The sequence below is a fragment of the Streptomyces bacillaris genome (assembly GCF_003268675.1).
Lineage (GTDB): Bacteria > Actinomycetota > Actinomycetes > Streptomycetales > Streptomycetaceae > Streptomyces > Streptomyces bacillaris.
Genome location: NZ_CP029378.1, coordinates 5,904,668 through 6,135,353, shown reverse-complemented (window position 1 = coordinate 6,135,353; position 230,686 = coordinate 5,904,668). Strand labels below are relative to the sequence as shown.

Below are 230,686 nucleotides of genomic sequence, written 5' to 3'. Positions count from 1 at the left end.
GTCCAGGTTGATCAGGCCCGGGGTGGTGATCAGGTCCGTGATGCCCTGGACACCCGAGAGCAGGACCTGGTCGGCCGACTTGAAGGCGTCGAGCACGCTGACCTGGCGGTCCGAGATGGACAGCAGGCGGTCGTTGGGGATGACGATGAGGGTGTCGACCTCTTCGCGGAGTTCGGCGATGCCGTCCTCCGCCTGGTTGGCGCGTCGCCGGCCCTCGAAGGTGAACGGGCGGGTGACCACACCGATCGTCAGGGCGCCCAGCGAGCGCGCGATGTTGGCGACGACGGGTGCGCCGCCGGTGCCGGTGCCGCCGCCTTCGCCGGCGGTGACGAAGACCATGTCGGCCCCCTTGAGGACCTCCTCGATCTCCTCACGGTGGTCCTCTGCCGCCTTACGACCGACGGCCGGGTTCGCCCCGGCGCCGAGGCCCCGGGTGAGTTCGCGGCCGACGTCGAGCTTGACGTCGGCGTCGCTCATCAACAGGGCCTGTGCGTCCGTGTTGATCGCGATGAACTCGACGCCCTTGAGACCGACCTCGATCATTCGGTTGATGGCATTGACACCACCGCCGCCGACACCGATGACCTTGATGACTGCGAGGTAGTTCTGCGGTGCTGCCACGTCGAAGGCCTCTCGCCTCGAGTTACGTGTCGTCGCTCGGCGGGTGACCCGCGGCGACGACTGATGTCGATGGGGACGGTCCGAACGCCGACCCAAACCCTAACGTTCAAGTTTAGGGTTACCAGTGTGTCTGCTTCCTGGACTCTTCCGAACAGGACACTAAGTCGACAAGTGGCGCCCGTTCAACGAACACGCCGAACCTCCCGTTTTTCTTTTCACCCTATGTGATCACCCGTAGCGCTGACCAACCAGGGTGCTGGCCAGCACAAATGCACGTCAACTCGCCGATACCGCCGGGGCGGTGGGGGCACTCACGTCGAAGTGTCCCGCTTTGGGGGCGGCCTTCATGAGAGCAGTGAGAACCCGGGCCTTCACCGGCCCGTCCTCACTGCTGCCCCAGGTCACCACCCGGTCCCGGGTGAGCCGCAAGGAGATCGCGTCGTACGAGGTGACCCGTACGGCCTCAGTGTCCTTGGCGACGCCCTTGGGCAGTTCACCCACGACCTGGACCGCTTCCGCCAGCAGGCGGTCGCCGCCGAACCGGCGCAGACTCGCCGACTTGGCGGGGGCCAGCTCCAGTACGGGTACGCCCTTCGGTGCGCGGTCCACCGTGGCGAATCGGGCGCCCGTCGCGTCCACTTCGACGAACTTCGCACCCTTTTCGAGCAGCAGGACCGGTTTGCGTTCGGTCACCTTAAGACGGATGCCGTGCGGCCAGGACCGTACGACATCCACTCTGTCGATACGAGGCAACTTCTGGCTCAACCGGGCTTCCATGGCGTCGGTGTCCACGGAGATCAGCGGCGCCCCGACCGGCACGGCGGCAACCGCTTCCACCTCCTCGCGGGTCAGCACCCGCAGACCGGAGGTGGAGACGCTTTCGACGCGGAGCCAGGAGGAGCCGTAGAGCGCCCAGACGGCGAACCCGGTGAGCAGGGCCGCCGCGACGGCGATCAGGACGGCCAGCGTACGGCGGCTGATCCGGCGCCCCTCGGGGCCGGGGTGCGGCGGGCGGGCGGGGGCGTCCGCGCGCTTCGCTGCCCCCCGCTGGGCGGTCGTCGGTCCGGCCACACTCGCTCCTTCGCCGGACCCGGGGCGCCCGCCCCGGGTCCGCACCACCTGGCGCCGCACGCCTACTGGCGTGAGGCGATCGCTTCGTACACCATGCCGACAAGCAGGTCGTCGGCGTCGCGCCGGCCGAACTCGGCGGCGGCACGGGACATTTCGTACAGCCGGTGCGGGTCCGACAGCACCGGCAGGACGTTGGACTGCACCCACTCCGGGGTCAGCGCCGCGTCGTCCACCAGCAGTCCGCCGCCCGCGTTGACCACCGGCTGGGCGTTCAGCCGCTGTTCGCCGTTGCCGATGGGCAGCGGGACGTAGGCGGCGGGGAGCCCGACGGCGGAGAGTTCGGCGACGGTCATCGCGCCCGCGCGGCAGAGCATCATGTCGGCCGCGGCGTACGCGAGGTCCATCCGGTCCACGTACGGTACCGGGATGTACGGCGGCATCCCGGGCATGTTGTCGATCCGCGGCAATTCGTTCTTCGGGCCGACCACATGGAGGATCTGGATCCCGGAGCGCTGGAGCAGCGGCGCGACCCGCTGGACGACCTCGTTGAGGTGGCGGGCGCCCTGCGAACCGCCGGAGACCAGCAGCGTCGGCAGGTTGGGGTCGAGGCCGAAGGCGGCGCGGGCCTCCGGGCGGACCCGGGCGCGGTCCAGGGTGGCGATGGTGCGGCGCAGCGGGATGCCGATGTAGCGGGCGCCGCGCAGTTTGCTGTCCGGCGTGGAGACGGCGACCCCGTGGGCGTACCGCGAGCCGATCTTGTTGGCGAGCCCCGGGCGGGCGTTGGCCTCGTGGACCACGATCGGCACGCCGACGCGCTTGGCGGCGAGATAGCCGGGCAGCGCGACGTAACCGCCGAAGCCGACCACGCAGTCCGCCTTGGTGCGCTCCAGGACCTGCTCGGCGGCCTTGATGGTGCCGCGCAGCCGCCCCGGCACGGTGATCAGCTCGGGCGTGGGCTTACGGGGCAGCGGTACGGCGGGGATGAGCGCCAGCTCGTACCCCCGCTCGGGTACGAGCCTGGTCTCCAGGCCGCGTTCCGTGCCGAGGGCCGTGATTCCCACGGTCGGGTCCTGCCTGCGCAGGGCGTCTGCGAGGGCAAGCGCGGGCTCGATGTGTCCGGCGGTCCCCCCGCCGGCGAGTACGACATGCACCGAAATTCACCGCTCTCCGGACGGACGCTTCTTGATGCGCCGTCTCATCGTCTTCCATCTCACCCCGGGCCTCCGCATGGCCAGGGCCGCCTTCGCGGCGGGATCGTCCCGCGCGAAGGCGATCATGAGCCCGACCGCGAACATCGTCGGCAGCAGGGCGGACCTTCCGTAGGAGAACAGCGGGAGCGGGACCCCGGCGATCGGCAACAGGCCGAGCACCGCACCGATGTTGATCATGGCCTGGGCCATGATCCAGGTGGTCACACCTCCCGCGGCAAACCTCACGAAGGGGTCCTCCGTGCGTCCGGCCACGCGGATACCCGCATAGCCTAGAGCCGCGAAGAGGGCGAGCACGGACAGCGTCCCCGCCAGACCCAGCTCCTCGCCGGTGATCGCGAAGATGAAGTCAGTGTGGGCTTCCGGGAGTTGGCCCCATTTTTCCACACTCGCACCAAGCCCGGAACCGAGCCATCCGCCGGACGCCAAAGCATAGATCCCGTGGGCGGCCTGCCAGCAGCCGTCATCTGGGTCGGGTTCACCGATGATGCCCATGCAGGAGAGCCGGGACATCCGGTTGGGGCTGGTCCAGATCAGCAGGAACACGATGACCGCGGCGAGTCCCAGCACTCCGGCGAAGAGCCGGGTGGGGGCACCGGCGAGCCAGAGCAGACCGAAGAGGATCGCCGTGAGGATGATCGCGGTGCCCATGTCGCCGCCCAGCATGATCAGCCCGAGGAGCATGAAGGCGACCGGGACGAGCGGGACGAGCATGTGCTTCCACTGCGCCAGCAACCGCATGTCCTGTTTGCGGGCGAGCAGGTCGGCACCCCACAGGACGAGCGCGAGCTTGCCGAACTCGCTGGGCTGGAGCTGGAACGGGCCCCCCAACGAGAGCCAGTTCTGGTTGCCGTTGGCCGACATTCCGATCCCCGGCACCTGGACCAGGGCCATCAGGAAGACCGTGACCACGAGCATCGGATAGGCCAGGGCTCGGTGGAGCTTCACCGGCATCCGGGAGGCGACCAGCATGAGCACGCCCCCGACGACGGCGACGACGAACTGCTTACCGAAGAAGTACGTCGACGACTCGTCGATGGTCAACGCCTTGATCATCGAGGCGGAGTAGACCATCACGAGGCCGAGCACGGTGATCAGGAGGCTGGCGCCGAAGATCACGTAGTAGGCGGTCAGAGGCCGGTCCCAGGCCCTGCGTGCCTGCTCGTAGAGGCCCCGTACGCCGCTGCCGCGCCGGGGGCGGGAGGGCCGGGAGCCGCGCCCGGCACCACGGGGTGGTGCGGGGCGCCGGCTGCGTACGGCGGAGCTCTTCTCGGCCGGCATTGTCGCTGTCCCCTCCACTGCTCGTGCCCGGGGGCTCGACCCCGGCGCTGAGCCCGGTCGGTCAGGCGCTCTTCTCGGCGTGTGCGCGGACCGCGTCCGCGAACGCCTCGCCCCGCTTGTTGTAGTTGCTGAACATGTCCATCGAGGCGCAGGCCGGGGCCAGCAGTACCGTATCGCCCGGCCGGGCGAGCCGGGCGGCGTGCTCGACCGCCTCGGACATGGCCCCAGTGTCGGTGCGGTCGAGGTCGACCACCGGGACTTCCGGGGCGTGTCGCGTCAGGGCTTCGCGGATCAGCGCGCGGTCGGCGCCCATCAGCACGACCCCGCGCAGCCGCTTCGCCGCGCCGGTGACCAGCTCGTCGAAGGTGGCTCCCTTGGCGAGGCCGCCGGCGATCCAGACGATGGAGTCGTAGGCGGCGAGGGATGCCTCGGTGGCGTGGGTGTTGGTGGCCTTGGAGTCGTCGACGTAGGCCACCTCCCCGATGTCCGCGACGTGTTCGATGCGGTGGGCGTCGGGGCGGAAGGTGCGCAGCCCGTCCCGTACGGCGGCCGGTTCCACGCCGAAGGCGAGGGCGAGGGCGGCGGCGGCGAGCGCGTTGGCGATGTTGTGCGGGGCCGGCGGGTTGACGTCGGAGACCTCGGCCAGCTCCTGGGCCTGCTTCTGGCGGTTGGCCACGAAGGCCCGGTCGACGAGGATGCCGTCGACCACGCCGAGCTGCGAGGGGCCGGGCGTTCCGAGGGTGAAGCCGATGGCGCGGCAGCCCTCCTCGACGTCGGCCTCGCGGACCAGCTCCTCGGTCGCGGGGTCGGCCGCGTTGTAGACGCAGGCGACCGTGTTGCCCTCGTAGACCCGGCCCTTGTCGGCCGCGTATGCCTCCATCGAGCCGTGCCAGTCGAGGTGGTCAGGGGCGAGGTTGAGGACGGCGGCGGAGTGGGCGCGCAGGGAGGGCGCCCAGTGCAGCTGGTAGCTGGAGAGTTCGACGGCGAGGACGTCGTACTCCTGCTCGCCGAGCACGGCGTCCAGCAGCGATACGCCGATGTTGCCGACCGCAGCGGTGCGCAGCCCGGCCGCTTCGAGGATCGAGGCCAGCATCCGTACGGTGGTGGTCTTGCCGTTGGTGCCGGTGACGGCGAGCCAGGGGGCGGCCTTGCGCCCGTTGTCGCCGCGCAGCCGCCAGGCGAGTTCGACGTCGCCCCAGATGTCGACGCCCGCCTCGGCGGCAGCCAGGAAGAGCGGTTTGTCCGGCTGCCAGCCGGGGGCGGTGACGACGAGTTCCGTGGACGGCGGCAGGGTGGCGCCGTCGCCGAGGCGCACGGTGATGCCGAGCGCCTCCAGTTCGGCGGCCTGCGCGCGGGCGCGTTCGTCGTCGCCGTCGTTGACGACGGTGACGATCGCGCCGCGCTCGTGCAGGGCGCGGGCCGCGGGGATGCCGCTGACGCCGAGTCCGGCGACGGTGACGTGCTTGCCCTGCCAGTCCACGGTGCTCACTTCTTGGCTGCCCATCCCGCGTAGAAGAGGCCGAGGCCGACGATCACGCACATGCCCTGGATGATCCAGAAGCGGACCACGACAAGGACTTCGGACCACCCCTTGAGTTCGAAGTGGTGCTGGAGCGGTGCCATCCGGAAGACCCGCTTGCCGGTCATCTTGAACGAACCGACCTGGATGACCACGGACATGGTGATCATCACGAAGAGGCCGCCGAGGATGGCGAGCAGGAACTCGGTGCGGGAGAGGATCGCGAGGCCCGCGAGGGCGCCGCCGAGGGCGAGCGAACCGGTGTCGCCCATGAAGATCTTGGCGGGCGAGGTGTTCCACCAGAGGAAGCCGAAGCACGCGCCCATGAGGGCTGAGGCGACGACGGCGAGGTCGAGTGGGTCGCGTACCTCGAAGCAGGCGCTGGGGTTGGTCAGCTTGTCCGCGTTGGCGCAGGACTCCTGGAACTGCCAGAGGCCGATGAAGGTGTAGGCGCCGAAGACCATCACCGAGGCACCGGTGGCCAGTCCGTCCAGACCGTCCGTCAGGTTCACGCCGTTGGACATGGCGAGGATCATGAACAGCGCCCAGACGCAGAACAGCACCGGGCCGATCGACCAGCCGAAGTCCTCGACGAACGAGAGCCGGTCGGAGGCGGGGGTGTTGCCCCGGGAGTCCGCGAACTGGAGCGAGAGCACCGCGAAGGCGATGCCGACGATCAGCTGGCCGGCCATCTTCGCCTTGGCCCGCAGCCCGAGCGAACGCTGCTTGACGATCTTGATGTAGTCGTCGAGGAAGCCGACGAGGCCCATCCCGGCCATCAGGAACAGGACGAGGAGCCCGGAGAGGCTCATCGACTCGCCCGTGATGACCTTCGCGAGGACGTACGCGATGAGCGTCGCCAGAATGAAGGCGATGCCGCCCATCGTGGGCGTGCCCTTCTTGCTGCCGTGCGTGCGCGGGCCGTCGTCCCGGATGAACTGCCCGTATCCCTTGCGGGCCAGCAGCTTGATCAGCAGCGGGGTACCGACCAGGGTCAGGAAGAGCCCGATGGCCCCCGCGAAGAGGATCTGCCTCATCGGCCGGCGACCTCGCCCTCGGTCGCGTTCTCCAGCAGTGCCTGGGCGATCTTCTCCAGGCCGACCGACCGGGACGCCTTCACCAGCACGACGTCTCCCGGGCGCAGTTCACTGCGCAACAGGTCGACGGCCGCCTGCGCGTCGGACACGTGCACCGACTCCTCACCCCACGAACCCTCGTTATATGCGCCCAGTTGCAGCCAGGAGGCTTCTCTGCCCCCGACAGCGACGAGCTTGCTGACGTTGAGCCGGACGGCGAGCCGTCCGACCGCGTCGTGCTCGGCGAGCGACGCGTCACCCAGCTCGGCCATCTGACCGAGCACCGCCCAGGTGCGCCCCCCGTCGGCCGCTCGGGCCTGGCCCATGGCAGCCAGCGCACGCAGTGCGGCTCTCATGGATTCGGGGTTCGCGTTGTAGGCGTCGTTGACGACCGTCACACCGTCCCCGCGCTCGGTGACCTCCATGCGCCAGCGGGAGAGGGTGCCCGCCTCCGAGAGCGCCTCGGCGATCTCGGTCACGGACATGCCCAACTCATGGGCGACGGCGGCCGCGGCGAGCGCGTTCGACACGTGGTGCTCACCGTACAGGCGCAAGGTCACGTCGCTGCACCCGGTGGGTGTGTGGAGCTGGAAAGCGGCCCGCCCGTCGGGGGTCATCCGGACGTTCTCGCCCCGTACGTCCGCTTCCGGGGCTTCTCCGAAGAGCAGGACGCGGGCCTCGGTGCGCGAAGCCATCGCGCGTACGAGCGGGTCGTCGGCGTTGAGCACGGCGCAGCCGTCCCCGGGGAGCGCCTCGACCAGCTCGCCCTTGGCCCGGGCGATCGCCTCGCGGCTGCCGAACTCCCCGAGGTGGGCGGAGCCGACGTTGAGGACCAGACCGATGCGGGGCGGGGTCAGCTGGGCCAGGTAGTGGATGTGCCCGATGCCGCGGGCGCCCATCTCCAGGACCAGGTGCTGGGTCTCGGAGGTGGCGCTCAGGGCGGTGAGCGGCAGGCCGATCTCGTTGTTGAGGGAGCCCGGCGTCCAGACCGTGGGGGCCTTGCGCTGCAGGAGCTGCGCGATGAGGTCCTTGGTGGAGGTCTTGCCCGCGGAGCCGGTGAGCGCGACGACGGTGGTGCCGAGGCGTTCGACGACGGTACGGGCGAGGGCGCCGAGCGCGCCGACGACGTCGTCCACGACGATCGCCGGAACGCCGACGGGGCGGGCGGCCAGGACGGCTGCCGCGCCCGCCTCGACGGCGCGCTGCGCGTAGTCGTGGCCGTCCACCCGTTCGCCGGCGAACGCGGCGAACAGGCTGCCGGGCGCGACCTCGCGGGAGTCGATGACGACGGGGCCGGTGACGGTGACTGCCGGGTCCGGTATGCCGTGCGGCTGCCCGCCGACGATTTCGGCGATCTCGGCGAGGGAAAGGGTGATCACTTGGTCATCCCTGACTGTTGTTCTCGTGGTGAGGGGCGCGGTCCGGTGCGCCGGTGCGCCCCCGGGACCGCTCGATGGCGTCGTGCAGGACCTTGCGGTCGTCGAAGGGGCGTACGACCCCGTGGATGTCCTGGCCCTGCTCGTGGCCCTTGCCGGCGACGAGGACGGTGTCGCCCGGTTCGGCGCGGGCCACGGCGGCGGCGATGGCCGCGGCGCGGTCGGCGTCGACCAGGACGTCGCCGCGCTCGTGGACGGGGACCTCGGCGGCGCCGGAGAGCATCGCGGCGAGGATCGCGAGGGGGTCCTCGGAGCGGGGGTTGTCGGAGGTCAGGACGGCGGTGTCGGCGAGGCGGGCGGCGGCGGCGCCCATCGGGCCGCGTTTGGTGGTGTCGCGGTCGCCGCCGCAGCCGAGGACGATGTGCACCCGGCCCTCGGTGACCTTGCGCAGGGAGCGCAGGACGGATTCGACGGCGTCGGTCTTGTGGGCGTAGTCGACGACGGCGAGGTAGGGCTGTCCGGCGTCCACCCGCTCCAGCCGACCCGGGACGCCGGGGACGGCGGCGATGCCGTCGGCGGCGGTCTGCGGGTCGACGCCCGCGACGGCCAGGGTGACGATCGCGGCGAGGGTGTTGGCGACGTTGAACGGGCCGGGCAGCGGGGCGCAGGCGGTGATCCGCTCGCCCTGGGGGCCGACGACGGTGAAGGTGCTGTCCTGGGGGCCGACCTTGACGTCCTCGGCGTGCCAGTCGGCGTCCGGGTGGCCCTCGGCGGAGAAGGTGGTGACGGGGACGCCGGACTCGGTGATGAGCCTGCGGCCGTACTCGTCGTCGAAGTTGACCACGCCGCGGTGGCTGCGCTCGGGGGTGAAGAGCTGGGCCTTGGCCTGGAAGTAGTCCTCCATGCCGGAGTGGAACTCCATGTGCTCCGGGCTGAGGTTGTTGAAGACGGCGACGTCGAAGACACAGCCGTCGACCCGGCCGAGCACGAGGGCGTGGCTGGAGACCTCCATGGCGACGGCCTCGACGCCGCGTTCGCGCATGACGGCGAAGAGGGCCTGGAGGTCGGTGGCCTCGGGGGTGGTGCGCTCGGACTTGATGCGCTCGTCACCGATGCGCATCTCGACGGTGCCGATGAGCCCGGTGGGGCGTCCGGCGGCGCGCAGGCCGCCCTCGACGAGGTACGCGGTGGTGGTCTTGCCGGAGGTTCCGGTGATGCCGATCTGGAGGAGGCCGATGCCGGGCCGCCCGTAGATGTCGGCGGCCAGCTCGCCCATGACGGCGCGCGGGTCCTCGGTGACCAGGACCGGCAGGCCGGTGGCGGCGGCGCGGTCGGCGCCGGCCGGGTCGGTGAGGACGGCGGCGGCGCCGAGGCCGGCGGCCTGGGCGGCGAAGTCGGCGCCGTGGAACCGGGCGCCGGGCAGGGCCGCGTAGACGTCGCCGGGTCGCACGGCCCGCGAGTCGTGGGTGATGCCGGTGACCTCACCGGGTCCGGCCGCTTCGACGCCGAGCCGGTCGGCCAGCTCGCCGAGGGGGGTGGGCCGGAGCCGGTCCGGTCGGGGCGCTCCCGGGTAGGTCACAGGCGCGTCCTTCTGAGAGGTTTGGGACTGATCAGCGTGGGGCACGGCGGTGAGCGTACCGGGCCGGTACGGGCTCTCGCGAAGCGAGGCACCGGGTCCCGGGAAGTTCTCGTTCCGGTTCCCGGGATCGGGGGTGATGGTTGTCACTGAGGGTTCCCTTTGGGGAGATGCTCGCGCATCCCCGTGTTCACTCGCCGGGTTTGAAGGACACCGGCAGCCGGGGCGGCTTGCTGCCGGACGGTGGGACCTGGAGCGTCTTGAGCGCGAACTCCATGACCTGCTTGTAGATCGGGCCGCAGATCTGGCCGCCGAAGTAGCTTCCCTTGGTGGGGTTCTGGATCGCGCAGTAGACGGTGATCTGCGGGTCGTCGGCCGGGGCGAACCCGGCGAAGGATGCGGTGTAGCCCTTGTAGACGCCGCGGACCGGGTCGACCCGGTTGGCGGTGCCGGTCTTGCCCGCCACCCGGTAACCGGGGATGGCGGCCTTGGTGCCGGTGCCCTCCTGGTCGTCGACGACGGACTCCAGCATGGCCGCCAGGGTCTTGGCGGTCTTCTCGCTGACCACCCGGGTCTCCTCGGGCGCGTCGGCGGGGGTGTAGCGGCCGTCGGCGCCCTTGGTGCCGCGGACGAGGGTGGGGGCGATGCGGACCCCGCCGTTGGCCACCGTGGAGTAGACGGAGGCGGCCTGGACGGCGTTGATGGAGAGCCCCTGGCCGAAGGGGATCGTGTACTGCTGCGAGGTCGACCAGTCCTTGGGGGGTGCGAGGAGGCCGGGCGACTCGCCGGGGTAGCCGAGGCCGGTCTTCTTGCCGAGGCCGAACTTCCGCAGGTAGTCGTAGAGCACCTGGTTGGACTCGGCCTGGGTCTTGCCGAGCTGACCGGTTGCCAGGATGGTGCCGATGTTGCTGGACTTGGCGAGCACCCCGTTGAGCGTGAGGTACCAGGTGGGGTGGTCGACGTCGTCCTTGAAGAGCCGGTCACCCCGGGGCAGCCGGTTGGGGACGGTGACATGGGTGCCGGGCGTGGCGACCCCCTCCTCCAGCACGGCGGCGATCGACATGACCTTGCTGGTGGAGCCGGGCTCGTACACGTCCTGGAGGGCCGCGTTGCCGAGCGAGGCGGAGGTGGCCTGGGAGAGGTCGTTGGGGTCGTAGCCGGGCGCGTTGGCCATGGCCAGCAGCTCGCCGGTACGGGTGTTCTGGACGATCACGTAACCGCGGTCGGCCTTGGACTTGGCGACCTGGTCGCTGATGGCCTTCTGGGCGGCCCACTGGATGTCGCGGTCGATGGTCAGCTCGATGTCGGAGCCGGGCACGGCCGGGATCTCGCTGCCTCCGGCGGTGGGGACGCGGCGGCCGCCGGACTGGGCGTAGCGGATCTTGCCGTCCTCGCCCGCGAGCTGCTGGTCGAGCTGTGATTCGAGTCCGCCGCCGCCCTTGCCGTCGGCGCTGACGAATCCCAGTATCCCGGCGGCGAGGTCCCCGTTGGGGTAGACCCGCTTGGTGGTCGGCTCCTGGAGGACCCCGGCCAGGACGTTGGCGCCGGTGCCGCCGTCGCGCTCGTCCTTCAGGGCCTTCTCCGCGAGGACGGCCTTGAGGTCCTTGATCTGCTTCCAGACCTGGGGCGTCTGCCGGTAGGCGAGCACGGTGTAGCGGCTCTTGGGGGTGGAGAGCTTCTTGACGATCTCGTCGACGTCCTTGCCGAGGATCGGCGCGAGCAGGGCGGCGGCCTGCTGGGGCGCGTCGGGAGCCTTGCTCTCCTCGGGCGTGAACAGCTTGGGGTCGGCCGTGATGTTGTGCGCGTCGACGCTGGTGGCCAGGGCGACGCCCTTGCGGTCGGTGATCTCCCCGCGCTCGGCGGCGACCGTGTACTCCAGGTAGCGGTTCTTCTCGGCCTTGGCGGCGTACGCGGTGGCGTCGACGGCCTGGACCTGGAGGAGCCGGGCCACGAAGAGCAGCATGACCAGCGTGAGCCCGAGGCTGACGAGCCGGAGCCTGGGGCGCGCGCTGCCCAGGCGCAGGGTGCGGGGCGCGCGCCCGCGTGCGGTGGTGCGGCCGGGGGCGGGGCGGGGGCGGCGGGCCGGGGGGCGTGCGCCGGAGCGGCCGTTGGCCCCGTTACGGGGGCGCGCCGGGCCGGGTACGCGGCGGCGCGGCGGTTCCTTGGGCGGCACTGCGTCACCTGCCGGGGGTGGTCGGGGGCGGGGTCGGGGTCGCCGGGGGGTTCTCCGTGGCGGGGGCCGGGGCGCTCTGGGCCTGGGGCTCCGGGGGCGCTCCCGGTGTGGGGGTGGCGTCGGCGTCCGGGGAGGCGCCCGGAGCGGCCGGGGGTGCGCCGTCGGCCGCCGCGTCGGCCTGCGCGCCGCCTGCGGGCGTCGCGCCGGGGCTCGCTCCGGCGCTCGGGGCGGCACTGGGATCGGCGGCGGCATCGGCACTCGGGCTGGGGCTGGGCGACGGGGGCGGGGCGGTGGCCGTCGTGGGGACCCCGCGGACCGTGCCGTCCGGGTTGAGGAAGGCGGGGCTGCCGCCGGGGACCATGCCCAGCTCCCGGGCGCGGCGCTCCAGGGCGCCGGGCTGGGAGTAGCTGTCGACGTCGCGCTGAAGGGCCTGCTGCTCGTCGGTCAGCTCGGTGGTCTCCCGCTTGAGCTTGCTGAGCCTGAACGACCCTTCGTTGAGCGCCGAGTTCAGCAGGAGCAACGTGATGAGCCCGCCGCCCAGCAGGAGCACGACCAGGAGGACGAAGGGGGTGCGGGCCGCGCTGCTGGGTCCCGTGGACGGCAGCATCCGGGCGAGCCGTCCGGCCCGCCCTTTCACCGGTGCGGTCGGCCTGCTCACCGCGCGCCCCCCGAGGTGCTCATCGCTCGTCCTCCCGGATGCGCTGGGCGCCGCGCAGCCGGGCGGGGGCGGCGCGCCGGTTCTCGGCGACCTCCTTCTCGGTGGGCAGCTCGGCGCCCCGGGTGAGGAGCTTCAGGCGGGGCTGGTAGCGCTCGGGGACGACGGGCAGGCCGGGGGGCGCGGTGTTGGCGGCACCGGCCGCGAAGACCTGCTTCACCAGCCGGTCCTCCAGCGAGTGGTACGAGAGCACGGCGATCCGGCCGCCGACGGCGAGGCTCTCCACGGCCGCCGGAATGGCCCGCTCAAGGACGCTCAGCTCGCCGTTGACCTCGATGCGCAGGGCCTGGAAGGTCCGCTTGGCCGGGTTGCCGCCGGTGCGCTTGGCGGCCTGCGGCAGGGCGTCGCGGATCAGCTCGACGAGCCGGGCGCTGTTGCTGAACGGCTCCTTCTCGCGCTCGCGCACGACGGCGGAGACGATCCGCTTGGCCTGCTTCTCCTCCCCGTACGCGCGCAGGATCCGCACCAGTTCGCCCGGCGGGTAGGTGTTGAGCACCTCGGCCGCGCCGATGCCGGTGGTCTGGTCCATGCGCATGTCGAGCGGGGCGTCCTGGGCGTACGCGAAGCCGCGGTCGGCCTCGTCGAGCTGCATGGAGGAAACGCCGAGGTCGAAGAGGACGCCCTGCACCTTGGGGACGCCGAGCCGGGCGAGGACGTCGGGGAGTTCGTCGTAGACGGCGTGGACGAGGGTGGCGCGGTCGCCGTACGGGGCGAGCCGCTCGCCGGAGAGCCGCAGCGCCTCCTTGTCCCGGTCCAGGGCGATCAGCCGGGCGGTGGGGAAGGCCTCCAGCAGGGCCTCGCTGTGGCCGCCGAGGCCGAGGGTGCAGTCGACGACCACGGGCTCCGGGTGGGCCTGGTCCCGCAGAGCCGGGGCCAACAGGTCCAGGCACCGCTGGAGCATCACCGGGACGTGTCGGGTCTGGCTCAATGCGCCCTCTCAGGCTCTGTCCCGCGCGGCCGGTACGTACGTCCTGGTCCCCGCCCGCTCCGAAGGGGAGGTCCGCCGGCGCCGGGGAAGGGGCGTCGGCCGACCGGGAGCGGGAGAGGGCCGGGCCGCACGTACGCCGCACATCACGGGGGAAAAACGGAATATGCAGGAGGTGCAGGGTGTGCGAGGTGGGGGTGTGACGGGTTGTTACTACGTTCGAGGTGGTGACTTCGCGTTACTTTAGTCCACCCTGCCATTGGTTCGATTCGCGATCAACGAACCGGGCAGCGCGTCGCGCCACCCGTCCGGAAGCGGCGACATCACCCGGGTGGGCGCGTTTCCTGGTGCTTGTGGGTTAGCTCACAACAAGCCGCGTTGACGTTCTTTGTCCGCTCTCACAGCCCGCCCGGGGCAGGTGGGAAGGCTAACGTCGTAGCCATGTCGACTTCAGCTCACTCCCCCGCCCCGTCCGTGACGCCCACCGCCACGGCGGTCCGCGAGGGGGGCCAGGTCACCGATCAGCTGGTCGAGGCGAACTCCCGGTACGCCAAGGGCTTCCGCGACCCCGGGATGGACGCCAAGCCGGTCCTCCAGGTAGCCATCGTCGCCTGCATGGACGCCCGTCTCGACCTCCACGCCGCGCTGGGTCTCGAACTCGGCGACTGCCACACCATCCGTAACGCCGGCGGGGTCGTCACCGACGACGTCATCCGCTCGCTCACCATCAGCCAGCGGGCGCTCGGCACCCGCAGCATCGTCCTCATCCACCACACGGGCTGCGGTCTGGAGTCCATCACCGAGGAGTTCCGGCAGGACCTGGAGCGCGAGGTCGGCCAGCGGCCGGTCTGGGCGGTCGAGGCCTACACCGACGCCGACCAGGACGTGCGCCAGTCGATGCAGCGCGTGCGGACCTCGCCGTTCCTCCTGCACACCGACGACATCCGCGGCTTCGTCTTCGACGTGACCACCGGCCTGCTCCGCGAGATCGAACCCGCTTCCTGACCCTCCCGTCCCCGACCCCTTCCGCACCGGCCCACCCCGGCCCCACCCCGCTCGTTTCCGCGGTCCGATCCCCGGTCCACCGCGCAAAACGCGGCAGAGACTGACAAATCGCACCCACTTATCCACAGGCAAGTGACACGAAGCGGTAACGGCAACAAGAATGCGGGTGTGACCTCCTCCGGGCCTTCCGGAGGAGTGTCCGAATTTCGGGGTGGGCCGGGCGGGTACGTTCGTCGGCCCATGCGCAAAAAGGGCCGAGGAGGGCCGGGTGACGACCTATGACGATCGAGCGAGCCTCACTGATCTGACGACCACGGTGGAGCGGGTGCGCAGGTCGGTGGAGGGTGTGATCGAGGGCAAGCCCGAGGTCGTACGGCTCTCGCTGACCGTGCTGCTCGCCGAGGGCCATCTCCTCATCGAGGATGTCCCCGGGGTGGGCAAGACCATGCTGGCCAAGGCGCTGGCACGGTCCATCGACTGTTCGGTGCGCCGCATCCAGTTCACACCGGACCTGCTGCCGTCCGACATCACCGGTGTGTCGATCTTCGATCAGCAGCGGCGCGACTTCGAGTTCAAGCCCGGCGCGATCTTCGCGCAGATCGTGATCGGCGACGAGATCAACCGCGCCTCGCCGAAGACGCAGTCGGCGCTGCTGGAGTCGATGGAGGAGCGCCAGGTCACCATCGACGGGCACACCTACGAGCTGCCCGACCCCTTCATGGTGGTGGCCACCCAGAACCCGGTGGAGATGGAAGGCACCTACCCGCTGCCCGAGGCCCAGCGCGACCGCTTCATGGCCCGGGTCTCCATCGGCTACCCCAGCCCGGAGGCCGAGCTGCAGATGCTCGACGTGCACGGGGGTCTCTCCCCGCTGGACGACCTCCAGCCAGTGGCGCACGCCCACGACATCGTGAAGCTGATCGACGCGGTCCGTACGGTGCATGTCGCCGACGCCGTGCGGCGGTACGCGGTGGAGCTGGTCGCGGCCACCCGCAACCACCCCGACCTCAGACTCGGCGCATCCCCGCGCGCCACGCTGCACCTGCTGCGCGCCGCGAAGGCCTCGGCGGCCCTGTCCGGCCGCGACTACGCCCTGCCGGACGACGTCCAGGCGCTGGCCGTGCCCGTCCTCGCCCACCGGCTGCTGCCCACCGCCCAGGCCCAGTTGAACCGCCGCACGGCGGAGCAGGTGGTGCTGGAGATCATTCAGCGCACCCCGGTCCCGGCCTCGGGCGGCGCCGCCGTGCCCCCGGACCGGACGGGGAACGGGGCGGCCCGCCCGCTCTACGGCCAGCAGCAGCCCGGCACCCGGCGGCTGTGATGACGGCCGGCGAGCCCGGCGCCGTACAGGACGGCTCCAGCAAGGGCGGGCTGCGCGCGGCCCTGGGCGGGCTCACCACCCGGGGGCGCTCCTTCCTGGCCGCCGGGGTGGCCGCCGCCGTCTGCGCCTATGTCCTGGGCCAGGACGATCTGCTGCGCGTCGGGCTGCTGCTCGCCGTGCTGCCCCTGGTCTGCGTGGTCGTGCTCTACCGCACCCGCTACCGGGTGACCGGGACCCGGCGGCTCTCGCCGTCCCGGGTGCCCGCGGGCGCGGAGGCCCGGGTGCACCTGCGGATGGACAACGTCTCCCGGCTCCCCACGGGGCTGCTGATGCTCCAGGACCGGGTGCCGTACGTGCTGGGGCCCCGGCCCCGATTCGTGCTGGACCGGGTGGAGGCGGGCGGCCGCCGCGAGGTGTCCTACCGGGTCCGTTCCGACCTGCGCGGCCGCTACCCGCTGGGCCCGTTGCAGCTGCGGCTCAACGACCCGTTCGGGATGTGCGAGCTGACCCGTTCCTTCAGCGCGTACGACACCCTCGTCGTCGTCCCGCGTACGGTGCCGCTGCCGCCGCTGCGGCTGGCGGGCGAGGCCTCGGGGTACGGGGACGGGCGGCAGCGCTCGCTCGCCCTGGCCGGTGAGGACGACATCATCCCGCGCGGCTACCGCCACGGCGACGACCTGCGCCGGGTCCACTGGCGCTCCACCGCGCGCTACGGCGAGCTGATGGTGCGCCGCGAGGAACAGCCGCAGCGGGCCCGCTGCACGGTGCTGCTCGACACCCGGCAGGTCGCCTACGCGGGCGCCGGGCCGGACTCGGCGTTCGAGTGGGCGGTCTCGGGCGCGGCCTCCGCGCTGGTGCACATGCTGGAGCGCGGCTTCGCCGTACGGCTGCTCACGGACGACGGGAACGCGGTGCCCGGCGAGGGGTCCGACGGCTTCGCGGGCTCGACCCAGGAGTCCGCGGACTCGGCCGGTCTGATGCTCGACACGCTGGCGGTCGTCGGCCACTCCGACGGCGGCGGGCTCTCGCGCGCCCACGACGTGCTGCGCGGCAGCAACGAAGGGCTGCTGATCGCGTTCTTCGGCGATCTCGACGAGGAGCAGACCTCGGTGGCGGCCCGGATGCGGCAGCGCGCCGGGGCGGGGGTCGCCTTCGTGCTGGACAGCGCCCGCTGGACGGGCGACAGCTCCCCGGCCGGCCAGGCGGCTGCGGGGCGGGCCGAGGAGCGGCTGCGGCAGCTCCGGGAGGCCGGCTGGACCGCGGTGCCCGTGCCGCCGGGGGCCGAGCTGCCCGCGCTGTGGCAGCTGGCGGGGCAGCTCCGCGCCGACACAGAGTCCGCCGGTATCGGCGACCCGACAGGTTTCCCGGGGGGATGGTCATGAGCGGGCGGGCCAGGCTGGCGCTGTGCGCCTTCGCGGCGACACTCCTGGGCGCGGGGGCGCTGCTCCCCCTCGTGGAGGGGGCGGGCTGGCTCGCGCAGGCGGCGCTGCTGCTCGCGGCCCAGAGCGGGGTGGGCGCGCTCGCCCGCCGGGTTCCGCTGGCCCGGTCGCTGACGATCGCCTGCCAGATGCTGGTGACCCTGCTCCTGCTGACCCTGGTCTTCGCCCGGGACCACGCCCTGTTCGGGCTGCTCCCGGGCCCGCAGGCCGTGATGCGCCTCGGTGAGCTGCTGGCGGCGGGCGGGGAGGACATCGGTACGTACGCCATCCCGGCCCCGATGACGGACGGCATCCGGCTCGTGGTGGTCGGCGGGGTGGTGCTGGTCGGGCTGGCGGTGGACGCCCTCGCGGTGACGTTCCGCAGCGCGGCCCCGGCCGGACTGCCGCTGCTCGCGCTGTACTCGATCGCCGCGGGGCTCGGTGACGGCGGGACGGGCTGGCTCTGGTTCCTGCTGGCCGCCTCGGGCTATCTGCTGCTCCTGCTGGCCGAGGGCCGCGACCGGCTCTCCCAGTGGGGGCGGGTCTTCGGCGGTGCCCGCCGGTCCCCGGGCGGGCTGTCGGACGGGCTCTCCGGCCGGGGCGGGGGCCCGGCCGCCTCGGTGCGCAACGGGCGGCGCATCGGTGTGCTGGCGCTGGGCATCGCCCTGGTGGTCCCGCTCGCCCTGCCCGCCATGGACAGCGGTCTGCTGGGCTCCACGGGCGGTGGGAGCGGCCGGGGCGGCGGGGGCGGGACGATCTCCGCGGTGAACCCGCTGGTCTCGCTCAAGGACAACCTCAACCAGCCGGAGAACCGGGAGGTGATGACGTACCGCACCAACGCCCAGGACCCGCGCGATCTCTATCTGCGGATCCTGTCCCTGGACGAGTTCAACGGCAGCGAGTGGCGCTCCTCCACCCGGCGGCTGACGGATGTGCCCAGCCGCCTCCCGCAGCCCACCGGTCTGGGCCGGGACGTCGCCGTCACCGAGATCCGGACGAACATCTCCTCCTCGCCCTCCTACCAGCAGGACTATCTGCCGCTCCCCTACCCGGCGAGCGAGGTCTCGATCGAAGGCCGCTGGCGGTACGAGCCGGAGGGCCGCACGCTCATCGGTGACAAGGGGCAGAACACCGGCGGTGCGCAGTACGAGGTCTCCAGCCTGATCGTCGAGCCGACCGCGGCCCAGCTGGCGGCGGCCGGACGGCCCCCGCAGAAGCTGCTCCAGGAGTACACGCAGGTCCCCGACTCGCTGCCGGCCGTGGTGGCCGAGCAGGCCGAGGAGATCACCGAGGGGTCGGCCAACGCCTACGAGCGGGCCGTGAAGCTCCAGAGCTGGTTCGCCTCCGAGGGCGGCTTCACGTACAACACCTCGGTCAGTTCGGGGACCGGGTCGTCGGCCATAGCGCGGTTCCTCCGGGACAAGGAGGGGTTCTGCGTCCACTTCTCCTTCACGATGGCCGCGATGGCCCGGACCCTGGACATCCCGTCCCGGGTCGCGGTGGGCTTCACTCCGGGCGCGCTCCAGGGCGACGGCTCGTACTCGGTCGGACTGCGCGACGCGCACGCCTGGCCCGAGCTGTACTTCGAGGGGGTGGGGTGGACCCGGTTCGAGCCCACCCCGAGCCGGGGGACCACCCCGACGTACACCCTGCCGGAGACCCCCACGGGCGGTCCGAGCGATCCGGCGCAGCCGTCGGCCGGCGCCTCCGCCGCCCCGACCGCGGTTCCGTCCGCCCCGGAAAGCTGCTCGCCGCAGATGCGCCGACAGGGTGAGTGCGGCGAGTCAGCGGCCCCCGCCCCGGTCGCTCCGACCGACGGGGGCACCCCGGCGTCCACGGTCCTGCTGGTGGTGCTCGGCGCGCTCCTGGTCCTGCTGCTGCCCCTGCTGCCGCTGCTCTGGCGGACGCTGGCCCGGAACCGGCGGCTCGGTTCCGGGGGGCGTACGCCCGCGGACGCGGCCGCCAGGGTCCTGGCCGCCTGGCAGGAGGTCACCGACTGCGCCTGGGACTACGGCATCGCGCCGGACGAGTCGCTGACGCCCCGGAAGGCGGCGGCCCGGATCGTCCGGCGGGGCGGGCTCGACATCATGGCGGCCGAAGCGGTGCACCGGATCGCGGGCGCGGTGGAGCAGGTGCTGTACGCCCCCGAGCCGCGCCCCGCGGCCGGTCTCACCGAGGACGCGCTGACGGTACGGGCGGGACTCGACGCCTCCGCGGGCCGGGGCGCACGGCTGCGGGCGAAGCTGGCACCCCGCTCGGCCGTCCGGGTGGTGTGGGCGGTCTCGGACCGCTGGGCGTCGCTCGTCCAGCGGTGGACGGACCGCCCGGGCCGGGGACGCTGGTCGGCCCGCTGGCGCAGGCTCTCCCGCCAGCACGGCTGAGCGGCTGAGCGGCTGAGCGGCTGAGCGGCTGAGACACGAAGGCCACGACCCTGGCCCGCCGCCCGGTACTCCGGGCGGCGGGCCAGGGTCGTCCACACGGCGGCACGGCACACACCAACGCCCGGGGCGCAACGGCTGAGGGGCGCCCGCAGAATTGCGGGCGCCCCTCAGCCATCCGGGTCGTGCTTCGTGCCCGGCGCGGTCCGCCCCCGCCGTGGAGGCGGGGCGTGGGCCGGGAAGTGTCCTACTGGCCCTGCTCGTCGCGGCGGCGCTGCCACCGCTGCTCGATGCGGTTCATCACCGAGCGGCGCTGTCTGGGGCGGTGGCGCGAGCCGCCGTCCGCGGCGGCCTGCTGCTGTTCACCGGGCTTGGGCGCCTTGCGCCAGCCGGTGACCGCGAGCACGGCACAGCCGAGCATGACGAGGAACCCCACCACGCTGATCCAGATCTGCTGGGCGACCATTCCGGCCATGAGGAGCGCGATACCCACCAGGAAGCCAGCGACCGCCTGGTAGACCCTTTTACGGGTGTACGTACGCAGCCCGCTTCCCTCGAGCGCTGTCGCGAACTTGGGATCTTCGGCGTACAGCGCTCGCTCCATCTGCTCGAGCATGCGCTGCTCGTGCTCCGAGAGCGGCACGGGATCCTCCTCGTCGTCGGCCGCGGGGGCGACCGGTATGCGGCCCTTCCAGGATAGGCAGGGATTCGCCCCCGTGAAACCCGCCCTCTAGCGTTCAGCCAGTCCGGACCGCTATGTCGGCTCGGCTGCTGAGGCGTAGATTCCCCGACGACCGATCCGTCATGCCGGATGGTGTCCCCCGATCATACGGGGCTCCTGCCCGCTACGGGGGTCCCGAGTCCCACTCCGTCCGCAGCTTCGTTGCTGATCAGCCCCGTACCGGCCCGCGCGGGGGTTCCCGGGGGCCGGTCCGGACGGTCGGTTCAGGGGCGCTTCTCGCCCAGAACGTGCAGCTGGGTCGCGACGGAGTGGAAGGCGGGCAGCTCGGCGGCGGCGGCCTCCAGCTTGAGGAGCGCGTCCACGGCGCCGGGCTCGGTGTCCACCAGGACGCCCGGGACGAGGTCGGCGAAGACCCGCACGCCGTGCACGGCGCCGACCTCGAGACCGGCCCCGGAGACCAGCTCGGAGAGCTGCCCGGCGGTGAAGCGGCGGGGCACCGGGTCGCCCTCGCCCCAGCGGCCCGCCGGGTCGGTGAGCGCCTGCCGGGCCTCGGTGAAGTGGCCGGCCAGCGCGCGGGCCAGGACGGCCCCGCCCAGGCCCGCGGCGAGCAGGCTGAGGGCGCCGGAGGGGCGCAGGGCCGCCACCGCGTTCCGTACGCCCTCGGCGGGGTCGTCGACGTACTCCAGGACGCCGTGGCAGAGCACCGCGTCGAAGCCGCCGCGCTCCACGACGTCGAAGAGACCGAGGATGTCGCCCTGGACGCCCCGGACGCGGTCGGCGACCCCGGCCTCGGCGGCCCGGCGCTCCAGCGCGAAGAGCGCGTTGGGGCTGGGGTCGACGACGGTGACCCGGTGGCCCAGCCGGGCGGCGGGCACCGCGAAGTTGCCGGTGCCGCCGCCGGTGTCCAGGACGTCCAGGGCATCCCGACCGGCCGACGTGGCCTGACGGTCCAGAGCCTCCTTCAGGACCTCCCAGACCACGGCGGTACGGAGAGAGGCGCGGGGGCGCGGCTGGTCCGACACGGCAGATGACTCCTCGGCACGGGCCGCCGGGGACGGCGGAGCGTGAACAGTGCAGGTGGTGATGTGAGCGTCCACCACCCTATTGCCTCGCACCGCCGTCCCGGTCATCCGGCACCGGCCGTCTCATCCTGCGGCGGGCCTCCCCGTCCTCGGCTGCGGGAGGACCGGCTGGAGGACGAGCAGCCGCTCCACCAGGCGCAGGAAACGGTCGGCGTGGTGGAGCAGGTCGTCCGCGTCCCGGGCGCTGGCGGCGCCGGGCATGCCGGCCTCCGCGCGGGCCCGGCGGGAGGCGCCGGCGGCGAAGAGGGCGCTCCAGTCGGCCAGCTCGGGGGCCGTCTCCGGGAGGACGTCCCAGGCGCTGCGGATGCGGTCGCGATGGCGCTTGTTCGTCTCGGGGCGGCCCCGGGCGGCCAGCACGGCGGCCGCCGTGCGCAGGGCCGCGAGGTGGGCGGTGGCGTAGCGCTCGTTCGGTTCGGGGAGCACGGCGGCCTCGTCGAGGCCCGCGCGGGCCTTGGCGAGGAGGTCGAGGGCGGCGGGCGGTGCCGTGGTGCGGCGCAGCACGGGGTGCACATCGTCGGCGGGACCGGTCAGTGAGGGGGCAGGGCTGACGGCGCGGCGCCGCGGGGCGGCGGCTGCGGACGAGCTGGCCATGACGAACCTCCTGTCGTCGTGTGACGGCTCCCTGGCCGTCTGCATCCATGGTGGCGGCCCCCACTGACAATCGGTCAGAACCCTTCCCCGACCTGCTGTTTTGCTTCGAGCGCGAGTTCGGGCTAACTTTTTTGCACTGACCAGTCAGTTCAAAGATCAGGGGAGGGTCTGTGGAGAGCCCGCACGGCGCCGGAGTCGGCGCCGAGGACTTCGGACTCAAGGGGCCACGCGGCTGGGCCTTTCGCCATGTGGGGTTCAGCGCTCCGCCGGGGGCGCTCGTGGCGATCGAGGGGCCCTCGGGTTCCGGCCGTACCTGCCTCCTGCTCGCCCTGACCGGCCGCATGCGCGCCACCGAGGGCAGCGCCCGGGTCGGCGGGCTCGAACTGCCCCGCAAGGCGGCCCCCGTGCGCCGGATCGCCGCCCTCGGCCCCGTGCCCGGCGTCAGCGAGCTGGACCCCGCCTTCACCGTCGGCGAGCACCTGCGCGAACGCGCCCTCCTCCAGGGCCGTTACGGGGCTTCCCTGCGCACCCTGCTGCGGCCGCGCGCCGAGCGCCGGGCCACCGCCCGGGCACGGATCGACGCGGCCCTGGAGGCCGCCGGACTGGACACCGCCGCCCTGCCCAAGGCCGAACGGACCTCCGTACGGGATCTGGAGCGGCTGGAGGCGCTGCGGCTCTCCGTCGCGCTGGCCCTGATCGGCACCCCCCGGCTGCTGGCCCTGGACGACACCGACCTCAAGCTCTCCCCCGCCGAACGGGCCGACGCCTGGGAGTTGCTGCGGTCCATAGCCGCCTCCGGCACCACCGTGCTCGCCGTGTGCAGCGAGGCCCCCGAGGACGCCCTGACCGTCCGGACCACGCCCGTCGCCGAAGACGCCCTCACCAAGTCCGCGGCCGAGGACGCCCCCACCGCACCCACCACCGAGAAGGAGACGGCCGATGCGATCGCCGAAGCTGGCCGCGCTTGAGCTGCGGCGGTTCCGCAGGGGGAAGCTCCCGGCCGCCGCGCTGGTCGCCCTGCTGCTCCTGCCGCTGCTCTACGGCGCCCTGTACCTGTTCTCGTTCTGGGACCCGTACGGCAACCTCGACAAGCTGCCCGTCGCCCTGGTCAACAACGACAAGGGAGCCACCAGCGACGGCAAACGGGTCGAGGCGGGGGACGAGATCAGCAAGAAGCTGCTCGACTCCCAGGTGTTCGCCTGGCACGAGGTGAGTTCGGCGGAGGCGGACAAGGGCGTCGAGGACGGGACGTACTACCTGTCGCTGACGATGCCGTCCGACTTCAGCGAGAAGATCGCGTCCAGCGGCGGGGATTCCCCCGAGACGGGCGCGCTCCAGGTGCGGACGAACGACGCCAACAACTACATCGTCGGGCAGATCTCGAAGACGGTCTTCGGCGAGGTGCGCAACGCCGCCTCCACCAACGCCTCCCGGGGCTTCCTGGACCGCATCTTCATCAACTTCTCCGATCTGCACGACAAGACCGCCGACGCGGCCAAGGGCGCCGACGACCTCAAGGGCGGGATATCGAAGGCGAAGGAGGGCTCCAAGGAGCTGGCCGACGGCCTGAAGAACTCCAAGGAGGGCAGCAAGCGGCTCTCCGACGGGATCGTGAAGCTGAACACCGGCGCGGGCCAGGTCGCCACCGGCGCCCGGCAGGTGGCCGGCGGCACCCAGACGCTGGCCGACAAGGTCAACGGCATCGCGAACGACGCCCGCCCCTTCTTCAAGGAGCACGGCAAGGCCATCGGGGACACCGCCCGTCTGGTCTCCGAGGGTTCGAAGACCACCCGCGAGGAGCTGGAGCGGCTGGCGGCGCTCGCCCCGACCGCGGCCGCCGACGCCCGTACCGCGTCCGACGAGCTCGCCGGGGTGTACCGCACCCGGTGCGAGGAGGCGGCCGAGCCCGACGAGGCGTCCTGCCCGGCGCTGAAGAAGGCCAGTGAGTCGGCGGCCGACGTCGCCAAGGTCGCCGCCGACGTCAACAAGGTGGTCGGCGGCCAGAACGGCGAGCTGAAGAAGCTCACCGCCCATCTCGCCGACTTCCAGAAGCAGGCCGAGACGCTGGCGAAGCGCGCACCGGCCCTGGACTCCGACCTGGAGCAGGCGGTCAAGGACGTCAACGCCCTCAACACCGGTGCCCACAAGGTCGCCAAGGGCGCGGCCGACGTCTACAGCGGCCTCGGCAACGCCCGTACCGGCTCGGCCGACCTCGACACCGGCATGGGCAAGCTCAAGTCGGGCGCCGAGAACCTGGACGGCGGACTGTTCCGGCTCGGGGACGGCTCGGCCGAACTCGCCCAGGGGCTCCACGACGGCGCGGAGAAGATCCCGGACTACGACAAGAAGGACCGTGACGCCCGGACCGACGTCATGGCCGACCCGGTGAAGCTGGCCTCCAAGTCCCTCCACGCGGCGCCCAATTACGGCACCGGTTTCGCCCCGTACTTCATCCCGCTCTCCCTCTGGGTCGGCGCGATGGTCGCCTACATGATCATCCAGCCGCTCAACAAGCGGGCGCTCTCCACGGGCGCCTCCGCCTGGCGGATCGCCCTCGCCGGCTGGCTCCCGGTCGCCGCCATCGGTGTCCTCCAGGTCGGCGCCCTGATGGCCGTCCTGCACTGGGGCCTCGGCCTGGAGATGGCGCGCTCGGCCGGGACGATCGCCTTCCTGACCCTGGTGACCTGCTGCTTCGCCTCGATCGTGCAGTGGCTGAACGCCTGCTTCGGCGCGGCGGGACGCATCCTGGTGCTGGTGGTGCTGATGCTCCAGCTGACCTCGGCCGGGGGCACGTACCCCGTCCAGACCAGCCCCGGCTTCTTCGGCGCGATCCACCCGTACCTGCCCATGACGTACGTCGTGGAGGGGCTGCGCAGGCTCATCACCGGCGGTCCCCTCGGCCCGGTCTGGCTGGGTTGCGCGGTGCTGGCCGCCTTCACCGTCGGCGCGCTCGCCCTGACCGCCTGGACCGCGCGGCGCAAGCAGGTGTGGAGCCTGAGCCGGCTGCACCCGGAGCTGAGCCTGTGAGCGCCCCGGAAGCTGGGAGAATCGGCCTCATGGAAAGCAGTGGCACCACGCGCCGCCAGGCCACCCGGCAGAGGCTCTACGAGGCGGCGGTGACCCTCATCGCCGAGAAGGGGTTCTCGGCCACCACCGTCGACGAGATCGCCGAGCGGGCCGGGGTCGCCAAGGGCACGGTCTATTACAACTTCAAGAGCAAGACCGAGCTGTTCGAGGAGCTGCTCCGGCACGGTGTCGGCCTTCTCACCGCCTCGCTGCGGGCGGCTGCCGAGGAGTCCGCGGAGCGCGGCGGCACGCGGGTCGAGGCGCTGGACGCGATGATCCGGGCCGGCCTCGCCTTCATCGACCGCTACCCGGCCTTCACCCAGCTGTACGTGGCCGAGCTGTGGCGCACCAACCGCGCCTGGCAGTCCACGCTGCTGGTCGTGCGACAGGAGGCCGTGGCGGTGGTGGAGGGCGTGCTGCGCGAGGCGGTGGAGAGCGGTGAGCTGAGTGAGGAGATCGACATCCCGCTGACGGCGGCCGCCCTGGTCGGGATGGTGCTGGTGGCGGCGCTGGACTGGCAGGCGTTCCAGCCGGAGCGCTCGATCGACGAGGTCCACTCGGCGCTCTCCCTGCTGCTCCACGGGCGGGTCAGCGGGCACTGAGCCGCTGAGGCCGCTGAGGCACGGTCCCGGAGCGGAGAGGCACGGTCCGGAGAGACACGAAGACGCCGACCGCTGGAGCTCGCATCCCCCTGCGAGCTTCACCGGACCGGCGTCTTCCGTGCGTCCGTCGGACCCGTTCCCCGTGACCCCGTGGTCCCCGGGTCCTCCGTCGTGCACCCCCGTTCCGTCAGGGGCCGCGCCCGGTCCGCCGCCCCGTGTCGGCGGTCCGGGCGCCGCGCCCCTTCCGTGGTCATCACTCTTCCGTCCGCGCAGGTCCGGGCCTATCCGCTCCCCTACTCATCTCGTCTCCTGAGTACGGGTACTCAGGAGTGCGCACCCGGCCCCACCCGGCCGTCGGGGCCGGTCGTTACGATCTCCCCCGTGTCCGTAATCCCTCTGGTGTTCACAAGCGGCTGGGCGAGCGGGATCAACGCCTACGCGGTGGTCCTGCTGCTCGGCCTGTTCGGCGCGACCGGCGTCTCCGACGAGGTCCCCGCCGCGCTCCAGCGCACCGATGTGCTGATCGTGGCCGGTGTGCTCTTCCTCTGCGAGGTGGTGGCCGACAAGATCCCGTACGTGGACTCCGTCTGGGACACCGCGCACACGGTGATCCGCCCGGTGGCGGGCGCGGTGATCGCGGCCCTGCTCGCCGGGGAGAGCGGTTCGCTGCCGGAGCTGGCGGCCGGGGCGATCGGCGGGTCGACGGCGCTGATGAGCCATCTGGTGAAGGCCGGTACGAGGATGGCGGTCAACACCTCCCCGGAGCCCTTCAGCAACATCGGGATGAGCATCGTGGAGGACCTCGGTGTCGCCGGGGTCGTCACGTTCGCCATGTTCAACCCGGTGGCGGCGGCCGTGATCGCCGGGGTGCTGCTGGTCCTCGGGATCGTCCTCGTGGTCTTCCTGGCCTCCCGGATCCGCCGCTTCCTGCGCCGCCGGGCCCAGCGCCGCGAGGAGAAGGGCCTGGCCGCGACGGGCGGTCCCCTGCCTCCCGGCTGAGCTGTCGGTGGTGGCCGATAAGGTCACCGGCATGGCACGAATTGCGGTGATCGGCGCCGGGACGGGCGCCATGGCGGCGGCCGCCCGGCTCGCCGTCGCGGGTGACAAGGTGACGGTGTACGAGCGGTCCGCGAGCTACGGCGGCTCGCTCGGCCGCCATGAGCACGAGGGCTTCGTCTTCGACACCGGGCCCGGTCTGCTGCATCTGCCCGCCGTCCAGCGGGACCTCTTCGTGAAGACCGGCAGGGAGTCCCTGGAGCAGTGCGTCACGCTGACCCAGGTCGACCCGGCGAGCAGCCATCTCTTCGCGGACGGCACGGCGGTCTCCCTGCCCAACGCCTCACGCGCCGGAGTGGCCTCCGCCCTGGACGCGGCGCTCGGCGCCGGCGCCGGGGAGCGGTGGACCGGGTTCCTGGAGCGGGCCCGGGACGCCTGGGACCGGTCGCGCCGGCCGCTGCTGGAGGAGCCGCTGCGGGCGGACCACCAGGTGCTGGGGCGCGACCCGTATCCCGCCCTGCGGCAGCGTCGGCTGCTGCGCACCCGGCTGGCCGCGACCGTGGCGGAGATCGGCGCCTGGGAGCTGGGCGACGCCCGGCTGGCCGCCCTGCTCGACGGCTACGCCCTCTCCTACGGCCTGGACCCGCGCACCGCGCCCGCGAGCGCCGCGCTGCTGCCGTACATGGAGCAGTCCTTCGGCAGCTGGTACGTGATGGGCGGGATGCGGGAGCTGGCCCGGGCGGTGTACGAGCGGTGCGTGGCCCGGCGGGTGGAGTTCGTCTTCGGCGCCGAGGTGGTCCGGGTTCTGGAGAAGGACGGCCGGGCGGCGGGCGTGGAGCTGGCCGACGGTGCGGTGGCCGAGGCGGACCGGGTGGTGCTGGGGGTCCGGCCGCACGCGGGGCTGGTGCCGGGTCAGCAGGTGTGGGGCGCGGGCGATGTGACGGTCCGGCCGGGTGCGGCGGTGCCGGGGCGGTTCACGGTGCTGCTCTCGCTGCGCGGGGGCCGGGACGCGGACGCGGTGCACCGGACCGTGGTGCACAGCGCCGACACGGCGGCGGAGCAGGAGGCGGTGTTCGGGGGGCGGGTCGCCGCGCACCCGACGGTGACGGTACTGCGCCCCGACGACCCGGCGACCCGCCCGGACGAGGCGCACGAGGCGGTGACACTGACGGCGGTGGTGGCTCCGCAGGGCCCGGTGGAGTGGACGGACCCGGCAGTGCGCCAGCGGTTCGCGGAGCTGCTGGTGGAGCGGGCGGAGGCAGCCGTTCCGGGGCTGCGGGAGCGGATTCTGCACACGGAGGTCCGCACGCCCGCGGAGACCGAGGCCGAGACGGGGGCCGAGGGCGGTGCGGTGCCGCCGCCGGCGCTGGCCGGTGCGGAGGGCGCGTATCTGCACCCCGGCAACCTCACCCGGCTGCCGGGGCTCTATCTGGCGGGCGGCTGGTCGCACCCGGGCGGCGGGCTCGCGCACGCCGGGATGTCGGGGACGCTGGTGGCCGGACTCGTGGTGGAGGGCGACGGCTTCCGCGGTTCGCAGTGAGCGGGGGCGCCGCCGGGCTCGAACACCCCGGCGGCGCGCCTCAGTAGCGGTACTGCTCGTTCTGGCCGGTGTCGTAGCCGTTGCCGCTGTTGCTGCCGTTGCCCTGGCCGTACGGGGCGGGCTGCCCGGGCGGCATCGGGGGGTACTGCTCGGCGTCGCGCTGCTGCGGGACCCAGACACCGCCGGGCGGGGTGTCCGTGGTGTACGGGTCCGTGCCGTAGCCCTGGGCGTAGGGGTCGGCGTAGCTCTGCTGACCGCCCTGGCTGTCGTAGGCGTTGCCGTAGGGGTCGTAGCCGCCGTAGGAGGCGGACGCGCCGGTGGTGCCGATGTACGGGTCGGAGTAGGCGGCGTAGCTCTGCTGGCCGGTCCCGTAGTCGTACGGCCCCGCGTAGCCGTCCTGGGTCTGCTGCGGGTCGTAGCCGCCGTACGGGTCGTACGCGGCGAACTGCGGCTGGGCCCCGTCCGCCGCGTACTGCTGCTGGTCGTCCCGGCTCCCCCGGTCGCCGGAGTTGCTGTAGACGCCGTACTGGCCGGTGTCGTCGGGCAGCGGCAGCGGCTCGTACACGGAGGTGGGGGCGTCGGAGGCGTCGGCCGGGGTCCCCGTGCCGTGGCCGAAGGAGTCGAAGGAGTCGTCGGCCGGGCCGGTGGCCGGGTCCGAGACCTCCAGGTCGGAGACCTCCAGCGTGGGCTCCTTGGCGGCCGCGCGCTCGCCGCCGCCCCGGCGACGGCGGCTCTCCCCCGGGCTGCCGCCTATGGCCCAGCCGGTGGAGAAGCCGCGCCGGAAGGAGAGCGTCACATAGGTCTGGCCGGTGGCGAAGGCGAGGGTCCCGACGACGATGACCGGGACGGAGGCGAGCAGGACCCCCATGACCACGCCGAGGAAGCCGCCGAAGGCGAGGAGCCGCCAGCGCAGCCGCGCCTTGTACTGCAGCAGCACCTCACCCAGCAGCCACAGCGCCACCAGACCGAATGCGATGTAGAGGACCGTCCAGCCCACGCCCGCCCCCTCCTGCGGCCGCAGCCGCTCGGGGGCGGGTACGGCCGGTCACGACTGCTTGTGCAGTCCGAGATTTTCGTAGATTTCGAGCGTTGCCGTCGAGTTGTTGAGCGTGATGAAGTGCAGCCCGGGCACACCCTCGGACAGCAGATTCGCGCAGAACTCCGTTGCGAACTCGATGCCAATGGAGCGTACAGCGGCCGGATCGTCCTTGACCGCGAGGATCCGCTCTTTCAGCGGCTCGGGCACGGTCGCGTTGCTGAGCTGCGAGAATCTTTCCAGTTGCTTCACACTGGTGAGCGGCATGACCTCGGGAATGATCGGCGTTTCGCAACCCGCAGCGACCACCCGGTCACGCATCCGGAGATAGTCCTCCGGACGGAAGAACATCTGGGTGATCGCATAATCGGCCCCGGCCCGGCACTTGTCGACGAAATGACCGATGTCGGTCTCCCAGTCGGTGGAGCGCGGGTGCATTTCGGGGAAGGCCGCGACGCCGACACAGAAGTCGCCGGCCTCCTTGATGAGGCGGACGAGATCGGCCGCGTACTTCACGCCCTGCGGGTGCTCGATCCACTCGCCCATCGGGTCGCCGGGCGGGTCGCCCCGGACCGCGAGGATGTTCCTGATCCCGGCGTCGGCGTACTGGCCGACCATGTTGCGCAGCTCGGCGATCGAGTGGCTGACCGCGGTGAGGTGGGCGACCGGGGTGAGCGTGGAGTCGGCGGCGATCTGCTGGGTGGCCCGCACCGTCCCGGCCCGGGTGGAGCCGCCGGCCCCGTAGGTCACCGAGACGAAGCTCGGCCGCACCGCCTCGATCCGGCGCAGCGCGCTCCAGAGGTTGCGCTCGCCCTTCTCGGTCTTGGGCGCCCAGAACTCGAAGGAGTACGAGGTTTTGCCGGTCGCGAGCATGTCACGCACGGTGCGCGCGTGGTCCGTCCTGGTGGAAGCTGTCCCAAGGGCCATAGGGGGAGGTTAACCAGGGGGTGGACACTCCCCCAACCAGAGCGGGCGCTATTGTCTTGTTTTCCCCTTTTCGACGTCCACCCCTTGGGACAGCGCCCATCCAGGACCGTCACGAAAGCACTGCTCAGAGGACGTGTGCGCGGACCCGCTTCGCCAGCTCGGCGGTGGCGGTGGCCGGATCGTCCGCCTCGGTGATCGCACGGACGACCACGATCCGGCGGGCGCCCGCCTCCAGCACCTCGTCCAGATTGCCCGCGTCGATCCCGCCGATCGCGAACCAGGGGCGCGGCTGTGCCAGGGCGGCGGCGTACCGCACGAGGCCGAGGCCGGGGGCGTGGCGGCCGGGCTTGGTGGGGGTGGGCCAGCAGGGGCCGGTGCAGAAGTAGTCCACGCCGTCCTGGGCGACGGCGGCGTCGACCTCGGACTCGGCGTGGGTGGAGCGGCCGATCAGCCGCTCCTGGCCGATGATCGCGCGGGCGGCGGGCACGGGCAGGTCTCCCTGGCCCAGGTGCAGGACGTCGGCGCCGATGGCGTGGGCGACGTCGGCCCGGTCGTTGACGGCGAGGAGCTTGCCGTGGCGGCGGCAGGCGTCGGCGAACACCGCGAGGTGCTCCAGCTCCTCGGCGGCCTCCATGCCCTTGTCCCGGAGCTGGACGATGTCGACCCCGCCGGCGAGCACGGCGTCCAGGAAGGCGGGGAGGTCGCCCTGCCGCTTACGGGCGTCCGTGCAGAGGTAGAGCCGGGCGTCGGACAGCTGCTCGCGAGGCGTGGGCATGGTGAGTCCCCCCGTGGTCGTGGCGGTGTACGGGCTCCGCGCGCGGGGCCCGTACACCGCTTCCTGATCGTGTCGGTCAGACGGCGAGCGCCTGGGCGCGGCGCTTCACCTCCGTACCGCGATTCTCGCTCAGCGCCTGGGCGGGGGTGCCGGGCAGGGTCGGGTCGGGAGTGAAGAGCCACTCCAGCATCTCTTCGTCGGAGAAGCCGTCGTCCCTCAGGAGGGTCAGGGTGCCGGAGAGGCCCTTGACCACCTTGCTGCCGTCGATGAAGGCGGCGGGCACCTGAAGTGTCCGGTTCTCACCACGGCGTACGGCGATGAGCTGGCCCTCCTTGACCAGCTGCCGGACGCGCGTCACCTCGACATCGAGCATGTCCGCGATGTCGGGGAGGTGGAGCCAGGCGGGGACGAGAGCATCGGTTTTTGCGTCAATCTCGGTCACAGGGACAAGCGTGCCATCCGGGACTGACAGCCGGTAGCCGGGCCGACCGTACGGGGGTCACGCGGGCCGGGCCGGAGGTGTCACAGGGCGGTGGACTTCAGCGGTACGGCCGGGTCGGCCACCCGCTCCGGATCGAGGACGGCCCCGGACTCGATGAGCTTGCGCCCCTGGGCGAGGTCGCGCGGGCGCCCCACCGCGAGCAGGGCGACCAGGGCCCCGCCCTTCAGCCAGCAGACCGACCAGGTGGCCTCCGTGCCGTCGCCGCGCCACACCAGGGTGTCGGCATGGGGGTGGTGCCCGGCGTACTGCACGAAGCGGCCGAACTGCTCGGACCAGAAGTACGGGACGGGGTCGTGGACCGGCAGCGGGTCACCGCTCTCGGCGGCGAGGATCGCGGCGGCGGCCGTGCGCGGGCCCTGGAGGGCGTTGTCCCAGTGGTGGATCAGCAGGCGTTCGCCGTAGCGGGCGGAGGGGAAGGAGGCGCAGTCCCCGACCGCGTACACATCGGGGAGGGAGGTGCGCAGGGCGCTGTCGGCGGTGATCGAGCCGTCCGGGCCGCGCTCGATCCCGGATCCGGCGAGCCAGCCGGTGGCGGGGCGGGCGCCGATGCCGACGACGACGGCCCCGGCGGGCAGCTCCCGGCCGTCCGCGAGGACCACCGTGCCGGGCTCCACCCGCTCGACCCGGGCGTCGGTGAGGAGTTCGGCGCCGCTCTCCGCGTACCAGTCGGCCATCGGGGCGGCGACCTCGGCGGGCAGCGTCCCGGCCAGCGGGCGGGCGGCGGCCTCCACGACGGTGACCGCGCAGCCGGCGGCGCGGGCGGCGGTGGCGAACTCGGCGCCGATCCACCCCGCCCCGACGACCACCACGTCGTGCCGCTCCTCCAGGACGGGCCGCAGCCGGGCGGCGTCGTCCAGGGTGCGCAGCAGATGGACGCCGGGGACACCTTCGGTGCCGGGCAGGGCGATGGGCTCGGCGCCGGTCGCCAGGACCAGCGTGTCGTAGGGAACGGGCCCCTCCGCCGTGTCCAGCACATGGTCGGCGGCGCGCAGCCCGGTGACGTCCAGGCCGAGGCGGAGCGTGATGTCCAGTCCCTCGAAGTCCACGTCGAAGGCGGAGTCCTCGGCCTTGCCCAGGAGGACCGCCTTGGACAGCGGCGGCCGGTCGTAGGGCTGGTGGGGTTCGGCGCCGATCAGCGTGACGGGTCCGGTGAACCCGGCCTCCCGCAGGGCGACGGCGGTCTGCACGCCCGCCATGCCCGCTCCGACGATCACGACGTTCCGTGTGCGCTCCCGCGCCGCGTGGTGTTCCGTCTGCTCGCTCACGTGTACCAGTCTATTCAGCTGACGTGACGTCAGCCGGTGACTTCCTCCACCACGCTGGTCCCGCTGCCCTCCTGGGACTCCCACTTCCAGCGCTCCTCCAGCCGGACCCGGCCGCCGGTGAGTTCGGTGACGGTGGAGAGGCAGTGTCCGGAAGAGGTCGTTCCGTCCTGCTTGAGCTGGACGTAGCGGAAGTCGAGCGCGTCCCCGTCGCGGGTGCCGACGAGATGGCCGTGGACCACGTCACCGCCCGCGTACTCGGCCCAGATCCGGCCGTTCCTCTCGTGGTACGTGAAGCGGGTCCGGGTGCCCACCTGGCCGGGGGCCTGGTCGGCGACGGGCGAGAGGACGAGTCCGTCGAGCGAACGGGCCACGGTGGCTGCTCCCTTGGCTGTGCCGTGGGCGGGTGGGTTTAGGCTGGCCACGGTAGAACACTCGCGGGAGCCCGGACGCACCGGGCTGAGAGGGAGGCTGGACGGCCTCCGACCGTACGAACCTGATCCGGGTCATGCCGGCGAAGGGAGGGGCTGGACACCCATGCGCGTCTCGGGGAGGACCTCCGGAAAACCGGGGGAAAGCTCAGGAACTTTGGGGAGGACCCCAGGGACTCCGGGGGGAAACCCAGGATCCGATGTCCTCGTCATCGGGGGCGGAATCATCGGCCTGGTCACCGCGTGGCGGGCCGCCCAGCGCGGGCTGACCGTCACCGTGGCCGATCCCGATCCGGGCGGCGGGGCCGCCCGGGTCGCGGCGGGCATGCTGGCCGCCGTCACCGAACTGCACTACGGCGAGGAGATGCTCCTCGGCCTCAACCTCGCCTCCGCCGCCCGCTATCCGGAGTTCGTCGCGGAGCTGGAGGCGGCGAGCGGCCGGGAGACCGGGTTCCGCACCTGCGGGACGCTGGCGGTCGCGCTGGACTCCGACGACCGGGCGCATCTGCGGGAGCTGCACGCCCTCCAGGAGCGCTCGGGGCTGGAGTCGGTCTGGCTGAGCGGCCGGGAGTGCCGCCGTCTGGAGCCGATGCTCGCGCCGGGGGTGCGGGGCGGGCTGCGGGTGGACGGTGACCACCAGGTGGATCCGCGCCGGCTCGCCGCGGCGCTGCTGGCCGCGTGCGAGCGGGCCGGGGTGGTGTTCCGCAGGTCCCCCGCCGGACAGCTCACCGTCGCCGGGGGCCGGGCCACCGGGGCGGTGCTCGGTGACGGTACGAAGGTCGGGGCCGACCAGGTCGTGCTGGCGGCGGGCAGCCTCAGCGGGCGGCTCGCGGGGCTCCCGGAGGAGGTCGTGCCGCCGGTCCGCCCGGTCAAGGGCCAGGTTTTGCGGCTCACCGTGCCCCCGGCGTACGCCCCCTTCCTCAGCCGGACCGTACGGGCCGTCGTCCGGGGCGGCCACGTCTATCTCGTACCGCGCGAGAACGGCGAGCTGGTCGTCGGCGCCACCAGCGAGGAGATGGGCTGGGACACCACCGTCACCGCGGGCGGGGTCTACGAGCTGCTGCGCGACGCCCATGAGCTGGTGCCCGGCATCACCGAGCTGCCGCTCACCGAGACCCGGGCCGGTCTGCGCCCCGCATCCCCCGACAACGCCCCGCTGCTCGGCCCGACCGCCCTGCCCGGTCTCCTCCTCGCCACCGGCCACCACCGCAACGGCGTGCTGCTGACGCCCGTCACGGGCGACGCGATGGCCGAGGCGCTGACCACCGGCGAGCTGCCCGAGGTGGCCCGCCCGTTCGCCCCGGGCCGGTTCGCGTCCGCCGGAGCCGCCCCCGTACCCGTACTCCAGGAGCAGTCCGCATGAGCCCTCAGGTATCCGTCTCGGTCAACGGGGAGCCGCGCACGCTCGACGCGGGCACCGCGCTGGACCGCCTCGTCGCCACCCTGACCACCGCGCCCTCCGGGGTCGCCGCCGCCGTCAACGAGTGCGTGGTGCCGCGCGGCCGGTGGGCCGCCACCACGCTCGGCGAGGGCGACCGCGTCGAAGTCCTGACCGCCGTACAGGGAGGCTGACCATGTCCGACGACGTCTTCACCCTGGGACCGGCCGCCTTCGGCTCCCGGCTGATCATGGGGACCGGCGGGGCGCCGAGCCTGGAGGTGCTGGAGCGGTCCCTGATCGCGTCCGGCACGGAGATGACCACCGTCGCCATGCGCCGGCTCGACCCGACCGTGCAGGGGTCGGTCCTCTCCGTGCTGGAGCGGCTCTCCATCCAGGTGCTGCCGAACACGGCGGGCTGCTACACGGCGGGCGAGGCCGTCCTCACCGCCCGGCTGGCCCGGGAGGCGCTCGGCACCGACTGGATCAAGCTGGAGGTCATGGCCGACGAGCGGACCCTGCTGCCCGACCCGATCGAGCTGCTGGACGCGGCCGAGATCCTGGTCGACGACGGGTTCACCGTGCTGCCGTACACCAACGACGACCCGGTCCTCGCACAGAAGCTGGAAGACGTGGGGTGCGCGGCGATCATGCCGCTGGGCTCCCCCATCGGCTCCGGCCTCGGCATCCGCAACCCGCACAACTTCGAGCTGATCGTGGAGCGGGCCGGGGTGCCGGTGATCCTGGACGCGGGGGCCGGGACCGCGTCGGACGCGGCGCTGGCGATGGAGCTGGGGTGCGCGGCGGTGATGCTCGCCTCGGCGGTGACCCGGGCCCAGGAGCCGGAGCTGATGGCGGCGGCGATGCGGCACGCGGTGGACGCGGGCCGGCTGGCGTACCGGGCGGGGCGCATCCCGCGCCGCCACTACGCGGAGGCGTCCTCTCCGGTGGACGGGCGGGCGGCGCTGGACCCGGAACGACCGGCGTTCTGAAGATCCAGCCCCTCCGGCGTTTGAGGAGCGGGGTGCGGTGCGGGGCCCCGGGTGCACCCGCCGTACAGGCGCGGGGCCCGGGGATCGCCAGGCCCGTCACCTGGGACGTGTCCCTGTCACGGATCGGCTGCAGAACCGCCCCGGGAGCGCCCCGGCCCGTCCGGGGTGTCGGTGGCGGCTCGTAGACTCTCGGGGTGGACACGACCCTCCAGGACCCGCTCGTCGGGCAGCTGCTCGACGGCCGGTATCGCATCGAGGCGCGCATCGCCGTCGGCGGGATGGCCACGGTCTACCGGGCCGTGGACACCCGCCTGGACCGGGTGCTCGCGCTCAAGGTGATGCACCCGGCGCTCGCCACCGACGTCGCCTTCGTCGAGCGGTTCATCCGCGAGGCCAAGTCGGTGGCCCGCCTCGCCCACCCCAATGTCGTCGCGGTCTTCGACCAGGGCGCCCAGGGGGCGTACGTCTACCTCGCGATGGAGTACGTCTCGGGCTGCACCCTGCGCGACGTCCTGCGCGAGCGCGGCGCCCTCCAGCCGAGGGCCGCGCTGGACATCCTGGAGCCGGTCCTCGCCGCGCTCGGCGCCGCCCACCGGGCGGGGTTCGTGCACCGCGACATGAAGCCGGAGAACGTCCTGATAGGGGACGACGGCCGGGTCAAGGTGGCGGACTTCGGGCTGGTCAGGGCGGTCGGCACGGCCACCGACACCACGGGTTCGCTGCTCGGCACGGTCTCGTATCTGGCCCCCGAGCAGATCGAGCACGGCAGCGCCGACACCCGCAGTGACGTGTACGCCTGCGGGGTCGTGCTGTACGAGATGCTGACCGGCGCCAAGCCGCACACCGGGGAGAACGCCGCCCAGGTCATCTACCGGCACCTCAACACCGACGTCCCGGCCCCCTCCGCCGTCGTGCCGGGGCTCCCGGTGGCGCTGGACTCCCTGGTGGCGAGCGCCACCGCCCGCACCCCCGAGGTGCGGCCGCACGACGCGGTGCTGCTCCTGGCCGAGGCCCGGGAGGCCCGCGCCCAGCTGACCGAGGCCGAGCTGGACGCCGTACCGCCGCAGGCGCTGTCGAACACCCACGACGGCGCGCAGGACCGTACGAGCGTGATCCCTCGGGCCCTTCCGGCGGACGGGCCCGAGGACGGCGTGCACCGGACCAGCCGGCTGGAGATGCCTCCGCCGGTCGCCCCGCCCCGGCGCCGGGCGGGCCGGAGCGGCCCGTTCGGCGGCCCGCACGGCAAGCTGATCACCATCGTCACCGCCGTCCTGCTGACGCTCGGCATCGGGGTGGGTGTCTGGTACATCAACTCCGGCCAGTTCACCCAGGTCCCCTCGCTGCTCGGCCAGACCCAGCAGGCGGCGGAGAAGCGGCTCTCGGACGCCGGGCTCGGGCTGGAGGGTGTCGAGCGGGTCTTCAGCGACACGGTCGAGCGGGGCGCGGTGGTCGGCAGCGACCCCGCGTCCGGCGACCGGATCCGGGGCAACGGCTCGGTGAAGCTCATCGTCTCGCGCGGCCCGGAGATCGTCCGGGTGCCCGATGTGGCGGGCTCCTCCCTGGCGGACGCCCGGCGCTCCCTGAAGAAGGTGGGCCTGGTCCCCGGCATGGTGACCAAGGAGTTCAGCGAGGACGTCGCGCGCGGCGAGGTGATCCGTACGGAGCCCCGCGCGGGCACCGACCGGAACCCGGACACAGCCGTGGCCATGGTCGTCAGCAAGGGCAGCCCGATCGACGTCCCGGACGTCACCGGGCTCTCGGTCGAGGACGCCACGGCGGAGCTGGAGGGCGAGGGGCTGAAGGTCCAGGTGCTGCCCGGCCGGGTCAACTCCCCCGAGGCCGCCGGGAACATCGCCCAGCAGTCCCCCGGCGCGGGCGCCGAGGCCGCGGAGGGCGACACGATCGAGCTGACCGTCTCCAAGGGCCCCCGGATGCTGGACGTCCCCGACGTCACCGGCCGGGACGTCGACGAGGCCAGGGCCACCCTGGAGGAGGCGGGCTTCGAGGTGAAGGTCGACCGGCCGTTCCTCTCGTTCAGCGACACGGTCGCGCGCCAGTCCGTGGCGGGCGGCGAACAGGCCCCCGAGGGCTCCACCATCACGATCAGGACCAAGGGGCTCTAGGACGTCATGCGCAACCCTGAGGACGGAAATCGGCCGCACGCCGAGGACGGAAGCCCGCTGCGCAACCCCGTGGGCGGCCATGTCCCGGTGGCCGGCGGTCTCGCCAAGGTCGGCCTCTCCTACGCCCGGGAGCTGGCGGCCGAGACCGTGCAGGTCTTCGTCGCCAACCCGCGCGGCTGGGCGACGCCCGCCGGGAACCCGGCGCAGGACGAGCTGTTCCGCTCGGAGTGCGCGGCCGCCTCGATGCCCGCGTACGTCCACGCCCCGTACCTGATCAACTTCGGCTCGCACACCGAGGCGACCGTCGAGAAGTCCGTGGAGTCCCTGCGCCACTCGCTGCGCCGGGCCCGGGAGATCGGCGCGCTGGGCGTGGTCGTGCACACCGGCTCCGCGACCGGCGGGCGGCCGCGCGCGGAGGCGCTGGCCCAGGTGCGGGAGCACATGCGGCCGCTGCTGGACGAGCTGACGCACGACGACGACCCGGATCTGCTGCTGGAGTCCACGGCGGGCCAGGGCTCCTCGCTCTGCTCCCGTACGTGGGACTTCGGACCGTACTTCGAGGCGCTGGACGCCCACCCCAAGCTGGGCATCTGCCTGGACACCTGCCACATCTACGCGGCGGGCCACGATCTGACCGGTCCCTCGGGAATGCGGCAGACGCTCGATCTGCTGGTGGAGACGGTCGGTGAGGGGCGGCTCAAGCTGATCCACGCCAACGACTCCAAGGACGTCGTGGGCGCCCACAAGGACCGGCACGAGAACATCGGCGCGGGCCATATCGGCGCCGAGCCGTTCCGGGAGCTGTTCGCGCACCCGGCGACCGAGGGCGTGCCCCTGATCATCGAGACGCCCGGCGGCAAGGAGGGGCACGCGTCGGACGTGGCCCGGCTCAAGGAGCTGCGGACCGCTCCCCGGCGCTGACGGTCACAGCTCGGGGCCGTCCCCCGGCTCCTCCTGGTACGAATAGCGCTGCTCGGCCCAGGGGTCACCGATGTTGTGGTAGCCCCGCTCCTCCCAGAACCCGCGCCGGTCGGCCGTCATGTACTCGACGCCCCGGACCCACTTCGGGCCCTTCCAGGCGTACAGGTGCGGGACGACCAGGCGGAGCGGGAAGCCGTGCTCGGCGGTGAGCAGCTCGCCGTCCTTGTGGGTGGCGAAGAGCGTGCGGTCGGAGGCGAAGTCGGCCAGCCGCAGGTTCGAGGAGAAGCCGTACTCGGCCCAGACCATCACATGGGTGGCCTCGGGCGCCGGGGGTGCCAGGTCGAGCACCGTACGGGCGAGGACGCCGCCCCACTCGGCGCCGACCATGCTGAACTTCGTCACGCAGTGCAGATCGGCGACGACGGAGGCGTACGGCAGCGCCGTGAACTCCTGGTGGTTCCAGCAGTGCTTGTCACCGTCGGCGGTGGCTCCGAAGACCCGGAACTCCCACCGCTCGGGTTTGAACTTGGGAACGGGCCCGTAGTGGGTGACCGGCCATCCGCGCTGCAGTCGCTGTCCTGGTGGAAGGTCCGACTGCTCTGCTCCGCGCTTCTCCCGGTTTTCCGGCTGACCCATGTCTCCATGGTGACAGACAGCCAGGGGTGGTCATGACCAGGGCGGACCTTCGGTGGGTCAACTCGTACTAAGCGTGCACTTACTGGACGGCCGGTGGACGCGGTGCGAGGATGCGGCCACCTTGTCGATCACGCTTGGAAGGAGCCTCTGCGATGCAGGGCGACCCCGAGGTCATTGAGTTCCTCAACGAACAGCTGACGGCCGAACTGACGGCCATCAACCAGTACTTCCTGCACGCGAAGATGCAGGAGAACTTCGGCTGGACCAAGCTGGCCAAGTACACCCGGGCCGAGTCCTTCGACGAGATGAAGCACGCCGAGGTCCTCACGGACCGGATTCTCTTCCTGGACGGGCTGCCCAACTACCAGCGGCTCTTCCATGTCCGGGTGGGCCAGACGGTCACCGAGATGTTCCAGGCGGACCGCCAGGTCGAGGTGGAGGCGATCGACCGCCTCAAGCGCGGGATCGAGGTGATGCGGGCCAAGGGGGACATCACCTCGGCGAACATCTTCGAGTCCATCCTGGAGGACGAGGAGCACCACATCGACTACCTCGACACCCAGCTGGAGCTGGTGGAGAAGCTGGGCGAGCCGCTCTACATCGCGCAGCTGATCGAGCAGCCGGAGAGCTGAGCCGGTCCCGGAGCCGATCGGGCCCCGCAGGAGACCGTCAGGCCGCGTCGGGGAGACGCACGTCCGGGGTCGCCGCCACCGGCACGGCCGCCGCGGCCGGCATGGCCATCGGGTGGCCGACCGCTGCCGCCGCGGGCTCCCGCTGCTGACCCACGAGGTCGCGGCGCGAGCAGTCACGCCCCAGCAGGGCCTGGATCCGGCGGACACAGCCGCCGCAGTCCGTGCCGGCCTTGCAGGCCGAGGCGATCTGGCGCGGGGTGCAGGCCCCGGCGTCCGCATGCTTCTTGACCTGCGCCTCGGTGATGCCGAAGCAGGAGCAGACGTACATGCGGTTCACCTCCCTGCGGGCCGGTCGCTGGTGCCGTCCCCGTCTTCGTCGGTGAGGCTAACCTAACCTTACCCGCCTGGCGAGCCGCGCAAAAGTCCGGGAACGGACTGTGGGGCACGGATCACATGGATCCGTGCCCCACAGGTGCGTCCGGCGGGAATACCCGTCGGGGAGTGCCTACTGGTCGCGGTACATCTCGGCGACGAGGAAGGCCAGGTCGAGCGACTGGCTGCGGTTGAGCCGCGGGTCGCAGGCCGTCTCGTAGCGCTGGTGCAGATCGTCCACGAAGATCTCGTGGCCGCCGCCCACGCACTCGGTGACATCGTCGCCGGTCAGCTCCACGTGGATGCCGCCCGGGTGGGTGCCGAGGCCCTTGTGGACCTCGAAGAAGCCCTTGACCTCGTCCAGGACGTCGTCGAAGCGGCGTGTCTTGTGGCCGGAGGCGGCCTCGAAGGTGTTGCCGTGCATCGGGTCGGTCACCCAGGCGACGGTGGCGCCGGAGGCGGTGACCTTCTCGACCAGCTCGGGCAGCTTGTCGCGGACCTTGTCGGCGCCCATGCGGACGATGAAGGTCAGCCGGCCGGGCTCGCGCTCGGGGTCCAGCCGGTCGACGTAGCCCAGGGCCTCGTCGACGGTGGTCGTCGGGCCGAGCTTGATGCCGATCGGGTTGCGGACCTTGGAGGCGAACTCGATGTGCGCGCCGTCCATCTGGCGGGTGCGCTCACCGATCCAGACCATGTGGCCGGAGGTGTCGTACAGCTCGCCGGTGCGCGAGTCGGTGCGGGTCAGCGCCGTCTCGTAGTCCAGCAGCAGCGCCTCGTGCGAGGCGTAGAACTCGACCGCCTTGAACTCGGCCGGGTCGGTGCCGCACGCCTTCATGAAGTTGAGCGCGTTGTCGATCTCACGGGCCAGGGCCTCGTAGCGCTGGCCCGCGGGGGACGACTTCACGAAGTCCTGGTTCCAGGCGTGGACCTGGCGCAGGTCGGCGTAACCGCCGGTGGTGAAGGCGCGCACCAGGTTCAGCGTGGAGGAGGACGCGTGGTACATCTGCTTCAGCCGCTGCGGGTCCGGGACCCGGGCCTCCTCGGTGAAGGCGAAGCCGTTCACCGAGTCGCCGCGGTAGGTCGGCAGGGTCACGCCGTCGCGGGTCTCGGTCGACTTGGAGCGCGGCTTGGAGTACTGGCCCGCGATCCGGCCGACCTTGACGACCGGCACGGAGGCGGCGTAGGTCAGGACGGCGCTCATCTGGAGCAGCGTCTTCAGCTTGGCCCGGATGTGCTCGGCGGAGACGGCGTCGAAGGCCTCGGCACAGTCGCCGCCCTGCAGCAGGAACGCCTCGCCCTTGGCGACGGCTCCCAGACGGGCGCGCAGCTGGTCGCACTCGCCCGCGAAGACGAGCGGCGGATACGACGCGAGGTCCGCGAGTACATCGCGCAGGGCCTCGGAGTCGGGGTACTCGGGCTGCTGCGCCGCGGGAAGGTCTCGCCAGGTGTTGCCACCGGCGACGGAGGTATTGGCGTTCACGGTCACACGGACAACATTACGGGGTCGTGGGAGGCGTCCATCCGAGCGCTCAATAGTTGAGACACCTGCTCCGATGCCCGGAACGTCCGCTAGGGTCGCACCATGTCGACGCAACAGACCCAGCTCTCGATCCAGAACTGGTGGTGGACCGCTCATCCGGCGGCCCGCTGAACCATCGCGCTGACACACACCGCGCAGGCCGCCCGAGGGGCGGCCTTTCTGCGTTGCGGAGCCGTTCCTCTCCCCGTGAATCCCGTACGAGGCCCTCGTACGGACCGTCCGGAAGGAACCCGCTCCCATGTCCCGTACCGCCTTTGACCTCGTCCGCCGGCTGCTGGCCGACGATGCCCCGCCCTTCGCGCTGCTGCGCAGGCGCACCCCCGGCCGTGACCACGATCACGTGGAGGTGCTGATCGGCGGGGTGCGGGAGGTGGAGCGGCTGGCCGACCTGCCGGTGGGCGCGTCGCCCGCCCTGGCCCTGGTGCCGTTCCGGCAGATCGCCGAGCGCGGCTTCGACGTGCGCGACGACGGGACGCCGCTGAGCGTGCTGGTCGCGGAGGAGAGCCACGAGCTGGAGCTGACGGAGGTGCTGGCGGCGCTGCCCGCGCACGACGTGGCGGTGGAGGACCGGGGCTTCGACGTGGCGGACGGGGAGTACGCGGAGATCGTGCGGCGGGTGATCCGGGACGAGATCGGGCAGGGCGAGGGCGCGAACTTCGTGATCCGGCGGACGTTCCGGGGCGCGATCCCGGGGTTCGGGCGGGCGGACGCGCTGGCGCTGTTCCGGCGGCTGCTGGCGGGCGAGCGGGGCGCGTACTGGACGTTCGTGGTGCACACCGGGGACCGAGTGCTGGTGGGGGCGAGCCCGGAGGTGCATGTGCGGATGTCCGGCGGGACGGTCGTGATGAACCCGATCAGCGGGACCTACCGCTACCCGGACGGGGGGCCGACCGCGACCAGCCTGCTCGCCTTCCTCGGGGACCGCAAGGAGAGCGAGGAGCTGTCCATGGTGGTCGACGAGGAGCTCAAGATGATGTGCACGGTGGGCGACATGGGCGGGGTGGTGGTCGGGCCCCGGCTCAAGGAGATGGCCCACCTCGCCCACACGGAGTACGAGCTGCGGGGACGGTCCTCGCTGGACGTCCGGGACGTCCTGCGCGAGACCATGTTCGCGGCCACCGTCACCGGCTCCCCGGTGCAGAACGCCTGCCGGGTGATCGAGCGGTACGAGCGGGGCGGGCGCGGCTACTACGCGGGCGCGCTGGCCCTGCTGGGGCAGGACGCGAACGGGGCGCAGACGCTGGACTCCCCGATCCTGATCCGTACGGCCGACATCGCCCCGGACGGCTCGCTGGAGGTGCCCGTCGGCGCCACCCTCGTACGCCACTCGGACCCGGAGAGCGAAGTGGCCGAGACGCATGCCAAGGCGGCCGGGGTGCTGGCGGCGCTCGGGGTGCGGCCGGGGCGGCCGGAGGCGGAGGCGGACCGCCCGCAGTTGGCCGCCGATCCCCGGGTGCGGGCGGCGCTGGACGGCCGGCGCGGCGGGCTGGCCCCGTTCTGGCTGCGGATGCAGGAGCGGACCCGGGAGCTGTCCGGGCACGCGCTGGTGGTGGACGGCGAGGACACGTTCACCGCGATGCTGGCCCATCTGCTGCGCTCGTCGGGGCTGGAGGTGTCGGTGCGGCGGTTCGACGAGCCGGGGCTGCGGGACGTGGTGCGGGCGCACCGGGGGCCGGTCGTGCTGGGCCCCGGCCCCGGGAATCCTGGCGACCTGGCCGACCCGAAGATGCGGCTGCTGCGGGAGCTGGCGGCCGGGCTGGTGCGGGAGCACCGGTACGGGCTGCTCGGGGTCTGCCTCGGCCATGAGCTGATCGCGGCGGAGCTGGGGCTGGACATCGTGCGCAAGGCGGTCCCGTACCAGGGGGCGCAGACCGGGATCGAGCTGTTCGGGCGGCCGGAGACGGTCGGCTTCTACAACAGCTTCACCGCCCGCTGCGACTCCCCGGCCGCCGCCGAGCTGGCCGCGCACGGGATCGAGGTGAGCCGGGACGTGGCGAGCGGTGAGCTGCACGCGCTGCGCGGGCCGGGGTTCGCCTCGGTGCAGTTCCACCCGGAGTCGGTGCTGACCGTGCGGGGGTCCGCGATCGTGACGGAGCTGCTGGCGGGGCTGCCGGTGCTGAGCTGAGCCGGGGAGGCTGTGCCGCGCCGGGCCCCGGGGTCACAGGCGCGGCACGAGCACGTTCTCGCTGCGGCGGCCGGCCAGGTAGTCGGTGACGTTCTGGACGGTCGCGTCGATGATCTGGCCCACCGCGTCCTCGGTGTAGTACGCCTGGTGCGAGGTGACGATCACGTTCGGGAAGGTCACCAGGCGGGCCAGGGTGTCGTCGTCGACGCCCTCCAGGGACTTGTCCAGGAAGAAGAGCCCGGCCTCCGCCTCGTACACGTCGAGCCCGACGCCGAGGAAGCGCCCGGCGCGCAACTCGGTGACCAGGGCAGCGGTGTCGATGAGGCCGCCGCGGCTGGAGTTGACCAGGATCGCGTCGTCCTTCATCGACTTCAGGGCGGCCTCGTTGATGATGTGGTGCGTGGCGGGGAGCAGCGGGACGTGCAGGCTGGTCAGGTCGGCCTCCGCGAAGAGCCGCTCCTTCTCCACGTACTCCATGCCCAGCTCCAGGCAGGCCGGGTTCTCCACGACGTCCCAGCCGAGCAGCTTCATCCCGAAGCCGTGGGCGATCCGGGTGAACGCCTCACCGATCTTGCCGGTGCCGATCACACCGACGGTCCGGCCGCGCATGTCCCGGCCGAGCAGCCCGTCGAGCCGGAAGTCGAAGTCGCGGGTGCGGCTCGCGGCCCGGATGACGCGCCGGTTCACCGCCATGGCCAGGGTCCAGGCGAACTCCGCGACCGAGTACGGGGAGTAGTACGAGACCCGGGCGACGCGGAGGGCGAGCCGCTCGGCCACGTCCAGGTCGATGTTGTTGAAGCCGGTGGAGCGCTGGGCGATGAGCTGGGTGCCACCGGCGGCGAGGGTCTGGAGCACCTTGCTGCCGAGGTCGGCGTTGACGCTGGTGGAGATGATCTCGTACCCGGCCGCGATGGGGGCGGTGTCCCGGTTGAGGAAGACGTCCAGGCAGCGGACCTCGTGCAGCCCCGCGAAGGCCTTCTCGATCAGGGGCTTCTCATCCGACTGCACACCGAACGCCAAGATCTCCATAGCGCGAATATACGGCCCCGGACCCGGACGCGCAGGGGCCGGACGGCCCACCCGTCCGGCCCCTGGTCCCGGCCCTTGGCCCCGGGCCTGGTACTTGGCCGCGGCCCTTCGGTCCCGGTCAGATGTCGTCGAGGCCGCGCTCGATGGCGTACCGCACCAGCTCCACCCGGTTGTGCAGCTGGAGCTTGCCGAGGGTGTTCTGCACATGGTTCTGCACGGTGCGGTGCGAGATGACCAGACGCTCCGCGATCTGCTTGTACGACAGCCCCTTGGCGACCAGCCGCAGCACCTCGGTCTCCCGGTCGGTGAGCTGCGGGGCCTTGGGCTCGTCGGGGGCGGCGGGCGCGGGGTCGGAGGCGAGCCTGCGGTACTCCCCGAGGACCAGGCCCGCGAGGCCCGGGGTGAAGACCGGGTCGCCGTTGGCGGTGGAGCGGACGGCGTCGACCAGCTCCTGGGTGGAGGCGGACTTGAGGAGGTAGCCGGTGGCGCCGGACTTCACCGCCTCCAGGACGTCGGCGTGCTCCCCGCTGGCGGAGAGGACCAGGACGCGGAGGCCGGGGTGGGCGGGGACCAGCTCCTTGCAGACCTGGACGCCGGGCATACCCGGCAGGTTGAGGTCGAGGACCAGGACGTCCGGGGTCACGGCCTTGGCCCGGCGGACCGCCTGCGGGCCGTCCCCGGCGGTCGCGACGACGTCGAAGCCGGACTCGGCCAGGTCGCGGGCGACGGCGTCGCGCCACATGGGGTGGTCGTCGACCACCATGACCCGGATGGGCCGCTCGGCGGCCTGCCCGTCCTGCCGGGATGCGTCCTGCGGTGCGTCCTGTGCTGTCGCCGCGTCCTGCGGTGCGTTCTGCGTGCTCATCGGGCCGATCCTGCCTTCCCCCGGGAAACCTGTGCTTTCGGAACCTTCAACTCGACCTCGGTGCCCTGCCCCGGCACCGAGATCACCTCGGCCGTGCCGCCGATGTCGCGCAGCCGGCCGCGGATGGAGAGCGCGACCCCCATCCGCCCCTCCCCCTCCGCCTGGGCGAGGCGGCCCTCCGGGATGCCGGGGCCGTCGTCCCGGACGGTGACGATGACCTCGCCGGGCTCGTCCTCGACCAGGATCCACGCCTGGGCCCCCTCCCCGGCGTGCACCCGCACATTGTCCAGGGCGGCGCTGACGGCGGCGGCCAGCTCACGGGCGGCCGGGGCCGGGAGGAGGACCGGGGCGCCGGGCTCCGCGAAGCTGGTACGGGAGCCGGCGTGCGGGGCGAGCAGGGTGCGCAGGTCGCAGGGGGCCTCCTCGCCGGGGCTCTCCTCGTCCACCTCGACCGTGCGGACGACGGCCCCCTCGGCGGCGTCCTCGGAGACCCGGGTCGGGGGCACCAGGCCGCTGGAGACCAGGGTGCGCAGGGCCACCTCCTGCTCCCCGGCCAGCCGCCCCAGCTCGGCCGCCTCGCCGCCGATCGCGGTGCCCCGGCGCTGCACCATGGCCAGGACCTGGAGGACGCTGTCGTGGATGTCCCGGGCGAGGCGCTCGCGCTCGCGGGTGGCGGCCTCGATCTCCAGGGCGCGGGCCAGGGTGCGTTCACTGGCGCGGGCGACCTCGACGACGTACCCGATCGCTATCGAGGCGACCCAGACCAGCAGCACGTTGTGGAAGGTGTCCCGGCTGGGCTCGCCGCGCTGGATGATGTTGGCGGCGGCGACGAAGGTCGAGGCGAAGGCCGCCCACCGCCAGCCGCCCTTGATCGCGAAGGCGAGGACCGCCCCGGCCGTCCAGATCGAGGGCAGCGTCGGGCCGTCGAAGGTCTGGGAGTGGACGTCCGCGATCGGGGTGAGCATGATCCCGGTCAGCGCGACGACGAGATCCGCGCCCAGGAAACGCTTGGTGCAGCTCGCCGCCGAGCGGACCTTGGGCAGGGTGGCGAGCGTCCACACGGCGAGGAACGCGAGGTAGGCGAAGGCCACCCAGGGCCGCTCGAACGGCTGCCGGCCCAGATGGTCCTTGCCGAAGACCGCCAGCAGCACCGCGTAGATCATGGTCAGTACGCGGTACCCCGTCAGCGCACGCCAGAGCGGCTGCTCGACCGACATCCGTACGACCCGCTCACGCTTGGCCATGGCCCCACCCCCCGACGGTGCACGACGCCCTCAGGCGCCGGACCGTTCCGTTCTGTCCTCGTCGGCCGCTCTGTTCTCGTCGGCCGTTGTGTTCCCGTCGGCCGCGGCCGGCTGCTTGCGCTCGCGCTTGGCCTCCTCCGCCTTCGCCTTCGCCTCCTCGGCGATCTGGCGCTTGGCGGCGGTGGCGTAGATGTCCACGTACTCCTGGCCGGAGAGCTTCATGATCTCGTACATGACCTCGTCGGTCACCGAGCGCAGGATGAAGCGGTCGCCGTCCATGCCCTGGTAGCGGCTGAAGTCCAGCGGCTTGCCGATCTTGATACCGGGCCGCATGAGCTTGGGCACCACCTGGCCGGGCGGCTGGATCTTCTCAGTGTCGATCATCGCGACCGGGATCACGGGGGCTCCGGTGGCGAGCGCCACCCGGGCCAGTCCGCCGGGCTTGCCCCGGTAGAGGCGGCCGTCGGGCGAGCGGGTGCCCTCCGGGTAGATGCCGAAGAGGCCGCCGCTCTCGATGACCTGGATGCCCGCCTTGATGGCGGCCTCACCGGCGCCCCGGGCTCCGGAGCGGTCGACGGGGAGCTGGCCGACGCCCTTGAAGAAGGCGGCCGTGAGCTTGCCCTTCACACCGGGGGCCGTGAAGTACTCGGCCTTGGCGATGAACGTGACCTTGCGGTCCAGGACAGCGGGGAGGAAGAAGGAGTCGGAGAACGAGAGATGATTGCTCGCGAGGATCGCCGGCCCCCGCTCGGGGATGTTCTCCAGACCCTCCACCCACGGCCGGAAGGCGAGCTTCAGGGACCCGCCGATGGAGAACTTCATTGCGCCGTAGATCAACTGTGGTGCCTCCTGTGTGCTGTCGGACAGACCTTAACCCGGTCCCGTCGGTGAGGCCGTGACGGCCCTGGTCGGTGTCGGTCCGGTCGCGTACGGTGAAGTCATCCGTCAAGCACGCCCTCCCCCGGTGCGCGCCCCACTCGCACCACCCTTCAGAGCCCCGCCCCATATCCCCATCTCCATAGCCCGCCCCCGCCTCACCTCACGAACAGGAGACCCCGGTGCCGGTCCTCCCTGGAGCCGAGCCGTTCCGCCACGAGGGCGGAGAGGTCGGCGTCCTCCTCTGTCATGGCTTCACCGGCTCGCCGCAGTCGCTGCGCCCCTGGGCCGACTTCCTTGCCGAGCGCGGGCTGACCGTCTCCCTGCCGCTGCTGCCGGGCCACGGCACCCGCTGGGAGGACATGGCGGTCACCGGCTGGCAGGACTGGTACGCGGAGGTGGACCGCGAGCTGCGGGTGCTGCGGGAGAAGTGCGAGCAGGTCTTCGTCTTCGGGCTCTCCATGGGCGGCGCGCTCTCCCTGCGGCTGGCGGCCAAGCACGGGGACGCGATCAGCGGTCTGGTGCTGGTCAACCCGGCCAACAAGGTGCACGGCCTCTCGGCGTACGCGCTGCCGGTCGCCCGCCTTCTCGTCCGTACGACGAAGGGGCTGGCCGACGACATCGCGCTCCCCGGCTCGCACGAGGTGGGGTACGACCGGGTGCCGCTGCACGCGGCCCACTCGGTGCGGAAGTTCTTCAAGCTGGTCGACGGCGAACTGCCGCAGGTGACCCAGCCGGTGGTGCTGCTGCACAGCCCGCAGGACCATGTCGTGCCGCCCGCGGACAGCGCGCGGGTCCTGAGCCGGATCTCCTCCACCGATGTGACGGAGATCCTGCTGGAACAGAGCTACCACGTGGCGACGTTGGACCATGATGCGGAGCGGATCTTCGATGAGAGCTACCGGTTCATCGGCCGTCTCGCACCGAGCGTCGGGATGAAGGGGAGCACGTCCGGTGGCTGAGCACGACGCGGAACGCACGGGCAGTGACGAGGAGCGCGAGCCGCGCCCCACGGAGAGCGCGGCCGTCCCCGAGGGGACGAAGCCGGCGAGCGCCGAGGGCGCCGGACCGGAGGCCACGGCTCCGGAGAAGGCCGCTGAGAAGGGTCCGGAGAAGGCTTCGGAGAAGAAGGCCGACGAGGAGCGGGTGCTCGACGAGGAGGCGGCCTGGGCCGCGATCGTCGCGGGGTACGGGGAGGAGCCGCCGGACCCGCCGGGCGCCAAGCCCTTCAAGTCGGTCGAGGACCTGGCCCTGCTGGAGGACGACCAGCGCAATGTGACCGGTCCGGACAGCGGCCGGGCCGGGGACCCGGCGGACAAGGGGTCGGGGAAGACGCCCCCGAAGCCGCCGGAGAAGAAGCCGCTCGGCAGCTCCGTCGTCTTCGCGCCCGGGGTCGCCGGGCCCCGGGACTACGAGCTGGCCGAGTCCAAGGACGACGGCATCGACGAGCCGGACGAGGGCGAGGAAGGCCACTTCGTGCCCCCGGAGCCGCCGCCGCTGCCGGAGGCCGACACCACGGCGAAGTTCGCCTGGCTCGCGGTGATCGGCGGGCCGGTGCTGATGCTGGTGGCGGTGCTGCTCCAGTGGAACATGACGTGGTGGCTCACCACGCTCTGCATCGGCGGCTTCCTGGGCGGCTTCGCCACCCTGGTGGCCCGGATGCCGCACGACGACGATGACGACACCTACGGCGACCCGGGACGCGGCGCGGTGGTGTAGCCACCGGTCGGCCGGGGCGCGCGGCGCGGTCGTCTAGGGCGTGGCAGGGACCCTGAGGGCGGCCAGGACCGGCAGATGGTCGGTGGCCGCCCTCAGGTCCGCGTCCGCGACCCCGGGGAGCCCGGCCGGGACCCCGCAGCCGAGCACCTCGATGCCCGGGGTCGCGAAGACGGCGTCGATGCGCTTACGGGGCCCGTCCGGCGGGAACGTCAGCTCGCCGCCCCAGGGCGCGGCCGCGTGGCAGTCCTGGAGCGGCCCGGCCAGGTGCCGGAACGCCTTCCCGGTCGGTACGTCGTTGAGGTCGCCGCCCGCCACCGCGTGCTCCACGCCCAGCGAGGCCAACTGGTCGAGGAGCAGCCCGGCCTGGGCGAGACGTTCGTCGCGCTGGAGGCTCAGATGGCAGCTGAGCACCCCGAGCCGGGCCCCGCCGATCCGGACGACGGCGGTGGCGAACCCCCTGCGGTGCAGCCCCGGGGTGAGCGGCAGCAGCACGTCCTCGGTGCGTTCGACGGTCACCCGCAGCGAGCAGAGCAGCAGCGGCCCGGCGGCCGTGGCACCGCCGCTCAGCACCACCAGGTCACTGCTCCTGGCCAGCCGGGCGGCCGCCTTGCGCCAGCGGAAGAAGCGCGGGGCCTCCTGGACCAGGACCAGATCGGGGGCGCAGGCGCGGATGACCCGGGCCAGGGCCGTGGTGTCGTCGTGCATCGAGCGGACGTTGTAGCTCAGCACCCGGATCACGGCTGAACCGTCCGGCTCGGTACGGGAGTCGGGCAGTGGCGTCAGGACCATGCGGGCCACGATACGACGGACGCCCGCCGCTGCCCCGGAGGGCGGCGACGGGCGTCCGCTGCGTCGTACCGTACGGAACTCAGCCCTGGCGGGCGAGGTCGGCAGCGCCCACCAGCCCTGCCTTGCCGCCGAGTTGGGCGGCGAGCACCTGCGCGTGCGGGCGCCACTCGCCGCCGATCAGCCAGCGCCGGAACGACTTGCGGATCGGGCCGAGGACCAGCTCGCCCTCGTCCGAGACGCCGCCGCCGACGATGAACGCGGACGGGTCGAAGAGCGAGGCGAGGTCGGCCAGTCCGGCACCGGCCCAGCGGGCCAGCTCGCGGAAGGAGTCGATCGCGACCGGGTCGCCCTGACGGGCGGCCTCGCTGATGTGCTTGCCCTCGATGCCGTCCGCCGTGCCGTCGCCGAGGCCCAGCAGTATGGCGGCGTTCTCCGGGGTGGCGTTGGCGCGCTGCTTGGCGTACCTCACGAGCGCGCGGCCGGAGGCGTACTGCTCCCAGCAGCCCTGGCTGCCGCAGCCGCAGAGCAGACCGTCCGGGACGACCCGGATGTGGCCGAACTCGGCGGCCACGCCGAAGCGTCCGCGGCGCAGCTTGTTGCCGATGATGATGCCGCCGCCGAGGCCGGTGCCGAGCGTGATGCAGATGACGTCGTCGTGGCCCTGGCCGGCGCCGAAGCGGTACTCGCCCCAGGCCGCCGCGTTGGCGTCGTTCTCGACGACGACGGGAAGGCCGACGCGCTGCTCGACCTTGTCCTTGAGCGGTTCGTGGCGCCAGTTGATGTTGGGCGCGAAGAGCACCGTGGCGCGCTTGTCGTCGACGTAACCGGCGGCGCCGATGCCGACGGCCTCCACGTCGTGTCCCTCGCTCGCCCCGGCCACCGCCGCGCAGATCGCGTCGACGATGCCTTCGGCCGTCGGGGGCGTCGCCACCTTGAACGTCGAGAGGATGCGGCCCTCTTCGTCGACCACTCCAGCCGCGATCTTCGTGCCGCCGATGTCGACGCCGATGGTGAGTCCCATGAATCCCTCAGTTTCGGTCGAGCCCCGCTAGGGCCAACCGTACCCGAGACAGGGCCCCCGCCCGGCCCGGACCGATCAGTCCAGGTCGATGCGCTCGGTGCCGGAGGGGCCTTCGCCGCGGCCCTCGTCACGCGGGTCGGAGGGGTCGTCGGCGGCCTTCTCGGTGCCCTTCCCGGCGGTGCTCGCGGGGTCGGCCGCCGTACGGGTCCAGCGGCTCTCCTGGCCCTCCACCGCCGAGCGGTAGGCGGCGAGCAGCTCGTTGCCCGCGGCGGCGAGGTGGTCGAAGACCTGGGGGTTGCGCTCGATGACGGGTTCGACGGCGGACCGCGCCTGGCGGATGGCCTGCTGGACCGCGCCCTGGGCGGCCGCGCCGAACAGCGGGGTCTGGAGGGCGGAGACCTTGTCGGCGACCGCGTCGACCAGCTTGCGCAGCTCCTCGGCGGCGGAGCCGGGCTGCGGGCCGTACTGCGCGCGGCGGCGGGCCTTCTCGGCGGCGAGGTCCTCGGCGCAGGCGTCGGCCCACGCGTCGTCGTCGACGGGACGATCGGTGGCTTCACTCATGACGGGCTCCTGCGACACGGGGTACCGGCCTCCGGCGGCCTGCGCCGACGGGGTTCGTACCATCGACGTTACCCGAATGGCCGCAGACCGTTCAGGACGCGCGGGTCAGGGCGCAGGGGTCATGGGGTACGGGGCCAGAGCCCCGGGTCGGGGGTGAAGCGGACGCGCAGGACGCCGTCGGTGAGGGCGGCGCCGGAGACCGTGCAGCGGCGCAGCGCGGAGGCGACCCTGATGATCCGGTGGAACGGGCCCACGGTCAGCAGCAGTTCGTCGCCCCGGCGGACCAGTCGCAGCCCCTCCTTGACCGCGCCGGGCAGCGGCAGGCACCAGGTCAGCTCGGCCGGAGTACCGCTCTCCCCCGGCTCCCCCTCGATCCACCACGGGTCCTCCGCCCGGCCCGCCTCGCGCTCGTCCGGCGCGGGGACGGCGAGCGCGGCCAGGTCGTCGCCGGTCCGGGGGTCGCGCCCCAGGTGGGGGGCCTCGTGGACCGGGATCCCGGGGGCCCACTCCGCGTGCCAGTGGCCCAGGCACTTCTCCTGCTCGGCGGCGAGCGCGGCGAACCAGGGGTCGGGCGAGTGGCGCGGCAGGACCCGGTTGGCCACCAGGAGGTCGGCGCGGAGCCCGTACAGGGCGAGGCCGGTGCGGGCGGTGCGCAGCGCCTCCTCGGCGGCGGGCCCCGGCTCGGCGGCCAGCCTCAGCGTCGTGGCGGAGTCCTCGACCAGGGCCTGTACGGCGGCCAGTTCGGCGTCCTTGCGGGCGGCGGCCTCGTACAGCCACTGGGCGGGCATCGGGACCCCGGCGAGCTGGGCGAGGACGGGGCGCAGGGCGCGGGCGGCCTGGCGTTCGGCGGGGAGGAGGCGGCGCAGATAGCGGCGGAGCTGCTCGGGCAGGGCCAGCAGGGCGAGGGCCTCGGTCAGCGGCGGGAGGTCGACGACGAGGGTGTCGTAACCGGCGGTGGACCAGTCGCCCGCGGCGGCCCGGTGCAGGGTGTGGAGGAGGGCGAGCTGGGCGGAGCCGGGGAGTTCGGTCAGCTCCTCGCCGTCCAGCCGCCCGGCGCCGACCAGGTCCAGGACGCCGGAGGCGCGCTCCTGGAGGTCGGTGAGTTCGGCGCGGAAGTGGGCACCGGAGTCGATCCGGGTGTGGTCGAGCCGGTCGGTGACCCTGGTGGGTTCCGTACCGCCGGGGAGGCCCGGTATGGGCTCGGCGGAGACCAGGAGCGTACGGCTGCCGCCGGCGGCCGCGGCCAGGGCGGTCGCCGCCGCGAGGGTGGTACGGCCTGCGCCGCCGGGGCCGGTGGTCAGGACCGTACGCATCGCGCTCAGCCCTGCGGGATGGATTCGACGCGCTTCTTCAGACCGGCGAGGGCCCGGTCGATGATGACCTTCTCGGCCTTGCGCTTGATCATGCCGAGGAGCGGGATCTTGACGTCGACGGCGAGCTTGTAGGTGACCTCGGTGCGCTCTCCGCCGGCGAGCGGGGCGAGGGCGTAGGTGCCGTCCAGGGAGCGGAGCATCTGGGACTTGACCAGGGTCCAGCTGACCTCGTGGTCGCCGGTCCAGGTGTACGACAGGACGTGGTCGTCCTTGATGGCCCCGGCGTCCAGGACGAGACGGACCTGCTCGGCGCGGCCCTGGGCGTCGGTGGCCAGCACCTCGGCCTCCTTCACCTCGCCGGTCCACTCCGGGTAGCGGGCGAAGTCCGCGATCACCGCCATGACGTCGGCCGGTGCCGCCTCGATCGTGATGCTCGAGCTGGTGTGTTCAGCCATCGCCGTGGCCCTCCAGTGCGGTGTTACCGGTCGCGTGCGGCAGGATCCTGCCGCACGTGCAGGCTATCGCGTGCCCGCCGCGCTCCGGTCCACGCCCCGGGCCCTTCCGGTCACCAGGTCAGCGCCCAGGGGGTGCCGGTGGAGGCGAAGTGGCCGACGTTGACGCACTCGGTGTCACCGATCCGCATCCGGCGGACCAACGGCTGGTGAACATGGCCGAAAAGCGCGTACCGGGGGCGGGTGGTGCGGATGGCCTCCAGCAGGGCACGGCTGCCGCGCTCGAAGCGGCGGGCGACGGTGTCGTACGTCAGCTCCGGGACCTCGGGCGGGATGTGCGAGCAGAGCACGTCGACCGGGCCGAGCGCCTCGACCTTGGCGGCGTACTCCTCGTCGCTGATCTCGTACGGGGTGTTCATCGGGGACGTGAGGCCGCCACCGACGAAGCCGAAGACCCGGCCGCCGATCTCCACCCGCTCGCCGTCCAGCACGGTGGTGCCGGGGCGGGCGTACTCGGGCCAGAGGTGGGGGACGTCGACGTTTCCGTAGGTGGCGTACGTCGGGGTGGGGAAGGCGGCGAAGAGTTCGGCGTACTGCTGACGTACGGCTCCGAGGATCTCGGAGTGGCGGTCGCGGCCCGCCCACAGCTCCCGGCCGAGGGCACGGGCCTCCTCGAAGCGGCGGGCGGTGCGCAGCGCGACGATGCGGCTCGCGTTCTCCTGGCCGAAGAGGGCGGGGAAGATGCCGCGCGAGTGGTCCCGGTAGTCGAGGAAGAGCACCAGGTCACCGAGGCAGATCAGCGCGTCGGCCCCTTCCCCGGCGCGGGCCAGGTCCTCGGTGTTGCCGTGGACGTCGCTGACGACGTGGATCCGGGTGGAGCGCCGCGGGCCCGCCGCCGGCCCGTCCGTTTCGCTGCCTCGCATACCGATCACCCTAGGACGCCCGCCCCCGCTCGGGTAGATCCGGCCGGACCTGCGGTTACTTTCGAGTCGTCGGGCCGGTGGACTACTGTGCGCGAAAAGGGCCATTTAGCTGTGTGATGCATAAGACATCTGGACGGACCCCCCTATCGGGAACCTGGTACCGGTGGGTAACGTCCGGGCAGTCCAGTCGTGCTCCCCCACCGAGCACCCGCCATTCTTGGACCGCAGCCGGTGCGTCACACAGAGCCGTGGCACCGGAGCCCGATGAGGAGCAGCAGTCTTGCGCGAGTTCAGCCTTCCGGCCCTGTACGAGGTCCCGACGGACGGCAATCTGACGGATCTGATCCGCCGCAACGCCGCTCAGCATCCCGACGTGGCGGTGATGAGCCGCAAGGTGGCCGGTGCGTGGGCCGATGTCACCGCCACCCAGTTCCTGGCCGAGGTGCGGGCCGCCGCCAAAGGGCTGATCGCCTCGGGCGTGCAGCCGGGCGACCGGGTCGCCCTGATGTCGCGCACCCGGTACGAGTGGGTGCTGCTGGACTTCGCGATCTGGAGCGCGGGCGCGGTGACCGTGCCGGTGTACGAGACCAGCTCCGCCGAGCAGGTGCAGTGGATCCTCAGCGACTCCGGTGCGGTGGCGGTGCTCGTGGAGAGCGACGCGCACGCGGCGGCGGTGGCCTCCGTACGGGAGGGGCTGCCGGATCTCGCGCACGTCTGGCAGATCGACGCGGGCGCCGTGAAGGCCCTGGGCGAGGCGGGTGCCGAGGTCTCGGACGAGACCATGGACCTGCGGATGGTCAGCGCCAAGGCGGACGACCCGGCGACCATCGTCTACACCTCCGGCACGACAGGCCGCCCCAAGGGCTGTGTGCTCACCCACCGCAGCTTCTTCGCGGAGTGCGGCAACGTGGTGGAGCGGCTGAAGCCCCTGTTCCGTACCGGCGAGTGCTCGGTGCTGCTCTTCCTGCCCGCCGCCCACGTCTTCGGCCGGATGGTCGAGGTGGCCTCGGTGATGGCCCCGATCCGGCTCGGCTGCGTCCCCGACATCAAGAACCTCACCGACGAGCTGGCCTCGTTCCGGCCGACGCTGATCCTGGGTGTCCCCCGCGTCTTCGAGAAGGTCTACAACGCGGCGCGCGCCAAGGCGCAGGCGGACGGCAAGGGCAAGATCTTCGACCGGGCCGCCGACACGGCCATCGCGTACAGCCGGGCGCTGTCCACCCCGCAGGGTCCCTCCTTCGGCCTGAAGCTCAAGCACAAGCTCTTCGACAAGCTGGTCTTCGGCAAGCTCCGCGCGGTCCTGGGCGGCAAGGGCGAGTTCGCGATCTCCGGCGGGGCCCCGCTCGGTGAGCGGCTCGGCCACTTCTACCGGGGCATCGGCTTCACGGTCCTGGAGGGCTACGGCCTGACCGAGAGCTGCGCGGCGACCGCGTTCAACCCGTGGGACCGGCAGAAGATCGGCACGGTCGGCCAGCCGCTGCCCGGCTCGGTGGTGCGGATCGCGGACGACGGCGAGGTGCTGCTCCACGGCGAGCACCTGTTCACCGGCTACTGGAAGAACGAGTCGGCCTCGGCCGAGGCGCTGGCCGACGGCTGGTTCCACACCGGGGACATCGGCACGCTCGACGAGGACGGCTATCTCGCGATCACCGGCCGCAAGAAGGAGATCATCGTCACGGCGGGCGGCAAGAACGTGGCCCCGGCGGTGATCGAGGACCGCATCCGCGCCCACGCGCTGGTCGCGGAGTGCATGGTGGTCGGGGACGGCCGCCCGTTCGTCGGCGCGCTGGTCACCCTGGACGAGGACTTCCTGGGCCGCTGGGCCGAGGAGCACGGCAAGCCCGCAGGCTCGACGGCCCTGTCGCTGCGCGACGACCCGGAGCTGCTGGCCGAGGTGCAGCGGGCGGTGGACGACGGCAACGCGGCGGTCTCCAAGGCCGAGTCCGTACGCAAGTTCCGGATCCTGCCCGCCCAGTTCACCGAGGAGGCGGGCCATATCACGCCGTCGCTGAAGCTGAAGCGGAACGTGGTGGCGAAGGACTTCGCGGACGAGGTGGAGTCGATCTACCGCGCCTGAGGTTTACGGGAGAGGGCCCGCACCGGGAGTCGGTGCGGGCCCTTTCGCGTACGGCACAGGGGTTACGGGAGAGGGCCCGCGCTCTCGCAGGCGCGGGCCCTCCGCCGTACGGTCGCGGGCGTCCCGTACGGCCATGGCGGGCAGCGGGCTTCAGACGCCCGGCCCGCCGCCCCGTACGGTCACAGCAGCGTCCTGAGCTTCTCCGCCAGCAGGTCCCAGCGCCACTTCTCCTCGACCCAGGCGCGCCCCCGCTCCCCCATCCGCTGCCGCAGCTCCGGGTCCCCGAGCAGCGTCACGATCCGGTCCGCCGCCTCCTCGGGGCTGCCGCCGCGCACCACCCACCCGGTCTCGCCGTCGAGCACCGCGTCCGGCGCGCCGCCCGAGTCCCCGGCCACCACCGGCAGCCCGGTCGCGGACGCCTCCAGGTAGACGATCCCGAGCCCCTCCACGTCCAGCCCGCCCCGCCGGGTCCGGCACGGCATGGCGAAGACGTCCCCGGCCCCGTAGTGCGCGGGCAGCTCCTCCCACGGCACGGGCCCGGTGAACCGCACCGAGTCCGCCACCCCGGTCTCCTCGGCCAGCCGCTTCAGCTCCTTGGCGTACGGGCCGCCGCCGACGATCAGCAGCACCGCGTCCGGGAGCTGCGCCAGGATCGCGGGCATGGCCAGGATCAGCGTGTCCTGGCCCTTGCGCGGCACCAGGCGGGAGACGCAGACGACCACGGGCCGGTCGGTCAGGCCGAGACGGGCCCGGACCCTGTCGCCGCCGGAGGCCGGGTGAAAGGTCTTCTCGTCGACGCCCGGCGGCAGTTGGACCATGCGGGCGGCCGCGTCCGGGGTGAGGGCGGCGGCGATGCGGGAGCGGGTGTACTCACCCAGATAGGTGATCGTGTCCGTCCCCTCCCCGATCCTCCGCAGCAGTTGCCGGGAGGCGGGCAGCTGCGCCCAGCCCGCCTCGTGGCCGTGGGTGGTGGCCACCAGCCGGCGGGCGCCCGCGCGGCGCAGCGCCGGGGCCGTCAGCCCGAGCGGGGCGGCGGCGCCGAACCAGACGGAGGTGCAGCCGTGTTCGCGCAGCAGGTCGGTGGCCCGGCGCGTGACGCGCGGGGTCGGCAGCAGCATCGTCGTCCGGTCCCGCACCACGGTGAACGGCTGGTCGGCGTCGAAGGCGGCGGTGGCCGCCGCACCTTCCTCGCCGCGCTTCCAGGTGGAGGCGTAGACGACGACCCGGTCGGGGTCCAGCCGCAGCGCCATGTTGTGCAGGAACGCCTGGATGCCACCGGGGCGGGGCGGGAAGTCGTTGGTCACGATCAGGGTCTTGTCCATCGCGGCCGACAGTACCGAACGGCCGCGCTTCACCGCCGCCGCCCTCGCTCCCCGGCATCATGGGCGGCCGGACGGGACCCGGAGACGATCGAGGGCAGCGGCGATGACGGCACGGCGGAAACCCATCGGCGCGGGACCCCTGCCGTACGGATTTCTGCCGTCCGGACTCCTGCGGCAGGGACGACTGCCGCTTGCACGCCTCCCGTACGGGCTCCTGCCGTGCGCGGTCTGGGCGCTGACCCGGACCGCCCTGCTGCTCTGCGTGTTCCACGTCTTCACCGTCCCCGGCCCGGACGTCACCGTGGACGTCTCGGTGATCTACCGGGGCTGGTACGAGACGCTGCTCACCGGCACGTACCCGCTGGACGACGTCACCTGGCAGTACCCGCCCGGGGCCGCCGTGGCGATCCTCTCCCCCGCCCTGCTGCCCTTCTGGGAGTACGCGACCGCCTTCTACGCCCTCGTCCTGCTCTGCGACGCCCTGGTGTGCGGGCTGCTGCTGTACGCGGGGCGGCGGCCGGGGATGCGGGCGGCGGGCGCGTGGGTGTGGATCGTGGGGGTGCCGCTGCTGGGGCCGACCGGCTACGCCCGCTACGACCTGATGGTGACGGCGGTGGCGGTGGCCGCGCTGCTGGCCGGGGTGCCGCGGCCCCGGGTGCTGGGAGTGCTGGCCGCGTTCGGGGCACTGCTGAAGGTGTGGCCGGCGCTGGTGCTGGTGGGGGTGCGACGGGGGCGGCCGGCCCGGGCGGCCTGGTCGGCGGCGGCGCTGACGGGGACCGGTCTGGCGGTGGCGTTCGGGCTGTGGATGCCGGGGGCGTACGCCTTCCTCGCCTTCCAGCGGGACCGGGGCACGGAGATCGAGTCGCTGGGGGCGCTGTACTTCCATCTCGCGCGCCACTTCGGCTGGGAGGGGCGGGTGGAGCTGCACTACGGTTCGATGGAGTTCCTCGGGCCGGGGGTGGAGATCGTCTCCGCGCTGGCGCTGGGGCTCGCCGCGCTCGCGCTGGGCTGGCTGCTGGTGTGGCGGCTGCGGGCCCGTACGTTCGCGGCCCACACCCCGGCGCAGGCCGCGTTCACGGCGGTGCTGCTGTTCACCACGACGAGCCGGGTGATCAGCCCGCAGTACGTGGTGTGGCTGGTCGGGCTGGCGGCGGTCTGCCTGGCCTTCCGGAACGGCGGGATGGTGCGGCCCGCCGTGCTGGTGCTGGTGGCGGCCGGGGTGACGGTGCTGGAGTTCCCGGTGTACTTCGCCGAGGTGGTGGCGAGCGACGCGTGGGGCGTGGTGCTCCTGTCGTCGCGGAACGGGCTGCTGGTGGCGGCCTCGGTGATCGCCGCGCGGCGGCTGTGGCGGGAGACGGTGCCGGGGAAGTCCGAGGCTGCCCCGGTCGCCGGGGATCAGCCGAGCCGGGTGCTGAGGTAGTCGCGCCAGTCGGCGGTGAACCGCTCCGGCGTGGTGTCGAGCACCGCGTCCATCGCCTGCTCCACCGACCCGTCCCGCCCGGAGTGGGCCCCCACGGCCGCGTAGAAGGCGGTCAGCTTCTCCTTGCCCCACCGCTCCGCGATCAGCTCGCAGGCCATCCAGGCGCTCTCGTAGGCCCGGGACAGCTCGTCTGCGTCGCCGTCGAATCCGAAGTCCTCGTCGACGGGGAACACGTCGGGTACGTCACCGGCCCGGACCGCCTTGGTCAGCGCGGGGGCGATGAGATCGGGAGTGCGGTCCTCGCCCCGGTAGGCGGCCCAGTCGGCGAAGCCCTCGGAGAGCCAGACGGGGGTGGCGGCGGAGGTGCTGGTCCGGGTGGCGACATGGACCGTCTCATGGGTCAGGACGATGCGCTGGCCGAAGCTGCCGAGGGAGTCGTACGCCTGCGGGTTGACGATCACCCGGTCCGCGATGGCCGGGCGCTCCCCACTGGTCCCCGCCTCGCCCGTGGTGACGGCGGCGATCCCCCGGTAGCTGGCCTCCGGGGAGCCCAGCAGCCCCGCCATGGACTTCACGGAGTCCGGGACGTGGACGACCACCCGGCGCGCCCACTCCCCCGGCCAGGCGTCGGAGACGGCCGGTACGGCGAGGTCCACGGTGTCCGCGATCCGGCGCAGCTCCTCCTGCGGCCGCCCGACGCCCAGGACGAGGCTGTGGGCGCCCCGGACGACCGCCACCTTCCCCTGGTGCCAGAGCTGGTCGGAGGCGCCGTCGGCGGGCCGGTCGGCGGTGACGTACCAGCGGTCGCCCTCGCGCATCAGCTCCAGGGTGCGGCGGGTGGCGACGGGCGCGGTGTCGTACCCGTCGATCCGGTAGCGCAGCTCCACCTCGGCGGTGGCCCAGTCGCCGTCCTGCTCGGGCGTCTCCCGTACCTCGTACGTCCAGGACTTCAGGGGTACGTCGGCGAGGTTGGCGAACTCCGTGCGCTGGGCGGCCCGCAGCTTCTGCGCCTCGGGAGCGATCGGCTCCAGGTACCCCGCCGCGTCCCCGGCCAGGACGGCGGCGGCCCGGCGCTCCAGGGTGGCGTCGAGCTCCCGGACGGTGAGGGAGGTGTCGGCACCGGCCGGGGGCGCGCAGCCGGGGGCGGCGGCGGTCAGCAGGGCGGCGAGCACCAGTCCCGCAGCACGCCGGGGGAACCGGGGGCGCCCCGCTCGCGTACCTCGTCCTCGTCCGGCCACCCTGCCGATCGTACGGTCCGTGGCGGGCGGCGGCCCGGCCCGGGCGGGCCGCCGGGCCCGAGGACGGCCGGATCCGGACGTACGGCCAGGTCGGCGCGGTGGCTGCGGGTGCTGCGGTGGCCGGGAGGCGTCAGATGCGGGTGACCGAGGAGACCGGCATCATGCCGACCGGGTCGTAGCGGATCGCGGCGCCCGGGTAGGGGGCGTGGATGACCTGGCCGTTGCCGACGTACATGCCGATGTGGCTGGCGTCGGCGCGGTAGGCGACCAGGTCGCCGGGCTGGGCCTGGGAGAGGGGCACCATGCGGCCCGCGTACCGCTGGGCCTGGGAGGTGCGGGGCAGGCTCACCCCGGCCTGGGCGTAGGCCCACTGCATGAGGCCGGAGCAGTCGAAGCCGGAGGGCCCGTTGGCGCCCCACACGTACGGCTTGCCGAGCGCCCGGTGGGCGGCGGCCACGGCGGACATCGCGCGGGCCGAGCCGGGGGCGACGCCGGAGAGGTCGGGGGCGCCGGTGCGGCCGGAGCGGGAGGCCCGGTCGAAGGAGGCGCGGTCCTCGGCGGGGAGGGAGGCCAGCAGTTGGCGGGCCTGGCGGAGCTTGGCCTCGACGGATCTCTTGTGGCGGGTGACGGCGGCCCGGTTGCGCTCCAGCTCGGCAAGGGCGCGGGTGGCCTCGGCGCGGGTCTGGGCGAGCCCGCGCTGGGCGTGCCGGAGCTTGTCCAGGGTCAGCGCCTGGCGGGCTCCGGCCCGGTCGAGGGCGGCGGCCCGCTCCAGATAGGTGTCCGGGTCGGAGGAGAGCAGCAGCGCGAGGGCCGGGTCGATGGCGCCGGTGCGGTACTGGGCGCCCGCCATCGCGCCGAGCGCGTTGCGCATCCGGTTGACGGCCTCCTGGCCGCGGGCGGTCGCGTCCTGGGCCCGGTCCGCCTCGCCGCGCAGCCGTGCCACCCGCTCCCCGGCCTCGTTGTACCGCTCGGTGGCGCGCTCGGCCTCGCTGTAGAGCCGGTCGACGGCGGCCTTGGCGCTCTCGCGGGTGTCCTTCGGGTCGGCGCTCGCCGGGGCTCCGGTGAGGGTGGCGGCCGCGGTGGCTGCCGCGGCCGAGACGACCGTGACACGGACGCTCCGGGGAATGCCGGACTGGGTGGGACGGCGATGGGACACCACAGGAAGCCGCACTTCCTTCCGCTGACGCAGTTGACGCAGGAACGCGCGGCCCCCCTGCCGCCCGGGAACGGGCGGACCGATGGGCGGGAGCCGCACAGCAGCCAGACAGTAATCGGACGACTACCTGGCGGCCAACGACCGCGCCGGTGGCGGAGGTGGCGTCGAACGGCCCTGCCCCGCCGGTGACCTCGGTCTCCGGCGGGGCAGGGCGTCAGCGTGGGGTGAGGCGATTCCCTCGTTCGGGCGTCGTCCTCGGTGGGCGTGGCGCCCGGTGTCAGGCGCCTCGCTCCGGGTTCGTACGCGTCAGATGCGGACGCCGAACTGGAAGGTGCCCATGTAGTCCATCGACTCGTAGCGGACGACGGTGCCCGGCTTCGGGGCGTGCAGGATCTGGTTGTTCCCGGCGTAGAAGCCCACGTGCGACAGGCCGTTGAAGAAGACCAGGTCGCCCGGCTTGAGCTGGCTGCGGCCGATCTTCACGCCGTCGTTCTGCTGGGTGTAGGTGGTCCGGCTGATGTTGACGCCGGCCTGGGCGAAGGCCCACTGGGTCAGCCCGGAGCAGTCGTAGGAGTTGGGGCCGGAGCCGCCGGAGACGTACGGCTTGCCGAGCTGGGTGGCGGCGGCGGAGAGGGCGGCGGCGCCACGGTTGGAGGCGGGGGCCTCGTTGCCGAGCTGGACGCGCTCGCTGGTGGCGCGGCTGGCGCGGTCCTTCGCCGCCTCCTCCTCCTGGATCTTGGCACGCTCGGCGGCGGTCAGGCTGTTGAGGAGGCGCTGCGCGTCGGCCAGCTTGCCCTGGTACTTCTTCTTGTTCTCGCCCAGCTGCTTGCGGACCTCGGCGAGGTCGCCCAGCTTGTCCTGGGCCTCCTTGCGCTGCTGCGCGAGGGTGCGCTGCTTGGCCTGGATCTTCTGCAGGGACTCCGTCTGCTTGACCGTCAGCTGGTCGAGCGCGGAGGCCTGGTCGAGGAAGCTGTCCGGGTCCGAGGCGAGGAAGAGGGCGACCGAGGGGTCGATACCGCCGGAGCGGTACTGCGCGGTGGCGATCGAACCCAGCTCGCCGCGCAGGGTGTTCAGCTCGTCCTGGCCGCGGGCGACCTTGTCCTGGAGCGCGTCGACCTGCTTCTTCAGCTTGTCCTGCTGCTCCTTGGCCCCGTTGTACTTCTCGGTGGCGGCCTCGGCCTCGTGGTAGAGCTTGTCGACCTTCGCCTTGACCTCGTTCTTGGTCGGCTTGGGGTCGGCATGGGCGGCCTGGGAGGTCAGGGCCACGGCCGCAGCGGCGGTCGCGGTGAGCACGGTCACGCGCGCGCGGCTCGGCTGCTTGGGACGACGGTGGGACGCCACGAAGGCGAGCTCCTTCTTCCTCAGAGCCGCCTACCGGGCTGTGGGGGAAAGATTCCCCGGCTCCGTGCGCTCACGGACTCGGCGGTTCCTTCGCCGTCACCCCCAATGGGTGATCAACCGTGCGAAGGTTCGAGGCCTGACCCTAGTGACCATCTTGTGATCAGTTCAAATCCTCACAGGATTTTTCTCGTCACATCAGGCACTTCTTTACTCTCACCGCACCACGTGTAGCGATGACTTGACGGTACGTTCCCAGAAATCCGGCATGTCACACATGTCGAACATTCATCCCTGGACGCGCGAAAGCCGCTTGAGGAGCAAGACGGACGCGACGGGCCGGGCACCGGCCTTGGCCACCCCGTCGGCCACCTCACGGTCGGTCGAGACGACCACCACGGGCCTCCCCGGGGGCTCCGCGCGGGCGAGTTGGCGGATCAGCTCGTCCGCGGTGACCCCCGCCTTGCTGAAGAGCACCCGCACCCCGCGCGGCGGGGCGAGCAGCACCGGCGCGGCCAGTTCGGCGCCGTCGAAGACACAGGTCACCTCGGCGCCGGACTGCGCGGCCAGCATCGACAGGCCGCCCAGCAGCCGCAACCGCTGCTTCTCCAGCGGCATCTGCGGATAGCCGGTCTTGGTGACGTTGTAGCCGTCCACGATGAGATGCGCCTGCGGCAGCGCCAGCAGCTGGTCGAGCAGCGCCGGGTCCGTCTCGGAAAGCGCCCTGGCGGCAATGTCCTTGGGCGACATGCGCCCCGGCTCCACCGCGTCCACGCTGTCGGCCGGGCGGGTGGTCACCGGGGGCAGGGCCAGTTCGCGCCGGAGCCCCGAGGCCGCGTCCAGCACGGTGTCCAGGAGCAGCCGCAGCCGCATGTCCTCCACCGAGCGGCCCTCGCGGGCGGCCCGCCGGCTCGCCTCCAGAGCGGCCTCGGCCTCACCGAGGCGGTGCTTGAGCCGGCGCGACTCGCTCTCGGCGGCGGAGAGCTGGGCCGCCGCCTCGGCCCGCTGGGCGTCCGCGTCGGCGGCGCTGCGGCGCAGGGCGGCCTCGCCGCGTTTCACCTCGCTGAGCGCGGAGCGGAGCTTGCGGTGGAGCGACTCGGACTCCTTGCGGGCCGCGTCCAGCTCGGCGCGGAGCCGCTCGGTCTCGGTACGGGTGTGGGCGCGCGCCCGCTCCAGCTCCTCGCGGAGCTGGGCCAGTTCACGGCGGGTCTCCTCGTCCACCCGCTCCGCGTCGGCCCGCTGGACCTCCTCGCCGGCCGCCTCGACCAGCTTGACCCAGCCCACCGGGCGCAGCACATAGGCGGCCGCCGCCACATCGACCGGATCGGCGGCGGCGGGCGGCGCACCCGCCTCCAGCGCACCGGCCAGCTCCGGCTGGGAGTGGCTCAGCCGCTCACCGATGCGCCGCCGGAAGAGCGGGTCGCTCTCCAGGGCGGCGGCCATCGCGTTCCCGGCGAACTTGGCCCGCCGGGTCGGGGTGAACCGGGCATACTGCCGCAACTGGGCGGGCAGTTCGGCGACGGTCAGCCCGCCGAAGGCCTCCGCGACCAGGGCGACGACCCGCCGCCGTACGCCTTCGGGCAGCGGACGGTCGAGCGCCTCTGCACCGCCGTCGGCCGCATCGGCCGGTTCGGCGCCGCTGGTCGGCTGTTCCACCGTCCGTCACCCCATAGATATGTCTGTCGGTGCGCTCCCTCAGGAGGCGGCACCCGGCCTGTCCACCAGTTCGATCTGGTCCACCGCGTTGCACCAACGACAGCGGACCGACTCGATGGTCTCACTGACCACCTCCCGCTCCTCGACACTGGACTCACCGGCCAGGTCGAGATGGACGTACTCCACGACCTTGGAGGACCGCGTCACGTCGAAGCGCGTGAGATTGCCGCACAAGGTGCAGCGCCAGCGGGTCGAGTCCGTCGGCAGGGGAACCGTCGTCATCGTCTGCGTCCTCTTTCGTCGTCTCCAGGAGCCCGCGCCGGGCGCACCGCCGCGACTCCACCTGTCTACGTCAAGGATCTCGCGGTGCGCCGTCGAACTGCGGAAGTCCTGGCGTAACCCTACGGCCTCGCGTATAGGCATCGGCACGGCGAGGCGCTCCGTCCCGTTCTCCCCCGGTACGCCATGCTCTGTACATGATCGACGTACGGCGGTTCGCCCGCTGGACCACGGCCGCACGGGCCCGGGAGCGGACGGCGGGCGGGGCGCCGGTGACGTACGGGCTGATCGCCCTGTGCGGCGCGATCTTCCTGATCAGCCCGCTCTCCGGGTTCGGCGGCGCCTCCTACGGCAGCCAGGACGCGCTGCTCGCCGCGCAGGCCGGGTACTTCGAGCGGTGGGGGGTGATCCCGGCCGAGCTGTGGGAGGGCTCGCCGCGCGCCCTGCTCACCCCGTTCACCGCGCTGTTCGTGCACGGCAGCTGGCTGCACCTGCTGGGCAACCTGCTCTTCCTGTACGTGTTCGGGGCGATGGCCGAGGAGCGGATGGGCCGGGTCCACTTCGCGCTCTTCTACGTGGGGTGCGGCTATCTGGCGCTGGTCTGCTACGCGGCGGTCCACGCGGACTCGGGCCAGACGCTGGTCGGCGCCTCCGGCGCGATCTCGGCGGTGCTCGGCGCCTTCCTGTACCTGTTCCCGAAGGCCCGGGTGACCAGCCTCTTCCCGTTCCTCTTCTTCCTGCCGCTGCGCTTCCCGGCCTGGATCGTGCTGGTCTTCTGGTTCGGGCTCCAGTGGGCGGCCGCCCAGGCGGCGGACGCGGGGCCGGGGGTGGCGTATCTGGCGCATGTGGCGGGGTTCGCGGCCGGGTTCCTCTACGCCTGGGTGCGGTATCGGGGTGGGGCTAAGGTGAAGGTTCCAGCCACGGCGACCGAGGGAGACAGACAGCCGTGATCACCGCGATCGTGCTCATCAAGACCAGCGTGGACCGGATTCCGGAGATCGCCGAGGCCATCGCCGCGCTGGACAGTGTCAGCGAGGTCTTCTCCGTCACCGGCACCTACGACCTGATCGCCATGGTCCGGGTCGCCCGCCACGACGACCTCGCGGACGTCATCCCCGGCCGGATCAGCAAGATCCCGGGCGTCGAGGGCACCGACACCCATGTGGCGTTCCGTACGTACTCCCAGCACGACCTGGAGGCGGCGTTCGCGATCGGCCTGGACGCGTAGGACCGTACGCACGTCGGCCGGGGACGGGCAGCGCGCCCGTCCCCGGCCGAGGCGTATCAAACCGTACGGGCGGCCTCGCCCCGGTCCGGGACGCAACGGCCGTCCTCGGTGCGGTACTTCCACCGGGCGCCCTGGCGGACCAGCTCGGAGACCGCGCGCAGGAACCGCTCGATGTGCTCGTCCGGCGTACCGGCCCCGAAGCTGACGCGGATGGCGTTGAGCGAGCGCTCGCCCGGCTCGGCCTCGGGGGCGCCGCACTCGCCCGGGTCCTGCGGGTCGCTGCCGAGGAGGGTGCGCACCAGCGGGTGGGCGCAGAAGAGGCCGTCGCGGACGCCGATGCCGTACTCGGCGGAGAGGGCGGCGGCGAAGTGCGAGCTGTTCCAGCCGCGCACCACGAAGGAGATGACCCCGACCCGGGGCGCGTCGTCCCCGAAGAGCGAGAGCACCTGGACCTCGGGCACCTCGGCCAGCCCCTCACGGACCCGGCGCACCAGTTCCTGCTCCCGGGCCACCAGGGTGTCGAACCCCGCCTCGGTGAGGGCCTTGCAGGCGGAGGCGATGGAGTAGACGCCGATCACGTTGGGCGAACCGGCCTCGTGGCGGGCGGCCGTGGTGTGCCAGTCGACGTCCACGCCCCCGTCCGCGCGCCGGGCGACCTTGCGGGAGGCGCCGCCGCCGACGAGGTACGGCTCGGCCGCCTGGAGCCAGTCGGCGCGGCCCGCGAGGACGCCCGAGCCGAAGGGCGCGTACAGCTTGTGGCCGGAGAACGCGACCCAGTCGACGTCCAGTTCGGCGATGTCCACGGGGTGGTGCGGGGCGAGCTGGGCGGCGTCCAGGACGATCCGGGCCCCGTGCGCGTGCGCGGCGGCGGCCAGTTCCTTCACCGGCCACAGCTCACCGGTCACGTTGGAGGCACCGGTCACGCAGACGAGGGCCGGGCCGTAGGGGGCGCGGTCCGCGAGCGCCCGCTCCAGGGTCTCCACCGCCTGGCCCGGGGTGCGGGGCGCGTTGAGGTAGGTGACCTGGGCGTCGCGCCAGGGCAGCAGGGAGGCGTGGTGCTCGGTCTCGTACACGAAGACCTGGCAGCCGGCCGGGATCGCGGCGGCCAGCAGGTTGAGGGAGTCGGTGGTGGAGCGGGTGAAGACGACCTGGTCGTCGGCGCGGCAGCCGAGGAACTCCGCGACCGTGCGACGGCTGTTCTCGAAGAGGTCGGTGGAGAGCTGCGAGAGGTATCCGGCACCGCGGTGGACGCTGCCGTAGTACGGGGCGTACGCGGCCACGTCGTCCCAGACCCGCTGGAGGGCCGGGGCGCTGGCGGCGTAGTCGAGTGCGGCATAGGTGACTTCACCGCCGGTGACGAGCGGAACGGTGACATCCTGCCCCAGAACGGGCAGTGGGGCACAAACCGACGAGTCGAGGGCAGCGGTGGAGACAGACATGGCGAACTCCCGTAACAGGCAGGCGAAATCTGCGCGCCTGCGGATACGCGGCGGCGCGGAGAAGGAAGGAAAAGAGGGTGCGCTGAAGAAGGGCGGTCAGCTCAGGGCGTGACGAAGCCCTGGGACGAGCCCTAACGCATTCGCTTGCTCACAGAAGGCTCCCTAGGGACCAGGACCCCGGGGGCTGACGTCCATTGGACGCCGAGGGGCCCGCGCTTGCCGCAGACCTCGCTGCCTACGGCCTGGTCTTCACCCGGGGCACCCCGCCACGGACGGAGGGTTGCCGGACAGCGGGCCGGGGCCGTAGTCGCTGTCACTCATGACCTGCGCAGCATCTTGCCATACGTACGGGGACGCGCAAGGGCGCGGTCCGGCATCCGGACTGCGCCCTGCGTCACATTCGGCGTCTCAGGCGTTACTGGCCGCCACCCAGCGCTCCAGGGCGCGCTTGGCGGCCCCGGAGTCGATGGCCTCGGCGGCCACCTGGATCTGCGCCGCGATCCGCTCGGTCAGCGGGCCGGTCCCCGGGTCGAGCGCGACGAGCGCCGCCGCCGCGTTGAGCAGCACCGCCTCCCGTACCGCGCCGCCCTCGCCGTCCAGCAGCCGACGGGCCACATCGGCGTTGTACGAGGCGTCGGCGCCGCGCAGCGCCTCGACGGGGACGATGGTCAGCCCGACGTCGCGCGGGTCGAACGGCTCCTCGCGCACCTCCCCGTCACGGACCACCCAGATCCGCGAGGTGGCGGTGGTGGTCAGCTCGTCGAGCCCGTCGTCACCGCGGAAGACAAGCGCCGAGTTGCCCCGCTCCGCGAGCACGCCCGCGACGATGGGCGCCATCCGGGCGTCGGCCACCCCGATCGCCTGGGCGCGCACCTGGGCCGGGTTGGTGAGGGGTCCCAGGATGTTGAACGTGGTCTGCGCGCCCAGCTCCTTGCGGGCCTTGGCGGCGTACCGCAGGGCGGGGTGGAACTTGACGGCGAAACAGAACGTGATGCCCGCCGCCTCCGCGACCTCCACCACCCGCTGCGGGGTCAGCTCCAGGTTGACGCCCAGCTTCTCCAGGACGTCGGAGGAGCCGCTCGCGGAGGAGGCGGCCCGGTTGCCGTGTTTGACGACCTTGGCGCCGGTCCCGGCGATGACGATCGCGGCCATGGTCGAGATGTTGACGGTCTTGGCGAGGTCGCCGCCGGTGCCGACGATGTCGACGGTGCGGCCGGGCACCTCGATGGTGTTGGCGTGCGCGTACATCGCGCGCACCAGCCCGGTGACCTCCTCGACGGTCTCGCCCTTGGCCCGCAGCGCCACCGCGAAGCCGGCGATCTGCGCGTCGGTGGCCTCGCCGCTCATGATGCGGTCCATCGCCCAGGCGGTCTCCTCGGAGGAGAGGTTCTCGCCGCGCAGCAGGGGGTTCAGCAGGCCGGGCCAGGAACGGTCCGCCACGCTGTCGCCGCCGCTCGGGGTCACAACGTTCATGGTCCGCTCCAGGGGTCCACAGCCGGGAAAGATACGGCTCCACCCTATCCAGCCACCGGGACCGCGAAGAGCCCCGTCCATCGAATGGACGGGGCTCCCGCGGTGGCGATCAGTTCAGGTGATCAGTGGTGGCCGTGGCCCTCGGTGATCTCCTTGTACTCCTCGACGGTGGGCTTGGCGATCTGGTTGTTCTCGCCGTAGTAGCCCTTGCTGAGCTTGGCCCGGACCTTCTCCAGTACGGGGATCTTGCGCTTTACGCCGTTCTCGTCGACCTCGGGGCCGAGTTCGAGCGGCTTGTACTGGTGGTGCTGGGTGAGCGTGTGCAGCTTGTCCTGGGACAGCGGCTCGTGGATCTCCACGAACTCACCGTGCGGCAGGCGCTTGATGATGCCGGTCTCGCGACCGTGCAGCACCTTCTCCTTGTCGCGGCGCTGGAGGCCGAGGCAGATCCGCTTGGTGACGATGAAGGCGATGACCGGTCCGACGAAGAAGAAGATCCGGACGAACCAGGTGATGGCGTTGATCGACAGGTGGAAGTGCGTGGCCCACAGGTCGTTACCACCGCCGACGAGGCCGATGAAGTACGCGGTGATCCAGGCGACGCCGAGCCCCGTACGGGTCGGGGCGTTGCGCGGGCGGTCCAGGATGTGGTGCTCGCGCTTGTCCCCGGTGATCCAGGACTCGATGAACGGGTACACCGCGGGCAGGGTGAGCACCAGGCCGAAGCCGACCAGCGGGATGAATACGCCGAGGTTGAGCGTGTAGCCCCAGTGGCTGATCTCCCAGCCGGGCATCACACGGACCAGACCCTCGGCGAAGCCCATGTACCAGTCGGGCTGGGCGCCGGTGGACACCTGGTCCGGGCGGTACGGTCCGAGCGCCCAGATCGGGTTGATCGTGGCGATGGCCGAGATGATCGCGATGATGCCGAAGACGAGGAAGAAGAAGCCTCCGGCCTTGGCCATGTAGACCGGCAGCAGCGGCATGCCGACGACGTTCTTGTTCGTCTTGCCGGGGCCCGGGTACTGCGTGTGCTTGTGGAAGACCACCAGGATGAGGTGGGCCACCAGCAGACCGAGCATGATGCCCGGCAGCAGCAGGATGTGGATCGAGTAGAACCGGGCCACGAAGTCGTGGCCGGGGAACTCGCCGCCGAACAGGAACATCGAGATGTACGTACCGACGATCGGCACGGACAGGATGGCGCCCTGGGTGAAGCGGACACCCGTACCGGAGAGCAGGTCGTCCGGGAGGGAGTAGCCGGTGAAGCCGGTGAACATGCCGAGCACGAAGAGCAGGAAGCCGAAGACCCAGTTGATCTCGCGCGGCTTGCGGAAGGCGCCCGTGAAGAAGACGCGCATCATGTGCACGAACATCGCCGCGAGGAAGATCAGGGCGGCCCAGTGGTGGATCTGCCGGACGAGCAGACCGCCGCGGACCTCGAAGCTGATCTTCAGCGTGGAGGCGTAGGCCTCCGACATCCGGATGCCCTGCATGGGCTCGTACGGGCCGTGGTAGACGACCTCGGTCATGCTCGGCTGGAAGAACAGCGTCAGGTACACACCCGTGAGGATGATGATGATGAAGCTGAAGAGCGCCACTTCACCGAGCATGAAGGACCAGTGGTCCGGGAAGATCTTGCGCATGTTGGCCTTGGCCAGGCCGTAGATGCCCAGTCGGCCGTCGGCCCAGTCGGCGACCCGCTCGCCCGCGGGTGCCTTGCGCTGTCCCGCCTGGTCGGCGGGCGGGGTGGTGGTCGCAGTACTCATCCGCGCTCCCAGAAGGACGGACCGACGGGCTCGTCGAAGTCACCGAGCGCCTCGAGGTTGCCCTCGCTGTTCACGCCGATCCGCAGCTGCGGAAGCGCGTGGCCGGCCGGACCGAAGATGACGCGGGCGCCGTCGGAGAGGTCGAAGGTGGACTGGTGGCACGGGCAGAGCACGTGGTGTGTCTGCTGCTCGTACAGGCTGATCGGGCAGCCGACGTGGGTGCAGATCTTGGAGAAGGCCACGATGCCCTCGTGGGCCCAGTCGCGCTGGCGCTTGTCCTTGATGTCGTCCGGTTCGATGCGGACGATCATCAGCGCGGCCTTGGCGATCTGCGAGAGGAAGTCGTGCGAGTCCTCCTCCAGGCCCTCGGGCTTGGCGAAGGTCAGCGATCCCACGGGGACGTGCTCCGGACGGAGCGGCTCGCCCGTGTTCATGTTGACGAGCAGCTTGCCCTTGGCCCACATCGTGGTCCGGAGCTTCTTCTCCGGGAGCGGACCGAGGTCGCGCAGCAGCACCACACCGGAGAGCGGCACCAGGGCCAGCGCACCGAAGAGGGTCGTGCGGATGAGCTTGCGGCGGCCGATCGCGGACTCCTCGGCACCGGCCTTGAAGTCGGCGAGGACCTTGGCCTTGACCTCGGGGGTCGCCTCGATCGGGTGGCGCTCGTCGGCGACCTCGACGTCGGACATCAGGGTGCGCGCCCAGTGGACGGCGCCTGCGCCGATGAAGAAGAGCGCGAAGCCGAGCGTCAGCCCCAGGGAGAAGTTGAGGGGGCTGACATGGCCGAAGGGCCAGATGTAGACGATCTTGTCCACGGGGAAGATGACGTACGACGCGATGAAGCCCACCGTCGACAGCATCGAGAGCGTGAACATGAACGCGACGGCCCGCTCGGAGCGGTTCGCGGCGCGTTCGTCGATGTCCTGGATACGCGGCTTGTGCGCCGGCAGCCCGGGGTCGGCGAACGGGTCGTCCGTACCCTCCACCGCGCCCTGCGCGGTCTCCTGCACTACGGGCAGGTTGTCTTCTGGAATCTTTTGGCTACTCATGACTTCTTGGCCTTAGCGGTGTGGGCCGCGACCCAGGCGGCGGCTGCGACGAGTGCGCCCAGCCCGAAGATCCAGGCGAAGAGCCCCTCACTGACCGGGCCGAGACCGCCGAGGGCGAGACCGCCGGGACTCGGCGTCTCCTCACCGTTCACGGACTTGATGTACGCGATGATGTCCTTCTTCTCCTGCTCCGGCATGATCGTGTCGGGGAAGGAGGGCATCGACTGCGGGCCGGTCTGCATGGCCTCGTAGATGTGCTTCGGGCTCACGCCTTCCAGGCTGGGGGCGTACTTGCCGTTGGTCAGCGCGCCTCCCTGGCCGGTGAAGTTGTGGCACTGGGCGCAGTTGTTGCGGAACAGTTCGCCACCCTTGGCGATGTCCGCGCCGGCCGGGTCGACCTGCTTGTCGGTCGGCGTGATCGGACCGGCGCCGAGCGACGCGACGTACGCCGCGAGCTGGTCGATCTCCGCCTGGGTGTAGATCTTCTTCTTCTTCGGTACCTGGGCGCCCGGCTGCTGCGCGGGCATACGGCCCGTACCGACCTGGAAGTCGACGGCGGCGGAGCCCACGCCCACGAGGGACGGCCCGTCGGTGGTGCCCTGACCGCCGGTTCCGTGGCAGCTGGCGCAGCCTACGGTGTAGAGCTTCTTGCCCTCGTCGATGGCGAGGGACTGGGCGGTTTCATCGGCCTGCGCCTTGCCCGCAGGCGCAAACGCGGCGTACAGCCCCCCGGTAGCCGCCAGCGCGAGGAGTAGTACGACGACCGCCGCCAGCGGATGGCGTCGTCGTGCGGAGAGCTTTTTCACGGATTACCCCGGTGTCAGGATCTTCTGCGTCGATGGTGGGTGGGTGCGAGCCCGGTTACTTGATCATGTAGATCGTTGCGAACAGGCCGATCCACACCACGTCCACGAAGTGCCAGTAGTAGGACACGACGATGGCCGCGGTGGCCTGGTCATGGGTGAACCTCTTGGCCGCGTACGTCCTGCCGAGGACCAGCAGGAAGGCGATGAGGCCGCCCGTCACATGCAGTCCGTGGAAGCCGGTGGTCAGGTAGAACACGGAGCCGTACGGGTCGGAGGAGAGGGAGAGCCCCGCCTCCTTGACCAGCTCCACGTACTCCAGGACCTGGCCGCCGATGAAGATCGAGCCCATCACGAACGTCACGATGAACCAGGTGCGGAGCTTCTTCACATCGCCCCGCTCGGCGGCGAAGACGCCGAGCTGGCAGGTGAGTGAGGAAAGCACCAGGATCGTGGTGTTCGTGGCCGCGAACGGGAAGTTCAGATGCCCGGCCATCTCCTTCCAGTACTCGGGTCCCATCACCGATCGAAGGGTGAAGTACATCGCGAAGAGGGCCGCGAAGAACATCAGCTCGGACGCCAACCAGATGATGGTTCCGACGCTGGTGAGGTTCGGCCGATTGACCGACGGGTGCGCGTGCCCGGTTTCTACTGTCGTTGCTGTCGCCACGACCGACATTATGTCGGTCGCTTATCCCGCCCTCACTCCGGGGGGTGCCGTTCGGTGTGTCAGTGGCGTGTGTCCTGCCCGAACGGCCCATCGAATCGGTGTCCTTACCGGTGCTGACGGCGGGTCTGGCGGAGTACGATCCGCGCATCGGTTCATGCCCCGAGAGCCCCGAAGACACAGCTGTCACGGAGGAACAATGCAGGCGACCGCCACGGTCCTGGTCTACAGCGACGACGCCAACATCCGCGAGCAGGTGAAGCTGGCGGCCGGGCGCAGGCCCGCCGCCGACGTGCCGGAAGTGCGGTTCCTGGAGTGCGCGACGCTTCCGGCCGTCCTGGCGGCACTGGACGCCGGCGGGGTCGACGTCTGCGTGCTGGACGGCGAGACGGCCCCCATCGGGGGGATGGGCGTCTGCCGGCAGATCAAGGACGAGATCTTCCACTGCCCCCCGGTCCTCCTGCTGATCGGCCGCCCGCAGGACGCGTGGCTGGCCACCTGGAGCCGTGCGGAGGCCGCGGTGACGCTGCCGGTGGACCCGGTGGAGTTCTCCGAGGCTCTGGCGGCCCTGCTGCGCGCCCGGCTCTCCGTGGAGGCGTGAGCCGCCCCTGCGGACAGGTGAGGAGCGCCCCGCGGTGCGGGGCGCTCCCGCTGCGCCCGGTCAGACATGGGGCCGCAGCCGGGCCGCCTGGAGCGTCTGGGGGCTGTCCGGCACCCCTTCGTTGAGGGCGCTGCCCTTCTGCCACTTCTCCCAGGACAGGTTCCAGTCGCCGAACCCGTTGTCGAACGGGGTCATGGTCTCCCCCGCGCTGCCTACGACCTTGACGATGTCGCCCTGGCGCACGGTGTCGAAGAACCAGGCGGCGTTGCTGGTGCTCATGCCGGTGCAGCCGTGGCTGACGTTGGCGGAGCCCTGGGAGCCGACGGACCAGGGTGCGGCGTGGACGTACTCCCCGCTCCAGGTCACCCGTGCGGCGTAGTAGACGGGCAGGTCGTACGACTCCGAGGAGCCGGCCGCGATGCCGATGGACTCGCCGCGCATCCGTACGTAGTACTCCTTGGCGAGCACCACCTTGACGCCGTTGCGGGTGGAGAAGCCGGGCTTGCCGGTGGTGACCGGAATGGTGTTGATCACTTCTCCGTTGCGCAGGACCGTCATGGTGTGGGTCGAGGCGTCGGTGAGGGCTTCGATCCGGTCGCCGGTGGTGATCTTGAGGGGCTTGGCCTCGGCTCCGTAGAGGGCGTTGGTCACCTTGATGCCCGCCAGGTTGGAGCGGACCTCGATGGTGGCGTTGGCGGGCCAGTACTCCTGGGGGCGGTAGTGCAGCTTCTTGTCGTCGACCCAGTACCAGGAGCCGGTGGCGGCCGGGGTGGAGCGGACCTTGAGGGCGCGCTCGACGGTGGCGCGTGAGGCCTTGTCGGTGACCGGAGCGCTGAGTTCCGCCGTGATGGGCTGTCCGACGCCGTAGGTGCCCGCCTGGGGGCCGAAGGAGACCTTCAGCAGCTTCTTGGGCGAGGAGGTCTCGAAGGAGAGCGTACGGGTGCCCGGAGCGCCGTCCTCGTTCTCGGTGGCGACCCTGACGGTGTATCCGGTTCCGGCGGCCAGCGGGGCGGTGGAGCGCCAGCGGCGGCCGTCGGCGGAGAGCTCGCCCGCGAGGTGGCGGCCGCCGGTGTCGACGGCGCTGACGTCGGTGATGCGGCTGTCGTCACCCTTGACGGTGACCTCGAGCGGCTTGTCGGGGTCGGCCTTCTCGTTCTTGGAGGGGCCGTTGAAGGAGACCTGGTCCCCCGCGTCGTACGGCTTCGTCGACAGCGGATGTCCGTCGGAGCCGCCACAGGCGGTCGCACCCGCGCCGAGGGTCACGACCAGCAGAGTGCAGCTCACTACGGTGCGGATGCGCGGCGTGTGGTTCATGACCTCACGCTAAGAAGATTCATCCGATCCAGCGCGTCCAATGCCTCCGAACGAGCGAGGGGCCCGTGTCGCTTCCTTGCGACGCGGGCCCCTCGTGGGGTAGTGCGGTGGCACCCTCAGGAGGGTGTCACTGGGTGCGGTTCTCGCCGCGGTAGTACTCGAAGACCCAGCCGAAGAGGCCGAGCAGGAGCAGCGGGGCGGAGAAGTACATCAGCCACCAGCCGAAGACGACGCCCAGGAAGGCGAAGGCGCCACCGACGGCCAGCGAGAGCGGCTGCCAGCTGTGCGGGGAGAAGAACCCCAGCTCGCCCGCCTCGTCGGCGACGTCCGCCTCCTTGTTGTCCTGGGCCATGGCGTCGACCCGGTTGGCCGTGAAGGCCAGGTAGAAGCCGATCATGACCGAGAGCCCGAAGGCCAGGAAGAGGGCCGTGGTGCCGATCGGCTCCTTGGACCACACGCCGTAGACGATGGCCATGCCGAGGATGAAGACGCTCAGCCAGATGAACATCTGTCCCTGGATCTTCACTTGCCTGCCTCCTTGCCGCCGGCGAGGGCCTTGTCCGACTCGGAGTGGTGCTCAAGCTGTTCGAGCGCCGCGATCTCCGGGTGGTGCAGGTCGAACGCCGGGGATTCGGAACGGATCCGCGGCAGGGTGAGGAAGTTGTGCCGCGGGGGCGGGCAGGAGGTCGCCCACTCCAGCGAACGGCCGTAACCCCAGGGGTCGTCGACCTCGATCTTCTTGCCGTACTTCGCGGTCTTCCAGACGTTGTAGAAGAACGGCAGCATCGACAGGCCGAGCACGAAGGACGCGATCGTGGAGATCGTGTTCAGCGCGGTGAAGCCGTCGGCGGCGAGGTAGTCCGCGTAACGACGTGGCATGCCCTCGGCACCGAGCCAGTGCTGCACCAGGAAGGTGCCGTGGAAGCCGACGAACAGCGTCCAGAAGGTGATCTTCCCGAGCCGCTCGTCCAGCATCTTGCCGGTGAACTTCGGCCACCAGAAGTGGAATCCGGAGAACATCGCGAAGACCACGGTGCCGAAGATGACGTAGTGGAAGTGCGCGACGACGAAGTACGAGTCGGAGACGTGGAAGTCCATCGGGGGCGAGGCCAGGATGACGCCGGTCAGACCACCGAAGGTGAAGGTGATGAGGAAGCCGACGGCCCAGAGCATCGGGGTCTCGAAGGACAATGACCCCTTCCACATCGTGCCGATCCAGTTGAAGAACTTCACACCTGTTGGCACCGCGATGAGGAATGTCATGAACGAGAAGAACGGCAATAGCACGCCGCCCGTCACATACATGTGGTGCGCCCACACCGTCACCGAGAGACCGGCGATGGCGATCGTCGCGGCGATCAGACCGATGTAGCCGAACATCGGCTTGCGGCTGAATACCGGAATGACCTCGGAAATGATGCCGAAGAACGGCAGGGCGATGATGTACACCTCTGGATGGCCGAAGAACCAGAAGAGGTGCTGCCAGAGCAACGCGCCGCCGTTGGCGGAATCGAAGATGTGCGAACCGAATTTACGGTCCGCCTCCAGGGCGAAGAGCGCGGCGGCCAGGACCGGGAAGGCCAGCAGGACCAGGACACCGGTCAGCAGGACGTTCCAGGTGAAGATCGGCATGCGGAACATCGTCATGCCGGGTGCGCGCATGCAGATGATCGTGGTGATGAAGTTGACCGAGCCGAGGATCGTGCCGAAGCCGGAGAAGGCCAGACCCATGATCCACATGTCGGCGCCGATGCCCGGCGAGCGGACGGCGTCGTTCAGCGGCGCGTAGGCGAACCACCCGAAGTCGGCGGCGCCCTGCGGGGTGAGGAAGCCGGCCACCGCGATGAGCGAGCCGAAGAGGTACAGCCAGTACGCGAACATGTTCAGCCGCGGGAACGCCACATCGGGCGCCCCGATCTGCAGCGGCATGATCCAGTTGGCGAACCCGGCGAACAGCGGCGTCGCGAACATCAGCAGCATGATCGTGCCGTGCATCGTGAACGCCTGGTTGAACTGCTCGTTCGACATGATCTGCGTGCCGGGACGAGCGAGCTCGGCGCGCATGAAGAGCGCCATGAGTCCGCCGATGATGAAGAAGGCGAACGACGTGACCAGGTAGAGCGTGCCGATGGTCTTGTGGTCCGTGCTGGTCATCCACTTGACGACGACATTGCCCGGCTGCTTGCGCCGGACCGGCAGCTCGTCCTCGTACGAGTCGTCTGCCGGTGCGGCACCCTGAGGTTCGTTGAGGATGCTCACAGTTGCTTCTTCTCCGCATTCCTGGCCGGGTCGGTCTGCTCGATGCCTGCCGGCACGTAGCCCGTCTGACCCTTCTCAGCCAGCTCCTTGAGGTGCTGCTGGTACCGCTCCGGGGAGACGACCTTGACGTTGAAGAGCATCCGGGAGTGGTCGACGCCGCAGAGCTCGGCGCACTTGCCCATGAAGGTGCCCTCCCGGTTGGGAGTGACCTCGAAGACGTTGGTGTGGCCCGGGATGACGTCCTGCTTCATGAGGAACGGCACCACCCAGAAGGAGTGGATGACGTCACGCGAAGTGAGGACGAAGCGGACCTTCTCCCCCTTCGGCAGCCACAGGGTCGGACCCGGGTTGCCGTTCTGGGGGTTACGGGTGCCGGGGATGCCCGCGTCGTAGACGCCGGTGGCGTCCGCGGGGAAGTCCTTCTGGAACTTGTCGGGGATGGCCGCGAGCTCCTTGGGAACCTCGCTGCCCGCTGCGGGCTGGCCTTCCACCTTCTCGATGTAGTTGAAGGCCCAGCTCCACTGGTAGCCGACCACGTTGATGGTGTGGGCCGGCTTGTCGGAGAGTTCGAGGAGCTTGGACTCATCGCGCGCGGTGAAGTAGAAGAGCACCGAGACGATGATGAGCGGAACCACTGTGTACAACGCCTCGATGGGCATGTTGTACCTGGTCTGCGGAGGTACCTCCACCTTGGTCCGGCTACGCCGGTGGAAGAAGACGCTCCAGAGGATCAGCCCCCAGACAAGGACACCCGTGACGAGCGCTGCCGCCCACGAGCCTTGCCAGAGGGAGAGGATCCGAGGGGCCTCTTCCGTCACCGGGGTGGGCATACCGAGGCGGGGAAAATCCTCCCAGTTGTATGAACAACCGGAGGCCGTCGCCAGGACCAGGCCCGCAGTCAGCACCTGCGGCAGCTTCCGCCGCATCGGGCGCCGCGACGAGCGGTCGGAGCCGTTGGGACTCACGTAGCGCCTTCCCGAGAGTCTCGCCCGCACGGGCGGCGCGCCCGTCTCGCTGGTCGGTCGCCGTCCCTGACGCGGGCAGGGGTTTGGATGTTTATGCGGACCAAACCCTACTGGACGCTATTTGGGGTCGCGCGGGGAGGGTGCCCAACGCGCCGCCCGACTCCCCGAAGGGATGGAATCCGGGCCTCCGGCCGTCATCTGACACCCCCTAGGACGGGCGGCCGGGCAGCCGGGCGCCGAGGTGACAGGCGGTGCGGGCTAGCGTGGCGGTGTGCCCTACTTCGACGCCGCCTCCGCCGCCCCCCTGCACCCCGTCGCACGTCAGGCGCTGCTTGCCGCGCTGGACGAGGGGTGGGCCGACCCCGCCCGGCTCTACCGCGAGGGGCGGCGGGCCCGGCTGCTGCTGGACGCCGCCCGGGAGGCCGCGGCGGACGCGGTCGGCTGCCGTCCGGACGAGCTGGTCTTCACCTCTTCGGGGACCACCGCCGTCCACGCCGGAGTGGCCGGTGCTCTTTCGGGGCGTCGGCGTGTCGGCCGCCATCTGGCCCTCTCGGCCGTCGAGCACTCCTCCGTACTCCATGCGGCGGCGGCGCACGAGGCGGCGGGCGGGACGGTGACCCAGGTGCCGGTGGGGCGGTCGGGGCGGTGGACCCGGGGGCGTACGCCGGGGCGCTGCGGGACGGCACCGCGCTGGCCTGCCTCCAGTCGGCCAACCATGAGGTGGGGACCGAGCAGCCGGTGGCGGAGGTGGCCGCGCTCTGCGCCGAGGCCGGGGTGCCGCTGCTGGTGGACGCCGCCCAGTCGCTGGGGTGGGGTCCGGTGGCGGGCGGCTGGTCGCTGCTGACGGCGAGCGCGCACAAGTGGGGCGGCCCGGCCGGGGTGGGGCTGCTGGCGGTACGGAAGGGAGTGCGGTTCGCGCCGCAGGGCCCGGCCGGGGAGCGGGAGTCGGGGCGGGCGCCGGGGTTCGAGAACCTGCCCGCGATCGTGGCGGCGGCGGCCTCGCTCCGCGCGGTACGGGACGAGGCGGCGGCCGAGGCGGTGCGGCTGCGGGCGCTGGTGGACCGGATCCGGACCGTGGTGGCCGAGCGGGTGGGCGATGTGGAGGTGGTGGGCGATCCGGAGCGGCGGCTCCCGCACCTGGTCACCTTCTCCTGTCTCTATGTCGATGGAGAGACCCTTCTCCATGAGCTGGACCGGCACGGGTTCTCCGTATCGTCCGGTTCGTCCTGTACGAGCAGCACGCTGGAGCCGAGCCATGTGCTCAAGGCGATGGGGGTGCTGTCGGAGGGGAACGTCCGGGTCTCGCTGCCGCTCGGCACGGCGGAGGCGGACGTGGACCGCTTCCTGGAGGTGGTGCCCGGGGTGGTCGCGGAGGTACGGGAACGGCTCGGCGCCCCCGTGTCGGCGCCGCCCTCCCCCGCTCCGGCCCGGTCCCTGGTGGTCGACGCGCTGGGCCGCCGCTGCCCGATCCCGGTGATCGAACTCGCAAAGGTGATCGGGGAGGTACCGGTGGGCGCCACGGTGACGGTCCTCGCGGACGACGAGGCGGCCCGGCTGGACATCCCCGCCTGGTGCGAGATGCGGGAGCAGGAGTACGTGGGCGAGGAGCCGGCGGACCGGGGCTCGGCCTATGTGGTCCGCCGGCTCTCCTGACGACTGGAGGACTAGACGAGGTGCTGCTGGACCTCGGCGGCGGCCTCGTGGCCGTACGCCTTGGTGAAGCGGTCCATGAAGTGGGTGCGGCGCAGGGTGTACTCCTGGGTGCCGACCGTCTCGATGACCAGCGTGGCGAGCATGCAGCCGACCTGGGCGGCGCGCTCCAGGCCGACGCCCCAGGCGAGACCGGAGAGGAACCCGGCCCGGAAGGCGTCGCCGACGCCGGTCGGGTCGGCCTTGGTCTCCTCCTCCGGGCAGCCGACCTCGATGACCGGCTCGCCGGCCTTCTCGATCCGGACACCGCGGGAGCCGAGCGTGGTGACCCGGTGGCCCACCTTGGCGAGGATCTCCTCGTCGCTCCAGCCGGTCTTGGACTCGATGAGCCCCTTCTCGTACTCGTTGGAGAAGAGGTACGTGGCGCCGTCCAGCAGGATGCGGATCTCCTCGCCGTCCATGCGCGCGATCTGCTGGGAGAAGTCGGCGGCGAACGGGATGTTCCGCGAGCGGCACTCCTCGGTGTGGCGGAGCATCGCCTCCGGGTCGTCCGCGCCGATCGAGACGAGGTCCAGGCCGCCGACCCGGTCCGCGACGCTCTTCAGCTCGATCAGCCGGGCCTCGCTCATCGCGCCCGTGTAGAAGGAGCCGATCTGGTTGTGGTCGGCGTCGGTGGTGCAGACGAAGCGGGCGGTGTGCAGGACCTCGGAGATCCGGACCGAGCCGGTCTCCACGCCGTGCCGGTCGAGCCAGGCGCGGTACTCGTCGAAGTCGGAGCCCGCGGCGCCCACGAGGATCGGCTCCGTGCCGAGCAGCCCCATGCCGAAGCAGATGTTGGCGGCGACACCGCCCCGGCGCACATCGAGGTTGTCGACCAGGAAGGAGAGGGAGACCGTGTGCAGCTGATCCGCGACCAGCTGGTCGGCGAAGCGGCCGGGGAAGGTCATGAGGTGGTCGGTGGCGATGGAGCCGGTGACTGCGATACGCACGGGGAGGCTTCTCCTGCGGAAGGCGAAGGGCCGAGGTGCGCCCTCCGGGACGGCGTGACAGTTCACGCTACCGGGTGACCCCTCCGGCCGGGAAAAGGGAAAACTACCCGATAGTAGGGCTTTCTACCTGAGCGTGACCGTGGTTACGGTGCGGATATGTCGAAGCACACCGCAACGCGGGAGTCCGAAGTGAGCCTGGCCGAGCTGCGCGGGGACTGCGCGCGCATGGCCCCGCACTGGACCACGCCCAAGAAGACCGTGGTCACCCCGGTCAAGCCGTCGCTGATCCACGGGGTCACGGTGCCGCCCGCGTCGGCGCGGCTGGTGGACGCGATGTCGGAGTACGGGGAGTGAGCCGGGCCTGATCCGGGATCCGGCCCCTGGCCGGATCCAGACCCTCGGTTCGATGGCCGGGCCTGCTGAGGCGTTCCGGCTCGCCCCGGCTCGCTCCGGCCCGCCCCGGCCCGTACCGGTGCGTCTTCGGCGTGTTTCCTCGCATCTTCGGCCTGAACCGTACGGGGAACGCGCCCCGTTCGCCGGTGTGCGGGGAGCACCGGGGAACCGCTCGCTCCTCCGTTCCGTCCCACCGGTGTCCCCGTCCGGGGGCACGCGGTAGTGAACGCGACGGCAACGCAGTCGAAGGAGCGATCCGGTGAGCACCGAGCGACCCGACAACGACGTGACCGGCCCCCGGCGGCGGCGTACGCCGCTCGCGGTGGCCTCGGTGGCGGCAGCGGTGCTGCTGGCCGGGGGCGGTGGGGCCTACTGGGCCACCACCGCCTCCGGTGACGGCGGCGCGGCGGACGGCGGCGGGAACGCCTCCCGTGACGCGGCCCCCGTGCTGGCGCTGGACGCCGCCGAGGCCGCCCCGGCCACCCCCGGTGACCCGGACACGCCTCCCCCGGGCATCGCCCCGGGCGAACCGGACCCGAACGGCCCGCCGGTCGTCTACCGGGCGGAGGGCAAGCTCCCCGACGGCCCGGACAAGGCGGCGGTGCACCGCGCCACGGGCACGGTCGCCCCAGCGGAGGTCGCCCGGCTGGCGAAGGCGCTCGGCATCCCGGGGACCCCGCGGACCGTGGACGCCTCCTGGGTGGTCGGTGACGAGGACGGGCCCGGCGCGCTCCTGAAGGTCACCAAGCAGGCCCCGGGCACCTGGACGTTCGCTCGCACCACGCCCGTGGAGCCGTGCGAGCCGGGGAAGACGTGCGCCAACCAGAGCCCGCCGGAGGCGGACGGGAAGCCGGTGAGCGAGCAGGCCGCGAAGGCCGCCGCCGCGCCTGTGCTGAAGGCCGTCGGCCAGGAGGACGCGGCGCTGAACGCGGCCCAGCTCATGGGTGACGTACGCGTGGTGAACGCGGAGCCGAAGGTGGACGGGCTGCCCACCTACGGCTGGACGACCGGAGTGCAGATCGGCCCGGACGGCACGGTGGCCGGGGGCAGCGGCCAGCTGAAGGCCCTGGAGAAGGGGGCCACCTACCCCGTGATCGGGGCCGAGGCGGCGCTGAACCAGCTCAACGAGGCGGGCCGGGCCAAGGGGGACGCGAGCCGGGACATCGGCGGCTGCGCCACCCCCGTACCGCTGGAGGGCGAGCCGAAGCCGGGCGACCCGCAGTGCGTGCCGTCGAACGGCAAGCGGGCCCCGGTGCAGCACACGGTCGAGGGCGCGGTGTTCGGGCTGGCCCTGAGCTATGTGGAGGGCCGGCAGACCCTCGTACCGTCGTGGCTGTTCCAGGTCCGGCAGGGGTCGGGCGGGCCGGAGAGCACGGTGACGCAGATCGCGGTGGCGCCGGAGTACGTCGAGAAGCCGGCCACGCCGACGCCGTCGGGCGACCGTAAGGCGACCTCGTACGCGGCCGACGGCCGGACGCTGGAGGTGACCTTCTGGGGCGGGGTCTGCTCCAGCTACACGGCGAGCGCCGAGGAGAGCCCGGGTCAGGTGCGGATCACCATCACGGAGAAGCCGCAGAAGGACGGCGCCTGCATCATGATCGCCAAGGAGCTGAAGCGGACGGTGACGCTGGAGAAGCCGTTGGGCGACCGTACGGTGATCGACGCGGAGAGCGGGGCGACGGTGCCGCGCAGCTGAGCGTGGAGTGAAGGCACAGAACGTACGAGGGCGGCCCCGGGAGTGGATCCGGGGCCGCCCTCGTACGTCGTACGCGCTCTCGCAGCGTTTAGCTGAACGAGTCGCCGCAGGCGCAGGAGCCGGTGGCGTTCGGGTTGTCGATCGTGAAGCCCTGCTTCTCGATGGTGTCGACGAAGTCGATGGAGGCGCCGCCCAGATACGGGGCGCTCATCCGGTCGGTGACGACCTTGACGCCGTCGAAGTCCTTGACGACGTCCCCGTCGAGCGAGCGCTCGTCGAAGAAGAGCTGGTAGCGCAGGCCCGAGCAACCGCCGGGCTGGACGGCGACGCGCAGCGCCAGGTCCTCGCGGCCTTCCTGCTCCAGCAGGGCCTTGACCTTGGCTGCGGCGGCGTCGGACAGGAGGATGCCGTCGCTCACGGTGGTGGTCTCGTCCGATACGGACATCTGCTTCTCTCCCGGGTTGTACGGACTGCTTGCCGACGGTTCAACCGTCTCAGCCACGGATTCATTCCGGGCCAAGCGCGTGTCTGTTCCTTTTCATGCTCGCACACCCGCTCGCCCGGGGGATGCGTCACATCGACGCTATCGGCATCGTCAAAGTGACACGAAGGAGCTATGATAGATAGCGTCAAATAGACGAAAAGGCGCGTTCACCCAAGCCGCAGAGCAGAACGCAGAGAAGAAAGGGTGCGTGACGTGACCACGGCCCAGCCCCTGGACGTACAGCCGACACCCCTCGCGCTGCTGCTGCTCGGTCGCGAGGCCGACCCGAGGAGCGAGCGAGGCGTCGAATGCCCCGGCGACCTCCCCTCCCCCTCCGACCCGGACCTGGTCGCCCGGGCCCGCGCGGCGAAGGAGAGGCTCGGGGACCGGGTCTTCGTCCTCGGCCACCACTACCAGCGCGACGAGGTCATCCAGTTCGCGGACGTGACCGGCGACTCGTTCAAGCTCGCCCGGGACGCGGCCGCGCGCCCGGAGGCGGAGTACATTGTTTTTTGCGGTGTGCACTTCATGGCCGAGTCCGCGGACATCCTGACCACGGACGCCCAGGCGGTCGTGCTGCCGGACCTGGCGGCGGGCTGCTCGATGGCCGACATGGCCACCGCCGAGCAGGTCGCGGAGTGCTGGGACGTGCTGACGGACGCCGGGATCGCCGACCAGGTGGTGCCCGTCTCGTACATGAACTCCTCCGCCGACATCAAGGCCTTCACCGGCCGCCACGGCGGCACGATCTGCACCTCGTCCAACGCGAAACGGGCCCTGGAGTGGGCCTTCGAGCAGGGCGAGAAGATCCTCTTCCTCCCCGACCAGCACCTGGGCCGCAACACGGCGGTGCGGGACATGGGGATGAGCCTGGAGGACTGCGTCGTCTACAACCCGCACAAGCCGAACGGCGGCCTCACCGCCGAGCAGCTGCGGGACGCCAAGATGATCCTGTGGCGCGGCCACTGCTCGGTCCACGGCCGCTTCTCGGTCGAGTCGGTCGAGGACGTCCGGGCCCGGATCCCCGGGGTCAACGTGCTGGTGCACCCGGAGTGCAAGCACGAGGTCGTGGCGGCGGCGGACTACGTCGGCTCGACGGAGTACATCATCAAGGCGCTGGAGGCGGCCCCGCGCGGCTCGAAGTGGGCCATCGGTACGGAGCTGAACCTGGTCCGCCGCCTGGCGAACCGTTTCGCCGCGGAGGACAAGGAGATCGTCTTCCTCGACAAGACGGTCTGCTTCTGCTCGACGATGAACCGCATCGACCTGCCGCACCTGGTCTGGACGCTGGAGTCGCTGGCCGACGGCAAGCTGGTCAACCGGATCGAGGTCGACCCCGAGACGGAGAAGTTCGCCAAGCTGGCGCTGGAGCGGATGCTGGCGCTGCCGTAACGGCGGGCCTCCATCCACCAGGAAAGCCCCGGTATGCCGCAGGTGTAGGCATACCGGGGCTTTTCGCTGCCGGGCCTCCTCTCCCGGACCGGCTGAATCTTCCCCATACATCCACCGCCCCCTCCACCCCGTAACTACGCTGCTACTCACCGCAGCCGGGGCTGACCGGGAACGAACGGCGAGACGACAGTGGGGCGGGCATGAGTTACGAGGACCGTGGGACGGGCACGAGCGCGGGGGACGAGGCGCGCGGCACGGGCGTAGGCGCGCGGGCAGGGACGGCGAAAGGGTCGGCGGGAGGGGATCTGCCGCGGGCGGAGGAAGAGGTACGGACCCGACGCGGCGCCGCCGAGAAGGACCCCGCCACCGGCAGGCCCGCTCTGGCGGCCGCCCTGGGCGTCCTCTCCGCCCTCCGCGCCGAGGCCGGGGACGTACAGGGGGCCATCGCGCCCGCCGAGGAGGCGGCCGTGATCTACCGGTCCCTCGGCTCCCTCGACGACGACGGTCCCGGCGGCTTCCTGCCCGAACTGGCCGGGGCGCTGCACCGGTGGTCGGAGCTGCTCGCCGCTGTCGGGGACACAGCAGGCGCCCTGCCCCGGCGAAGGACGCCGCGCGGATCTACGCCGAGCTGGGCATGAAGCGCCCGGGCGACTACCAGGCGGAGCTGGCCCTGGCCATGAGCGCGCTGGGCGACCGGATCGCCGCCACCGGGGACCCGGCGGCCGCCGCGCCGTTCGCGAAGCAGGCCGTACGGCTCCAGCGGGAGCTGGTCGACGAGGACCAGCCGGGGGCGTCCGTACCGGCACTCGTGGAGTACCTGCTGCGGTACGCCGGGCAGCTGGCCGGGTCCGGCGAGGCGGTGGAGGCCGTGCCCCGGGCCGAGGAGGCCGTGGGGCTCCTCCGGGACCTGGCCGCGGACGAGCCGGAGGTCTTCCGTCCGCGGCTCGCCACGGCCCTGCACACCCTGGGCGGCCACCGCGCGGCCGTGAGCGACACCTCGGGGACGATCGAGGCGACGGCGGAGGCCGTGAGCCTGTTCCGGGGGCTCGCGGACGAGCGGCCGGCCCGGGGGCTTACAAACGAGGGGCCGGTCCGGGGACTCACCGACGGGCGGCCGACGGCAGGGTTCACCGGCGAGCAGCCGGCCGCCGGGGTCGTCGACGAGCGATCGGCCCGGGCACTCGCAGGCAGGCGGCCGGTCCGGAGGCTCAACGGCGAGCGGCCGGTCCCGGGGCTCACCGACGGGCAACCGGCCGGCTTCCGCCCGGAGCTGGCCACGGCGCTGGACTCCCTGGCCGGTCACCTCGGCCGGGCCGGTGACCCGGCGGCGGGGCTGCGGGTGGCGGAGGAGGCGGTGGCGCTCCACCGCGAGCTGGTGGCGGAGAGTGCGGAGGCGTTCCGTCCGGGGCTCGCCGCCGCGCTGCGCACGCTGGCCCGGTGCCTGGCGGACACCGGGGACCCGGTGGGTGCCCTGCCCCCGGTACGGGAGGCCGTCGCACTGCTGCGGGCACATGGGGAAGAGGCGGAGGAGGAGTTGGCCGGGGCCCTTCGGATGCTCGGCACGTATGTGGAGCTGGAGGGCGACGCGGAGGGGGCGGTGGAGGCGTTCTGGGAGGCGGTGACCCTCAACCGCCGGCTGACGCCGGACCGGCCGGATCCCTCTCCCGCCTCGGCCACGCCCCTGATCGCGGCTCTGGACGACCTGACCCGGGCGCTCGGGCGTCTGGGCAGGCATGCGGCGGCGGTCGAGGAGTTCGACGGCATCGTCAAGGAGTTCGCTGAGACCGATCCGGTGGTCGGCCGCCGCCTGGTCGTGGAGCGGAACGCCTTCCTGCTGCGCTGCCCCGCCCCCTGGCCCACGACCGGGCTGGCGGAGCTGGTGCTGTGGCTCGACGAGGACGGGCAGCGGGCCGGGGGCCCGGACGCCGTGACCGTACGGGCCCGGCAGGCGCTGCGCTCGTACGGGGACCCGGCGGCGGTGCGCACGGTGTGGGAGGAGGAGACGTTCACGCCCGCGCCGGAGTGGCTCGCCGTGCGGGCGGAGACCCTGGACCTGGTCAGCGCCTGGATGTTCGCGCCCAACTGGCCCCGCTCGCGCGACTTCTGGTCGGGCAACGCGGAGGTGCTGGGCAGCGAGGAGGCGGCGGCGGCCCTGGACGAGCTGGCGATCCTGGACCCGCACGGCGCCCAGCGGCACGCGACGCTCCGGGACGCGGTGCTGGTCCACGGGGTGACCGCCGCCTATGACCCGCTGATCCTGTCGGAGCAGCTGGCGGAGTGGCTGGAGTGCGCGGACTGGACGGAGTCGCGGGCCTACCTGGAGGAGCACCCGCGCCTCCTGACCGTACAACCGCCCCCGGACACCCCCCTGGCCCATGTCGCCATGCTCGACATCGGCCGCACGGAGGGCCTGGACGCCGCGTACCGCCTGGTGGAGGACCGCGAGACCCTCCAGACGTATGTGGACCGCGCGTTGGAGGCCGGGGACGGCACCTCCCTGATGCACGCCGGAGGCATCGAGGGCCAGGTCTTCGGCGACCGCCTCTCCTCGCTCACCCACGCCCAGATGGCCCTGGTCCTCTCGGGCGAGACGCGCGGCTTCGACCCGGCCGACCTGGCCGCCCTCCGCCACAAGGCCGACGAGCGGACGCGCACCCGCCTCCTGGACGAGGCCCGGGCCGTCACCACCCGCCACCCCGAACGGAACGGGGAGACGCTGGGCCGCATCATCGAGGCCCTGGGCGGCGACGGGGCCTGAGGCCGACGGGCCGCCGCCTTCCAGGGCCTGGGCGGGTTCGTCTGAGGCTGTCGGGCCGCCGCGGACCTCAGCCGTCACCCTCCAGGCCCCCACCCGGAACGCGTTCGTCTTCCCGGTCGAGCAGGCGGGGACCCCGAAAGGGGCCCGTCCCACGCGCGTGCGTCGGACGGGCCCCTTCCTTCGTTCAGAGTCAGGCCTTCGCGGGCTCGGCCTCCCGGGGCTCCTCCTCCTTCGGCCCGGGCTGCTGGTCCGGGACGCCTGCCTTGGCCGCTCGCTTGGCGGCCTTCTTCTCGGCGCGGCGTTCCTTGCGGAGTTCGACCATCGCGTACAGCGTCGGGACCAGCACCAGGGTCAGGACCGTGGAGCTGATGAGGCCGCCGATCACCACGACGCCCAGCGGCTGGGAGATGAAGCCGCCGTCGCCGGTGACGCCGAGGGCCATCGGGAGCAGGGCGAAGATGGTGGCCAGGGCGGTCATCAGGATCGGGCGGAAGCGGTGGCGGCCGCCCTCGATGACGGCTTCGACGATGCCGAGGCCCTGGGCGCGGTACTGGTTGATCAGGTCGATCAGCACGATCGCGTTGGTGACCACGATGCCGATGAGCATCAGCAGGCCGATCATCGCGGGAACGCCCAGCGGGGTGCCGGTGACGAGCAGCAGGCCGATGGCACCGGTCGCCGCGAACGGCACCGAGACCAGCAGGATCAGCGGCTGGACGAGGGAGCGGAAGGTGGCGACCAGCAGCATGAAGACGATCGCGATGGCCGCCAGCATGGCGAGGCCCAGCTGCATGAAGGCCTCGTTCTGGTCCTCGGAGACGCCGCCGATGGTGGCGGTGGCGCCGTCGGGGAGGTCCAGGGCGTCGATCTTCGAGGCGAGGGTGGCGCTGACCGCACCGGTGTTGTCACCGACGGGCTTGGCGGTGATGGTCGCCGCGCGCTGGCCGTCGATGCGGGTCATCGAGACCGGGCCGGGGACCAGTTCGACCGTGGCGATGTCGCCCAGCTTCACCGGGCCGAGCGGCAGGGCCTTCAGCTCGGCCATCGTGGCGGCCGGGCGGGCGGACTTGATGACGATGTCGCGCTCGGTGTCGTCCAGCGTCGCGCTGCCGGCCGGGGTGCCGCGTACGGCTCCGGCGACGATCCCGCCGAGGGTGGTGGAGTCGAAACCGGCTGCCGCCGCCTTGTCGTTGGGGGTGACCGCGATGCGCGGGACGCTCTGGGCCAGGTCGCTCTGGACGTCGGTGACGTCCTTGATCGTGGCGACCTCCGTGCGGACCGCCTCCGACGCCTTCTTCAGGACATCGGCGTCCGACGCCTTGACCACGACGCTCAGGTCCTGGGCGCCGAAGCCGTCGCCCGCGGTGATGGTCGTGTCCCCGATGCCGTCGAGCTTGCCGAGGGCCCCGGAGATGCGGTCCTGGGCGTCCTCGTAGTCCTTGGCGTCCTTCAGGGTGACCTGGTACGAGGCCTGGTTGGCGCCCGTACCGCCGCCGAAGGCCGCCATGAAGCCGGAGGAGCCGACGGTGACCTGGTAGTCCTTGACGCCCTTGTCGTCGATGAGGACCTGCTCGACCTTGCGGGCGGCCTCGTCGGCGGCCTGGAGGCTGGTGCCGGGTTCCAGCTTCTGCTTGACGGTGAGGACTTCCTGCTCTCCCGCGTCGAAGAAGTTGGTCTTGAGAAGCGGGAGCATCCCGAAGGTGGCGACGAGCACCGCGGCCGCGATGACCAGGCTGGTGATCCGGCGGCGGGTCGCGAAGCGCAGGACGGGGACGTACAGGCGCTGGAGCTTGCTGGCCGCCTCCTTCTCCTCCGCGAGGCGCCGGGCCTCGGCCGCGTCCTCGGGGGTGCCCTTGGGGGCGCGCAGGAACCAGAAGGAGAGGACCGGGACCACCGTCAGCGAGACCAGCAGCGAGGCCAGCAGCGCGGCGGTGACCGTCAGCGAGAACGAGCCGAAGAGCTGGCCCACCATGCCGCCGACCAGACCGATCGGCAGGAACACCGCGACCGTGGTGAGCGTGGCGGAGGTGACCGCTCCGGCCACCTCCTTGACCGCCGTGATGATCGCCGCCTGGCGCTCCTCCCCGTAGCCGAGGTGGCGCTTGATGTTCTCCAGGACCACGATCGAGTCGTCGACGACCCGGCCGATGGCGATGGTCAGCGCGCCGAGCGTCAGCATGTTGAGCGACAGGTCACGCGTCCAGAGCACGATGAGCGCCAGGACGATGGAGAGCGGGATGGAGACCGCGGTGACCAGCGTCGAGCGGATCGAGGCGAGGAAGACCAGGATCACCAGGACCGCGAAGACCAGGCCGAGCGCGCCCTCGGTGGTGAGACCGGAGATCGACTTGGAGACCGCCGGTCCCTGATCGGAGACGACGGTCAGCTCGGCGCCCGCGCCGAGGTCCTTGCGCAGGTCGGGCAGCTTCTCCTTGACGGCGTCCGAGATGGCGACGGCGCTGCCGTCCTTGTCCATGGTGGCCATCACGGCGAGGCTGGGCTTGCCGTTCGTACGGGTGATGGAGACCGCGGTGGACGGCTCCTGCTTCACCTCCGCCACGTCCCCGATCCGTACGGGCTTCGCCGGCCCCTCCTCCGAGGCGCCCGGCTGCTGCTGGGGGACGACCTGGAGGTTCTCGATCTGCTCCAGCGAGGTGTAGCCGCCGCCGACCTGGATGGTGCGGCTCTTGCCCGCCTCGGAGAAGGAGCCCGCCGGCAGCGTGGCGCCGCCCGCCTGGAGCGCCTGGGCGAGGGAACCCGCGTTCAGCCCGGCCGCCGCCAGCTTCCTGTCGTCGGGGACGACGGAGACCTGGAGCTCCTGGACCCCGTCCACCGTGACCTGGCCGACGCCGTCGATGTCCTGGAGCGCGGGGACGACCGTGCGGTCCAGCTGGTCGGCCAGCGCCTGCTGGTCCTTGTCGGAGGTGACGGCCAGGACCACGGTCGGGATGTCGTCCGTGGAACCGGCGATGACCTGCGGGTCGACCGTCGGGGGCAGTTGGGCGCGGGCCCGGTTCACCGCCTGCTGGATGTCCGCGACGAGCTGCTTGGTGCCCTCGTCGCCGAAGTCGAAGGTCGCCATGATGAGGGCGTTGCCCTCGCTGGCGGTGGAGGTGATCCCCTCGACGCCGTCGACGGCCTTGAGGGAGTTCTCCAGCGGCTCGACGACCTGCTTCTCCACCACGTCGGGGGAGGCGCCCGGGTAAGGGGCCAGCACCGAGACCATCGGGAGTTCGATGGTGGGCAGCAGCTGCTGCTTGAGCTGCGGGATCGCGATCGCGCCGAAGACGAGCGCGACGATCGAGATCAGCCCGATCAGGGCCCGCTGCGCGAGGCTGAATCTGGACAGCCAGGACATGGGTGGGTCTCTCTTCCGTGGCGTGCGAGCGTGCGAGGCGTATGGGCGGGAAAGCGGGGACCCGGGGGCGGTGAACCGGTCCGGGCATCGGTGATCGGTTCCGGAGGTCGGTGAACCGGTTCCGGGGCGGTGAACCGTTCCAGGAGCAGCGATCCGCTCCGGGAGCAGTGAACCGTTCCGGGAGCGGTGAACCGTTCCGAGGTCGGCGCGGGGGACACATCCCGTCCGCTTATACGATCTCCGACTCCGTCCGCCCGGACGTCGGTCCCCGGGCTGCTTTCTTATGCCGCGCATACCGCAGGTGGAGTACGCCTTCTCTCCACCCACCGCGTCGCCCGGGCCCGCCTCACTCCACCCGGGGGCGTACCAGACCCGATTCGTAGGCGATCACGACCAGTTGCGCCCGGTCCCGGGCCGCCACCTTCGCCATCGCCCGGTTCACATGCGTCTTGACGGTGAGCGGGCTGACCGCCAGCCGTTCCGCGATCCGGTCGTTGGAGAGGCCGCCGGCCACCAGGACCAGCACCTCCCGCTCGCGTACGGTCAGCGCGGCCAGCCGCTCCGCGTACTCCGCGCTCTCCGGCCCCTCCCTCGCCGGTGAACTCCCGCCCTGGGCAAGGAAAGTGGCGATGAGCCCCTTGGTCGCCGCCGGGGAGAGCAGCGCCTCGCCCGCCGCCGCGATCCGGATCGCGTTGAGCAGTTCGTCGGGCTCGGCGCCCTTGCCGAGGAAACCGGAGGCCCCGGCGCGCAGGGCCTGGACCACGTACTCGTCGACCTCGAAGGTGGTGAGCATGACCACCCGGACCGCCGCGAGCGCCGGGTCGGTGCTGATCATGCGGGTGGCGGCCAGCCCGTCCGTGCCCGGCATCCGGATGTCCATCAGCACGACGTCGGGGGCGGTGGTCCGGGCCAGCTCCACCGCCTCGGCCCCGTCGGCCGCCTCCCCGACGACCTCCATGCCGGGCTCGGAGTCCACCAGTACCCGGAACGCGCTGCGCAGCAGGGCCTGGTCGTCGGCGAGCAGCACCCTGATGGGCGCCTCGGATGTCCCGGGTGCTCCGGGTGCCTCGGGTGTCTTGGCGGGCTGGGTCATCGGCGCTCCCCCGTCGTGGCCGCCGGGCCGGGCGGTTCCGGTTCGCTGGTGCGGGCCCCTTCACCGGTGGGGGCCTCGATGGGCAGGATCGCATGGACCCGGAACCCGCCCCCGTACCGAGGTCCCGCCGTGAGGGCGCCGCCGAGGGCGGTGACCCGTTCGCGCATGCCGAGCAGGCCGTGGCCGCCGCCGTCGGGGGCGGCCTCGTTCTCCGGGCCCGGTCCGTCGGCCGCGCCGCCCCGCCCGTTGTCCAGGACCGTGATCTCGGCGGTGGCTCCGACCCGTACGACGCTGACCTCAGCCCTGGCCCCGGCGCCCGCGTGTTTGCGTACGTTGGTCAGGGCCTCCTGGATGACCCGGTACGCGGCCAGGTCGACGGCGGAGGGGAGGCCGGGAGCCCGGTCCGCGCCCACCACCTCGACGGGGAGCCCGGCGTTGCGGAAGGTGGCCACCAGCTCGTCCAGGACCGCGAGGCCGGGGGCCGGTTCGGTGGGGGCCTCGGGGTCGCCGGACTGGCGGAGCAGCCCGACGGTGACCCGGAGTTCGTTGAGCGCGGAGCGGCTGGCCTCGCGGACGTGGGCGAGCGCCTCCTTGGCCTGGTCGGGGCGCTTGTCCATGACGTGGGCGGCGACCCCGGCCTGCACATTGACCAGGGCGATGTGGTGGGCGACCACGTCGTGGAGGTCCCGGGCGATCCGCAGCCGCTCCTCCGCGACCCGGCGCCGGGCCTCCTCCTCCCTCGTCCGCTCCGCCCGCTCGGCCCGCTCCCGGATCGCGTCGACGAAGGCGCGGCGGCTGCGTACGGCGTCCCCTGCGGCCGACGCCATCCCGGTCCAGGCGAAGACGCCCAGGTTCTCCTGGCTGTACCAGGGCGTCGAGCCGAAGACCATCGCGGCCACCGTCAGGATCCCCATGGTCAGCAGCCCGACCCGCCAGGTGGTGGGGCGGTCGGTGCGCGAGGCGACGGTGTAGAGCGCGATGACGCTGCTCATCACGACCGGGGCGGGCGGGTCGATGAAGATGTACTCGGTCGCCGCGAGGCCGCCGGTCACCGCGAGGACCGGCATCGGCCGGCGCCGCCGCAGCACGAGGGCCGAGGCGGCGAGCACCATCAGCAGCACGCTGAAGGGCTCGGGCGTGCGGGTCCCGAACGTCGGCCCGTGGCCCTTGCCCGGGTCCGCGAACGAACCGCAGATCATGGCCGTCAGGACGCAGAACGCCAGGGCCGCGTCGAACGCGAGCGGATGGTCCCGAAGCCAGCGGCGGGCCCGTGCGAACCCAGAGGGAAGGGTGGTCACGTCCAGCAACGGTACGGCGTGTCGTGTACGGAACCGTCTCCGCCGGGTGCCGGGACGACCACAACCGGTGCGCCCGGACAGCGCCGTGCCCCGCGTCGGTGGTCGGCGGACCGGACCGGCGCGGGGCACTGGCGGGCGTACACGTGCTGTACGAGTGCTGGTGGAGGCGGAGCCTCCGGATTCAGTTCGGGATGAGTCCGTCGTCGCTGAGCATCGCGCGCACCTCTTCGAGGGTCGCGTCGGGTGCGGGCAGGATCAGCTCCGACGGCTCCAGGGAGTCGTCGGGCAGCGGAGCACCCAGCTCACGCACCTTGTCGAGCAGCGCGTTGAGCGTGGTGCGGAAGCCGGGGCCGTCGCCGCTGTCCATCTCCTTGAGCAGGAGATCGTCCAGCTCGTTCAGCTCGGCGAAGTGACTGTCGGCCAGCTTGACCTGGCCCTCCCCCATGATCCGTACGATCATGACGCCGCCCTCACTACTGCTTGTCGAACTTGTGCGGGGACTGCTGCGGCTGCTGCGTGCCCTGGGCACCGCCCTCGATCGCCTGCTGCGAGGACGAGGAGCCGCCGGCCAGCTCGGCCTTCATGCGCTGGAGCTCCAGCTCCACGTCCGAGCCGCCGGAGATCCGGTCCAGCTCGGCGGCGATGTCGTCCTTCGCCGTGCCGGTCGGGTCGTCCAGGGCGCCGGAGGCGAGCAGCTCGTCGATGGCACCGGCCCGCGCCTGGAGCTGCTGCGTCTTGTCCTCGGCCCGCTGGATCGCGAGGCCGACGTCGCCCATCTCCTCGGAGATGCCGGAGAAGGCCTCCCCGATCCGGGTCTGCGCCTGGGCCGCCGTGTAGGTCGCCTTGATGGTCTCCTTCTTGGTGCGGAAGGCATCGACCTTGGCCTGCAGCCGCTGGGCCGCGAGGGTGAGCTTCTCCTCCTCGCCCTGCAGCGTGGTGTGCTGCGTCTCCAGGTCGGTGACCTGCTGCTGGAGGGCGGCGCGCCGGGACAGCGCCTCACGCGCCAGGTCCTCGCGACCGAGCGCCAGCGCCTTGCGGCCCTGGTCCTCCAGCTTGGACGACTGGCCCTGCAGCTGGTTGAGCTGCAGCTCCAGACGCTTGCGGGACGTCGCCACGTCGGCGACGCCGCGACGCACCTTCTGAAGCAGCTCCAGCTGCTTCTGGTACGAGTAATCCAGGGTCTCGCGCGGATCCTCGGCCCGGTCAAGGGCCTTGTTTGCCTTCGCGCGGAAAAGCATCCCCATACGCTTCATGACACCGCTCATGGGCTTCGCGCGCCCCCTTCTGACGGACTGAGCTCCAGCACTCCCGATAGAACCCACAGTACGGGCCCTGCCTCTATTACCGCACTGTTCGAGTGCGGATGTGCTCCTCCCCAAGGACGAGTGCACCCGGCGACCGCTCCCGCCCAGGGTGTAGGTGGCGGTCAGGGAAACCGATGGTTAAGGCCTGTTCTGCCCCTGTCGGTTGCCTACAGGGACGCCGTCCGTTGCCGGATCGTTCCCGCCCGGGTCCACGAGTCCGCGGGCCGACCCCGTACCCTTGGGTTTTGTGTTCCGTAGCCGTGCCAAGACAGAGAAGGCCCCCACCGATCAGGTGACGGCGGACCTCTCCAAGCAGCCCCGCGACCCGCAGGCTCCCAAGGGTCGCCCCACCCCCAAGCGCAGCGAGGCCCAGACGCAGCGCCGACGCGCCGCGTCCAGTGCGCCGACCGACCGCAAGGCGGCCGTGAAGCGCCAGCGGGAAGCGCGCCGCGCCGACCTGGCCCGGCAGCGCGAGGCGCTGGCCTCGGGCGACGAGCGCTATCTGCCGGTCCGCGACAAGGGCCCGGTGCGGCGCTTCGTCCGTGACTACGTGGACTCGCGCTTCTGCGTCGCCGAGTGGTTCCTGCCGCTCGCCGTGATCATCCTGATCCTCAGCGTGATCCAGGTGCAGAACATCCAGAGCATCTCGCTGCTGCTCTGGATGGGTGTGATCATCCTGATCGTGATCGACTCGATCGGTCTGTCGATCCGGCTGAAGAAGCAGCTTCGGGAGCGCTTCCCGGACACGCCCAAGCGCGGTGCCGTCGCCTACGGTCTGATGCGCACGCTCCAGATGCGTCGTCTGCGGCTCCCGAAGCCGCAGGTCAAGCGCGGAGAGCGGCCCTGAGCACGGAGGTCTCCGGCGCTCCTGGGCTCTGTCCGGCGAGCCCCGGATCCGTGCGGGACACCGTCCGCCAGGAGCTGGTCGCCCGGCAGCTGGACGAGCAGATAGCCGGGCGCTTCCCGGTCGGTCAGCGGTTGCGCATCCTGGACGTCGGCATGGGCCGGGGTGTCCAGGCGCTGCGGCTCGCGCGGGCCGGTCACTCGGTGACCGGTCTGGAGTCGGACGCCGGCCTGCTGGGCGCGGCCCGTGAGGCGCTGTCGACCGAGCCGGAGGGCATCCGGGAGCGGGTCCGGCTGATCGAGGGGGACGGCCGGGAGACCGGTGTGCACTTCCTGCCGGGCAGCTTCGACGTGGTGCTCTGCCACGGCGTGCTGATGTACGTCGAGGAGCCCGACCCGATGCTGGCAGGGCTGGCCCGCATGCTGGCTCCGGGCGGCCTGCTCTCCCTCCTCGTACGGAACGCGGACGCGCTCGCGATGCGCCCCGCGCTCGCCGGTGACTTCGGCGCGGCCCTCGCGGCCTTCGACTCGGCCACGTACACCGATGACCTCGGCACCACCGTGCGGGCCGACCGGCTGGACGCGCTGCGCGCCACCCTGGCCGGGATCGCCGCCCCGCTGCACGCCTGGTACGGGGTGCGGGTCTTCACGGACAACGTGGCCGACGGCACCGAGCTGCCTCCCGGGGAGCTGGAGCGGGTGCTGACCCTGGAGGACCGGGCGGCGCGGACCGACCCGTACCGGAGCGTCGCGGCACTGCTGCATCTGTGCGGGGTGCGCGGCTAGGAAGCCGTACAGGGGTGCCTTCCCGGCGTACGGAGGTCGCTTTCGGGCAGCCCTCGTTCGGCCCATCAGCACAGGCACCCGAAAGGGTGGGGGCACCAGACTCCGGTTATGGAGATTCCGGTTCTGGACGACGCATCCCCCTCGGCTCCCCGCTCCCCCGGCCGCGCACGGCGGCTGCTGCTTACCCTGTCCGCGGGGGCCTGCGCGCTCGCCCTGGCCACCGGGTGCTCCGGCGCGGATCCGGCTGCCGCCCCCGCCGCCGCCAAGGCCACCCCCTCCGGTACGGCCCAGGGCTCGGTGACCCGTGACACCGCCGACCTGGAGGGCGCCTACCAGGCCGTCATCAACGACGTGCTGCCCTCGGTGGTGCAGATCGACGCCTCGGACAGCCTCGGCTCCGGGATCGTCTACGACGACAAGGGCCATGTCGTCACCAACGCGCATGTGATCGGCGAAGAGAAGTCGTTCAAGGTCACCGTCGCCACCGGGGAGGCGGTGCTGGACGCCACGCTGGTCTCCTCCTATCCGGAGCAGGATCTCGCGGTCATCAAACTCGACGAGGTGCCCGACGCGCTGAAGCCCGCGAAGTTCGGTGACGCGGAGAAGGTCGAGGTCGGGCAGATCGTGATGGCGATGGGCTCGCCGCTCGGCCTCTCCAGCAGCGTCACCCAGGGCATCGTCTCGGCGCTCGGCCGGACGGTGAGCGAGAGCCGGTCGGGCGGCGGTACCGGCGCCACGATCGCCAACATGGTGCAGACCTCGGCGGCGATCAACCCGGGGAACAGCGGCGGGGCGCTGGTCAACCTGCGGAGCGAGGTGATCGGCATCCCGACCCTCGCGGCGACGGACCCGCAGATGGGCGACAGCGCGGCGCCGGGCATCGGCTTCGCGATCCCCGTCTCGATGGTGCGGACGGTCGCCGACCAGATCATCAAGGACGGCAAGGTCACCGACTCGGGCCGGGCGGCGCTGAACATCACCGGCCGTACGGTCGTCGACGACTCCTACCGGCCGGCCGGGGTCGCGCTGGTGAGCGTGGACCGGGGCGGGGCCGCGGACGAGGCGGGGCTGCGGGCCGGGGACATCGTCACGAAGATCGGGGACTCCGAGGTCACCACCGTCACCTCGCTCTCCGAGGCGCTGGCGGGTGACAAGCCGGGCGACAGGGTGACGGTGACGTACACCCGGGGCGGCGACAGCAGGACGGCGGAGGTCACGCTCGGGGAGATCTGAGCACAGTGCGTGCGGGAAGGGGCGGTACGGGAGATTCCGTACCGCCCCTTCCGCTGCCCGGGTCTCAGGCGCCGTCGGCCTGGAGGCTCATCGGGCCGTAGATCTTCACCGAGTCCTCGAAGAGCGTCACCTGGGCGGCACCGCCCTCCAGCAGCTCCTTCCAGTACTCCCCGATCCAGGACTCCGCGTCGCCCTGGGTGGTGAACTCCTCCGGCTGCAGTGCCGGCTCCGTCTCCGTGCCGTCGGACTTCTCGAACCGCCACGTCCACGCCATGTCCGCCTCCTGGGTCACGTTGCTGCCCGATCCTGGGTCAGTTGCTGCCCGAAGCCTAGCCGGGCGCGCACCTGGCGGGGGGACACGGGAGGATCAAGGTGTGGAACTGACTCTGCTCGGCACCGGAGCCCCCGAAGGGCTGCCCCGCCCCTCCTGCCCCTGCGCGGTCTGCGCCCGGGCCCACGGCCCGTGGGCGCGGGCCGCGACCGCCCTGCTGGTCGACGACGCGCTGCTGCTCGACCTGACCCCGGGGGCGGTCTTCGCGGCCGCCCGCGCGGGGCACTCGCTGAGCGCGGTACGCCAGGTGCTGCTGACCCATCCGCACGACGGGCCCGCCGTCGAACTGCCGCCCACCCTGCCGCCGGCCGGGCGGGTGCCGGACGGCCAGGTGCTGACGCTGATCAGCGGGCACCGGGTGCGGGCGGTGCCGATGGACGCGCCGGGGACCGGTTACGAGGTCGGCTCACCGGACGGTGAACGGCTGCTGTACCTGCCGCCCGGGGCCGCGCCCGCCGGTCTCGATGGGCGGGCGGAGCGCCCGTACGACCTGGTGGTCTGCGATGTGGTGGGGCGCCCCGACGCCGTGGCGCGGCTGCGGGCGGTGGGCGCGGTCGGGCCGACCACCGAGGTGATCGCGGTCCATCTGGACCACGACGCCCCGCCGGGTGCGGCGCTGGACCGGCTCCTCGCGGCGGCCGGGGCACGGGCGGTGCCGGACGGGACGACGCTGGCGGTGGGCGAGTATCCGGTGGTGCCGGACGTGCCGCGCCGGGTGCTGGTGACGGGGGGCGCCCGGTCGGGGAAGTCGCTGGAGGCGGAGCGGCGCTTGGAGACGTTCCCCGAGGTGGTGTACGTGGCGACCGGCGGGCGGCGCGGCGGGGACCCGGAGTGGGCGGCCCGGGTGGCGCTGCACCGGGAGCGCAGGCCGGGCGCGTGGCGGACCGAGGAGACCTGCGAGCTGGTGGGGCTGCTGGCGGCGGAGGGGCCGCCGCTGCTGATCGACTGCCTGTCGCTCTGGCTGACCGACGCGATGGACCGGGTGGACGCCTGGGAGGACGTGCGGTGGCGGGAGGGCGGTGAGACCGCTCTGCGGGCGCGGGTCGCGGAACTGGTGGCCGCGGTGCGTGGGACCCGCCGTCAGGTGGTGCTGGTGACCAACGAGGTGGGTTCGGGCGTGGTCCCGGCGACCCCTGCGGGGCGGCGGTTCCGGGACGAGCTGGGGCGGCTGAACGCGGCGGTGGCGGCCGAGTGCGAGGAAGTGCTGCTGGTGGTGGCGGGGCAGGCGGTGGTGGTGCGGGGGTGAGGAGGGCCAGGCGGGGGTGAGGGGGCCTCACTTGGGCTGAGGATGCCTCGCTTGGGGTGAGGGGTCTCGCTTGGGGTGAGGGGTCTCGCTTGGGGTGAGGGGTCTCGCTTGGGGTGAGGGGTCTCGCTTGGGGTGAGGGGGCCTCGCTTGCGGGCGTTGCGCCAGTGAGATGGTCTCGAGTGAGGACATCACATCCGTTAAGGGGTCTCACGTAGCGGTCTTGCGTCCGTTAAGGGGTCTCACGTGGCGGTCTCGCGTCCGTGAAGGGGTCTCACGTGGCCATGCCGCGGCCGTGAAGGGGTGTCACCGGTGCCGGGCTGCTTCCTCAGGGCGGGCGGTACTGTTCCCGGCAGGGGCCCGGCGCCGGGTTCCCGGCCCGGAAACCGACGTGACGACCCGCGAGGCAGACCTCCGTGAATCTGGACGACTTCTCCGACCTGATCGAACGCCCCGACGGGGGCGTCCGGCGCGATGCCGAGGAACGGCGGGAGCGGCTGAGCGTCCCGCCGGGGGCGCTGGGCCGGCTCGACGAGCTGGGCGAGTGGCTGAGCGCCGCGCAGCAGTCCGTACCGGTCAAGGCCGTCGAGCAGCCGCGCGTGGTCCTCTTCGCCGCCGACCACGGGGTGGCGGAGCTGGACGTCTCCGGGCGGGCCGCGGGCACCACCCATGAGCTGGTCCGGGCGGCCCTGGACGGGGCGAGCCCGGTGGCGGTGCTGGCCCGGCGCTTCGCGGTGCCGCTGCGCATCGTGGACGCGGGGATCGACTGCGACCCGGAGCTGCTGCCCGAGTCCGTCGTACGGCACCGGGTGCGGCGGGGGTCCGGGCGCATCGACATCGAGGACGCGCTCACCGCCGAGGAGACCGAGCGGGCCGTCCGCCTGGGCATGGCCATCGCCGACGAGGAGGCCGACTCCGGAACCGATCTGGTGGCGCTCGGGGACCTGAGCGTGGGCGGGACCACGGCCGCCGCGACGCTGGTCGCCGCGCTCTGCGGCACCGACGCGTCGGTGGTGACCGGGCGCGGTGGTGCGGGTATCGACGATCTGGCCTGGATGCGCAAGTGCGCCGCGATCCGGGACGCGCTGCGGCGGGCCCGGCCGGTCCTCGGTGACCAGCTGGAGCTGCTGGCCACGGTGGGCGGGGCGGATCTGGCCGCGATGACGGGGTTCCTGCTCCAGTCGGCGGTGCGGCGGATGCCGGTGATCCTGGACGGGGTCGTCGGGGCGGCCTGTGCGCTGGTGGCGCAGCGGGCGGCGTTCCGGGCGCCGGACTGGTGGCTGGCCGGGCAGGTCAGCGGGGAGCCCGCGCAGTCGAAGGCGCTGGACCGGATGGCGCTGACCCCGCTGCTGGACCACGGGGTGACGGTGGGCGAGGGCACGGGGGCGCTGCTGGCCCTGCCGCTGGTGCAGGCGGCGGCCGCGCTCGCCGCCGAGCTGCCGGAGCGTACGCCGGTGACGGCCGGGGAGGACACCGAAGGGCCCTCCGAGGGCCAGGACACGGACGACGTGAAGGTGCTCGACGCGACCTGAGAGGGCCGGGACCGACGGGTGGGGCGGGCGGCCCCGCCGGGGGCGCCCGCCGCCCTCCTCCCCGTACGGCCTCGCACTCCACACACGCCCATATGTCCGTAATGCGCCATATGATCCACTCCTATGGGAGAGGTTCGATCGGCCGAAGAGGCAGCCCGGCGCAGTACCGTCCGGTCCCGGCGCAGTGCGGCGTTCGCCATCTGGTACCTGCGCGTCGTCTCGTTCATCAATTTCCTGAGCGCCGTGTGGGTCACGCTCGGCCAGGACCTGCGCCGCCACGACACCGAGAACTACTTCACGCCGTATCTGCTCACCGCCGGGTTCTCCTCCGGGGTCATCGCCCTGTTCCTGGCGGTCACGATGCGGCGGCGGAAGCGGGCCGCCTGGATCGTGAACATGGTCCTGGGCGGGCTGGTGCTCCTGGCCCTGATCCTCGCGTTCTTCTTCGCGGAGATCCGGCAGCACGCCCAGAACTGGGTCTCGCTGGCGCTGACGGCCGCCTTCGTCGTGGCGCTGGTGCTGGGGCGGCGGGAGTTCTACGCCAAGGGCGACCGCTCCAACCCGAAGCTCGCCGCCCTGGTCGCCGTCGTGGGGCTGCTCGTCACCTCGCTGATCGCGACGGCCCTGGTCACCGTCACCAACACCGCCCACGACGACTACCGCTCGACCTTCCTGGACCGCTGGCGCTACGGGGCGCTGCGGCTGATCTCGGTGGCCGCCGACGACTCGCGCTTCCCCGGGATCACCACCCCCGGCTGGGTCAACGTGGTCATCAACATCCTCTCGACGCTGCTGCTGATCGCCGTCGTCTACGCCGCGTTCCGCTCCCGCCGGGCCGTCGACCCGCTCTCCCCCGAGGACGAGGCGAAGCTGCGCGCCCTGCTGGACAAGCACGGCGACCGGGACTCGCTCGGCTACTTCTCGCTGCGCCGGGAGAAGAGCGCCGTGTGGTCCCCGACCGGGAAGGCCGCCGTGGTCTACCGGGTGGTCGGCGGGGTCTCGCTGGCCTCCGGCGACCCGATCGGCGACCCCGAGGCCTGGCCCGGCGCGATCGACCCGTGGCTCGCGGAGGCCCGGGAGCACGGCTGGATCCCGGCCGTGATGGGCGCGAGCGAGGAGGCGGGCACGGTCTACGCCCGGCACGGACTGGACGCCCTGGAACTGGGTGACGAGGCGATCGTGGAGACGGCCGAGTTCACGCTCGACGGACGGGCCATGCGCGGGGTGCGCCAGGCCTACAACCGGGTCAAGCGGGCCGGTTACGAGGTGACCATCCGACGCCACGCGGACATCCCCGAGGCCGAGATGGCCGAGCTGGTCCGGCGCGCCGACGAGTGGCGCGACGGGGCCACCGAACGCGGCTTCTCCATGGCGCTCGGCCGGCTCGGGGACCCGGCGGACGGGCAGTGCGTGATGCTGGAGTGCCGGAACGCGGGCGAAGGGGACGAGGGCGAGGGAGACGAGAAGGGCGAACTGCGGGCGCTCCTCAGCTTCGTCCCCTGGGGTCCCCACGGTCTCTCCCTGGACCTGATGCGCCGGGACCGCGAGGCGGAGAACGGCCTCACGGAGTTCATGGTGATCCAGCTCCTCCAGCGCTCCGGCGAGATCGGGATCACTCAGGTCTCGCTCAACTTCGCCATGTTCCGCTCCGTCTTCGAGAGGGGATCGCGGCTCGGCGCGGGACCGGTGCTGAGGCTGTGGCGTGCGCTGCTGAGCTTCTTCTCGCGCTGGTGGCAGATCGAGTCGCTCTACCGGGCCAACGCCAAGTACCGACCGATCTGGGAGCCGCGTTTCATGTTGTTCGAGAAGAGCGCCGATCTGGCGCGCATCTCCATCGCGGCGGGCCGCGCCGAAGGGTTCCTGGAGGCGCCGGGGCTGCCCAAGTGGCTGCACCGCGCGCGTCTCGGCGCCCAGAGATGAGCGCCACCCGGACGAGCAGCCCCGGGACGGGCCGCTCCGGAGCGCGGACGGGCCGCTTCCCCGCGCTCCGCCGGGCCGCGCTGCGCGAGTGGGGCCCGCTCTTCACCACCGTACGGAACGGGCTCCGTGAGCGCGGTGTGCGGGCGCTCGCGCTGACCCTTACGGCGGTGACGCTGACCGCGACCGTCCAGCTGATCCAGAACCAGGCGTGGGGCCACGGCCCCGTGCAAGCCCTCGGGGCGGTGCGGGCCGAGGACCCGGTGTGGCTGGCTCTGCTGCGTACGCCTCTCTCGCTCTTCGTCCCCGCGCTCGATCTGCCGGTGTGGGGTGCGCTGGCGCAGATCCTGCTGGTGTTCGGCATCGCGGAGGTGTGCCTGGGGCGGTGGCGGACGCTGGTGATCGCGTACGTCGCCACGCTCGCGGGGACGCTGTACGCCCGGGTCGGCATCGCGCTCGGCCCGGACGCGTTCCTGGGGCTGCCGGCCTCGGACGCGCAGGTGGTGGACACCGGGCCGTCGGCGGCGGTGGTGGGGCTCGCGGTGTACGTCTGCCATGCCCGACGGGCCTGGTTCACCGGGGCGCTGGTGATCGTCGCGATGGTCGTGGAGGTCCTGGTCAAGGACAACCTGGCGGGCCGGGAGCATCTGGCCTCCATCGCCGCGGTCCTGGTGATCTGTGCCGTACGGGAGTGGCTCGGGCGGCGGCGGGCAGGCCGGGATCAGGGCTTGCGGGCCGGTGGCAGCGGGGCGCGGTCCGGGGCGCCACCGATGAGGTCCTGAAACTTCCGGCGCGGGCCCGCCCACCGCACGTCGTGGTGGTAGGCGCGCAGCACCGCCTTGGAGCGGGCGCGGTGGCGGTTGCGGTAGAACCGCCTGGCCCAGGGCGAGGTGGGACGGGCCAGCCGGAGCGCGCCGACCAGCGCGACGAACGGGACGAGGGTGCCCACCACCGCCATCCGGGTCTTGCCCTTGAACAGCGTGATCAGGACGAAGCAGAAGTTGATCACGTACGTGGTGATGACGCCGAGCCTGCTCTGCTGCTCCTCGTCCGTCACGTCGTCGACACCGAGCGGGGAGAATCCCGCCAGGACCAGCACCACCAGCGAGGCGGTCAGCACGACCACCTCCACGCTCTGGCGGCCCTCCTCGGTCCAGTAGACGTCGTCCAGGTGGAGGATCAGCGCGAACTCGTCCAGCACCAGACCGGCCCCGACCCCGAAGATCACCGCGCAGAGCCCGGCGGCCACCCCGTGCCGCCCGGTCGCCACCGCGCCGAAGCCGCCGACCACCGTCAGCACGACACCGGGCACCACATGGTGGATGTGCAGCCCGCCGGGGGTGATGTTGCGGAACGGGCCCTTCCCCGCACGGATCATCCGCGTGATCGTGCGCGTGATCGCGAAGGTCAGGACGAAGGCGGCCAGCGCGAGGAGCAGGGGGAGCTTGCCCGGCTCGGCGATGTTGGTGTGCCACCAGTTACCCATGCCACCCGCTCCCGATTTCTGCCGGTTCACCACTTCCAGCACGTTTCACGCCAATCTATCGGGCGGCGGGAGCGGCTAGCCTGCCCGCGGTGACCTCCCTGAACGGCCATGGCCTGCGTTTCGCCTTCGGCACCCTCACCGTGCTGCCCGTCCGCGTGACCCATTGGGACCGCGCAACCGCCCGGAGCGGCATGCTCTGCGCCCCGCTCGCCGGGCTCGTCGTCGGACTGCTCGCCGCCGCGCTCGGCGCGCTGTCGCTGCTGGCCGGGTCGGGGCCGCTGCTCGCCGCGGTCGCCTCCGTCGCGGTGCCCGCCGCGCTCACCCGGGGGCTGCACCTGGACGGCCTCGCGGACACGGCGGACGGACTGGGCAGCGGGAAGCCGGCCGAGGACGCGCTGCGGATCATGAAGCAGTCCGACATTGGGCCGTTCGGTGTCATCACCCTGCTCCTGGTCCTGCTGGCCCAGGTCGCGGTCCTCTTCCAGCTGTACGGGGAGGAGGGCTGGGCGCACGGCGCGCTCGGGGCCGTCGTGGCGGCCGTCGCCGCCCGGCTGGCGCTCACCCTGGCGTCCCGTCAGGGGGTCCCGGCGGCCCGGCCGGAGGGGCTCGGCGCGGTGGTGGCGGGCACGGTCCCGGTGGGGCGGGCGGTGGCCGTGGCGGCGGTGACGGTGGCCCTGTGCGCGGCGGCGGGCGCGGTGTTCGGCCCGTACGGGGCACTGCACCACGCCCTCGCGGTGGTGGCCGCCCTGGCCGCCGCCGAACTCCTGTTGCGCCACTGCGTGCGGCGGTTCGGCGGGGTGACCGGGGACGTGTTCGGCGGGGTGGCGGAGACGGCGGCGACAGCGGCCCTGGTGGCGCTGGCACTCGGGCGCTGACGCCGTGGAAGGGTCGCGCGCCCTGCCCCGGTCCCGACGCCGTGAAGGCTCGCGGGCCCGCCGGCGTACCGGCGGAAAACGGTTCCCTGTCCGGCCGGAACCGACCGCCTTACCGGTCGGGAACCGCCCGCCGCCGTAACCCCGGGCGAACGGCGCGCGTAGGCTCGTTCACGGCACGTCGCACAGACGTCTACGATGCGCCGGGCACGGTCGCCCCACCCCTCGGCCGAACAGGAACTCAACGGAAGCGAGATTTCACCACCGTGACTGCTCTCACTCTCAGCACTGCCGGTGCGGCGACGCTGCGCGCCGACGCACTCGTCGTCGGCGTCGCGAAGGGCGTCGGCTCCAAGTCGGGGAACCTGGTCCTCGCGCCGGGCGCCGAGGCCGTGGACAAGGCGTTCGACGGAAAGCTCGCCTCCGTTCTCGCGACCCTGGGGGCCGTGGGAGCCGAGGGCGAACTGACCAAGCTGCCCGCGCCGTCCGGCCTCAAGGTCCCGGTCGTCGTCGCGGTCGGGCTCGGCCCGGTCCCGGACAAGGAGGACGCGTACGACGCCGAGGCGCTGCGCCGTGCCGCGGGCACCGCCGCCCGTGCGCTGGCCGGTTCCAAGAAGGCCGGCTTCGCGCTGCCCGCCGCCTCCGTCGAGGACGCCGCGGCCGTCGCGGAGGGCGCCCTGCTCGGCTCGTACGCCTTCACCGCCTACCAGGGCGGCGAGAACAAGCTCGCCCCCAAGGACGCCAAGGCCAAGGACAGCGGCCCGAAGCTCCCGCTCGCCGAGATCGCCCTCGTCGGCGCCAAGCCGCGCGACAAGGCGTACAAGGCGGCCGTCGAGCGCGCCCTCGCCCTGGCCGAGGAGATCAACCGCGCCCGCGACCTGATCAACACCCCGCCGAACGACCTGTACCCCGAGTCCTTCGCCGCCGTGGCCACCGCCGCGGGCAAGGAGCACGGCATCAAGGTGCAGGTGCTCGACGAGAAGGCCCTCGTCAAGGGCGGCTTCGGCGGTCTCCTGGGCGTCGGCCAGGGCTCCACCCACGGCCCGCGCCTGGTGAAGCTGGCCTACACCCACCCCAAGGCGGAGAAGACCCTCGCCCTCGTCGGCAAGGGCATCACCTACGACTCGGGCGGCATCTCGCTCAAGCCGGCCGGCCACAACGAGACGATGAAGTGCGACATGAGCGGTGCCGCCGCCGTGTTCGCCGCCGTCGTCGCGGCCGCCCGCCTGGGGCTGAAGGTCAACGTCACCGGCTGGCTGGCGCTGGCCGAGAACATGCCCTCCGGCAACGCCACCCGCCCCGGTGACGTGCTGCGCATGTACAGCGGCAAGACCGTCGAGGTCCTCAACACCGACGCCGAGGGCCGGCTCGTCCTGGCCGACGCGCTGACCCGCGCCTCGGAGGAGAAGCCGGACGCGATCGTCGACGTGGCGACCCTGACCGGTGCGATGGTCCTGGCGCTCGGCAACCGCACCTTCGGCATCATGGCCAACGACGACGCCTTCCGTACCTCGATCCACGAGATCGCGGAGGAGGTCGGCGAGGCCTCCTGGCCGATGCCGCTCCCGGCCGACCTGCGCAAGGGCATGGACTCCCCCACCGCCGACATCGCCAACATGGGCGAGCGGATGGGCGGCGGTCTGGTCGCCGGTCTCTTCCTGAAGGAGTTCGTGGGCGAGGGCATCGCCTGGGCCCACCTGGACATCGCGGGCCCGGCCTTCCACGAGGGCGCCCCGTACGGCTACACGCCCAAGGGCGGCACCGGCTCCGCGGTCCGCACCCTGGTCAGGCTGGCCGAGCGCACCGCCGACGGCGACCTGGGCTGAGTGATCAGTCATGTACGGCCCCGGGCATAGGTCCGGGGCCGTACGTGTTGTCGCAGCGGAAGCGGCAAGGAAGGTGACGGAGGACGGCCGGGTTTCGCTCTCGATGAACACCGGCCGAATCCGTAGGTAACTACGCAGCAGTAACCCTCCGGAACGGACGATCATCCGTCCCGGACCCGGGCCCCGCGTCCCGCTCACCGTCGACAAGTGCGAAGATGGGTTCTCGGCAGGACAGGGCCCCCACCACAGGGCCGAAGACAAAAGCGGCCGAACACCAGCCGACCGGCCGGTCACACCCCAGCGACGGGGCCCGGCGTACGGCGCACATGCATGGAGGACGTGACGTGGCGAACGACGCCAGCACCGTTTTCGACCTAGTGATCCTCGGCGGTGGCAGTGGCGGTTACGCCGCGGCCCTGCGCGGAGCGCAGCTGGGCCTGGACGTCGCCCTGATCGAGAAGGGCAAGGTCGGCGGCACCTGCCTGCACAACGGCTGCATCCCCACGAAGGCGCTGCTGCACGCGGGCGAGATCGCGGACCAGGCCCGCGAGTCGGCCCAGTTCGGCGTGAAGGCCACCTTCGAGGGCATCGACATGGAGGCCGTCAACAAGTACAAGGACGATGTGATCTCGGGCCTGTACAAGGGTCTGCAGGGTCTCGTCGCCTCCCGCAAGGTCCACTACATCGAGGGTGAGGGCAAGCTCTCCTCCCCCACCTCGGTGGACGTGAACGGCCAGCGCATCCAGGGCCGCCACGTGCTGCTGGCGACCGGCTCCGTGCCGAAGTCGCTGCCGGGCCTGGAGATCGACGGCAACCGGATCATCTCCTCGGACCACGCGCTGAAGCTGGACCGCGTCCCGAAGTCGGCCATCGTGCTCGGCGGCGGCGTCATCGGCGTCGAGTTCGCCTCGGCGTGGAAGTCCTTCGGCACCGAGGTCACGATCGTCGAGGGCCTGAAGCACCTCGTCCCGGTCGAGGACGAGAACAGCTCGAAGCTTCTTGAGCGCGCGTTCCGCAAGCGCGGCATCAAGTTCAACCTCGGTACGTTCTTCGAGAAGGCCGAGTACACGCAGGACGGCGTCCGCGTGACCCTGGCCGACGGCAAGACCTTCGAGGCGGAGATCCTCCTCGTCGCGATCGGCCGCGGCCCGGTCTCGCAGGGCCTGGGCTACGAGGAGCAGGGCGTCGCGATGGACCGCGGCTATGTCCTGGTCGACGAGTACATGCAGACCAACGTGCCGACCATCTCGGCCGTGGGCGACCTCGTCCCGACCCTCCAGCTGGCCCACGTCGGCTTCGCCGAGGGCATCCTCGTGGCGGAGCGGCTGGCCGGCCTCAAGACCGTCCCGATCGACTACGACGGCGTGCCCCGGGTGACGTACTGCCACCCCGAGGTCGCCTCCGTCGGCATCACCGAGGCCAAGGCCAAGGAGATCTACGGTGCGGACAAGGTCGTCGCCCTCAAGTACAACCTCGCGGGCAACGGCAAGAGCAAGATCCTGAAGACCGCGGGCGAGATCAAGCTCGTCCAGGTCAAGGACGGTGCCGTGGTCGGCGTCCACATGGTGGGCGACCGCATGGGCGAGCAGGTCGGCGAAGCCCAGCTGATCTACAACTGGGAGGCGCTGCCCGCCGAGGTCGCCCAGCTCATCCACGCCCACCCGACGCAGAACGAGGCGATGGGCGAGGCGCACCTGGCGCTGGCCGGCAAGCCCCTCCACGCCCACGACTGATCCCCCCGTTCCGGGCGCGACGACCGACCACTTCCGCATTTTCGTAAGGAGCAACTGAAACCATGTCGGTTTCCGTAACCCTTCCGGCGCTCGGCGAGAGCGTCACCGAGGGCACTGTCACCCGTTGGCTGAAGGCCGAGGGCGAGCGCGTCGAGGCCGACGAGCCGTTGCTCGAGGTCTCGACCGACAAGGTCGACACCGAGATCCCGGCCCCCGCGTCCGGTGTTCTGACCTCCATCAAGGTCGCCGAGGACGAGACCGTCGAGGTCGGCGCCGAGCTGGCCGTCATCGACGACGGCTCCGGCGCTCCGGCCGAGGCCGCGGCTCCGGCCGCCGAGCCCGCCTCGACCCCGGCCCCGCAGGCCGAGGAGGCGCCCACCGCCCCGTCGACCGAGACCGAGGCTCCGGCCCAGGCCCCCACCGCCGAGGCGACCACGGGCGGTTCGTCCGCCGAGGGCACCGACGTCACCCTCCCGGCGCTCGGCGAGAGCGTCACCGAGGGCACCGTCACCCGCTGGCTGAAGGAGGTCGGCGAGGAGGTCGCGGAGGACGAGCCGCTGCTCGAGGTCTCCACGGACAAGGTCGACACCGAGATCCCCGCCCCGGTCGCCGGTGTGCTGCTGGAGATCGTGGTCGGTGAGGACGAGACCGCCGAGGTCGGCGCCAAGCTCGCCGTCATCGGTGCTCCGGGCGCGGCCCCGGCCGCCGCTCCGGCGCAGCCCGCCGCCCCGGCCCAGGAGGCCCCGAAGGCGGAGGCCCCCAAGGCGGAGGCCCCCAAGGCCGAGGCGCCGAAGCAGGAGGCCCCCGCGGCTCCCGCCCCGGCTCCGGCGGCGCCCGCTCCGGCTCCGGTCCAGGCCCCGGCGGCCCCCGCCGCTCCGGCCCCGGCTCCGGCGCAGCCCGCCCCCGTCGCCCCGGCACCGGCCGCCCCGGCCGCGCCCTCCGGTGACGACGGCGCCTACGTCACGCCGCTGGTCCGCAAGCTCGCGTCCGAGAACAACGTGGACCTGGCCTCGGTCAAGGGCACCGGCGTCGGTGGCCGTATCCGCAAGCAGGACGTCGTCGCCGCCGCGGAGGCCGCCAAGGCCGCCGCCGCTGCCCCGGCGCCCGCCGCCGCTCCGGCCGCCGCCGCCAAGGCGCCGAAGCTGGAGGCCTCCCCGCTGCGCGGTCAGACGGTCAAGATGACCCGCATGCGCAAGGTCATCGGCGACAACATGATGAAGGCGCTGCACTCGCAGGCTCAGCTGACCTCGGTCGTCGAGGTCGACATCACCAAGCTGATGAAGCTGCGCAACCAGGCGAAGGCCGCGTTCGCCGCCCGTGAGGGCGTCAAGCTGTCCCCGATGCCGTTCTTCGTGAAGGCGGCGGCCCAGGCGCTGAAGGCCCACCCGGTCATCAACGCCCGGATCAACGAGGACGAGGGCACCATCACGTACTTCGACTCGGAGAACATCGGCATCGCCGTGGACGCCGAGAAGGGTCTGATGACCCCGGTCATCAAGGGTGCGGGCGACCTGAACATCGCCGGTATCTCCAAGAAGACCGCCGAGCTGGCCGGCAAGGCGCGCGGTGGCGGGCTGACCCCGGACGACATGTCCGGTGCCACCTTCACCATCAGCAACACCGGCTCGCGCGGTGCGCTCTTCGACACCGTCATCGTGCCGCCGAACCAGGCCGCCATCCTGGGCATCGGCGCCACGGTCCGCCGCCCGGTGGTCATCGACCACCCGGACCTCGGCGAGACCATCGCGGTGCGCGACATGACGTACCTCTCGCTCTCCTACGACCACCGTCTGGTGGACGGCGCGGACGCCGCCCGCTACCTGACGTCGGTCAAGGCGATCCTGGAGGCCGGTGAGTTCGAGGTCGAGCTGGGCCTCTGAGCGCTCCGGCTGTAACCAGCCTCACCAGCGGCGCCCCCGTCCGGAACACCTTCCGGGCGGGGGCGCCGCCGTATTGTCTAAACACCACGGGCAGCCACCGCCACCGTGATGATGTAGGCAGCACCGGTCTGCCCCGAAGGAGCACCTCATGACCCCGCCCGTCGTCCACTCGCTGCGCGAACAGATCCGCGAGCACATCGTGGAGGGGATCGTCAGCGGGCGCTGGAAGCCGGGCGAGCGGATCGTGGAGCGCCGGATCGCCACCGAGCTGGAGGTCAGCCAGACGCCGGTCAGGGAGGCGCTGCGCGAGCTGGAGACGCTGCGGCTGATCGAGTCGGCCCCCAACAAGGGCGTCCGGGTCCGCAATCTCACGGCCGCCGACCTGGAGGAGAGCTATCCGGTACGGGCAGGTCTGGAGCAGATCGCGGCGGAGCTGGCCGCCCCGCTGCTGGGCGAGGACTGCTCGGCGCTGGAGCCGCATGTGGCGGCGCTGTACGAGGCGGACCGGCTGGCCGACGGCGAGGCGCAGGTGCGGCACACGGTGGGCTTCCACCGGGAGATGGTCCGGGCCGCCGGGAACGCGGTGCTGCTGCACACCTGGGAGGGGCTCGGCATCGAGGTGTTCACCGCCCTCTCGATCCGCTGGCTGGGCACGGTCCAGAAGTCGTACGCGGAGGAGCACCAGGCGCTCGTCGACGCGTTCCTCGCCCATGACCCGCAGATCGGCGCGTTGGTGAAGGCCCACGTGCTGGGCTGCGCGCCGCGCGCCTAGGGTCTCCCGGGCCGCCCGAACCGCGCGAGCTGCCTGGGCTGTCCGAGCTGCCTGCGGCCGTCCGATCATCTGGCGTGTGACCTGCTCTTCCGTGCAGGTCAGCGCCCTTTTTGCGCGCTTTTTCGCGTCACTCCGTGCCCTGTTTCGAGGCACCCCATGCCACTTTTCTTCGTATCGAGAAGTTTTGCCTTCAATCCTTTGATCGATCATCGATCAGCGCCTTACAGTTCACTGCGCGGGCCCACCGGCCCCATCGCCCTGTCCTGCCAGTCAGGGCCTTTTCTCCACCCCCCTCCTCTCCGGAAGGCGGCGATCATGACCGACCCCGTAGGAAAGCTTCCGAGCGAGCTCGACCAGCTCCCGGACCGTGACCCCGAGGAGACCGCCGAATGGGCGGCCTCCCTGGACGCCGTCACCAAGGCCGCCGGCCCGCACCGCGCCGCGTACCTGATGCGCCGCTCGCTGCAGCACGCCGAGGGCGCCGGTCTCGCGCTGCCCAAGCTGCTGGAGACCGATTACGTCAACTCCATCCCGACCGCCGCCGAGCCCGCGTTCGACGGCGACCTGGAGATGGAGTCGAGGATCACCGCGTGGAACCGCTGGAACGCGGCCGCGATGGTCACCCGGGGCGCCAAGCACGGGGTCGGCGGCCACATCGCGACCTTCGCCTCGGCGGCCTGGCTCTACGAGACCGGCTTCAACCACTTCTTCCGCGGCAAGGAGGGGGACGGCTCCGGCGACCAGCTCTACATCCAGGGCCACGCCTCCCCCGGCATCTACGCCCGCGCCTTCCTCGACGGGCGGCTCACCGAGCAGCACCTCGACAACTTCCGCCAGGAGGCGGGCGGCGAGGGCCTGCCCTCCTACCCGCACCCGCGGCGGCTGCCCTGGCTCTGGGAGTTCCCCACGGTGTCGATGGGCCTCGGCCCGCTCTCGGCCATCTACCAGGCGCGCTTCAACCGCTATCTGGCCAACCGCAGCATCAAGGACACCTCCAACTCGCACGTCTGGGCCTTCCTGGGCGACGGCGAGATGGACGAGCCCGAGTCGACGGCGGCCCTGGCGCTGGCGGCCCGTGAGCAGCTGGACAACCTGACCTTCGTCATCAACTGCAACCTGCAGCGGCTCGACGGTCCGGTCCGTGCCAACTTCCGCGTGGTCCAGGAGCTGGAGGCGCAGTTCCGAGGGGCCGGCTGGAACGTCGTCAAGACGCTCTGGGGCAACGCCTGGGACGAGCTGTTCCGGCTCGACACCCAGGGGGCGCTGCTGCGCCGGCTGCGCGAGGTCCCGGACGCGCAGTTCCAGACGTACGCCACCCGCGACGTCGCCTACATCCGCGAGCACTTCTTCGGTGCCGAGCCCGCCCTCGTCGAGCTGGGCAAGCTGCTCAGCGACGCCAAGATCGCGGAGTGTTTCTACACCTCGCGCGGCGGCCACGAGGCCCGCAAGGTCTACGCGGCGTACAAGGCGGCGATCGAGCACAAGGGCGCGCCGACCGTGATCCTGGCCCAGACGGTCAAGGGCTACACGCTCGGCAAGGGCTTCGAGTCCAAGAACGCCAACCACCAGATGAAGAAGCTGTCGATCGACGAGTTCAAGGGCATGCGCGAGCTGCTCGGCCTCCCGATCCCGGACAGCGCCTTCGAGGACGGCCAGGTCCCCTACGGCCACCCCGGCGCCGACTCCCCCGAGGTCCGCTACCTCCAGGAGCGCCGTGCCGCCCTCGGCGGCCCCGCCCCGGCCCGCCGCCTGCACGCCGTCGAGCCGCTGCCGCAGCCCGAGGAGCGCGCGTTCAAGGCCCTGTACAAGGGGTCCGGCAAGCAGGAGATGGCCACCACCATGGCGTTCGTCCGCCTGGTGAAGGACCTGATGCGGGACAAGGAGACCGGCAAACGCTGGGTCCCGATCGTCCCGGACGAGGCCCGTACCTTCGGTATGGAGTCGCTCTTCCCGTCGGCCGGTATCTACTCGCCGCTGGGCCAGACGTACGAGCCGGTCGACCGCGACCAGCTGATGTACTACAAGGAGGCCAAGGACGGCCAGATCCTCAACGAGGGGATCACCGAGGCCGGGGCCATGGCCGACTTCATCGCCGCCGCCACGTCGTACGCGACGCACGGCGAGACGATGATCCCGTTCTACATCTTCTACTCGATGTTCGGCTGGCAGCGGACCGGCGACCAGATGTGGCAGCTCGCCGACCAGCTCGGCAAGGGCTTCATCGTCGGCGCGACCGCCGGCCGTACGACCCTGACGGGTGAGGGCCTCCAGCACGCGGACGGCCACTCGCACCTGATCGCGGCCACCAACCCGGCCTCGCTCAACTACGACCCGGCGTTCGCGTACGAGATCGCGGTGATCGTCAAGGACGGTCTGCGCCGGATGTACGGCCCCGATGCCGAGGACGTCTTCTACTACCTGACGGTCTACAACGAGCCGAAGCCCCAGCCCGCGATGCCCGAGGGCGTCGAGGAGGGCATCGTCAAGGGCCTGTACCGCTTCAAGGAGGGCACGCCCACCAAGGCGGACGCGCCGCGCCTGCAACTGCTGGCCTCCGGCACGGCGATCCACTGGGCCCTGGAGGCCCAGGAGCTGCTGGCCGCCGACTGGGGTGTCACGGCCGACGTCTGGTCCGCCACCTCGTGGGGCGAGCTGCGCCGCGACGCGCTGGAGTCCGACGAGGCGCTGCTCCGCGGTGAGCAGCGGGTGCCGTACGTGACGCAGGCGCTCGCCGGTGCGCCGGGCCCGGTGCTCGCGGTCAGCGACTGGATGCGCCAGGTGCCGGACCAGATCAGCCAGTGGGTGGAGCAGGACTGGTCCTCGCTCGGCACGGACGGCTTCGGCCTCTCCGACACCCGTGAGGCGGCCCGCCGCCACTTCGGCGTCGACGCCCGGTCGATCGTCGTCGCCTCGCTGGCCCAGCTCGCCAAGCGCGGCGAGGTCCCGGCCTCGGCGGTCAAGGAGGCCCGGGAGCGCTACGGCCTCTGAGCCCCGCTCCCGTACAGACCCGAGCCCCCGGTCCCCGGGGCGGCCGCGTCCGACAACGCGCCCGCCCCGGCGGCCGGGGGTTCCGGCATGGGCGGCCGGGTGGGTGTGGGCGGCCGGCCCGTGCGGACGCCGGATGTGGGCGGCCCGGGGGGCGGTGTGGGCGGTCGGGCTGTGCGGGCGCCGGACGTGGGCGGCCGGGGGCCCGGGGTGGGCGGTGGGTCCGCGTGAGCGGCCCGCGGCTTCGGCATGGGCGGTCGGGGGGTGTCGGGGGCACCACAATGGGGCCATGCGTGCTGCTCGGCTGATCAAGATGGTCCTCCTTCTTCAGTCCCGTCCCGCCATGACCGCCGCCGAGCTGGCGGCGGAGCTGGAGGTGTCGGAGCGTACGGTCACCCGGGACGCGCAGGCGCTCTCCGAGGCGGGCGTCCCGGTCTACGCCGAGCGCGGCCGGGCGGGCGGCTACCGGCTCGTCGGCGGCTACCGCACCCGGCTGACCGGGCTGGCCCGCGACGAGGCGGAGGCGCTGTTCCTCTCCGGGCTGCCCTCGGCCCTGCGCGAGATGGGCTTGGAGGACGCGGCGTCGGCCGCCCGGCTCAAGGTGTCGGCCGCGCTGCTGCCCTCCCTCCGTGACGCCTCCTCATCCGCCGCCCGCCGCTTCCACCTGGACGCGCCCTCCTGGTACCACGAGCCGGAGACGCCCGAGCTGCTGCCCGTGATCGCCGACGCCGTCTGGGACGACCGCCTGGTCCGGGCCCGCTACCGCAGGGGCGGGGGCCGCGAGGGCGGGGGTGACCGCGACCGTACGGAGGTGACGCGGGAGCTGGCTCCGTACGGGCTCGTCCTCAAGGCCGGGGTCTGGTACCTCTGCGCCAGGGCGGGCGACGACTTCCGGGTCTACCGGATCGACCGGTTCACCTCCGTGGAGCCGGCCGACGAGCGCTTCGAGCGGGACGAGGCCTTCGACCTGCCCGCGTTCTGGGAGGAGCGGGCCGCCGACTTCGCCCGGTCCCTCCTCCGCACCGAGGTGACCGTACGCGTGTCCGAGAGCGGGGCACAGCGGCTCCCGTACGCCGGGGACCGGGCGGCGGCCGCGGAGGCTCTCGCGCAGGCCCCTCCGGCCGGTCCGGACGGGTGGCGCACGGTCGTCCTCCCCGTGGAATCACTGGACGTGGCATACAGCCAGCTCCTTTCGCTGGGTCCCGAGTTGGAGGTCATGGCCCCCGAGGAGTTGCGGAGCCGGTTCGCCGTGGCGGCCGAACGCCTGCGCGAGCTGTATCGCTGAAAGGCTTCTTTTCGCCGTCTGGGCGTGCGAGGGGTCCCGGCAGGCTGGATGCTGGACCCGTGATGGACGAGACGGAATTCTGGGAGATCATCGACAGCAGCCGCGAGGGCGCCGAGGGCGACCCCGAGGAGCAGGCCGACCTGCTCGTGGAACGGCTGGTGCAGCTCGACCCCGATTCCGTGCTGGACTTCGCCCGGCACTTCGAGGCCCGCTACAACCGCGCCTACCGCTGGGATCTGTGGGGCGCGGCCGCCGTGCTGCTGGGCGGGGCGAGCGACGACGCCTTCGACTACTTCCGGTGCTGGCTGATCGGCCAGGGCCGGGAGGTCTTCGAGGGCGCGCTGCACGACCCTGACGCTCTGGCGGAGCTGCTGGACGACTTCGACGAGGAGATCGACGGGGACGGGGAGGAGCTGGGCTACGCGGCCGACGAGGCCTACGAGCAGCTCACGGGCGTGGTCGCGCCCGACCTGGGACTGCCGCCCCAGCCCACCGAGCCGCTGGGCTCCCCGGTCGACTTCGAGGACGACGAGGCGCTGGCCGCCCGCTACCCTGAACTCTGGGACCGCTTCGCGCCCCGCTGATCCCCGCCCTGTCGGGCCGCCGGTCCGCGGTGGTCCAGGCTGCGCTGGTCCGGGCCCCGGTGACCGCGCCCCGCTGAGCCCGTAGGCGTGCTCAGGGCGTGAGCGAGCGGCCCATCAGGACGTCGTCGGCATAGCGGCCCTGCAGGAAGAACTCCCCGCTCAGCACCCCTTCCACGGCGAACCCCTCGGAGGCGTAGAGCGCCCGGGCAGGCGTGTTGTGCCCGAGCACCCGCAGCGTGATCCGGTTGGCGCCCTGCCGCCGAGCCTCGGCGCACGCGGCCCGCAGCAGGGTCCGCCCGATCCCGGCCCCGCGTGCCCAGGTGGCCACGGCGAGCCCCTGTATCTGGCGCACATGGGCGTTGCAGGCGAGCGGGGTGGGCGGGACCAGGCGTATGTACCCGGCGATGCACGTCCCGCCGGGCCCCACGGCGGAGGGCGTCGCCACCTCGGCCACCAGGAAGTCGTCGGGCCGGTGCCGCTCGTCGAAGAACGGGTCGTACGGCGGGCGGGGCCGCGGCACCACCGCGTGCAGGGTGGACCAGGTGGAGCGGTCCAGCTCACCGAGGGCTTCCTCGTCGGCGGGCCGGGCGGTGCGGACGGAGACGGAGTGGAGGGCAGGTGCGGACATGACGTCACTGTCCCACGCCCGTATCCCCCCGCTCCATGGTGTTTTCCCCCGGAAGAGCTGCCGTGTTTCCCCCCCTCCTTGGGGCAGGATGGCACCATGCCGACCTCCCGTATCGCCGTCACTGGTTCCTCCGGACTCATCGGAGCGGCGCTCGTGCGCTCGCTGCGCGCCGACGGGCACGAGGTGGTCCGCCTGGTGCGCCGGCCGGCCAGGTCCGGGGACGAGGTGGCGTGGGACCCGAAGCGAAGTTACGTGGACGTGGCCGGGCTGGTGGGCTGCGACGCGGTGGTCCACCTGGCCGGGGCCGGGGTCGGTGACCGGCGCTGGACCGACGCCTACAAGCAGGAGATCCGCGACAGCCGGGTGCTGGGCACGTCCGCGATCGCGGAGGCCGTCGCCTCGCTCGACACCCCGCCGAAGGTGCTGCTCTCCGGCTCGGCCATCGGCTTCTACGGCGACACGGGCGACCGGCCCGTGGACGAGAGCGCCCCGCCCGGGGACGGTTTCCTGCCCTCCGTCTGCGAGGAGTGGGAGGCCGCGACGGCCGCCGCCGAGGAGCGGGGCATCCGCACGGTGCACGCCCGCACCGGACTGGTCGTGGCCCGCGAGGGCGGGGCGTGGGGGCGGCTGTTCCCGCTCTTCAAGGCGGGGCTCGGCGGGCGGATGGGCAACGGGCGGCAGTACTGGAGCTTCATCGCCCTGCACGACCACGTCGCGGCCCTGCGCCACATCCTGGACACCGAGTCGCTGACCGGCCCGGTGAACCTGACCGGGCCCGACCCCGTCACCAACGCCGAGGTGACCGCCGCGATGGGCCGCGTACTGCACCGCCCGACGCTGTTCACCGCCCCCGCGCCCGCCCTGCGGATCGCGCTCGGGGAGTTCGCCGGCGATGTGCTCGGCAGTCAGCGGGTGATCCCGGGGCAGCTGCTGGACTCGGGCTTCTCGTTCGCCTTCCCCGGCATCGACGCGGCGATCCGCGCGGCCCTGCGCTGAGCCGGGGCCCCACGCACGCACCCGTTCACTCGCTCACTCAGGGCCCCTCCGTGCGACCCCGTGCCCCGGTGCTCCCGGCCACGCGCGTCTGACCCACTATCAGCCATCCTCCTAACCTCGATGCGAACTCCGGCATTCCGGGGACCTGTTGGGGGCAAGAGCCCCCCACCAGTCGCACCGACTCGGGGAGGGGCTTGTGCGCAGCACGGCACATCACGCGGACGTGATCATCATCGGGGCCGGGATCGCCGGCCTCTCAGCGGCCCATCTGCTGACCGGCGCCGGAGTCGGCGTCAGTGTTCTGGAGGCGGCCCCCACCCCGGGCGGCCGACTGGCCACCGACGAGGTGGACGGCTTCCGGCTCGACCGGCTCGGCCCCCTACTCTGCACCGCCTGGCCGGAGCTGACCTCCACGCCCGGGCTGGGCACCCCGGAGCTGCGGGAGTTCGCCTCCGGAGTGCTGGTGCACAGCGAGGGCCGCCGCCACCGCACCGCCGACATACGGAGCGCAAGGGGCGCACTCAGGGCCGTACGCACCCGGTCGAGCGCCCCCCACGATCTGCCGGGCGGGTACGGGAGCCAGCTGCGGCTCGAGTCCCGGGGTGGACTCGGCGCCCGGAGCACAGCGCTCCAGAACACCGGACTCCGGGGCTCCGGCCTCCGTGCCCCCGGTCTGCGGAACAGCCGTACGGTCTCCGACGCGATCGACCGGGCCCGGCTCGGCGCGGCGCTCTCCCGGCTGGCCGCCACCCCGACGGCCCGGCTGCTGGCCCGCCCCGAGCGGACGGCGCTCGCCGCGCTGACGGCGGGCCAGATGCCCGCCCGTACGGTGGACGGCGTCCTCCGTCCGCTGCTGACCGCGCTGCTCGGTGATCCGGGTCTCACCACGTCGAGCCGGTGCGCGGATCTGGCGCTGCGCGACTATGCGCGGGGCGGACTGTGTGTACCGGCGGGCGGTTCGGGAATGCTGCCCGATCTGCTGGCCGCCGCGCTGCCGCCCGGCACGGTCCGGACCGGGGTGCATGTGACGGCCGCCGACATCACCACCGTACGGACCAAGGAACACGGCGAACTGGGGTGCCGTTCCCTGCTGCTGGCCACCGGCGCGGGAGCGGCGGCCGAGCTGCTGCCGGGGTTGCGGGTGCCCGCCTTCCGCCCGGTGACGGTCCTTCACCACACCGCGCCCGTACCGCCGCCGACCGGCCGGTCGCTGGTGCTGGACGGTGACCGGTCGGGCCCGGTGGCGTACACGGCGGTGATGAGCGAGGTCGACCCCTCGCGCGCGCCGGAGGGCCGGGCGCTGATCACCTCGACGGTGCTCGGGACGCCGCCGCCGGAGCTGGACCGTTCGGTACGGGCCCAGCTGGCGCGGCTGTACGGGACGCCGACGGACGACTGGGAGCTGCTGGCCGCCCACCACGACCCGGAGGCGGTCCCCGCGATGGAGGCCCCGCACGACCCGCGCCGGCCGGTACGGGTGCTGGCCGGGCTCTACGTGTGCGGCGACCACCGCGACACGAGCACGGTCCAGGGGGCGCTGCACTCGGGGCGCCGGGCGGCCGAGGCGATCCTCACCGACCTGGGCATACGCCCGGCGCACGCGGGGGGCGCAGGGCTGCGGGAGGCGGCGTAGGGACGGGAGCGCAGGGGCGTAGGCAGGTGGGGCGTACGGGCTCCGCCTCAGCGCGCCGCGCACAACACGCCCCCGCGCCGCGCCGCCCCGGCCTCGCGCGGGCGGGCAAGCAGGGAGGCCGTTCCCGTGCGCGGGCTTCGCCGTCGGGGCGTGGACTCCGCCGCGAGGGCGGGCCTTCGCCCTTCCGTACGCGCCCCGTACGCGTCTCGTACGCGCGCTTCGCCTGGCACGGGCTTCGCCGCTCGATGAAGCCCGCGCACGGGACGCCTAAGGGACGCGTACGGAACCGCCCGGCCTCCCCCGTCAGCCCAGCGCCGCCACCCGGTCGCGGTAGCCCCGTACGGCGGCCGCGTCCCGGTACGGCTCCAGGCTGCGCTCGAAGGCGCGTACGTACTCGGTGGCACGGACCGAGCGCATCTCGGCGGCCTGCTGGGCGGCCTCGGCCCCCAGCTGGCAGGCCTGCTCCAGCTCACCGAGGCCCAGCCGGGCGGAGGCGAGCACCACCCGGCAGAGCAGCCGACTGCGGGCGTACGCCGGAGCGCGGAGCTGGAGCGAGCGCTCGGCGTGCTGGGCGGCGGCCCGGTACTGCTGGAGGTCGCGGTGGCAGTGGCCCAGCTCGTGGGCGAGCTGGGCCTCGTCGAAGGGGCGGGCCCACGGCGGCGCCTCGTCCCCGGGCCGGGCCGTCTCCAGAGCGTGCTCGGCCCGGGTCAGGGCGGCGGTGCAGGCCCGCGCCTCGCCGAGGATCGCGTGGCCGCGCGCCTCCACCGAGTGCAGCAGGGCCTGGACGAGGGGCGGGGCGGCGGAGCCGATGCCCTGCTGGGCGACGCGGGCGAGCTGGACCGCCTCCCTGCCGTGGCCGAGGTGGACGGCCTGGCGGCTCATGGTGATCAGGACGTACGCCCCGTACCCCCGGTCCCCGGCGGCCTGGGCGAGCCGCAGGGCCTGGACGAAGTACCGCTGGGCGAGACCGTGGGCGGCGATGTCGAACGAGGTCCAGCCGGCCAGCCGGGTAAGGTCCGCGACGGCGGCGAAGAGGCGGCGCCCGGTGGCTTCGCCGTAGCTCCCGCGGAGCATCGGCTCGGCCTCGTGCTCCAGATACCGCACGAGGGCCTGGCGGGCGTGGCCGCCGCCGTAGGCGTGGTCGAGCGTACGGAACAGCTCCCCGACCGAGCGCAGGGCGGAGACGTCACCGGTGCCGACCCGCAGGCCGGGCCCGCGCTCGGTCTGCCGCTGGCGCGGGACCGCGGGGAGCGTCTCCGTACCGGAAGAGGCACCGGAGCCGGCCGGACCTCCGCCGGGCAGACCGCCGAGGAGCCCGCCCGGCGTGCCGGTGGACACCCCGCCGTGCAGGGCGCCCGTTCCGGATCGGGCGCCCGCCCCGGACGGGTCCGCCGCGGACGGACGGCCTCCGGTCGGCACGGGGTGGCCACCTGTCTGGCCGGAGTGGCCGACGGACGTGGCGGGGCGGCCACCGGGGCGTACGGGCCCGCCGGGCCGGGGCGCGCCGCGGAGGTCGGTGCGCGACCCCCCGTCCGTACGCCCGGGCGCATCCGGGCGGCCGGGCGACGGACCACCGGCTCCCCCGGCACCCGGCCTGCGATGCGGGGCGGGCGGCCGGTCCGCACCGCCGTCGCGGGCCACCCACTCGTCGGCGCGGCCGATCAGCCAGTCGCGGCTGGGGACGACGAGCCCGGCCGGGGTGAAGGCGATCTTCCGCAGTTCCGTGTGCGAACCGGAGTCCTTGCGCCAGAGGCCGCTGACGATGTCGACGGCCTCGCTGGGCGTGGCCGCGAACTCCAGCCCCGCGTAAACGGGCGCGCAGGCGTCGAGGCCGAGGTCCTGGGCGGAGAGCCGCCGCCCGAGGCGCCGGGTGAAGACCTCGGCGATCAGGGCGGGGGTGGTGCCGCGCGGCTGCTGTCCCCGCAGCCAGCGGGTGACCGAGGTCTTGTCGTACCGCAGGTCCAGTCCGTGTTCGAGGCCGAGCTGATCGACCCGGCGGGCGAGGCCCGCATGGGAGAACCCGGCTTCCGCGATGAGTGAGGCGAGGCGGCGGTTGGGCGTGCGCTGCGGGGGTCGTTCCGACATCAGCTGTACGGTCTCCTGCCTTCGGGGGCCGGGACAGCCCCTGGGGAACGGCGCGAATTTAGCGTCCGCCGGGGCGGCCGGTGACACCCTTTGCTCCACGTTCATCCGATCGTGTGAGGATTGCGAACCGAGCTGACGGCGGCGCCCGGATGGTGATCCGCCACCGATCGACGACCACTCTCCAGCCGATCCACGACCGATCCGCGGCTGTCCCCCGCCGGCCCGCCCCTCGCCCTGCCGGTGGGCCGACCGGGTGACGGTCGTACAGTGGTTGCGGGCGCGACCAGTGCAGGGTGCCGTCATCCCGGGGACACCCCTCCGGGCACGCGGCGTCCGACGTAGGGAGGCATCTGTCGTGAGCGAGCTGCGGTTCGTCCGTCTGGGCTTCGGTCCGGAGGCGGTCGAGTACCAGGAGGCATGGCAGAAGCAGCGTGAGGTGCATGCCGCCCGGTTCGAGGACCTGGTGCCGGACACCTGCCTGCTCCTGGAGCATCCGCCGGTCTACACGGCGGGGCGGCGCACGGCCGACAGCGAACGTCCGCTGGACGGCACCCCGGTCATCGATGTGGACCGGGGCGGGAAGATCACCTGGCACGGCCCGGGGCAGCTCGTCGGCTACCCGATCCAGAAGCTGCCGCGCCCGGTCGACGTCGTCGCGCACGTCCGCCGCCTGGAGGAGGCGCTGATCCGTACGGCCGCCGACTTCGGGGTGGAGACCTCGCGGGTGGAGGGCCGCAGCGGTGTCTGGGTGCTGGGCGACCCGGTCGAGCAGCGCCAGGCGCTCGGCGGGCTCTCGCTCGACTTCGACCCGCGACTCCAGGACGAGGAGTTCGACCCGCGGCTGAACGGCCCGGAGTACGCCCCGTCCAACGCGGGCCAGCGCCGCGAGGACCGCAAGCTGGCGGCGATCGGGATCCGGGTGGCCAAGGGCGTCACGATGCACGGCTTCGCGCTCAACGTGAACCCGGACAACACCTGGTTCGACCGGATCGTGCCGTGCGGCATCCGGGACGCGGGGGTCACCTCACTCTCGAACGAGCTGGGCCGGGAGATCACCATCGAGGAGGTGCTGCCGGTCGCCGAGAAGCACTTGCGGGACATCCTGGAGAACGCGGATCTGGCACCCCGCGTGATCGAGCGGGCGGCCGAGCAGGCCCCCGCGCCCGCGTAGTCCCCGCCGGAACCCCGCGTGGTGGCTACCGGTGGGTCTACCCGCCAGTAGACCGGCCGGGGGAATAGGCCCCGTCGGCCGCAGGTTGGCCAGACGTAAGGCCGTTTGATTTACGGGCGTACCCTGGTGTTCGCCGAAGAATCCAATGCGAATCCAATGCAGCGAAAGCAAAGGGGAGCCGGAGTGTCCGCTGTCGCACCCGACGGGCGCAAGATGCTGCGCTTGGAGGTCCGGAACAGCCAGACCCCCATCGAGCGCAAGCCCGAGTGGATCAAAACGCGGGCGAAGATGGGCCCCGAGTACAAGCAGCTGCAGAATCTCGTGAAGGGCGAGGGGCTGCACACGGTCTGCCAGGAGGCGGGCTGCCCCAACATCTTCGAGTGCTGGGAGGACCGCGAGGCCACGTTCCTCATCGGTGGCGACCAGTGCACGCGGCGCTGTGACTTCTGCCAGATCGACACGGGCAAGCCGCAGGCGCTGGACCGTGACGAGCCCCGCCGGGTCGGCGAGTCGGTCGTCACGATGGACCTGAACTACGCCACCATCACCGGCGTCGCCCGCGACGACTTGGAGGACGGCGGTGCCTGGCTGTACGCGGAGACCGTGCGCCAGATCCACACGCTGACCGCGGAGCGGGAGGCGGGCGCGACCAAGGTCGAGCTGCTGATCCCCGACTTCAACGCGGAGCCCGAGCAGCTGGCCGAGGTCTTCTCCTCGCGCCCCGAGGTGCTCGCGCACAACGTGGAGACGGTGCCGCGCATCTTCAAGCGCATCCGCCCCGGTTTCCGCTACGAGCGGTCGCTGGAGGTCATCACGCGGGCCCGCGAGGCCGGTCTGGTGACCAAGTCGAACCTGATCCTCGGCATGGGCGAGACCCGCGAGGAGGTCAGCGAGGCGCTCCAGGACCTGTACGACGCGGGTTGCGAGCTCATCACGATTACGCAGTACCTGCGGCCCACCGTGCGCCACCACCCGGTCGAGCGCTGGGTGAAGCCGATGGAGTTCGTCGAGCTGAAGGACGAGGCCGACGCGATCGGGTACTCCGGCGTGATGTCGGGGCCGCTGGTGCGTTCCTCGTACCGCGCGGGCCGGCTCTTCCAGCAGGCGATGGAGGCCCGCGGCGCGGCCGCCGGGGCCGTGCCGACGACCCTCCCCACGGCCCAGGCCGTCTGAGTGTCCGCAGCACCTGGCCGTGTGAGTCCGCTCACCCGGACTACCGGTCGGTAACCGCAGGATCGAAGCGGCCCGTACGCTCCCCGCAGGTGAGGGACGCGTATGGGCCGCTTCGGCGTGCGGGGCACCGGAATGAAGGGTTCATTGGTGTTTGACCGACCGGTCACGCGCTGGTAACACCGAGCAGTGACCCTAGGTACATGTACGGCGGCAGCTCCCGCGGCCGCCGCCACGGTCCCCGTACCGAGGTCCCCGTACTCAGTCCGCGCCGACCCGTGTCCCGGGTGGCGCACCCGCTCCGAGGGGGAGACACCATGCAGGCCGCACCGGTCCGCGCCCACGCCCTTCCGTCCGTCACCACCGCCCTGCGCGCCGTCGAGTCGCTGCTGCTGAGCGGCGGCCAGCGCACCGCCCGCCGCAACGCCTGGACGGCCGTCCTGGAGGACCGCCGCCGGGCCAAGGACCGGGTGGAGGCCGAGTACGTCCTGGACGCGGTGGCCGACCACCGTTCCTAGGTCGCTTCCTCGCCACGTAAACTTCGATACATGGCGAGGAAGGCAAAAACTGAAGGCGCGGACAGCGCCGAGAACGCGGGGCGGCTCAAGCAGATCGCCCTGACCTACAAGATGACCAGGCGGACCGACAGCAAGATCGGTCTTGTCATCGCGGGTGTCGGAATCGCCACCTTCGGTGTCCTCCTCGGTATCGGCTTCGCGATCGGGCACCCGGTCTACCTGGGCATCCTGGGCTTCGTCCTGGCCGTCCTCGCGATGGCGATCGTCTTCGGGCGACGGGCCGAGCGGGCGGCCTTCGGCCAGATGGAGGGCCAGCCCGGCGCGGCGGCCGCCGTCCTGGACCGGATCGGCCGCGGCTGGACCACGACCCCCGCGGTGGCGATGAACCGCAGCCAGGACGTCGTGCACCGGTCGGTCGGCAAGGCCGGCATCGTCCTGGTCGCCGAGGGCAACCCGAACCGGGTGAAGGGCCTGCTGGCGGCTGAGAAGAAGAAGATGGCCCGCATCGTGGTGGACGTCCCGGTCCACGACATCATCGTCGGCAACGGCGAGGGCCAGGTGCCGCTGAAGAAGGTCCGCACCAAGATGCTGAAGCTCCCCCGCGTCCTGACCGGCCCGCAGGTGACCACCACCAACGACCGGCTGCGCGCGATGGGCGACCTGATGAGCAACATGCCGCTGCCTAAGGGCCCGATGCCCAAGGGCATGCGGATGCCGCGCGGCGGAAAGATGCGCTGACACCGGACGTACGCGCGCCGGAAACGCAGCGGCCCCGGACCGAGGAAGGTCCGGGGCCGCGCTGCGTGCCGCGGATGTTCGTGCGGGCCACATCGCCTGCTGCTGGGGGCTGCGTCCGTACGTGAACGGCAGGGCTGCATCCACACCTGTACGACAAGGGCGCATCCGCACCTGCCCGGGCGGAGCACATGCGTACCCGTACGAGCACGAGCAGAGCTACATGCGTACCTGTACGGGCGGAGCTACATCCGCACCTGTACGGCGCGGCCGAGCCGGTCGTGCAGTCCGCGCCCGTCCCGGTCCCAGACGAGGGCGGGGATGACGAGCAGGAGCAGCACGGTCCGTACGACCACGCGGCCGAAGCCGAGGCGGCCGCCGTCCTCGGAGACCACGCGCAGCCCCAGGAGGCGCTTGCCGGGGGTGCAGCCGATGGTGCCGACGGTGAGGGCGCTCATCAGGAGGAAGACGCCGAGCGCCCAGTTCCCCGCCGCCTGCTGGTCACCGCGAGCGAGCAGCCCGTATGCGATCACCATGCAGAGCGACCAGTCGATGAAGATCGCCCCGAAACGACGGCCGATCGGCGCGATGGCCCCCGGCCCCTCCTCGGGCAGCCCGAGCCGCTTGCCGCGGTAGCCGAAGTCGGCGCCCATCTCTTCGGCGGCCGCGCGGGGCCCCGAGAGCCACGATCCGATTGCTTGCCTGTTGTCCACCCGACCACGGTACTGCGCCCCCGTTCACACCCGGCCGGGCGGGGCAGGGAAAGAACCGTGCGGGGAGCGGCGCTGAGATGCCGGTCACCCCCGGCGCGGTTAACTTGAGCGAAACAAATGGGTCATGCTTGAGAAACCACGTCTGCCTATGGTCGGGTCCAGCGTGTGCCACCCGCACTGGCCGCTCAACGAGCTACAACCCCGTCCCTCCTGGGCCGGGAGTAGGAGGAGTTGGATGTTCCGGAACGCCGACGAAGTGCAGAAGTACGTAGCGGACAACGACGTCAAGTTCATCGATGTCCGGTTCTGCGACCTGCCCGGGGTGATGCAGCACTTCACGATCCCGGCGGCGACGTTCGACCCGGCCGAGGAGCTGGCCTTCGACGGTTCGTCGATCCGCGGTTTCCAGGCCATCCACGAGTCGGACATGGCGCTGCGCGCGGACCTGTCGACGGCTCGGGTGGACCCGTTCCGCCGCGACAAGACGATCAACATCAACTTCTTCATCCACGACCCGATCACGGGCGAGCAGTACAGCCGTGACCCGCGCAACATCGCCAAGAAGGCCGAGGCGTACCTGGCCTCGACCGGCATCGCGGACACCGCGTACTTCGGCCCGGAGGCCGAGTTCTACGTCTTCGACAACGTCCGCTTCCAGACGTCGGCGAACGAGAGCTTCTACCACATCGACTCCGAGGCCGGCGCCTGGAACACCGGTGCGGTCGAGAACAACCGGGGTTACAAGGTCCGCTACAAGGGCGGCTACTTCCCGGCCCCGCCGGTCGACCACTTCGCCGACCTGCGCGCCGAGATCTCCCTGGAGCTGGACAAGAACGGCCTCCAGGTCGAGCGCCAGCACCACGAGGTCGGCACCGCCGGCCAGGCCGAGATCAACTACAAGTTCAACACGCTGCTCGCCGCGGCCGACGACCTGATGCTCTTCAAGTACATCGTGAAGAACGTCGCCTGGCGCAACGGCAAGACCGCGACCTTCATGCCGAAGCCGATCTTCGGTGACAACGGCTCGGGCATGCACGTCCACCAGTCGCTGTGGCAGGGCGGCTCGCCGCTCTTCTACGACGAGCAGGGCTACGCCGGTCTCTCGGACACCGCGCGCTACTACATCGGCGGCATCCTGAAGCACGCCCCGTCGCTGCTGGCCTTCACCAACCCGACGGTGAACTCGTACCACCGCCTGGTCCCCGGCTTCGAGGCCCCGGTCAACCTGGTGTACTCGCAGCGGAACCGTTCCGCCGCGATGCGCATCCCGATCACCGGCTCGAACCCGAAGGCCAAGCGCGTCGAGTTCCGCGCCCCGGACCCGTCCTCCAACCCGTACCTCGCGTTCTCCGCGCTGCTGATGGCGGGCCTGGACGGCGTGAAGAACAAGATCGAGCCGGCCGAGCCGATCGACAAGGACCTCTACGAGCTGGCTCCCGAGGAGCACGCCAACGTCCAGCAGGTCCCGACCTCCCTCCCGGCCGTGCTCGACGCCCTGGAGGCGGACAACGAGTACCTCCAGGCGGGCGGCGTCTTCACGTCGGACCTGATCGAGACGTGGATCGACTACAAGCGCACGAACGAGATCGCCCCGATCCAGCTGCGCCCGCACCCGCACGAGTTCGAGCTGTACTTCGACCTCTGAGCCGTCCGAACGACGGTGTCGCACACCGAGGGCCGCCATCTCCTCCCGGAGGTGGCGGCCCTCGGCCGTGCCGGGGGTCGGTGCGCAGCAGCGACTCGAAGCGGTCTCCCGGCCCGGCCACGCGAGTTTCCGAGGAGGGAACCGCCTGTCCACGGACGTGGTACGACGGCCGTCACCGCAGCGATTCCAGCCGGTCACGCACCTCGGCGAGATCCATGCCGCCCATCAGCTCGCGCAAGGCCATCACTCGTTCCAGGGCAGCCACCGCATCGGCCTTCCGGCCGGCCATCACCAGAGCATCGGCCTGAAGGTCCAGCGCCCGGTCCTCTTCGATCCACGAGCCCAGCTCGCGGTAGATCAGAACTGCCCGTCCGAACAGCTCGAGCGCCGGCTCCCTGTCCCCCATGGCAAAACGGATCTCGGCCAGGGTGCGCAGCACATCGGCCAAGCCTCTGCGGTCCGTCGTCCCGCGGACCAGGTCGAGCGCCTCGGTGCAGGCGGCGAGGGCCTCGTCGTCCTCACCTCGATCGTGGTGGATCGTCCCCAAGCCGTTCAGCGCCGCGGCCGCCCCCGCTGCATCGGACAGCTCCCGGTACACGCCCAGCGCCGACCGGTGGTCCTGCTCCGCCTCCGCTTCACGCCCCTGCTTACGCCGAGTGATCGCCAGGGTGTGCCGTGACCTCGCGAGGCTCAGCCTGCCTCGGGCACTGCTGTCCTGCTCACTCAGCCGCACCGCCCGGACCAGCTGATTGGCCGCCAGGTCGAACCGGCCCTGGTGCCAGTAGGTCCCCGCGAGCATCCGGTGTGTCATGGCCTGCTCCACCGGTGGCGCCCCGCACTGCTCCGCGGCTTCCCCGGCCAGGGTGAGGAACCGCTGAGCATCCCTCAAACGGCGGCGGCGCCACAGGTAGGTGACCAGTGCCATCGGCAGCAGCCACGTATGGCGTCGGCTGCCGTGTCCGAGCGACAGCTCAATGCCCCGGACGACCTCGTCGTACGAGTCATCGAGCATGGTCAGAGCAGCTTCCAGCCCCTCGGGCCGGTCCACCGTGATGCCCTCCGGTTCGCCGACGGGCAACGACCGCTGACCGTCGAGCCACTGGTCGCAGGCCCAGACCTTCTGGAGCTGGTGTTCCAGAACCTGCCGGACAGTCGCCGCCTCGAAGTCGGCGTTCGCACGGAAAGCCTCGGGAAGCACCCGCTGACGGGCGAACGTCCGCACCAGATCATGCAGGCGATAGCGATCCGACCGCAGCTCCACCAGATTCGCCGTCAGAAGTTCCTCGATCGCCCGGTCGGTATGCAACTCCTCGCCCGCCAGGCCTAGGTCCAACACCGCCGACCAGCTGATCGAGGGTCCTGGATGCACTGCGAGCTGCCAGAGCAGGCAACGCGCCTGCTCGGACAGGGTGTCCACCGAGCAGGCCAGCGCGGCCTTGACGGACAGTTGGGACGGCCGGTGGTCCAGGGCATCGAGCCGCTCCTCCTCCACTTTGAGCTTCTGGTGCAGATGATGGATCGCCGCGAAGGCGTGGCCGTCGAGCCTTCGGGCGGTCACCGAGAGGGCCAAGGGATGGCCTCGGCACAGCTCCACGATGGCCTTGACCTCTCGCGAGGTCTTGCCGCGGTGGGCCTGGGGCATGCGCTCCTCCAACAGCGCGGTGGAGGCCTCGTCGTCCAGCTCCCCCAGGAGCACTTCCTCCACCTGGGGATCGGCTCGAAGCGTCTCCAAGCGGCGCCGGCTGGTGATCAGCACCGCGCCGGCACCCGTACCGGGCAGCAGTGGCAGTACCTGCTGGTCGTCCCATGCGTCATCGAGCACGATGAGCACAGCCCTGTTCGCCAGCACCGACCGTAGCGCCGTGACCTTCTGTGCCAGGCCGACGGGTTTCGTGGGAACCGGGAACTCCGCCAGAAATCCATCGATGACGCTCTCCGGGTCAGCGGGCCTCACCCCCGGCTCCGCGAAGCCTCCGAGTTCCGCGAAGAGCACCCCGTCCGGAAAGATCTGCCGTAGCGCGTGCGCGGCGTGGTTCGCCAGCAGGCTCTTCCCGATTCCGGGCAGTCCGCTGATCACCACCACGGTGGGACGGCCTGACTTCTGCCGTCGGCGCACCGTCTCCACCACCTGATGGAGTTCCGCTTCCCGGCCCAGCGCAGGGCGCCCAAGGGGAGGCAGCTGATCGGGCACGTGCGCCAGGGTAGGGATACGCGCGCTGGGCGCCTTCCCGTGCAGTCGGTCGATGACGGCTTGCAGCTTGTCGTCCGGCTGCAGGAACCGCTTGGTCCATCGCCTGATCGCTCTCTCCAGTTTCGACGGCGACAGCGTGCCTCCATGTTGCATGAGGTAGAACCGGAACAGCCAGGATTCCTCCGGGAGGTCGTGGTACAGGCGCTTCGACTCGACATGCAGCCACTCGTCCAGGCCGGCCCGCAGCGCGACTTCGAACTGAGCCTGCAGCGCCTCCATCCGCTCCCGATGCAGCTCCTCTCGGCGGACTGCCGCCCACGGGTCCTCCAGGCCACTCAACGGCACCAGACCGCGTGGCCACTGCGTCAGCGCGGCGGAGATGGCCTCGAACTTCTCTTTCCCCGACAGCGTTTCCGCGCTTCGCAGCGAATCCCGAAAGCGGTAGAGGTCGATCTGTTCCCTCGGCAGGCGAAGGGAACAGACTCCCGAGTCCGTGGTCAGGAATTCCTTGTTCCGCAGGGCACTCCGCAAGTCCGACATCACTCGGTCGAGGCGGTTGCGCACAAACGGCGATCCAGGCCAGAGACAGTCGAACACCTCAGACACAGGGCAGCGGCCCCCCTCCGAGGTGACCAGCAGGGCGAACAGGGCGGCCGACTTCTTGGTTCCCGTAACCGTCGGGCCATCGCTCGAACCCGTCGGCCCGACGGTGACGACCCCGAGCACCCGTCCCTCCACGTCCGCTCCCCTCCGCTTTCACGGTGACCTCCTGGGGCCACTGCGCCGACACCACAGAGATCTGTGCGTATCCGGACATCGCTTTACACCAACGCACTACTTCACGCCCCCTCAGATCCGACTCAGAGATTCCTCAGTTCCGCTCCCGTCCGGGTGCCGCCCCGCTGGGCACCATGGCGTCAGTCGCTCGCCGAACAGGGCGGTGATGAACCGGAGAACTGCCAGAACGAGGAAGGACAAGAGCATGAGCAACCGTCTGCCCGGGCGCCGGGGAGGACGTGCCAAGCGGGCTTCCGGCGGCTTCCCGACGGGCATCAAGCGTCGGACCCGCGGGAAGGAACTGCCGTCGACATCGGCAACCCCGTCCGACACCACCCCGGACAACCCGTCGCCGTCCGAGGTCTGAGATCAGCGGCGCGGTCCGTATCAGGTGCCCCTCCATAGGAGGGGCACCCCCGGGAGGACCCTTCGCCCTTCCTACCGCTGCGGCCCGCCGAGTTCACAGGCCGCAACGGGATACCCCTGCGTGGCACGCGTTACCACTCAACGACATTTCTGCCGTCAGGCGGACAGCAAGAGAGGACTGTGCCTTGACCATGGCCAACACCAGCAGCGTGTTCGCTGCCGTATCACGGCGTTTCGACGACCCCGGGACGACGGAGGCGATCCGGCTGACCGTCGTCACGGACAGTACGACGCCCCTTGTGCTGACACCTGGCCAAGCACGGGAGGCCCTCTACGGCCCGGATCGCGACCCCACCCTCGTCACCCCGATCTGGCAGGCGGTCGTGCGGGCCGCGGCGGCGGAACACGGGCCCGCCGGGATGGGGCGGCTGCTGCTGGTCTGGCTGGCTCTGCCCAGGCTGAACGGCACCGCCGCCCGCATCAGCCGCCGATTGCGCGCCGATCGGGCCGATCTGGAGGCGGAGATGGTTCTGGCCCTGCTGGAAGGCCTGCAGGGCTGCGAGCAGCCGCCGGCCGACTCGGTGGACGGTCTGCTGAAGGCGGTATGCAGCCGGGCGTGGCGCCTCGCCCGGTCCGGAGCTCGTGAATTCGCCGACGACACGCTGGAGCGTCTCTCCGACAGCCGCGGCGTACCGTGCGACGGGCCACAGATCACCGAACGGGTCCGGCCGCGACAGGTCGAAGTCACCCGGCACGAGCAGGTTGGCGGGCTCCGGGCCCACTTGCGCTTCACCGTGTCTCCCGAGAGCGTGGGCCGACGGGCCTTGGCCGCGCTCACGGAGTCAGCCGAAGGGAGGGGGGCCGGCTGCCGGCGGCGCGACACGGGTCGCAGGCGGCAGGCCGCCGACGGTCCCCGCAGCCGCGGGGCGGGGCACCGATGAGCGCGGGCAGGCACGTCCCGCTGAGCTTCGTGGAAGCATTCGACCTTCCGGTCACCGTGGACGTGCCGACCGCCGCTCGGGCTCTGGGCATCTGCCCGACCACCGCGTACCGACTGGCCCGCAGAGGTGATTTTCCTTGCAAGATCCTGCGGATCGGCAACCGGTACAGGGTGCCCACCATCGAGCTGATGCGCGCCATCGGTGTGGATGAGCGCGCCGTTTACACGCTGGACCACGGTGCCTGACGCTTCGGGCCACTCGCTCACCCTGCACCTGGTCTTCCCGTCAGGGTGGTTCGCTCAGTGACTGGCAAGCCACCTTCACCAGCCGGCACTGGTGACACCTTCGTCTCCCTGACCCCGGGCACCGAGGGCCGCCCCTTCCTCCCGGAGGTGGCGGCCCTCGGCCGTGCCCGCGAACGCCGTGCGGTCAGCCCCGCCCGCCTTCAGCCCAGAAGTCCCGGGCCTTGTGCAGGAGCTTCCGGGCGCCCTCGCCGCGGAGGGCCGCATCGCCGAGCCGACCGAACGCCTTCCGGTAGAGAGCGAGTTCGGCGGGCTCGGTCACCTTCACCCCCGAGGAGACCAGCTCTACGTGGACCTCGTCGCCGTGCCGGCTGAAGGCGTGGACGGGGCACATGCCCACCGGCGCCGAGGCGGGGATGATGCCGAGGTCGAGTGAGGGCAGGTCGAGGTCACGGAGGATCCGGTCGATCTGCTCGGCCATGACCTCGGCCCCGCCGACGTTCGTGTACAGGGCCTGTTCCCCGAGGACGACGTCGTAACGGTGCTCACCGTCGTACAGCACCCGCTGCCGCTCCATCCGCTTGGCCACCCCGGCGGGCACGTCGTCCGGGACCCCCAGGAAGTCGACGACCCGCCCCAGGATCACGGTGGCGTACGCGTCCGTCTGGAGCGTCCCCCCAGACCATGTCCGGCACATACGCCAGGCCTTCGGACGTCTGCTGGTACCAGCGGATCACTTCGTCCTGGACGGCTTCGGCGCCTGCGGACAGGCGCTCCTGCCATGGCACGGAACTGGTCACTGCGTCCACGTCTCCCTCGTCCCGAGTCGGCCGGGTCGGCGTGCCCGTCGCGCTCCCGGTGCTGCGCCCGGGTGCGGCTACCGCTTCTTGGTCTTCCTCTTCTGCGGGGGCGTCCACTCGCCCCGGTGCAACTGGCACCGGGAGTAGCCGATCATCGCCGGATTCCGGCACGGCTTGCCGGTCTTCGTCTTCAGCGATCCGCACGTGACCTGCTTGCCCATGGAGCCTCCCGAGCCGTCCGCCGGTCCACTGAGAGCATCGTCGGGGACAGGCGCGTCCCACGTCCGTCGCCCCTGTGCGTTTCGGCTGGTTCCAGACCTTGGGCGACCGGAAGCCGACTCGGCCTCAGCGCAGCGAGGGCCGCGCGCGCCCCGCCCAGTACTCGTCCGCCGTGATGCCCAGCAGGACCACGTCGTGGTAGGTGCCCGCGAAGAACTCGTGCTGGCGCAGGCGGCCTTCCTCCACGAAGCCGAGGGAGCGGTAGAGGGCCAGGGAGGCGTCGTTGAAGGCGTAGACCTCCACCTCGCACTTGTGGCTGCGCTGTTCGGCGAACATGTAGGTGAGGACCAGTTCGGTGGCCTCGGACGCGTAGCCCTGGCGGCGGTGTTCGCGGGTGACCTCGATGCCCGTACGGAAACGGCCGGCGCGGGCGTCCGTCTCGCCGACCGTCACCGCGCCGACGAAGGCGTGCTCGAAGCGGGTCTCGATGACCAGGCGGTACGTGGCCGGGTTCGGGGGGCGGCCGGCGCGTTCGGCGGTCCAGGCGCGGAAGCTCTCGTCGGAGCGCGGGGGCTCGACCACGTCGGCGTTGCGGGCGTCGACGGTGTGCAGGGCCAGGGCCCGGAAGCCCTCCCAGTCGTCGGGTTCGATGCCGCGCAGGCGTACCTTCTCGCCGGTCCACAGGTCGCTCATCGCGCTCCCCCCGGCTGGGGGCGACGGGTGGTGGCGGGGGCGCCCCTGTACGTGATCGCCTCGATCGTCATCCGGTCACAGTAGAGGCAACCGGTACGGCGTTCGATGCCTTTTCGGGGGCGTGCCCCCTCCGACCCGCCATGCGGCAGCCCAGGCAGCCGGGGTGGCCCCGGCGGGCCGAGCGGTCCCGTACCTTCCAGGACCACTCGCTCTCCGGGCGCGGGCCGCTCGGCTTGCCCCAGCCCGCCAGGTGGAGGAGCCAGGTCAGCAGCGCCGCGCCGAGGGTGAGGCCGGTGCCGGCGAGGGCGATGGGGAGGGAGACCGCCGCCACGGCCACCCCCAGGACCGTGCAACCCACGACCGCCGTCGCGGTGCCCGTCCAGCCGGCGACCGTGTGGCCCATGGGGTCATCACCCGGCTCGAACGCGCCGGGTACGCCCGCAGGCAGAGCGACCCGGCCGACCGCAGGCGGGTACGGGTGGTCGCCGACGAGACCGCCGCCGCCCGGCTCTTCGAGGTGTACGGGCCCAACTACCAGCGGTTCGCCGCCCTGTTCGCCGACTACTCCCCCGACGAGATCGCCGTGCTCTCCGACTGGTTCACCCGCGCCACCGAGATCATGAGCACCTCTCTGGACGAGGTGCGGGGCGGGAGCACGGAGGGGTCGTAGGGCCCCGGGAGGGGGCAGCGGGCATGGCTGTGCCCGGCGGAACGGCTTCCGTTCCGCCGGGCACAGTACGTCAGTGGGTGGTGGTGGCGGTCGGGTCAGCGGCCGTAGCGGATCAGGGCGCGGACCATGCGGCAGGTGGTGTCGGACGGCGGGTGCATGCCCAGGCGCTCGGCGGTGGTCCGTATCTTGTGGTTGCCCGCGCTGGCCGGCTGGTAGACCCCGCTGTCGAGCAGGGCGATCGCCAGGCGCATGGCCTTCAGGCGGCGATTGTGCGAGACGTACCACTCGCGGGGGCGGCCCGCGGGCAGGCGCTTCTTCGCCGGCGGGGTGGGCAGGGGCGGGCGGAAGGGCATCGGGAGCTGTCGGTCGAGCGGCTCGGTGGTGGCTGCGGCAACGGCCATCGGCATCCTCCTGGCAGGGTGGTGGAACCCTCACGAACTCCCTCCATTTTACTGCCCACCACTGACAATCGCCCCTGGCCAGAGGCGTTTTCGGGGCTTCCTCGCGTAACCTTGGCCCCATGGAGATCTGGATCAATCCGGCCTGTTCCAAGTGCCGCAGCGCACTCACTCTGCTCGACGCCGAGGGGGCGGACTACACCGTCCGGCGCTACCTGGAGGACGTGCCCTCGCCCGAGGAGATCCGGACCGTCCTGGACCGGCTCGGCCTGGAGCCGTGGGACATCACGCGGACGCAGGAGGCCGTGGCCAAGGAGCTGGGGCTCAAGGAGTGGGCGCGGGACTCCGGTTCGCGGGAGCGGTGGATCGCCGCCCTGTCCGAGCACCCCAAGTTGATCCAGCGGCCCATCATCACCGCCGACGACGGCACCGCCGTGGTGGCGCGGAGCGAGGACGCCGTACGGGACGCGCTGGGGCGGTAGCCCGGGGGCCGATGGCCAGGGGGCGTAGCTGAGGAGGCGGTAGCCGGAGGTGGCGGCCAGGGGGGCCGTAGCCGGGGGGTGGCCAAGGGAGGGGGCCAAGGGGGCCGTAGCTGCCGGGCGCTCGCGGAGTCGGCCGTTCCTGCTGGGCCGTGCCCCGGGGGCCCGCGCGGCCGTCGTCGTCAGGCCCCCGTCGCCCTGCCGCCCCGTCACCCCGCCTGCCGCTCCGCCTCCGCCAGCAGCTCCGTCAGCCGGAGGCCGAAGCGGGCGTCGCAGGCGTGCGGCACCCCCGTACGTACCGCTTCCGCCAGCGCGTCCACCGCGCCCCGGAGCGCCGGCTGCGCGCCGTCCCACCCCGGGATCTCGGCCGTCCCGTGCTCGCCCCGCAGTTCGATGCCCATGCCCGCCGCGGCCGGCGGGGCGCTCAGGCCCAGGGCCACCGTGCTGGAGGCGCCGGAACCGTGGCGCAGGATCAGGTGGGTGGTGTCGGCCGGGCCCCGCCTCGCCGTCAGCTCCGTGACCTCACCGAGCACCGGGATCAGCACCGACAGCGCGTGCGGGCCGACGTCCCACAGGCCGCCCTTCTCCCGCCGCCACGGCGAGTCGGCGTACTCGCTGGCCGAGCCCGCCGCGTAGAGCGAGCCCAGCCACTGCGCGCGGGCGGTGAACCAGCCGCCCACCGCCGTCTGTTCCGCGATCCACGCCGCGGTCTCGGGCGCGAAACGGAGCGTGCAGAAGACCACCGAGGCCACCTCCGCCCTTGCCACCGCCTCCGCGACCGCCCGCGCTCCCTCGACCGTCGTGGCGACCGGCTTGTCCATCAGGACGTGGCACCCCGCCTTCGCCGCCCGGACCGCGAGCGGAGCCTGTACGTCCGGCGGCAGCGCGAAGGCCACCGCGTCGCTCGCCTCCAGCAGCGCGTCGATCCCCGCCTCCCCCGCGTACGCCCGGGTCCCGTGCGCGGTCGCGAGAGCCTCCGCCGCCTCGGCCCTGCGGCCCCACACCCCGGTCAGTACGGCGTCGGGGTGGGCCGCGAGGGCGGGGGCATGGGTGTTGCGCGCCCAGGGGCCCGCGCCGAGGAGGCCGATCCGGAGAGGGGATGCGGCGGCGGGAGTGGTGGAAGCAGCCGGGGATGTCGTCATGGAGTCAGTGTGCCCGGTGCCGGAATACGGTGGCCAAAGCCTGCCCCGGCCCGCTACGTTTCCCGGGCCGGCCGCGGGACTTCGGCTGCGACTTCCGGGACGTGCCTCTGAAGCGATGATTTCGTTGTTCGCGCCTCCATTCCCCGGCCGGCAGCTGCGTCCACCCGGGGGAAGACCATGAATACGTCCGAGAGCCTCGCCGATCTCGTCGCCGCCGAGGACGTCCTGCTCTTCGTGAACGCCGCGATCACCGCCACCGGACAGCGCGAGTTCCGCTCAGGTGTTTCGGGCGCCATGGACCAGCAGCTTTCGCTGGATTTCCTGCACACCTACGTACGGGTCAATTACCGCCGTGTCTACGCCGCTTCCCTCGCCCTGGACATCAACGACCACAACGCCGCCCGTATCGTCCTCGGGCTCCTGGAGAGCGCGGGCGAGGCCGGCGCAGAGGAGCGGCGCGTCGAGGGCCGGCTGATCGCCGCCCGGCTGGCGGTGCTCCCGCCTCAGCGCGTGTACCGCCTCTTCGGTGCCGTTCGCCGGGCCGGGATCAACAACCGGCGTACCCGGGCGATCATGCGGGACTGGCTGGCGGCCCGGCCGGATCTGGGGCACGACGCGGTGAAGTACCGCAGTGGCGTGAAAACGGCCGCCCTTCATGTTCATCTGCGCTGCCCGCCGGGGGCCGAGCCGCTTGCCGAGGTCGGGGCGTTCCTGTTCCGGCCGGGGAAGCTGCCGCGGTACGCGCATCCGCTGCTGGACGCCTGGCGGCGCGCGCACTACGAGCAGGGGGCCGTGGCCGAGCTGCCGTTCACCGTCGCGGAGGGGTTCGCGGCCCGGCACGGGATGAAGCGTGCCGTCTTCCTGGAGCGGGCGGCGCCCCGGATGACCCGGCTGGAGCGGCTGCGTACCCAGGAGCAGCGGGCGGTGGAGGGCCTGGGGCCCGATGCCGACCTCGCCGTGATGCCGCTGACCCGGCTGGCGCTGTACGTCCTCGCGCTCCCCTTCGAGCAGCGCGTCGCCCGTCGTGCCGAGCTGACCGGTGCCCTGCGTACGGCGGCCCGACGTGCCGCGGGCGGCCATGCCGGGAGCTGGGGGCGGGTGCACGCGGTGCTGGACGACAGCTTCTCCTCGTCCGGGTCGGGGCAGAAGCGGCGGCGGCCCCTTGCCGTGGCCCTGGCCTGCCATTACCTGCTGGAGGCGCTGGCCGCCCCGGGCGCGTACCGGGGGCTGTGGACCTCGGGCCGGGGCGACGCCCTGCTCGTACGCCCTTGGGGGCCGACCCCGCTCGGGATGCGCATCCTGGACGCGCTGGAGCCCGGGCCGGGTGGAGGGGAACCGGACGGGTCGGGTGGCGGGAAGCAGGACGGGCCGGTCGGCGCCGGGCCTGGCGGTACAGAGCCGGGCGGTACGGAGCCGGACGGGCCCAGCAGCGCGGCCCTGGACGGGCCGGTGGGCTCGGAGCCGGACGGACCCGGCGGCGCGGACCCGGACGGGCCAGTGGGCACGACGCCGGACAGGCCCGACAGCACCGACCCGGACGGGCCCCGCAGCACCGCACCCGACCGGCTGGTGATCGTCTCCGACGGGTGGGACAACGCTCCGGCCGGGCTGGCGGGTGAGGTGCTGCGGGTGTGGCGGCAGCGGCTGGACCCGGGGCGGCGGACGGCCGTGGTGCACCTCAACCCCGTATACGACGCCGGGGGATTCGACGTACGGCGGCTGGCGGCGGGGGTTCCGACGGCCGGGATCCGGGACGCGGAGGATCTGCCCGCGCTGGTGGAGATCGCCCGGTTCGCGGAGGGGCGGACCGGGGCGGCGGAGCTGTACGCCTATCTGGACCGGCGGGTGGCGCGGTTCACCGGAGAGGGAGACGGCTCGTGAACCGTCTGGAGCTGACCGGGCTCACCGCCCGGCCCTCGCAGGTCTGGGGCGGTGTCCGGCTCGTGCCGCTCGTCCGTGGGGAGCCGGTCGCCGGGCTCCGGCTGCACCGGGAGGTGTACGAGCGGCTCGGTGCGGGGGTCGTCGAGCTCGGGCCCCGTACGCACTACGTCTCGTACATCCCCCACGGGCTCGTCGCCGACTGGTCCGGCGACGGCGACGGTAACCGCGAGGGCGCAGGCGTACGGGACGGGGGCGGGCAGTCGGCCGCGTACGGGACCCAGCTCGGCGGGCGGGAGGCGCCGCGCACCGTCCGGCTGCCCCGGCTCGCCCACCACCGCATGGCCAAGCGGCGTCCCGGCGACCGGCTGCGGTTCCTGCCGCTGCACCTGGCCCTGGAGGGGTATCTCGCGCTGCACTTCGGCGGGCCGTCGACCGCCTGGGAGGAGTGGTCGCGCCAGGCCCTGCGCGACGGGCTCTCGCCGCGCGCGGAGGACGCGTACCTCGGGTGGTCGGTGCGCGGGCTCGGGGACGCGCTGCGGGTCTTCGAGATCCACCCGGGCCAGTGCGGGGTGATGGTGTACGTCTCCGACGCGCTCGCCGGCGCCTTCGTGGTGCCGCACCCGGAGGACTACCGGCTGCTGCACGCCTCGCTGGTGGAGGACCTGTACGGGGAGCTGGTGCACCAGTACGGGCTGTACGGGGCCCCGGTGGCGGAGTTCGGGGCACGTATCCGGGGCGAGGAGCACATCCGCACGCTCGCCGGTCTCCGGGCGGCGGCGCGGGGGCAGGAACGGGCGTGGGAGGAGGCGCACGACGGACTGTTCGCGCGGGAGCTGCTGAACACCTCGTACGGCTTCGAGCGGGCGTACCGGATGGGGTCGTTCACCCTGTGGCGGTTCCTGCCCCCGTTCGTCCGGGAAGGGAGCGGTCAGCACATCGGGGAGACGATCACCGACCACAAGGGGCAGGTCGCCTACCTCAAGACGTTCCGGCTCTCCGACGCCCAGGTCCGGCGCGGCCATCTGCTCCACACCCTGGCCGGCGCGGAGTGGGAGCTGTCCCGGGCCGCCGGGGCGCTCGGGACGAGCCGCGAGGAGCTGGTGCGGCGCATCCGGGCGGCCGGATTCTCCCAGCTCCTCAAGGGCAATGTGTGAGCAGGGGAAGATGACGGGGAGCAGTGTGGGACGAGAGCCCACAAGGTGCCCTTTTTAACGCAGGAATCCTCGGTAACACGGGGTTCACACTTGGGCAACGGACGGGAAATCGCACCTTGCGAAGCTGCGCTGCATAGACCGCTGCACCCGCAAAGGATGGCGTCCGTGACGTTCAAGGCTGAGTACATCTGGATAGACGGCACCGAGCCGACCGCCAAGCTTCGCTCCAAGACGAAGATCATGGACGGCACGCCGTCGGGCGATGCGGCGGACCTGCCGATCTGGGGCTTCGACGGTTCGAGCACCAACCAGGCCGAGGGCCACGCCTCCGACCGGGTGCTGAAGCCCGTCTTCAGCTGCCCGGACCCCATCCGCGGCGGTGACGACATCCTCGTCCTGTGCGAGGTCTTCAACATCGACATGACCCCGCACGAGTCCAACACGCGGGCGGCGCTGCGTCCGGTCGCCGAGCAGTTCGCGGGCCAGGCCCCGATCTTCGGCATCGAGCAGGAGTACACCTTCTTCGACGGCCACCGGCCGCTCGGCTTCCCCGAGGGCGGCTTCCCGGCCGCGCAGGGCGGCTACTACTGCGGGGTCGGCGCGGACGAGATCTTCGGCCGCGAGATCGTCGAGAAGCACCTCGACAACTGTCTGAAGGCGGGGCTCGGGATCTCCGGCATCAACGCCGAGGTCATGCCCGGCCAGTGGGAGTTCCAGGTGGGCCCGCTCTCCCCGCTGGACGTCTCCGACCAGCTGTGGGTGGCCCGTTGGCTGCTCTACCGCACCGCCGAGGACTTCGACGTCTCCGCGACGCTGGACCCGAAGCCGGTCAAGGGCGACTGGAACGGCGCGGGCGCACACACCAACTTCTCCACCAAGGCGATGCGCGAGGGCTACGACGCGATCATCACCGCGTGCGAGTCGCTGGGCGAGGGCTCCAAGCCGATGGACCACGTGAAGAACTACGGCGCGGGCATCGACGACCGGCTCACCGGTCTGCACGAGACCGCCCCGTGGAACGAGTACAGCTACGGCGTCTCCGACCGCGGCGCCTCGGTCCGTATCCCCTGGCAGGTCGAGCAGGACCGGAAGGGTTACATCGAGGACCGCCGTCCCAACGCCAACGTCGACCCGTACGTCGTCACGCGGCTGATCGTCGACACGTGCTGCACCGCGCTGGAGAAGGCCGACCAGGTCTGATCCCGACGCCACGCATCCGTGAGGGGCCCGCCGGTATCCGGACCGGCGGGCCCCTCACGTACGTTTTCGCGCTCGTTCGAGGCGTACGGAACAAAAAGTGAGCGCGATAAAGCGCAGCGTGAGGAAGGTAACGCCGGGCGGCCGTATCGACGGGTGAGAGAAGTCTGATGCACAGCCGCAATGTCTGCTTCAATGGAGCCATGGCCAGCTTCCAGTACATCGCGTCGGGTCGCAGCGACCTCGAGCCGTTCTGGCCTTCCCGTCAGCACCACGATTTCGACCGGGTGTGTTGCCGCGCGTGGAACGCGCAGGCCCTCTAAAGCCGCTCACCCCGGCCTTCGGTCCGCGCGCACGACGTAAGTCCGTCCTCGACGACTCCTCGCGCGAAAGAGCTGACCCTCCATGGCGAACACCCGTACTTTCTCCGCCGCTTCCGCTGCCACCGCAGCCTCCCCGGCACCCGCTGCGGCCCACCCCTCCGCCCGCTCCCTCTCCCCCAACCGCCACCGCCTGCGCGCCGTCGACCGGGACGAGGTCGCCCGGCTCTCGGACGTGGCCGACTTCCTGCCGCCGGGCGCGACCTGGCTGCCCGCACCCCAGCACACGCTGCCCACCCTGCCCGGCCAGCCGCCGATGATCGGCTACCTGGTGCTCGTCCCGGCCGACCAGCAGCCGGCGCTCGCCGGTGCGGTGGCCGCCTCCCAGCACCGCCAGCAGATCGACCGGCAGGGCCGCGCGGCCTTCCCGCAGCAGGTGGCGGACGAGCCGGCCCAGGAGGCGGCGCCCGGGCCGGTCCGGATCGACTCGACCCGGCGTACGGCCTCCGTCGACGGGGTCACCCTCGACCTGACCTACCTGGAGTTCGAGCTGCTGGCCCATCTGGTGGCGCACCCGCACCGGGTGCACACCCGCGACCAGTTGGTGACGACGGTGTGGGGGTACGGACACGTGGGCGACGGGCGCACCGTCGATGTCCATGTGGCCCGGCTGCGCCGCAAGCTCGGGGCGGAGCACCGCCGTTCGATCCAGACGGTCCGCCGGGTGGGGTACAAGTACACGCCCTGACCGGCTCGTTGCTCCTTCGGCGGCCCCGGTCCACGGTCTTCTGCCGTGGACCGGGGCCGCTGCCGCGTGTCACGTCCCGCCGGTCCCGGTCGCCTGTCGCCTGTCGCCTGTGGCCTGTGGGGCCTACCTGGACAGGGGCTGAGCAATACCACCGGTCGGTGCCGGATTGACCTTTTTCACACGGCAGTTGGGGGTTAGGACCGCTTTCCCGCTGGAGCTTCCGACAAATCCTCGGGGGGTTCGGGCGGGGAGCTGAACGGGGAGCCGGGGCCGCCCGTATGGGACGTCACGCTTCTCCCTCGAAGCAGAGGAGTCCCATGCCACGCTCAGCACGTACCCCCCGTACGTCCCGTACGTCCCGTACGTCCCGCAAGAAACGATCCAGCCTGGCCAACCGGGCCATAGCCGCCTCCGCCGCCCTGATCCTCGGCGGGGGCGGGCTGGTGGCGGTCAATGTCTACGCCTCCGCGGGGGAAGGGCGGCCGTCCGCCGCGCCGCCCACCCGGGCCCAGAACGTGGGCCGCCAGATGTCCACCATCGACTGTCCCGATGCCGGTATCGAACTGCGCGAGGTGCCCGAGCAGGCACGCGGCGAGGTCGACCGCGAACTCGCGGCGATGGATACCCAGATCACCGATGCCTACCGGCAGTTCGCCGACCGGAAGGAGCAGATATCCCAGGATCCCGGGCTCGCGGAGAACGCCGTGCTCGGCCCGTTGCGGAGCAAGCGGACGGCGAGCCTCGACCGCATCGCCATCGCCATCGGCCGCGTCGGGGAGCGGCCGACGGGGATCGAGAGCCTCGCCGGGTGCAGCCTGCGCGCCGACGACAACGCCCCGGGGAACCCGGGCGGGACCGGCGGCTCCGGCGACTCCGGCTCTGGCGATACAGGTGACGGGAACGACACAGGGACCGGAGGCAACGGCAACGACAGTGGCCAGGGCGGTGGCAACGGCGGCGGCAACGGCGGCCAGGCCGGGAACGGTCCCCAGGCGTCCGATTTTGTCGACATCCAGTCCGTCCAGCCCAACGTCGACCGCCCCCGGCAGCGCCGCGGCGCCTCCCGGGGCACCTTCACCACTGACTGCGGCCGCAACGAGAACGGGAAGTTCAACCCGGACAACGTCATCGTCGCGCCCGGCGTGAGCAACGGCGCGCACCATATGCACGATTACATCGGCAACCAGGCCAACGACGCCTTCGCCACCGACGACGTCCTGGCGAACGGCGCCACCACCTGCCGCAACCAGGGCGACCGCTCGACCTACTACTGGCCCGTGCTGCGGCTGCAGAACGGGCAGGACGAGGCCGACGTGGACGCCGACGGCGGCGGGCGGGACCAGAACGTCGGTGAGATCCAGACACCGTCCGAGGTCACGCTGAAGTTCGTCGGCTCCCCCGTCGGCAGGGTCACCGCGATGCCGCGCTTCCTGCGGATCATCACCGGGGACGCGAAGGCGTTCACCAACGGCGACGCCAACGCGAACGCCTCCTGGAGCTGCACCGGCTTCGAGGACCGCCAGCTCAGGGACAAGTACCCGATCTGCCCCGAAGGCAGTCAGGTGGTGCGGACGTTCGCCTTCCAGAGCTGCTGGGACGGGCGGAACACCGACAGCGCCAACCACCGCACCCATGTGGCGTTCGCACGGGCCGACGGGCGCTGCCCGAAGGGGTTCCGGGCGATTCCGCAGCTGGTCCAGCGGATCGTGTACGACGTGCCGCCGGGCCCCGGCTTCGCCGTCGACTCCTTCCCCGAGCAGCTGCACAAGCCGATCACCGACCACGGCGACTTCATCAACGTCTTCGACCAGCGGCTGATGCAGAAGATGGTGCGGTGCATCAACGACGGGCGCCGCTGCCGCTGATCCACCTCCCGGCGCCGCCACCGCCGGTCCGGCACGGCCCCCGCGCCGGCGCCACGACCTCGGCGCTGCCGGGTGCCGGCGTCGGCGCCCGGCAGCGCCTGTCCCCTGAACCTGCGCGGTCAGCTCCCGTGGTGACCGGAGTGCCCTTCCTCGTTCCCCCCATCACCGCTCTCCCCCGAGTGGTGCGGCGAGGCGGTCTCCACCGTCCCCCCGAGCCGGCCGCGCAGCGCCGCGACCACCTTCGCCTCACCGACCGCGACCCAGCGGCGGCCGACGAGATACGAGCCGCCGTAGTCCTTGGCCTCGTTGATCCACTCGCGCTGGCCGCGGTCGGTGGCGAAGGTGGTCAGCACATAACGCCCGGTCGACGTGGTGCAGTTGGCCTGACGCAGTTCATCGGCGTCGGTCTGCACCTTGGGCTCGCAGCCGGCCTTCTCGGCCAGCTGCTCCAGCGTTCCCGTCGCGGTCGGCGGTGCCGAGGGATGGTCCTTCCCGGCACCGTCGGCCGCTTCCTGTACGCCGCCCGCACTGCATCCGGTCAGGAGCAGCAGCGCTGCCAGGAGGGTGCCCGCGGCCCGGGGGCCGACTCCGACTCGCCGTTCCGGTTCTGTCGCCATCGGCCCATCCTGCACCCAAAACCCGTCTCAGGTACGGGCGATGCCGAGGCTCGTGACATAGGCCTCCCGGACCCTGCCGCCCGGGAAGACATCGGCCAGCAGCGCCCGCTCGCGCTCCAGGACGGCCGTGGCCACCGCCCGGTCCGCGACCAGGAAGACGGAGTGGCTGGCGAGGTTGGCGAGGTGGACGCCGAGCGGGACCTCCCGGGCCCACTCCACCTGCCGGGTACGGAAGTCGGGTCCGGCGGGCAGCTCGGCCCGGAGCCGGGCATCGGGGTCGTACGCCGCCACGCCCTCGTCCCCCTCGCCCGTCTCCGTACCGAAGGCCTCCAGCACCCGGCGCTTCTGGTCCCCGATCCACCCCACGCGCGGATCGGCGTCGTTCCACCACAGGGCGAGCGCCCCGCCGGGCCGCAGCACCCGGTGCGCCTCGGGGACCGCGCGGGCCGGGTCGGTCCAGTGCCAGGACTGGGCGTACGTGATCAGGTCCAGCGAACCGGTCCGCAACGGCAGCCGGTTGCCGTCGCCCCGGACCACGGGCACCTCCGGCAGCCCCCGGCGGAGCTGCCCGGCCATCCCGTCGCCCGGCTCCACCGCCGTCACCCGGGCACCCCGCCCGGCCAGCAGGGCGGTGGCGATACCGGTCCCGGCCCCGACGTCCGCGACCCGGGCCCCGGCCAGCGGGCGCCCGGACAGCTCCTCGATCGCGTCGAGCAGGGCGGGCGGGTAGGAGGGACGGTTGGCGGCGTAGGAGGCGGCGACCGCGTCGAACGAGCGGGCACGGGCCGAGTGCGTCGTCATCCCTCCAAGATGGGCGTCAGTCCCCCCTTCGTCACGGCCCGGCCCCTTCCGCGCGGGGCGGGAAATCCGTGCGCGCCTCTGGCCCCCCGAGGTACCCGTCAGTACATTGACACCATGTCTAACACGCAGCCAGCGGCGGTCGCGTCGGAGCGGACGACGCTCAAGGCCCGGAAGGTCTCCTTCGCCTGGGAGAAGACCCCCCTGCACTGGGTGCCGGGCGACCCGTTCACCACGCACACCATCAACGTGCTCCATCTGCTGCTCCCGGCCGGGGAACGCTGGTTCATCCATGTGTACCGGCAGGTCCTCCCCTTCATCCATGACGAGCAACTCCGCGAGGACGTCATCGGGTTCATCGGGCAGGAGGCCGTGCACTCGCAGGCGCACGACGATGTGCTGCCGCACATGCGGGAGTTGGGGCTCGACCCGACCCCGTACACCGCGCAGGTCGACTGGTTCTTCGAGAAGCTGCTCGGGGACCGGACGCTGCCGCCGGGGCGGCCGTCGCAGTGGTGGCTGATGGAGCGGGTGGCGATGATCGCGGCCATCGAGCACTACACGGCGTTCCTCGGGGACTGGATCCTCAACGCGGAGGCGCTGGACCGGAAGGGCGCCGATCCGACCATGCTGGACCTGCTGCGCTGGCACGGGGCGGAGGAGGTGGAGCACCGGTCGGTGGCGTTCGAGGTGTTCATGCATGTCGACGGCGGCTACCGCAGGCGGGTGCGGACCTGGGCGGCGGCCTTCTCGGCGCTGGTCTTCCTCTGGCAGCGCGGGACCCGGTTCTTCATGGAGAACGACCCGAGCCTGCTGGACGGCAAGGCCACCTTCAAGGCGTTCCACACCAGCGGGAAGGAGGGGACGCTGCCCAGCACAGGGGCGATCCTGCGGTCCATCCCCAGCTATCTGAGCCGCTCCTACCACCCCTCCCAGGAGGGCAGTACGGCCCAGGCCGTCGCCTACCTGGCCAACTCGCCCGCGGCGCTGGCCGCCGAGTCCCGTACGACGGGAGCGTCCTGAGCCATGGCGCTGCCCCGTCTCCGTACCGTCGCCGTCGTCGCCGGTGCCGCCCTGCTCACCCGTCGGGCGCTGCGGCGCCGGATCGCCCGGTCGCCGCTGTGGCCGATGCCCGCGCTGCCCGAGCCGATATCCGGGCACTCCCGGCGGCGGGCCACCGCCATTCGGCGGCTGACCGTCACCGAGCGGACCGCCGTCGCCGACGGGGTCGTACAACTGCGGCTGGAGGGGCCCGCGTTGCCGCGCTGGCAGCCCGGGGCGCATCTGGATCTGGTGCTGCCCTCCGGGCTGGTGCGGCAGTACTCGCTCTGCGGTGATCCGGACGACCCGGGTACGTACACGGTGGCGACCCGGCTGGTGGCGGACGGGCGGGGCGGTTCGCGGGAGGTGCACGAGCAGCTCCGGGAGGGCCAGGAGATCGAGGTGCGCGGGCCGCGGAACCGGTTCCCGCTGGTGGAGGCGGATACGTACGTCTTCGTGGCGGGCGGCATCGGGATCACCCCGATCCTGCCGATGCTGCGTGCGCTGGCCGCGCGGGGGGCCGACTGGCGGCTGGTGTACGGGGGCCGGTCCCGGGGATCGATGCCGTTCCTGGACGAGATCGAGAAGCTCGGTGCCGAGGGCGGGCGGGTGACCGTGGTCGCGCAGGACGAGGCGGGGCATCCGGACGCCGCCGCCGTGCTGGCGGGCATCGCCCCGGGCACGGCCGTCTACTGCTGCGGCCCCGAGCCCCTGATGGACGCCGTCACCGCCGTGCTCCCCGAGGGGTGCACCCTGCATCTGGAGCGGTTCTCCGCGGCGGCCACGGCACGTCCGGCGGACTCCGGCGCCTTCGAGGTGGAGCTGCACCGCACCGGGCGGACCGTACAGGTGGCGGCCGGGCAGTCGGTGCTGGCGGCCGTCCGCGAGGAGCTGCCGCATGTCGCGTACTCCTGCGAGCAGGGCTTCTGCGGAACCTGCCAACAGCGCGTCCTGGAGGGCGAGATCGACCACCGCGACGAGCTGCTGACCGACGACGAGCGCGGCGACTCCATGCTGATCTGCGTCTCGCGCTGCCGGGGCGGGCGGCTGGTGCTCGACCTCTAGGAGGCTCCGGTGCGTGCCCCGGTTAGGCTGTCCGGATGACGACCGGGGTACGGCGCAGGATGGGCGTCGACGAGCGCAGGCAGCAACTGATCGGCGTCGCGCTGGACTTGTTCAGCCGGCGCTCCCCCGAGGATGTGTCGATCGACGAGATCGCCGCCGCCGCGGGCATCTCACGGCCGCTGGTCTACCACTACTTCCCGGGCAAACAGAGCCTGTACGAGGCGGCGTTGCGGCGGGCGGCCGACGAGCTGGCGGGCCGCTTCCTGGAACCGCTCGAAGGGCCGCTGGGCGCACGGCTGTTGCGGGTGATGGGCCGATTCTTCGACTTCGTCGACGAGCACGGTCCGGGGTTCTCCGCGCTGATGCGCGGCGGTCCGGCGGCCGGCTCCTCGGCGGCGAACGCCCTGATCGACGGGGTGCGGCAGGCCGCGTACGAGCAGATCCTCACCCATCTGGGAGTGGAAGAGCCGCCCGCGCGGCTGGAGTTGGTGGTCCGCTCCTGGGTCTCGCTGGCCGAGTCGACCGCGCTGATCTGGCTGGACGGGCGGCGCATCCCGCGCGCGGAGCTGGAGCTGCAGCTCGTGCACGACTTCGCGGCGCTGGCCGCCGTCAGCGCCGCCTACGACCAGGAGATGGCGGGCATCGTGCTGCGGGCGCTCTCCCAGGAGCCGGCCGAGGGCCCGTTCGCGGACCTGCTGGCCCGGCTCTCGGCGCTCACCCCCGCCGTACCGGCCGTCCCGGAGCAGCGGCTGCCCCGCGAGGCGGACTGACGGGACGTTCAGGCGGGCAGCCCGTTGCGGTGCGAGACGCGGCGGGCGGCGGCCAGGAGGGCATGGATCTGCGGGCCCGCCTGGTCGATGTCGGTGACGGGCTTGGGGAAGGGCAGCCGTACGTCGCGGTGGCTGCGCGGGTACTCCAGGCGCAGGGTCACCCCGTACCGGTCCAGGGCGAGCGGCACGGCCCGGACCATGTCCCGCGCCGGGGTGGGGCGGACGAGGCGCAGCAGCAGGGGCACCAGCTCGCTGTGGTCGTCGACCAGGTGCGTCAGCATGCCCGCCTCGCACGCGGCGACCGGGTCCGTCTCGGCCCGCTCCAGCTCCTCCAGCGTGACGAACGTACGGCCCTCGGCGTCCTCCAGGACCGCCTGGCCGAACTCCATGCAGGTGGAGGCCTCGGTGTCCGTGCTGTACGGGGACGCCAGCAGCCCGGTCACCGTGACGCGGGCGCGCAGCCGGTCGCGCACGGGGGTGGGGGCGATGTCCGTGAACTCCAGGCGGGCCGGGACCCGCTCACCGGCCGGGGCGTGGCCGCCCTCGGCGGGGGCGTGCAGGTGGATGTGGCCCATCGCCCCCGTGCCGTCCAGGCGGCGGACTTCGGTGTGCACGCCGTCGCTCACCACCGTCATCGAGTGGGCGACGACGAGGATCGACCGGACGCGCTCGGCGCGGGTCGGCTGCGTGGCACGGGCGCTGAAAGGACGCATCCGAGTTCTCCAGAGGCGGTCAGGAATCCCAAGCGACTACTTAGGTATGCCTAACCTAACTCACATTGCGCGCGTCGGGGTAGTCCGCTGTCAGAATCCGTCCTTCCGCATCACTCCTCGGGGGTGTCCGCCCTTACTCCTCCGTGTGTCCGCCGCCACTCCTCCGGGCGCCCGTCCCCGGTCACGGCTGACGCTTGCTCCGGAGTCCTCACGGCTGGAGCCCGCTCTGCAGCGCGGCGGCGAGACCGACCTCCGCGTTGTCCGCCTGCCCGCGTTCGAAGGCCCGCTGGTACGCCTCGTCGCCCACCGCCGCCCGGGCCTGGAGCTCGCAGGTCTCGCGGACCGCGCCCAGCTCCGGGGTGCCGCGCTGGGGGTGGCCGACCATCCGCCAGTACGCGTGCCCGGTGCCGTACACCCGGGCGGCCTGGGCCCCCGCGCCCTGGGCGGCGATGGCGGCGGCCAGGATGTCCAGGCCCAGCGCGATGCCGAAGCTGTCGCGGAGCCGGTGCTTCCCCGCGAGCATGTCCCGGGCGTGGGCGGCGGAGTCCTCCGGGCGGCCCTGGAGGAGGGCGATCAGGGCGAGCTGGTAGTCGGCGTAGGAGCGGGTCCAGTACTCCCCGCCCCGCTCGCAGGAGCGGCGGAGCGCGGTGGCGGCGGGCAGGGACTCGGTGAGCCGGCCGAGGGCGGTGAGCGCGAAGACGGTGATGAGGCGGCAGCGCAGCCGGTGGGCGGACTCCCCGGGCATCCCGGACGCCCGCGGCTCTTCTGGATCTCCGGGCGGCTCCGGCTCCCCGGGCGCCCCGTCCTGCCCCTGCGCCCCGGGCGCCCCCGAGTCTCGTGACGCCCCTGCCTCCCCCGGTTCTCCGGACGCCCCGGGTGCTCCCGGCCCCCCGGACAGCTCTGGTTCTCCGGCCTCGCCGGACCCCCCGTACGGCCGCGGCTCCCCTGAATCTCCGGACGCCCCCGGCTCCCCCGGCGCCCCCGCCCCGCCCTCCGCCCGCCCCGGCTCCGTCATCCGTAACACCCGCTCCGCCGCCTCCAGCGCCGCCGCCGGTTCGCCCGTCATCAGCTGGGTGAGGCCCGAGAGGTAGGTGGCGCCGAGCATGCCGTCGTCGTCGCGGTCGTAGAGGGCGGTGGCCGTGCAGAGGGCCCCGTACTTCTCGGCGGTCGCGAAGTCCCCCTGGAGCAGGGCCGCGACACCGAGCACCCACTGCAGCCGGGTGCGGTGCGCGCCCTCCACCGGGCCCGCCTCCAGGGCCCGCTGGGCGTAGCCGCGCGCCTCCGAGAGGTGGCCGCAGCAGGCCCAGAAGAAGCCGACCAGGCCCGCCATCTCCTGGGCCGCCGTCACATCGTGGGCGAGCAGGTGGTCCAGGGCGGCGCACAGGTCCAGATGGGTGTCGGAGATCCGGTGGTACCAGGAGATCTGGTCCGGGCCGGTCCAGCCGTCGTGGGCGCGGCGGGCCAGGCCGAGGAAGCTCCTCGCGTGCCGGTCGGCGGCGGCCCGCTCCTCGACCAGCTCGGTGAGCCACATGCGGCCGTACTCGCGCAGGGTGTCGAGCATCCGGTAGCGGGTGCCGTCCCACTGGACGACGGACTGGGCGACGAGTCCCTGGAGCGCCCGGTCCACCGCGTCCGGAGTGAGCGGCCCTCCGGTGCAGACCTCGCGGGCGGTTTCCTCGTCGAAGTCCGTACGGAGCACGGTGAGACGGGCCCAGAGGAGGCGTTCCAGCGGGGTGCACAGCTCGTGGCTCCAGCCGATCGTGGTGCGCAGGGTGCGGTGGCGGCGGGGCCAGAGGGAGTCGTCGGCGAGGAGGTCGAGCCGGGAGGCGGTGAGGTCCTCGGCGTCGACCGGGGCGTCGAAGCGGGTGCCGATCCGGGTGGCGAGCTGGGCCACGGTGTGGCGGCCGATGCCCGCGGCGGCCAGTTCGATGGCGAGCGGGATGCCTTCGAGGCGGCGGCAGATGTCGGCGGCGGCCGCCCGGTCCCCCGGCGCCGCCAGGTCCGCGTGCGGGTCGGCCGCGCGCAGCCGGTCCTCGAAGAGCCGGAGCGCGTCGGGGGCGCCGTCGACCGGGAGCGGCTGGATGCGGACGACGTGCTCGCCCCGGGTGGCGAGCGGCTGCCTGCTGGTGACCAGGACGGTCAGACCGGGCGAGGTGGTGATCAGTTCGGCCAGCAGATGGGAGCAGGGACCGCGGAGGTGTTCGGCGGAGTCGAGGACGAGCAGGAGGCGCTTGTCGCTGAGCCATTCGCAGAGCGCCTCGACGGGCATCCGCAGGGTGTGGTCGGCGAGCCCGACCGCGTCCGAGACGGTGGGGAGCAGCAGGGCGTCGTCGTAGAGCGGGGAGAGATCGGCCCACCAGGCGCCGTCGGGGTAGCGGTCGGCGGCGGCGCGGGCGGCCCGGACGGCGAGCCGGGTCTTGCCGACGCCGCCGGGGCCGATCAGGGTGGTCATCCGCCGCGTGGCCAACGCGGTCTCCAGCCGGGCCAGTTCGGCCCGCCTCCCGACGAAGCTGCTCGTCTCGTCGGGAAGGAATCCCACCTGGGTCATCATCACACCGTCCGGCACGCTGGGGCAGAGGGCGCCGGTGGGGCCGACCGCCCCGGACGGGGCTCCTGCCGCAGAACCGGGCCGGTCCCGCCTCCCCTTCGACGGGGGCCTCGACGAGGAGGCCCCCACGGGGAAAGCGGGACCGGCCGGGTGGACCGGGACGGCTGTCGCGGCTCCTTCGCCGACGTCTGCCGTCACCGTAGTGCCGGTGGGAGTCAGCGCAGGACGAAGACCGCCGCCGTACGTCCCGGGACGGTGAAACTGGCCGATTTCGCGTCGTATGTGGCTCGTTTGACCGTAGGATCCGCCCCCTTGGCCTGGACCGGGTGCAGGGCGTACGTCTTCCCCGCCGGGGCGGCGAGCTTCTGTGTCGCGGTCTGCGGGGTGGCGTTGAGGACCACGGCGAGCTTGCCCAGGCGCATGGTGATCACGCCGGGGGTCTCGGCCGGTCCGGAGAGCGGGAAGGACAGGGCGGACTGCACCTGGGCGGTGGTGGCGAGGGAGAACTCCTTCTCGGTGGTGCGGATGGTGAGCAGGTCGCGGTAGGCGGCCGAGGCCCCGTCGATCTGGGTGCAGTCGGGCGCGATCGTGGCGGAGGCCGTCAGCAGCGGCTTGGCGTACGACCACTTGTCCTGGTTGTCGGCGGCGGGCGGCAGGCCCCGGCCGAAGCCGTTGCCGTCCCGGCAGTCCCAGTGCAGGGCGTTGAACCAGTCGCCGCTGTCGTAGGAGTTGCGGTCCAGCGACTTGGAGCGCAGCAGGTCGGTGCCCGCCTGGGAGAGCGAGGGTCCCTGGGAGAGGACGGAGGCGGCCATGGCGACCACCTGGGCCCTGGCCCGCTCGGCGGCGCTCGTCCCCGCCGGGAGCTTGAAGGCGAGGGTGTCGAAGAGCGTCTCGTTGTCGTGGGCGTCGGAGTAGGCGAGGGCGTCACCGGGGACGGCCGCGTACCCGGCGGGCGCCCCGTTGTAGTCGACGTCCGAGCCCCTGACCGTACGGCCGGAGGTGTCGGTGAAGGTGTAGTCGGCCAGGTTGCCGGAGAGGCCGACCTTGATCAGGTCCTGGTAGTGCAGCAGCCGGGCCTTCTGCTCGTCGCGGGTGCCGTTGGCGGGCGAGGAGTTGGGGTCGGCGTAGAGGCCGGAGGCGAAACCCTGGACGCCGGGGTCCTCGTCGAAGGGGCCGCCGCCGCGCACGGCGTCACGGGCCCGGTCGGAGAAGGTGGCGATGCCGGTGCCGGCCATGTTCTTCTGGGTGGCCTGGACGAAGCGGGCGTCGTCGGCGATCTCCCCGAAGTTCCAGCCCTCCCCGTACAGGATGATCTTCTTGCCGTCCACGCCGTCCTTGGCGGGCGTGAGCCGGTCCAGCGCCTTGCGGACCTGAAGGATGTTGTCCTTGGGGTGGTGCCCCATCAGGTCGAAGCGGAAGCCGTCGACCTTGTACTCCTTGGCCCAGGTGACGACCGAGTCCACGACGAGCTTGCCCATCATGGTGTTCTCGGGCGCGGTGTTGGCGCAGCAGGTGGAGGTGGCGACGGTGCCGTCCTCCAGGAGCCGCTGGTAGTAGCCGGGCACGATGCGGTCGAGGACCGACTTGTCGTCCTGGCCGGAGGCGACGGTGTGGTTGTAGACGACGTCCATGACCGTGCGCAGTCCGGCCTGGTTGAGGCCCTGGACCATCTGCCGGAACTCGACCGTGCGCTTGGTGCCGTCGGGGTCGGAGGCGTACGAGCCTTCGGGGACGGTGTAGTGGAAGGGGTCGTACCCCCAGTTGAACCCGTCCTTGGCGGCGGCCCTGCTCACACAGGCCTGCTGCTCCTCGGAGTCGGGGGCGTAGACGTGCAGGTCGCAGGCGGGCTTCGTCTGGTCCTTCTTCTTCTCGGGGATGGTCCCGATGTCGAAGACGGGCAGCAGGTGGACGTAGTTGGTGCCGGCGTCCGCGAGCTTCTTCAGGTGCTGCATGCCCTTGGAGCGGGTGTCGGTGAACGCCCGGTACTCACCGGGGTGCTTGGCGGTGCGGTCCGTGATGGAGAAGTCCCGGACGTGCAGCTCCTGGATCTGGGCGTCCCGCAGCGGGGTGGCGGCGGGCTTCTTCAGCCCGGACCAGCCGCTGGGCGCGAGCTTCGGGTCGGTGAGGTCGACGACGAGGCTGCGGGCGGAGTCGGCGGTCAGGGCGGTGGAGTAGGGGTCGGTGACCTTGTTGGTGACGAGCCTCTGGACAGTGGGCGCCCAGACGGTGACCACGTACCGGTAGGGCTTGCCCTTCCAGTCCTTCTTGCCGGTGACGGACCAGACGCCGGTGCGGTCGTCGCGCTTCATCGGGTGCGTACGGCCGTCGAGTTCGAGGGCGACGGTCGCGGCGGTCGGCGCCCACACGGAGAGCGTGGGGGCCGACTTCCGGAAGACCGGGCCGAGTTCGGCGGTGGCCGCGTGCTTCCCGTACAGGTCGTCGAGGATTCCGGCCGTCTGTACGCCGGTCGCGGCGAGGAGGGCGCCATTGGCGGCCCGCTGGGTGGCGATGAGCTGGCCGCGCAGGGACTCACGGACGCGGTCGCGGTCACGCGGGTCGACGGTGAAGGCCGGATACTCTTTCAGATGCGGGAACTTGGCCTTCTGCGCGTCGCTCAGCTCGCCCTGCCGGAGCCGCAGCCACTGGCCCTCGTCGGAGAGCGCCCCGTCGACGACGGAGATGCCGCCCTTCTTCGCGTACACGAGCTGCTGGCTGGTGGCGTCGGTCGCCTTCACCTTCCAGACGACGGTGTCCGCGTCGATCCACTGGGCCTCGGACTTGGTGAGGTCGGGGGCCGCGCCGCCGCCGGTCTGCGGGAGCAGATAGCCGGACTTGCCGCCGATCAGCCAGACTTCGTGGCCGTACGTGGCGATGTCCAGGGACTGGTCGCTGGGGAGGTCCTTCTCGTCGCCCTTGTGCAGGATGTAGCTGAGCGAGGTGGCCCCGTCGGTGAGCGGCACCTCGAAGGTGACCCCGTAGGCGTCCCGCTTCACCGGCATCAGCGGCTTGGCCCAGTCGGTGGGCTCCTTGGCGCCGGTCCAGGTGTGGATGCCCCAGCCGTCGTAATCGCCGTCGGGGCGGTGGTAGTTGAGGACCGCCTTCGTGGTGTCCTGCGGCGGGGCCTCGGGGGCTTCGACCGCCTGCCCGTCCTTGCCCTGCTCGATCCAGACCTGCCCGGTGACCGAGAGGTCGACGGTCCGCTGCGGGCCGTCCGCCGTGCCGTTCTTCTCGACGGTGTACGGGACGGAGTCCGTGCCCTTCTCCAGGTCGAGCCAGGCGAACGCGCCGTACGCGCTCCGCCCGATGAACTCGGCCGTCTTCTCACCGGACTTCAGCTGCCAGCCGTCGTAGTCGCCGTCGGGGCGCTGGTAGTGGACGACGGCCCGGTCCCGCTCCACGGCGACGGGCTTCTGCTTCGGCGGGGTCTGCCCGGCGGTGGTGGCGGCGAGGGCGCTGGAGGTGCGGCCCGAGCGGTCGACGACAACGGCCTTGTAGCGCAGGGGCGTTCCGGCCTTGACGCTCTCGTCGAGGTACTGCGTGACCTTGTACGGGGCGTGGTCGGCCGAACCGAGCGTCTGCCACTTCCCGTTGCCCACCTGGGCGGCGAAGACGACCCGGTTGAGCTGCCCGCCGTCCACGTCGGCGTCGATCTCGACGGTGCCGGTGGCACCGGCGGCCGGGGCCTTCAGGGTGATCGCGGGCTTGGCGGCGGGAGCGCCGACCGGCTTCTCCGCGCGCAGCACGATGCTGGAGAGCGCGGGCACGGTGACGGTGACCTTCCGGTCCGTACCGCTGCGGACCGCGCCGGAACCGCCGTAGAGCGTACGGAAGTTCATCCCGGCCGACTCGGTGTCGAGCCGGACCGTCCTCGGGGTGGTCGCGTTGTTGGAGGCGACGAGGTACTCGTACGGCCGCTTCGTCTCGATGCGCGAGGTGGCGTACACGGACCCTGCCGCTCCTTCGACGGCCAGCTCGCTCTGGACGCCGTCCCGCAGCGCCGGGTGCTCCTTGGTGAGCTTCGAAAGGCCCGCGATGGAGCGGTAGATGGGGTGCGTGGTGTCGTACGCGTCCGAGGCGTGGGTGCGGTCGGTGCCGAGCTGGTCGTCGTCCAGGTAGTCGGCGGTCTTCGAGGCGAAGAGGGTCTGGCGGGAGTCCTTGTCGCCGCCCGCTCCGGTGAAGCCCTGCTCGTCGCCGTAGTAGATCACCGGGTTGCCCCGGCCGAGGAACATCAGCTCGTTGGCGAGGCGGGCCCGCTTCAGCAGCTCCGCGTCGTCGGCGTCCGGGTTGTCCTGCTTGAGGAAGGTCCCGATGCGGCCCATGTCGTGGTTGCCGAGGAAGGTGACCTGCTCGTAGGCGTTGGCCTTGTCCGTGGTGTAGCGGTAGTCCTGGCCGTACACGGAGGCGAGCCGGTCGGCCGGGGCGCCCTGGGAGGCGAACTGGCGGGCGGCCTCCTGGAAGGGGAAGTCCAGCGTCGAGTCGAGGCGGCCCCGGGTGACGTACGGCGAGGTGATCGCCGGGTCGGCGGAGTAGACCTCACCGAACATGAAGAAGTTCTTCCGGCCCTGCTTGGCCGCGTACGCGTCGAGCGCGGTGGCCCACTGGGTCCAGAAGTCCAGGTCGACGTGTTTGACGGTGTCGATGCGGAACCCGTCGATACGGAAGTCGCGGACCCACTTCTCGTAGATCTTCTGCATGCCCTTCACGACCTCGGGACGCTCGGTCCACAGGTCGTCGAGGCCGGAGAAGTCGCCGTACTCGTTGGACTCACCGGCCCACGTCGAGTCGCCCCGGTTGTGGTACATGGTCGGGTCGTTGAGCCAGGACGGCACCTTCTTCTCCGCGCCGGGCGCCTGGACCGGGGTGTACGGGAAGGAGTCCCGGTCGACCTTCTTGACGCCCTCGCGGTCGTCGAAGGGGCGGCCGTCCTTGTCGAGGTAGGGGAAGGCGCCCTTCGGCTTGTAGCCGTAGGCCTTCTCCGCGTAGTCGACGGTGTCGGCGGTGTGGTTGGTGATGACGTCGAAGAAGACCTTCATGCCCTTGGCGTGGGCCTGGTCGATCAGCTTCTTCAGATCGGCGTTGGTGCCGAAGTGCGGGTCGACCTGGGTGAAGTCGGTGATCCAGTAGCCGTGGTAGCCCGCCGAGGCGTCCTTGCCGGTGCCCTGGACCGGACGGTTCTTGAAGATCGGGGCCATCCAGATGGCGGTGGTGCCGAGGCCCTTGATGTAGTCCAGCTTCTGGGTCAGGCCCTTGAGGTCGCCGCCCTGGTAGAACCCCTTGTCGGTGGGGTCGAAGCCGTGCTCCAGGCGCGAACCCGTCAGTCCGCCGCGGTCGTTGGCGGTGGAGCCGTTGGCGAACCGGTCCGGCAGCACGAAGTAGAACTGCTCGCGCGTGAGGTCGTGCCGGGCCGTCTCCTTCGCCAGTTTCGCGTCGGAGGGCGGGGCGGGCGGTCGGGGCGATGCGGCGGCGGTGGCCGCCGGGACGACGGGCAGCAGCGCCGCGCAGAGCGCGGCGATCACCCCTCGTCTGAGGGTGGTTCTGGACACGAGAGGGTTGCTCCTCGGCTGGTGTGCAGGAGGGTTGGCGGTGGGCCGGAGGCAGCGCGCGCCTCCGGCCCACCGAGGGATGTACGGGTCAGCTGCGCCAGACGTCGGCGGTGAGCGTGACCTTTCCGGAGGCAGGGACGGTGGCGGTGCGGTTGGCGCCGCTCTCCCAGGTGACGTTGCCGCCCGCGTCCTTGCGGACGTACTTGTAGGCGAACGTGGTCCCGGCGGGCAGGTTCACGTCCAGCTTCCAGACGGGGTACGTGGCCGGGTCGAGCTTCGGCGCGTTCGCCGGGTTCCAGTTGCCCAGGGCCGCCTGGTCGCCGGTGACGTGGATGTTCTGGCCGAGCTGGGTGGTGGCGTTGACGCCGAAGGAGGCGCCGGACTGGCCGTTGCCCGGGCCCGGGTCGGGGTTGGAGCCGCCGCCGGAGCACGTACGGGCGCCTGTGTGCAGGGCCACCGCCGTACCGGCGCCGAGGGTGGCGGTGAACTGGCCGGAGCCGTTCACCGTGACGCCCCGGCCGGACTGCACGTCGCAGTAGTCACCGGCGGGCAGCGAGGTCTGGAAGGTCCGGGTCAGCGAGGAGCCCTCGTGGTTGATGGCCACGTACGCCTTGTTGCCCCGGCCGAAGGCGATCTGGTCGCCGCCGTTGTCCCACCAGTTGGTGACGGCCTGGCCGCGCGCCTCGTTGCGGAAGCCGACCATGGAGGAGATCTCGCGCCAGTCGTGCTGGCACTTCCAGCCGTCGCTGTAGCAGGCGTTCACCTGGCCGTCGTTGGGCGGCCCGGCGTCGTGGTTGCTGAACTCGTAGCCGGAGTGGACGTCCGGGGAGCCGTAGGGCCAGGCCAGCATGAAGACGCTGGCGAGGGTGTAGGCGGAGCCGTTCTTGTAGTTGAGGGTGTCGCCGCCGCGCTCGGTGTCGTGGTTGTCGACGAAAACTGCGGACTTCCCGGACTCCATGAAGCCCCAGCCCTCGCCGAAGTTCTTCAGGTGGGCCAGGTTCTCGTTGAGGAAGACCTGCTTCAGGCTCCGCCCGTAACGGAACTCCTGGACGTCTCCGCTGCCCAGGTACTCCGAGGGCGAGACCGCCTCACCGGCCCCGTAGATCGCCTCGTGCTTCCAGTAGACGTTCGGGTTGGTGAGGCGGGACTTGATGTTGGCCAGGTCGGCGGCGGGCATGTGCTTGGCCGCGTCGATGCGGAAGCCGTCGACGCCGAGGGAGAGCAGGTCGTTGAGGTAGCCGGCGATCCGGCCGCGGACGTACTCCTCGCCGGTGTCCAGGTCGGCCAGGCCGACCAGTTCGCAGTTCTGGACGTTGCCGCGGTCCTGGTAGTTGGTGATCTCCGACCGGCAGTCGTCCATGTCGCTGCCGGAGTAGATGCCCGGGTAGTTGTACTTGGTGTACGACGAGCCGCCGGTGCCGGTGCCGCTGCCCGCCGACATGTGGTTGATGACGGAGTCCGCGATGACCTTGACCCCGGCCGCGTGACACGTGTTGACCATGGCGGAGAAGGCGGCGCGGTCACCGAGGCGGCCGGCGATCTTGTAGCTGACGGGCTGGTAGGACGTCCACCACTGGCTGCCCTGGATGTGCTCCTGGGGCGGCGAGACCTGGACGTAGCCGTAGCCCGCCGGACCCAGGGAGTCCGTGCAGGCCTTGGCTATGGAGGCGAACTTCCACTCGAACAGCACGGCCGTGACGTCCTTGTCGCCCGGAGCGGCGGCCTGCGCGGGGGACGCGGTGCCGAATCCGGTGGGGATGACCAGGGCGGCAGCGGCGCCGGCCACGAGGGCGAGCGCGGCAGACAGGGGTCTGCGTGCCATGTCTTTCCTCCTGCGGGTGGGGGAAACGCGGGTGACGGTGCAGCCTCAGTCGGCAACGCGCCATGCCCTCAAGGCTCCTGAAGGTTCTTGCTGCAAGACTGCAAACCTTGCTGCGGACCAGACCGTACGAGGCCGTCAGGCACCGGTCAACCCTTTGGACATCCCCCGCTCACATCCACGAAACAAGCCATTTTTCTTCGCGGTTTCTTGCTGCAAGGTCTTTCGCAAGATATTGCGGGCCTGTTATGTTTCATCCGACTCCGGTCCGGTCGGCCGAGGGTTCCGGTTCCGCCTCGCGGTGCCCGGACTCCACGCGCCCGGCCGGCCGGGCCGGTCACGACAAGGAGAGGCACCCGGAGTCGCTGTAACTCCCCGCCGGCCCTCCCTGGGCCGACTCCTGGTGCCTCTCCTGTACGTATCGCCCGTGTCCGGGTCAGTCGCTCCGTACCGCCGCCGTCGAGCCCCGTACCACCAGCTCCGGCTGGAAGACGTACTCGGTGCGCTGCACCGGGCTCCCGCCGACCTCCTCCAGCAGGGCCCCCACCGCCGCGGCCGCCATCGCCTGCACGGGCTGGCGGACGGTGGTCAGCGGCGGGTCGGTGAAGGCGATGAGCTGCGAGTCGTCGAAGCCGACGACCGAGACGTCACGCGGGACGTCGAGCCCCCTCCCCCGGGCCGCACGCACGACGCCCAGGGCCATCAGGTCGCTGCCGCAGACGATGCCGGTGCACCCGGCGTCCAGCAGGGCGCCCGCCGCCACCTGGCCGCCCTCGACGCTGAACAGCGTGGAGCAGACGTGCCCTTCGGCCTCCGCCCGGTCCATACCGAGCAGCGAGATGGCCGCCTCCACGAACCCGTCCCGCTTGCGGCGCGAGGGGACGTACCGCTGCGGGCCGATGGCCAGGCCGATCCGGCGGTGGCCGAGGTCCGCGAGATGGCCGACGGCCATCCGTACGGCAGCGTTGTCATCGGGCGAGACGAACGGGGCGCTGATCCGCTCGTTGTAGCCGTTGATCAGGACGAACGGCACCCCGCGCTCGGAGAGCGCGGCGTACCGGGCCGGGTCGGCCGAGGTGTCGGCGTGCAGCCCGGAGAGGAAGACGATGCCGCCCACGCCGCGCTCCACGAGCTGCTCGACGAGTTCGTCCTCCGTCGCACCGCCCGGGAGCTGGGTGCAGAGCACGGGGGTGTAGCCGTGCCCGGCCAGCACCTGCTCCACGGACTGGGCGAACGCCGGGAAGATCGGGTTGGTGAGCTCGGGCGTCACCAGACCGATCAGCCCGGCGCTGCGCCGGCGCAGCCGCAGCGGCCGCTCGTAGCCCAGGATGTCGAGCGCCGCGAGCACCCGCTGCCGCGTGGTGTCCGCGACGCCCTGCTTCCCGTTCAGGACCCGGCTGACCGTCGCCTCGCTCACCGCCGCCTGGCCGGCGATGTCGGAGAGCCGGGGCGCGGCGCCGGTCCTGGGTGCGGGCAGTGTCACACCGTCCACCACACCGTGGTGTCGGCGGGGAGCACGGCCTCGGCGCCGTCGACGGTGACCGGGGAGCTGGCGAGCAGCACCCGGCCGCGGGCGGCGATCCGGACCGGGGCGCCGGTGGTGTTGACGGTGCAGACGAAGCCGGGGCGGGCGAGGACGAGGACGCCCTCGGGGCCGTCCAGCCACTCGACGTCGGTGCCCGCGCCGAGCCCCGGGTGTTCCCGGCGGGTGGCGATGGCGGCCCGGTACAGCTCCAGGGTGGAGCCCTCCACGCCGGTCTGCGCCTCCACGGACAGCTCGCCCCAGCCGGCGGGCTGCGGGAGCCAGCTGCCGCCTTCGCCGAACCCGTACGAGCTGCCCTCGCGGGTCCACGGGATCGGGACGCGGCAGCCGTCGCGGTAGCCGTCCTGGCCCTCGGCGCGGAAGAACGAGGGGTCCTGGCGGGCCTCGTCGGGCAGGTCGGTGACGTCGGGCAGGCCCAGCTCCTCGCCCTGGTAGACGTAGGCGGAGCCGGGCAGGGCGAGCATCAGGAGGGTGGCGGCGCGGGCCCGGCGCAGGCCGAGTCCGCGGTCGCCGGGGGTACGGATCTGGGTGCCGAGCCCCGGCGGGTTGGCGAACCGGGTGGCGTGCCGGGTGACGTCGTGGTTGGAGAGCACCCAGGTGGTGGGGGCGCCGACGGGGCGCATCGCGGCGAGCGAGACGTCGATGACCTCGCGGAGCTTCCCGGCGTCCCAGTCGGTGCCCAGGTACTGGAAGTTGAAGGCCTGGTGCATCTCGTCGGGGCGCACGTAGTTGGCGGTGCGCTCGACGGTCGGCGTCCACGCCTCCGCCACCGCGATCCTCTCGCCCGGGTACTCGTCCAGGATGGTGCGCCAGCTTCGGTAGATCTCGTGGACGCCGTCCTGGTCGAAGAAGGGCATCACGTCGTTGCCGAGCAGCTTGAGCTGGTCGTGGGCGCCGAGGTCGGGCAGCCCCTCGGCCTTGACCAGGCCGTGGGCGACGTCGACCCGGAAGCCGTCGACGCCCATGTCGAGCCAGAAGCGCAGGATGGAGCGGAACTCGTCGGCGACGGCCGGGTGCTCCCAGTTGAAGTCGGGCTGCTCGGGGGCGAAGAGGTGGAGGTACCAGTCGCCCGGGGTGCCGTCCGGGTTCACCGTACGGGTCCAGGCGGGGCCGCCGAAGATGGACTCCCAGTCGTTGGGCGGGAGTTCGCCGTCCGTGCCCTTGCCGGGGCGGAAGTGGTAGCGCTCGCGCAGGGCGGAGCCGGGGCCCTCGGCCAGGGCGCGCTTGAACCACTCGTGCTGGTCGGAGGAGTGGTTGGGGACCAGGTCGACGATGATGCGCAGGCCCAGGGCGTGCGCCTCGCGGATCAGTGCGTCGGCGTCCAGCAGGGTGCCGAACATGGGGTCGATGGCCCGGTAGTCCGCGACGTCGTACCCGGCGTCGGCCTGCGGGGAGGCGTAGAAGGGGGAGAGCCACACCGCGTCGACACCGAGGTCCCGCAGGTAGGGCAGGCGGGCGGTGACGCCGGCGAGGTCGCCCATGCCGTCGCCGTTGCCGTCGGCGAAGCTCCGCGGATAGACCTGGTAGATCACCGCGTCCTGCCACCAGCCGGTGCGGTGGCCCGGGGCGTCGTCGGACGTGCCGGTGGAGGGGGCAGCGAGGTGCTGGGTCATGTCGTCCCTGGGGTGTCTGGGTGGGGAGCGGCGCCGGTGACCGGTCGGGGTGTGTCCGGCGCCGCCGTGACGAATGCGGTGGTGCGTGCGGGTGGTGGCGTCCTGGCGGTGTCAGCCCTTGACGGCTCCGGCGGACATACCGGTGACCAGGTGCTTCTGCGCGAACAGGAAGACCAGGGCGGCCGGGATGGCGATGAGCACGGAGGCCGCGGTCATCGGGCCCCACTGGGCGCCGTACTGGTTGACGAACTTCTGGAGTCCGCCGGCCAGCGTCAGGTTCTCGTCACCGACCAGGAAGGCGGAGGCGTACGCGACTTCGCCCCAGGCGGTGATGAAGGAGTAGAACGCGGTGACCGCGAGGCCCGGCTTGGCCAGCGGCAGGATCAGGCGCCAGAAGGTGCCGAACGGGGTGAGGCCGTCGACCTCGCCCGACTCGTCGATCTCGCGCGGGATGGTGTCGAAGAAGCCCTTCATCATCCAGGCGCAGAAGGGCACCGAGATGGTGAGGTAGGTGATGACGAGACCGGCGGGCTGGTTGAGCAGACCCATGCTCGCCATGATGTTGTAGATCGGCACGATGAGGACGGCGACCGGGAACATCTGGGTGATCAGCAGCGTCCACATCAGCCCGCGCTTGCCGGGGAAGCGGAAGCGGCTGACCGCGTAGCCGGTGGTGGCGGCGACGAAGACGCCGATGACGGTGGAGAGCCCGGCGATGATCGCGGAGTTGGCGAACCAGGTGAGGAACTCCGTGTCGCGGATCAGGTTCGTGTAGTTGACGAGCGTGGTCTCGCGGAAGAAGTCCGTGGTGGTGGCGTACTTGGCGGGCTTGAGCGAGGTCAGCAGGACCCACAGCACCGGGAAGACCGCGATCACCGAGGCGACGATCAGGGTGAGGTGGAGTCCGACCGAGGCGAGCGGGGAGCGCTCGCCGCGCAGCCGGACCTTGCGCACGGCGTGCCGGGCGGGGGTTTCGGTCGCGGTGGTCACCAGTTGTCTCCCTGGGAGCGCAGGACTCGCCGGTAGATCACGGCGAAGAGCATCAGGAGTACGAGGATCAGCACGCCCCAGGTGGAGGACTGGGCGTAGTCGCGCGGGCTGATCTCGAAGGAGAACTTGTACGCCTGGGTGACGAGGATCTGGGTGGCCTCACCGGGTCCGCCGCGGGTGAGCAGGAAGATCACCGGGAACATGTTGAAGGTCCAGATGGTGGAGAGCAGGACCACCGTGGTGGAGACCGGGCGCAGCCCGGGGAGCGTGATGTGGCGGAAGCGCTGCCAGGCGGTGGCGCCGTCCATCTCGGCGGCCTCGTACTGCTCCGAGGGGATGGACTGCAACCCGCCGAGCAGGGCGACCATCATGAAGGGGATGCCGAGCCAGACGTTGACGGCGATGACCGCGAACTTGGCCATGGTCGGGTCGTTCAGCCAGGGGACGGCGTCGAAGCCGGCGCCGCCGAGGATCTTGTTGAGCAGGCCGCGCTCCTCGTTGTAGAGGAAGCGCCAGGCGAAGACCGAGACGAAGCCGGGGATGGCCCAGGGCAGGATGAGGGCCATGCGGTAGGCGGAGCGGCCGGCGATCCTCCGGTTGAGGAGGTTGGCCAGCGCCATGCCGAACGCGAACGTGATGCTCACGCAGGCGACCGTCCACACCAGCGTCCAGCCGAGCGTGCCGAGGAACTGCGAGCCGGTCAGCGCGTCGACGTAGTTGTCCACGCCGACGAACTCGTAGGTGGCGGGCAGTTCGTTGACGCCGATGGAGCGGGCGACGTTGCGCTCGTCGGCGTCGGTCATCGACAGGTAGATCCCGCGCAGCAGCGGGTAGCCGATGATCACGCTGATCACGACGACGACCGGGGCGACCATGGTCCAGGCGTACCAGTGGGTCGACAGGCCGCGCCGGATACGGCCGGGGGCCGGTGGTGGGGTGCCAGTACCGCGGCTCCGGCCGCGAGCGGTGTTCCCGCCCGCGGCCTTCACCACCGACTGGCTGGTGTGGACAGCCATCAGTCGGCCAACCTTCCTGTTACTTCCAGTCCTTCAGGAGCTTGCGGTACTCGTCGCCGACGGCCTTGGCGGCCTTCTCCGGCGTGGTCTGGTCGGTGAGGACCTTGGTGTACTCAACGCCCAGCGGGGCGAAGAGGCTGCCGCCCTCGGGGATCCAGGGGCGCTCGACGGCGGTCTCGACGACCGGCTTGAAGAAGCCGACGATCTCGCTGTTGACCGCTTCCTTCTTGGCGTACGCGGAGGTGCGCGTCGGCAGCAGGCCCAGCTCGCCGGCGGCGGTGGCCTGGGCCTCCACGGACGTCATGTACTCGACGAAGGCGTAGGAGGCTTCCAGGTTCTTCGAACCGGCGTAGACGGCGAGGTTGTGACCGCCCTGGGGGGCACCGTGCGCGGCGGAGCCGGCCGGGACCGTGGCGATGCCCAGGTTGTCCTTGTCCGTGAACTCCTTGCCGGTCAGCGTGTCGGCGACGGCCCAGGGGCCGTTGATCATCATCGCGACGTCGCCGTTCTTGAACGCCTGCATCATGTTCTCCCAGCCGTCGGAGGCATCCGTCTTCGCGGTGCCGTCGTCGACCAGGGTCTTGACCGCCTTGAACGCCTTGACGCCCTCGGGCTTGTCCACGGTGACGGTCTTGGTCTTGGCGTCGACCAGGTCGCCACCCTCGCCGTAGAGGAAGGAGAGGAAGAAGTACGGGTCGTCGCCGCGCAGGTAGAGGCCGGTCTTGCCGGTCTTGTCCTTGATCGCCTTGGCGGAGGTCTTCAGCTCGTCCAGGTTGGCCGGCGGCTTGACGCCGGCCTTCTCCAGCAGCTTCTTGTTGTAGAAGATGCCCATGGAGTCGATGACCTGCGGGACGGCGTAGGTCTTGTCCTCGTACTTGGTGGACGCGAGGGCCTGCGGCAGGAAGTCGTCCTGGTTCTTCAGGGCGGCGGTGCCGTCCAGCGGGGCCAGGTAGCCGAGGGAGGCGAAGTCCGGGGTCCAGGCGACCTCGGAGCGGATCACGTCGGGCGCGGCCTTGCCGGACTGGGCCGCGTTCTTGAAGTTATTCTGCGCGTCACCGAAGGGGACGCTGACGTACTTGACGTCGACCTTCGGGTGCTTCTTCTCGAAGCCTTCGGCCAGCTTCTTGAAGACCTTGTCCTCGCTGCCGACGCTGGAGGTGTCCCACCAGGTGACGGTGCCGGAGAGCTCGCCCGAGCTCGAACCGCCGTCGGACTTGTCGCCACCGCCGCACGCGGTCGCCGCGAGCGCCAGGGCCGCGACCAGGGCGGTGGCCGTTATGCCACGTCGCATCTGAACTCCTTCAACTGCCGTACCGCTCCGTCGCGGCGCCGGGTCAACGTGAACGTAACAAGGATGAAAGAACACCGAAAGACCTTGCGGAAGATTTCTGCAAGCCCTGTTGATCGTTACATTCGCGTGTCCTCAAGGTTGCCGTCAAGCCCCTTGACGGAAGCGGTGGAGCCCTGGCAGGGGCAGGTCAGGTACGGCATGACCGCAGTGCGACGATACGACTGCACCCCGCAACGACGGCCCCGCAAGAGCTTGCAAGACCTTGCCGTACGTCGTGCCGTCAGGGCGCGGAGCACGGGCGCTCACGGCGCGGCACGGCAGCCGACCACCCTGCCGCCGCAGTGCGGCACAAGGGCCCCGGGGCCGGGCCCCCGCCCCGCGATGCCGCACAGTGGGCAATCCGACACGGGCCCGGTACAGTCCACTGACATGACCGCACGGCTTGCCGATATCGCAACTCAGGCGGGGGTCAGCGAAGCGACGGTCAGCCGAGTCCTGAACGGCAAGCCCGGGGTCGCGGCGACCACCCGCGAATCCGTCCTCGCGGCGCTCGACGTCCTCGGCTACGAACGCCCCGTACGGCTGCGCCGGCGCAGCGCGGGCCTGGTCGGACTGATCACCCCCGAGCTGGAGAACCCCATCTTCCCGGCGTTGGCCCAGGTCATCGGCCAGGCGCTGACGCGGCAGGGGTACACCCCGGTGCTGGCCACCCAGACCCCCGGCGGCTCCACCGAGGACGAACTCACCGAAATGCTGGTGGACCGGGGCGTCTCGGGCATCATCTTCGTCTCCGGGCTGCACGCCGACACCTCGGCCGACATGCAGCGCTACGAGCAACTGCGCGGCAAGGGCGTCCCCTTCGTCCTGGTCAACGGCTTCTCCGCCAAGGTGCAGGCCCCCTTCATCTCCCCCGACGACCGGGCGGCGATGCGGCTGGCGGTGACGCATCTGGTGGCGCTGGGCCACACCCGTATCGGCCTGGCGGTCGGCCCCAAGCGGTTCGTTCCGGTGCTCCGCAAGATCGAGGGCTTCCACGCCACGATGCGGGAGCAGCTGGGCCTGGCCCCGGAGGAGACCGAGGAGCTGATCCAGCACTCCCTGTACACGCTGGAGGGCGGCCAGGCCGCCGCCTCCGCCCTGATGGAGCGCGGCTGCACGGCGGTCGTCTGCGCGAGCGACATGATGGCGCTCGGGGCGATCCGGGCGGCCCGCAGGCTCTCCCGGGAGGTCCCCCGGGACCTCTCCGTGGTCGGCTACGACGATTCGCCGCTCATAGCGTTCACGGACCCGCCGCTCACCACCATCCGGCAGCCGGTGACGGCAATGGGCCAGGCCGCGGTGCGCACGCTGCTGGAGGAGATCGGCGGGACCCCGGCCCCGCACAGCGAGTTCGTCTTCATGCCGGAGCTGGTGGTCCGCGGGACGACGGCCTCCGGACCCGCAGGCGGATCAGGGTCCCCGTCTCGTCCTTGAGGCCGATGCCCTCGTCCTTGAGGCGCAGGATGTGCGACCGGAACCCGACCGGAGGATGATCGGGGGCAGGGGAATCTCTATGGAAGACTCTCTGCCTATGGGTGAAACGCAGGTGACAGCACAGGAAGACGGGAAGACCGGCTGGTCGGACCGCTTCCGTTCCTTGCGATCGCCCGGCCGGCCCCGGCTCTGGTTCGAGATCCTGCTCATCGCGGTCAGTTACTGGCTGTACTCGCTCGTGCGCAACGCCGTACCCGAGCAGAAGGCCCAGGCCCTGCGGAACGCGGACTGGATCTGGTCGGCGGAGAAGTCGCTGGGCCTCGCGTTCGAGGAAACGGTCAATCACGCGGTCAATTCCGTGACATGGCTGATCGTGTCGATGAACTACTACTACGCGACGCTGCACTTCGTCGTGACCATCGGCGTCCTCGTCTGGCTCTTCCGCCGCCACCCGGGCCGTTACGCGGCGACGCGGCTGGTCCTCTTCGCGACGACGGCGGTGGCCCTGCTCGGCTACTACCTCTACCCGCTGGCGCCACCGCGGCTGATGAACGGCGCGAACTTCATCGACACCGTGCTCGTGCACGAGACCTGGGGCTCGATGGCCTCGGGCAACTTCAAGAACATGTCGAACCAGTACGCGGCGATGCCGTCGATGCACATCGGCTGGTCCCTCTGGTGCGGCCTGACCATCTTCGCCCTGGCCTCGGCCCCCTGGGCCCGCATCCTGGGCCTGCTCTACCCGACGCTGACGCTGGTCGTCATCGTGGCCACCGCCAACCACTTCTGGCTGGACGCGGTGGGCGGCATGATCTGCCTCGCCTTCGGCTACGCGGTCTCCCGCGTCTGGTACGGCTCGCTGCCGCACCACCTGCCGAAGTGGGTGCCGCCGAAGCAGGGCGGGCGATTGACGGGGGTACGGACGGCACGGCTGCCACGCCCGGCGGAGGAACGGGCGGCAGAGGCGGCGGGCACCCGGTCCGGGGAGCAGACGGGCGCTCCGACCGGGGAACCTTCCGGAAGTCGCTCGGGATCGGGTGAGGCTTCCGGAAAGCCCTCCGGGAGACCTTCCGACGAGCCTTCCGGGGACCCGGAGCCCGCGGGAGCACGGAGACCCTAGCCACCACTGCAGACACCACGGCGGTGCGGGCGGACGTCAGGTCCGCCCGCACCGCCGTTTTCCGTCTCCGCTTCCGTTTCCGTCCCCGCCTCCGTCTCCGCCTCACCCCCGGTGCACGACCCGCCCTCCCGTGACCGTGAGCCGGACCGGCGCATCGCCCAGCTCGTCCGCCGGGGCCTCCACCGGATCCACCCCGAAGGCGGTCAGATCGGCCCGGAACCCGGGCGCGATCCGCCCCGCCACCGCCTGATCCCCCGCCGCGACGGCCGCGTGCGAGGTGCACCCCTCCAGGGCCATCAGCCCGGTCAGCGCCTGTTCCGGGGCGACGGGCTCGGTGTCGTAGGCCCCCGGCAGCCGCCGCAGCCGCGCCGTGGCCAGCACCTGCCGTACGTCGTAGTGGGCGATCGGCCAGTCCGAGCCGAGCGCCAGGTAGGCCCCCGCGTCCCGCAGGTCCCGGCAGCGCCAGGCGCGGGCGGCGCGCTCGTCGCCGAGCCGCCGGGACCAGGCGTCGGTGTGGTCGGCGCGGGTGTAGGCGGTGTGGGTGGGCTGCATGGAGGCGATCACCCCGAGCCGGACGAACCGCTCGGCCACGGCGTGCGGGATCGACTCGATGTGCTCGACGCGGTGGCACAGCCGCCCGCTGTCCCCCAGCCCCTCGACGGTGTCCAGGACATGCCGTACGGCCGCGTCCCCGATGGCGTGGGTGGCGGTGCGGACCCCGGCGCGGTGGAGGTGGGTGACGGCTTCGCTGTACGCGGCCGGGTCCGGCCAGAACGCCTCGGTGCCCTGGCCGTGGCAGTCGGCCTCCTCCAGCCAGGCGGTGCCGCCCTCCACGGTCCCGTCCATGAAGAACTTGACCCCGCCGACCCGCCAGAGCCGCCCGGCCTCCCGCTGGAGCCGTACCAGCTCCTCCAGCCCCTCCTTGTTGACGCCCGGCATGCACCAGGGTGCGAGCCGGAGCCGTACGGGAAGGTCGGCGTCCTCCTCCACGGCGGCGAGGAAGGCGGGCACGGAACCGTCCCCGAGGTCCATCACATGGGCCCCGGTCAGCCCGGTGGCGGCCATCGCGGAGAGCAGCTCCACCAGCCCGGCCCGCCGCTCGGCCAGGGACGGCCGGGGCAGGAACGGGGTGAGCAGGTCCATCGCGGCATGTTCGACGAGGTGCCCGGTGGGCCGCCCGTCCCGGTCGCAGACGACCTCGGCGCGCTGGGCGAAGGTACGGGGCCCGGTGACGCCCGCCCGCTCCAGGGCGGCGGCGGAGGCGAGGGCGGAGTGCCCGTCGTAGAGCCGGAGGAAGGCGGGCGCACCACCGAGGGCGTCCTCGATGAGGACGTGGCCGACGGGCCGGTCCCCGAAGGCGTTGTGGTCCAGCCCCCACCCGATCACCCACCCCTCGGTGCGCGGGGCGGCGGCGAGGGCGGCGCGGAGCTGGTCGAGGTCGCGGACGGCGGTGAGGTCGGTGCCGGTGGCCATCTCCAGCCCCCAGACGGGGTGGCTGTGGGCGTCGGTGAGCCCCGGGGTGAGGGTGGCTGCCCCGCCGAGATCGATCCGCTCGGTCCCGGGCCCGCGCAGCGCACGCAGGTCGTCGGCGTCCCCGACCCCGACGATGGTCCCTCCCCGGACGGCGACGGCGGAGGCGGTGGGCCGGTCGGGGTCGAGGGTGCGGACGCGGGCCCCGGTGATGAGGAGATCGGCTGAGGACGACACGGTGAAGGCTCCTTGCAGGCTGGTCAGAGGGTTACGGAGGTGGAGACGGGTTGCGCGGGCGGGTCCGGGAGGCCCTCGTGGCCCTCCTGCGGCGGCTCGGCGGCGAAGGAGGCGTACACCTCGGGCCGGTGGCGCCGGAGGCGGCGGGCGAGGAGGAGCCCGAGCAGGAAGACGCCGGGCACGAGCGCGACGAGGAGGACGTTCACGGCGGTGGAGGCCCCGGTGAACAGGTCCACGTTGTACGAGACGAGCCCGATGGCCCCGGTCAGCAGCACGGCCGCCACCAGCGGGGCGACGACGGTGCGCAGGCGGCCTTCGCGGTGCGGAATCCTCCGGAAGAAGAGGAACACGGCCAGAGCGGCGAGCAACTGGAGGACCATGAGCCCGATCATGCCCGGGGTGTTGACCCAGAGCAGGAGCTGCGCGTACGGGTCGGCTCCCGCGGCGGCGAAGCCGGTGACGACGAGCGCCCCGAGCACGGTCTGCGCGGCCCCGGCGACGTACGGGGAGCGGTGGCGCGGGTGGACGCGCCCGAGGGCGGCGGGCAGGACGCCTTCCTCGGCGAGGGCGAGCCCGTACCGGTTGATCGCGTTGTGGAAGGCGAGCAGCGAGGCGAGGACGCTGGTGACGATGAGGATGTGCATCAGGTCGGCGGCCCAGGGCCCGACGTAGGTGGTGATGGCGGAGAAGAAGAGCCCACCGGGATCGTCGGCGGCGGCCTGGACGACCTTCGCGTCCCCGAAGGCCTGGACGACGGTCCAGACGATGAAGGCGTAGAAGAGCCCGAGGAAGCCGACGGCGATGTAGGTGGCGCGCGGAACGGTCCGCTCCGGGGCACGTGCCTCGCGGCGGTAGATGACGGTGGACTCGAACCCGGTGAAGGCGGCGAAGGCGCAGGCGAGGACGGCGGCCATGCCAGGGACGAAGACGTTCCCGGCGGAGAAGGAGGCGAGCGAAAGCCCCTCGGAGGAGCCGCCTTCCAGCAGCACCCCGCCCGCGAGCAGAACGAGAATCCCGGTCTCGGCGACGAGCAGAACGCCCAGGACCTTGGCACCGAAGTCGATGGAGCGGAAGCCGCCGTACCAGATGAGCGCCAGCCCGAGGAGGGAGACGGGCAGCCAGGGCACGTCGATGCCCCACAGGGCACGGGAGGTGTCGGCGGTGGCGGAGCCGAGGAGTCCGTACACGCCGATCTCCATGCCGTTGTAGCCGAGCATGGCGATGAGCGCGGCGGCGATCCCGACGGGCCTGCCGAGCCCGCGCGTGATGTACGCGTAGAAGGCCCCGGCGCTGCGGACGTGGCGGCTCATCGTGGTGAACCCGACGGCGAAGACCGCGAGGGTGACGCCCGCGACCAGGTAGCCGACCGGGGCGCCGATGCCGCCGAGCAGGAGGGCGATGGGGGCGACGCCGGCCATGACGGTGAGCGGGGCGGCGGCGGAGACGACGAAGAAGGCGATGTCGGCGGTGCCGAGGGTGCCTTTTCTGAGGGTGGGCGCAGACATGTGCAGGAGGAGCCCTTCTGCGGCAGGCGGGCAGGCGGCGGTCGCACGACACGGGACCGGGCGGACCCGACGGACCCGACGGACCCGACGGACCCGACGAGGCTAAACCTAAAGCCTTTCGGTTTCGGGGAATGTAGCCTCACCCCAGGCCATCGGGGAAGACCTTCGCCACCGCAGATCAGGAGAACCGCACATGGGACGGCCGCGCACACCGCTGCTCGACCGGGAGCGCATCGGCGCCACGGCGCTCGAACTCATCGACGAGCAGGGCGAGTTCAGCGTCCCCCAGGTGGCCCGGAGGCTGGGGGTGCAGACGGGTTCGGTGTACCACCATGTGGACGGCCGGGCCGGGGTGATCGAGCTGGTACGCGAACGCGTCAGCGCCTCCATCGACACGGCCACGCTCGACCTCCGCCCCTGGGACCGGGCCCTGACCGCCTGGGCCCGCTCCTACCGGGCCGCCTTCGCCGCCCACCCCCACACGATCCCGCTCCTGATGACCTCCCCCGTACGGGCCCCGAAGGTCCTGGCCCAGTACGAACACGCGGTCCGCCTGCTCCTGAAGACCGGCTTCCCCGTGGCGCGGGTGATGACGGTGATCACGGCCCTGGAGAACCTGGTCCTGGGCTCGGCCCTGGACCTGGCCGCCCCGGAGACGATGTGGGAGCTGCCGCAGGACTCCCCGGAGACGGCGAAACTGGCGGAGGCCCTGGCGGCGACGGGCCCGAGAAGAGCGGACGCGGCCTTCGAACTGGCCCTGGAGGCATTCGTGGCCCACTGCCGGTCCCACGTGGGCCCGCCTTCCGGCCCGTCCACCGATTCCAGCCCGTCCGCCCCATCCGGCGCGGGCGCCCCCTCCTCCAACCTGTCCGGGAACCCCTCCAGCCCGTCCGGCGCTTGAGGACATCCTTCCGCCCCGGACCAGGGACACCCGTTCACCGCCGGGGGCCCGGAAATCCAGCTCCTCCGCGAATTCCAGCCCGTCCGGCGCTTGAGGAGCGGGGTCCGGGGCAGCGCCCCACGAGGGGCCCGGGGCGGCGCCCCGCACGGCCGCACCCCAGCCAACGCCCCGTATCCGCTGGTCACAGCCCCGACCAGCGCACGAAAACCACGTCGCCACCACCCCCGCAACACCGGTATCGTCCGACCTCCCGGCCCGCCACCCCCGGCGGCCCACGGCCAGAGAGCACCCCCATGACCAGCCGCCGAGCGACGACGACCCTGTGGCGCCCCACCGGCCCCAAGGAGCTGGAGCTGGTCCGGGAGCTGAACTGGCGCGCCTGGCCGCCCCGGCTGCCCGAGCAGCCGATCTTCTACCCGGTCCTGAACGAGGACTATGCGATCAGAATCGCGCGGGACTGGAACGTGAAGCACGACGGCGCCGGCTTCGTCACCCGTTTCGACGTCGAGTCGGAGTTCCTGAGCCGGTATCCCGTGCAGCAGGCCGGCGGGCGGACGATCCTCGAACTCTGGGTTCCGGCCGAGGAGCTGGAGGAGTTCAACGCCCACATCGTCGGCGAGATCCAGGTGGTCCACGAGTTCCGCCGAAGCGAGGACGGTCACTGACGGGGCGGGCGGCGTGATCACAGCGCGTCGCCCGTCCCCGGCAACAGATGCCCGCACGGAGCCGGTCCGGCCGCTGAACTTCACCGGTTCGTCCATTCGCCGGTCGTCGGCAGCCCTGTTCCGGCACCGTCGGAGCACAGGGCACAGGACTTCTCGTACGGGAAATGAGGCGGGCTGAGAAGCCGTATCTCAACCGAACGTGATCGCCTGATTTCCGCTGGTCAGGCATGTTCTAGCTCGGCGTGAGGGAGGCATGCGGCGTCTTGTTTCGGCTCCGTGATCGAGGGGTGCGCGATGGCGTGGGTGCTGGGAATGCTGGAGGAGCGGGAGGCAGCGGCCCGGGTGCGGGTGGAGGGCTTGGGGGAGGAAGCCGCGCGGCTGGCTGGGGTGTTGGAGGCCGCGGAGATCGAGCTGGACCGGCGGGTGATCGCGCGGGAGGAGCTGATGGAGGTCCTGGCGGCCTCGGCTGCCGAGACCACCGCCGTGACCGAGGCCGAGGCGGCGGCCGAATCCGTGTCCTCGCCCGCACCGGTGCCGGGCTCGATCGTGCCGCCGTGGCGCGAAGGACTGTTGGTGACGGTGCTGGTGCCGGACTACCAGCGGATTCCGGGCGTGCTCGACGAGCGGCAGCCCGCGGGCCGGCAACCGCTGAAAGCCAGGGAGAACACGGCTCGGCTGGGCTTGGAGACATCGTCGGCGAAGGTCGAGGGGGTGCGCTCGAAGGCCCGGCGTCTGCCGGAGCGCGGGTGGCTCCTCCTGGAGGCGTGGGGGGCGTTCAGTGCCGGTCGGCCGTGCCAGACGCCGGCTCATCCGCGTGACCTGCCACTAACACGCCCACTCACACGTCGAGGCCGTCCGGTGCGCGCTCGGCCTCTGTGCCTGCTCCCGGGTCGGCCTCGCAGCGCCGTCCGTGGCGGCCTCGCGACCTGGGCTGCCTCGCCCGTTCGAGGGCTGTCCTCTGCCCAGTCCTCCACCGGTGATGGCGCGTTCACGTACACCGGCCCGCTCGCATCGTCGCGTCCACGCCAACTTGAGCACCTGCCCGCCCTTGGCCACCCTCGTGACCATGCGCTTCCCCTCTCATTACTTCAGCCTTGCCACCGCAATCCAGCCGCATTTCGTACCGCGCGTTACTGCGGCAACTTTGTGGCTCAACATCACCGATGTCTCTGCTCGCTGCTGCCTCACAGGTGATCCGCCATGCGCACACAAGCGCGAAGACTCGTCACGGCCTTCCTGGCCTTCATTCTCCTTGCGATATCGGCTGCCGCCCCATCCTGGGCGGCTCCCCGGGACCGGCCGGGCGGTGCTGCGGCGGGCGTCGCCCAGGTCAAGGCCCGTACGGCCGAGGACCTGCCCGATCCACCCAAGGCAATGACGCTGGCCGAGCGCCGCAAGCAGGTCGCAAAGGACCGACACGAACTGTCGCCCATGCGGGGCTATATGAACGCGCCGGAGCGGAATGCCAAGGGCACGCCTCACGGCCGGCCAAAGACGGAGCGCATTGAGCGCGGTCCCGCCGCCGAGACGAGCGCGGCCGCGCAGCGCCTCGCCGCTGCTCCCGAGAACCCGATTTCGGTGTCGGCCTGGGCGACCGCGTACCCCGGCATGCTGTCGATCGGCGGGCAGGTGAAACTGCCGAAGCGGGGATCGACGTACACCGGGATGTGGCTGTACGTCCTGGACGAGGCGGGCTTCCCCGTCGTCCAGCAGGAGATCAAGAAGTCCACCGACGACCCCAGCGGGGACACCCCGGACACCGGCGCCTGGTGCTACGACTGGTGGTCGAGTAACTCATACCCCACCGACCAGTGCTTTTGGTGGGCCGGCAGTGAACTGGGCGGAATCCTGGCGGACGGCAAGAAGTACTACGCCTGGGTCTTCCTGAACAACGCCGACGGCTCGAGCCCGGGCGGCACCACCTCGCCGCTGGTGGAGGCCTTCTACACGCCCGGCATCCCCGGCGCAGCAGCGGGCACCTGCACCTGTTACGCCCAGGCCCACCGCGCCGACCCGGTCAACACGGCGACCGGCATGTTCTACGAGCAGCTCACCGACGCCTCTCTGACGGGTCCGGGGGTGCAGCTGACTCTGGAGCGCACCTATCGGTCGGACTCGACCGCCACCGGTCTGCTGGGGCGCGGCTGGGCGACGCCGTTCGACGCGCGGCTGACCCTCGCGACGGGGAAGGTGACGTACCGGACGGGCGACGGGGCGTCGTTCGTGTTCACGCAGGCGGGCGACGGCACGTACACGGCCCCGGCGGGCACGACGGCCAAGCTGGTCAAGGGGACGAGTACGTATACGGTCACCACCCCGGACCACACGGTGCGGACCTTCGACAGCGCCGGTCTGCTGACCTCCGTGGTCGGCGCAGCGGGCAAGGGCCTGAGCCTGACGTACGCGTCGGGCAAGCTCGCCTCTGTCAAGGACGCCGCCGGCCGCACCACTTCCTTCACACCCGGCGCCGACGGACTGCTGTCCAAGGTGAGCTTGCCGGACGGCACGTCGGTCTCGTACGGCTACACCGACGGCCTGCTGACCTCGGTAACCGACCCGGCGGGCAGGACGTCCTCGTACACGTACGACACGAACAAGCGGCTGTCGTCCTACACCGACCCGGGGGGCGGCAAAGTCAGCAACGTCTACGACAGCGCGGGCCGCGTCAAGTCCCAGACCGACCAGAACGGCAAGACCACCACGTTCGCCTGGGACGGCAAGAGCGAGTCGCACACTACCGCGCCCGACGGCGGCGTGTGGACCGACGTCTACGCCAGCAACGTCCTGATGCAGACGATCGACCCGTACGGCAAGAGCATCACCTACGACTACGACCGTCAGCTGCGCCCCGCTGCCATCACCGACCAGCGCGGCAACACCACGGAGATGACGTACGACACCGCGGGGCGGATGCTCACCCGCACCGCACCGGCCACGCTCGGCTACAAGGAGAGCTGGGGCTACGACACTGCGGGCAACCTCACCAGCCACACCGACGGCCGCAGCAACAAGACGACGTACGTGTACACCGCGAACCGGCTGACGTCGGCGACGGACCCGACGGGTGGCAAGACCGTCTACACGTACACAGCGCTCGGCTCGCTGGAGACCATGACGAGCCCGCGCGGCAAGGTCACCAGGTACGGGTACGACACCGCGGGCAACCGGACGTCGGTCACCACGCCGCTGGGCAAGAAGACGACGTTCACGTACGACAAGGCGGGTCGCGTCCTGACCAGGACGGACCCGCGCGGGAACACCTCCGGCGCCGACCCGGCCGCGTACACCACGAAGTACACCTATGACGGCCGCGGTCTGCTCAGCTCGGCCACGGACGCCCTGGGCCGTACGACGACCTACGAGTACAACGGCGCCGAGCAGTTGACGGCGGTGCGCAACCCGGCGGGCGACACCGCCACGCTCGGCTACGACGACGTGGGGAACCTGACCCGGACCACCGACCAGGCAGGCAAGTCCCTCACCCGCACCTACGACGCAAGCGGACGGCTCGCCTCCGAGACCGACGCGGCCGGCGGCAAGACCACCTACACCTACGACAAGGTGGGCCGACTGCTCAGCAGCGTCTCGCCGCGCGGGAACGTCTCCGGCACCGACCCTGCCGCCTACACCACGTCCTATGTGTATGACGCGGTCGGCAACCTTACCGAGACCACCGGTCCCACCGGCGCGATCACGAAGACGACCTACGACGCGATCAACCGGCCGCTCGTGGTCACCGACCCGCTGGGCCACACCACCGGCTACACCTACGACGCCAACGACAACGTCACCAAGACCACCGACGCCGCAGGCAAGACGACCACCGCGGTCCACGACAAGAACAACCGTCTCAGTAGCAGCACCGACCAGCTGGGCAAGACCACGACCTACGCCTACGACGCCGACGGCAACCTGCTCAGCCGCACCTCCCCGCTCGGCCACAAGTCGAGCTGGACCTACGACAGCGACGGCCGCCAGGCCACCGCGGTCGATCCGCGCGGCAACGCCACCGGCGCCGACCCCGCCCAGTACACGACGACGTACGGCTACGACCCGGCGGGCAACCCCACCAAGGTCACCAACCCGCTCGGCGGTGTGACCACCACCGCCTACGACGCTCTCGGTAAGCTCGTCGAGCGTAAGGACGCCGACGGGCGCATCACCTCATACGGCTACGACGACCTGGACCAGCTGACCAAGGTCACCGCCCCCGACGGCGCGGTCACCGCCTACGGTTACGACAAGCTCGGCAACCTCACCGAACGCACCGACGCCAACGGCCACGTCACCGCGTACGGCTACGACGCGACACACCGCCTCACCTCGGTCACCGACCCGCTGGAACGGAAGACGACCTACGCGTATGACGCGGAGGGCAACGTCACCGGGAAAACCACGCCCCGCGGCACCACCGGGTACACCTACGACCCGCGCGGTCTGCTCACCAAGATCGACTACTCCGACGCCACCCCTGACGCGACCTTCGGCTACGACGACGCCGGGCAGCTGACCGCCCGCGCGAACTCCAAGATCACCGAGGACTTCGTCTACGACTCGGTCGGCAATCTGACCAAGACGCGCGGCTTCGCCTACACCTATGACGCCGCCGGGCAGATGCTCACCCGCAAGTACTCCGACGGCAACACGATCACGTACACGTACGACGCCGACGGCCGCACCGCGACGATGGCGGCCGACGGCAAGGCCACCAGGTACACCTGGGACCCGACGGGCAACCTGGTCACATCGGCCCTGCCCAACACCGAGACCGAGGACCGCACGTACGACCGGGCGGGCCGGGTCACCGCGGTGACCGCCACCAAGGCGGGCGCCACGGTCACCAAGACGGCGATGACGCTGTCCGCGGCGGGCCTGCCCTCGCGTGTCGACGTCACCCGGGCCGGCGTCGGCACCGGCGGTTACGACCTCACCTACGACGCGGCCGGCCGGCTCACCTCCGGCTGCGCGCCGCAGCCCTGGGTCACCGGCTGCGCCGCCGGCCGCACCACGTCCTACACCTACGACAAGGTCGGCAACCGGCTGACCTCCACCCTGGGCACCGTCTCGACCAGCTACGCCTACGACGCGGCCGACCAGCTCACCTCGACCACCACCGGCACCACGACCACCGCCTACGACCACGACGCCGAGGGCAACCGGACCAAGGCCGGCGCCGATACCTACACCTACGACCTGGCCGGACAGATCTCCGCCGCCACCGTCGGGGGCGCCGCCTACACCTACGACCACGACGCGAGTGGCAACCAGGTCGCCACCCTCAAGGACGGCACGGTCACCCACCGTACCCAGTGGGACCCCAACGCACCGCTGCCGATCCTGGCCACCGAGTACGACAGTGCCTGGGCGGTCAAGCAGTCCTATCGCTACGACCCGCTCGGTCAGCCCACCGCCACCAAAACCGGCGCCGGGGCGCTCTTCTTCTACCACCACGACATCCAGGGCTCCCCGGTCGACGTCGCCGGCAGCACCGGGACCCTCTACCAGCGCTGGGCCTACGACTCGTTCGGCACCCGCGTCCTGAACACCACCACCAGCGGCGCGCCCGCGAGCACCCCGTCGTACACCGGCGCCCGGTACGAGACCAGCACCGGCAATCTCGACCTGCACGCCCGCCAGTACGACACCGCCACCGGCCGCTTCACGCGGTCCGATCCGGCCGCCCGGGATCTGTCGACGCCGTACGTGTCCGCGTACGCCTACGCCGACAACGTGCCCAGCATGCTCACCGACCCCAGCGGTCTGACCCCTGACGACCCGAACAACGACCGGGTCGACAGTCTCGGCGAGGCGCTCGGCATCTTCGGTGACGCCTTCGTCGACGTCGCCAAGTCGCCGTTCGTGTTCCTCGGGGACTTGGAGGACGCGTTCACCGGCGAGAACGGCGGCGCGGACGCGTTCATCGACAAGTACCTTCCCGTCCGACCCGCCTACCGGCTCTACCGCGCCGAGTACATGCTCCGGCAGCAGGGCTGCGACGCGCTCGCCGACCTGTACGCGGAGACCACCGACGAACTCGCCCAGCAACTGGTCCTCACCGGGGTCGGCGGGCTGACCGGGTGGCGGCGGACCGCGGTTGCCACGGAGCGGGAGCTGCAGTCCGGCGGTTCGTCCTTCCGGCGGCCGCGCAGCGAGATGGACTTCGAGCTGGAATGGGCGGACCACGCCTATGACGCGATCCGCACCAACGCCCAGCTCGACCGGGTGGCGCAGACCGCAGCGTCGCGCGGCTATTCCGCGGCCGACATCAATCAGATTTACAACCACCTGTTCGTCGAATTGCATCAGCTCGACGCGGGAATGCTGCGATTCGACGCCAATCCGCGTATCGCCAAGGCCTGGGAACGCCTCCAGAACGGAAATCCGCACCCCAGCGATTTCGATCTGCTCGCGCATGAACTGTACGAGTCGAACTGGATGCGTCAGCACGGCGACCAGAACTATCGCCGCGCCCACCAAGCGACCCTGGACGCTGGCCGCACCTGGAACGAACATGCGCCCGCGGCGGACGGTATAGGATTCAGGTGATCAAATCCCTGACCCGAGCGAACAGGTAGAAATCCCCGTGACAGCATCACTGACGTGCAGGAAGATCGCTTCTCTCGAAGCGGGATCTGTCTATGCCTGGGAAACCGCAGAAGGGGTCACCGGAAACATCCTGATCGACCCGGAGGAATCAGTCGCCCACCCCTGCACACCGGAGGGAGTAATCATCGGCAACATGCTCCTCGATAAAAACGTCGGGAATGTGGAAAACCCCGATCCGGACCCGGAACTCCGCCGCGCTTTCCTGATCGCGGCATCGGTGATATTCCAAGAAGGGAAACGGCAGGGACGACTGCCTGGCAAGATCACGCGCACCTACTGGTAGGCGCCACGTCACCACCCGAGAGGCCGGGCTCTCCCAGAGCCCGGCCTCTCGGCATTCCACTGAGCTTCTTCGAGCTGGACCCCGATCAGGTGACGTACACCAAGCGCAACGAGCGTGGCCCCCGGGCAGCAGGACGATTGCAGAGTCCTCTGATCGCGTGTCGGCACAGATCAGTTGAGGCCGAGGAGGGCCAAGGGCCGCTCGTAGGGGCGGAGGGCTGTGGTGCGGAGTCCGACGGCGATGTTGGTGTGGCCGGCGTCGCGGAGTTGGTTGATGGCGAAGCTGCGGAGGGTGGCCATGTTCTCCGGCTGCGCCCGGTGCGGATCTTGGAGGCGTCCTCGCGGAAGGCGGTGTCCCGGACGAAGTGGAGCCTGTTTTCGATCACCCAGTGTGCCCTCAAGATCGTTGCGATCCGTTCGGGGGATGCTTGCCGACTGGTCAGGTCGGTGATGACGTAGACGGTCTCGCGGCTCTGTTTGCCGGTCTTGGTGTCGGTGCGGTGGGGGGCTGGACAGCCGGGTGGTCAGGACTGGTGGGAGCACTGTGCGTGGAGCGGGGTAGGAAGCCGTATCTCAACCGAACATGATCGCTTGATTTCCGCTGGTCAGGCATGGTCTAGCTCAGCGTGAGGGAGGCATGCGGCGTCTTGTTTCGTCTGGGCGTGCTCGACGGGCGGCAGCCCGCGGGCCAGCAGCCGCTGAAGGCCAGGGAGATGACGGCTCGGCTGGGCTTGGAGACATCGTCGGCGAAGGTCGAGGGGGTGCGCTCGAAGGCCCGGCGTCTGCCCGAGCGCGGGTGGCTCCTCCTGGAGGCGTGGGGGGCGTTCAGTGCCGGTCGGCGGCCCATGGCCGTGCCGGACGCCGGCTCATCCGCGTGACCATCGACCAACGGATCATCGCCTCGCTGGTGGCGGGCAGGGTCTCGTAGTGCCGGGCCGGCCGGCGCGAGTGCATCAGCCACGCGAACGTGCGCTCTGCCACCCACCGCCTGGGGAGCACCACGAACCCCGTCATGTCGTCGGTGCGCTTGACGATCTCCAAGATCAGGGCGAGTTTCTCCCGCGCCCAGTCGACGAGGCCGCCGGTGTAGCCGCCGTCGGCCCAGACGAGGACCATGTCGCGGTGCAGACGGCGCAACCGGGTCCGCAGGGCCGTCGCGGCGTCGCGGTCGCCGATGTTCGCGGCGGTGACCGCGACGACCAGCAGCAGGCCGAGGCAGTCGGTCACGATGTGCCGTTTGCGGCCGCCCACCTTCTTCCCGCCGTCGTAGCCGCGTGAGGCGGCCGGAACCGAGGCCGCGGCCTTCACAGACTGCGCGTCGATGATTCCTGCCCTGGGCTCGGCCTCACGGCCCTCGCGTTCACGGACCCTCCCGCGCAGCCGGTCGTGGAACTCGGTGATCAGCCCGTGCTCGCGCCAGCGGCGGAAGAAGGCCTAGACCCGGCCCCAGCCGGGAAAGTCCGCGGGCATCGCCCGCCAGGAGATCCCGCCCGCGACCAGGCAGCGGATCGCGTCCAGCAGCCGACGGTGGCAGTAGCCCTCGGGCTGCCCGCCCCGGCCCTTCAGCCAGGCCGGCACCGGCAGCAAAGGCCGGACGGCCGCCCACTCCTCGTCCGTCATGTCGGAGGGATACCGGCGTACCCGGTCAGGATGATCCGCCGCGTTGCCATACACGTGCGCGAGGCAATCGCGCGACACAGCGGGCGAGTTGAAGTGAAGGGGCTCGGGCGCGTACAACAACGACAACAGGGCCTCCGGAACCGCTCGGACGGGATCGCACCCCCGAGCCACCAGGAGGCCCTGCCTTCATGCGCGCACGGTTGGAAGCTCACCCGACCAGGAACTCTGATCGACTTGCACGTTCCATGATCGGTTGAGATACGGCCCCCGATAGGGGGAAGACAGTGAAGTCCGGGAAGTCCGGCGAGGCTCGCGCGGGGAGGCCGATAGCGCTCCTGCCGGACGGGAGCAAACTGCTGCCCGTGTTGTTGGGCGGCAACGGCCCGGACCCCCGTTGAGTACCTCCGTGTGGATCGGCGCGATCGCCGGGATCGTAGGCACAGCCACCGGCGGCGCCCTGTCCGTCTGGTCAGGACGCTGGACCCACAGGGCGCAGGAGCGTACGACTCGTGCCGCAGAGCAGCGGGCGCGCGCGGTTGCGGCTGCGGAGGCGTCGCTGGTCGAACTGCTGGAGATCCACCGCGATTTCCGGAAGGCCAGGACGCCGGACGCAGACGAGTGGCGGCAGCGCTTGCGCCTGCTGCACGATCGCATCGCGAAAGTGCAGGTCCTGCTCCACTCCATCCCTGACGCCAAGCTGCGTACGCGTGTCCGGGAAGACACGTTCTACATGCCGCTCTCCCCACCCGATGACAGACGGACGGGGACGGAGCGGCGGGCCGCTGTCATCGATCTGTGCAACGACGCCGCTGCCTGCCTCGGAGCGTTCCTCCGTGACGAGGAACTGCCCGCACGCAGTGTTCGGGTCGAGAGGACACGTGATCTGTGGCCTGAGTGGAAGCACGAGGAAGACAGCTACTTCTACATGTGGGAGGCCGATGAGGGCGACTCGTTCGGCTGAGCCGCCGCAGCGCGTGTCCCGGGCACGGAGGGAACGGTCGACGGTCTCACCACGCGACCATGTCCGCCGGGGCAGAAACCGAACGAATCGCCGCCTTGAGGCCCCGTCAGGACACCGCCCCGTAGAACCGCTCCTCCACCACCGCCCGCGCCCGCCGCGTGATCCGCCGGTAGTCGTCCAGCATGTCCCCGACGTGCCCTGGCTCGTATCCCAGGTACCGCCCGACCGCCGCCAGCTCCCGCGGGTCGGACGGGAACGTGTCCCCCGGCCGACCCCGTACCAGCATCACCGCGTTCCGCACGCGCGTGGCCAGCACCCACGCCTCGTCCAGCATCTCCGCGTCCTCGCCCGGGATCAGCCCGGCCGCGCACGCGGCGGCCAGCGCCTCGCGTGTGCGGGTCGTCCGGAGCCCCGGCTCGGCCCATCCGTGCTGCATCTGCAGCAGTTGGACGGTCCACTCGACGTCGCTCAGCCCGCCCCGGCCCAGCTTCGCATGGAGGGTGGGGTCGGCGCCGCGCGGCATCCGTTCGGACTCCATCCGCGCCTTGAGCCGGCGGATCTCCCGTACGGCGTCCTCACCGAGCCCCTCCGCCGGATACCGCAACGGGTTCACCAGCTCGATGAACTCGGCGCCCAACTCGGCGTTGCCCGCCATGTGTTCGGCCCGCAGGAGCGCCTGGCTCTCCCAGACCAGCGACCAGCGCCGGTAGTAGGCCTCGTACGACTTCAGCGTCCGCACCATCGGCCCGGTCCTGCCCTCCGGGCGCAGGTCGGCGTCGATGAGCAACGGCGGGTCGGCGGTGGGCAGTTGCAGCAGCCGCCGCATCTCCCCCACGACCGCGTTGGCCGCCTTGCCCGCCTCCTCGTCGCTCACCCCCTCGCGCGGCCGGTGCACGAAGAGGACGTCGGCGTCGGAGCCGTAACTCAGCTCGTGGCCACCGAAGCGGCCCATGCCGATGACGGCGAACCGGGTCGGCAGGGTGTCGCCCCACCGCTCCCGTACGGCGGCCCGCAGCGCGCCCGCGATGGTGGCGGCGTTGAGGTCGGTGACGGCGGAGCCGACGCGGTCGACGAGGGCCCCGAGGTCCTGCTCGGCCGGGCTCTCCTCCGTACCGTACGAGCCGATGATGTCGGCGGCCGTCGTACGGAACAGCTCCCGCCGCCGCACCCCGCGCACCACCGCGACGGCCGACTCCGCGCCGTCCGCACGCCCCACCGCGGCCAGCACCTCCTGCTCCAGGTGCTCCCGGGTGCGGGGGGTCAGCCCCTCCGGGTCGCCCAGGATCGCCACCGCCTCCGGGGCCCGCATGAGCAGGTCGGGGGCGAGGCGGCCGGCGGAGAGGACCCGGGCGAGGTTCTCCGCGGCCGCCCCCTCGTCGCGCAGGAGCCGCAGGTACCACGGGGTCTTGCCCAGCGCGTCGGACACCTTGCGGAAGCCGAGCAGCCCGGCGTCCGGGTCGGCGGAGTCCGCGAACCAGCCCAGCAGCACGGGCAGCAGCGTCCGCTGGATCGCCGCCTTGCGGGAGACGCCGGAGGACAGGGCCTCCAGGTGGCGCAGGGCGGCCGCCGGGTCCGCGTACCCCAGCGCCTCCAGCCGGATCGCGGCGGCCTTGGCGCTGAGCCGGGACTCGCCGGGGGCCAGTTGGGCGACGGCGTCCAGCAGCGGCCGGTAGAAGATCTTCTCGTGCAGCCGCCGTACGACGGACGCGTGCCGCCGCCACGCCTTGTTCAGCTCCGCGACCGGGTCGGTCCGCATCCCGAGCGACCGCCCGAGCCGCCGCAGATCCGCCTCCCCCTCCGGGACCAGATGGGTGCGGCGCAGGCGGTAGAGCTGGATGCGGTGCTCCATGGAGCGCAGGAAGCGGTACGCCTCGTCGAGCTGGGCGGCGTCCGCGCGCCCCACGTACCCGCCGTCGGCCAGCGCCCGCAGCGCCTCCAGGGTGGTCCCGCTGCGCAGCGACGCGTCGCTGCGACCGTGCACCAACTGGAGGAGCTGCACGGCGAATTCGACGTCCCGCAGCCCGCCGGGCCCGAGCTTCAGCTCACGGTCTATCCGGTCGGCGGGGATGTTGTCGACGACGCGGCGGCGCATCTGCTGCACGTCGGGGACGAAGTTCTCCCGGTCGGCGGCCTGCCAGACGAGCGGGGAGACGGCATCGACGTAGTCCGCGCCCAGCTCCGGGTCCCCGGCCACCGCGCGCGCCTTCAGCAGCGCCTGGAACTCCCAGGTCTTCGCCCACCGCTGGTAGTAGGCGAGGTGGGAGCTGAGGGTCCGTACGAGGGGCCCGTTGCGGCCCTCGGGCCGGAGGTTGGCGTCGACCTCCCAGATCGTGCCCTCGGCGGTGGTCTCGGAGCAGAGCCGCATCATGTGCGCGGCCACCCGGGTGGCGGCCTGGAGCGCCTTGTGCTCCTCCACGCCGTCGCGGGCCTCGGCCACGAAGATGACGTCGACGTCGGAGACGTAGTTCAGCTCCTGCCCGCCGCACTTGCCCATCGCGATGACGGCGAGCCGGCACTGCGCGGCGTCCTCGGGTGCGGCCGTCCGGGCGATGGCGAGGGCGGCGCGGAGGGTGGCGGTGGCGAGGTCGGCCAGTTCGGCGGCGGTCTGGGCGATGCCGGTGGTCCCGCAGACGTCCCGGGCGGCCAGGGTGAGCAGGCAGCGGCGGTAGGCGACGCGGAGCGAGTCCGCGTCGACGGCGTCGGCGAGCCCGCGCTCGAACTCGGGGACCCCCGGGTGCAGGTCGACCGCCTCGTACGTGACGAGCGCCTGCCAGTCGCGCGGGTGCCGGGCCAGGTGGTCACCGAGCGCCTCGGACGCCCCGAGCACCCCGAGGAGCCGGTCGCGCAGGGGTTTGGCGGTGATGAGGGTGTCGAGCAGCACCTGCCGCTCGCCCTCCTCCTCGGCCTCGACGAGCCGGACGAGGCCGCGCAGGGCCAGATCGGGGTCGGCGGTGGCGCCGAGCGCCTCGAAGAGGACCGGATCGGACCGTACGGAGGCGAGGTCGTCCAGCTCCAGCAGCCGCTCCGCGGCGGACGGGTCGGTGAATCCGTGCCGCAGCAGCCTGATGAACGTACTGCTTCTCCGCCCCGGCACCGCCGTCATCGCACCCTCTCCCGCCGCCCGACCCGATCTCCACCGAGCCTAGTCCTGCCCGGCCGGATTCGGGACGCGGCCACGGCCCACCGGGTCCCGCGTCCCCGCCGTACCGATGACGACGGTGGCGTACAGCTCCTCGCACACCACGACCCGCGGGCTCAGCCCGGCCCCTCGCAGGACCTCCATCGCCGCGTCCCGCTGCCGCTCGCTCGCCTCCACCAGCAGGCTCCCGCCGGGCGCGAGCCACCGGGGCGCGTCCGCGGCGACCCGCCGCATGACGTCGAGTCCGTCCCCGCCCCCGTCCAGGGCTACGCGCGGCTCATGGACCCGGGCCTCGGCGGGCAGCAGCTCCACATCGGCGCTCGGTACGTACGGCACATTGGCGAGCAGCACATCGACCCGCCCGAGCAACCGCTCCGGCAGCGGCCCGAACAGATCCCCCTCATGGACCACCCCGAGCCCCGCCAGATTCCGCCGGGCACACCGCACGGCAGCGGGCTCGACATCACAGGCGTGCAGCTCGACCCGGCCCAGGGCCCCGGCCAGGGCGGCCCCGAGGGCACCCGAACCGCAACAGAGGTCGACGACGACAGCCGGGTCCGGGGCGAGCACGACGGCATGACGCACCAGGAACTCCGTACGCCGCCGCGGCACGAACACCCCGGCATCCACGGCGAACCGGCGCCCGCAGAACTCGGCCCAGCCCAGCACGTGTTCGAGCGGCAGCCCGCCGACCCGCCGCCCGACGAGCAGGGCCAGCTCCTCCGGGGAGGCGGCGGCCTCATGGAGCAGCGCGGCCTCGTCCTCGGCGAAGACGCAGCCGGCGCGGCGCAGGACATCGGCGGTGGCGGAAAGGGAACTGAGCGAAGAGGGAAGCAGCATGCGGGCGAAGCCTTTCGGGAATTCCGATGGGCGCTCCGCGATGCGCTCGCTAAACCGGTCGTCCGACGCGGCCGTACGGGGTGAGCACCCAGCCTGATCCAGCGGTAATGGGTCTCACCTCCTAGGTCGGCCCCGTGGCGGGGCGGTGCCCCGGTTGCGGGGTGCGGTCACACTACAACAGGGCGGGGCACACGGCATCGGGGGCGGGAGAGGCACCGGGCCGGGGGATACAGACTGTGGCCCACCTGAACGGCTCGGCGGCCACCCCGGCCCCCGACGCACGAACTCCCGAACTCACCGCAGGAGCCCACCATCAGCACCACCCGCGACCCCATCCTCTGGATCTCCACCGGCACCTGCGCGCTCGGCCCCTACCGGGCGGACCTCATGGAGACGTACTGGCGCTGGGGAGCTCCTCGTCGGTTACGGACGTCAGCAGCCGGAGTCGCTGGAGGCGCGCACGGAGGGCATGGCCCATCAACTGCGCGGGGACAACATCCGCTTCACGGTGTACGACCTCGCCGGCGGCAGCCCGGTCCCGGCCGGGGTGGCGACACTGCTGCCCGACCCGGCCGTGCGCACGGCGGAGTACGTGGTGATGCTCGGCCCCGAGGCGCGGGGGCGGGGCCTGGGCACGGCGGCCACCCGGCTGGTGCTGGACTACGCGTTCCACGTGACCAACCTGCGGATGGTCTGGCTGAAGGTCCTGGCCCCGAACAAGGCGGGGGTGCGGGCCTACGAGAAGGCCGGGTTCCGGACCGCCGGAACGCTCCGGGAGGCGGGCTACTGGCTCGGGACGGTCTGCGACGAGATCCTGATGGACGCGCCGGCCCGCGACTCACGGGCCCGTCGGTCATCAGGGCCTGACGGGCCGAGGGGAACGAAGACGGCCAGGCGGAACGGAAACGGCCGAGGCGGCCGACGCACGCCGACTGCGCAGGCCGACCGCCTCGGATCAGCTCGGAAACCCGCCCGGCTCAGCTCAGAGACCGCCGGGCTCAGCTCGCAGACCGCTCCGGAACGGCTCGGAAGCCGCTCCGGGACCGCTCAGAACCGGGAGTCGTCGACGTCGATCTCGTACGCGATCTCCCAGCGGATGTCCGGCACGATGATGTCGGCGGTCTCCACCGGACGGCCGTCGGCATCGAAGTAGATGCGCTCCAGCTGAGTGATCAGATCGCCCACGGAGATGCCGAGGAAGTTGGCCTGCTCGCGGGTGGCGCGGGCCGGGCGCGGCATTTCGAGGGCGGTGGAGATGTTGACGTCGATCGACCGCATACGGGCGACGACGCCGATCTTGCCCCGCGGTCCCATCTCGGGGAGCAGGATGGGCGTGCCGCCGGTGATGGCCATCGGCTCCCAGCTGGTGGCGAGTTGGGCGGGCTGGCCGTTCGCGAGGAACTCGTAGTGCGTCATGACGCAGAGGTCGCCCGGTTCGATCGCCAGCCGTGCGGCGATGTCCTCGGTGGCGGGGACCCTCGCCCGGCTGTTGCACTCCCAGGTGCCGTCGGACCCCTGGTCCTTCAGGTTGTGGCGGAACGGGGAGCCGATACGATCCTGGCGGAGGCGGGAGCGGACCATCCTGAGGCGCTGGCGGGCTTTGCGGACGTAGGTGCCCGATCCGGCACGGCCTTCGAGGATGCCCTCGATGATCAGGCGCTCCATCGCGCGCTGGGCCACGGACTGACCGACGCCGTACTCCTCGGCGAACCGGGCGCGAGACGGCAGCTTGTCGCCGACACTCCACTCACCCGCCATCACCCGGGTGCGGATCTTGTCGGCCACCTGCAAGTACGGGGTATCGCGAGGCATTTCGGCGGCTCCGTGAGGGTGCGGCGTTCAGGGCTCGATATTGACAAAGCTAACCCATCAGGTTGAAGCTGAATACTCAGCATTGCATGGAGTGACATCCGTTCACAGGGGAGAACTGTGCACTCAGCACAAGCGCGGGCAGCGACACTGACCGGCATGCTCACCGCGGCCATCGGCACCGAGCCGCGCGTGGTCGACACCGCAGTCGGTATCCGCGTCGAGGCCGACCTCCCCACCGAGCTGACGGAGACCGAGCACGCGGCGGTCCTCGCGGCCCTGGCCACGGCCGATCACTTCGGGCACACGCTCACCCGCACCGCCGAGTTCGTCTGGGCCGAGATCAGCAGAGAGGCGACCGTGACCACGACCGACACTCCCGACGCCGCCTACCGCGATCTGCTCGCCCACACGACGACGTGCGGCGCCTGCCGGGCGGGCACGGTCTGCCCCACGGCCGCGAAGCTCGTCCGCGCGTGGCGCGAGACCCGCGCGTAGACCCCGGCCGACTCACCCGCTTCCCGCGTCACGGCTCACCCGCTCCCCCGAGACGGAGGCATCCATGCGTACGACCGCCACCCATCACGCTTTACCGGCCCTGCCCGGGAGGCACCGATGATCGCCCTGTCCGCGACGGACGTCCGCACCTGCGAGGCCTGTTGGAACGCGCCGGTCACCGCCGCCCGGCACACAGAGGCCGGCCGGGACCTGCTCTGCGAGGAGTGCGCGGAGGGTGACTACCCGCGCCGCGTGGACCTCTTCCCGCCGCTCGGCATCTACGGCCTGCCGCCCCGCAAGGTCCACCCCGAGGGCAGGCACAGGGAGGGCCCTCCGCAGCCCCCACCGAACCCGGGCCCCCCGCTCCCCAACCCTCCCCCGGCCCCTTCCCCGCCGGGAACGCCCCCGGTGTAGCGCGTACGGTGTACCGCCTCCCCCGCCGGAGGGCGCCCCGGGTGCAGCATCCCTCGGGCCCGCGACCGCCTTCACCGGGCGCGGGCCCACGCCTCACCCCTCGGGCGGCGGCGTCCCCTCCTCCAGGAGCCGTTCCGCGATGTCGTTGGCCCACTCCTGCGCCCACGACCGCAGTGCGGGAACGTCCCGCTCCCCGATCCCGTACGCGGTGAACTCGGCGTCATCGACCCAGTCGGCCCCCTCCAGCCGCGCCTGGAGTTCGGCCGGGTCGAAGGAGTCCGGGGCGTGCCGCCGCCCCAGCTCCTCCAGCTCGCTGTGGCTCCAATGGCCGACGGCCGCCCGCACATCGACCAGGTCGCGTACGAGACCGAGGGCGGCCAGAGCGCGGACCTTGGTGCCCACGACGTCTTCGAGCGAGAGCGCCGGCCCGAGCGGAGTCCGTACGGGCGGCCGCCACAACACCTCCTTACGCAGCCCCAGTTCGCATGCAGCACCGCCGACCGGCTCGGTGACGATCAGCTGCGCCGACACCGGATCGACGTCCAACTTCGCGACCTGCCAACCGCGTTGCCACAGCCCGGCGCGCACGGCGGACGCGATGCCCTTCATGGCCGCAGGACTCTCGGTGGCCACGTCCACATCCCGACCGGGCCGATCGACCAGGCCATGAGCCTGCACGGCGCAGCCACCGGCGAGGACGAGGGCATGGTCACCGCCCACGTCCAACACATCGGCCAGCAGCCGACGGTGGAGTTCGGTGAGGTTCACGCAGGGCCCCGAGCACCGGACCCGGCTCGACGGAGACCGGGGAGGCCGGACGCTGATGCCATGCCCCGATTATCGCGTACGGGCGGGCACGGGTCATCGCGTACGGACAGGCACGGGCGGGAACGAGGCACGCCGCTCCGGCCGCCCCGCAACGGTCACTCCGGCAACGGTCGCGGTCACGCTCGCCGCCCGCGTCAGCCGCGTCCCCGCTGCGCCCACCGTCGTAGCCTGCTGACCGCGCGTTCCTTGTGGAGACGGATCGCCGGGAATGCGCCGGGGCTCGTCCTGAGCGCCAGGAGCGGCGTCCATCGCTTGCGGCCGGTGCGACCCGTCCACCTCACCGCGGGGAAGTCCGTGATCTCCGAGATGCGCTCCCGGTCGATCACCCGCGTACGCAGATAGCCACGGACCGTCATCCGCGCGTGCTCACACGTCACGCCGAGTCGGTACCCGCGCACGGCCAGCACGGCGAACGCGATCACGACCAGACCGGCCGCGAGCCGCAGCACCCCACGATCGGCTTGCACCGCGTACGCGATCCCCGCAACCGCCGGAACGTCTCCGAGGCAGCTGTTCGCCAGACGGTTGAGTGGCGTCGGTGAGAGCTGCATGACGTCCCTCGGGTGATCGCGATGACCGGCGCAGCCTACCGTCGGCGGTCCGCCCGACGTCACACGCAGGCAGGGCATACGCATGCAGGGAGCCCCAACGGAAGCTCATCACTGCCCCGCGGTCTTCATCGGTCGCTCTTGAGCGCGTCCCGGGCGGACAGTTCTTCTGCCAGTTCCATGCAGCGCAGGCGCGCCGGGGAGAAGTCGTAGGGCATCTTGCCGATGGCGTCGACCGCGCTCATGGAGCCGGCCTCCCGCCTGCCGGAGCCGAGGTCGGCCCCCTCCTCGCCTCCCCCGCTGTCATCGGCGGTGGCAGGGTGCAGCGCGTCCCAGGCATCGCAGAGGGTGTCGTCGTCCTCGTCCAGGCCGGACTCCTCGATGACGGCCTGCAGGGTGCTCTCGAAGGCATGCCGTTCGGCGGCCACACGAGCCACGCGCGGATCATCGACGGCGACGCTGTCGTCGAGCGCCTCCTCGGCGTCGTCGATGCGGTCGGATTCCTCCCGCAGAGCGGGGTGCGTGGCCAGGACGACGAAGCGGGCGGCCTGGAAGGCCGCACCGAGCGGGCCGAAGATCCGCTCGGTGACCAGCAGGCTGTCCAGGTCCGCCTGGCACCGGGTACCAGGCCGGGCATGCTCGCTCTGACCTACACCTCGCGCGAGACCCCAACGACGTTATGGGCCTTTGCCGTTGCCGCCCTTGTCGTGGAGGCCACTACTTGGTACGTCCGCCGCCTCCGACGGCAGGGCAGGCACCCACTTCGGGGACCTTCACAGGTACTGCCAGCGCTCTAGGAGTTCGATCCGGGCTCGGCCAGGTAAGTTCCTTGTCCGATCGGGGCGTTCGTGCTGGACCGCATATTGAGCTGCCCCGAGTTTCGTAGAGTCCGATCTTGATTGGTTCAGGCGGACTGCGGGGTTTGCTCCTGGCTGCGCCAGAAGGCTTCCTCGTGCTCGGCCGGCGGCACGTAGTCGAGCGCGGAGTGCAGACGTTCCTCGTTGTACCAGGTGACCCACTGGAAGATCGCCCGCTCGACCTGCTCGACGTCCTTCCAAGGACCCTGCATCTCGATCAGCTCGGCCTTGAAGGTCCCGTTCAGCGCCTCGGCCATCGCGTTGTCATACGAGTCCGCGACCGACCCGACGGAGGCGGAGGCGCCGATGTCCGCGAGCCGGTCGGTATACCGAATTGACACGTATTGCGACCCGCGATCGCTGTGGTGGATCAGTCCGGAGTCCTTCTTGATCCGACGCCGCCAGAGCGCCATCTCCAGGGCGTCCAGAGGGAGTTCGGTCCGCATGTGGTTCGCGACCTGCCAGCCGACGATCATCCGCGAGTACACGTCCAGGACGAATGCCACATACATCCATCCCGACCAGGTGCGGACATAGGTCATGTCCTCGACCCACAGCTGATCGGGCCGCGAGGCGGTGAAGTCGCGGTCGACCAGGTCCGGCGGACGCGGCGCCGACGGCTCCGGGACCGTGGTGCGGCGGCGCCGGCCACGGATGACGCCCTCCAGGCCCAGCTCGGCCATCAGCCGCTCGACCGTGCAGCGGGCCACCTCGACGCCCCGGCGGCCCAGGGCCCGCGTGATCCGGCGGGCGCCATAGGTGCCGCCCGAGTCCGCGTGGACCTCCTCGATCAGAGGCATGAGCTGCTCGTCGCGGAGCCGACGGGCCGACTTCGGCCGCTTCTTGCGGGCGAAGTACGTCGACGGAGACAGGTCCAGCACCCGGCAGACGGGATCGACCCCGAGGCCGTGTCCACGCAGGTGGTCGATCACCTGCTCGGCCTCGTCCGGGGACGGTCGATCTCCTGGGCAAAAAACACCGAGGCGGCTTTCAGGATCTCGTTCGCCCGCCGCAGCTCCGCTACTTCTTTACGGAGTTGCTTGAGCTCGTCGAGCTCTGCGGTGGTGAGCCGGTCGTCCCGCTCGCCGCGGTCGGCCTCGGCCTGGCGGACCCAGCCGCGCAAGGCCTCCTTGTGGATGCCCAGGTCCTTCGCGACGTGCGCGATCGGGCGGCCGGTGGTGCGGACCTCGCGAATCGCGCGCTCGCGCAGTTCGTCCGGATATTTACGGGGTGCTGCCATGGTGCTGGTGGATCTCCTTCGCCAGGACCGTAACCCTGGCATCAGGGACTCCACAAATCTCAGTACAGCTCAGTCTTGGCGGCGCGGTGCTGGTTCCCGGTATCGAGGAGGCAGGGCACGCCGGGTATCCGGCGTTCCTGGAGACTTCCAGTGAAAGGAACGTGCGGTTCTACGAGCGGCTCGGCTTCCGGGTCACGGCTGCTGTCACCCTCCCCCACGGCGGCCCCCGCACATGGTGCATGCGCAAGGACCCGCGCTGAGGTCTGGAATCCCTGCTGGCGACGGGGCGCACTCGGGCGGGCCACCTCGCCGGGAATCGCAGTGCGGGTAGTTGCAATCCTGGACCGGGCCCGACCAGGCTGGGCTGGGAACGGGTAGAGCAACTGCGTGATCATCAGGGGTTGTGTGGACTCTCGAAGATCATGCGGTGGCCGAAGGCCAGCTCATAAACCCTGCCCGGTGGCGAGCCATGTTCGACCAGGTCATGGCCCGGATCGCGGGACGCTTCGGCCGAGTTGAGCCGCGGGCCACCGCCCGCGCCTACCTGCTCGGGCTGCTGTCGAGCGTCGAACGGAAGAACTGCTGGCAGCTGGCCGAACAGGCGGGCCATACCCGGCCCGGGCCGATGCAGCGTCTGCTGCGCTACGCCCGCTGGGACGCCGATGCTGTCCGCGACGACCTGCGTGCCTACGCCGCTGAACACCTCGGCGCTGACGGCGGCGTTCTCGTGGTCGACGAGACCGGCTTCCTGAAGAAGGGCCGGTCCTCAGCAGGGGTACAGAGGCAGTACACCGGCACTGCGGGACGCATCGAGAACACCCAGGTCGGCGTGTTCCTCGCACTGGTCACCAGCCGGGGACGGGCTTTGATCGACCGACGGCTCTACCTGCCCGAGCACTCCTGGGCCAACGACCCCGAGCGCCGCACCGCGGCCGGGATACCCGAGACGGTGCAGTTCGCCACCAAGCCCCGCCTGGCCGCCGAGATGATCACAGCCGCGCTGGACGCCGGCATCACCGCCTCCTGGGTGACCGGCGACGAAGCCTACGGCCAGGACCCCCAGCTCCGCGCCGCCCTCGAAGCACGCGGCACCGGCTACGTGATGGCCGCCGCCTGCTCGATGCGGGTCAGGATCAACCACGGCCGCACCCTTGTCCGCGCGGACACCGTCGTCGGCCGCCTGCCAACCACGGCCTGGCAGCAACACAGCGCCGGAAACGGCGCGAAAGGGCCGCGCTACTACGACTGGGCCTGGATCCAGACCGGCACCGACGACCATCGGCATCTGCTCATCCGACGCAACCCGTCCACCGGCGAACTCGCCTTCTACTTGTGCTGGTCACCAACCGAAGTGCCCCTGCCCGAACCGGTCCGCGTCGCCGGTGTCCGCTGGAGCGTGGAGGAGTGCTTCCAAGCCGCCAAGGGCCAGGTCGGCCTCGACCACTACCAGGTCCGAAACTGGACCGCCTGGCACCGGCACATCACGCTGGCCATGCTCGCCCTGGCCTTTCTGACCGCCCTCGCCGCCGACGCGGCACCGCAACAGTCCGCCGATACACACCAGCTCGCCCGCAGCCGCGATCCGATCACGCTGACCGTTCCAGAGATCCGCCGCCTCCTCGCCGCCGTCTTCAACCCACCAGCCGTGCCTGCGGCCAGGCTGCTGCACTGGTCCAACTGGCGCAGACGCCACCAGACAACAGCCCGACGCAGTCACTACCGACGACGAACCCGCTGGATAGTTCACGAAACCGTACTGGAGTACTAGCCTGCGCTTGTTCTCCTTGGCTTCCTTCTCCTTGCGCTGGGCCATACCGTACGCGGACCACGGTCCCTGAGCATCGGGCATCGCCTCCTGTCTGCGCGTGGGCGGACGTTGACGCCATCAGTCGTTGTGAAAACTCAGACGCAGGCCCCTCGCGCGTGCCAAGCTGTAACAGGAGCACTGCCAGTTGAGGGAGCGGATCTTGTCGTCTGAAGTCCACGTTTCTATCACCCCCCGAGGCATGAGCGTTACGGAGGCGTATCGACTTTTTAGGGAGGATTCACTGCTCGTAAATCGACGGTATCAACGAAAACTTGTCTGGTCAGTTGCCGAGAAGCAGCTCTTGATCGATAGCATCCTGGATGGCTACCCAATCCCTCTGATCCTCCTAGCCGAAAGGCCCGAGATTCACGGGAGCGGTAAGTATGAGATTATCGACGGAATGCAGCGCCTTGATGCCATTTTTTCATTTATTGAGCAAAAATTCGACTACGATGGCATGCATTTCGATCTAGGGCAAAGCGCCAGGGCCCGTCAGGCCGCCGCCGCCGGCGCGTTTCAGCCTGCCGATACGCAGAGCCTGCTTCCTGCCGATAAATGTGCGAACCTGGTTGACTATCAGTTGGCTGTCACGATTTTCCCAACTCAGACCGAGGGGCAAATCACCGACGTATTTAGTCGAATCAACTCGAACGGGCGCCAATTGAGTACCCAGGAAAAGCGGCAAGCTGGGATGCTTAACCCGTTCTCGGAGCTTGTGCGAACAGTGGCAAGCTCTTTGCGGGGTGACGTCTCGGATGACGTGCTGCTGTTGCACGACATGCCGAGCATCTCTATCGAATCCTCTCGCGAGAGCCAGCAGTACGGGGTGCGGGCGGAGGATACAGTGTGGATCAGGCATGGAATTCTTAATGTCAAGCAGTTGCGAGAGGGGGATGACGAGCAAATGGTGGCAGACATTTCCGCCTCCATCTTGTCCGGAAGCCCTTTCCCTGCAAGCAAAGAAGAATTCGATGAAATCTATGACTCGCAAAGCGAAAAGCATATGCGTATAGAAAGGTCTCTAGCTGCCTATGGGGGAAGGCGGCTCCAAGCGGAGATCCAGTCGACGTTTTCCGTGCTCACAGAGTTGATTGACTCTCAGCTCGCTGGCCCGAATGGCCTACGGAACCTGGTTCGCCCTGGTGGCGGAAACCCGATCCGCACGCCTTTCTATGCGATTTTCATGTCTTTCTTTGAACTCATTGTCCGCCAGCAAAAATCACCTGCTGATAATTCGGCCATTGTGGCAGCCCTCAGGAACGTAGGACCTCGCCTTAAGAGTGCGCGACATTATACTTCGGCAGAGGATCGCACATCAAATATCGACACGATCACAGGATTGATTCAGAGGCATTTTGTTGCCACGGTACCGCCCGTGTTTGGGCATGGTCCCGGCTTGGCACTAGATTTCGAAAACTCTCTCCGTAGATCCAGGATCGAAACCAGTCGGTATGAGTTCAAGCAGGGGGTTCTCAGGCTAGATGACCGCAGGACGAGGGATGACGGGCTTTTCGTGCGGCTCGCGGAAACCATTTGTGGAATTGCTAACGTGCAGCGAGGGCATGAGGGGTATCTGTTCATCGGCGTCGCAGACAAGGAGGCCGATGCAAAGAGGATCGAAACGCTTGACTCTATGACGCCTGCGCTGGTCGGCCGATATCATCACGTTGTGGGCGTAGACAGGGAAGCTAAAGCGCTTAATATCTCGTTGGACGCTTACGTGCAGCGTTTCGTGACGAAACTATCCCAGCAGCCAATCAGTGATCCTCTGGCAACTCAGATTCTGAGCGGTGTGGATACAATCGAATACAAGGGCCTCTCGGTCATTAGAATCCTGATTCCTGGTCAAAGCGATCTCTCCTACTGCGGAGATCGTGTCTTCATCAGGCGAGGCTCCTCCACAGAAGAAGTCACCGAGGTACGGAAGATCGCAGCGCTAGCAAAGGGGTTCAGCTGACGGCAGGCGCCCTGCAAGTAGGTCGGTGGAGCGGCTTTGGGGTGGCGCTGCTTTGGCGCGAGTGATCATGGCCCCGTAAGCTTCCGGCGCGTCGGGCAGTCTGTGGACCTGCCCGATAAAGCACGACGTTGGGGCCATGGTCCTCGGGGCTCGCGCCGAAGTGGCTGCCTAAAGCCATGGAGCCGACCACACCAGCCACAACGTACCCCTTCATTGGCATCAGGTGGCTGCATGCTTTGAGCGCGGCACGGGCAGCGGCCAGGTTGGAGCGGGGCGGAGACAGGGAGCCTTTTCCATCCTCACTCTGAGCAGGTCAGATGAAGGGTGAGGACGGCCTGGACGAGGCTGGTGATCCGGGTGGTCGAGCACCGCAGTTTGCGCAGGAGCCGCCAGGACTTGAGGGTGGCGACGGCCTGCTCGACGAGGGCCCGGATCTTCGCGTGGGACCGGTTCACAGCCTGCTGGCCTGCGGAGAGGGTCTCCCACCGTCCCCAGCACGGGATGCGGACCGTGCCGCCGGCGCCTCGGTATCCCTTGTCGGCCCAGCACGGAATGTCTGCCTCGGCGAGAGCGTCGACGATGCCGTGTTCACGGGCCGCCCGGATGTCGTGGACGGCGCCGGGTAGGGCCGGTGAGGCTCACACCAGCCGGCCGAAAGGGTCAGCGATGACCTGGACGTTCATGGCGTGCTTCTTGTGTTTGCCGGAGTGGAACGGCCGGTCTGCGGCGATGCGGTCGATAGGAAGGAGGGTGCCGTCCAGGATCAGGTACGCCTTCGTCGATGCGGTCCGCACCGCGTCGGCCAGGCTCGGGGCGAGAGCGGCCAGGAGCCCGACCGCCTCGGTGACGTAGCGGTAGGCCGTCGTGGTGCCGATGCCAAACCCGGCCGCGAGCTGGGCATAGGTGTGTCCCATCCGCAGATGGGCGAGGGTGAGTAGGGACTGACGGCCGGCGCTCAGGCGCCGCCACCGGGAGCCGATCGCGCGGCGGTGGCGCCGCAGTTGCTGCGTGAGGAAGCGAAGGGCGGAACTGGACACGTCGACGCCCGACGGGTAAACAAGCACGTGAAGCCTCTGGTGGAGACGGTTCTCTTGGTCGAAAACCCATCTATCAGTGGCTTCACCACGTTGTCAGCCCAGCCGCCGAGCTTGCAATCACGTGAGGGAGGGCTCGATGAGCAAGAAAGAAGCAGCCAGCATGTCCCCGTCCCGCGCCGGCGTTGTGGTGACGCCGATCGGCATCGCCCTCATTTTGGTCGGAGCAGCGATGTACGTTCTTCCCGGTCCGGGCCTCCCCTTCCTGCTTCTGGGCCTCGCAGTTGCCGCAGCAGGAGCAGCCCTCTGGTTCACGGACCGCAAGGCCTCGAGCTGAACCCCTGGCGGCCATTGAACCCCCGCTAACCTGATTGCAGAGCTTGGCGGCTGGGCTGATACATGACCTGCTGGGCGGACAAGGGTTACCGGAGTGCCGGTGACGCGGTCTGCACCCCGTACCGGGGGCGACGGGAGATCCCCTTCGCTGATCAGCAGGCGGTGGACCGGTCCCACACCAAGATCCGCGCCCTCGTCGAACAGGTGTGACCACCTCCAAGTCCTGGCGGCTCCTGCGCAAACTGCGGTGCTCGACCACCCGGATCACCAGCCTCGTCCAAGCCGTCCTCACCCTTCATCTGACCAGCTCAGGGTGAGGATGGAAAAGGCTCAGGAGCGCGGGCGCAGCAAAAGCCGGGAAGCGCGCCCGGCGGAGCGGAGCGCAACAGGGCGCCTTGAACCAGTAGAGAAAGTTTGAATCATGGCGGCGGGCCTCTGTGGTTGCTGCTCTCGTTGGCCTGGGCGTGGTCTCCGCCCTATGGTGCAGAACCCTGGGTATGGGGAGTGAGCGGCAGGAGCGGATGAAGGTGCTCGGTGTGCGCCCTCGGGCATTGCGTGCTGAGGTCGGCTGAGACGTCGTACGGTCGGCTCGGCTGGTGCGCTCGTTTCCGTACGTGGTGCTGCCAGTCATACTGTGGACGGTCGCTCGCTGCTGTTCGCGCCTTCGGGTGTCAGTCGCTGATCTGCGCCACAGCACGCAGGGCTGGTACACCCCCGCAGCCCTACTCCTCGGCGGCAAGGACCACGTCGGCAGCGCGCGCGTGGCCTTTGGGGTCGTCCACCGCGATCCGCACTCGCCAGCGTTGTGGTCCCCCGATGTACTTGACGAACCGGCTCTCTCCCAGCACGTCACCGATCACGAAGCGCCTGTCTGCCAAGTAGAGGGAGCCGTCAAACACCGTGGTGAACGATGGGTCGGCGGCGATGGTCTCGCCGTGATCCTGGAACAGCCGCACCTTGATCAGAGCCGTCTGCGGCTGTACGCGGACGAGGACGTGAGTGTCGTTGGATGCAGCGGGAGCGCCGGCAAACTTCAGGTCCGTGCTGATCCAGTCCGGAGACCCCAAGGCCATGACCGGATGATTGACGTACAGGTCCACTCCCGCTGTCTGCACAGGCCCCTCCCCTGGAGTCCGGTGAACTCGGTGCGACTGAGCCGCCGTCCGGGACCGGCGGTCCGCGGACGACTCGGGGCCGCTCCGGTTCGACCGGAGCGGCCCCGCCCGTATCTCGATCTCCGGGCCGCCGCTCCTCGGTTACAGCACCGGCAGCAGCGCCTTCAGCTCGAAGGCCGTGACCTCGGAGCGGTACTCCTCCCACTCCTGCTTCTTGTTGCGGAGGAAGAAGTCGAAGACGTGCTCGCCCAGGGTTTCCGCGACCAGTTCACTCTTCTCCATCAGGGAGATCGCCTCGCCCAGGTTCTGCGGGAGGGGTTCGATGCCCATCGCGCGGCGTTCGGCGTCGGAGAGGGCCCAGACGTCGTCGTCGGCGCCTGCGGGGAGTTCGTAGCCCTCCTCGATGCCCTTGAGGCCGGCGGCGAGGAGGACCGCGTAGGTCAGGTACGGGTTGGCGCCGGAGTCGATGGAGCGGACCTCGACGCGGGCCGAGCCGGTCTTGCCGGGCTTGTACATGGGGACGCGGATGAGGGCGGAACGGTTGTTGTGGCCCCAGCAGATGTACGAGGGGGCCTCGCCGCCCGCGCCGGCCGCTCGGGTGGAGCCGCCCCAGATGCGCTTGTAGGAGTTGACCCACTGGTTGGTGACGGCCGAGATCTCCGCCGCGTGCTTCAGCAGGCCTGCGATGAACGAGCGGCCCACCTTGGAGAGTTGGTACTCCGCGCCCGACTCGTAGAACGCGTTGCGGTCGCCCTCGAAGAGGGAGAGGTGGGTGTGCATGCCCGAACCCGGGTACTCCGAAAAGGGCTTCGGCATGAACGAGGCCTGCACGCCCTGTTCCAGCGCCACCTGCTTCATCACCAGACGGAACGTCATGATGTTGTCCGCCGTCGACAGCGCGTCCGCGTAACGGAGATCGATCTCCTGCTGCCCGGGGGCGCCCTCGTGGTGGCTGAACTCCACCGAGATGCCCATCGATTCGAGCATGGTGATCGCCTGGCGGCGGAAGTCCATGCCCACGTTCTGCGGGGTGTGGTCGAAGTAGCCCGAGCTGTCCGCCGGGGTGGGGCGCGTGCCGTCCACCGGCTTGTTCTTGAGCAGGAAGAACTCGATCTCGGGGTGCGTGTAGAACGTGAAGCCGAGGTCGGACGTCTTGGCGAGGATCCGCTTGAGGACATAGCGCGGGTCCGCGAACGACGGGGAGCCGTCCGGCATCAGGATGTCGCAGAACATCCGCGCCGTGCCCGGCGCTTCCGCACGCCACGGCAGGATCTGGAACGTGGCCGGGTCCGGCTTGGCGATCATGTCCGATTCGTACACCCGGGCGAAGCCCTCGATGGCCGAGCCGTCGAAGCCGATGCCCTCGTCGAAGGCCTGCTCCAGTTCGGCCGGGGCCACGGCGACGGACTTGAGGAACCCCAGGACGTCGGTGAACCACAGCCGCACGAAGCGGATGTCGCGCTCCTCAAGGGTCCTGAGGACGAATTCCTGCTGCTTGTCCATTGCCACATCCTTGCAGTTCAGACGGTCCGTGCACCACCGCCCGGGGTAGGGGGACACTTCAGTATCGCGACCCGGGATTTCCCCCAGATTACGCACACGGTGTGAGAGAGAGCACCCGGCCACCCGATACGGTCGACGGCCCCGTCGCGCGGGGGCCGCGGCGGGCCGTGCGGCGGCCCCCGTCCTCGTACCCACGCAGTACCCACGCAGTACCCGCGCACCTGAACGGGTGATTGCGGTCGCGCGCTCCGGGCCGCGCGATGACGATGGGTTGCGCTCGGGGCCGTACGGCAGTGCCATCGGCACGCAGGAGGAAAATCCCCCATGACGACCGCCAAAGACATCATGCACAGCGGGGCCCGCTGGATCCCCGCCCACGAGACGCTCGACCGTGCGGCGCAGCTGATGCGTGAGCACAACGTGGGCGCGCTGCCCGTCTCCGCCAACGGTGACTCGGACCGGATGGTCGGCATCATCACCGACCGCGACATCGTCGTCGGCTGTGTGGCCAAGGGCCATGACCCTTCGAAGGTGACCGCCGGCGACCTGGCCCAGGGCACGCCCCGCTGGATCGAGGCGGACGCGGACGTGAACGCGGTCCTGGAGGAGATGCAGAACCACCGCATCCGCCGGCTCCCCGTCGTCGAGAACAAGAAGCTCGTCGGCATGATCAGCGAGGCCGACCTCGCCCAGCACCTCACCGAGGAGCAGATCGCCACCTGGGCGGAGAAGGTGTACTCGCGGAGCTGAGCCCTTGTGCGGTCCTGATCCGTGGTCTGTGATCTGTGGCCTGCGGTCCGTGATCCGTGGCCCGGTGTCCCTGTCGATCCGATGAGGGTGCCGGGCCGTCGGCCGTTTCCGCCCCACATACCCTCCCGGGGTAGGCTGCTCCCATGGTGCGTACGGTCGGCGGAGTCCGGAGCGGGAGCGTGGTGGGCAGGCAGCTCCTGCTCTTCGCCGCGCTGCTCTTCGGCATCTTCACCATGCACACCGTCGGGCATCCCGCCGAGCATGCCGACCCCGACCTGGCCGCACATGCCGCCCCGGTGTCCGCGCACACCGGCCCGGCTGCCGTGTCCGCGGTGGGGGCGGAGTCGAGGTCGGGGTTGACCGGGTTTCCCGCGAAGATGCACATCATTCCGCCCCCGCGTCCCCCGACTCCCCCATGAGCGGCATGGATCCGCTCTCCGTCTGTCTCGCCGTCCTCGGCGCCTGGGGGCTCGCCCTCGTCGGGCTCTGGCTGTTCGGGGTGCGTGTGGGCGGGCGGAGGCTCGGTACGCCGGTGGGGGCGGGGCTCCTGCGGGTGCTGCGGGCGAATCCGCCGCCTCCGATATCGGTGCTCGCCACCGTCTCGGTGCTGCGTATTTAGGAGTGGGCGTTCACCTCCGCCCTTCTTCCCGTTCCCGAACGACCAGCAGTTCCCCAGAGGTGTATTCAGCATGTCCACACAGCCCACCCGACGCGCCGTGCTCGGCGCCGCTCTCGCCGTCGCCGGTACGGGAGCCCTCGCCGCCTGTTCCGACGGCGGCGGCCACGGGAGCGGCCACGGCGGCTCCAACTCCCCGGCCGGGGCCCAGGACTCCGGTACGTACGTCTCCCCCGACGGCAAGGAGGTCGCGGCGGCCGAGAAGGCGCGCGGCTCCGGTCCCGTACGGAAGGTCTCCCTCACCGCCACCCGTGCCCGGCTCGATCTGGGCGGCGGCACCACCGTCGCCTCCTGGGCGTACGGGGACCGGCTGCCCGGGCGTGAGGTGCGGGTGACCGCCGGGGAGACCCTCGACCTCACCCTGGCCAACCACCTCCCCCAGCCCACCTCGATGCACTGGCACGGCCTCGCCCTGCGCAACGACATGGACGGCGTCCCCGGGCTCACCCAGCGGGCGATCGCGCCGGGGGCCGACTTCCGCTACCGGTTCGCCGTCCCGCACCCGGGCACGTACTGGTTCCACCCCCACTCCGGCGTCCAGCAGGACCGCGGGCTGTACGCGCCGCTCGTCGTGGAGGACCCGAAGGAGCCGCTCGCGTACGACAAGGAGTGGGTCGTCGTCCTCGACGACTGGGTCGACGGGGTGGAGGGCTCCACTCCGGACGCCGTGCTCAAGGAGCTGTCCGGCGGTATGGGCGGCGGGCACGACGGGATGGATCACGGGGCGCACACCATGTCCGGTGAGGACGATCCGGCCGAGGGCGGGGCCGACGGTCCCTCGCGGATGATGATGGGGGCGCGGAGCGAGCTGCTCGGTGACGATGCCGGTGACGTCGCGTATCCGTACTACCTCGTCAACGGGCGCGTGGCCGAGGATCCGGAGACGTTCCGGGCGCGGCCCGGGGACCGTATCCGGCTGCGGATCATCAACGCCGGCGGCGACACCGCCTTCCGGGTCGCGCTCGGCGGCCACCGGCTGACCGTCACCCACACCGACGGCTTCCCCGTGCGGCACACCACCGGGGACGCGCTGCTGCTGGGGATGGGCGAGCGGTACGACGTCCTCGTCACCGCCGGGGACGGGGTCTTCCCGCTCACCGCCCTGGCCGAGGGGAAGAAGGCGTCCGCGCTCGCGGTGCTGCGGACCGGGAGCGGGACTGCACCCGCCGCCTCCGTACGGCCGAAGGAACTGGACGGGAAGGTCGTCGAGGCGGGGCGGCTGGTGCCGGACCCGTCGGTGGCGCTGAAGGAGCGGGCGCCGGACCGGACCATCCGGATGCGGCTCACGGGCGGGATGGAGAAGTACGACTGGGCCTTCGACGGGAAGCCGTACAGCGCGGAGCACCGGCGGCCGGTGGAGGCCGGGGAGCGGGTGCGGGTCGTCTTCGACAACGCGACGACCATGTGGCACCCGCTTCATCTGCACGGGCACACGTTCGCGCTGGCGGGCAACGGCGCCGGGGCCCGTAAGGACACCGCGATCGTGCTGCCGCACCGGTCGCTGACGGTGGACTTCGACGCCGACAATCCGGGGCTGTGGATGGTCCACTGCCACAACGTCTACCACGCGGAGGCCGGAATGATGACCGTCCTCGGGTATCGGGGCTAGCGTCCGGGCGCGGTGCGGGTCGGGGGTGCGTAGGCGGCTCTGACCTGCGGTTCCGGCGGCCCCGGGGAGATTTTGCCCGGGCCGCCGGGACATCGCGTCAGAAAGACGATTACACTGGCGGACGTGCCTCAACTACGCCTCGCACTGAATCAGATCGACTCGACCGTCGGCGACCTCGCCGGCAACTCCGAGGCGATCGTCCACTGGACCCGGCACGCCGCCGAACAGGGCGCCCACCTCGTGGCGTTCCCCGAGATGGTGCTGACCGGCTACCCCGTCGAGGATCTGGCCCTGCGGTCGTCCTTCGTCGAGGCCTCCCGGCAGGCGCTGCGCGCGCTGGCCGCCCGGCTCGACGCGGAGGGCTTCGGCGAGCTGCCGGTCGTCGTCGGCTATCTGGACCGCTCCGAGCACGCCGCCGCGCGGTACGGGCAGCCCGCCGGGTCCCCGCGCAACGCGGCCGCCGTGCTCCACCGCGGCGGGGTCGCCCTCAACTTCGCCAAGCACCACCTGCCGAACTACGGCGTCTTCGACGAGTTCCGGTACTTCGTGCCGGGCGACTCGATGCCCGTCATCCGCGTCCACGGCGTCGACGTGGCCCTCGCGATCTGCGAGGACCTCTGGCAGGACGGCGGGCGCGTCCCGGCCGCCCGGGCCGCCGGGGCCGGGCTGCTGCTGTCGATCAACGCCTCGCCGTACGAGCGGGACAAGGACGACACCCGGCTGGAGCTGGTCCGCAAGCGGGCCCAGGAGGCCGGGTGCACGACGGCCTATCTGGCGATGATCGGCGGGCAGGACGAGCTGGTCTTCGACGGTGACTCGATCGTCGTCGACAAGGAGGGCGAGGTCATCGCCCGCGCCCCGCAGTTCTCCGAGGGCAGCGTGATCCTCGATCTGGAGCTGCCCGCGGCCGCCCCTGTGGCGCCGTCGGGGGTCGTGGACGACGGGCTGCGCATCGACCATGTGGTGCTGTCGGACCGGCCTGTTGACGCGTACGAGCCGGAGCTGGCGGGCGGGTACGCGGAGCGGCTGGACGACGACGAGGAGGTCTACTCCGCGCTGGTCGTGGGGCTCCGCGCGTACGCCGCGAAGAACGGTTTCAGCAGTGTGCTGCTCGGCCTCTCCGGCGGGATCGACTCGGCGCTCTGCGCGGCCATCGCGTGCGATGCGGTGGGGGCGCAGAACGTGTACGGGGTTTCCATGCCGTCGAAGTACTCGTCGGACCACTCCAAGGGCGACGCGGCCGAGCTGGCCCGGCGGACCGGGCTCAACTTCCGTACGGTGCCGATCGAGCCGATGTTCGACGCGTACATGGAGTCGCTCCAGCTCACCGGGCTCGCGGAGGAGAACCTCCAGGCGCGGCTGCGCGGCACGATGCTGATGGCCCTCTCCAACCAGGAGGGGCAGATCGTGCTGGCGCCGGGCAACAAGTCGGAGCTGGCGGTGGGCTACTCGACGCTGTACGGGGACGCGGTGGGCGCGTACGGGCCGATCAAGGACGTCTACAAGTCGTCGGTCTTCCGGCTGGCGAAGTGGCGCAACCGGGCGGCGGAGGAGCGGGGCCAGACCCCGCCGATCCCCGAGGCCTCGATCACCAAGCCGCCGAGCGCGGAGCTGCGGCCGGGGCAGGTCGACACGGACTCGCTGCCGGACTACGACGTGCTCGACGCGATCCTGGAGCTGTACGTGGACCGGGACCAGGGTCTCGAATCCATCGTGGCGGCCGGGTTCGACGCGGAGCTGGTGGCGAAGACGTTGCGGATGGTGGACACCGCCGAGTACAAGCGGCGGCAGTATCCGCCGGGGACGAAGATCTCGCCCAAGGGGTTCGGGAAGGACCGGCGGCTGCCGATCACGAATCGGTGGCGGGAGTCGTCCTAGCGGGTTCGCGGGCGCGGGTCGCGGGGGGGGGCGGGTCGGCGGTCACCGGGGGCGTCCGGCGGCCGCCTTCGTCCTCAAGCGCCGGACTGGCTGGGGTGCCGTGTGAGTGCCCGGGGGCGGTGTTGCCCCGGGCCCGTCCGGCGTGGCGGTTCCGTCCTCAAGCGCCGGACGGGCTGGAGAAGGCGCCCCCGGACGGGCCGGATGTGGCCGGGTGGGCATCGGGCCGATGCTCCTGCGGGTCCGTCCCGCTCAACGGTTCCGTCCTCAAACGCCGGACGGGCTTGGAGAGGTCCAGGAACCCCGCCGTCAGGGCTATCGCCAGGCCCGCCGCCGCCAGTACCGCGCCCACGAACGCCGGGGACGTCCAGCCCCAGCCCGCCGCTATCGCCACTCCGCCGAGCCAGGCGCCGCCCGCGTTGGCCAGGTTGAAGGCGGAGTGGTTGGAGGCGGAGGCCAGGGTGGGGGCGTCCTTCGCCTTGTTCATGACCAGGAGTTGGAGCGGGGTCGTCGTCATGAAGCCGACCGCCCCCAGCAGCGTCACCATCACCAGCGCCGCCCACGGCACGTGCACCGTGAACGGGAACGCCACCAGCACCACCGCCAGCGCGCCGAGCGAGCCGTAGAGGGTCGGGCGCAGGGCCCGGTCCGTGAGCGGGCCCGCCGCCAGGGCGCCCAGGGTCATGCCGATGCCGAAGAGGGCCAGGACCAGGGTGACGGAGGATTCACCGAAGCCCATCGCCTCGGTGGTCATGGCCGAGAGGTACGAGTACACCGCGAAGACCCCCGCGAAGCCGAAGACGGCCGTGAGCAGGCCGAGGAGCACCTGGCGGTTGCCGAGGGCGCGGAGTTCGCGGCGTACGTCCTGGTGCGCCTCGACCGGGATCCGGGGCACCAGGCGGGCCAGGGCCGCCATCGCCGCCAGGCCGATCGCCGCGACGACGAGGAAGGTGGCGCGCCAGCCGAGGTGCTGGCCGAGCAGGGTCGCGGCCGGCACGCCGACGATGTTGGCGACCGTCAGGCCGAGGAACATCGTCGCCACCGCCCGCGCCTGCCGGCCCTCGGCGGCCAGCCGGGCGGCGACCACCGCGCCGACGCCGAAGAACGCGCCGTGCGGGAGTCCGGCGAGGAAGCGGCCCGCGAGCAGCCAGCCGAAGTCGGGGGCGAGCGCGGACGCCAGGTTGCCGACGGTGAACAGCGCCATCAGGAGCAGCAGCATCTTCTTGCGCGGCACACGGGAGCCGAGGCCGGTGAGCAGGGGTGCGCCCAGGACGACGCCGATCGCGTACGCCGAGACGAGGTAGCCGGCGGTCGGCACGGACGTGCCCAGGTCGTCCGCCACATTGGGCAGCAGGCCCATCATGACGAACTCGGTCGTGCCGATGCCGAAGGCGCTCACGGCCAGGGCGAGCAGGGCCAGGGGCATGGGGAGCCTTCGCAATCTCGGAGCGGGGGCCGGGGGGGAGGGCGGCGCCGGAGGGAGGGCAACGAAGAGCCGTCGCCTCGGCTGGGGCGCCGGGCGACGGCTGGGTCTTCTGGCTTCTTCCGGCCTTCCGGTCTTCTCTTCCGGCCTTCTTTATGTAAGCGACTTGAACTAATTGTCGCAGACGCTTGGTGCTCCGCCGTCCTGGCGCATGGTCACAACGGTCACAGCTGTACGCGGGCCGCCAGCGGCAGGTGGTCGCTGTCGGTCGCCGCCAGGGTCCACGAGGACTTCGGCTCGACGCCCTTGACCATGATCTGGTCGATCCTGGCCATCGGGAACGACGCGGGCCAGCTGAAGCCGAAGCCGTCGCCCACCGCACCCTGGGTGGAGCGCATCTGGGAGGTGACCGCCTTGAGGGCGCGGTCGTTCATCGTGCCGTTCAGGTCACCGAGGAGGACGACCCGCTGGACCGGCTCGTCCGCGATGGCCTCACCGAGGGCGTCGGCGCTGCTGTCACGCTGGTTGGCGGTGAACCCGGCGCGCAGCTTCACCCGGACCGACGGCAGGTGGGCCACGTACACCGCGACCTCGCCCTGCGGCGCCCTGACCGTGGAGCGCATCGCCCGGGTCCAGCCCATCTTGATGTCGACCGGCCTGGTGTTGCTGAGCGGGTACTTGCTCCACAGCCCGACGGTGCCCTGGACCGAGTGGTACGGGTAGCGGGCGGCGAGCGACTTCTCGTACGTGGACACCTGCGAGCCCGGCAGCTCCTGGAGGGCCACGACGTCGGCCCCGGAGCCCGCGACCTGCTGGGCGGTGCCGGCGGGGTCGGGGTTGCCCGCGTTGACGTTGTGGGTGGCCACGGTGAGGTCGCCGCCGGTGCCGGACTTGTCGGTGATCAGGCCGCCGAAGGTGTTGAGCCAGACCACGGCGGGGAGCAGCAGGGCGATCAGCGCGGTGGCGGAGCGCCGCAGCAGGGCCAGGAGCAGCAGCACCGGGATGAACACCGCGATCCACGGCAGGAACGTCTCGATGAGGCTGCCGAGGTTGCCGACCCGGTTCGGGATCTGCGCGTGGACGGCCATCACGAGCGTCAACACCACCGAGCAGAGGGCCAGCACGATCCCGCGCCGCCAGATCCCCGGGTCCCGCCTCGCTCTGTTCAGAAGGCCCCGGAAGCGGCTCTCCCCGGGCTGCGGCCGCTCCGCGCTGCCGTTGCCCGTGTCCGCCCCGTACGCCTGCACCATCGCGCCCGTCCTCACTGCCTTGCCGTACATATCGCCGCGCCCCTCGACCCTAGGTGATGGGTGGCGTCTTTCCCGCCGTCGACTTCCCTGCGCCGACTCCGGCGTCCGTCCGTCGACGACGTCCCTTCGTCTGCAGGACGAGTGGAGCGGGACGGGAGGTTCCGGTACGGGCCCGACGGTGGGCGCTTGTGACAGAACGATCACACTCGCCGGGGGGCCAGTCCCTGGAGCAGCGCCGTCATGAGGCGGTCGACGAGGTCGTCGGGGAGAGGGGCCTCCGGGCGGTGCACGGTACGGACCAGCACCGGGCCGACGAAGAGGTCGTCGATCAGCTCCACGTCGAGGTCGTCGCGCAGTTCCCCGGCGGCGACGGCCCGGCGTACCGCCGCCAGCATCGCGGCGCGCCGGGGGGCGATGACCGTGCCGAAGTACTCGTCCCAGAGCTTCGGGTGGCTCTTCATCTGGGCGAAGATGTTGTGCAGCAGGGCCGAGGAGCGCTGGGCGAGGCCCCGGGTGCGCAGGGACTCCAGCATGATGCGCAGGTCGGCGAGGCCCTCGGTGCCGGAGAGCGGCGGGTCGTCGGGTTCCATGTCCCGTACGACGTCGACGAACAGCTCCTCCTTGCCGGACCAGCGGCGGTAGATGGTGGCCTTGCCGACGCCCGCCGTTCGGGCGATGCGTTCGATGGAGAGGCCGGCCAGGGGTTCGCCCGCCTCCAGGAGGGCGATGACGGCGTCCAGGATCGCCCGTTCGGCCGCGGCGCTGCGGGGGCGGCCGCGGCGGGGTTCCTGGTCGTGGCGGGGGCCGTGGTCGTGGCGGGGCTCCGGATCGGGGGAGGGTTCCTGCTCGTGGGGGGTGTCGTTCCGCCCGTCTTCCCGCGTGCCGTCCCGCTCGCCGCCCTGGTCCCGCACCTGAAGCCGCCTCTCGCCGTGCCCTCGTACGACCGTCGCCGTACGACCGTCGCGCCCGCCCCGATTCTCGCCGACCGGAGCGGGGCGGGAGGTCAGGGCCCCGGCCCGGCAGCCGTCTCCGGTTGCCGGGCCAGGGCTCCGAGCTGCCTGACAGCCGCCGCTCAGCTGCCCGTCAGCTCCTTCGCCGGTCGGGAGGCAGCGTCCTGTGAGGGGTCCTGCGAAGAGTCCTGCGCGGACTCCTCCGGGGCTGCCGGGGCCGTCGGGGTCCGGCCCGGCAGGTAGCGGGCGACGACGGCCGCGCCGATCAGGGCGACGGCCGCCGAGCCGAGCGCGGTCACGTGCATGGCGCCGATGAAGGCGTCGTGGGCGGCGGTCACCAGGGGCTTTCCGGCCACCGGGCCGAGCCGCTCGGCGACCCCGAGCGTGGCCTCGATGGACTCCCCCGCCACCACCCTGGCCCCGGCCGGGACCGCGCCGAGGTGGCCCTCGATGTCACCCCGGTAGACGGTGGAGAGCACCGAGCCGAGCACCGCGATCCCGAGCGCGCCGCCGACCTGGCGGAAGGTGTTGTTGATGGCCGAACCGGAACCGGCCTTCTCGCGCGGCAGCGCCTGCATCACGGCCACGGTGACCGGCGGCATGATGTGCGCCATCCCGGTGCCCTGGACGAAGAAGACGAGGCACAGCACCCACACCGGCGTACCGGCGTCGAACAGGGCGAACGACACGAGTCCCGCCGCGACCAGCAGCATGCCGACCGTGCAGACCGCGCGGGCGCCGAAGCGGTCCACGACCAGCCGGGCCCGGGGCGCGAAGATCATCTGGGCGGCGGCGAGCGGAACGATCAGCAGGCCCGACTGGAGAGCGCTGTAACCGCGCACGCTCTGGAGGTAGAAGGCGGAGAAGAACGTCACGCCCATGAGCGCGAAGAAGACCAGCGCTATCGCGGCGACGGCGGCGGAGAACGCGGGCTTCCGGAAGTACGTGACGTCCATCGCCGGGTGACTGCTGCGCTTCTCGTGCCAGACGAATCCGGCCAGCGCCAGCACGCCGCCCGCGATGGAGAGCAGCACGGTGGTGTCGGTGAAGTCGGCCAGCTCGCCGCCCCGGATGATCCCGTACACCAGCAGGACCAGGCCGACGATGGAGAGCGCGACGCCGACCGGGTCGACCTTGCCGGGCTTCGGGTCGCGGGAGTCCGGGACCAGGACCGCCATGGCGACGAGGGCGATCACCACCACGGGGACGTTCACCAGGAAGATCGAGCCCCACCAGAAGTGCTCCAGGAGCAGTCCGCCGGTGATCGGGCCGATCGCGATGCCGAGGCCGACGCTGCCCGCCCAGATGCCGATGGCCTTGGGCTGTTCGTCGCGCTCGAAGACGTTCATCAGGACGGCGAGCGTGGCGGGCATCACGAAGGCCGCGCCGAAGCCCATCAGGGCGCGCCAGGTGATGAGTTCGCCGGGCGAGGAGGACAGGGCGGCCAGGGCGGAGCCGATGCCGAAGACCAGGATGCCGAAGAGGAGCACCTTCTTGCGGCCGATGCGGTCGCCGAGCAGTCCGGCGGTGAAGAGGAGTCCGGCGAAGACGAGCGTGTAGGAGTTGATCGCCCACTCCAGCTCGCTCTGGGTGGCGCCGATGCCGGTGGGCGCGGGGCTGGCGATCGTCTTGACCGCGACGTTCAGGATCGAGTTGTCCAGCACCACGATGAGCAGGCTGAACATGAGGACGGTGAGGATCCACCAGCGGCGGCGGTGGATCGCCTCGGGTATGCGGGGCTCGGCGGGCCGGGCGGCCCCGGTGGCCGGGGAGCCAGCGGAGACGGCGGAGGCCGTGGGCCCGGAGGGCGTGGCCGACCCGGTGGCTCCGGGCGTGGCAGGGGGACGTGACGGTTCAGGCATGGTGCGAGCCTAACCCCATTTCGATACGAGACCGTCTCGTATTGTTAAAACTTTCCCCAACGGCGGCCGGCCTGGCGGGGTCGCGCGGGCCCACTTCCCGTTTGCCCCGGCGGGATGCCACCATGGAGGAGATCCGGGGACGCCGTCAGGGCGCCTCGAGATGACGAAGGAGTTCACCAGCCATGTCGCTTTCGGCTGCACAGAATCCGTCTGCACAGAATTCGTCCTCCCCCGCAGGTGCCTCCCCCGACGGCAGCAAGGTCGGCAACAGCAAGGCCCTGTACGGAGGGAAGTCCTCCCGCCGCGTCACCGTCCACGACATCGCCGCCGCCACCGAGCGCGGCGAGAAGTGGCCCATGCTCACCGCCTACGACGCGATGACCGCCTCCGTCTTCGACGAGGCCGGTATCCCGGTGATGCTCGTCGGGGACTCCATGGGCAACTGTCACCTCGGCTACGAGACCACCGTGCCCGTCACCATGGACGAGATGGCCGTGCTCTCCGCCGCCGTCGTACGGGGCACCAAGCGCGCCCTCATCGTGGCGGACCTGCCCTTCGGCTCGTACCAGGAAGGTCCCGTCCAGGCGCTGCGCAACGCCACCCGGCTGATCAAGGACGCGGGCGTCGGCGCGGTCAAGCTGGAGGGCGGCGAGCGCTCCCACGAGCAGATCCGGCTGCTGGTCGAGGCGGGCATCCCGGTCATGGGCCACATCGGCCTGACCCCGCAGTCGGTCAACGCCATGGGCTACCGGGTGCAGGGCCGCGGCGACGAGGCGGCCCACCAGCTCATGCGCGACGCCAAGGCGGTCCAGGACGCGGGCGCGTTCGCCGTCGTGCTGGAGCTGGTCCCCGAGGAGCTGGCCACCGAGGTCACCCGGGCCCTGCACATCCCGACCGTCGGCATCGGCGCCGGTGCCGGGACCGACGCGCAGGTGCTCGTCTACACGGACATGGTCGGGCTGACCGGCGGCAAGGTGCCGCGCTTCACCAAGCAGTACGCGAACATGCGCCAGGTCCTCGGTGACGCGGCGAAGGAGTTCGCCGAGGAGGTCGTGGGCGGTACGTTCCCCGCGCCGGAGCACACCTTCCACTGACCCACCCGGATCCACCCGGATCCCCGTCGACCATTTCCCGCACCACCGACAGCCCGCCGACATCCCCCATCGGCGGGCTGTCGCGCGCCAGGAGCACCTGTCGGAGCACGTATCGGTCGCCTGTCGGTGGGCTGTCGGTCGGCGCTGGTCCCATGGTGGACATGGAACGCATCGACACGAACCCCAGGAACGGCACGAACGCCGTCGAGGTACGGGGGCTGGTCAAGCACTACGGCGAGACCAAGGCACTGGACGGCGTGGACCTCGACGTCCGCGAAGGCACCGTCCTCGGGGTGCTCGGCCCCAACGGAGCGGGCAAGACCACCCTCGTACGCTGCCTCTCCACGCTGATCACCCCCGACGCCGGACGCGCCGTCGTCGCGGGCTTCGACGTGGTGAGGCAGCCGCGCGAGCTGCGCCGCAGGATCGGCCTGACCGGGCAGTACGCCTCGGTCGACGAGAAGCTCTCCGGCTGGGAGAACCTCTACATGATCGGGCGGCTGCTCGATCTCCCCCGCAAGCAGGCGCGGGCCCGGGCGGACGAGCTGCTGGAACGGTTCTCCCTCACCGACGCCGCCAAGCGCGCCTGCATGGAGTACAGCGGTGGCATGCGCCGCCGGCTCGACCTGGCCGCCTCGATGATCGGCAGCCCGTCCGTGCTCTACCTGGACGAGCCGACGACCGGGCTCGACCCCCGGACCCGTAACGAGGTCTGGGACGAGGTGCAGCGGATGGTCGCCGAGGGCGCGACCGTCCTGCTGACCACCCAGTACATGGAGGAGGCCGAGCAGCTCGCCAAGGAACTGACGGTCATCGACAAGGGGAAGATCATCGCCCGGGGCGGGGTCGACGAGCTGAAGGCCAAGGTCGGCGGCCGGACCCTGCACATCCGGCCCTCGGACCCGGCGGAGCTGCCCGCGATGGCCCAGGCGATCCGGGAGGCCGGTCTCGACGGCGTCGCCGGGGCGCAGGCCGTACCGGACGAGGGGCTGCTCTACGTCCCCATCCTCAGCGACGAGCAACTGACCGCCGTCATCGGCCTGCTGGGCGTACGGGGATTCTCCCTGGCCCATGTCGCCACCGCCCTGCCCAGCCTGGACGAGGTGTTCCTCGCGATCACCGGCGACAAGGCCTCCACCTTCTCCGACGCCGCTCCCCAGGAGGTCGCCGCATGAGCACCACCACGACCCTGACCCCCGCACCCGCCGGGGCAGCAGGCCCCGCACCCTCGAAGGCGGCCGCGCCCGGGGAGGGCCGGATCGGGCTGCGGGCCAACCTCCGGCACATCGGGGCCCTGGCCCGGCGCAACCTGCTCCAGATCAAGAAGGACCCGGAGTCGATGTTCGACGTCCTTCTGATGCCGGTCATCTTCACGCTGCTGTTCGTGTACGTCTTCGGCGGATCGGTCGGCTCCAGCCTCGGCGGCGACCGGCACGACTACGTCAACTACCTGATCCCGGGGCTGATGGCGATGATGGGCATGAACATCGCCATGGCCGTCGGCACCGGCGTCAACGACGACTTCCGCAAGGGCGTCATGGACCGGTTCCGGACGATGCCGATCGCCCGGTCCTCGGTGCTCATCGCCAAGATCGTGGTCGAGCTGGGCCGGATGATGGTCGCCATCCTCATCCTGCTCGCCATGGGCTTCGCCCTCGGTATGACGCTGGAGACGTCCGTGCTCGGCCTCCTCGCGGCGGTCGCGCTGTCGGCGGTGTTCGGTGCCGCCATCATGTGGATCTTCATCCTGCTCGGGCTGTCCATGAAGACGGCCCAGGCGGTCCAGGGGATGGGAATGCTGGTGCTGATGCCTCTCCAGTTCGGTTCCTCGATCTTCGCGCCGACGCAGACCATGCCGGGCTGGCTCCAGGCGTTCACCGACTACAACCCGCTGTCGAACCTCGCGGACGCGGTGCGCGGGCTGATGATGGGCGGCCCGGTCGCGAGCTCGGTCTGGGGGACGCTCGCCTGGGCCGCGGGCATCACCCTGGTGACGGCTCCGCTGGCCGTCTCCAAGTTCCGCAAGAAGACCTGAGCGCGGGGAGGGTCACACCGGGGGCGTCTGCCGGTGCACCTCCGCCAGGGCGGTGGCCTCGTCGAACGTGAGGCCGCCGCCCTCCTCGTACGCCCGCGTGTACGCCGCCCGGCCGAGGCCGGCCCGGGCGGCCTCCTCGGCCTCGGCCAGGGAGCGGCGCTCGATCATGGTCGGCACGTAGCCGGACGGCAGCAGCGACGCCTGGAAGCCCAGCAGCCGGGCGGCGTCCGCGTACGCCCCGGACCCGGCCCCGCCCGTGGCGGCGAGCCCGCCCAGGGCGCGGGCGATCGCCGTCAGATGGGCCGAGGGCATCTGCGGGGCGATCATCATCGACAGCCGTTCCCGCGAACACCTCAGCGCCGTCAGCGCGTTGCCCAGGGCGGAGGCGTACCCGCCCTCCAGGTTGTCCAGCCAGGCCAGCATCCCGTAGACGAACCCGTCGAAGACGGCGACATCGCCGAAGGTGAGGTTCGCGCTGATCATGTCGACCTGTTCGCGGGCCTCCGCCGCCCGGCCCTGCGCGCCGAGGACGAAGGCCAGATGCATCCGGGCGATCGCCGCGGACTCGGGGTTGGTGGGACTGTCCCCTTCGCACACCTCCCGCAGCACGGCCTCGGCCTCCGGCAGCCGGCCCAGCTCGGCGAGCGGCCCGGCGTACCGGGCGCGCAACAGGGCCACCTGGGAGCTGGCGCCGATCTTCCGCGCGTACTCCACGGCGGCGGCGTAGTCGTCCAGGGCCTCGGGGAAGTGACCGGTCCGCTCGTTGGCCTCGCCCCGGGACGCCAGCGCCTCGGCCGTGCCCCAGTCGTCGTCGAGCCGGGTGAAGATCTCCAGGCTTTCCTCGGCGTCGGCGCGCGCCAGGGCCGCGTGGCCGGAGTGACCGGCCAGGAAGTTGGCGCGCATCTGGAGCGCGGCGGCCAGCTCCCACTCGTAGCCGTAGGCGCGGGAGGCCCGGACCGTCTCGTCGAGCGCCTCGCGCGTCCGGTCCATGTCCCCGGTGAACATGATCGCGTACATCCAGAACGTCCCGGGCACACGGCAGGTCTGCGGCTGCCCCGGCCGGTAGGCGTCGGCGATGATCCGCAGCCGCTCCTGGCCCGCGGTGTCCGACCACGCGGAGATCGCGTCGTCCACGCTGGCCACCCGGATCAGCGCGGCCCCGCGCCGCGCCTCCGCCAGCTGCTCGTCGTCCATCGGCGGCGGCCGGTCGACGGCCGGCTCCGGCAGCGAGGGGGCCCGGACCCCGGGCCGGGCGAACGGGTCGGGGCCGAGCGAGGAGGCGGCCTCGGCCCACTGGCGGGCGTCCGAGCGCAGGTCGCGCAGCATCCAGTACCAGGAGAGCGAGAGCACCAGGCAGAGCGCCTCGTGCTCGTCCCGGGAGGCGACGGCGTGGCGGAGCGCGGAGCGCAGGTTCTCGTACTCGCGGCGGATGACGGCGATGGCCGCGCGCTGCCCCGTCCCGCGCATCGCCGGACCGCTCGTGCGGGCCAGCTCCCGGTAGTGGACGAGGTGGCGCCGCTCGACGGCGTCCCGCTCCCCCGCCTCCGCCAGCCGCTCGGCCGCGTACTCCCCGACGGTCTCCAGCAGCCGGTAGCGCATCTCCGCGTCCTCGCCGGGCGCGGCGACGACCAGGGACTTGTCCACCAGGGAGCCGAGCAGGGCGGCCACGTCGAGGGAGTCGACGGCGACCCCGTCGGCCGGGGCGGGCAGGGCGCAGACCTCTTCGGCGGCGGCGAGGGAGCAGCCGCCCGCGAAGACGGCGAGGCGGCGCAGGACGGCCCGTTCGGCCCCGTCCAGCAGCTCCCAGGACCAGTCGACGACCGCGCGCAGGGTCTGCTGGCGGGGCAGCAGGGTCCGGCTGCCGTTGGTGAGGAGGCGGAAACGGTCGTCCAGCCGGTCCGCGATCTGGCGCGGGGTGAGCATCCGCAGCCGGGCGGCGGCCAGTTCGATGGCGAGCGGCAGCCCGTCGAGCCGGCGGCAGATCTCGGCGCAGGCGGCAGCGGTCGCCTCGTCGGCGTCGGTCCGGAAGCCGGGCCGGGCGGCCGCCCCGCGCTCGGCGAGGAGGCGCAGCGCCATCGGGTCGGGCAGCGGTTCGACGGGACGCACGAACTCGCCCGGTACGCCGAGGGGTTCGCGGCTGGTCGCGAGGACGGTGAGCTGCGGGCAGTGGGCGAGGAGGTGGTCGGTGAGGGCGGCGGCCGCCTCGACGACGTGTTCGCAGTTGTCCAGCAGGAGGAGCATGCGGCGCCGGGAGCAGTACTCGGTGAGCCGTACGAGAGGGTCGCCGGTGCTGTGTTCGGACAGGGCCCGCAACTCCTCGGCGCCCGCCCCGCGGAGCACGGTCTCGCGGGCGCCGAGCGCGCCGAGTACGGCCTCGGGCACGGCGTCCGGGTCGTCCACGGGGGCCAGCTCCACCAGCCAGACCCCGTCGGGCCAGTCCCCCGCGACGGTCTCCGCCGTCTCCTGGGACAGCCGCGTCTTGCCCGCCCCGCCGGGGCCCAGCAGGGTGACGAGCCGGGTACGGGTGAGGTCCTCGCGCAGGGCGGCCATGTCCGGGTCCCGCCCGACGAAACTGGTGAGCCGGGCGCGGAGGTTTCCGGGGGCGGGCGGGGGCGGGGCCGAGGTAGGAATCGGAGTCGGAGGGCTTGCGGGGGTGGTCGCGGCAACGGGCGTGTCGGAGGCCGGGGCGGGTGGCGTGTCGGAGGCGGGGGTGGGTGGCGTGTCGACGGTCGCGGCGGGCCCGAGCGCCTGGCCGCGAACGCTTCCGGACGCGGCGGATGGGGCAGATGCGTCGGACGCGGCCCCAGGCCCAGGTTCGGGCGCCTCGCGGCGGGGGCCTCCGTACGCGGCCGGGGCGGGACCGGGTTCCTGGTGGAGGAGCTCTCCGTACAGACCGCGCAGTTCGGGGCCCGGGTCGGTGCCCAGGCGTTCGGAGAGTACGGTGCGGACCTCCTCGTACGCCGCCAGCGCCTCGGCCGTGCGTCCCGCGTCCCGCAGGGCCCTGATGCGCAGGGCCTGGAGCGGTTCGTCGAGCGGGTAGGCGGCGCAGAGGGCGGCCAGCTCCCACAGAGCGTCGTCCGCCCGCCCGAGGAGCCGCATCGCCTCCAGGCGGGCCCGCCGGGCACCGAGCCTGCGGGACTCCTGCCGGGTGGCGGGCGCCGCGCGGTCGGGCAGGTCGGCGAGGGGCGGACCGGCCCAGAGGGCGAGCGCCTCGTCCAGGAGGGTGAGGGCCTTGCCCGCGTCGCCCTGCTCCAGGGCCCGGCTCCCCTCCCCCGCCAGCCGCTCGAACCGGTGCAGGTCCACCGCGTCCGCCCCGGCGGCCAGCCGGTAGCCGCCCTCCACCGACTCGACGGCGCTCCGGCCCAGGGCCCGCCTCAGCCGCCCGACCAGGGCCTGGAGCGCGCCGGGCGCGTCGGCCGGCGGGTCGCCGTCCCACACCTCGTCCACGAGGACCCCCACCGGGACGGTCCGGCCGGGGTGCAGTGCGAGGACGGTGAGCAGCGCGCGCAGCCGCGCCCCGCCGAGGGGGACGGCCGTACCGTCGTCGCGGAGTGCCCGGGTGGTGCCGAGGATGCAGTAGCGCACGGGCCCATTGTCCGCGACGGGCACGGTCACGGTGTTGACCGGGTGGAACTCCCGGCCGGGTCGTCGTCGTTCCCGCCGTGACGGCGTACGGGTCGGCCTACGTACGATGTCGCCGCCGTTCCCCCCAGCCCCAGGAGTCGTGTGCCGATGACCACCACCGCAGCCACCCGCGGCGACCGGAGGATCAGCCCGGTCTTCCTCGGGATCGCCGCCGTCACCGCAGTGGCGGGCTGGGCCGTGTGGACGGGGTTCGCCGGGGCCACCGGTTTCGCCGTCTTCCTCTTCGTCACCGGGGCCTGGATCGTCTCGCTCTGCCTGCACGAGTACGCCCACGCCCGCAGCGCCCTGCACAGCGGGGACCTCTCGGTGGGGGCGAAGGGCTATCTGACGCTCAACCCGCTGAAGTACACGCACGCGCTGCTCAGCATCGTGCTGCCGGTCCTCTTCGTGGTCATGGGCGGGATCGGGCTGCCCGGCGGGGCGGTCTTCATCGAGCGGGCCCGCATCCACGGCCGCTGGAAGCACAGCCTGATCTCGGCGGCGGGCCCGCTGACGAACGTGGCGTTCGCGATCGTCTGCACGGCCCCCTTCTGGCTGGACGCGCTCGACGGGGTGCCGCTCGCCTTCCAGTACGCGCTGGCGTTCCTGGCGATGCTCCAGGTGACGGCGGCGATCCTGAATTCCCTGCCGATCCCGGGGCTCGACGGCTACGGGGTGATCGAGCCCTGGCTGTCGTACAGGATCCGGCGCCAGGTGGAGCCGTTCGCGCCGTTCGGGCTCATCGCCGTGTTCGCGATCCTGTGGATCCCCGGGGTGAACATCGCCTTCTTCAACGGGATCGACGCGCTCCTGGGCGTGCTGGGCGTCGACGACGTACAGCGGTACTGCGGTTACGACCTCTACCGCTTCTGGCGGGCGTTCTTCGGCGAGCAGAACCCGGGCTGCGCGGTGGGGTGAGCCCGGGAACCGCTCCCTCTACTGCTGCTGCCTACTGCTGCTGCGCGGCCGCGACCGGCCCCGCCGTACGGGCCTCGCGCTGCCGCTTCCCGCGCAGGGCGGCGGCGAGGATCGCCACGGCCACCCCGCCGAACGCCCAGGCGCCGAGGATCCACAGGGCGCCGGCGGTGGCGTTGCCGTCGAAGTAGACGGTGTTGCGCACCACGGTCGTCCCGGCCCCCGGCGGCAGGGCCTGGCCGATCGCGGCCCAGAACGGGGGCAGCAGCGAGGACGGGTAGACCCCGCCGGAGCTGGGGTTACCCAGCACCGTGAAGATCAGGATGGTCAGGCCGAGGCCGACCGTGCCCGCCACCGACTGGAGGGCGACCCCCACCGCACCGGAGGCGAACACCACCAGGGTCCCGATCCCGACCAGCTCCCAGAAGGCGCCCGGCAGGCAGTCCAGCACCGGGCCCACGATGAGCGCGCCGCCGATGCCCGAGACGAAGCCGTACGGGAGCATCGCGGCGAGCCGGACCAGGGTGCGGCGCAGGGTGGGCTTCTTGGAGCCGGCCGCCATGTTCAGGGCCGAGGCGGCGAGGTAGCCGCCGATGGTCCAGCTGAGGACGAGGTAGAAGGACGACAGGCCCCGTGAGTCACCGGCCGAGGGGGCGCGGAGGTCGCGGACGACGATCGTGCGCTGCTCGGCGCGGGCGACCTCCTGAAGGATCTCCGTGGCCGCCGTGGTCGCCGACGGGCCGCCCGCCGAGGCGACGAGCAGGGTGTCGGTGCGGCTCGCCGGGTCCACGACGAGGGCGGCGTCGGTGCGCCGGTCCAGCAGCCGCGCCCGTGCCTCGGCGCGGTTCGCGACCGGGGTGACCTGGAGGGGGTCACCGGGGAGTGCGTCGAGCCGGGCCACCAGGTCCTGCTGGACGGCGGGCGGGGCGACCAGCGTGATCGGGACCTTGTGCGGCTTGGGCGCGTGGAAGGCGCCCATGTAGGAGAGCGCGAAGCCCAGTTGCAGCAGGAGCACCCCGAGCATGACGAGCGCGGACCGGGTGGAGACGGCGTCGCGCACCTCCCCCAGGAAGCCCCGGCCTCCGTCGCCCGTCGCCCGTACGGTCGATCCGCTCCCGGCCCCGTATCCGTCGTCCCTCGCGTCTGCCACGCGGTCCTCCCTCGTCGTCCGCGCCACGACCGTGGCGAGGCCGTCACATGGTCGGCCCCGGGCGGCGCCGGGTCTCCGGGACGCGCCCGTGAGGGTGGTCCCTCGACCCGAACGGCGGAGGGAAGGGAGTAAGGAGTACGGCTGGGAGGGTCAGCCCGCGTCGGCGGAGGACTCCATGCGCTGCTTGCGGACGTAGTACCAGGCCATGTTCGACGAGAGCCCCGCGATCAGCACCCAGACGATCCCGAGCAGGCTGCCCTGGACGAAGGCGACCACGGCCGCCACCACGGCGAGGACGCAGACGGCGAGGGCGTAGAGAGCGAGGCGGGGCATGGGGGTGGGCTCCTGTCGGTGAACGGTCGGGAGGGTCAGGATTCGGGAGGACCGGGAGGACCGGGAGGGCCAGGAACGTCGTGGTCCCGGGCCGACCCGACCCGTCCCGTCCAGTGTCCCCCATGCCCCGTTGTGCCCCGCCCCGGGTTCCGGGGTGCTCAGACGTCGGTGGTACGGAGTCCGGCGTGGGCCTTGTAGCGGCGGTTGACCGAGATCAGGTTCGCGACCAGGGACTCGACCTGGTGGGCGTTGCGCAGCCGCCCGGCGAAGATGCCGCGCATCCCGGGGATGCGGCCCGCCAGCGCCTGCACGATGTCCGTGTCGGCCCGCGCCTCGCCCAGGACCAGGACGTCGGTGTCGATCTCCTCGATCGACTCGTCCTGCAGCAGGACCGCCGAGAGGTGGTGGAAGGCGGCGGTGACCCGGGAGTCCGGCAGCAGGGCGGCGGCCTGCTCGGCGGCGCTGCCCTCCTCCGGCTTGAGGGCGTAGGCGCCCTTCTTGTCGAAGCCGAGCGGGTTGACGCAGTCGATGACGAGCTTGCCCGCCAGCTCCTCGCGCAGGGACTCCAGGGTCTTGGCGTGGCCGTCCCACGGCACGGCGACGATCACGATGTCGCTGCGCCGGGCGCACTCGGCGTTGTCCGTCCCCTCGATGCCGTGGCCGAGTTCGGCGGCCGCCTCGGCGGCGCGTCCGGCGTCCCGGGAGCCGAGGGTGACCCGCTGTCCGGCGCGGGCGAGCCGGTAGGCGAGGCCACGGCCCTGGGGGCCGGTCCCGCCGAGCACGCCGACGCTCAGGCCGGAGACGTCGGGGAGGTCCCAGGGGTCCTTGGCGGGGGGCTTGGGCGCGCTGCCGCTGCTGTCCTGTGTAGTCATGGGCCGACCCTACTGCCAGGTAGCGAACCGGGGGCGGGTGCGGGGGGCGGTCCGGGGTGACCGGGGGTGGCCGGAGGGGTATGCCGCACCGGGCGGCGGGGGCACCGGGTACGTATGCCGTACCGAGGTGGCCGGGCGGCCCGTGGCCGGGCGGGCGCGCTGCCCCGGACGGCACGGGTGGCCGGATGGGTTCGCCCGCCCGGGCCGCTCGGAAAATCGGTTTGCCCGAAGTGGTCCGCTGTACCGATCATGGCCCCTCGTGACCGAAGAAGCACCCCCCGCCCCTCCCCCGGGCCCTCCCGCCGCCGCCCCTCCCCCGTCCCGGCTCCGCGCCCTGCTGCCGGATCTCGCGCCGTGGCGGTCGTCGCGCGACTTCCGGCTGCTGTGGATCCAGGGGCTGATCACGTACTTCGGCAGCTTCATGGCGCTCATCGCGCTGCCGCTCCAGATCAAGCACCTCACCGGCTCGCCGCTCGCGGTCGGGGCGATGGGGGCGGTGGAGCTGGTACCGCTGGTGGTCTTCGGGCTGTACGGCGGGGCGCTCGCGGACTCCGTGGACCGGCGCCGGGTCATCCTGCTCACCGAGGCCGGGCTCGGCGTGCTCGCCGCGATCCTGCTGGTGAACGCGTTGCTGCCGGAGCCGCTGCTGTGGCCGCTGTACGTGGTGGCGGGCGGGGTCGCCGCGCTGGCCGGGCTCCAGCGGCCCGCGCTGGACTCGCTGATGGCCCGGATCGTGCCGCACGCCCAGCAGACGGCGGCGGCCGCCCTGAACTCGCTGCGCTGGCAGATCGGGGCCATCGCGGGCCCGGCGCTGGCCGGTCTGGTGGTGGCGTACGCCGGTCACGGCACGGCGTACGCGGTGACGGTGTGCACGTTCGCCGCCTCCGTCCTGCTCTGTCTGCGGCTCTCCCCCGCACCGCCCGCCCGGGACGCGGCGAAGCCGTCGCTGCGCGGGATCGTGGAGGGGGCCCGGTACGCCTGGAGCCGGCCGGTGCTGCTGGGGACGTACGCGATCGACCTGGCGGCGATGTTCTTCGCCTTCCCGAACACGATCTTCCCGTTCCTGGCGGACGAGCTGGACGCGGAGTGGTCGCTGGGGCTGATGTACGCGGCGGGCTCGGTGGGCTCGCTGGCGCTGGGGCTGACCAGCGGCTGGACGTCCCGGGTGCGGCGGCACGGGCTGTTCGTGGTGTTCGGGGCGGCGGTGTGGGGGCTGGCGATCGCGGCGGCGGGCTGGTTCTCCAGCGTGTGGGTGGTGCTGGTCTGCCTGGCCGTGGCCGGGGCGGGCGACATGCTGAGCGGGCTGGGGCGCTCGACCATCTGGAACCAGACCATCCCGGAGGAGCTGCGCGGGCGGCTGGCGGGCATCGAGGTGCTCTCGTACAGCGTGGGCCCGCAGCTGGGGCAGGTGCGGGCCGGGGCGATGGCGGGGTGGACCGGGACCCGGTCGGCGATCTGGACGGGCGGGGTGGCGTGCGTGGCGTCGGTGGCGCTGCTGACGGCGGCGCTGCCGAAGCTGGTGCGGTACGACTCGGAGACGGACGAGGATGCCGTGCGGAGGCGGGAGGCCCGGGTGGAGGGGTGACCCGGGCCCGGCCGGGTGGCCGGGCTCCCGGGGCTCCGCCCCCGTACCCCGCTCCTCAAGCGCCGGAGGGGCTGAAAGACGTCCTCGATCGCCGGACAGGCTGGGGTTCCCCGGATGGGCCGGAGGGGACGGGCTCAATCGTCGGACGGGCCGGATTTGCCCTTCTCCTCGTCGTGCCACTTGGGGTCCGTGTCCCACTCCAGGTTGCGTTCGCGGGCCGTGTCCATCGCGTGCTGGGCGGCCTCGCGGGAGGTGTAGGGACCGAACCGGTTCTGGGCGGGGCACTCCGGGCCCTCCTCGACCTTCTTGTGCTGGAGGCAGTAGTACCACTCGCCAGGTTTGCCGACCGTGCGCTTCTTGAACAGGGCCATCGACAGCTCCTTTCCTTATCGCCATGGTGCCCCGGGGCCGCTGGTTAGACTCGCTGGCATGTCTGGCCAGTCGCTTCTCGTACCAGGGGAGATCACTCCCGTCCGTTCCGTACCCGGAAACATCCGGCGCCCCGAGTACGTGGGGAAGCCGGCCCCGACGCCGTACACCGGCCCGGAGATCCAGGACGCCGACACCATCGAGCGGATGCGCATCGCCGGGCGCATCGCCGCCCAGGCGATGGAGGAGGCCGCCAAGCACATCGCGCCGGGGGTGACCACGGACGAGCTGGACCGGGTCGCCCACGAGTTCATGATCGACCACGGCGCGTACCCCTCCACCCTCGGCTACCGGGGCTTCCCGAAGTCGCTGTGCAGCTCGCTCAACGAGGTCATCTGCCACGGCATCCCCGACTCCACCGTGCTGCGCGACGGGGACATCGTGAACCTCGACGTCACCGCGTACATCAACGGGGTGCACGGCGACAACAACGCCACCTACCTCTGCGGCGACGTGGACGAGGAGTCCCGGCTGCTCGTCGAGCGCACCCGGGAGTCGCTGAACCGGGCCATCAAGGCGGTCAGGCCGGGGCGGCAGATCAACGTCATCGGCCGGGTCATCGAGTCGTACGCCAAGCGGTTCGGCTACGGCGTCGTGCGCGACTTCACCGGGCACGGGATCAACTCCTCGTTCCACTCCGGCCTGATCATCCCGCACTACGACAGCCCGCACGCCACCACCGTGATGCAGCCCGGCATGACGTTCACCATCGAGCCGATGCTGACGCTGGGCACCCACGAGTACGACATGTGGGAGGACGGCTGGACCGTGGTGACGAAGGACCGGAAGCGGACCGCGCAGTTCGAGCACACGCTCGTCGTCACGGAGACCGGGGCGGAGATCCTCACCCTGCCGTAGTCAGCCCCTGCCGCAATCGGGACAAAATACCCACAAGGGTGCCACCCCCTGCTTTGTCGCGTACTTTTTTACCGACAAGCAGTCGGGAACCAGTTGACTTAGGTAAACCTAAGTAGGAGGATCGGGCGTACCGGCACGCACCGCCGCAACGTCGCGGCGGTCGCTTGCCGATATTTCCGTCTGTTTCTGGACTTCCCGTCCCCCGGCCCCGGAGGCCCGCCTTGGACGCAACCGCCACCGTCACTCCCTTCTCGACGCTCATCCGCACCGCGTCGCACGAGCAGCACACCGAGGCCGAGACCTCGACCTTCATGGGTGACCTGCTCGGCGGGCGGCTGGGCGTCGACGCGTACACGCGCTACACCGAGCAGCTGTGGTTCGTCTACCGGGCACTGGAGGAGGGCGCGGAGGCCCTGCGGAACGACCCGGTCGCGGGCCCCTTCATACAGTCCGAGCTGATGCGCTCCACCGAGCTGGAGCGCGACCTCGCCCACCTGCGCGGGGAGAACTGGCGCGAGGGCCTGGAGCCGCTGCCCGCCACCGCCGCGTACGCCGCCCGGGTCACCGAGTGCGCCCGCACCTGGCCCGCCGGGTACATCGCGCACCACTACACCCGCTACCTCGGCGACCTCTCGGGCGGCCAGATCATCCGCGACAAGGCGGAGAAGACCTGGGGCTTCGAGCGCAAGGGCGACGGCGTGCGGTTCTACGTCTTCGAGGAGATCGGCAACCCCGCCGCCTTCAAGCGGAACTACCGCGAGCTGCTGGACGCGGTGAACGCGGACGACCTGGAGAAGCAGCGGATCATCGAGGAGTGCAAGCGCGCGTTCGCGCTGAACACCGCGGTCTTCCGGGAGCTGGGCGAGGTGTTCCCGCTCAGCGCGTAGCACCGCACCCCTACCGCTCATATGGCTTACGGCCGCCCGTGGTTCAGCCCCGGGCGGCCATCAGGACGCGGCCCCCTACCTCCACCGTGCCGTCCGGCGCGGGAGCTGTGAGGATCTGGGAGCCGCGTCCTTGTGTGATGTTCAGGGCCCGGCCGAGATGCGCGCTCAGCAGCATGGCCGCCGCGCCGGTCGCCTCGTCCTCGACAATGCCATCCCCGCGCCTCGGAAAGGCCCGCGCCCGCACCCGCCCCGCCGCCTCGTCCTCCCAGGCCCAGGCGTAGAGCCAGCCCTCCCCGGGCGGCGGCCCCGGCAGCGCCTCCACCTCTTCCGCCGTCGCGTACTGCTGGAGCGTGCGCGGCGGGGCCCACTCGGGGCGCGCGGTGATCCAGGTGAACTCCCCGTCCTGGCGGGCGAAGACGTCCCCCACGGCCAGCTCCAGGATCTCCAGGTCCAGCAGCCAGGCGGCGCCGACGAGCGGGTGTCCGGCGAACGGCAGCCGCAGCCCGGGGGTGTGGATGTCCACCCGGCCGCGCTCCGGGTCGTCGACGAACACGGTCTCGCTGAAGCCCAGTTGCCGGGCCAACCGCTGCCGGGACGCCTCGTCGGGGTGGCTGCGTCCGTCGCGTACGACACCGAGGGCGTTGCCGTGGCGTCCGTCGGGTCCGCAGAAAACCCGCAGGACGTCGATGCCCCGGGGTACGTCGTAGTGGTTCACGTGCGCATTCAAGCATCACCCGGGGCGGGGCGGGCGTTGAGGGGAGCCCGGGGACGACGGCCGCAGGGCCGTACCGGTCGAGCGTGCTGCTGCCGGTACGGCCCTGCGGCTGGTGCGGGTGCTTCAGGTGGTGCTGGTGGTGCTGGGTGATCAGGCGGTGGCGTCGCCCGCGTTACGGCGGCGGCGCGCCGCGATCATGACACCGGCACCGGCCGCCACGACGAGGCCGGAGGCGCCGATGAGGAGACCGGTCGGGACGTCCGAGCCGGTGGAGGCCAGGGCGCCGGAGCCGCCGACCGAACCGCCCGCGGTGGAACCGCCGGTGGTCGAACCGCCGACCGTGCCGCCGCCGGTGGTGGAGCCGCCGGCGGAACCGCCCGTGGAGCCGGAGCCGCCGGTGGACTCGCCGGCCTCGCAGGCGATGCCGTCACCGTCGCGGTCCAGGTGGGCCGCGTAACCCGGGTCGCCCTTCTTGATGGGCGTCACGCCGGCCGCCTCGGCCTCGGCGCAGTTCTTGTACTCCGTCGAACCGCCCGGAGGCAGCGTCGCGTCCTCGTCGAGGGAGACGGCGGCGGTCAGGGCGTCCAGCTCGTCGCCCTTCTTGTACATGTTGCTGAACGCCTTGGAGCCGTCCTCGGTCAGGGTCGCCGGGATGGCCTTGAGGTTCACGACGCCCTCCTTCGCGACCAGGGCGCCCGCGGGCACCTTCAGGTCGGCGAAGGCCAGGCCGGTGAAGGTGTTGACCTTGCCGGAGGCCATGTCCTTGGTGGAGACGTCGGCGACGAGCTTGCCCGTCGTGCCCTGGACGTCGACCTTCAGGTTGCTGAGGGAGAGGTCCAGCTTGTAGTCGCCCGCGGTCTCGTGGCCGAGGAAGCGCACCTTGCCCTTGAACTGGGCGTTGAGGCTGTTCTTCTCGGCGTCGAGGTGACCCGTCGCCTTGGTGAAGCGGTAGCCCTCGGCGTTGGCGGTGGCGCCGTCGGTCGTCTCGACCTTGCCGTGCGCGCTCGGGCCGACGACGTACGAGCGGAAGCTCTTCTTGACGCCCCAGTCGAGGGTGCCGTCGACGACCGGGCCGCTGGTCGGCTTGGCGGGGGTCTCGGTGGGCGTCGGCTTGGCCGTCTCGGTGGGCGTCGGCTCGACCGTGGGCGTGACCGGCGGGGTCACGGGGGGCGTCACCGGCGGGGTGGGCGGCGGCGTGGTGGGCGGCGTGGTCGGGGTGGCCTGCTTGACCGTCAGGGTGGCGGGGTCGATGACATCGCCCTCCTTGTAGGCGGTGCCGAAGACCTCCGCGCCCTCCTTGGTGAAGGCGGCGGGGATGTCCGCGAACTTCATGCCGGCGGCGCCGTTCGAGGGCGCGACGTCGGTGAGGTCGAGCGTGGCCATCGTCAGGTCGTCGTGCGTGACGGTGGGCTTGCCCGTGGACTTGATGAGGGCGTCGACCGTGATCTTGCCGCTCTCGCCGGTCGTCTGGACCTTGAAGTCGGAGAGCTTGATGTCCAGGACGCCGTTGTGCGCCTCGTAGTGGACGCTGCCCTTGAAACCGGTCGTCACGCTATGGGTGCCGAGGTCGTACTCACCCTGCTCCAGGGGGAACTTGTACGTGCCGTCCTCGTTCTTGGTGGCACCGTCCGCGAGGGTGGCGGTGCCGAAGCGGCCGATCATCGAGCGGAAGGACTCCCGGATACCCCAGTCCAGGGTGCCCGACTCCAGCTGGATCGTCTGCGGGGCCTCGGCCGCGGGCTTGGCGGGGGCGCTGTCCGCGAAGGCCGGGAGGGCGAAGGTGGCACCCAGGGCCGCGGCCGTGGCGACGGCCGCCGCGAGGGCTATGGGGCGGCGAGTTGCAGCCATGTCGGTGGTTCTCCTAATGGAACGGGGGAGGAAGGGAGGCGTGAGGGGCGGGGATGAGGAACCGTAAAGCGCTCATGGGGGGCGTCAGGAGGTCTGGGGGGCGTCGGAGCCCGGGGTGGCGGCGTCGGTGCCGGCGGCCTTGCGGCGGCGCAGCGCGAAGAACGTTCCGGCCGCGGCGAGCAGCAGCACCCCGCCCCCGATCGCGGCGTACGTCCCGGCGCCCGGCCCCGAGCCGGAGGCGGCGGCGACCGGTTCGGCGGAGGCCTCGGCCGAGGGCTTCGCGGTGGGCTCGGCGGCGGCCGTGGGCTCGCTGCCGAGGTCGGGCAGCGGAGGAAGCTGGGCCTTGTCGTCGACGGCGACGGCGAGCGAGACGGGGTCCATCTCGGTGCCCGCCTTGTACATGGAGTTGAACGCCTTGGAGCCGTCCTCGGTGAGGGTGGCGGGCGCCTCGGTCAGGACCGCGAGGCCCTCCTTGGGCGCGAAGTCCTTGGCCTCGAAGGTGATGAGGGGGACGTTCTTGCGGGTCGTTCCCGCGGTCGTGACATCCGCGGAGAGGGTGCCCTCGCCCTTGGCCACGGCGACCTTGACGGCGGAGAACTTCAGGTCGAGGTCGTGGGCGCCGGTGAAGTGGAGGCTGCCGCCGAAGTCGGCGTCGAGCGTCTGCTTCTCCGCGTCGTACGTGCCCTTGCCCTGCGGGAAGCGGAAGAGGGCCCCGCCGTCCTGGGCGCCGTCGGCCAGCGTCCACTTGCCCTGGCCGATGGAGCCGGTGACGTACTCGCGGAAGGTGCGGCGGACGCCCCAGTCGACGGCGGCGTCCTCGAAGCGGCCCGCCTTCTCCTTCTCGGCCTTCTTCTTGGCCTCGTCCTCGGCCTTCTCCTTCTCCTCGTCCTTCATCGCGTCCTCGTCCTTCTTCTCGGACGGGGCGGGCTTCGGCTCGGCCGGGGCCTTGGTGTCGACGGAGAGGCTGATCGGGTCGAGCGGCGTACCGGCGGTGTAGTAGCCGGCGAAGGCGGTGGCGCCCTGGGGGGTCAGCGTCGCGGGGACGTTGCTGAGGGCGATGGGCGTGGAGCCGCCCTTCATGTTGATCCCGCCGAGACCGAGGGTGGCCAGCGGCACCTGGGAGCGGTTGGAGACCTTGCCGGTCCCCCGCTCCTTGCTGACCATGTCGGCGAAGAGCGTGCCGCTGCCGCCGCTGATCCTGATGGTGGGGCGGCTGATGACGAGGTCCAGCTCGTTGGTGCCATCGGCCTTCTTGTGGCCGGTGAAGTGCACGCCGCCGGAGAAGGCCGAGCTGAAGGCGCCGGTCGCCGGGTCGTAGGAGCCGTTGGCGGAGTGGAAGCGGAACTGGCTGCCGCCGACCGTGGCGGCGCCCCCGGTCAGGCTCCAACTGCCCTGGGCGATGGGGCCGGTGACGTAGCTCTGGAAGGAGGACTTGATGCCCCAGTCGAGCCGTCCGCCCTGCACCGTGCGGCTGGCCGCTTGCGCGGTGGTGGCGGGGAGCATCGCTCCCAGCAGCACCGCGAGGAGCGCGACGGCGAGCGCGCGGGCGGATCTGGACGGCAGCATGAGGGACCCCTCCGAGGGCTAGATATGAAGGTAAGGCTAACCTAAGGTATTCCAAGCCTCTGCCGGAACCCCTCCGGCACCTCCACACACCCGCCACATTCACCACACACGCCCCACCCGGAACCACCCGCCCCGCCCCGAACCACCCACCGCAGAACGACAGGACGGTGCCCCGTGCGCATCTCTCAGGACCACGGCCCCCATCAGGGCCAGGACGCCGGACGGCCGGTCCGCGGCCGGGCGGGCGCCGCCCTCACCGTCCTGGTGGCGCTCGCCCTGCTGCTGACGGGCTGCAGCGGCGGAGGCAACGATTCCGCACCGAAGCCGGCCAAGGGCGCCGCGGACGCCGACCGGGTCGAACCGCTGGCCGCCGCGCCCGCCCCGAAGCTGCCGGTGACGGTGGACTCGGCGGACGGCAAGAAGGTCACGATCGACTCCACCGACCGGATCGTGCCGCTGACCGGATCGCTGAGCGAGATCGTCTTCACCCTCGGCTTCGGCAAGCAGGTCGTCGCCCGCGACATCACCGCCACCTTCGAACAGGCCGAGAAGCTCCCGGTGGTGACCCGCGCCCATGACGTCTCGGCGGAGAGCGTGCTCTCCCTGAAGCCGACCGTCGTCCTCGCGGACACCACGACCGGCCCCGCCGAGGCGATCGACCAGATCCGCAGCGCGGGCATCCCGCTGCTCGTCGTCGAACCCGCCAAGGGGCTCGGCGATGTCGGCCGCCGGATCGACACCGTCGCCGAGGCGCTCGGCGTACCGGCCGCCGGCACCGAGCTGAAGGAGCGCACCGAGGCGCGCATCGCGGCCGTGCAGAAGACCATCCCGGACCACGCCGACGGCAAGAAGCCCCGGGTCGCCTTCCTCTATCTGCGCGGTTCGGCCTCCGTCTATCTGCTGGGCGGCGCGGAGTCGGGGGCGAGTTCGCTGCTGGAGGCGGCGGGCGCGGTCGACGCGGGCAAGACGTCCGGGCTGAAGAAGGACTTCACCGCCATCACCAGCGAGGCGCTCGCCAAGGCCGCGCCCGACGCGATCCTGCTGATGACCAAGGGGTTCGACTCGGTGGGCGGGATGGACGGTCTGGTGAAGATCCCCGGCATCGCGGAGACGCCCGCCGGAATGGACCGCCGGGTCGTCACGATCGACGACGGCGTGCTGCTGAACTACGGCCCGCGCACCGACCGGGTGCTCGCCGACATCGTCGAGCAGCTGTACGCGAAGGGCGGCAAGGGCCAGTGACGACGTCGTACGAGGAACGGGCGGACAAGGCCCGCCCCGACCGGGGCCCGTCGCTCTCGAAGGAGCAGTCCGCGGAGACGGGCGGTGCTGCCGAAGCCTCGGACGCAGGCACAGCCACGGGCACGGGCGCAGGCACGGGCGAAGCGGCTGAAGCGCCCTCGCCCGGCACCGAGCCGGGAGGCGCAGCCGAGGCGGCCGAAGCGCCCTCCGCCGAGGCGCCCCCCGCCCCCAAGTCGCCGCGCAGCAAGGCGTTCGTGCTCACGGTCGGGCTCTCGCTCGCCCTGCTCGCCGGGTGTCTGCTCTCCGCCGCGATCGGCGCGTACTCCATCCCCATCGGGGACGTCCTCGGCTCGGTCCAGCACCGGATCGGTCTCGGCGGGCAGCCGCTGGACCGGGTCGGGGAGAGCGTCCTGTGGAACGTCCGGCTCCCCCGCGTCGTCCTGGCACTGCTCGTCGGCGCCTCGCTCGGCTGCGCGGGCGCCCTGATGCAGGGCGTGTTCGGCAACCCGCTGGCCGAGCCCGGCGTCATCGGGATCTCGGCGGGCGCGGCGGTCGGCGCGGTCGCCTCCATCGCGCTCGGGCTGACCTTCTTCGGCAACTGGACCATCACGGTCTTCGCGTTCATCGCCGGTCTCGCCACCGTGCTGCTCGTCTACACGCTCTCGCGCTCCGGCGGCCGGACCGAGGTCGTGACGCTGATCCTCACCGGTATCGCCGTCAACGCCTTCGCGGGCGCGCTGATCGGGCTGTTCATCTTCTTCGCTGACAACGCGCAGATCACCCAGATCACCTTCTGGCAGCTCGGTTCGCTCTCGCAGGCGACCTGGCCCAAGGTGCTCGCCGTGCTGCCGTGCGCGCTGGCCGGGCTGCTCATCGCCCCCTTCTACGCCCGCAAGCTGGACCTGCTGGCCCTCGGTGAGCGGCCCGCCCGCCATCTGGGCGTGGACGTGGAGCGGCTGCGGATCACGCTCGTCCTGGTCGTGGCGCTGCTGACGGCCGCCGCCGTGGCCGTGGCCGGGATCATCTCGTTCGTCGGGCTGCTCGTCCCGCATCTGCTGCGGATGGCGAACGGCCCCGGCCACCGCTTCCTGGTCCCGGGCAGCGCCCTGGGCGGTGCGCTGGTGCTGGTCGCGGGCGATCTCGCGGCCCGGACCGTGGCCGCCCCCGCCGAGCTGCCGCTCGGTGTGC

The 230,686-nt window shown here is 71.5% G+C and carries 190 protein-coding genes, 9 pseudogenes and 2 riboswitches (2 of these 201 cut by a window edge); of the genes and pseudogenes, 92 read left to right on the top strand and 107 right to left on the bottom strand.

The genetic code is table 11. The features are described 5' to 3' along the window. The 11 genes from ftsZ to rsmH form a co-directional block, all read right to left on the bottom strand. Window positions 1-621, bottom strand: partial view of a cell division protein FtsZ gene (gene ftsZ, locus DJ476_RS26650; RefSeq protein WP_053561595.1) — the 5' portion only. The gene continues 603 nt to the left of window position 1, outside the view; only the first 621 of its 1,224 coding nucleotides appear in the window; its start codon is at window positions 619-621; the stop codon falls past the left edge of the window. Window positions 622-897: 276 nt separating this feature from the next. Beyond that, window positions 898-1,692, bottom strand: a complete 795-nt coding sequence (locus tag DJ476_RS26640; protein WP_103421255.1) for a cell division protein FtsQ/DivIB — start codon at window positions 1,690-1,692, stop codon at window positions 898-900. 62 nt (window positions 1,693-1,754) lie between these two features. Then, window positions 1,755-2,843, bottom strand: a complete 1,089-nt coding sequence (gene murG / locus DJ476_RS26635) for an undecaprenyldiphospho-muramoylpentapeptide beta-N-acetylglucosaminyltransferase (RefSeq protein ID WP_053561593.1) — start codon at window positions 2,841-2,843, stop codon at window positions 1,755-1,757. Window positions 2,844-2,849: 6 nt separating this feature from the next. After that, complete coding sequence (gene ftsW / locus DJ476_RS26630; RefSeq protein ID WP_103421254.1) at window positions 2,850-4,181, bottom strand: putative lipid II flippase FtsW; 1,332 nt, start codon at window positions 4,179-4,181, stop codon at window positions 2,850-2,852. A gap of 61 nt (window positions 4,182-4,242) precedes the next feature. Next, window positions 4,243-5,685 carry a UDP-N-acetylmuramoyl-L-alanine--D-glutamate ligase gene (murD, locus tag DJ476_RS26625; RefSeq protein ID WP_208853533.1) on the bottom strand — a complete coding sequence of 481 codons (1,443 nt, stop codon included), beginning with the start codon at window positions 5,683-5,685 and terminating at the stop codon, window positions 4,243-4,245. Further along, window positions 5,667-6,737, bottom strand: a complete 1,071-nt coding sequence (gene mraY / locus DJ476_RS26620; protein ID WP_103421252.1) for a phospho-N-acetylmuramoyl-pentapeptide-transferase — start codon at window positions 6,735-6,737, stop codon at window positions 5,667-5,669. The genes murD and mraY overlap by 19 nt, the downstream gene beginning before the upstream one ends. Beyond that, window positions 6,734-8,155, bottom strand: a complete 1,422-nt coding sequence (locus DJ476_RS26615) for a UDP-N-acetylmuramoyl-tripeptide--D-alanyl-D-alanine ligase (protein WP_112491734.1) — start codon at window positions 8,153-8,155, stop codon at window positions 6,734-6,736. Before DJ476_RS26615 ends, mraY begins: the two co-directional genes overlap by 4 nt. 4 nt (window positions 8,156-8,159) lie before the next feature. Continuing rightward, window positions 8,160-9,878, bottom strand: a complete 1,719-nt coding sequence (locus tag DJ476_RS26610; RefSeq protein ID WP_112491733.1) for a UDP-N-acetylmuramoyl-L-alanyl-D-glutamate--2,6-diaminopimelate ligase — start codon at window positions 9,876-9,878, stop codon at window positions 8,160-8,162. Window positions 9,879-9,918: 40 nt separating this feature from the next. Next, complete coding sequence (locus tag DJ476_RS26605) at window positions 9,919-11,901, bottom strand: peptidoglycan D,D-transpeptidase FtsI family protein (protein ID WP_112491732.1); 1,983 nt, start codon at window positions 11,899-11,901, stop codon at window positions 9,919-9,921. A 4-nt stretch (window positions 11,902-11,905) separates the two neighbouring features. Next, on the bottom strand, window positions 11,906-12,559 hold the full coding sequence (locus DJ476_RS26600) for an FtsB family cell division protein (protein ID WP_112491731.1): 654 nt from the start codon (window positions 12,557-12,559) through the stop codon (window positions 11,906-11,908). A 19-nt stretch (window positions 12,560-12,578) separates the two neighbouring features. After that, a complete protein-coding gene (gene rsmH / locus DJ476_RS26595) occupies window positions 12,579-13,544 on the bottom strand; it encodes a 16S rRNA (cytosine(1402)-N(4))-methyltransferase RsmH (protein WP_112491730.1) in 966 nt (321 codons plus the stop codon). 438 nt (window positions 13,545-13,982) lie between these two features. Between rsmH and DJ476_RS26590 the strand changes: the two genes are divergently transcribed. From DJ476_RS26590 to DJ476_RS26575, 4 genes are all read left to right on the top strand, one after another. Continuing rightward, complete coding sequence (locus DJ476_RS26590) at window positions 13,983-14,546, top strand: beta-class carbonic anhydrase (RefSeq protein ID WP_053561585.1); 564 nt, start codon at window positions 13,983-13,985, stop codon at window positions 14,544-14,546. Window positions 14,547-14,814: 268 nt separating this feature from the next. After that, window positions 14,815-15,867, top strand: coding sequence for an AAA family ATPase (locus tag DJ476_RS26585; protein WP_070203200.1), 1,053 nt, complete (start codon window positions 14,815-14,817; stop codon window positions 15,865-15,867). Then, window positions 15,867-17,249, top strand: coding sequence for a DUF58 domain-containing protein (locus tag DJ476_RS26580; protein WP_112491729.1), 1,383 nt, complete (start codon window positions 15,867-15,869; stop codon window positions 17,247-17,249). The genes DJ476_RS26585 and DJ476_RS26580 overlap by 1 nt, the downstream gene beginning before the upstream one ends. After that, window positions 17,246-19,666, top strand: coding sequence for a transglutaminase TgpA family protein (locus DJ476_RS26575; RefSeq protein ID WP_112492632.1), 2,421 nt, complete (start codon window positions 17,246-17,248; stop codon window positions 19,664-19,666). Before DJ476_RS26580 ends, DJ476_RS26575 begins: the two co-directional genes overlap by 4 nt. A 244-nt stretch (window positions 19,667-19,910) precedes the next feature. On the opposite strand, the gene DJ476_RS26570 is transcribed toward DJ476_RS26575, so the two are convergent. The 3 genes from DJ476_RS26570 to DJ476_RS26560 form a co-directional block, all read right to left on the bottom strand. Beyond that, window positions 19,911-20,306, bottom strand: a complete 396-nt coding sequence (locus tag DJ476_RS26570) for a DUF3040 domain-containing protein (protein ID WP_019764029.1) — start codon at window positions 20,304-20,306, stop codon at window positions 19,911-19,913. Between the two features lie 302 nt (window positions 20,307-20,608). Continuing rightward, window positions 20,609-21,367, bottom strand: a complete 759-nt coding sequence (locus DJ476_RS26565; protein ID WP_103421216.1) for a class I SAM-dependent methyltransferase — start codon at window positions 21,365-21,367, stop codon at window positions 20,609-20,611. 123 nt (window positions 21,368-21,490) lie between these two features. Continuing rightward, the gene (locus tag DJ476_RS26560; protein WP_070203205.1) at window positions 21,491-22,018 is read right to left on the bottom strand and encodes an SAV_6107 family HEPN domain-containing protein; all 528 of its coding nucleotides are present in this window, start codon (window positions 22,016-22,018) and stop codon (window positions 21,491-21,493) included. Window positions 22,019-22,188: 170 nt separating this feature from the next. On the opposite strand from DJ476_RS26560, the gene DJ476_RS26555 reads away from it, so the two are divergent. From DJ476_RS26555 to DJ476_RS26535, 5 genes are all read left to right on the top strand, one after another. Beyond that, the gene (locus DJ476_RS26555) at window positions 22,189-22,986 is read left to right on the top strand and encodes an ATP-binding cassette domain-containing protein (protein ID WP_112491728.1); all 798 of its coding nucleotides are present in this window, start codon (window positions 22,189-22,191) and stop codon (window positions 22,984-22,986) included. Then, window positions 22,958-25,045, top strand: coding sequence for a YhgE/Pip family protein (locus tag DJ476_RS26550; RefSeq protein WP_070203207.1), 2,088 nt, complete (start codon window positions 22,958-22,960; stop codon window positions 25,043-25,045). The genes DJ476_RS26555 and DJ476_RS26550 overlap by 29 nt, the downstream gene beginning before the upstream one ends. A 29-nt stretch (window positions 25,046-25,074) precedes the next feature. Further along, window positions 25,075-25,686, top strand: coding sequence for a TetR/AcrR family transcriptional regulator (locus DJ476_RS26545; protein ID WP_019764315.1), 612 nt, complete (start codon window positions 25,075-25,077; stop codon window positions 25,684-25,686). Window positions 25,687-26,067: 381 nt separating this feature from the next. Then, window positions 26,068-26,685, top strand: coding sequence for a DUF4126 domain-containing protein (locus tag DJ476_RS26540; RefSeq protein ID WP_103421246.1), 618 nt, complete (start codon window positions 26,068-26,070; stop codon window positions 26,683-26,685). Window positions 26,686-26,716: 31 nt separating this feature from the next. Then, window positions 26,717-28,222, top strand: coding sequence for a phytoene desaturase family protein (locus DJ476_RS26535; RefSeq protein WP_112492631.1), 1,506 nt, complete (start codon window positions 26,717-26,719; stop codon window positions 28,220-28,222). A 40-nt stretch (window positions 28,223-28,262) separates the two neighbouring features. Here DJ476_RS26535 and DJ476_RS26530 read toward each other — a convergent pair whose 3' ends face one another. From DJ476_RS26530 to DJ476_RS26505, 6 genes are all read right to left on the bottom strand, one after another. Further along, on the bottom strand, window positions 28,263-29,219 hold the full coding sequence (locus DJ476_RS26530) for an SCO2102 family sporulation regulator (protein ID WP_112491727.1): 957 nt from the start codon (window positions 29,217-29,219) through the stop codon (window positions 28,263-28,265). Window positions 29,220-29,267: 48 nt separating this feature from the next. Continuing rightward, the gene (gene metF, locus DJ476_RS26525) at window positions 29,268-30,185 is read right to left on the bottom strand and encodes a methylenetetrahydrofolate reductase [NAD(P)H] (protein WP_103421219.1); all 918 of its coding nucleotides are present in this window, start codon (window positions 30,183-30,185) and stop codon (window positions 29,268-29,270) included. A gap of 124 nt (window positions 30,186-30,309) precedes the next feature. Beyond that, entirely contained in the window at window positions 30,310-30,960 is a 651-nt protein-coding gene (thiE, locus tag DJ476_RS26520; RefSeq protein ID WP_103421247.1) for a thiamine phosphate synthase, read from the bottom strand. A 76-nt stretch (window positions 30,961-31,036) separates the two neighbouring features. After that, window positions 31,037-31,402 carry an Rv2175c family DNA-binding protein gene (locus DJ476_RS26515; RefSeq protein ID WP_018486656.1) on the bottom strand — a complete coding sequence of 122 codons (366 nt, stop codon included), beginning with the start codon at window positions 31,400-31,402 and terminating at the stop codon, window positions 31,037-31,039. Between the two features lie 80 nt (window positions 31,403-31,482). Then, window positions 31,483-32,727 carry an NAD(P)/FAD-dependent oxidoreductase gene (locus tag DJ476_RS26510; RefSeq protein ID WP_103421220.1) on the bottom strand — a complete coding sequence of 415 codons (1,245 nt, stop codon included), beginning with the start codon at window positions 32,725-32,727 and terminating at the stop codon, window positions 31,483-31,485. 29 nt (window positions 32,728-32,756) lie between these two features. After that, entirely contained in the window at window positions 32,757-33,098 is a 342-nt protein-coding gene (locus DJ476_RS26505; protein ID WP_112491726.1) for a hypothetical protein, read from the bottom strand. 53 nt (window positions 33,099-33,151) lie between these two features. Further along, window positions 33,152-33,264: riboswitch (TPP riboswitch) on the top strand. On the opposite strand from DJ476_RS26505, the gene thiO reads away from it, so the two are divergent. The 5 genes from thiO (at window position 33,262) to DJ476_RS26480 (ending at window position 38,568) form a co-directional block, all read left to right on the top strand. Then, window positions 33,262-34,518: a glycine oxidase ThiO gene (gene thiO / locus DJ476_RS26500; RefSeq protein WP_241565768.1), complete on the top strand. Its 1,257-nt coding sequence runs from the start codon at window positions 33,262-33,264 to the stop codon at window positions 34,516-34,518. Its footprint overlaps the riboswitch before it by 3 nt. Then, complete coding sequence (thiS, locus tag DJ476_RS26495) at window positions 34,515-34,727, top strand: sulfur carrier protein ThiS (RefSeq protein ID WP_018486660.1); 213 nt, start codon at window positions 34,515-34,517, stop codon at window positions 34,725-34,727. Before thiO ends, thiS begins: the two co-directional genes overlap by 4 nt. A 2-nt stretch (window positions 34,728-34,729) precedes the next feature. Beyond that, window positions 34,730-35,524 carry a thiazole synthase gene (locus DJ476_RS26490; protein ID WP_019766390.1) on the top strand — a complete coding sequence of 265 codons (795 nt, stop codon included), beginning with the start codon at window positions 34,730-34,732 and terminating at the stop codon, window positions 35,522-35,524. Window positions 35,525-35,718: 194 nt separating this feature from the next. After that, window positions 35,719-37,647, top strand: a complete 1,929-nt coding sequence (gene pknB, locus DJ476_RS26485) for a Stk1 family PASTA domain-containing Ser/Thr kinase (protein WP_103421223.1) — start codon at window positions 35,719-35,721, stop codon at window positions 37,645-37,647. Between the two features lie 6 nt (window positions 37,648-37,653). Beyond that, window positions 37,654-38,568, top strand: a complete 915-nt coding sequence (locus DJ476_RS26480) for a deoxyribonuclease IV (protein ID WP_181006670.1) — start codon at window positions 37,654-37,656, stop codon at window positions 38,566-38,568. A 3-nt stretch (window positions 38,569-38,571) separates the two neighbouring features. On the opposite strand, the gene DJ476_RS26475 is transcribed toward DJ476_RS26480, so the two are convergent. Next, window positions 38,572-39,204: a sulfite oxidase-like oxidoreductase gene (locus tag DJ476_RS26475; protein WP_112491725.1), complete on the bottom strand. Its 633-nt coding sequence runs from the start codon at window positions 39,202-39,204 to the stop codon at window positions 38,572-38,574. A gap of 152 nt (window positions 39,205-39,356) precedes the next feature. On the opposite strand from DJ476_RS26475, the gene bfr reads away from it, so the two are divergent. Beyond that, entirely contained in the window at window positions 39,357-39,836 is a 480-nt protein-coding gene (bfr, locus tag DJ476_RS26470) for a bacterioferritin (protein ID WP_018486665.1), read from the top strand. Window positions 39,837-39,873: 37 nt separating this feature from the next. Here the strand turns inward: bfr and DJ476_RS26465 are convergent, their stop codons facing one another. Beyond that, on the bottom strand, window positions 39,874-40,164 hold the full coding sequence (locus tag DJ476_RS26465) for a (2Fe-2S)-binding protein (RefSeq protein ID WP_112491724.1): 291 nt from the start codon (window positions 40,162-40,164) through the stop codon (window positions 39,874-39,876). A gap of 177 nt (window positions 40,165-40,341) precedes the next feature. Next, window positions 40,342-41,688 (bottom strand): class II 3-deoxy-7-phosphoheptulonate synthase, encoded by a 1,347-nt coding sequence (locus tag DJ476_RS26460; RefSeq protein WP_029395709.1) that lies wholly within the window; start codon window positions 41,686-41,688, stop codon window positions 40,342-40,344. A 102-nt stretch (window positions 41,689-41,790) separates the two neighbouring features. Here DJ476_RS26460 and DJ476_RS36130 point away from each other — a divergent pair, with 102 nt between their 5' ends. Both DJ476_RS36130 and DJ476_RS26450 read left to right on the top strand, forming a co-directional pair. After that, window positions 41,791-41,859, top strand: coding sequence for a trp operon leader peptide (locus tag DJ476_RS36130; RefSeq protein WP_106669287.1), 69 nt, complete (start codon window positions 41,791-41,793; stop codon window positions 41,857-41,859). Window positions 41,860-41,986: 127 nt separating this feature from the next. Continuing rightward, window positions 41,987-43,873, top strand: a complete 1,887-nt coding sequence (locus DJ476_RS26450; RefSeq protein WP_112491723.1) for an anthranilate synthase family protein — start codon at window positions 41,987-41,989, stop codon at window positions 43,871-43,873. 33 nt (window positions 43,874-43,906) lie between these two features. On the opposite strand, the gene DJ476_RS26445 is transcribed toward DJ476_RS26450, so the two are convergent. The 4 genes from DJ476_RS26445 to DJ476_RS26430 all read right to left on the bottom strand — a co-directional run bounded on the left by DJ476_RS26445 (window position 43,907) and on the right by DJ476_RS26430 (window position 47,848). Then, the gene (locus DJ476_RS26445; RefSeq protein WP_112491722.1) at window positions 43,907-44,902 is read right to left on the bottom strand and encodes a 2-hydroxyacid dehydrogenase; all 996 of its coding nucleotides are present in this window, start codon (window positions 44,900-44,902) and stop codon (window positions 43,907-43,909) included. A gap of 118 nt (window positions 44,903-45,020) precedes the next feature. Further along, window positions 45,021-45,767: a response regulator gene (locus DJ476_RS26440; protein WP_381247739.1), complete on the bottom strand. Its 747-nt coding sequence runs from the start codon at window positions 45,765-45,767 to the stop codon at window positions 45,021-45,023. Then, complete coding sequence (gene macS / locus DJ476_RS26435) at window positions 45,764-47,011, bottom strand: MacS family sensor histidine kinase (RefSeq protein WP_070203222.1); 1,248 nt, start codon at window positions 47,009-47,011, stop codon at window positions 45,764-45,766. Before macS ends, DJ476_RS26440 begins: the two co-directional genes overlap by 4 nt. A gap of 30 nt (window positions 47,012-47,041) precedes the next feature. Beyond that, complete coding sequence (locus DJ476_RS26430) at window positions 47,042-47,848, bottom strand: lysophospholipid acyltransferase family protein (RefSeq protein ID WP_112491721.1); 807 nt, start codon at window positions 47,846-47,848, stop codon at window positions 47,042-47,044. Between the two features lie 221 nt (window positions 47,849-48,069). On the opposite strand from DJ476_RS26430, the gene DJ476_RS26425 reads away from it, so the two are divergent. After that, on the top strand, window positions 48,070-48,849 hold the full coding sequence (locus DJ476_RS26425; RefSeq protein ID WP_112491720.1) for an alpha/beta hydrolase: 780 nt from the start codon (window positions 48,070-48,072) through the stop codon (window positions 48,847-48,849). Then, window positions 48,842-49,606, top strand: a complete 765-nt coding sequence (locus tag DJ476_RS26420) for a hypothetical protein (protein WP_103421230.1) — start codon at window positions 48,842-48,844, stop codon at window positions 49,604-49,606. The genes DJ476_RS26425 and DJ476_RS26420 overlap by 8 nt, the downstream gene beginning before the upstream one ends. Window positions 49,607-49,639: 33 nt before the next feature. Here DJ476_RS26420 and DJ476_RS26415 read toward each other — a convergent pair whose 3' ends face one another. The 6 genes from DJ476_RS26415 to DJ476_RS26390 all read right to left on the bottom strand — a co-directional run bounded on the left by DJ476_RS26415 (window position 49,640) and on the right by DJ476_RS26390 (window position 54,665). Then, the gene (locus DJ476_RS26415) at window positions 49,640-50,395 is read right to left on the bottom strand and encodes an endonuclease/exonuclease/phosphatase family protein (RefSeq protein WP_112491719.1); all 756 of its coding nucleotides are present in this window, start codon (window positions 50,393-50,395) and stop codon (window positions 49,640-49,642) included. Window positions 50,396-50,474: 79 nt separating this feature from the next. Then, window positions 50,475-51,416 (bottom strand): ROK family glucokinase, encoded by a 942-nt coding sequence (locus DJ476_RS26410; RefSeq protein ID WP_103421232.1) that lies wholly within the window; start codon window positions 51,414-51,416, stop codon window positions 50,475-50,477. A 75-nt stretch (window positions 51,417-51,491) separates the two neighbouring features. After that, a complete protein-coding gene (locus tag DJ476_RS26405; RefSeq protein ID WP_053561563.1) occupies window positions 51,492-51,977 on the bottom strand; it encodes a DUF5304 domain-containing protein in 486 nt (161 codons plus the stop codon). Window positions 51,978-52,096: 119 nt separating this feature from the next. Next, the gene (locus tag DJ476_RS26400; RefSeq protein WP_103421233.1) at window positions 52,097-53,290 is read right to left on the bottom strand and encodes an ArsA family ATPase; all 1,194 of its coding nucleotides are present in this window, start codon (window positions 53,288-53,290) and stop codon (window positions 52,097-52,099) included. A gap of 5 nt (window positions 53,291-53,295) precedes the next feature. Further along, window positions 53,296-53,745, bottom strand: coding sequence for an SRPBCC family protein (locus tag DJ476_RS26395; protein ID WP_103421234.1), 450 nt, complete (start codon window positions 53,743-53,745; stop codon window positions 53,296-53,298). 110 nt (window positions 53,746-53,855) lie between these two features. Next, complete coding sequence (locus DJ476_RS26390) at window positions 53,856-54,665, bottom strand: metallophosphoesterase family protein (protein WP_103421235.1); 810 nt, start codon at window positions 54,663-54,665, stop codon at window positions 53,856-53,858. Between the two features lie 280 nt (window positions 54,666-54,945). On the opposite strand from DJ476_RS26390, the gene DJ476_RS26385 reads away from it, so the two are divergent. Beyond that, complete coding sequence (locus tag DJ476_RS26385; protein ID WP_103421236.1) at window positions 54,946-56,742, top strand: AMP-dependent synthetase/ligase; 1,797 nt, start codon at window positions 54,946-54,948, stop codon at window positions 56,740-56,742. Between the two features lie 179 nt (window positions 56,743-56,921). Here DJ476_RS26385 and DJ476_RS26380 read toward each other — a convergent pair whose 3' ends face one another. Then, window positions 56,922-58,064 carry a glycosyltransferase family 4 protein gene (locus DJ476_RS26380; RefSeq protein ID WP_112492630.1) on the bottom strand — a complete coding sequence of 381 codons (1,143 nt, stop codon included), beginning with the start codon at window positions 58,062-58,064 and terminating at the stop codon, window positions 56,922-56,924. Between the two features lie 103 nt (window positions 58,065-58,167). On the opposite strand from DJ476_RS26380, the gene DJ476_RS26375 reads away from it, so the two are divergent. After that, window positions 58,168-59,484: a glycosyltransferase 87 family protein gene (locus DJ476_RS26375; protein WP_112491718.1), complete on the top strand. Its 1,317-nt coding sequence runs from the start codon at window positions 58,168-58,170 to the stop codon at window positions 59,482-59,484. Here the strand turns inward: DJ476_RS26375 and DJ476_RS26370 are convergent. From DJ476_RS26370 to DJ476_RS26350, 5 genes are all read right to left on the bottom strand, one after another. Then, the gene (locus DJ476_RS26370; RefSeq protein ID WP_112491717.1) at window positions 59,460-60,722 is read right to left on the bottom strand and encodes a hypothetical protein; all 1,263 of its coding nucleotides are present in this window, start codon (window positions 60,720-60,722) and stop codon (window positions 59,460-59,462) included. The two genes, DJ476_RS26375 and DJ476_RS26370, sit on opposite strands and share 25 nt — an antisense overlap. 130 nt (window positions 60,723-60,852) lie before the next feature. Then, entirely contained in the window at window positions 60,853-61,881 is a 1,029-nt protein-coding gene (locus tag DJ476_RS26365; protein ID WP_103421239.1) for a C40 family peptidase, read from the bottom strand. 303 nt (window positions 61,882-62,184) lie between these two features. Next, complete coding sequence (locus DJ476_RS26360) at window positions 62,185-63,219, bottom strand: C40 family peptidase (protein ID WP_112491716.1); 1,035 nt, start codon at window positions 63,217-63,219, stop codon at window positions 62,185-62,187. 285 nt (window positions 63,220-63,504) lie between these two features. After that, window positions 63,505-64,872, bottom strand: coding sequence for an NYN domain-containing protein (locus DJ476_RS26355; protein ID WP_019766371.1), 1,368 nt, complete (start codon window positions 64,870-64,872; stop codon window positions 63,505-63,507). Between the two features lie 39 nt (window positions 64,873-64,911). Then, a complete protein-coding gene (locus DJ476_RS26350) occupies window positions 64,912-65,154 on the bottom strand; it encodes a hypothetical protein (protein ID WP_003969643.1) in 243 nt (80 codons plus the stop codon). Between the two features lie 194 nt (window positions 65,155-65,348). On the opposite strand from DJ476_RS26350, the gene DJ476_RS26345 reads away from it, so the two are divergent. Both DJ476_RS26345 and DJ476_RS26340 read left to right on the top strand, forming a co-directional pair. Then, window positions 65,349-66,101, top strand: a complete 753-nt coding sequence (locus tag DJ476_RS26345) for a rhomboid family intramembrane serine protease (RefSeq protein WP_103421240.1) — start codon at window positions 65,349-65,351, stop codon at window positions 66,099-66,101. Then, window positions 66,098-66,379, top strand: coding sequence for an Lrp/AsnC family transcriptional regulator (locus tag DJ476_RS26340; RefSeq protein WP_003969641.1), 282 nt, complete (start codon window positions 66,098-66,100; stop codon window positions 66,377-66,379). Before DJ476_RS26345 ends, DJ476_RS26340 begins: the two co-directional genes overlap by 4 nt. Window positions 66,380-66,435: 56 nt before the next feature. Here DJ476_RS26340 and DJ476_RS26335 read toward each other — a convergent pair whose 3' ends face one another. The 6 genes from DJ476_RS26335 to ctaE form a co-directional block, all read right to left on the bottom strand. After that, window positions 66,436-67,818 (bottom strand): aminotransferase class V-fold PLP-dependent enzyme, encoded by a 1,383-nt coding sequence (locus DJ476_RS26335; RefSeq protein ID WP_112491715.1) that lies wholly within the window; start codon window positions 67,816-67,818, stop codon window positions 66,436-66,438. A 207-nt stretch (window positions 67,819-68,025) separates the two neighbouring features. Further along, a riboswitch (SAM riboswitch) is annotated at window positions 68,026-68,143 on the bottom strand. Window positions 68,144-68,226: 83 nt separating this feature from the next. Next, on the bottom strand, window positions 68,227-69,291 hold the full coding sequence (gene trpD / locus DJ476_RS26330; RefSeq protein ID WP_053563044.1) for an anthranilate phosphoribosyltransferase: 1,065 nt from the start codon (window positions 69,289-69,291) through the stop codon (window positions 68,227-68,229). Window positions 69,292-69,413: 122 nt separating this feature from the next. Then, the gene (gene qcrB, locus DJ476_RS26325; RefSeq protein ID WP_103421242.1) at window positions 69,414-71,060 is read right to left on the bottom strand and encodes a cytochrome bc1 complex cytochrome b subunit; all 1,647 of its coding nucleotides are present in this window, start codon (window positions 71,058-71,060) and stop codon (window positions 69,414-69,416) included. Then, window positions 71,057-72,109: a cytochrome bc1 complex Rieske iron-sulfur subunit gene (gene qcrA / locus DJ476_RS26320; protein WP_070203238.1), complete on the bottom strand. Its 1,053-nt coding sequence runs from the start codon at window positions 72,107-72,109 to the stop codon at window positions 71,057-71,059. The genes qcrB and qcrA overlap by 4 nt, the downstream gene beginning before the upstream one ends. Further along, on the bottom strand, window positions 72,106-72,915 hold the full coding sequence (gene qcrC, locus DJ476_RS26315) for a cytochrome bc1 complex diheme cytochrome c subunit (RefSeq protein WP_070203239.1): 810 nt from the start codon (window positions 72,913-72,915) through the stop codon (window positions 72,106-72,108). The genes qcrA and qcrC overlap by 4 nt, the downstream gene beginning before the upstream one ends. 55 nt (window positions 72,916-72,970) lie before the next feature. Continuing rightward, on the bottom strand, window positions 72,971-73,591 hold the full coding sequence (gene ctaE / locus DJ476_RS26310) for an aa3-type cytochrome oxidase subunit III (RefSeq protein WP_026237276.1): 621 nt from the start codon (window positions 73,589-73,591) through the stop codon (window positions 72,971-72,973). Window positions 73,592-73,778: 187 nt separating this feature from the next. Here ctaE and DJ476_RS26305 point away from each other — a divergent pair, with 187 nt between their 5' ends. Beyond that, window positions 73,779-74,180, top strand: coding sequence for a DNA-binding transcriptional response regulator (locus DJ476_RS26305; RefSeq protein ID WP_103421243.1), 402 nt, complete (start codon window positions 73,779-73,781; stop codon window positions 74,178-74,180). A 60-nt stretch (window positions 74,181-74,240) separates the two neighbouring features. Here DJ476_RS26305 and DJ476_RS26300 read toward each other — a convergent pair whose 3' ends face one another. The 4 genes from DJ476_RS26300 to ctaC all read right to left on the bottom strand — a co-directional run bounded on the left by DJ476_RS26300 (window position 74,241) and on the right by ctaC (window position 78,718). Beyond that, window positions 74,241-75,494 carry a L,D-transpeptidase gene (locus DJ476_RS26300; RefSeq protein ID WP_019766364.1) on the bottom strand — a complete coding sequence of 418 codons (1,254 nt, stop codon included), beginning with the start codon at window positions 75,492-75,494 and terminating at the stop codon, window positions 74,241-74,243. A gap of 127 nt (window positions 75,495-75,621) precedes the next feature. Beyond that, window positions 75,622-76,020, bottom strand: a complete 399-nt coding sequence (locus DJ476_RS26295) for a cytochrome c oxidase subunit 4 (protein ID WP_019766363.1) — start codon at window positions 76,018-76,020, stop codon at window positions 75,622-75,624. Then, on the bottom strand, window positions 76,017-77,753 hold the full coding sequence (ctaD, locus tag DJ476_RS26290; RefSeq protein ID WP_019766362.1) for an aa3-type cytochrome oxidase subunit I: 1,737 nt from the start codon (window positions 77,751-77,753) through the stop codon (window positions 76,017-76,019). Before ctaD ends, DJ476_RS26295 begins: the two co-directional genes overlap by 4 nt. After that, the gene (ctaC, locus tag DJ476_RS26285; protein ID WP_026237277.1) at window positions 77,750-78,718 is read right to left on the bottom strand and encodes an aa3-type cytochrome oxidase subunit II; all 969 of its coding nucleotides are present in this window, start codon (window positions 78,716-78,718) and stop codon (window positions 77,750-77,752) included. The genes ctaD and ctaC overlap by 4 nt, the downstream gene beginning before the upstream one ends. A gap of 271 nt (window positions 78,719-78,989) precedes the next feature. Here ctaC and DJ476_RS26280 point away from each other — a divergent pair. Beyond that, window positions 78,990-80,371: pseudogene (locus DJ476_RS26280) on the top strand (aminotransferase class V-fold PLP-dependent enzyme). 11 nt (window positions 80,372-80,382) lie between these two features. On the opposite strand, the gene DJ476_RS26275 reads toward DJ476_RS26280, so the two are convergent. After that, the gene (locus tag DJ476_RS26275; protein WP_070203242.1) at window positions 80,383-81,357 is read right to left on the bottom strand and encodes a carbohydrate kinase family protein; all 975 of its coding nucleotides are present in this window, start codon (window positions 81,355-81,357) and stop codon (window positions 80,383-80,385) included. Window positions 81,358-81,513: 156 nt separating this feature from the next. Between DJ476_RS26275 and DJ476_RS26270 the strand changes: the two genes are divergently transcribed. Beyond that, window positions 81,514-81,711 (top strand): hypothetical protein, encoded by a 198-nt coding sequence (locus DJ476_RS26270; RefSeq protein ID WP_029395703.1) that lies wholly within the window; start codon window positions 81,514-81,516, stop codon window positions 81,709-81,711. Window positions 81,712-82,009: 298 nt separating this feature from the next. Continuing rightward, entirely contained in the window at window positions 82,010-83,446 is a 1,437-nt protein-coding gene (locus DJ476_RS26265; protein ID WP_112491714.1) for a hypothetical protein, read from the top strand. Window positions 83,447-83,534: 88 nt separating this feature from the next. On the opposite strand, the gene DJ476_RS26260 is transcribed toward DJ476_RS26265, so the two are convergent. Then, window positions 83,535-83,891: an iron-sulfur cluster assembly accessory protein gene (locus DJ476_RS26260; protein ID WP_006123927.1), complete on the bottom strand. Its 357-nt coding sequence runs from the start codon at window positions 83,889-83,891 to the stop codon at window positions 83,535-83,537. Between the two features lie 252 nt (window positions 83,892-84,143). Here DJ476_RS26260 and nadA point away from each other — a divergent pair, with 252 nt between their 5' ends. The 3 genes from nadA to DJ476_RS35205 all read left to right on the top strand — a co-directional run bounded on the left by nadA (window position 84,144) and on the right by DJ476_RS35205 (window position 88,080). Then, window positions 84,144-85,322: a quinolinate synthase NadA gene (gene nadA / locus DJ476_RS26255; RefSeq protein WP_103416214.1), complete on the top strand. Its 1,179-nt coding sequence runs from the start codon at window positions 84,144-84,146 to the stop codon at window positions 85,320-85,322. Between the two features lie 200 nt (window positions 85,323-85,522). Beyond that, window positions 85,523-85,960: a hypothetical protein gene (locus DJ476_RS35810; RefSeq protein WP_162638798.1), complete on the top strand. Its 438-nt coding sequence runs from the start codon at window positions 85,523-85,525 to the stop codon at window positions 85,958-85,960. Next, window positions 85,957-88,080 carry a tetratricopeptide repeat protein gene (locus DJ476_RS35205; RefSeq protein ID WP_162638796.1) on the top strand — a complete coding sequence of 708 codons (2,124 nt, stop codon included), beginning with the start codon at window positions 85,957-85,959 and terminating at the stop codon, window positions 88,078-88,080. Before DJ476_RS35810 ends, DJ476_RS35205 begins: the two co-directional genes overlap by 4 nt. A gap of 190 nt (window positions 88,081-88,270) precedes the next feature. Here DJ476_RS35205 and DJ476_RS26245 read toward each other — a convergent pair whose 3' ends face one another. The 5 genes from DJ476_RS26245 to DJ476_RS26225 form a co-directional block, all read right to left on the bottom strand. Then, the gene (locus tag DJ476_RS26245) at window positions 88,271-91,438 is read right to left on the bottom strand and encodes an efflux RND transporter permease subunit (RefSeq protein ID WP_103416216.1); all 3,168 of its coding nucleotides are present in this window, start codon (window positions 91,436-91,438) and stop codon (window positions 88,271-88,273) included. A gap of 346 nt (window positions 91,439-91,784) precedes the next feature. Continuing rightward, window positions 91,785-92,531, bottom strand: coding sequence for a response regulator (locus DJ476_RS26240; protein ID WP_112491713.1), 747 nt, complete (start codon window positions 92,529-92,531; stop codon window positions 91,785-91,787). Continuing rightward, a complete protein-coding gene (locus DJ476_RS26235) occupies window positions 92,528-93,829 on the bottom strand; it encodes a sensor histidine kinase (RefSeq protein WP_103416443.1) in 1,302 nt (433 codons plus the stop codon). Before DJ476_RS26235 ends, DJ476_RS26240 begins: the two co-directional genes overlap by 4 nt. Window positions 93,830-94,010: 181 nt before the next feature. Next, window positions 94,011-94,289 (bottom strand): PspA-associated protein PspAA, encoded by a 279-nt coding sequence (gene pspAA, locus DJ476_RS26230; RefSeq protein WP_018486713.1) that lies wholly within the window; start codon window positions 94,287-94,289, stop codon window positions 94,011-94,013. Between the two features lie 13 nt (window positions 94,290-94,302). Then, entirely contained in the window at window positions 94,303-95,082 is a 780-nt protein-coding gene (locus DJ476_RS26225) for a PspA/IM30 family protein (protein WP_103416218.1), read from the bottom strand. A 298-nt stretch (window positions 95,083-95,380) separates the two neighbouring features. Here DJ476_RS26225 and DJ476_RS26220 point away from each other — a divergent pair, with 298 nt between their 5' ends. The 3 genes from DJ476_RS26220 (at window position 95,381) to DJ476_RS26210 (ending at window position 97,995) form a co-directional block, all read left to right on the top strand. Next, window positions 95,381-95,980, top strand: a complete 600-nt coding sequence (locus tag DJ476_RS26220) for a DUF3043 domain-containing protein (RefSeq protein WP_026237281.1) — start codon at window positions 95,381-95,383, stop codon at window positions 95,978-95,980. 74 nt (window positions 95,981-96,054) lie between these two features. Next, on the top strand, window positions 96,055-96,762 hold the full coding sequence (locus DJ476_RS26215) for a class I SAM-dependent methyltransferase (RefSeq protein WP_112492629.1): 708 nt from the start codon (window positions 96,055-96,057) through the stop codon (window positions 96,760-96,762). Between the two features lie 108 nt (window positions 96,763-96,870). Then, the gene (locus DJ476_RS26210) at window positions 96,871-97,995 is read left to right on the top strand and encodes a S1C family serine protease (RefSeq protein WP_103416220.1); all 1,125 of its coding nucleotides are present in this window, start codon (window positions 96,871-96,873) and stop codon (window positions 97,993-97,995) included. Between the two features lie 64 nt (window positions 97,996-98,059). On the opposite strand, the gene DJ476_RS26205 is transcribed toward DJ476_RS26210, so the two are convergent. Beyond that, window positions 98,060-98,269, bottom strand: coding sequence for a hypothetical protein (locus DJ476_RS26205; protein ID WP_070203404.1), 210 nt, complete (start codon window positions 98,267-98,269; stop codon window positions 98,060-98,062). Between the two features lie 100 nt (window positions 98,270-98,369). Here DJ476_RS26205 and DJ476_RS26200 point away from each other — a divergent pair, with 100 nt between their 5' ends. From DJ476_RS26200 to DJ476_RS35200, 4 genes are all read left to right on the top strand, one after another. Then, complete coding sequence (locus tag DJ476_RS26200) at window positions 98,370-99,572, top strand: bifunctional adenosylcobinamide kinase/adenosylcobinamide-phosphate guanylyltransferase (RefSeq protein WP_112491712.1); 1,203 nt, start codon at window positions 98,370-98,372, stop codon at window positions 99,570-99,572. Window positions 99,573-99,985: 413 nt separating this feature from the next. Further along, a complete protein-coding gene (gene cobT / locus DJ476_RS26195) occupies window positions 99,986-101,101 on the top strand; it encodes a nicotinate-nucleotide--dimethylbenzimidazole phosphoribosyltransferase (RefSeq protein WP_112491711.1) in 1,116 nt (371 codons plus the stop codon). Window positions 101,102-101,224: 123 nt separating this feature from the next. Further along, window positions 101,225-103,021, top strand: coding sequence for a phosphatidylglycerol lysyltransferase domain-containing protein (locus DJ476_RS26190; RefSeq protein ID WP_112491710.1), 1,797 nt, complete (start codon window positions 101,225-101,227; stop codon window positions 103,019-103,021). Next, entirely contained in the window at window positions 103,018-103,800 is a 783-nt protein-coding gene (locus tag DJ476_RS35200) for a hypothetical protein (RefSeq protein WP_162638794.1), read from the top strand. Before DJ476_RS26190 ends, DJ476_RS35200 begins: the two co-directional genes overlap by 4 nt. Here the strand turns inward: DJ476_RS35200 and DJ476_RS26180 are convergent. Then, window positions 103,740-104,504 (bottom strand): hypothetical protein, encoded by a 765-nt coding sequence (locus tag DJ476_RS26180; protein ID WP_103416224.1) that lies wholly within the window; start codon window positions 104,502-104,504, stop codon window positions 103,740-103,742. The two genes, DJ476_RS35200 and DJ476_RS26180, sit on opposite strands and share 61 nt — an antisense overlap. A gap of 89 nt (window positions 104,505-104,593) precedes the next feature. On the opposite strand from DJ476_RS26180, the gene DJ476_RS26175 reads away from it, so the two are divergent. From DJ476_RS26175 to DJ476_RS26140, 8 genes are all read left to right on the top strand, one after another. Continuing rightward, window positions 104,594-105,379, top strand: coding sequence for an adenosylcobinamide-GDP ribazoletransferase (locus DJ476_RS26175; RefSeq protein WP_103416225.1), 786 nt, complete (start codon window positions 104,594-104,596; stop codon window positions 105,377-105,379). Between the two features lie 263 nt (window positions 105,380-105,642). Then, window positions 105,643-107,202 carry a leucyl aminopeptidase gene (locus DJ476_RS26170; RefSeq protein WP_070203258.1) on the top strand — a complete coding sequence of 520 codons (1,560 nt, stop codon included), beginning with the start codon at window positions 105,643-105,645 and terminating at the stop codon, window positions 107,200-107,202. Between the two features lie 344 nt (window positions 107,203-107,546). Continuing rightward, window positions 107,547-108,935, top strand: coding sequence for a dihydrolipoyl dehydrogenase (gene lpdA, locus DJ476_RS26165; RefSeq protein ID WP_019764045.1), 1,389 nt, complete (start codon window positions 107,547-107,549; stop codon window positions 108,933-108,935). A 62-nt stretch (window positions 108,936-108,997) separates the two neighbouring features. Further along, entirely contained in the window at window positions 108,998-110,815 is a 1,818-nt protein-coding gene (sucB, locus tag DJ476_RS26160; protein ID WP_112491709.1) for a 2-oxoglutarate dehydrogenase, E2 component, dihydrolipoamide succinyltransferase, read from the top strand. Between the two features lie 148 nt (window positions 110,816-110,963). After that, window positions 110,964-111,587: a GntR family transcriptional regulator gene (locus DJ476_RS26155; RefSeq protein WP_070203261.1), complete on the top strand. Its 624-nt coding sequence runs from the start codon at window positions 110,964-110,966 to the stop codon at window positions 111,585-111,587. 315 nt (window positions 111,588-111,902) lie between these two features. Then, window positions 111,903-114,575: a pyruvate dehydrogenase (acetyl-transferring), homodimeric type gene (gene aceE / locus DJ476_RS26150; protein WP_112491708.1), complete on the top strand. Its 2,673-nt coding sequence runs from the start codon at window positions 111,903-111,905 to the stop codon at window positions 114,573-114,575. A 286-nt stretch (window positions 114,576-114,861) separates the two neighbouring features. Further along, a complete protein-coding gene (locus DJ476_RS26145) occupies window positions 114,862-115,857 on the top strand; it encodes a helix-turn-helix transcriptional regulator (RefSeq protein WP_103416228.1) in 996 nt (331 codons plus the stop codon). A 62-nt stretch (window positions 115,858-115,919) separates the two neighbouring features. Beyond that, entirely contained in the window at window positions 115,920-116,441 is a 522-nt protein-coding gene (locus DJ476_RS26140) for a DUF4240 domain-containing protein (protein WP_019764521.1), read from the top strand. A gap of 91 nt (window positions 116,442-116,532) precedes the next feature. Here the strand turns inward: DJ476_RS26140 and DJ476_RS26135 are convergent, their stop codons facing one another. Then, entirely contained in the window at window positions 116,533-117,069 is a 537-nt protein-coding gene (locus tag DJ476_RS26135; RefSeq protein ID WP_103416230.1) for a GNAT family N-acetyltransferase, read from the bottom strand. Window positions 117,070-117,165: 96 nt separating this feature from the next. Between DJ476_RS26135 and DJ476_RS26130 the strand changes: the two genes are divergently transcribed. Continuing rightward, window positions 117,166-118,065 (top strand): TIGR01777 family oxidoreductase, encoded by a 900-nt coding sequence (locus tag DJ476_RS26130; RefSeq protein WP_103416231.1) that lies wholly within the window; start codon window positions 117,166-117,168, stop codon window positions 118,063-118,065. Between the two features lie 196 nt (window positions 118,066-118,261). Next, window positions 118,262-119,698 carry an NAD(P)/FAD-dependent oxidoreductase gene (locus tag DJ476_RS26125; protein ID WP_112491707.1) on the top strand — a complete coding sequence of 479 codons (1,437 nt, stop codon included), beginning with the start codon at window positions 118,262-118,264 and terminating at the stop codon, window positions 119,696-119,698. A 303-nt stretch (window positions 119,699-120,001) separates the two neighbouring features. On the opposite strand, the gene DJ476_RS26120 is transcribed toward DJ476_RS26125, so the two are convergent. Then, entirely contained in the window at window positions 120,002-121,783 is a 1,782-nt protein-coding gene (locus DJ476_RS26120) for a regulator (RefSeq protein ID WP_112491706.1), read from the bottom strand. A gap of 355 nt (window positions 121,784-122,138) precedes the next feature. On the opposite strand from DJ476_RS26120, the gene lipB reads away from it, so the two are divergent. The 4 genes from lipB to DJ476_RS26100 all read left to right on the top strand — a co-directional run bounded on the left by lipB (window position 122,139) and on the right by DJ476_RS26100 (window position 125,380). Beyond that, window positions 122,139-122,954 carry a lipoyl(octanoyl) transferase LipB gene (lipB, locus tag DJ476_RS26115; protein ID WP_019764437.1) on the top strand — a complete coding sequence of 272 codons (816 nt, stop codon included), beginning with the start codon at window positions 122,139-122,141 and terminating at the stop codon, window positions 122,952-122,954. 183 nt (window positions 122,955-123,137) lie between these two features. Then, a complete protein-coding gene (lipA, locus tag DJ476_RS26110) occupies window positions 123,138-124,127 on the top strand; it encodes a lipoyl synthase (protein ID WP_103416234.1) in 990 nt (329 codons plus the stop codon). Between the two features lie 314 nt (window positions 124,128-124,441). Then, entirely contained in the window at window positions 124,442-124,642 is a 201-nt protein-coding gene (locus tag DJ476_RS26105; protein ID WP_019764439.1) for an SCO2195 family GlnR-regulated protein, read from the top strand. Window positions 124,643-124,672: 30 nt separating this feature from the next. Then, window positions 124,673-125,380, top strand: coding sequence for a DUF4191 domain-containing protein (locus DJ476_RS26100; RefSeq protein ID WP_019764440.1), 708 nt, complete (start codon window positions 124,673-124,675; stop codon window positions 125,378-125,380). A 242-nt stretch (window positions 125,381-125,622) separates the two neighbouring features. On the opposite strand, the gene DJ476_RS26095 is transcribed toward DJ476_RS26100, so the two are convergent. Beyond that, window positions 125,623-126,030 carry an RDD family protein gene (locus DJ476_RS26095; RefSeq protein WP_070203270.1) on the bottom strand — a complete coding sequence of 136 codons (408 nt, stop codon included), beginning with the start codon at window positions 126,028-126,030 and terminating at the stop codon, window positions 125,623-125,625. Window positions 126,031-126,325: 295 nt separating this feature from the next. On the opposite strand from DJ476_RS26095, the gene glnA (DJ476_RS26090) reads away from it, so the two are divergent. After that, on the top strand, window positions 126,326-127,735 hold the full coding sequence (gene glnA, locus DJ476_RS26090; protein ID WP_019764442.1) for a type I glutamate--ammonia ligase: 1,410 nt from the start codon (window positions 126,326-126,328) through the stop codon (window positions 127,733-127,735). 172 nt (window positions 127,736-127,907) lie between these two features. On the opposite strand, the gene DJ476_RS26085 is transcribed toward glnA (DJ476_RS26090), so the two are convergent. Next, window positions 127,908-130,664: an AfsR/SARP family transcriptional regulator gene (locus DJ476_RS26085; RefSeq protein WP_162638792.1), complete on the bottom strand. Its 2,757-nt coding sequence runs from the start codon at window positions 130,662-130,664 to the stop codon at window positions 127,908-127,910. A 596-nt stretch (window positions 130,665-131,260) separates the two neighbouring features. On the opposite strand from DJ476_RS26085, the gene DJ476_RS26080 reads away from it, so the two are divergent. Both DJ476_RS26080 and DJ476_RS26075 read left to right on the top strand, forming a co-directional pair. Further along, window positions 131,261-132,010, top strand: coding sequence for a hypothetical protein (locus tag DJ476_RS26080; RefSeq protein WP_112491704.1), 750 nt, complete (start codon window positions 131,261-131,263; stop codon window positions 132,008-132,010). A 29-nt stretch (window positions 132,011-132,039) separates the two neighbouring features. After that, window positions 132,040-132,255 carry a helix-turn-helix domain-containing protein gene (locus DJ476_RS26075; RefSeq protein WP_308435368.1) on the top strand — a complete coding sequence of 72 codons (216 nt, stop codon included), beginning with the start codon at window positions 132,040-132,042 and terminating at the stop codon, window positions 132,253-132,255. 184 nt (window positions 132,256-132,439) lie between these two features. Here DJ476_RS26075 and DJ476_RS26070 read toward each other — a convergent pair whose 3' ends face one another. From DJ476_RS26070 to DJ476_RS26060, 4 genes are all read right to left on the bottom strand, one after another. Beyond that, window positions 132,440-132,949: a DUF5753 domain-containing protein gene (locus tag DJ476_RS26070; RefSeq protein ID WP_241565401.1), complete on the bottom strand. Its 510-nt coding sequence runs from the start codon at window positions 132,947-132,949 to the stop codon at window positions 132,440-132,442. 180 nt (window positions 132,950-133,129) lie between these two features. After that, window positions 133,130-133,273 (bottom strand): HGGxSTG domain-containing protein, encoded by a 144-nt coding sequence (locus tag DJ476_RS34995; RefSeq protein ID WP_164497256.1) that lies wholly within the window; start codon window positions 133,271-133,273, stop codon window positions 133,130-133,132. Window positions 133,274-133,397: 124 nt separating this feature from the next. Continuing rightward, a complete protein-coding gene (locus DJ476_RS26065) occupies window positions 133,398-133,964 on the bottom strand; it encodes a GNAT family N-acetyltransferase (protein ID WP_112491703.1) in 567 nt (188 codons plus the stop codon). Window positions 133,965-134,031: 67 nt separating this feature from the next. Next, window positions 134,032-134,367, bottom strand: coding sequence for an HGxxPAAW family protein (locus DJ476_RS26060; protein ID WP_112492628.1), 336 nt, complete (start codon window positions 134,365-134,367; stop codon window positions 134,032-134,034). Between DJ476_RS26060 and DJ476_RS26055 the strand changes: the two are divergent. Beyond that, a pseudogene (locus DJ476_RS26055) lies at window positions 134,368-134,634 on the top strand (MarR family winged helix-turn-helix transcriptional regulator); the annotation flags it as partial. Between the two features lie 95 nt (window positions 134,635-134,729). Here DJ476_RS26055 and DJ476_RS26050 read toward each other — a convergent pair. Then, on the bottom strand, window positions 134,730-135,035 hold the full coding sequence (locus DJ476_RS26050) for a hypothetical protein (protein ID WP_018486745.1): 306 nt from the start codon (window positions 135,033-135,035) through the stop codon (window positions 134,730-134,732). Window positions 135,036-135,154: 119 nt separating this feature from the next. Here DJ476_RS26050 and DJ476_RS26045 point away from each other — a divergent pair, with 119 nt between their 5' ends. Then, window positions 135,155-135,514 (top strand): arsenate reductase family protein, encoded by a 360-nt coding sequence (locus DJ476_RS26045; RefSeq protein WP_070203275.1) that lies wholly within the window; start codon window positions 135,155-135,157, stop codon window positions 135,512-135,514. Window positions 135,515-135,720: 206 nt separating this feature from the next. On the opposite strand, the gene DJ476_RS26040 is transcribed toward DJ476_RS26045, so the two are convergent. Further along, on the bottom strand, window positions 135,721-136,653 hold the full coding sequence (locus DJ476_RS26040) for a Gfo/Idh/MocA family protein (protein ID WP_112491702.1): 933 nt from the start codon (window positions 136,651-136,653) through the stop codon (window positions 135,721-135,723). Between the two features lie 177 nt (window positions 136,654-136,830). On the opposite strand from DJ476_RS26040, the gene DJ476_RS26035 reads away from it, so the two are divergent. The 5 genes from DJ476_RS26035 to DJ476_RS26015 all read left to right on the top strand — a co-directional run bounded on the left by DJ476_RS26035 (window position 136,831) and on the right by DJ476_RS26015 (window position 143,818). Continuing rightward, window positions 136,831-138,534: a hypothetical protein gene (locus DJ476_RS26035; RefSeq protein WP_112491701.1), complete on the top strand. Its 1,704-nt coding sequence runs from the start codon at window positions 136,831-136,833 to the stop codon at window positions 138,532-138,534. After that, the gene (locus DJ476_RS26030; RefSeq protein WP_112491700.1) at window positions 138,531-139,688 is read left to right on the top strand and encodes an ARPP-2 domain-containing protein; all 1,158 of its coding nucleotides are present in this window, start codon (window positions 138,531-138,533) and stop codon (window positions 139,686-139,688) included. The genes DJ476_RS26035 and DJ476_RS26030 overlap by 4 nt, the downstream gene beginning before the upstream one ends. Before the next feature lie 165 nt (window positions 139,689-139,853). Further along, the gene (gene glnII, locus DJ476_RS26025) at window positions 139,854-140,888 is read left to right on the top strand and encodes a glutamine synthetase (RefSeq protein WP_103416243.1); all 1,035 of its coding nucleotides are present in this window, start codon (window positions 139,854-139,856) and stop codon (window positions 140,886-140,888) included. A gap of 402 nt (window positions 140,889-141,290) precedes the next feature. Continuing rightward, window positions 141,291-141,953, top strand: coding sequence for a winged helix-turn-helix domain-containing protein (locus DJ476_RS26020; protein WP_112491699.1), 663 nt, complete (start codon window positions 141,291-141,293; stop codon window positions 141,951-141,953). 317 nt (window positions 141,954-142,270) lie between these two features. After that, window positions 142,271-143,818, top strand: coding sequence for a DUF1996 domain-containing protein (locus DJ476_RS26015; protein ID WP_112491698.1), 1,548 nt, complete (start codon window positions 142,271-142,273; stop codon window positions 143,816-143,818). A 119-nt stretch (window positions 143,819-143,937) separates the two neighbouring features. On the opposite strand, the gene DJ476_RS26010 is transcribed toward DJ476_RS26015, so the two are convergent. Together DJ476_RS26010 and DJ476_RS26005 are read right to left on the bottom strand one after the other, a co-directional pair. Further along, on the bottom strand, window positions 143,938-144,435 hold the full coding sequence (locus DJ476_RS26010) for a hypothetical protein (RefSeq protein WP_112491697.1): 498 nt from the start codon (window positions 144,433-144,435) through the stop codon (window positions 143,938-143,940). 27 nt (window positions 144,436-144,462) lie between these two features. Further along, a complete protein-coding gene (locus DJ476_RS26005; RefSeq protein ID WP_103416247.1) occupies window positions 144,463-145,236 on the bottom strand; it encodes a class I SAM-dependent methyltransferase in 774 nt (257 codons plus the stop codon). Window positions 145,237-145,350: 114 nt separating this feature from the next. On the opposite strand from DJ476_RS26005, the gene DJ476_RS26000 reads away from it, so the two are divergent. Genes DJ476_RS26000 through DJ476_RS25990 form a run of 3 tightly spaced genes read left to right on the top strand, consistent with a single transcriptional unit; the run spans window position 145,351 to window position 148,109 of the window. Further along, window positions 145,351-146,256 (top strand): metal-dependent hydrolase, encoded by a 906-nt coding sequence (locus tag DJ476_RS26000; protein WP_103416248.1) that lies wholly within the window; start codon window positions 145,351-145,353, stop codon window positions 146,254-146,256. Window positions 146,257-146,259: 3 nt separating this feature from the next. After that, window positions 146,260-147,339, top strand: coding sequence for a PDR/VanB family oxidoreductase (locus DJ476_RS25995; protein WP_112491696.1), 1,080 nt, complete (start codon window positions 146,260-146,262; stop codon window positions 147,337-147,339). 35 nt (window positions 147,340-147,374) lie between these two features. After that, window positions 147,375-148,109, top strand: a complete 735-nt coding sequence (locus DJ476_RS25990) for a TetR/AcrR family transcriptional regulator (protein WP_103416250.1) — start codon at window positions 147,375-147,377, stop codon at window positions 148,107-148,109. An 8-nt stretch (window positions 148,110-148,117) separates the two neighbouring features. On the opposite strand, the gene DJ476_RS25985 is transcribed toward DJ476_RS25990, so the two are convergent. The 9 genes from DJ476_RS25985 to DJ476_RS25945 all read right to left on the bottom strand — a co-directional run bounded on the left by DJ476_RS25985 (window position 148,118) and on the right by DJ476_RS25945 (window position 165,185). Then, window positions 148,118-148,822, bottom strand: a complete 705-nt coding sequence (locus tag DJ476_RS25985) for a DUF2470 domain-containing protein (protein WP_112491695.1) — start codon at window positions 148,820-148,822, stop codon at window positions 148,118-148,120. 208 nt (window positions 148,823-149,030) lie between these two features. Next, the gene (locus tag DJ476_RS25980) at window positions 149,031-151,373 is read right to left on the bottom strand and encodes an ATP-binding protein (protein ID WP_112491694.1); all 2,343 of its coding nucleotides are present in this window, start codon (window positions 151,371-151,373) and stop codon (window positions 149,031-149,033) included. 212 nt (window positions 151,374-151,585) lie between these two features. Continuing rightward, entirely contained in the window at window positions 151,586-156,913 is a 5,328-nt protein-coding gene (gene pulA / locus DJ476_RS25975) for a pullulanase-type alpha-1,6-glucosidase (protein ID WP_112491693.1), read from the bottom strand. An 88-nt stretch (window positions 156,914-157,001) separates the two neighbouring features. Continuing rightward, a complete protein-coding gene (locus tag DJ476_RS25970) occupies window positions 157,002-158,735 on the bottom strand; it encodes a carbohydrate-binding module family 20 domain-containing protein (protein ID WP_112491692.1) in 1,734 nt (577 codons plus the stop codon). A 433-nt stretch (window positions 158,736-159,168) separates the two neighbouring features. Next, on the bottom strand, window positions 159,169-160,227 hold the full coding sequence (locus DJ476_RS25965) for a LacI family DNA-binding transcriptional regulator (protein WP_103416255.1): 1,059 nt from the start codon (window positions 160,225-160,227) through the stop codon (window positions 159,169-159,171). Beyond that, on the bottom strand, window positions 160,212-161,888 hold the full coding sequence (locus DJ476_RS25960) for a glycoside hydrolase family 13 protein (protein ID WP_112491691.1): 1,677 nt from the start codon (window positions 161,886-161,888) through the stop codon (window positions 160,212-160,214). Before DJ476_RS25960 ends, DJ476_RS25965 begins: the two co-directional genes overlap by 16 nt. Window positions 161,889-161,999: 111 nt before the next feature. Further along, on the bottom strand, window positions 162,000-162,878 hold the full coding sequence (locus tag DJ476_RS25955) for a sugar ABC transporter permease (protein ID WP_053561515.1): 879 nt from the start codon (window positions 162,876-162,878) through the stop codon (window positions 162,000-162,002). Next, window positions 162,875-163,894, bottom strand: coding sequence for a carbohydrate ABC transporter permease (locus DJ476_RS25950; RefSeq protein WP_070203291.1), 1,020 nt, complete (start codon window positions 163,892-163,894; stop codon window positions 162,875-162,877). The genes DJ476_RS25955 and DJ476_RS25950 overlap by 4 nt, the downstream gene beginning before the upstream one ends. A gap of 19 nt (window positions 163,895-163,913) precedes the next feature. Continuing rightward, window positions 163,914-165,185: an extracellular solute-binding protein gene (locus DJ476_RS25945; protein WP_112491690.1), complete on the bottom strand. Its 1,272-nt coding sequence runs from the start codon at window positions 165,183-165,185 to the stop codon at window positions 163,914-163,916. Window positions 165,186-165,614: 429 nt separating this feature from the next. Between DJ476_RS25945 and DJ476_RS25940 the strand changes: the two genes are divergently transcribed. After that, complete coding sequence (locus tag DJ476_RS25940) at window positions 165,615-166,658, top strand: LacI family DNA-binding transcriptional regulator (protein ID WP_103416259.1); 1,044 nt, start codon at window positions 165,615-165,617, stop codon at window positions 166,656-166,658. Between the two features lie 97 nt (window positions 166,659-166,755). Further along, window positions 166,756-167,778: a phosphatase PAP2 family protein gene (locus DJ476_RS25935; protein ID WP_318294803.1), complete on the top strand. Its 1,023-nt coding sequence runs from the start codon at window positions 166,756-166,758 to the stop codon at window positions 167,776-167,778. 102 nt (window positions 167,779-167,880) lie between these two features. Here DJ476_RS25935 and DJ476_RS25930 read toward each other — a convergent pair whose 3' ends face one another. Then, on the bottom strand, window positions 167,881-169,485 hold the full coding sequence (locus DJ476_RS25930) for an amidohydrolase (RefSeq protein ID WP_112491689.1): 1,605 nt from the start codon (window positions 169,483-169,485) through the stop codon (window positions 167,881-167,883). A 23-nt stretch (window positions 169,486-169,508) separates the two neighbouring features. Continuing rightward, the gene (locus DJ476_RS25925) at window positions 169,509-170,990 is read right to left on the bottom strand and encodes an APC family permease (RefSeq protein ID WP_112491688.1); all 1,482 of its coding nucleotides are present in this window, start codon (window positions 170,988-170,990) and stop codon (window positions 169,509-169,511) included. A gap of 193 nt (window positions 170,991-171,183) precedes the next feature. On the opposite strand from DJ476_RS25925, the gene DJ476_RS25920 reads away from it, so the two are divergent. The 5 genes from DJ476_RS25920 (at window position 171,184) to DJ476_RS34645 (ending at window position 179,445) form a co-directional block, all read left to right on the top strand. Next, entirely contained in the window at window positions 171,184-171,891 is a 708-nt protein-coding gene (locus DJ476_RS25920; protein WP_112491687.1) for a TetR/AcrR family transcriptional regulator, read from the top strand. A 293-nt stretch (window positions 171,892-172,184) separates the two neighbouring features. Beyond that, window positions 172,185-172,556 carry a hypothetical protein gene (locus DJ476_RS25915; protein WP_112491686.1) on the top strand — a complete coding sequence of 124 codons (372 nt, stop codon included), beginning with the start codon at window positions 172,185-172,187 and terminating at the stop codon, window positions 172,554-172,556. A gap of 294 nt (window positions 172,557-172,850) precedes the next feature. Then, a complete protein-coding gene (locus tag DJ476_RS35805) occupies window positions 172,851-173,750 on the top strand; it encodes a hypothetical protein (protein WP_318294802.1) in 900 nt (299 codons plus the stop codon). A 180-nt stretch (window positions 173,751-173,930) separates the two neighbouring features. After that, on the top strand, window positions 173,931-179,102 hold the full coding sequence (locus DJ476_RS25905) for a DUF6531 domain-containing protein (protein WP_112491685.1): 5,172 nt from the start codon (window positions 173,931-173,933) through the stop codon (window positions 179,100-179,102). Between the two features lie 37 nt (window positions 179,103-179,139). Beyond that, window positions 179,140-179,445, top strand: a complete 306-nt coding sequence (locus DJ476_RS34645) for a hypothetical protein (RefSeq protein WP_162638790.1) — start codon at window positions 179,140-179,142, stop codon at window positions 179,443-179,445. Between the two features lie 170 nt (window positions 179,446-179,615). Here DJ476_RS34645 and DJ476_RS35800 read toward each other — a convergent pair whose 3' ends face one another. The 4 genes and pseudogenes from DJ476_RS35800 to DJ476_RS35790 all read right to left on the bottom strand — a co-directional run bounded on the left by DJ476_RS35800 (window position 179,616) and on the right by DJ476_RS35790 (window position 181,064). Continuing rightward, window positions 179,616-179,744, bottom strand: a complete 129-nt coding sequence (locus tag DJ476_RS35800) for a hypothetical protein (protein ID WP_318294801.1) — start codon at window positions 179,742-179,744, stop codon at window positions 179,616-179,618. A gap of 14 nt (window positions 179,745-179,758) precedes the next feature. Next, a pseudogene (locus DJ476_RS36265) lies at window positions 179,759-179,929 on the bottom strand (transposase); the annotation flags it as partial. 340 nt (window positions 179,930-180,269) lie between these two features. Beyond that, window positions 180,270-180,860 (bottom strand): annotated as a pseudogene (locus DJ476_RS25890) (transposase); the annotation flags it as partial. An 18-nt stretch (window positions 180,861-180,878) separates the two neighbouring features. Next, entirely contained in the window at window positions 180,879-181,064 is a 186-nt protein-coding gene (locus DJ476_RS35790; protein ID WP_241565405.1) for a transposase, read from the bottom strand. 406 nt (window positions 181,065-181,470) lie between these two features. On the opposite strand from DJ476_RS35790, the gene DJ476_RS25885 reads away from it, so the two are divergent. Continuing rightward, complete coding sequence (locus DJ476_RS25885; RefSeq protein WP_103416265.1) at window positions 181,471-182,025, top strand: hypothetical protein; 555 nt, start codon at window positions 181,471-181,473, stop codon at window positions 182,023-182,025. 106 nt (window positions 182,026-182,131) lie between these two features. Here the strand turns inward: DJ476_RS25885 and DJ476_RS25880 are convergent, their stop codons facing one another. Both DJ476_RS25880 and DJ476_RS25875 read right to left on the bottom strand, forming a co-directional pair. Next, window positions 182,132-185,128, bottom strand: a complete 2,997-nt coding sequence (locus DJ476_RS25880) for a bifunctional [glutamine synthetase] adenylyltransferase/[glutamine synthetase]-adenylyl-L-tyrosine phosphorylase (RefSeq protein WP_112491683.1) — start codon at window positions 185,126-185,128, stop codon at window positions 182,132-182,134. 39 nt (window positions 185,129-185,167) lie between these two features. Next, a complete protein-coding gene (locus tag DJ476_RS25875; RefSeq protein WP_103416267.1) occupies window positions 185,168-186,004 on the bottom strand; it encodes a putative protein N(5)-glutamine methyltransferase in 837 nt (278 codons plus the stop codon). Between the two features lie 387 nt (window positions 186,005-186,391). Between DJ476_RS25875 and DJ476_RS36125 the strand changes: the two are divergent. After that, window positions 186,392-186,871, top strand: a pseudogene (locus tag DJ476_RS36125) (GNAT family N-acetyltransferase). Between the two features lie 180 nt (window positions 186,872-187,051). On the opposite strand, the gene DJ476_RS25865 reads toward DJ476_RS36125, so the two are convergent. After that, entirely contained in the window at window positions 187,052-187,816 is a 765-nt protein-coding gene (locus tag DJ476_RS25865; RefSeq protein WP_103416268.1) for a GntR family transcriptional regulator, read from the bottom strand. A 156-nt stretch (window positions 187,817-187,972) separates the two neighbouring features. Here DJ476_RS25865 and DJ476_RS25860 point away from each other — a divergent pair, with 156 nt between their 5' ends. Then, entirely contained in the window at window positions 187,973-188,311 is a 339-nt protein-coding gene (locus DJ476_RS25860; protein WP_103416269.1) for a hypothetical protein, read from the top strand. A 117-nt stretch (window positions 188,312-188,428) separates the two neighbouring features. Continuing rightward, on the top strand, window positions 188,429-188,725 hold the full coding sequence (locus tag DJ476_RS25855; protein ID WP_103416270.1) for a hypothetical protein: 297 nt from the start codon (window positions 188,429-188,431) through the stop codon (window positions 188,723-188,725). A 93-nt stretch (window positions 188,726-188,818) separates the two neighbouring features. Here the strand turns inward: DJ476_RS25855 and DJ476_RS25850 are convergent, their stop codons facing one another. The 4 genes and pseudogenes from DJ476_RS25850 to DJ476_RS25835 form a co-directional block, all read right to left on the bottom strand. Continuing rightward, window positions 188,819-189,493: a nucleotidyl transferase AbiEii/AbiGii toxin family protein gene (locus DJ476_RS25850; RefSeq protein ID WP_103416271.1), complete on the bottom strand. Its 675-nt coding sequence runs from the start codon at window positions 189,491-189,493 to the stop codon at window positions 188,819-188,821. 194 nt (window positions 189,494-189,687) lie between these two features. Further along, a complete protein-coding gene (locus DJ476_RS25845; protein WP_318294799.1) occupies window positions 189,688-190,020 on the bottom strand; it encodes a hypothetical protein in 333 nt (110 codons plus the stop codon). Window positions 190,021-190,229: 209 nt separating this feature from the next. Further along, a pseudogene (locus DJ476_RS25840) lies at window positions 190,230-190,727 on the bottom strand (MerR family transcriptional regulator); the annotation flags it as partial. Window positions 190,728-191,005: 278 nt separating this feature from the next. After that, window positions 191,006-192,198, bottom strand: a protein-coding gene (locus DJ476_RS25835) for an IS3 family transposase (RefSeq protein ID WP_112491681.1) whose coding sequence is annotated in 2 segments (ribosomal slippage) — window positions 191,006-191,934 and window positions 191,934-192,198 — 1,194 coding nt in all. Because the reading frame shifts where the segments join, the coding sequence is not laid out codon by codon here. Window positions 192,199-192,667: 469 nt separating this feature from the next. Here DJ476_RS25835 and DJ476_RS25825 point away from each other — a divergent pair. Both DJ476_RS25825 and DJ476_RS25820 read left to right on the top strand, forming a co-directional pair. Beyond that, window positions 192,668-193,966 (top strand): IS701 family transposase, encoded by a 1,299-nt coding sequence (locus tag DJ476_RS25825; RefSeq protein ID WP_404827541.1) that lies wholly within the window; start codon window positions 192,668-192,670, stop codon window positions 193,964-193,966. A gap of 238 nt (window positions 193,967-194,204) precedes the next feature. Then, entirely contained in the window at window positions 194,205-195,962 is a 1,758-nt protein-coding gene (locus DJ476_RS25820) for a GmrSD restriction endonuclease domain-containing protein (protein WP_103416446.1), read from the top strand. A gap of 299 nt (window positions 195,963-196,261) precedes the next feature. Here the strand turns inward: DJ476_RS25820 and DJ476_RS25815 are convergent. After that, window positions 196,262-197,026 (bottom strand): annotated as a pseudogene (locus tag DJ476_RS25815) (transposase family protein). Between the two features lie 109 nt (window positions 197,027-197,135). Here DJ476_RS25815 and DJ476_RS25810 point away from each other — a divergent pair. Next, entirely contained in the window at window positions 197,136-197,333 is a 198-nt protein-coding gene (locus tag DJ476_RS25810) for a hypothetical protein (protein ID WP_103416273.1), read from the top strand. A gap of 62 nt (window positions 197,334-197,395) precedes the next feature. Next, window positions 197,396-197,649 (top strand): annotated as a pseudogene (locus DJ476_RS25805) (transposase family protein); the annotation flags it as partial. Window positions 197,650-198,054: 405 nt separating this feature from the next. Here DJ476_RS25805 and DJ476_RS25800 read toward each other — a convergent pair. Both DJ476_RS25800 and glnA (DJ476_RS25795) read right to left on the bottom strand, forming a co-directional pair. Beyond that, window positions 198,055-198,432 (bottom strand): hypothetical protein, encoded by a 378-nt coding sequence (locus DJ476_RS25800; protein ID WP_241565407.1) that lies wholly within the window; start codon window positions 198,430-198,432, stop codon window positions 198,055-198,057. Window positions 198,433-198,588: 156 nt separating this feature from the next. Continuing rightward, a complete protein-coding gene (gene glnA, locus DJ476_RS25795) occupies window positions 198,589-199,950 on the bottom strand; it encodes a type I glutamate--ammonia ligase (RefSeq protein ID WP_018486792.1) in 1,362 nt (453 codons plus the stop codon). Between the two features lie 324 nt (window positions 199,951-200,274). Between glnA (DJ476_RS25795) and DJ476_RS25790 the strand changes: the two genes are divergently transcribed. The 4 genes and pseudogenes from DJ476_RS25790 (at window position 200,275) to DJ476_RS25775 (ending at window position 204,863) form a co-directional block, all read left to right on the top strand. After that, a complete protein-coding gene (locus DJ476_RS25790; RefSeq protein ID WP_112491680.1) occupies window positions 200,275-200,700 on the top strand; it encodes a CBS domain-containing protein in 426 nt (141 codons plus the stop codon). A 143-nt stretch (window positions 200,701-200,843) separates the two neighbouring features. Then, a pseudogene (locus DJ476_RS36120) lies at window positions 200,844-201,319 on the top strand (hypothetical protein). Between the two features lie 70 nt (window positions 201,320-201,389). Further along, window positions 201,390-202,985, top strand: coding sequence for a multicopper oxidase family protein (locus DJ476_RS25780; protein ID WP_112491679.1), 1,596 nt, complete (start codon window positions 201,390-201,392; stop codon window positions 202,983-202,985). Between the two features lie 123 nt (window positions 202,986-203,108). Next, window positions 203,109-204,863 carry an NAD+ synthase gene (locus tag DJ476_RS25775; RefSeq protein WP_103416277.1) on the top strand — a complete coding sequence of 585 codons (1,755 nt, stop codon included), beginning with the start codon at window positions 203,109-203,111 and terminating at the stop codon, window positions 204,861-204,863. A 157-nt stretch (window positions 204,864-205,020) separates the two neighbouring features. Here DJ476_RS25775 and DJ476_RS25770 read toward each other — a convergent pair whose 3' ends face one another. The 4 genes from DJ476_RS25770 to DJ476_RS25755 all read right to left on the bottom strand — a co-directional run bounded on the left by DJ476_RS25770 (window position 205,021) and on the right by DJ476_RS25755 (window position 210,345). Further along, window positions 205,021-206,286: an MFS transporter gene (locus DJ476_RS25770; protein ID WP_103416278.1), complete on the bottom strand. Its 1,266-nt coding sequence runs from the start codon at window positions 206,284-206,286 to the stop codon at window positions 205,021-205,023. 221 nt (window positions 206,287-206,507) lie between these two features. Next, window positions 206,508-207,533 (bottom strand): endonuclease/exonuclease/phosphatase family protein, encoded by a 1,026-nt coding sequence (locus tag DJ476_RS25765; RefSeq protein ID WP_112491678.1) that lies wholly within the window; start codon window positions 207,531-207,533, stop codon window positions 206,508-206,510. Window positions 207,534-207,733: 200 nt separating this feature from the next. Next, the gene (locus tag DJ476_RS25760) at window positions 207,734-208,444 is read right to left on the bottom strand and encodes a TetR/AcrR family transcriptional regulator (protein WP_103416280.1); all 711 of its coding nucleotides are present in this window, start codon (window positions 208,442-208,444) and stop codon (window positions 207,734-207,736) included. Window positions 208,445-208,605: 161 nt separating this feature from the next. Continuing rightward, window positions 208,606-210,345, bottom strand: a complete 1,740-nt coding sequence (locus DJ476_RS25755) for an MFS transporter (protein WP_456339957.1) — start codon at window positions 210,343-210,345, stop codon at window positions 208,606-208,608. 182 nt (window positions 210,346-210,527) lie between these two features. Here DJ476_RS25755 and panB point away from each other — a divergent pair, with 182 nt between their 5' ends. From panB to DJ476_RS25740, 3 genes are all read left to right on the top strand, one after another. Further along, the gene (gene panB / locus DJ476_RS25750) at window positions 210,528-211,439 is read left to right on the top strand and encodes a 3-methyl-2-oxobutanoate hydroxymethyltransferase (RefSeq protein ID WP_103416281.1); all 912 of its coding nucleotides are present in this window, start codon (window positions 210,528-210,530) and stop codon (window positions 211,437-211,439) included. A gap of 152 nt (window positions 211,440-211,591) precedes the next feature. Then, entirely contained in the window at window positions 211,592-212,614 is a 1,023-nt protein-coding gene (locus DJ476_RS25745; protein ID WP_103416282.1) for an ATP-binding cassette domain-containing protein, read from the top strand. Continuing rightward, window positions 212,611-213,474 carry an ABC transporter permease gene (locus DJ476_RS25740; RefSeq protein ID WP_103416283.1) on the top strand — a complete coding sequence of 288 codons (864 nt, stop codon included), beginning with the start codon at window positions 212,611-212,613 and terminating at the stop codon, window positions 213,472-213,474. The genes DJ476_RS25745 and DJ476_RS25740 overlap by 4 nt, the downstream gene beginning before the upstream one ends. 12 nt (window positions 213,475-213,486) lie before the next feature. Here the strand turns inward: DJ476_RS25740 and DJ476_RS25735 are convergent, their stop codons facing one another. Next, a complete protein-coding gene (locus tag DJ476_RS25735; protein WP_112491677.1) occupies window positions 213,487-217,059 on the bottom strand; it encodes an AfsR/SARP family transcriptional regulator in 3,573 nt (1,190 codons plus the stop codon). Between the two features lie 147 nt (window positions 217,060-217,206). Here DJ476_RS25735 and DJ476_RS25730 point away from each other — a divergent pair, with 147 nt between their 5' ends. Beyond that, window positions 217,207-218,016 carry a site-2 protease family protein gene (locus DJ476_RS25730; protein WP_103416284.1) on the top strand — a complete coding sequence of 270 codons (810 nt, stop codon included), beginning with the start codon at window positions 217,207-217,209 and terminating at the stop codon, window positions 218,014-218,016. Window positions 218,017-218,047: 31 nt separating this feature from the next. Here the strand turns inward: DJ476_RS25730 and DJ476_RS25725 are convergent, their stop codons facing one another. The 3 genes from DJ476_RS25725 to npdG form a co-directional block, all read right to left on the bottom strand. Further along, window positions 218,048-219,163: an ABC transporter permease gene (locus DJ476_RS25725; RefSeq protein WP_241565408.1), complete on the bottom strand. Its 1,116-nt coding sequence runs from the start codon at window positions 219,161-219,163 to the stop codon at window positions 218,048-218,050. A 150-nt stretch (window positions 219,164-219,313) separates the two neighbouring features. Further along, the gene (locus tag DJ476_RS25720) at window positions 219,314-219,496 is read right to left on the bottom strand and encodes a hypothetical protein (RefSeq protein WP_018486807.1); all 183 of its coding nucleotides are present in this window, start codon (window positions 219,494-219,496) and stop codon (window positions 219,314-219,316) included. Between the two features lie 158 nt (window positions 219,497-219,654). Further along, window positions 219,655-220,368 (bottom strand): NADPH-dependent F420 reductase, encoded by a 714-nt coding sequence (gene npdG, locus DJ476_RS25715; protein WP_103416285.1) that lies wholly within the window; start codon window positions 220,366-220,368, stop codon window positions 219,655-219,657. Window positions 220,369-220,627: 259 nt separating this feature from the next. Between npdG and DJ476_RS25710 the strand changes: the two genes are divergently transcribed. Beyond that, a complete protein-coding gene (locus DJ476_RS25710; protein ID WP_372456269.1) occupies window positions 220,628-221,953 on the top strand; it encodes an MFS transporter in 1,326 nt (441 codons plus the stop codon). Window positions 221,954-222,087: 134 nt separating this feature from the next. Here DJ476_RS25710 and DJ476_RS25705 read toward each other — a convergent pair whose 3' ends face one another. Further along, window positions 222,088-222,324 (bottom strand): hypothetical protein, encoded by a 237-nt coding sequence (locus tag DJ476_RS25705; RefSeq protein ID WP_103416286.1) that lies wholly within the window; start codon window positions 222,322-222,324, stop codon window positions 222,088-222,090. 58 nt (window positions 222,325-222,382) lie between these two features. Here DJ476_RS25705 and map point away from each other — a divergent pair, with 58 nt between their 5' ends. Together map and DJ476_RS25695 are read left to right on the top strand one after the other, a co-directional pair. Next, complete coding sequence (gene map, locus DJ476_RS25700) at window positions 222,383-223,240, top strand: type I methionyl aminopeptidase (RefSeq protein ID WP_028415493.1); 858 nt, start codon at window positions 222,383-222,385, stop codon at window positions 223,238-223,240. Window positions 223,241-223,461: 221 nt separating this feature from the next. Then, complete coding sequence (locus DJ476_RS25695; protein WP_019764495.1) at window positions 223,462-224,127, top strand: biliverdin-producing heme oxygenase; 666 nt, start codon at window positions 223,462-223,464, stop codon at window positions 224,125-224,127. A gap of 43 nt (window positions 224,128-224,170) precedes the next feature. Here DJ476_RS25695 and DJ476_RS25690 read toward each other — a convergent pair whose 3' ends face one another. From DJ476_RS25690 to DJ476_RS25680, 3 genes are all read right to left on the bottom strand, one after another. Then, entirely contained in the window at window positions 224,171-224,842 is a 672-nt protein-coding gene (locus DJ476_RS25690; protein ID WP_070203320.1) for a PhzF family phenazine biosynthesis protein, read from the bottom strand. 150 nt (window positions 224,843-224,992) lie between these two features. After that, on the bottom strand, window positions 224,993-226,690 hold the full coding sequence (locus DJ476_RS25685) for an HtaA domain-containing protein (protein WP_112491676.1): 1,698 nt from the start codon (window positions 226,688-226,690) through the stop codon (window positions 224,993-224,995). Window positions 226,691-226,774: 84 nt separating this feature from the next. Next, on the bottom strand, window positions 226,775-228,256 hold the full coding sequence (locus DJ476_RS25680; protein WP_112491675.1) for an HtaA domain-containing protein: 1,482 nt from the start codon (window positions 228,254-228,256) through the stop codon (window positions 226,775-226,777). 174 nt (window positions 228,257-228,430) lie between these two features. Here DJ476_RS25680 and DJ476_RS25675 point away from each other — a divergent pair, with 174 nt between their 5' ends. After that, on the top strand, window positions 228,431-229,498 hold the full coding sequence (locus DJ476_RS25675; protein ID WP_103416289.1) for a heme/hemin ABC transporter substrate-binding protein: 1,068 nt from the start codon (window positions 228,431-228,433) through the stop codon (window positions 229,496-229,498). Further along, on the top strand, window positions 229,495-230,686 hold the 5' portion of the coding sequence (locus DJ476_RS25670) for a FecCD family ABC transporter permease (protein WP_318294796.1). 77 nt of this gene lie beyond the right edge of the window; 1,192 of the gene's 1,269 nt are visible here — the first part of the coding sequence; its start codon is at window positions 229,495-229,497; its stop codon lies beyond the right edge, outside the window. The genes DJ476_RS25675 and DJ476_RS25670 overlap by 4 nt, the downstream gene beginning before the upstream one ends.

Bases quoted from the DNA above. Each gene is read 5' to 3' on its own strand.
- DJ476_RS26190 (WP_112491710.1), top strand. From the start codon at position 101,225: ATGGGAGAGGTTCGATCGGCCGAAGAGGCAGCCCGGCGCAGTACCGTC.
- DJ476_RS26405 (WP_053561563.1), bottom strand. From the start codon at position 51,977: ATGAGTGAAGCCACCGATCGTCCCGTCGACGACGACGCGTGGGCCGAC.
- murD (WP_208853533.1), bottom strand. From the start codon at position 5,685: ATGGGCAGCCAAGAAGTGAGCACCGTGGACTGGCAGGGCAAGCACGTC.
- mraY (WP_103421252.1), bottom strand. From the start codon at position 6,737: ATGAGGCAGATCCTCTTCGCGGGGGCCATCGGGCTCTTCCTGACCCTG.
- DJ476_RS26440 (WP_381247739.1), bottom strand. From the start codon at position 45,767: ATGAGCACGCAGAACGCACCGCAGGACGCGGCGACAGCACAGGACGCA.
- ctaE (WP_026237276.1), bottom strand. From the start codon at position 73,591: ATGTCGGTCGTGGCGACAGCAACGACAGTAGAAACCGGGCACGCGCAC.
- DJ476_RS26465 (WP_112491724.1), bottom strand. From the start codon at position 40,164: ATGTACGTCTGCTCCTGCTTCGGCATCACCGAGGCGCAGGTCAAGAAG.
- DJ476_RS25865 (WP_103416268.1), bottom strand. From the start codon at position 187,816: ATGCCTCGCGATACCCCGTACTTGCAGGTGGCCGACAAGATCCGCACC.
- DJ476_RS25990 (WP_103416250.1), top strand. From the start codon at position 147,375: ATGACGACCGGGGTACGGCGCAGGATGGGCGTCGACGAGCGCAGGCAG.
- DJ476_RS25980 (WP_112491694.1), bottom strand. From the start codon at position 151,373: ATGATGACCCAGGTGGGATTCCTTCCCGACGAGACGAGCAGCTTCGTC.
- DJ476_RS26100 (WP_019764440.1), top strand. From the start codon at position 124,673: ATGGCGAGGAAGGCAAAAACTGAAGGCGCGGACAGCGCCGAGAACGCG.
- DJ476_RS26590 (WP_053561585.1), top strand. From the start codon at position 13,983: ATGTCGACTTCAGCTCACTCCCCCGCCCCGTCCGTGACGCCCACCGCC.
- DJ476_RS25985 (WP_112491695.1), bottom strand. From the start codon at position 148,822: ATGCGTCCTTTCAGCGCCCGTGCCACGCAGCCGACCCGCGCCGAGCGC.
- glnA (WP_019764442.1), top strand. From the start codon at position 126,326: ATGTTCCGGAACGCCGACGAAGTGCAGAAGTACGTAGCGGACAACGAC.
- DJ476_RS25940 (WP_103416259.1), top strand. From the start codon at position 165,615: ATGACCGCACGGCTTGCCGATATCGCAACTCAGGCGGGGGTCAGCGAA.
- DJ476_RS25935 (WP_318294803.1), top strand. From the start codon at position 166,756: ATGGGTGAAACGCAGGTGACAGCACAGGAAGACGGGAAGACCGGCTGG.
- DJ476_RS26445 (WP_112491722.1), bottom strand. From the start codon at position 44,902: ATGGAGATCTTGGCGTTCGGTGTGCAGTCGGATGAGAAGCCCCTGATC.
- DJ476_RS26240 (WP_112491713.1), bottom strand. From the start codon at position 92,531: ATGACCCAGCCCGCCAAGACACCCGAGGCACCCGGAGCACCCGGGACA.
- DJ476_RS26045 (WP_070203275.1), top strand. From the start codon at position 135,155: ATGGAGATCTGGATCAATCCGGCCTGTTCCAAGTGCCGCAGCGCACTC.
- DJ476_RS25720 (WP_018486807.1), bottom strand. From the start codon at position 219,496: ATGCCCCGCCTCGCTCTCTACGCCCTCGCCGTCTGCGTCCTCGCCGTG.
- DJ476_RS26050 (WP_018486745.1), bottom strand. From the start codon at position 135,035: ATGGCCGTTGCCGCAGCCACCACCGAGCCGCTCGACCGACAGCTCCCG.
- DJ476_RS25705 (WP_103416286.1), bottom strand. From the start codon at position 222,324: ATGGCCCTGTTCAAGAAGCGCACGGTCGGCAAACCTGGCGAGTGGTAC.
- DJ476_RS26380 (WP_112492630.1), bottom strand. From the start codon at position 58,064: ATGGACAAGACCCTGATCGTGACCAACGACTTCCCGCCCCGCCCCGGT.
- DJ476_RS26560 (WP_070203205.1), bottom strand. From the start codon at position 22,018: ATGGCCAGCTCGTCCGCAGCCGCCGCCCCGCGGCGCCGCGCCGTCAGC.
- DJ476_RS25995 (WP_112491696.1), top strand. From the start codon at position 146,260: ATGGCGCTGCCCCGTCTCCGTACCGTCGCCGTCGTCGCCGGTGCCGCC.
- DJ476_RS34995 (WP_164497256.1), bottom strand. From the start codon at position 133,273: ATGGGCAAGCAGGTCACGTGCGGATCGCTGAAGACGAAGACCGGCAAG.
- DJ476_RS26155 (WP_070203261.1), top strand. From the start codon at position 110,964: ATGACCCCGCCCGTCGTCCACTCGCTGCGCGAACAGATCCGCGAGCAC.
- DJ476_RS35790 (WP_241565405.1), bottom strand. From the start codon at position 181,064: ATGACGGACGAGGAGTGGGCGGCCGTCCGGCCTTTGCTGCCGGTGCCG.
- DJ476_RS26015 (WP_112491698.1), top strand. From the start codon at position 142,271: ATGCCACGCTCAGCACGTACCCCCCGTACGTCCCGTACGTCCCGTACG.
- glnA (WP_018486792.1), bottom strand. From the start codon at position 199,950: ATGGACAAGCAGCAGGAATTCGTCCTCAGGACCCTTGAGGAGCGCGAC.
- DJ476_RS26545 (WP_019764315.1), top strand. From the start codon at position 25,075: ATGGAAAGCAGTGGCACCACGCGCCGCCAGGCCACCCGGCAGAGGCTC.
- DJ476_RS26210 (WP_103416220.1), top strand. From the start codon at position 96,871: ATGGAGATTCCGGTTCTGGACGACGCATCCCCCTCGGCTCCCCGCTCC.
- DJ476_RS25945 (WP_112491690.1), bottom strand. From the start codon at position 165,185: ATGCGACGTGGCATAACGGCCACCGCCCTGGTCGCGGCCCTGGCGCTC.
- DJ476_RS35800 (WP_318294801.1), bottom strand. From the start codon at position 179,744: ATGGCCACCCTCCGCAGCTTCGCCATCAACCAACTCCGCGACGCCGGC.
- map (WP_028415493.1), top strand. From the start codon at position 222,383: ATGTCTGGCCAGTCGCTTCTCGTACCAGGGGAGATCACTCCCGTCCGT.
- DJ476_RS26395 (WP_103421234.1), bottom strand. From the start codon at position 53,745: ATGGCTGAACACACCAGCTCGAGCATCACGATCGAGGCGGCACCGGCC.
- DJ476_RS25680 (WP_112491675.1), bottom strand. From the start codon at position 228,256: ATGCTGCCGTCCAGATCCGCCCGCGCGCTCGCCGTCGCGCTCCTCGCG.
- DJ476_RS26180 (WP_103416224.1), bottom strand. From the start codon at position 104,504: ATGGGTAACTGGTGGCACACCAACATCGCCGAGCCGGGCAAGCTCCCC.
- DJ476_RS26260 (WP_006123927.1), bottom strand. From the start codon at position 83,891: ATGTCCGTATCGGACGAGACCACCACCGTGAGCGACGGCATCCTCCTG.
- ftsW (WP_103421254.1), bottom strand. From the start codon at position 4,181: ATGCCGGCCGAGAAGAGCTCCGCCGTACGCAGCCGGCGCCCCGCACCA.
- DJ476_RS26575 (WP_112492632.1), top strand. From the start codon at position 17,246: ATGAGCGGGCGGGCCAGGCTGGCGCTGTGCGCCTTCGCGGCGACACTC.
- trpD (WP_053563044.1), bottom strand. From the start codon at position 69,291: ATGAACGTTGTGACCCCGAGCGGCGGCGACAGCGTGGCGGACCGTTCC.
- DJ476_RS26035 (WP_112491701.1), top strand. From the start codon at position 136,831: ATGAATACGTCCGAGAGCCTCGCCGATCTCGTCGCCGCCGAGGACGTC.
- DJ476_RS25780 (WP_112491679.1), top strand. From the start codon at position 201,390: ATGTCCACACAGCCCACCCGACGCGCCGTGCTCGGCGCCGCTCTCGCC.
- thiE (WP_103421247.1), bottom strand. From the start codon at position 30,960: ATGCCCACGCCTCGCGAGCAGCTGTCCGACGCCCGGCTCTACCTCTGC.
- DJ476_RS25970 (WP_112491692.1), bottom strand. From the start codon at position 158,735: ATGGCACGCAGACCCCTGTCTGCCGCGCTCGCCCTCGTGGCCGGCGCC.
- DJ476_RS25790 (WP_112491680.1), top strand. From the start codon at position 200,275: ATGACGACCGCCAAAGACATCATGCACAGCGGGGCCCGCTGGATCCCC.
- DJ476_RS25905 (WP_112491685.1), top strand. From the start codon at position 173,931: ATGACGCTGGCCGAGCGCCGCAAGCAGGTCGCAAAGGACCGACACGAA.
- DJ476_RS26105 (WP_019764439.1), top strand. From the start codon at position 124,442: ATGCAGGCCGCACCGGTCCGCGCCCACGCCCTTCCGTCCGTCACCACC.
- DJ476_RS26480 (WP_181006670.1), top strand. From the start codon at position 37,654: ATGCGCAACCCTGAGGACGGAAATCGGCCGCACGCCGAGGACGGAAGC.
- DJ476_RS26305 (WP_103421243.1), top strand. From the start codon at position 73,779: ATGCAGGCGACCGCCACGGTCCTGGTCTACAGCGACGACGCCAACATC.
- DJ476_RS26580 (WP_112491729.1), top strand. From the start codon at position 15,867: ATGACGGCCGGCGAGCCCGGCGCCGTACAGGACGGCTCCAGCAAGGGC.
- bfr (WP_018486665.1), top strand. From the start codon at position 39,357: ATGCAGGGCGACCCCGAGGTCATTGAGTTCCTCAACGAACAGCTGACG.
- DJ476_RS26490 (WP_019766390.1), top strand. From the start codon at position 34,730: ATGTCCGACGACGTCTTCACCCTGGGACCGGCCGCCTTCGGCTCCCGG.
- DJ476_RS26350 (WP_003969643.1), bottom strand. From the start codon at position 65,154: ATGACGACGGTTCCCCTGCCGACGGACTCGACCCGCTGGCGCTGCACC.
- DJ476_RS26335 (WP_112491715.1), bottom strand. From the start codon at position 67,818: ATGTCTGTCTCCACCGCTGCCCTCGACTCGTCGGTTTGTGCCCCACTG.
- qcrA (WP_070203238.1), bottom strand. From the start codon at position 72,109: ATGAGTAGCCAAAAGATTCCAGAAGACAACCTGCCCGTAGTGCAGGAG.
- DJ476_RS26475 (WP_112491725.1), bottom strand. From the start codon at position 39,204: ATGGGTCAGCCGGAAAACCGGGAGAAGCGCGGAGCAGAGCAGTCGGAC.
- DJ476_RS25730 (WP_103416284.1), top strand. From the start codon at position 217,207: ATGACCACCACCGCAGCCACCCGCGGCGACCGGAGGATCAGCCCGGTC.
- macS (WP_070203222.1), bottom strand. From the start codon at position 47,011: ATGGCCAAGCGTGAGCGGGTCGTACGGATGTCGGTCGAGCAGCCGCTC.
- DJ476_RS35805 (WP_318294802.1), top strand. From the start codon at position 172,851: ATGGCGTGGGTGCTGGGAATGCTGGAGGAGCGGGAGGCAGCGGCCCGG.
- DJ476_RS26245 (WP_103416216.1), bottom strand. From the start codon at position 91,438: ATGTCCTGGCTGTCCAGATTCAGCCTCGCGCAGCGGGCCCTGATCGGG.
- DJ476_RS26130 (WP_103416231.1), top strand. From the start codon at position 117,166: ATGCCGACCTCCCGTATCGCCGTCACTGGTTCCTCCGGACTCATCGGA.
- DJ476_RS25770 (WP_103416278.1), bottom strand. From the start codon at position 206,286: ATGCCCCTGGCCCTGCTCGCCCTGGCCGTGAGCGCCTTCGGCATCGGC.
- DJ476_RS26080 (WP_112491704.1), top strand. From the start codon at position 131,261: ATGGCCAACACCAGCAGCGTGTTCGCTGCCGTATCACGGCGTTTCGAC.
- DJ476_RS25950 (WP_070203291.1), bottom strand. From the start codon at position 163,894: ATGGCTGTCCACACCAGCCAGTCGGTGGTGAAGGCCGCGGGCGGGAAC.
- thiS (WP_018486660.1), top strand. From the start codon at position 34,515: ATGAGCCCTCAGGTATCCGTCTCGGTCAACGGGGAGCCGCGCACGCTC.
- DJ476_RS25765 (WP_112491678.1), bottom strand. From the start codon at position 207,533: ATGGTGCAGGCGTACGGGGCGGACACGGGCAACGGCAGCGCGGAGCGG.
- DJ476_RS26535 (WP_112492631.1), top strand. From the start codon at position 26,717: ATGGCACGAATTGCGGTGATCGGCGCCGGGACGGGCGCCATGGCGGCG.
- DJ476_RS26065 (WP_112491703.1), bottom strand. From the start codon at position 133,964: ATGAGCGACCTGTGGACCGGCGAGAAGGTACGCCTGCGCGGCATCGAA.
- DJ476_RS25740 (WP_103416283.1), top strand. From the start codon at position 212,611: ATGAGCACCACCACGACCCTGACCCCCGCACCCGCCGGGGCAGCAGGC.
- DJ476_RS26390 (WP_103421235.1), bottom strand. From the start codon at position 54,665: ATGCGAGGCAGCGAAACGGACGGGCCGGCGGCGGGCCCGCGGCGCTCC.
- DJ476_RS26300 (WP_019766364.1), bottom strand. From the start codon at position 75,494: ATGAACCACACGCCGCGCATCCGCACCGTAGTGAGCTGCACTCTGCTG.
- thiO (WP_241565768.1), top strand. From the start codon at position 33,262: ATGCGCGTCTCGGGGAGGACCTCCGGAAAACCGGGGGAAAGCTCAGGA.
- DJ476_RS26225 (WP_103416218.1), bottom strand. From the start codon at position 95,082: ATGAAGCGTATGGGGATGCTTTTCCGCGCGAAGGCAAACAAGGCCCTT.
- metF (WP_103421219.1), bottom strand. From the start codon at position 30,185: ATGGCCCTTGGGACAGCTTCCACCAGGACGGACCACGCGCGCACCGTG.
- DJ476_RS25915 (WP_112491686.1), top strand. From the start codon at position 172,185: ATGACCAGCCGCCGAGCGACGACGACCCTGTGGCGCCCCACCGGCCCC.
- DJ476_RS26000 (WP_103416248.1), top strand. From the start codon at position 145,351: ATGTCTAACACGCAGCCAGCGGCGGTCGCGTCGGAGCGGACGACGCTC.
- DJ476_RS25925 (WP_112491688.1), bottom strand. From the start codon at position 170,990: ATGTCTGCGCCCACCCTCAGAAAAGGCACCCTCGGCACCGCCGACATC.
- DJ476_RS25920 (WP_112491687.1), top strand. From the start codon at position 171,184: ATGGGACGGCCGCGCACACCGCTGCTCGACCGGGAGCGCATCGGCGCC.
- DJ476_RS25825 (WP_404827541.1), top strand. From the start codon at position 192,668: ATGTTCGACCAGGTCATGGCCCGGATCGCGGGACGCTTCGGCCGAGTT.
- sucB (WP_112491709.1), top strand. From the start codon at position 108,998: ATGTCGGTTTCCGTAACCCTTCCGGCGCTCGGCGAGAGCGTCACCGAG.
- aceE (WP_112491708.1), top strand. From the start codon at position 111,903: ATGACCGACCCCGTAGGAAAGCTTCCGAGCGAGCTCGACCAGCTCCCG.
- DJ476_RS25810 (WP_103416273.1), top strand. From the start codon at position 197,136: ATGAGCAAGAAAGAAGCAGCCAGCATGTCCCCGTCCCGCGCCGGCGTT.
- DJ476_RS35205 (WP_162638796.1), top strand. From the start codon at position 85,957: ATGAAGCGCCCGGGCGACTACCAGGCGGAGCTGGCCCTGGCCATGAGC.
- DJ476_RS26140 (WP_019764521.1), top strand. From the start codon at position 115,920: ATGGACGAGACGGAATTCTGGGAGATCATCGACAGCAGCCGCGAGGGC.
- DJ476_RS26550 (WP_070203207.1), top strand. From the start codon at position 22,958: ATGCGATCGCCGAAGCTGGCCGCGCTTGAGCTGCGGCGGTTCCGCAGG.
- DJ476_RS25755 (WP_456339957.1), bottom strand. From the start codon at position 210,345: ATGCCTGAACCGTCACGTCCCCCTGCCACGCCCGGAGCCACCGGGTCG.
- DJ476_RS26135 (WP_103416230.1), bottom strand. From the start codon at position 117,069: ATGTCCGCACCTGCCCTCCACTCCGTCTCCGTCCGCACCGCCCGGCCC.
- DJ476_RS26270 (WP_029395703.1), top strand. From the start codon at position 81,514: ATGTCGAAGCACACCGCAACGCGGGAGTCCGAAGTGAGCCTGGCCGAG.
- qcrB (WP_103421242.1), bottom strand. From the start codon at position 71,060: ATGAGTACTGCGACCACCACCCCGCCCGCCGACCAGGCGGGACAGCGC.
- DJ476_RS26375 (WP_112491718.1), top strand. From the start codon at position 58,168: ATGACGGCACGGCGGAAACCCATCGGCGCGGGACCCCTGCCGTACGGA.
- DJ476_RS26410 (WP_103421232.1), bottom strand. From the start codon at position 51,416: ATGGGACTCACCATCGGCGTCGACATCGGCGGCACGAAGATCGCGGCT.
- pspAA (WP_018486713.1), bottom strand. From the start codon at position 94,289: ATGATCGTACGGATCATGGGGGAGGGCCAGGTCAAGCTGGCCGACAGT.
- DJ476_RS26060 (WP_112492628.1), bottom strand. From the start codon at position 134,367: ATGGGCCACACGGTCGCCGGCTGGACGGGCACCGCGACGGCGGTCGTG.
- DJ476_RS26095 (WP_070203270.1), bottom strand. From the start codon at position 126,030: ATGGGCGCCGACTTCGGCTACCGCGGCAAGCGGCTCGGGCTGCCCGAG.
- DJ476_RS25860 (WP_103416269.1), top strand. From the start codon at position 187,973: ATGCTCACCGCGGCCATCGGCACCGAGCCGCGCGTGGTCGACACCGCA.
- DJ476_RS26070 (WP_241565401.1), bottom strand. From the start codon at position 132,949: ATGTGCCGGACATGGTCTGGGGGGACGCTCCAGACGGACGCGTACGCC.
- DJ476_RS25880 (WP_112491683.1), bottom strand. From the start codon at position 185,128: ATGACGGCGGTGCCGGGGCGGAGAAGCAGTACGTTCATCAGGCTGCTG.
- DJ476_RS26205 (WP_070203404.1), bottom strand. From the start codon at position 98,269: ATGGCGTGGACGTGGCGGTTCGAGAAGTCCGACGGCACGGAGACGGAG.
- DJ476_RS35810 (WP_162638798.1), top strand. From the start codon at position 85,523: ATGAGTTACGAGGACCGTGGGACGGGCACGAGCGCGGGGGACGAGGCG.
- DJ476_RS25685 (WP_112491676.1), bottom strand. From the start codon at position 226,690: ATGGCTGCAACTCGCCGCCCCATAGCCCTCGCGGCGGCCGTCGCCACG.
- DJ476_RS25745 (WP_103416282.1), top strand. From the start codon at position 211,592: ATGGTGGACATGGAACGCATCGACACGAACCCCAGGAACGGCACGAAC.
- DJ476_RS26010 (WP_112491697.1), bottom strand. From the start codon at position 144,435: ATGGCGACAGAACCGGAACGGCGAGTCGGAGTCGGCCCCCGGGCCGCG.
- DJ476_RS26345 (WP_103421240.1), top strand. From the start codon at position 65,349: ATGATCGACGTACGGCGGTTCGCCCGCTGGACCACGGCCGCACGGGCC.
- DJ476_RS35200 (WP_162638794.1), top strand. From the start codon at position 103,018: ATGAGCGCCACCCGGACGAGCAGCCCCGGGACGGGCCGCTCCGGAGCG.
- DJ476_RS26415 (WP_112491719.1), bottom strand. From the start codon at position 50,395: ATGGTCCTGACGCCACTGCCCGACTCCCGTACCGAGCCGGACGGTTCA.
- DJ476_RS26040 (WP_112491702.1), bottom strand. From the start codon at position 136,653: ATGACGACATCCCCGGCTGCTTCCACCACTCCCGCCGCCGCATCCCCT.
- DJ476_RS25820 (WP_103416446.1), top strand. From the start codon at position 194,205: ATGAGCGTTACGGAGGCGTATCGACTTTTTAGGGAGGATTCACTGCTC.
- DJ476_RS25855 (WP_103416270.1), top strand. From the start codon at position 188,429: ATGATCGCCCTGTCCGCGACGGACGTCCGCACCTGCGAGGCCTGTTGG.
- panB (WP_103416281.1), top strand. From the start codon at position 210,528: ATGTCGCTTTCGGCTGCACAGAATCCGTCTGCACAGAATTCGTCCTCC.
- DJ476_RS26450 (WP_112491723.1), top strand. From the start codon at position 41,987: ATGTCCCGTACCGCCTTTGACCTCGTCCGCCGGCTGCTGGCCGACGAT.
- DJ476_RS26145 (WP_103416228.1), top strand. From the start codon at position 114,862: ATGCGTGCTGCTCGGCTGATCAAGATGGTCCTCCTTCTTCAGTCCCGT.
- DJ476_RS26120 (WP_112491706.1), bottom strand. From the start codon at position 121,783: ATGTCGGAACGACCCCCGCAGCGCACGCCCAACCGCCGCCTCGCCTCA.
- npdG (WP_103416285.1), bottom strand. From the start codon at position 220,368: ATGACTACACAGGACAGCAGCGGCAGCGCGCCCAAGCCCCCCGCCAAG.
- DJ476_RS26005 (WP_103416247.1), bottom strand. From the start codon at position 145,236: ATGACGACGCACTCGGCCCGTGCCCGCTCGTTCGACGCGGTCGCCGCC.
- DJ476_RS25875 (WP_103416267.1), bottom strand. From the start codon at position 186,004: ATGCTGCTTCCCTCTTCGCTCAGTTCCCTTTCCGCCACCGCCGATGTC.
- DJ476_RS26400 (WP_103421233.1), bottom strand. From the start codon at position 53,290: ATGCGTACGGTCCTGACCACCGGCCCCGGCGGCGCAGGCCGTACCACC.
- DJ476_RS26020 (WP_112491699.1), top strand. From the start codon at position 141,291: ATGGCGAACACCCGTACTTTCTCCGCCGCTTCCGCTGCCACCGCAGCC.
- DJ476_RS25960 (WP_112491691.1), bottom strand. From the start codon at position 161,888: ATGACCCAGCACCTCGCTGCCCCCTCCACCGGCACGTCCGACGACGCC.